This window comes from Pararhodobacter marinus (assembly GCF_003122215.1).
GTDB classification, from domain to species: domain Bacteria; phylum Pseudomonadota; class Alphaproteobacteria; order Rhodobacterales; family Rhodobacteraceae; genus Pararhodobacter; species Pararhodobacter marinus.
In genome coordinates this window covers 1-180,035 of record NZ_QEYD01000011.1, presented here as the reverse complement: position 1 = coordinate 180,035, position 180,035 = coordinate 1, and the positions used below count along the sequence as shown (strand labels likewise).

Below are 180,035 nucleotides of genomic sequence, written 5' to 3'. Positions count from 1 at the left end.
GAAGTCTCGCTGATCGCCCCGATCGCCATGGAAGAGAAGCTGCGCTTCGCCATCCGTGAAGGCGGCCGTACCGTCGGCGCCGGCGTCGTGTCGAAAATCATCAAGTAAGGCCGTCAGGCGGGATGGGCGTCACAGCCCATCCCGCGAGACATGAGGAATTAGAAGATGCAAGGTCAAACCATTCGCATCCGGCTCAAGGCCTTCGATTATCGCGTTCTCGATGCGTCGACCGCGGAAATCGTCAACACGGCCAAGCGCACGGGCGCCCAGGTTCGCGGGCCCATCCCGCTGCCCAACAAGATCGAGAAGTTCACGGTTCTGCGTGGTCCGCACATCGACAAGAAGTCGCGCGACCAGTGGGAAATCCGCACGCACAAGCGTCTTCTCGACATCGTCGATCCGACCCCGCAGACCGTGGACGCGCTGATGAAGCTCGACCTCGCTGCCGGCGTCGACGTCGAAATCAAGGTTTAAGGAGTGTCCCCGATGCGCTCTGGAGTTATCGCCAAGAAGCTGGGCATGACCCGGCTGTTCATGGAGGACGGGAAGCAGGTTCCCGTGACCGTCCTTCAACTCGATTCGCTGCAAGTCGTTGCGCAGCGCACGGCCGACACCGACGGTTACACTGCGGTTCAGCTGGGCGCCGGGACGGCCAAGGCCAAGCGTGTGTCCGCGCCGATGCGTGGCCATTTCGCGAAAGCCTCGGTCGCGCCCAAGCGCAAGCTGGCCGAGTTCCGCGTCTCGCCCGAGAACATGATCAATGTCGGTGAGGAAATCACCGCCGATCACTATTTCGAAGGCCAGTTCGTCGACATCGCCGGCACCTCGATCGGTAAAGGCTTCGCCGGCGTCATGAAACGCCACAATTTCGGTGGTCTGCGCGCATCGCACGGCGTTTCGATCAGCCACCGTTCGCACGGGTCGACCGGCCAGTGCCAGGACCCCGGCAAGGTGTTCAAGGGCAAGAAAATGGCGGGTCACCTCGGTGCCGTCCGCGTGACCACGCAGAACCTGCAGGTCGTGCGCACGGATGCCGATCGTGGTCTGATCATGGTCAAGGGCGCCGTTCCCGGTTCCAAGGGCGGCTGGGTCACGATCAAGGACGCGGTGAAGAAACCCTTCCCCGAGAACGCGATCCTGCCCGCCGCGCTGAAGAGCGCTGCCGACGAAGCCCGCCGCGCCGCGGAAGAGGCTGCTGCCGCCGCCGCTGCCGAGGCCGAGGCCGAAGCGAAGCGCCTGGCTGAAGAGCAGGCCGCGCAAGAGGCCGCCGCGCTGAAGGAAGCCGAAGCGTCGATCGACGCCGACAAGGCTGACGGCGCTGCGACCGACGGCGATGCCGCGCCCGAAGGAGACAAGTGATGAAACTCGACGTGATCAAGCTCGACTCCGGCAAGGCCGGTGAAGTCGATCTGAACGACGCCATCTTCGGGCTCGAGCCGCGCGCCGACATCCTGCACCGCGTGGTGCGCTGGCAGCGCGCCAAGGCGCAGGCCGGCACCCATTCGGTGCTGGGTCGCTCGGACGTGTCCTACTCGACCAAGAAGATCTATCGCCAGAAAGGCACCGGCGGCGCCCGCCACGGTTCCAAGAAGGCGCCGATCTTCCGCAAGGGTGGTGTCTACAAGGGCCCGACCCCGCGCAGCCACGCCTTCGACCTTCCCAAGAAGGTCCGGGCGCTGGGTCTGAAGCACGCGCTGTCGGCGAAAGCCGCTGCCGGCAAGCTGGTGGTTCTGGACTCGGCCGAAATGGCCGAAGCCAAGACCGCGATGCTGGCCAAGGCCGTGAACGACCTGGGCTGGAAAAAGGTCCTGATCATCGACGGCGCCGAAGTGAATGCGAACTTCGCCGCCGCCGCCCGCAACCTCGATGGCGTCGATGTGCTGCCGTCGATGGGCGCCAACGTCTACGACATCCTCAAGCGTGACACCCTGGTGATCACGAAAGCGGGCGTCGAAGCTCTGGAGGCTCGACTGGCATGAGCGCGAAAGCTGAACATTACGACGTGATCCGCAAGCCGGTCATCACCGAAAAGGCGACGATGGCTTCCGAAGCCAACGCCGTGGTCTTCGAAGTGGCGATCGACTCGACCAAGCCGCAGATCAAAGAGGCCGTCGAAAGCCTGTTTGGCGTCAAGGTCAAAGCGGTGAACACCTCGATCACCAAGGGCAAGGTCAAGCGTTTCCGGGGCATCCTGGGCAAGCGCAAGGACGTCAAGAAAGCGTATGTCACCCTCGAGGAAGGCAACGCGATCGACGTGACCACCGGCCTGTAACCGGCCGCGGGGCGCACTGCGTCCCGTCCGTCAGGAACCGAAAGGCCCCCGCCCCAGCGCGGGGGCCTTTCCCATGGGCCGGGCGCCTGCGGGCTTATGCTGCGTTTCGCCCCCCTGACCGGCTCGCAAGCCGGGTGCAGCGCGCGAAAGCCTGCACAGGCTGGAAAAAACTGCCCCCGCCCTATGGACCTGACGCCGGAAATCGCGTAACCCTCGCGCATCGCACCGCCCCGGATTCGTCCGGGGCTGTCGATTTGTGGAATCAGGGTCCGGACGAGCGATCGCGAGAACCCGCACTCGGCCACCTTCGGGGGGCTATAACGGAGGGCAGGGCAACCTGCCCGCAAAGCAACGGAAGACAGAAAGCATGGCACTCAAGTCGTATAAGCCGACGACGCCGGGCCAGCGTGGGCTGGTGCTGATCGACCGTTCGGAGCTTTGGAAAGGACGCCCCGTCAAGGCCCTGACCCAGGGTCTGACGAAGTCGGGCGGCCGGAACAACACCGGACGGATTACCTCGTTCCACCGCGGCGGCGGCGCCAAGCGCCTGTACCGCGTGGTGGATTTCAAGCGTCGCAAGTTCGACGTCTCCGCCACGGTGGAACGCATCGAATACGACCCCAACCGGACCGCGTTCATCGCGCTCATTCGCTACCAGGACGGCGAGCAGGCCTATATCCTCGCTCCGCAGCGTCTGGCCGTTGGCGACAGCGTGATCTCGGGTGCGAAGACCGACGTGAAGCCGGGCAACGCGATGCCGTTCTCGGGCATGCCGCTCGGTACCATCGTCCACAACGTCGAACTGAAGCCCGGCAAGGGTGGTCAGATCGCGCGCGCCGCGGGCACCTATGCCCAGTTCGTTGGCCGTGACGGCGGTTACGCCCAGCTGCGCCTCTCGTCGGGCGAGCTGCGGATGGTGCGTCAGGAATGCCTGGCCACGATCGGCGCCGTGTCGAACTCGGACCATTCGAACCAGAACCTCGGCAAGGCCGGTCGTCGTCGCCACATGGGCATCAAGCCGACCGTCCGTGGTGTCGCCATGAACCCGATCGACCACCCGCATGGTGGTGGTGAAGGCCGGACCTCGGGCGGCCGTACGCCGGTCACCCCGTGGGGTAAGGACACCAAGGGTTCGCGGACCCGCTCGAACAAGTCGACGGACAAATACATCATCCGTTCGCGTCACGCCAAGAAGAAGGGCCGCTAACACATGGCACGTTCTGTCTGGAAGGGCCCCTTCGTCGATGCTTTCCTGCTGAAAAAAGCAGAGAAAGCTCGGGAATCGGGGCGTAACGAAGTCATCAAGATCTGGTCGCGTCGCTCGACGATCCTGCCGCAATTCGTGGGCCTGACGTTCGGCGTCTACAACGGCAAGAAGCATATCCCCGTCAACGTGACCGAGGAAATGATCGGCCAGAAGTTCGGTGAATACTCGCCGACCCGTACCTATTACGGGCACGCGGCCGACAAGAAAGCGAAGCGGAAGTAAGTCATGGGTAAAGAGCAAAATCCGCGCCGCGTGGCTGACAACGAAGCCATGGCCAAGGCCAGCATGCTGCGCGTCTCGCCGCAGAAGCTGAACCTGGTCGCCGGCCTCATCCGCGGCAAGAAGGTCGAAAAGGCGCTGGCCGATCTGACCTTCTCGAAAAAGCGTATCGCCGTCGACGTGAAGAAATGCCTTCAGTCGGCCGTCGCCAACGCCGAGAACAACCACGGCCTGGACGTCGACAACCTGATCGTCGCCGAAGCCTGGGTCGGCAAGAAGATGGTCATGAAGCGCGGTCGCCCGCGCGCACGCGGCCGTTTCGGCAAGATCATGAAGCCGTTTTCGGAAATCACCATCATGGTGCGTGAGCGCGAGGAGCAAGCGTAATGGGACAGAAGGTTAACCCCATCGGGATGCGCCTCCAGGTCAACCGCACCTGGGACAGCCGCTGGTACGCCGACGGCGAGGAATACGGCAACCTGCTGCTTGAAGATCTGCGCATGCGCGATTTCATCAAGGAAGAGTGCAAGGCCGCCGGCGTCAGCCGTGTCGTGATCGAGCGTCCCCACAAGAAGTGCCGTGTGACCATTCACACCGCGCGTCCGGGCGTGATCATCGGCAAGAAAGGCGCTGACATCGAAGGTTTGCGCAAGAAGCTGTCGAACTTCACCGATTCGGAACTGCACCTCAACATCGTCGAGGTCCGCAAGCCCGAGCTGGACGCCCAGCTGGTGGCCGAATCGATCGCTCAGCAGCTCGAGCGTCGTGTCTCGTTCCGCCGCGCCATGAAGCGCTCGGTTCAGAACGCGATGCGCATCGGTGCTCTGGGTATCCGCGTGAACATCGCCGGCCGTCTGGGCGGCGCCGAGATCGCGCGTACCGAGTGGTATCGTGAAGGCCGTGTGCCGCTGCACACGCTGCGCGCCGACATCGACTATGCGCTGGCCGAGGCCATGACTCCCTACGGGATCATCGGTATCAAGGTCTGGATCTACAAGGGCGACATCATGGAGCACGACCCGCAGGCGCGCGATCGCCGGCAGGCCGAGCTGCAGGAAGGCCCCAGCAGCGCGCCCCGTCGCGATCGTCGCGACGATCGCCGCGACCGCGCCTGAGGAGAGTAAGTCATGCTGCAACCGAAACGGACGAAGTTCCGCAAACAGCACAAGGGCCGGATCCACGGCGAAGCCAAGGGCGGTTCCGACCTGAACTTCGGCATGTACGGCCTGAAGGCGACCGAGCCCGAGCGCATCACCGCGCGTCAGATCGAAGCCGCGCGTCGTGCCATGACCCGTCACATGAAGCGTCAGGGCCGTGTCTGGATCCGTATCTTCCCGGACGTCCCCGTCTCGGCCAAGCCGGTCGAAGTGCGGATGGGTAAAGGCAAGGGTTCGGTCGACCGCTGGACCTGCAAGGTCAAGCCCGGCCGCGTGATGTTCGAGCTCGACGGTGTCAACGAAGAAACCGCGCGCGAAGCCCTGCGCCTCGCCGCGATGAAGCTTCCGATCAAGACCCGCGTCGTCGTTCGCGAAGACTGGTAATCGGCGCGCCCTGCGCGCCGGGTGGGGTATAGCGGAAAATCGAAGATTTTCGGCGGGCCCCACATGGTCAAAGAAAAGAACAAAACCCCCGCCGAGCGATCGGCGGGGGATTTGCGTTGCATGTCGTCGGATCACGTCGTCGCATTCCGGGCTGCGTCCGAGACCTCCCCTCACCCCCACCGATAATTGAAGCTGACCGAGATCCGCTCGTCCTCGGCCATGTTCATCGGCACCTCGTGCCTGAGCCAGCTTTCCCACAAGAGCACGTCGCCCACATCGGGCTGCACATAGACGAAGGTCTGCATCTCGCGCCGCGCATCCTTCTTGCGGGCGGGGGCCGCCATCAGACGGCCCGACCGGGGATCTTCCAGCTTCAGCGCCGACGTACCCTCGGGCATCTGCACATAGGTCGTGCCCGAGATCACCGAATGCGGGTGCAGATGCGAGGTATGCAGCCCCCCCTCGGGCAGGATGTTGATCCACAGATCCTCGAGCACCAGCTTGCGGTCGTTCAGGTTGAATTCCAGATCCTTGGCGAAGGCCGCGACATGCTTGTCGAGCGCCTTCTGCAGGTCGGCGAAGATCGGAAAGCGCCAGGGCAGGTCCGACAGCGAGGCATAAGAGGTATAGCCGGGATAGCCCTGCTCCTCGCACCAGGTCTGGCCGGCTTCGTCATCCTCGGCGATGGAATAGCACGACGCGACCAGTTCGCCCGCATCCACCTTGGGTTTGTACTCGTCCAGCCGGGCGCGATAGAGACGGGTGACGAAAAGGGATTCGATCTGGGACATGGGCCGGTTCTGCTGCTGGGAATGAAAGAGGCGCATAGCGCCCGGGATTTGGCGGCACTATCGCCCATCGCGCGACGGCGGTCCAGCCGGGCCCGCCCCGCCCGCAGGGGTCCCGCATGAGTGTTGCCACCCCGTCCGCCCGTGGCTACATCAGGACGAACCCAGCGGAGGGCCCGATGCTTACGGCCAAGCGTATCCTTCTGATCATCGGCGGCGGCATTGCCGCTTACAAGACGCTCGACCTGATCCGCCGCCTGCAGCGCGCAGGCGCCAGCGTGACGCCGGTGCTGACCCGTGCCGGGGCGGAATTCGTCACGCCGCTGTCGGTCGCGGCGCTGGCCAATGCCCCGGTGCACCAGGATCTGTTCGACCTGACCGCCGAGGCCGAGATGGGCCATATCCAGCTCTCGCGTTCCGCCGACCTGATCGTGGTCGCCCCCGCCACCGCCGATTTGATGGCGAAGATGGCGCAGGGACGCGCGGATGATCTGGCCTCGACCCTGCTTCTGGCCACGGATACGCCCGTGCTGATCGCGCCCGCGATGAACGTGCGGATGTGGACCCACCCCGCCACGCAGCGCAACCTTGCGACCCTGACGGCGGACGGCATCCTGACGATCGGCCCCGACGAAGGCGACATGGCCTGCGGCGAACACGGCCCCGGCCGGATGGCCGAGCCCGAAGCGATCCTTGCCGCCATCGACGCGGCCCTGGCCGAAGGCCCGCTGAAAGGCCGTCATATCCTCGTCACCTCGGGCCCCACGCACGAGCCCATCGACCCCGTCCGCTATATCGCCAACCGGTCCTCGGGCCAGCAAGGCACCGCGCTGGCCGCCGCCCTGCGCGATCTGGGCGCGCGGGTCAGCTTCGTCACCGGCCCCGCCACCACCCCACCGCCCCCGGGGGTCGCGGTGATCCGCGTGGAAAGCGCGCGCGACATGCTGGCCGCGGTCGAGGCCGCCCTGCCCGCCGATGCCGCGATCTTCACCGCCGCCGTGGCCGATTGGCGCGTTGCCAATGCCGCAGGTCAGAAGATGAAGAAACAGGCGGGCAAGCCGCTGCCGGTGCTGGAATTCGCCGAGAATCCCGACATCCTTGCCACGATCAGCCGCCATGCGCAGCGGCCCGGGCTGGTCGTGGGCTTCGCGGCCGAGACCGAGAACGTCATCGAACACGCGCAGGCCAAGCGCGCGCGCAAGGGCTGCGACTGGATCGTCGCCAACGATGTCTCGCCCGCCACCGGCATCATGGGCGGCGCCGAGAACGCGGTGCACCTGATCACCGAAGACAGCGTCGAGGACTGGCCCCGCCTGCCCAAGGCCGAGGTCGCGCGCCGCCTCGCGCAACGCATCGCGAAAGACCTGACATGAGCATCCTGATCAAACTGAAGCGCGAGGACTGGGCCGATCCGCAGATCCCGCTGCCCGATTACGCCACCGCCGGATCCGCCGGCGCCGATATCCGCGTCAACCTGCGCCCCGAGGACCGCGCAGCGGGCGTGACGCTTGCGCCGTGGAGCCGCCTGCTGCTGCCCACCGGCCTGATCGCCGAGATCCCCCAGGGCTACGAGATCCAGGTGCGCCCGCGGTCCGGCCTGTCGCTGAAACACGGGATCACCCTGCCCAACACCCCCGGCACGATCGACAGCGATTATCGCGGGCCGATCGGTGTCCCGCTCATCAACCTGTCCGACACGCCCTACACGATCGCGCATGGCGAGCGCGTCGCGCAATGGGTCGTGGCCCCGGTGCTGCAGGCGCGTTTCTCGCTGACGCAGGTGCTGGGCGACACCGCGCGCGGCAGCGGCGGCTTCGGCTCGACCGGGCGCGGCTGATGCTGGGCATACTGATCCTCGCGGCAGCGCTTTTCGCCCTGGGCTGGGCCTTCGGCGTCTCGCTGCGCGCGCGGCTGGCGGTTCTGGGCACGATCTGGGCGGGGATGGTGCTGGCCCATCTGGCCATGCCCGCCGACGCGCCCTTCCGCGTCTCGACCGGCGGCGACGTGCGGCCCTGGCTGGTGCTGGCGCTGGTGGTGCTGGCGCTCTGGGGCTACCGCGCGGGGCTCAGGCGGCTGCGCGCGCGCGCCGTAAAGCACGAGGCCGCCCATAGCCCGACCCAGAAACAGCCGCTCTTCTCCGAGGCCGAGCTCAACCGCTATGCCCGCCACATGATCCTGCGCGAAGTGGGCGGGCCGGGCCAGCGGGCGCTCAAGCAGGCGAAGGTGCTGGTGATCGGCGCCGGCGGGCTGGGATCGCCCGCGCTTCTCTACCTTGCCGCCGCCGGGGTGGGCACGATCGGCGTGATCGACGATGACGGGGTCGAGGCCTCGAACCTGCAGCGGCAGATCATCCATACCGACCTGACCATCGGCATGCCCAAGGTTTTCTCGGCACAGGAACAGATGGAGGCGCTGAACCCCTTCATCCGCGTTAAACCCTATCACCGCCGCCTCGACGAAGAGACCGCGCGTGCGCTCTTTGCCGAATACGATCTGATCCTCGACGGCACCGACAATTTCGACACGCGCTTCCTCGTCAATCGCATCGCCGTCGAAACCCGCACCCCGCTGATCGCCGCCGCGATCACGCAATGGGAAGGCCAGATCTCGCTCTACGACCCCGCGCGGGGCGGTCCCTGCTATCAATGCGTCTTCCCCGAACGCCCCGCCGATGGCCTCGCCCCCTCTTGCGCCGAGGCGGGTGTGATCGCGCCCCTGCCCGGCGTGCTGGGGTCGATGATGGCGCTCGAAGCGGTGAAGCAGCTGACCGGCGCAGGCGCCACCCTGCGGGGCGCGATGCTGATCTATGACGGGCTCTACGGCGAATCCCGTCGCATCACCCTGAAACAGCGCCCCGATTGCCCGGTCTGCAACCGGGTCCATGACGAGACGGCGCCCTGAGCGCGCATCTTTGTTCCAGAAATATCCTGGGGGGTGAGGCCGAAGGCCGAGGGGGGCAAAGCCCCCCTTCCCGTTCCCTTATCCCCGCTCCCGGCGCAAGGGCCGCGACAAAAGCAGGTCCTTGGCCTGTTCCAGCCCCACCTTGCCGCGCAAAAGCGCCGAGACCATGCAGGTGACCGGCAGCATGTCCGGATCGGCATCCGCCGCGATGGCATGGGCGGTCATCACGCCTTCGACCGTCTGGCTGTCATCGGGCGCCTCGCCCCGGCCGATCGCCTGACCATGGCGGAAATTGCGCGATTTCTCCGAGGTGCAGGTCAGTACCAGGTCGCCGAACCCCGACAGGCCGAACAGCGTCGCCGCCTGCCCGCCGCGTTGCTCGGCCAGCCGTCCGATCTCGGCGAAGCCCCGCGTCATCAGCGCCGCGCGGGCGCTTTCGCCGAAACCCGCGCCGAGCACCACGCCCGCGGCGATGGCGATCACGTTCTTCAGCGCCCCGCCCAGCTGCGCGCCAATCACGTCCTCTTCCAGGTAAAGCCGCAGGTGATGGGTCGACAGCGCCTCTTGCAGCGCGTCATCGCCGCGCCCGGCCATGGCCAGCGTCAGCGCGGTGGGCTTGCCGCGCGCGATATCGGCGGCGAAGCTGGGCCCGGTCAGCACCGCGTGCCGTCCCCCTGGCATCACGTCGTCGAGCACCTGCGTGGGCAACAGCCCGCTGCCCAGTTCGACCCCCTTGCAGCAGGCAACCAGCACCCGGCCCTGCAACGCATGGGCGTTCTCCTCGACCAGTCTGCGCAGCGATTGCGCGGGCACGGCCAACAGCAGTACCGGCGCGCGCGCGGCCTCGTCCAGATCGGACACGGGCGTCAGACCGGCGGGCAGATCCACCCCCGGCAGGCGCGCGGTATTCTCGCGTGTGAGCGCCATGGCACGGACCTGCGCCGCGTCGCGTGACCACAGGGCGACCCGGCGCCCCGCCTGTGCCAGCGCGATGGCCAGCGCCGTTCCGAAGGCGCCCGCGCCCAGAACTCCGATTTCAGGCCGCATTCCGGCCTTCCTTTCCGCCCTTTCGGGCTTTGCAGCCCCCGCGTTCGAAGGTTAAGACCATGAAACGCCCCATATTAACCTGCCCGGGGCCAGGAGGACCCCATGGTCGACATCGCCTCGCGCGTGCACAATCACAACTGGAAGATCGACCCGATCATCCGGTCGCTGATTGACACCGACTTCTACAAGCTTCTGATGTGTCAGTCGATCTTTCGCAATCGCCCCGATACGCGGGTGACGTTTTCGCTGATCAACCGCTCGAAGGATGTGCGGCTGGCCGAGCTGGTGGATGAGGGCGAATTGCGTGAACAGCTCGATCATGTGCGCTCGTTGTCGTTGACACGGGGCGAAAGCACCTGGATGCGGGGCAACACGTTTTACGGCAAGCGGCAGATGTTCCGGCCGGATTTCATGGAATGGTTCGAGAACCTGCGCCTGCCGCCCTATGTGCTGGAAAAGCGCGACGGTCAGTACGAACTGACTTTCGAAGGCGCCTGGCCCGAGGTCATGCTGTGGGAAATCCCTGCGCTGGCGATCCTGATGGAGCTGCGCTCGCGCGCCGTTCTGCAGACGATGGGCAAGTTCGAGCTGGAAGTTCTCTATGCCCGCGCCATGACCCGCGTGTGGGACAAGGTGCAGCGCCTGCGCAAGATTCCGGGCCTGAAGATCGCCGATTTCGGCACCCGGCGGCGGCATTCCTTCCTGTGGCAGGATTGGTGCGTGCAGGCGATGACCGAGGGGCTGGGCGACGCGTTCATCGGCACCTCGAATTGCCGCATCGCGATGCGCCGCGACCTTGAAGCCGTGGGCACGAACGCGCATGAGCTGCCGATGGTCTTTGCCGCGCTGGCCGAAACGGATGAAGAGCTGGCGCAGGCCCCCTACAAGGTGCTGGCCGACTGGCACGAAGAGCATGACGGCAACCTGCGCATCATCCTGCCCGACACCTATGGAACCGAGGGTTTCCTGAAACGCGCGCCCGACTGGCTGGCCGGCTGGACCGGGATCCGCATCGATTCCGGCGATCCCGCTTCGGCGGCCGAGGTTGCGATCCGCTGGTGGCAGGAACGCGGCGAGGATCCGCGCCAGAAGCTGGTAATCTTCTCGGACGGGCTGGATGTCGAGAACATCGAAGAGCTGCACGCGCAATTCGCGGGCCGGGTGAAGGCCTCGTTCGGCTGGGGCACGCTGCTGACCAACGATTTCCGGGGCCTTGCACCGGGCGATTCGCTGGCGCCCTTCTCGCTGGTCTGCAAGGCGGTCTCGGCCAATGGCAAACCCACCGTCAAGCTCAGCGACAACCCGATGAAGGCGATGGGCCCGGCCGCCGAAGTCGCGCGCTACAAGCGCGTCTTCGGCGTGGGCGAACAGGCGGCGATGGAGGTCGTGGTCTGACCGCGCCCGTCAGCGGCGCAGGGCAGGCAGGCCCACGCCGGTGCTCTCGAACCCGCCATCGGCGGCGACGACCTGGCCGGTGACGTAGCTCGCCTTGTCGGAGCACAAGAAGACGATCACTTCGGCGATCTCGCGCTCGGACCCGTAGCGGTTGAGGGGGATCGCGTCGTGATAGGCGTCGATGATCTCCTGGCTATGGACCGCCATGGCCAGCTTGGTGCGCACCGGCCCCGGGCAGACGCAGTTGCAGCGGATGCCGTCTTCGCCCAGTTCCGCTGCCTGCTGCTTGGTCAGCTGGATCACCGCCGCTTTCGACGTGCCATAGGCCACCCGCAGGGTCGAGGCGCGCAGCCCGCTGATCGAGGCGATGTTCACGATCGCGCCCTGCGTCTCTTTCAGCGCGTCCAGGCAGGCCTGCGACATCAGGAAGACACCGTCCAGATTGACCGCCATGACATTGCGCCAGCGTTTGAAATCCGTCTCGGCGATGGGGCCGAAATCGGCGACGCCCGCATTGTTGACCAGCGCGTCGATCCGGCCGAAATGCGCCAGCACCTCGGCGACCGCCGTCTCGACCTCCGCGGGCTCCGAGACGTCGCAATAAAAGGCGCGCGCGCCTTCGAGCCCGGCGCAGGCGCTGTCGAGCGCGGGCACGTCGCGGTCGAGCATGGCGACGCGCCAGCCCTGTTCGAGAAACAATTGCGCGGTGGCAAGACCGATACCGCGCGCGGCTCCGGTGACAAGGGCGACTTTCTGCACGCGGATCTCCTCAGGAATGCGCGCTCACGATGGCGCAGAGCATTTCGAACATCAAGGATGCACCCAGATAGGCGGTGGCGCCGGACGGATCGAAGGGCGGCGAGACCTCGACCAGATCGGCGCCGACGATCTTCACGCCCCGCAATCCCCGCGCGCATTCAAGCGCCTGGAAGCTGTTCGGCCCGCCGACTTCGGGCGTGCCGGTGCCGGGTGCGAAGGCGGGATCGACGAAATCGATATCGTAGCTGACATAGGTGTCGCCGGTGCCGGCGATGGCGCGGGCCTCGGCCATGACATCGGCGGGGCCGCGGGCGTGGAAGTCCTCGATGGGAATGACGCGGATCCCGACGCTGTCGGCGAAGTCGCGGTCCTCGCTGTCATAGGCAGTGCCCCGGATACCGATCATGCAGACGCGCTTGGGGTCCAGAAGACCCTCTTCGACGGCGCGGCGGAAGGGCGTACCATGGGTATACATCTGGCCGTTGAAATAGGAATGGTAGAGGTCGGTGTGGCTGTCGAAATGGATCATGCCCAGCGGGCCGTCCTTGGCCAGCGCGCGCAGGATCGGCAGCGTGCACAGATGGTCGCCCCCGGCGGTGAGCGGGAGGATCCCCGCCGCTGTCACCCGCGCGTAGAAATCCTGCATCCGGCTCAGGCTGTCCTGCAGATCGGCGGGATTGGGGGCCACGTCGCCCAAGTCGGCGCAGTGCATCGTTTCGAACGGCCGAAGCCCCGTGACGCCGTGCTGCGCGCGGATCATGGTCGAGGCGTCGCGGATCTGGCGGGGACCGTGGCGGGGGCCGGGGCGGTTGGTGGTGCCGCCATCCCAGGGCGCGCCGATCAGACCGACCTGCACCTGCGGCAGGCGCGGATCGTCGAGCGGCACATGCGGCAGGCGCATGAAGGTGGGGATGCCGGCGAAGCGCGGCAGGACAAAACCCGATACGGGTTGGAAATCGCTCATCTTGGGCCCCTGTTCTGTCCCGCCCCTGCCCGATGGGCGGGGCGGTTCAACCCGCAGGGAAGCAGGTTGCGGGGCGATTGTCACGCCTGACAGAGGGTCAAAGGCGCGTTAACGCCACCGTGCATCCCCGCCGCGAGATCGTGTGCGAGGGCCGTCGGGATGCCGCATCAAAGGGCATGACTCGAACACGGCATCCGGACGCCCCCGTGCGCCTCGGCTCAGCGCCCGCAACACAAAACCGTCCGTCCCTTGGTGACGCCCGCAACCCCTCGCCCGGGGTCAGCCCCCTGCCCTGCGCGCGCCCTCTCGGGCCCGCAGCCGGGCCGCGCACCGTTCCGGCCGGTCAAGGCCCCGCCACCAGTTCGACTCGCCGGTTCCGCGCGCGGCCCTGCGCCGTGTCGTTGGGGAAAAGTGGGGCCAGCGGGCCGATGCCGAAGGCACGCAGCCGGTCGCGGCTCGCCTCGTGCTGTTCGACGAGTGCGGTGACGACGGCTTCGGCCTGCGCTTGCGAGCGCCGCGCGGCCTCGGCCAGATCGCCGGTGTCGTCGCTATGGCCGACGATGCGAAAGCTCTGGCGCAGGTTCTGGTCCAGGAAATGCGCGAGCGTGGCAAGAACGACCTCGCTGCCCTCGCCCAGCGCGCCCTCCGCGTCGAAGACCAGCCCGTCCAGCACCGCATGGCCGAACGTGTCCATGTTCTGTGCCAGCGCGAGCGCGGTGATCGGCGGCGGCGGGGCGGCGCGTTCGGTCTGGACATTGTCCACCAGCATGGCGACCTGACCCTCTTCGGGCTGGGTCAGCACGATCACCGTCCACAACGTGCCGACGGCGTCGTCGCGCGCGCCGATCACCACGCCCTGCGCCTGCGCCTCGTCGCCCGGGGCGACCGCCATCCCGTCGGGCACCGGATAGGTTTCCAGATAGGCGAGGATCCAGCGCCGGCTGCCGACGCCCCCGCCCGCGCGGTCCTGCGTGAAGCCTGCGGCGCGGATTTCGAATCCCTGCCGTTCCAGAACCTCGCGCTGGCGCTGATACATGGTTTCCACCCGTCGCGCCGGTCCGCGCCGGGTATAAAGCGTGCGGGTGACGAGACCATGCACGCGCAGCCAGTCGTCAATCTGTGACAGCGGACCAAGCGGCCCGACCGGGATCGGAAAATCGCGCGGTTCAGGGTCGCGGACCTGCAGGGCCAGGGTTTGCCCGTGATCGCGGATCAGCGGCAGCGGATCCTCGGCGCCCGGCTGGTCCTGCGTGGCGAGGGCCGGCAGGCTCAGCGCCGACAGGGCCAAGGCGACCCAGACCATCAGTAACCTGCAGCGGTGCATCGTTCCCTCGCTCTTCGTTGCGCCTCACCGTGGGACAGAGATGTTGATAAAACCTTTCCGCAGGCCGGGTTGCGCGCGGTTGACGCCTCCCCGCTCTCGCGCCACCCTGTCGCGCAAAGGAGACCAGAATGACGATCCTCGCCATCGACCAGGGCACGACCTCGAGCCGGGCGATCCTGTTTGACGCCGACCTGAGCGTGCTCAAGGTCGCGCAACAGGAATTCACCCAGCATTATCCCGCCTCGGGCTGGGTCGAGCACGATCCCGAGGATCTGTGGCGCACCACGCTGGAAAGCTGCGAGGCGGTGCTGGACGGCGTGGCGCCGCCCGCCGCCTTGGGGATCACCAATCAGCGGGAAACCGTGGTGATCTGGGACCGCGATACCGGCGAGGCCATTCACAACGCCATCGTCTGGCAGGACCGCCGCACCGCCGATTTCTGCGCCGAGCTGCGCGAGGCCGGGCACGAAGCCGAGGTGACCGCGCGCAGCGGTCTTCTGCTGGATCCGTATTTCACCGCGACCAAGGCGAAATGGCTGCTCGATCAGGTGCCGGGCGCGCGCGAGCGGGCGAAGGCGGGCAAGCTGGCGGCGGGGACAATCGACAGTTTCCTGATCTGGCGCCTGACCGAGGGGCGGGTGCACGCGACGGATGCCACCAATGCCGCGCGCACGATGCTCTACAACATCGATACCGGCGCCTGGGACGAGGAATTGTGCCGCCTGTTCGACGTCCCCGTCGAGATGCTGCCCGAGGTGCGCGACTGCAATGCCGAGTTCGGAGAATGCCGGCTGTTCGGCACCGCGATCCCGATCCTGGGCGTGGCGGGCGATCAGCAGGCGGCGACGATGGGACAGGCCTGTTTCCGGCCCGGCATGATGAAATCGACCTATGGCACCGGCTGTTTCGCCCTGCTGAACACGGGTGCGACGCGGGTGGCCTCGCAAAACCGTTTGTTAACGACTGTGGGTTATCAGATCGACGGCAAGGTGACCTATGCGCTGGAAGGGTCGATCTTTGTCGCGGGGGCGGTGGTGCAATGGCTGCGCGACGGACTGAAGATCATCGGCGCGGCGCCCGAAACGCAGGCTTTGGCCGAAGCGGCCGATCCGGGCCAGCGGGTGATCATCGTGCCCGCTTTCACCGGGCTGGGCGCGCCCTATTGGCGGCCCGAGGCGCGCGGCGCGGTCTTTGGTCTGACGCGCAATTCCGGCCCCGCGGAATTGGCCCGCGCGGCGCTGGAAAGCGTGGGGTTCCAGACCCGCGACCTGGCCGAGGCGATGCGCGCCGACTGGGCCGCGTCGGGCGCCGAGGCGGAGCTGGCGACCTTGCGCGTGGATGGCGGGATGAGCGCGAGCGATTTCGCCATGCAGTCGCTGGCGGATATCCTGGGCGCCCCGGTCGACCGGCCCGATGTGCTGGAAACGACAGCTCTGGGCGTGGCGTGGCTGGCCGGAAACGGCGAGGGAATGCTGCCCGATGCCGAGGGCTTCGCCGAGCGCTGGTCGCTGGAGCGCCGGTTCGAGCCGCAGCTCGACGCCGATGCGCGCGAACAGCGCTACGCGGCGTGGCAACGGGCGGTCAAGGCGACCATCGCGGCGGGGTGACGCGCCGCGGGGCGTGCGGGCCGCAAGGGCTGCCGCCCCGGGGCCACGATAACAGGGCCGCGATCAGGGCTGGCCGATCAGCGTGATCATCCGCTTCAGCCGGTCCGACGCCTTGCCCTTGACCAGCCGCATGGATTGCAGCGCCATGGTCATCATCATCGACTTGGCGGTGATATCGGCGGTCGCGTTGACCTGACAGCCATCGTCGGGCAGGTCGTAGAATTCGCAGGTGATCACGATAGTCGCCAGATCCGAGGTGATGTTCAGCACGATGGTCTCGTGCGGCACCGTCTCGGTCATCACCGCGCGGAAATTGCGCGGCGCGTCGCGCCAGTGGATCGCGCAATCCCAGGCCGGTTGCGGCGGCTCGGCGATGCGCGTGGCCTCGATCGACATCCGGCGCAGGACTTCCTCGATCCGCTCGGGCGACCGGAACTTTGCCAGCACCTTCTCGCGCGAGCGTTTGAAATCCTTGGTCGCGTCAACCTGCATTCCCGTCACCCTTTCCCTTGCCCGAGGCAAAGCCGATCTCTCCGGCCAGCCAGCGCGCCATCAATTCCTGTGCGATCGCGCCGTTGCGGGGCCGCCGGATCACCGGATGCTCGCCCGCCATCGCCTGCGCCAGCTCGTCGCGTGTCACCCATATCGCGGCTTCCAGCTCGTGGTCGAGCACGATCTCGTCGCTCAGCGCCTCGCCCATGCAGCCCAGCATCAGCGAATTGGGCCACGGCCAGGGCTGCGAGGCGACATAGGCGACGCGCCCGACGCGCACGCTGGTTTCCTCGAACACCTCGCGGCGCACGGCGGCTTCCAGCGCCTCACCCGGTTCCACAAACCCCGCCAGCGCGGAATACATGCCTTCGACCCAGCCCGGCGAGCGGCCCAGCAACACGCGCCCGTTGCGCTCGATCATCATGATCACCACCGGGTCGGTGCGGGGGAAATGCACCGCGCGGCAGGTCGGGCAGACGCGCTGCCAGCCCGCTTCGGCGCTTTCGCTGCGCGCCCCGCAACGCGAGCAGAACCGGTGCGAGCCGTGCCAGTTGAACAGCGCCCGCGCGGTCGATCCCATCGCCGCATCGACCCCGTCCAGCCGCGTCATCAGCCCGCGCAGATCGGCAAAGCGATGATCGGACGGCAGGTCGGGATGGGTGTATTCCGTCGGGTCGAAAAAGGCCGCCATCGCCGCCTCGTCCATCCCGGCCGGGACCCAGGAGGACAGATCGGCGGCAAAGCGCGCGGCGCCGTCATGTTCGCCCAGGAACAGCCAGGCCGGATCGGCATCGTCGAGCACCCGGTCCCCCGGCGAAAGCCAGGCAAGACGCGCCTCGTCCGCCCCGGCGATCAACGGCCGCCCGCGCCAGACCGGCAGCACGCGGGTGGCCGAATCATTCCGCAGCGCGGCCTGTTTTTCGGCGTCGCCACGCCACTCGGCCCGCCGGTCGTCCCATTCGGACGCAAAGACAATTTCGCGCGCCACCGCCACCCCCTGTCGATTGTGCCGGGTTTAGGCCATTTTCCCCGGGGTTGGAACAGAGTCTTCGGGCGAAGACGTTGATTTCATGTTGTGTCTCAACCGGAGGCTGTGAATAATCATACAGAACGAGCCCGCCTTTCGCCCCATTTGTGCCATCGAGTCCTCGCACCACTGAAGCAGAGTTCAGCGTCGCGACCGCCGGGTGTCCTTGACGCGACAAGAGACTGGAACCGTGATCGAACGAGGCTACGCGTTGCTTAATCCTTCAACCTTCAGTGGGTTCGCTGCCGGGCAACGGGGTGTGCATCTGCGGATCATCGAGACGACGGATCTTCATCTGCACCTGATGCCCTATGATTACTATGCCGACCGGCCCTCGGAGGGGATCGGGCTGGCCAATGCCGCGCGGATCATCGACGCGGCCCGCGCCGAGGCGGCCAACACGGTTCTGTTCGACAACGGCGATTTCCTGCAGGGCACGCCGATGGGGGATTACGTCGCCCAGGAATCGCGGCTGTCCGAGGGCGAGCTGCACCCCGTCGTCGCGGCAATGAACGCGCTGAATTACGACGCGATCACGCTGGGCAATCACGAATTCAACTACGGTCTCGACTTCCTGATGCGCACGCTGGCGCGCGCGGCCTTCCCGGTCGTGTCCGCCAATCTGGTCACGCGGCTGGGCGCCACGCCGCGCGACGACCGCACGCTGGTCAAACCCTATGTGCTGCTCGACCGGATGCTCAGCGACGACAAAGGGTTCGACCATCCGATCCGCATCGGCGTCATCGGGTTCGCGCCGCCGCAGGTGACGATGTGGGACAGCCAGAACCTTGCCGGACGGCTGGCCGCGCGCGACATCGTCGAGACCGCCCGCGCCTGGGTCCCGGAAATGCGCGAGGCCGGGGCGGATATCATCGTCGCGCTGGCGCATACCGGCATCGGCGCCGCCCGGCATGTCGACGGGATGGAGAACGCCGCCGTTCCGCTCGCCCGGACCGAGGGCATCGACGCGATCCTGACGGGGCACAGTCACCTGCTGTTCCCCTCGCCGGTCTTCTCGGCCTTGCCGGAGGTGGATGTCGCGACCGGAACCATCGCCGGGAAGCCCGCCGTGATGGCCGGTTGCTGGGGGGCGCATATCGGGCTGATCGACCTGTTGCTGACGCGCGAAAGCGGGGTCTGGACCGTTCTGGGCACCCGGTCGGAAGTGCGTGCCCTGCCGACCGACACGACCGGGACCACCCCCGACCCCCGCGTGACCGACGCCGTCTCGCCGCATCATGAGCGGACGCTGACGGCGATCCGCCGCCCGGTGGGCGAGGCCAGGGAAACGCTGCATTCCTATTTCAGCCATCTGGGCGTCACTGCCTCGCTGAAGGTGGTGGCCGAGGCACAGCGGAATTACGTGCAGGAGCGGCTGCGCGGCACGGTGCACGAGTCCCTGCCGGTCCTGTCGGCGGTCGCGCCGTACAAATCCGGCGGGCGGGGTGGGCCGCAAGGCTACACGATGGTCCCCGAGGGTCCGGTCGCGCTGCGCCATCTGGCCGATCTGTACCCGTTCCCGAACGCCATTGCGGCGTTGCGGCTTTCTGGGGAGCAGGTGATCGAATGGCTGGAACGTTCGGCCGCGGCCTTCAACCGGATCCGTCCGGGCAGCCAGGAGACGTCGCTGCGCAACAACGACGTGCCGGGCTACAATTTCGAGGTCATCCACCCGCTCGACGTGGTCTACGACCTGTCCCAGCCGGCGCGCTATGATCCGGCGGGGGCCCTGGTCGATGGACGCGCGCGGCGGGTGGTGCAGGCCTGGCTGGACGGGGCGCCGCTGGATCCCGACGGGTACTATATCCTGTGCACCAACAGCTACCGCGCCGGGGGAGCCGGGGGCTTCGCCGGGGCCGAAACGGCCAATATCGTGCTGTCGGACGCGCGGGTCACGCGGGATATCCTGCACGACCATGTCAGCCGCAACGGCGGCCTGTCGGCCGAAAAGCGGGGGAGCCTGCGCTTCAAGGCGCTGAAGGGCACCTCGGCGATCTTCGAGACGGGGCCGGAAGCCCGGCAATTCCTGTCGGATATCGACACCTTCCGCCCGGTCCAGCGCGGGCTGAACCGGGGCGGCTTCCTGCGGCTGAAAGTGGATCTGTCGGGCGGGGTCTGAGACGAGCCGCCGGGCGTCGCGGCGGCCATGGCCCCCGACACCAATGCAGGCGACCGGGTCGACGGTGCGGGTTTTCTGCACATCGCTCCGGTCACACAAAAGGGCCGCTTGCGCGGCCCTTTCCTAATCCGGGATGGTGCGTGAATCACGCACCCTACGGGCCGAACCCTCAGCCGTCCTTGCGGATCACGGCGTTGGTGGGGTCGTAGGGGCTGTCCTCGGTCACCACGGCATCCCATTCCTTCAGCTGGATCTTTACCTTCAGCTTGGTGCCGACCTCGGCCAGTTCCGGCGGAACATAGCCCATGCCGATCTGCTTGCCGAAGGCCACCGACCAGCCGCCCGAGGTCAGGCGCCCGACCTTTTCGCCGTCTTTCAGCAGCGCCTCTTTCCCCCAGGGATCGGTGTCGGACGGCCCGTCAATGAGCAGCGTCACGCATTTGGCGCGGATACCGGTATCCAGCATCGCCTGCTTGCCGCGGAACTCCTTGGACAAGTCGATGAAGCGGTCGAGACCGGCCTCTGCGGGGGTCGCGTCGCGGCCCAGCTCGGTTCCGAAGGCGCGGTAGCTCTTCTCCATCCGCAGCCAGTTCTGGGCGCGGGCGCCGACCGGCTTCAGACCGTGTTTCTCGCCGGCCTTCATCAGCAGATCCCAGAGGTAGCGGCCGAACTCGACGGGATAATGCAGCTCCCAGCCCAGCTCGCCAGTATAGGCGACGCGGATCGCGCGGACCGGGCACATGCCCAGCTCGATGTCGCGATAGGACAGCCAGGGGAAGCGCTTGTTCGACAGAACGGTGTCGGGATTCGCGTCCTTGACGATCTCGTTTAGGATCGCGCGGGCATTGGGCCCGGCCAGCGCGTAGACGCCCCACTGCGTGGTGATGTCGTGGCAATCGACATAGTCGCCACCCTCGGCGCGGAAATCCTCGATCGCCTTTTTCAGGTAATCAGCGTCGTAATCCGTCCAGGCACCGGCCGAGATCAGGTAATATTCGTCATCCTTGAGCCGCACGATGGTGTATTCCGTGCGGGTCGTCCCGGCCTCGGTCAGGGCGTAGGTCAGGTTGATCCGGCCCACTTTCGGCAGCTTGTTGCAGGTAAAGTGGTCAAGGAACGCCGTCGCGCCCGGCCCGCGCACAAGGTGCTTGGTGAAGGCCGAGGCATCGATGATGCCGCAGGTTTCGCGGACGGCCTTGGCCTCGGCCTCGGCGTATTGCCACCAGGCGCCACGCCGGAACGAGCGGCTGTTGTGATCGAAATCGGCGGGGGCGTCGAGCGGGCCGTAATAGTTCGGGCGTTCCCAGCCGTTTACCTGACCCATCTGCGCGCCCAGCGCGATCTGGCGGTCATAGGCGGGGGCGGTGCGCAGCGGACGGCAGGCTTCACGCTCTTCGTCCGGGTGGTGCAGGATGAAGACGTGCTCGTAGCATTCCTCGTTCTTGCGCGCGGCGTATTCAGTGGTCATCCACGCGCCGTAACGCTTGGGATCGAGCGAGGCCATGTCGATCTCGGCTTCGCCCTGCGTCATCAGCTGGGCGAGGTAATAGCCGGTGCCACCGGCAGCAGTGATGCCGAAGGAAAAGCCCTCGGCCAGCCACATGTTGCGCAGCCCCGGGGCGGGGCCGACCAGCGGGTTGCCATCGGGCGTATAGCAGATCGGGCCGTTGAAATCGTCCTTCAGACCCACCTCTTCCGAGGTCGGGATGCGGTGGATCATGGACATGTATTCTTCCTCGATCCGCTCCAGATCCAGCTGGAACAGGTCGGCGCGGAAGCTTTCCGGCACGTCATAGAGGAAACGCGCGGGCGCGTTGCGCTCATAGGGGCCAAGGATCCAGCCGCCGCGCTCTTCGCGGACATACCACTTGGCGTCGGCGTCGCGCAGGACCGGGTGCTCGGGGTTGCCGGCGGCGCGCCATTTCTGCAGCGCGGGGTCGGGCTCGGTGACGATATACTGGTGCTCGACCGGGATCGCGGGGATCTTGATGCCCAGAAGGCGCGCGGTGCGCTGCGCGTGGTTGCCGGTCGCGGTGACGACATGCTCGGCGCGGATCTCGAACTTGTCGTCCGAGGGGACGAGGTTGCCGCCCTTCTCGACCATGCGCGTGCAGGACACGATCCATTCGCTGCCGGTCCACTGATAGCCGTCGACCTGGATCTTGCGCTCGATCGTGGCACCGTGCTGGCGCGCGCCCTTGGCCATGGCCTGGGTCACGTCGGCGGGGTTGATATAGCCGTCCTGCGGGTGGAACAGCGCGCCTTTCAGATCGTCCGTGCGCACCAGCGGCCAGCGGTCCTTGATCTGCGCGGGGGTGAGGAATTCGTGGTACACCCCGGCGGTTTCGGCCACCGACGAATAGAGCATGTATTCGTCCATCCGCGCATCGGTCTGGGCCATGCGCAGATTGCCGCAGACCGAGAACCCGGCATTGAGCCCGGTTTCGGCTTCGAGCGATTTGTAGAAATCGACCGAGTATTTGTGAATGTGGGTGGTCGCGTAGCTCATGTTGAAGAGCGGCAGCAGCCCGGCCGCGTGCCAGGTCGAGCCCGAGGTCAGCTCGTCACGCTCGATCAGCATGGTGTCCCAGCCGGCCTTGGCGAGGTGATAGGCGATGCCGGTGCCGACCGCACCACCACCGACGACAAGGGCTTTCACATGGGTTTTCATTCCACCGGCTCCGCAAGAGATTTGCCCCGGTTTCGCAGCAATTCGCGCGGGGCGGTGAAATGCTGCCGACCGATGGGCGCGTAAAAACGACGCGCGATCATGTCGGGGCCGGGAAGCGGGGCTGACGGGAACAGCGGTCAAGGTCGCCATCGGCTTGAATATCAGCGCGTTTCGCCCTGCCGCGCCGTGCCCGGTCGCTCCGCTGTCGCGAATCGGCCCGGAACCGCTGGCGGGTCCGGGCCTTTGGGGGGGCTTCGCCACCGGATGCGCCCCGCATCGCGTGAATTTTAGCGGTCGCGGCCGAAATCCGCGGCATCGACCTGCCCGTCGCCACTGGCGTCAAGCTGGGCGAACAGGCGCGGTGTGGCCTCGACCCATTCACGGGCGGTGATCCGCCCGTCGCGGTCCGCATCGGCGAAGCCCGGCGTCATCGCGGCGTGGATCATTTGGCCCGGGCTGGTGAAACGGCGGCCGGGGCCGCGTCCTTGGCCTTGTGCTTGTCCTAGGCCGTGTCCTTGGCCCAATCCCTGGCCCAATCCCTGGCATTGCCGCTGCCCGCCGGCATGCCCCTCGCGGTTCGTCTCTTCCTGAGCGGCGATGGTCTGCGCCATGTTCGCCTGCTCGTCCGCGTCGAGGGCGCCGCTGCCGTCCAGATCGAACATCTCGAACAGATCGCCACGCCGGGTGGCGACATCGTCAGGCGTCACGCGCCCGTCGCCGTTCATGTCCCATTGCACGAGGAAATCGGCCATTTGCGGGCCGGCCTGTCCCTGCATCTGTGTCTGTCCGGAGCCGCGCCCTTGACCTTGGCTTTGGCCCTGACCCAGCCCGTAGCTCTGGGCGAAGACGGCGGTGGCACTCACGGCCAGACCGGCCACGAGAAGGGAGATCGTCGAACGTCGCATGGGGATACCTCACATTCCATGTTTCGAATGTAATACGCTGCCCGGCGGCGCTTCCGTCGCGGCGGGGCAAGTTTTCTTCCGCCCGGAGAAAGAAGCCTGTATCCGTGCACCATGCGCCTGTTGCTGATCCCCGTTCTGACCGCCTTTGCCTGCCTGATGGCCGCGCTCTACGGCGCGTTGCACAACCAGATCAGCTATTCGGTCGGGCCCGATTACTTCCATGGTTTCAAGTTCCTGCAATTCGGCGTCGGACCGGATGTCCCGCCCCGGCCGGGCGCCGCGCTCATCGGGGTGCAGGCGAGTTGGTGGATGGGGCTTGTGGTGGGCCTGCCCGTTGCCGCGCTGTGCGCGCGGGCGCCTTCGGGCCGGGCGATGGCGCGGCTTTTCCTGCGCTGCACGGCCATCGTGCTGGTGGTAACGCTGGTTCTGGGCCTGGCAAGCTTGCTGGTGCCTGTGGAAATGCTGGACGGTCTGGTGCCGGTTCCCGCCATGGCGCAGGACGCGCAGGGTTTCGCGCGGGCGGCGCTGATGCACGATACCAGCTACCTGGCCGGGATCCTCGGCATGCTGGCGGGCGGGTTCCATGCGCTGAGGCGGGCCCGGCGCTGAGCCCCGGAGCCCCGGCGGCGTCGCGTCTTGTTCCCCGTGCGGCCGGGGGGTATGACTTGCGCCACGATCACGGGGGGCTCGATGCAGGTCTTTGAGACGAAAACGGCGGTCCGCGAGGCGGTCGCCCCATGGCGCGCGGCGGGCGAGCGCACCGTTCTGGTGCCGACCATGGGTTATCTGCATGCGGGCCACATGGCGCTGGTCGAACGCGCCCGGGCCGAGGGCGACCGCGTCATCGCCTCGATCTTCGTCAATCCCACGCAATTCGGTCCGACCGAGGATCTGGCGACCTATCCGCGCGATCCCCAGCGCGATCTGACCATGCTGCGCGAGGCTGGCGTGGACGGTGTCTTCATGCCCGACGTGACCGAGGTCTACGCCCCCGGCGCGCAGACCATCGTCGAGACGACCGAATTGTCGAAGATCCTGATCGGCAAACTGCGCCCCGGCCATTTCCGCGGCGTGGCGACGGTGGTGACGAAGCTCTTCAACATCGTGCAGCCCGATACCGCCTGTTTCGGCGAAAAGGATTACCAGCAGCTTTGCGTGATCCGGCAGATGGTGCGCGATCTCGACATGCCGGTGCGCATCGTCGGCGTGCCCACGGTGCGCGAGCCCGACGGGCTGGCGATGTCCTCGCGCAATGTGCGCCTCACGCCCGAGGACCGCGCCGCCGCCGTGGTGCTGTCGCAATCGCTGTTCGAAGCCGAGGAAATGGCGAAAACCGGCATCACCGCGTCGCGCCTTCGGGCCTGGGTCGCGGCCAATATCCAGGCCAATCCGCGTGCCGACCTGCAATCGGCCGATATCCGCGATGCCGAAACGCTCGCGACGATTTCGGGCCCGCTGCAACGCCCCGCCGTGATCCTGCTGGCGGTGCGTTTCGGCAAGGTCCTGCTGATCGACCAGCGCGTCGTCACCCCCTGAGGAGGAGAACCCCCATGTCAGCCCAAGCCCCGATCCGCCGCATCACCGTGCCGCAGATCCGCGCCCGCAAAGGCGGCGAGCCGATCGTCTCGCTGACCTCGTACCATTCGCATACCGCGGCGATCGTCGACAAATACGCCGATTTCATCCTTGTGGGCGACAGCCTGGGGATGGTGATGCACGGCATGGAATCGACCGTGGGCGTGACGCTCGACATGATGATCACCCACGGCAAGGCGGTCGTGCGCGGCACGAAACGCGCGCTCATCGTTGTCGACATGCCCTTCGGCACTTACGAGGAAAGCCCGCAGATGGCCTTCCGCAACGCCGCCCGGATCATGACCGAGACGATGTGCCAGGCGGTGAAGCTGGAAGGCGGCGCGCGCATGGCCGAGACGATCCGCTACCTCGTGGATCGCGGCATCCCGGTCATGGCGCATATCGGCCTGACGCCGCAATCGACGAATGTCATGGGCGGGTTCAAGACGCAGGGCCGGGACGAGGCGACCTGGGCCCATCACATCGACGACGCCAAGGCGGTGACAGAGGCCGGTGCCTTCGCCGTGGTGGTCGAGGGCGTGGTCGAGCCACTGGCGCGCGAAATCACCGCGCAGATCGAGATCCCCACCATCGGCATCGGCGCCTCGGCCGATTGCGACGGCCAGATCCTGGTACTGGAAGACATGCTGGGCCTGAACCCGCGCCCGCCGAAATTCGTCAAGGTCTATGGCGAGCTCGGCGGCATGATCGAGCGCGCGGTCTCGGCCTATGCCGACGAGGTCAAATCCCGCGCTTTCCCCTCGGACGATCAAACCTACCGCTGACACCTTTGCGCCCGGCGCCGGTGCAAACGACGACGGAGGATGAGTATTTGGGGCAAAGTGAAAGGGCTTAACGAAAGTTTAACGCCCCATCTTTGTTCCAAATATATCCTCGGGGGGTGAATTGGCCGCAGGCCAAAAAGGGGCAGACCGCCCCCCGCCCGGCAGGTTTCTGCACGCGCGAAATGGCGCATTGGCAACGACCGATTGCCGCCCTAAAGTGAAACGACCCCTCGTCAAACAGGAAAGCCGGCCATGACCAATCCGTACAGCGACCTGCCGAGGCGCGCGTTCTGGAGATCGGGAGTGGCCGACCATTCGCCGCTGGCCTGGCCGGATATTTACCGCCCGCGCTTCGAAATCGACCGCAAGATGCGGATTAGCTGCGCCGGCAGTTGTTTCGCCCAGCATATCGGCGCGCAATTCAAGCGCCGGGGTTACAATTTCGTCGATCTCGAACCCGCGCCGCCGATGTTGGCGCGCGAGAACTGGCACAAGTTCGGCTTCGATCTATACTCCGCGCGCTACGGCAATATCTACACCGCGCGACAGCTTGTGCAGATGCTGGCGCGCGCCGACGGGTCGCTGACGCCCGCGGAACCCGACTGGATCGACGGAGCCGGCCGCGCGCGCGATCCGTTCCGCCCGGCGATCGAGCCCGACGGTTTCGCCGGTGCTGCCGAACTGGCGCGCGACCGCGACTGGCATCTGAAACAGGTGGCAACGCTTCTCGACAACACCGATCTCTTCGTCTTCACGTTGGGCCTGACCGAAGCCTGGGAATGCGTGGCCGACGATGTCGTGCTTCCGACCTGCCCGGGCACGGTCGGTGGCACCTTCGACGCGGCGTCTTACCGCTTCAAGAATTTCTCGTTCCTCGAGACGCTCACCGACATGAACCGGTTCATCGAGATCGCCCGCGCGCGCAATCCGGCGATGAAATTCCTGTTCACCGTGTCGCCCGTACCGCTGACCGCGACGGCCAGCGACCAGCATGTGCTGGTGGCGACGATGCAGTCGAAATCCATCCTGCGCGCGGTGGTGGCGGAGTTGTATGACAGCCACGATTGCGTCGATTACTTCCCCTCCTACGAACTGGTCGCCGCGCATCCGATGCGGGCCATGTCCTACATGCCCAATCTGCGCAATGTCGCGAGCGAGGGCGTGGCGCGGGTCATGGACGTGTTCTTCGGCTCGATTGGCGGGGACGAGGGGGCGGACGAGGCGCCCGGCAAGACGCAGGGCGCCGCGATGACACCGCGCCCGGCGCCGGGAGCCGCACCGAAAGCGGCTGCGCAGGACGACGATCTGGTCTGCGAAGAGGCCCTGCTGGAGGCGTTTGGCAAATGAGTATCTTCGTCGCCGGCAACTCGCACACCGTCGCGCTCGCCAAAGGCGCTCAGTCGGTTGGAGCCTCAGCCGCCGCCCTGCAGTTCTTCGGCTTCGGCTCGGGCGCAATCGAGGTGACGCCATTTTCGCGACGCGAGGGCAACAGGGTGGTCATGCGCGACCGCGATTACGCGCAGAACCTGCGCCGCGCAACCGGAGACGACGGCATCGACGCTTCGCATGTCTGGGCCATCGTGATGGGCACGCATAATTACCGGATCGTGCGCGGCCATTTCTGGGGCGAAGCCGCGCCGTCGGCGCTGGCCGGGACGCAATTGCGACCATTGTCCGACGCGGTCATCGACCAGATCATTTCAGACGATCAGGCGCAGATCCGCGCCTTCCTCGAGAACCTTCTGTTGATCGGCGCGCGGTTTCTGGTCGTGTCCTGTCCTCCCCTGCGGCGGGACACGCCGAATATCCGCGCGGGCATGCCGACCGCGTCGCTTCTCGATGTCGACCGCCGCGCACGCGCCAGCCTTCTAGACTGGCTCGACGCGCGCGACATTCCCTTCGTCGCCCCGCCCGAGGGCGTCACCGACGCGGACGGCTTCCTGCTGCCGGATTTCGCGCAAACCCATACGCCGAGCGGCACGCCCGATCCGCATCACGCCAACGCGGCCTATGGCGCGCTGATGCTGGAAAAGCTGGTCGCGGCCATCGATACCCATTTCCCCGGCGCGCGCGTCCCCGCCTGAGAATGCAGGCCCGAGGCCCGCAGGCATCTTTGTTCAGAAAATATCCTCGGGGGTGAATTGGCCGCAGGCCAAGAGGGGGCAGACAGCCCCCCCCCCGCTTCCCCGTTAGCGCAGGCTTTCACAGGGATCGGGACGGTCCACCGGCTCGGTGATCACCCACAGATCATAGGGCGCATCCGGGCCCGGATCGGTTTCTGCCTGCCCCAGCGACAGCACGCTGACCCCGGGCGCGGCCCTTTCGATCAGGGCGGGCGCACCGTGGTCGCGGCGGGCATGGCCCGAGCCCGCGATCACCGCCACCGGACCGCCGGTCTCATCAAGCGCCTGCAGGGCGGCGCGGGCGAGAGAGGCGTCGCGCAGTCGCTGGGCCTCTACCATACCCGCCATCATCTCGCGCGGCATGGCGCGGCAATGTGACTCGAATTGCGCCGCTTCGCGCTCTGCCTGCTGGTCGTCGGGCAGGGACGCATCCAGACCGAACCGCGCGGCATCCGGGCCGAACACCGCAGCCGCCCCCTCACCGAAAGCGCGCCGCGCCTCGGGGCGGGGAACCCCCGCGCCGTAATGGCGCGCCGTGCCGGCCGCGTCGATGATCTGGTAATAAAGCGCGAAGTCGGGCCAGCCGCTTTCGGCCCAGCCCAGAGCGGCCGCCAGCCCGGTCGGATCACCGCGATCCTCCGGCATTGCCGCCGCTTGTTCTGGCGTCAGCATTTCCCAGACCACGGCGGCAGGGCGCTGCGCCCGGATCGCGCGCGCCTGATTGCGGTGGTGCTGCGGGTTGTCGTGGACCTCGCCCAGCACAAGGATCTGCGCCGGGGGCAGCCGGTCGAGAAAGGATTGCGGGATTGGCTCTGCCCGGAGGAGTGCGGGCATGGCTGCGATCAGAACCGTCAGTGTCGTCGCCTTCATGCGAGGAAGGCGTAAACTCCCGGAGCGCGGGTGACAAGATCGCGTTTCATCTTGGCCAGCGCCGCTGCCTCGATCTGGCGGACGCGCTCTTTCGACAGGCCCAGCTCGGCACCCAGCGATTCCAGCGTGCGCGGCTCGTCGCCCAGTTTGCGGGCCGAGACGATAATGCGTTCGCGCGGATTGAGCGCCGCCATGGATTGCGCAAGCCAGCCGCGCAGCACACGGTTATCCTCGCGATCCGACACCATCTCGCCTTGGGCCGAGGATTCATCCTCGATCGTATCGATCCATTCGTGGCCATCATCCTCGCCCGAGGGCTTGGCATTGAGCGACAGGTCGCCACCCGCCAGCCGGCCGTCCATCATCATCACGTCATGCACGGGAACGCCCAGTCGCTGGGCCACGCGCTCCATCAGGTCCGGTCCGCTGAGTTCCTCGCCCGTCTGCCGCGCCTCGCGCTGCAATTCGGCCTGGACACGGCGCATGTTGAAGAACAGCGCTTTTTGCGACGTCGTGGAGCCGGTCCGCACCATCGACCAGTTGCGCATGACGAAATCCTGCACCGAGGCCTTGATCCACCACACCGCGTAGGTTGAGAAGCGCACACCCCGGTCGGGATCGAAGCGTTCGGCCGCTTTCATCAGGCCCAGACCCGCTTCCTGGATCAGGTCGCCCATCGGCGCGCCGTAGCGGCGATACCGCGAGGCCATGGAAATCGCGAGGCGCATATACGCTGTCACCAGCCGGTGCAGGGCCTGTTCGTCGCGCTCGTCGCGCCACGCGCGGGCAAGCTGCAATTCTGTCTCGGCATCGAGCAATTCGGCCCGCATCGCCTGACGTGCCATGCGGTCGGTTCCAGTGGTGTCCAGCGCCATCGTCGTCTCCCGTCTGTGCAGGGTTTACGCGCGAGGACGGATTTGGTTCATCCAAACATCGAAAAAAGTCATCATTTGGCGCACAAAGTTGAATTTGCCAGCCCCGGATCCTTGTGAAATCACGAACGGGTCCCAAGCCGGAGCCACGTCCATGACCTATGATCTGTGTATCGCCGACCGCGCCTATTCCAGCTGGTCGCTGCGCGGGTGGCTCCTGTTCGCGGCCTTCGACATTCCCGTCACGCTCACCGTTGCGCGGCTTTACGAGCCGGGCTTCGCCGAGACGCTCAAAGCCTTCCACCCCGCCCGGACGGTGCCGGCCCTGCGCCTTCCCGAAGGCGTGGTCTTGGCCGAGTCTCTGGCCATTGCCGAGGAACTCGCGACCCGCCATCCCGGGGCCGGCCTGTGGCCCACGGACCCCAAGGCCCGCGCCATTGCCCGCGCGCTGGTCAGCGAGATGCATGCGGGCTTCACCGCCTTGCGCACGCATTGCCCGATGAACCTGCGCGTCGCCTACGCGGATTGCGCGCCGCCGCAGGCCGTGCTGGACGACCTGGCGCGCCTGCAGCAGATCTGGGACTGGGCGCGGGCGGAAACGGGGGCGAGCGGCCCGTGGCTTTGCGGCGCCTATTGCGCGGCGGATGCCTTTTTCGCCCCTGTGGCGGCCCGCATCGCCGGCTACACCCTGCCGGTCGGGCCTCAAGCGCGGGCCTATGTCGAGGCGCATCTGTCGCATGGGCCATTCCGGCGATGGCGGGCCATGGGGCTTGTCGACGGGCCGGACCAGCCGTTTTACGACCGTCCCTGGGCCCGGCGGGCCTGGCCCGGTCCCGAACCGCTCGGGGCCGAGGCCTGCGAGGGACCGTCGATCAACGAGGCATGCCCCTATTCCGGACGGCCCGTCACGCATGTCGCGCGGTTCCGGCTCCCCGGCATGGGCCCCGGGGACACCAGAGCGGTCGGGTTCTGCAACACGTTCTGCCGCGACAAAAGCGTGGCCGACCCCGAGGCCTGGCCACAGCTCATGGCCCTGCTACAGGCGTGAGACCGCCCAGCGCGCGGCATCGGCGACGGTGGCATCGGGATCATCCGTCAGGGCCTCGGCCACGGGCCTGAGCGCGGGCTGGCCGGAATTGCCGATCGCGTAAAGCACGTTGCGCACGAAGCGGTCGCGCCCGATCCGCTTGATGGGCGAGCCGGAAAACCGCGCGCGGAACCCCGCATCGTCCAGCGCGGCCAGTTCGGCGAGCGGCGGCGCGCGCAGATCCTCGCGGGCCGCGTATTTCACTTCGGACGCCGCGGCGGCGAACTTGTTCCACGGGCAGGCCGCCAGGCAATCGTCGCAGCCATAGATCCGGTTGCCCAGCTTGGCGCGCAGATCCTCGTCCACCGGGCCATGATGTTCGATCGTCAGGTAGGAAATGCAGCGCCGCGCATCCAGCTTGAAGGGGGCGGGAAAGGCATCGGTCGGACAGGCTGTCAGGCAGGCGGTGCAGGACCCGCAGCGCTCGCGCTCGGGCGCGTCGGGTTCCAGCTCCAGCGTGGTAAAGATCGCGCCCAGGAAGAACCAGTTGCCCAGATCGCGACCCAGAAGGTTGGTGTGCTTGCCCTGCCAGCCCAGCCCCGCCGCCTGCGCCAGCGGCTTCTCCATCACCGGCGCGGTATCGACGAAGACCTTGATCTCCGCCGTCTCGCCCCGCCGCGCGGCCTCGTCGATCAGCCAGCGCCCCAGCCGTTTCAGCCGTTTCTTGACCACGTCATGGTAATCGCGCCCGCGCGCATAGACGCTGATCGCGCCGGCCTCGTGCCGGGCCACGGCCGCCATCGGATCCTCGTCGGGGGTATAGAGTTCGGCCAGCATGATGACCGAGCGCGCCTCGGGCCACAGCGCCGCCGGATCGCCGCGCCAGCGCATCCGCTCGGCCATCCAGCCCATCTGCCCGTGATAGCCCGCCGCGACAAAGGTCTCCAACCGCCCGGCCAGCTCGGGCAGCGCATCGGGCCGGGTCACGCCCATCGCCGCGAAACCCTCGTCCCGGGCGCGCGCGTCAAGGGCCGCTTTCAGCCCCATCTTTGTTCTCCAAATATCCTCGGGGGGTGAGGCGCGTCAGCGCCGAGGGGGGCAGACAGCCCCCCTTCCTCTGCTCGCGGCCGAAGGGCGGAAAGCCGCCCTGCCCGCCCCGAGCCGCTGCGCGCGCGCTCAGAAATCCAGATCGGCATAGCGCCGGGGCGGGGGGAAACCCGGGACCTGATCGGCCAGAAGCGGGCGGAAGGCCGGGCGCGACTTGATCGTCGCGTACCACGCCTTGACCGCGGGCGCCCGGTCCCAGTCCACGTCCGAGATGTAATCGAGGCAGCTCAGATGCGCGGCGGCGGTGAAATCGGCAAGCGAGAGCGCGTTGCCAGCGAGCCAGCGGCGATGTTCCAGAAGCCAGCTCATGTAATCGAGATGGTACTTGATGCGCGCCGAGCCGGTCTTGATGTTCTGGCTGTCGGGATAACCCGTGCCCATGATCTTCTTGTTCACCCGCTCGTAGAGCAGGTTCGCCGTCACCTCGGCGTGGAACTTGTCGTCGAACCACGCGCAGAGCCTGCGCACCTCGTAGCGCCCGGCGGGGTCGTCGGGCAGCAGCGGCGGCGTCGGGTGGATCTCGTCCAGGAATTCGCAGATCGCCTGGCTTTCGTACAGAAGCCGTCCCTCGTAGCGCAGGATCGGCACCTTGCCGGCGGGGTTGAGACGCAGGAATTCGGTCCCGCCCTCCCAGTAGCGTTCTTCCTTCAGCGAGAAGGGGATCCGTTTCTCGGCCAGCGTCAGCCGCACCTTGCGGCAGAAGGGCGAGAGCGGGACATGGTGGAGCAGGTGGACTTGCGTCTGCATGGGCGCATTCGTTTGGGCTTTCCCTTTCCTTCGCACGCGTCCGGGCGGCTCTGCAACCGCCTGCGGCCCGCCGCGGCGGCGAAGCGCGCGGGGTGTTACCCGTTTGCCGTGCGACAGCTGAGGCCCCGGCGCGCTCAGCCGCCGAAACAGGCCGAGCGGTCGTCGCGGGTGATGGTGGCGGCGCCGTCGCGGATGGCGCGGGCGCGACGCTCCATGAAGGCGTCGGGCCGTGCCGCGTCACGGCTTTGCGGCGCGGGCAGGACCGAGGCCAGAAGTGCTGCCTGCTGCGCGCTCAGGCCCGACGCGTCGGTGCCGAAATGGTGCCGCGCCGCCGCCTGCACGCCGAACACGCCCTCGTCGAACTCGGCCATGTTGAGATAGACTTCGAGGATCCGCTCCTTGGGCCAGAGGATTTCGACCACCGGGGTGAGCAGCGCTTCGAGCAGTTTGCGCAGCCAGTTGCGCCCGTGCCACAGGAAGGTGTTCTTCACCACCTGCTGGCTGATGGTCGAGGCGCCCCGCGCGCCGCCGTCCTCCAGCGCCAGCCGGATCGCGCCCATGTCGAAGCCCCAGTGACGGCAGAAATTGGCGTCCTCGGCGGCGACCACCGAAAGCGGCATGGCGCGGGCGACATCGTCGAAATCGACCCATTCGTGCTGGATGCCGCCGAGACGGCGCGATTCGCTCGCCATATACCAGCCGGTCGGCGGGTTCACGAACCGGTAGAGCGCGATCCAGGCGACCAGCAGGACGGCCAGTCCCAGAACCCCCAAAAGCGCCCAGCGGAACAGCCGCCGGATGCCCGAGGCCAGCCGGTCCAGCAGCCCCGGCCCCTTTGCCTTTTTCTTCTTTTTCGGGGTCGCTGCCCGTCTCGATCTTGCCATGCCGGCAGTTAACGGGTTGCGGGCCGGGGCATCAAGCGCCGCGTGCGGAACCGGGCGGGCTTTGCCCGGTTGGCGGGGCCTTGCCGAGGGCCGCTGACCGAGCGCGGGCGCGATGGACCTTTGGCGCGCAGGTGATACGTTTCGCGGCATTGCCCCATCGCCACAGGATCCGACGCCATGATGACGCTTCACCACAGCCCGACCTCGCCCTATGTGCGCAAGGTGATGGTGGTCCTGCACGAAACCGGGCAGCTGGACAGCGTGCGGCTGGTTCCGGGATCGGGCACCCCGGTTGCGCCCGCGCAATCGCTCTTGGGCACCAATCCGCTGGGCAAGGTGCCGGCGCTCGAACGCGAGGATGGCTGCGCGCTTTATGACAGCCGGGTGATCTGCCGCTATCTGGCGTCGCTCAGCCCGAAAGGGGCGGGCCTTTATCCCGCCGTGCCCGCCTTGTGGGAGGCGCTGACGCTCGAATCGACCGCCGACGGGATCCTCGATGCCGCGCTTCTGATGCGCTACGAGACGGTGCTGCGTGCGCCCCCGCAGCAAGCGGCGGACTGGGTCGAGGGTCAGTGGGGCAAGGTCACGCGCGCGTTGTCGGTGCTGGAACAGCGCTGGATGGCCCATCTGGAAGGGCCGCTGACGATCGGCGTGATCGCCACCGGCTGCGCGCTGGCCTATCTGGATTTCCGCTTTGCCGAGCGCGACTGGGCCGCGCAGCATCCGGCGCTGGCCGCGTGGTCGGTGCGGTTCGGGGCGCGCGACTCGATGCGGGCGACGCGCCCGGAATAGCCCGGCGTCCACGGAGGGCCTTTGCGACGGCCCCATGCGCGGGGGCAAAGGCGGCGGAAAGACGCGGAAACAGGCAGGACAAGGCGGAATCCCCGCGTGATTCGGATCGCGGCGCGTGTGACATTTACTCGCGTCCGTTCAGCCCATTGTATGCTGGACGCGGGCTTGCGCCCCCGTTAAAAGCGCGAGCACGGATGGGATGTGGGGGACCACAGCCCTGAACGCATGCGGTCGGGTCAACCGGCCCCAGTGACAATGGAGAAACGCTCGTGTCCCACGCAGAAGAGCACGAAGGCACCCGCCGCGATTTCCTGTATTACGCGACGGCCGGTGCCGGTGTCGTTGCCACAGGCGCGGCTGTCTGGCCGCTTGTGAACCAGATGAACCCCTCGGCCGATGTGCAGGCCCTGTCGTCGATCTTCGTCGACATCAGCGGCGTGGCTGTCGGCACGCAGCTGACGGTGAACTTCCTCGGCAAGCCCGTGTTCATCCGCCACCGGACACAGGAAGAGATCGACGCCGCCCGCGCCGTCGACCTGTCCGAGCTGATCGACCAGAACGCCGAGAACCCGAACCTGCCCGCCGGTGCCCCCGCCACCGACGAGAACCGCGCGATCGCCGGCAAGGAAGAATGGCTGATCATGACCGGCGTGTGCACGCATCTCGGTTGCGTTCCGCTGGGCAACGGCGCCGGCGATTTCGGCGGCTGGTTCTGCCCCTGCCACGGCTCGCATTATGACACCGCCGGTCGTATCCGCCGCGGTCCCGCGCCGCAGAACCTGCATATTCCGGTCGTCAGCTTCGTCGACGACACCACCATCCAGCTCGGCTAAGGGAGAGACAGAAGCATGTCCGGAATTCCCCACGACCATTACGAGCCCAAGACCGGCGCCGAGAAGTGGCTTCACCGCCGCCTGCCGATCGTCGGGCTGCTCTACGACACCCTGATGATCCCCACGCCGAAGAACCTGAACTGGTGGTGGATCTGGGGCATCGTCCTGGCCTTCTGCCTGGTCCTGCAGATCGTCACCGGCATCGTTCTGGTGATGCACTACACCCCGCATGAAGACATGGCCTTCCGCTCGGTCGAACATATCATGCGCGACGTGAACGGCGGCTACATGCTGCGCTATCTGCATCAGAACGGCGCCTCGCTGTTCTTCTTCGCTGTCTATATCCACATCTTCCGCGGCCTCTATTACGGATCGTACAAGGCCCCGCGCGAAGTGACCTGGATCGTCGGCATGCTGATCTACCTGCTGATGATGGCCACGGGCTTCATGGGCTACGTGCTGCCGTGGGGCCAGATGTCGTTCTGGGGCGCCACCGTGATCACCGGCCTGTTCGGCGCGATCCCGGGGATCGGCGAGCCGATCCAGACCTGGCTTCTGGGCGGACCGGCGGTCGGCAACGCGACGCTGAACCGCTTCTTCTCGCTGCACTACCTGCTGCCCTTCGTCATCGCGGGCCTGGTGATCGTCCATATCTGGGCCTTCCACTCGACCGGCAACAACAACCCGACGGGTGTCGAAGTGCGTCGCGGTTCGAAGGAAGAAGCCGAGAAGGACACTCTGCCCTTCTGGCCCTACTTCGTGATCAAGGACCTGTTCGCGCTGGTCGTGGTGCTTCTGGTGTTCTGGGCGATCGTCGCCTTCATGCCGAACTTCCTGGGCCACCCCGACAACTACATCATGGCCAACCCGCTTTCGACGCCGGCGCATATCGTGCCCGAATGGTACTTCCTGCCGTTCTACGCGATCCTGCGCGCCTTTACCGCCGATGTCTGGGTCGTGATGTTCGCCAACTGGATCTCGTTCGGCATCATCGACGCCAAGTTCTTCGGCGTGCTGGCGATGTTCGGCGCGATCGCGGTCATGGCGCTGACGCCGTGGCTGGACACCTCGTCGGTCCGCTCGGGCCGCTATCGTCCGATGTTCAAGTCGTTCTACTGGCTGCTGGTGATCGACTTCGTCGTGCTGATGTGGGCCGGCGCCATGCCCGCCGAACCGCCCTACTCGACGATCTCGCTGATCGGTGCGACCTACTGGTTCGCCTACTTCCTGGTCGTCCTGCCGCTTCTGGGCGTGCTGGAACGTCCGAAGACCCCGCCGGCGACCATCGAGCAGGACTTCAAGGCGCATCTCAAAGCCAAGAAGTCGGGCCCCGCGCCTGAACAGATCCCGGCCGAGTGATCGAAAGGAAAAGGTGATACCCATGTTCCGCAAACTACTCCTTTCGACCCTTGCGGTCCTCTCGCTCGGCAGCGCTCCGGCGCTGGCGGCGGGCGAAGGTGGCCATGTCCACGACTACGCCTTCTCGTTCGAGGGTCCGTTCGGCACCTATGACCGCGCGCAGCTTCAGCGCGGTCTGCAGGTCTACAACGAGGTCTGCTCGGCCTGTCACGGGCTGAACATGGTCGCGTTCCGCTCGCTGGCGGCCGAGACCGGCCCGGCGATCGAAGCCGACACGCTGCGCGCCTTCGCCGCCGAGCACGAAGTCGAGGACGGCGAAGGCGGCTACCGCAGCGCCGAACTGACCGACTTCTTCCCCGGCTCGTCGCTGGAAAACGCGCCGGACCTGAGCCTGATGGCCAAGGCCCGCGCCGGTTTCCACGGTCCCTATGGTCTGGGCATCAACCAGCTCATCCACGGGATGGGTGGCCCGGAATACATCGCGTCGTTCCTGACCGGCTTCACCGGCGAGGAAACCGAGATGGCGGGCGCGCTGTTCTACGAGAACGAAGCGTTCGGCGGCAACGTGTCGATGCCCCCGGTTCTGGTCGAGGATCTGGTCGAGTATTCGGACGGCACCCCGGCGACCGAAGAGCAGATGGCGCAGGACGTCGCGGCGTTCCTGATGTGGGCGGCCGAGCCGCATCTGCCGCAGCGCAAGATGTGGGGCTTCATCGGCGTGCTGTTCCTCGCCATGCTGGCCTCGCTTCTGTACCTGACCAACAAGCGCCTGTGGGCGCCGATCAAGAACCAGGCCAAGCAGGGCTGAGTTCTGCCGATCACAAACGTGTCGAAACGCGCCCTCCGGGGCGCGTTTTGCGTTGCGTGGTCTGGAAACGGCAATTTCCCGCCGCTAGGGTTTCCGCGCCCGTTTTCCAGACGAGACATTGTTGCCATGGTCCGACCCGCTTTCCTTGCCCTGCTGCCGCTTCTGACCCTTGCCCCCGCCCTGCCCGCACAGGCGCAATGGATCGCCGTCGGGCGCTGGGGCAACGAGACCGGGTTTCGCTATGTGCAGCCGGGCCGCTGGATGGTGCTGGAGCAAGGCGGCCGGGTCGAGATGTCGGCCGAGGGCGACAACCATCTGGGCCGCCTGACCCTGTCCTGCGGCGCGGGCGATCCGCGCGGTCGGATGATGTTCGACGCCTATCGCGGACCGGGCATGGCGCAGTCGGTGCTCTCGCCCGAGCAGCCGGGGCGCGAGACGGTGACGCTGATCGTCGATGGCCAGCCCTTTACCGGCACGTTCGAATACCGCCCCAATGACCGCTACTGGCTGGCCGATAGCGCGCTGACGCCCGACTTTCTGGATGCGCTCGCCGGGGGCGTGGGGATGGAGATGCGCGACGCCTCGGGCGAAAGCGTCACCCGCTTCCGCCTGACCGCCACGGGGGCTGCGCGCGCGGCCATCGCGCGGCTTTGCGGGATCTAGCCCAGATAGGCTTTCAGCGCGGGCGGCGGATCGGCCAGCAAAGCCTCGGTCGGGGCGGGCGGATGCGCGACACCATCGGCCACGAGCAGGATCTCATCGCACAGCCGGCGCGCATCCCCGGGGTCGTGGGTGATCATCAGCACCGTCGCGCCCGTCTCGTCCGCGATCCGCGCCACCAGGTCCAGCATCTGCCGTTTCAGCGCCGGCCCCAGCGCGGCGAAGGGTTCATCCAGCAGTATCACCGGCCGCGCGCGCAGCAGCACCCGCGCAAGTCCCGCGCGGCTGATCTGTCCGCCTGAGAGCTGGCCGGGTTTGCGGGCTTCCAGACCGTCGAGCCCGGTCTCGGCCAGCGCCTGCATCACTGCCGCGCGCTGATCGGGTTTCAGCCGCAGATTGGGATCGACGCCCAGCGCGACGTTGTCGAAGACGCTCAGATGCGGCAGCAGGTTGTTGTCCTGAAACAGGATCGAAAGCGGGCGCTTTGCGGGGGCGAGCGTGTCGATGCGGGTCTCGTCCCACAGCACCTGCCCGGACCGGAGCGGCACGAAGCCCGCCACTGCGCCGATCAGCGTGGATTTCCCGGCGCCGGAAGGCCCCATCACCGCGACCCGCGCGCCGTCGGCGATGCTCAGATCGGCCTGCAGGCGGAAACTGCCCAGCGTGATGTCGGTCTTTTCAAGCCTCAGCATCGCGGCCTCCGATCAGACGTTCGAGCGCGACGAAAGCGCCCAGAGACAGGCCCAGCAGCAGCACCGCCGCGCCCGAGGAATCGCCGCTGCGATAGGCGCCCAGGAGGCGGTGCATCTCCATCGGCAGGGTTTCGGACCCGGTCTGCGCGAACAGCACGATAACCCCCAGATCGCCCAGAGACAGCGCCGCGCCCAGCCCCAGCGCGAAACCCGCCGGACGGCGCAGGCGCGGCCACAGGACCAGCCGCCAATGCGCCAGGGGACTGAGGCCCAGCGAGGCCGAAAGCCGGGCGAAATCGGCCTCGGCCCGGCGCGCGGCGGGAATGAGGGCGCGCAGCACGAAGGGCAGCGCCATGGCGGCATTGACCAGCGCGGTGACCGGCAGGGCCAGCCGCTGGGGGTCGATCCACGGATTGACCATCAGGAACAACCCGGTGCCGATGACAAGCGGCGACGCCAACAGCGCGGACGCGCCAAGGATCTCGGGCCATGTGCGGCGCAGCGCGGCGGCGGTCAGCAGACCCGCGAAGAGCGCGAGCAGAAGGACCGAGGCCCCGGCCACCAGCAGCGAGCGCCCCGTCGCCCACCAGATCACCGGCGGCAGGCCCGCGACATAGGGCAACCCGCGCAGGATCACCAGCGTGAGGGGCGCCAGCAGGAACAAGGCAGCCAGCCCGATCGCGGTCGCGTCCAGCGCGCGCGCCAGACCGCCGGGCGGCGCCGGTGCGGGGCGGTCCATGCCGACGGCCCCGGCCTCGGGCAGGGCCAGCCGGGCGAGCAGCAAAAGCGCGGCCAGCCCGACCCCGGCCTGCACCGCCGCCAGCAAGGCGGCGCGTCCAAGGTCGAAATCGAAGCGGAAGGCCTGATAGATCGCCAGCTCCAGCGTCGTCGCGCGCGGCCCGCCGCCCAAGGTCAGCGCCACGGCGAACGAGGTCAGGCAGATGAGAAACACCACCCCCAGCGTGCCGGGCAGGATCCGCGCGAGCATCGGCGCCTCGATCAGACGGAACCGCGCCAGCCCGCCGAAACCCAGAGCCGCCTGCAAGCGCAGATGCTCGGACGGGATGCGCGCCCAACCCTGCAACAGCAGCCGCACCGAAAGCGGCAGGTTCAGGAAGACATGCGCCAGCACCACGCCATGCAGCCCGTAGATCTGCAGCCGGGGCAGCCCGACAAGGCCGAGCAGGTCATTGAGAATCCCGTTGCGTCCCAGAAGCGCCAGCAACCCCACCACGGCCACCAGGACCGGCAGGATGAAGGGCGCCCCCATCAGGACGATCAGCGCGCGGCGCCCGCCAAAGCGCCGCCGCGCCAGCGCACGGGCCACGGGGATCGCCAGCGCGACCGAGAACAGCGCAGATAGCGCGGCCTGCCAAAGCGTGAAGCGCAGCGCCGCCCAGTCAGCGCCGCCCCAGCCGGCGCTGTGCTCGGCGCGCAGGGCGACGGCCACCAGCGCGCCCAGATTGAGCGCAAGAAGAAGCGCCGCCACGAGGGCGGCGCCGGTCTTCATCCAGAGGGGCTCAGCGCGCCAGCGCATCCCGCCACACGCCAAGCGCCGCATCGCGCCGCGCCTGAGCCTCGTCCGCCGGGAACAGCAGCGAGGTTTCGGGACGGATCAGGCCCTGGAATCCCTCGGCAAGGCCCGCTTCGGGCATCACGGCCGGGTACATCCAGTTGGTTTCGGGGATGATCGACTGGAACGTATCCGAAGTCACGAACGCCATGAACTGCGCGGCCAGGTCGGGCTGGTCGGTGCCCGCCACGATGCCCGCGACCTCGACCTGCATGTAATGGCCTTCGTCGAACAGGGCAGCGGCCTTCGTCTCATCGTCCTCGGCGATGACGTGATAGGCGGGCGAGGTGGTGTAGCTCAGCACCATGTCGGCCTCGCCTTCCAGAAACAGCCCGTAAGCCTCGGACCAGCCGGGGGTGACGGTCAGGATGCGCGGCGCCAGCCCTTCCCAGATCGCCGGGGCTTCGTCGCCATAGGCGGCTTCGACCCACATCAGCAGGCCAAGGCCCGGCGTGGACGAGCGCGGATCCTGAATCACCACGCTCAGGTCGCTGTCGATCAGCTCGGCGAAGCTGGCAGGCGGGGTGTCGACGCGGGTGGTGTCGTAGACGAAGGCGAACCAACTCCAGTCGAAGGGGATGAAATGCGCATCGTCCCACGCGACCGGCAGGTCGAGATCGGGCGAAAGGCCGTGTTCCGCGATCAGCCCCGCGTCCAGCGCGGCGGCGGTCAGGTTGGTGTCGAGACCAACCACGACGTCGGCTTCGGTCCGGTCGCCGGTCAGCATCAGCCGCGCCAGCATCGCCGCGCCGTCGCCCGCCGATTCGAAGACCAGATCGCAGCCGCAGGTCTCTTCGAAGGCGGCTTCGATCTGCGGGCCGGGGCCCCATTCGGCGGTAAAGCTGTCATAGGTCAGTACGCGCAATTCCGGCACCTGCGCCGAAGCAGCAAGCGGAAGCGTGGCGGGGACGGCAAGGCACAGAGCCGAAAGCAGTCCCGTGGCAAGGGTCGGATTGGTCATGGTCTATCCTCCATTGCGACGGGCGGGGTCGGGGTGAGGAAAAACCTGTCACCTTCCCTCCGCCGGTCTTAACCGGTTCAGGTTCAACGGGTCCGCGGCCGTGCCACATCTCAGCCAGCGTTCGCCGGCCCCCCGAGGTAGGGGGCAACATAACCCTTTGCACCGCACCCGCAAGGGGGCACCATGGGGACAGCCAAGGGAGGATAACCATGCCCATTGCCATTACCCCCGATTTCGACGGACAGACCGTGGTCTCGACCTTCGAGATGACGCCGGGCACCTGCAGCGACGTCCTGGAGATGCTGACCGAGGCCTACGAGCAGGTGATCCGCCACCAGCCGGGCTTTCTGGGCGGCGCGATCCACGTGAACGACGCGCAGACCCGCATCAGCACCTATTCGCGCTGGGAGAAACGCGGCGATTTCCAGGCGATGCTGCGCACCCCCGAGATGCGCGAGCGCAACCGCGAGATCTCTGCCCTGTGTTCGCGATTCGAGCCGGTGATGTACGAGGTGGCGGCGGTGTTCTGAACACCCGGGCCGCCGCGCGGCGTCTGGCCGGACAGGTGAGTATTTTCGGCAGAATGAAGGGGCGCGCGCGCCCTCAGGCCGGCGGCTGCGCGATGCGGCCTGTGCTGATCTTCACCGCCGCGCCCGCAACGCGGACGGATTGAAGCGCGCCCTTTACGATTTCGGGCGCGACAAGGATCTGCGACGGGCGGCCCATCTCGACGCCCTGCTCGATGCGGATCGGGTTGGCGCCGTCGGACAGCAGGCCGCGCGCATGGAGCTCGGCGGCGAAGATCGCGCTGGCCGAACCGGTGGCGGGATCCTCGGGGATGCCGGCGGTGGGCGAGAACATGCGTGCGCGGTAGCCCCCGGGCGTTTTCACGTAGCACCACGCGCTGTCGACCCCGGCCTCGTCCATCAGGCGCGACCAGTGCGGTTCGATCGGGCGCGCGGCGGCAAGCGTCTCCAGATCGGGAAGCGGGATATAGAGAAAGGCCGGCCCGCCCTGCCAGATCGCGGGCGACGCGTGCCCCTGGCTGCCCAGCGTCCCGACGCCCAGCGCGGTGGCGCAGAGCGCGGGATCGGCCCTGCCCGGCGCGGCATGGGGCGTAACGGGGGCGGCGAATTCCGCCTGCACCCTGTCGCCCCTGCGCGTGATACGAACCGGCACGAGCCCGGCTTCCTCTTCCAGAACGAGGGTTTTCTCGGCATCCGGCCCCGGTTCGGCCAGCCCCGACAGGCAGATCGCGCAGCCGATGGTCGGATGGCCGGCGAAGGGGATCTCGGCGGTGGGAAAGAAGATGCGCACGCGGGCGGTATGCGCCGGGTCGCGGGGCGGCAGGACGAAGATCGTCTCTGACAGGTTGAATTCGCGCGCGATGGTCTGCATCTGCGCCACGGTCAGATCGCCCGCGTCGTGGACAATGGCCAACGGATTGCCGGAAAACGGCGTGCGGGTGAAGACGTCCCAAGTTTCGAAAGACAGCATGGCGCGGGCAGGGTCCGGGTTTGGGTCAGCCTTTGTTAACCCGGATCCCGAGCGGTGCGAAAGGGGCGGCGCCGGACAGGAAAGCAGGACAGGAAAAGGGCGCGCCCGTTTCCGGACGCGCCCTCCTTCACGCATCGGCAGCGGAGACCTCGGAGCCGCCGAGGCGTCAACGCTTACGCCGCCGAGGCATCGAGCAGGTGCTCGCCCGAGCGGGCGCTGGCGATTTCGATCCGGCGCGGCTTGAGCGCTTCGGGGATCTCGCGCACGAGGTCGATATGCAGCATGCCATCGGCATGGGTCGCGCCCGAGACGCGGACATGATCGGCCAGGTGGAAGCGGCGCTCGAAGGCGCGGGTGGCGATGCCGCGATGCAGATAGGTGCGCTGCTCGTCCTTGTCCTCGGCCTTGCGGCCCGAGACGGTCAGGCCGTTTTCCTTCATCTCGACGCTCAGTTCATCGGCGCTGAAACCGGCGACGGCGATCGAGATGCGATACGCGTTCTCGTCGGTCTTCTCGATATTATAGGGCGGGTAGGTCGGCTGCACGGGTTCGGCAGCGAGGACGCGATCCATGAGGTCGGCCATCCGGTCGAAACCGACCGAGGCACGGAACAGGGGGGTCGGGTCAAACGTACGCATGTGAGTCATCCTTCGATAAGCGATGTCTGCTTTGTTAAGCGTTGTCAGGGTCTTGCCCGCCGGAAGCTCCGGCCGGGCGGGGCACCGGACCCCAAATGGGCGCCCGGTATCAGGGATGTGGGAAGCGCGGGGCGCGGTTTCAAGGCCCGGGCAAACCACGCCAGCAGCCACGCCTCACGCGCGGATGCCTCACTCGGTTCAGGGCCGCACGAAGCGCGCCGCTCCGCGCGCGCCTTCTCCCGCGCCCGGGGCGGCGGGCAGGACACCGCCCCGGGCGAGATCCTCGGCCAGAAGCCGCACACGGTCGCCGAAGGCCATGCCCAAGGAGAGCGGTCGCTCGGTGCTTTCGACGCGCGCCGAGATCACCGAGACGATGCGGGGCTCGCCCGCCTCGACGATGAAGACGGGCGAGCCCGAGGCACCGTAATCGATATCGCAGGAAAACACGGTGATCCCGTCGCGGCGCTGCTCGATGACGTGGCAGCTTTCCTGGATAGACGGGGCCTCGGCGCGGTTGCGGGCATAGCTGATCACCGCCACCGAATCGCCGGTTTCGAGACCGCGATCGGCAAGCCGGAAGGGAAAGATCGCGGTCGTGCGGACCGGGCGGTCGAGTTCGAGAAGCGCGATATCGGCGGGCACATTGCCCAGCGCCGCCCCGGCGGCCACGTCGAATTGCGGCCAGATCGAAGCGCGCCGGATCCCACGGATCGCCTCGGCCCGTCCGGTGCGCCAGCCGGCGAGGAACTCGAGCCTGTCCTCGGACAGGCGCGCGCCGGTGCGGCGGTCGAACAGGCAATGCGCGGCGGTCAGGACCAGCCGTTCGGAGATCAGCGTCGCCGTACAGAACCCCACGCCCTGCATGTTGAGCCGGCCCACCGCCTCCCAGCCGCGGCCGGCATCGCCGGTCTGCAGGCTTTGCAGGCGACTGTCCTGCTGGGCCGAGACGGCGAGCGGAAACAGGGCAAGGAGAAGGGCGATCAGGCGCATGGTCACTCGAAGGCGGGATGGAAAGGGTGTGCCCGGCGATGGTGGCGGAATTTTGGCGGAGGGGTGGGGACGCCTCCGGCGGGAGTATTTGGGGCAGAATGAAGGGGGCGGGCGTTCAGGAGGGGAGGCCGGGACCGAGGTGAAGAGGGTCGCCTTTTGTGGTCACGGTGATGCTGTTTCACAACCGGGCGTGACGGAGGTTGTTCCCGTCGGACGGGCCATTTTTTGCGCGGCGCGCACCGACCTGGGGACGTTGCTTCGGAGCGCAATCGGAGCGCCTGGAGTCGCCTGAACCGGGTCAATGGACCGTTCCGGTCGCGATGTCGGCGGCTTGGCCGCTCCGGCGGATCAGGGCGGAAAAGACGCGCGACGGCGATCTGGGGCGCGAGCGGGGCGGCGGGGTCAGCGCAGGACCGGCACGCCCACGCTCTCACTCAGCGCCGCCGGTTTCGGCCCGCCCGTCGCCCAGTCGATCAGCTCGACCGTGTGCACCACCGGCACGCCGGTGCCCGAGCCGATCTGCATCATGCAGCCGATATTGCCCGCCGAGATCACGTCGGGCGTCCTGGCCTCCAACGTCGCGATCTTGCGGCGTTTCAGTTCGCCCGAAATCTCGGGCTGGAGCAGGTTATACGTCCCCGCCGAGCCGCAGCACAGATGGGGATCGGCGGGTTCGACAACCGTGAAGCCCAGCCGTTTCAGCAACGCCTTCGGCGCGTCCTTGATCTGCTGGCCGTGCTGCAGCGAGCAGGCGGCGTGGTAGGCCACGCGCAGGGTTTCGGGCACCGTGCCCTCGGGCTTCAGCTGCGCCAGGATCTCGGTCACGTCGCGCGCGAGACCCGCCACATGGGCCGCGTCGTCGGCCAGCGGATCCTCGCGGAACATATGGCCGTAATCCTTGACGGTGGTGCCGCAGCCCGAGGTGTTGATGACCACGGCGTCGAGGCCCTCGCCCCGGACCTCGGCCATCCAGGCGCGGATATTCCGCGCGGCGGAAGCATGGCTGAGATCCGTCTGGCCCATATGGTGGGTCAGCGCGCCGCAGCAGCCCGCGCCCCTGGCCACGACCACCTCGCAGCCCAGCCGGGTCAGCACCCGGATCGTCGCGTCGTTGATATCGGTGTTCAGCGCCTTTTGCGCGCAGCCGGTCATCAGCGCGACGCGCATCCGGCGCGGCCCCTGCGCGGGGAAGACCTGCGGCGCGTCGTTGCGGCTGACGGGCGGGATCCGTTTCGGCGCCATGGCCAGCATCGCCTTCAGCCGCGCATCGGGCATCAGGAACGCGAAGGGGCGGCCGATCTTGGCGCCCAGCAGCGCCAGCCGGAAACGGGTGGGATAGGGCAGGATCCGCGCCAGCGTCCAGCGCAGGAAGCGGTCCATGGCGGGGCGATTGTAGGTCTTCTCGATATGCGCGCGGGCGATGTCCACGAGATGCATGTAATGCACGCCCGAGGGACAGGTCGTCATGCAGGCGAGGCAGGACAGGCAGCGGTCGATATGCTTGACGGTCTTTTCATCCGCCGGGCGGTCGTTTTCCAGCATGTCCTTGATCAGGTAGATGCGTCCGCGCGGGCTGTCGAGCTCGTCCCCCAGCACCTGATAGGTCGGGCAGGTGGCGGTGCAGAAACCGCAATGCACGCAGGTGCGCAGCACCTCGTTGGCGCGCCGGATCGCGGGGGCCTTGAGCTGCTCGGGCGTGAAGGTGGTCTGCATGTCTATCCCCAGATCCAGTAGGTCAGCGGCGCCAGCAGCGCCACGGCGAAGCCCAGCGCGCGGGGCAACGGGGTGAGGGTGAGCGCCGCGCCCAGCGCGCCGCAGGAGACGCTGTAGAGCGTGACGATCAGCGAGATGAGCGCCGCCTGTCCCTGCCCGCCATAGCCCGGCGCCTGCAGCAGCAAGACGCACAGCATCGCCGCGATGGCGATGGTCAGCGACAGGGTGATGCCGCTGCCGCCGGTACCGTCGGGATCGCGGCGGCGGGTGATCCGGCGCATGAGCACGATCGTGGCGAGGCCGACCAGCGCAGGGCTGAGGATGAGGAGGACGATATCCATCCGCTCAGCCCATCAGCCCGGGATTGAGGAGCCCGCGCGGGTCGAAGCGCGCGCGCAGGCCCTTCGACAGCGCGGCCACGGGGGCCGGTTCGGGCTGGAATACAGGCAGGCGGCGCCGTGTGTCGACGCTGGCGCGGATGAGCGTGGCGTGGCCGCGGAACTCTCCCAGCCGCGCGCGCAGATCGGTACCCTCGGGCAGGCGCAGCCAGACGAGGCCGCCGCCCCAGTCGAACAGCGCCTCGCCGCCGGCCTTTTGCGCCAGCGCGGGCGCGTCCGAAGGTTTCACCGACAGCCGCCAGATATCGCCCGTGCCCTGCCCCGCCGCGAAGGGCGTGACATCGCGCACCGCCTGCCAGAGCGCCGCGCCCTCGTCGCGCGCGACGCGCACTGAACGGCCGAACCGCGCGAGCGCCTTGCCGAGTTCATCCGCGCGGTAGTCGACCGAGGCCGCGAAACCCTCGATCCGCAGGGCGGTGCGGCCGTCGGGCAGGTGGGAGGCGGCGTTCACCTCCCAGGGCAGGCCCAGGGCGGCGGACATCAGCGCCACCGCCTGCGCGGCGTCGAGCCCCTCCCAGACCAGCGTCGCGGCGCTTTCGGGGGCGGGGAGCAGCTTGAAGCTGACCTCGGTCAGCACGCCCAGCGTGCCCCAGCTTCCCGCCATCAGCTTGACCAGATCGTAGCCGGTGACGTTCTTCATCACGCGCCCGCCATTCTTGACCACGCTGCCGGTACCATCGACGAAGCGCACGCCGATCAGGCTGTCGCGGCAGGCCCCCGCCACCACCCGGCGCGGCCCCGAGGCATTGGCGGCGACCATGCCGCCCAGTGTGGGCGCGCCGGTGGTGCCCAGAAGCGCGCGGTGGTCCATCGGCTCGAAGGGCAGGCGCTGGCCCTCGGCGGCGAGCGCGGCTTCGACCTCGGCCAGCGGGGTGCCCGCGCGGGCGACGAGCGTCAGCGCGCCCGGCTCGTACAGCGTGATCCCGTCGAGACCGCCGGTTTCCAGCACCCCGCCCGGCTGGATCAGCCCCACGGGGCGCGTGCCGCCACCCCGAATCGCCATGGGCCGGGTGGCATCGCGCAGGAACCCGGCCAGCTCGGCTTCTGTTTCCGGGCGGATGACGGCGAGGGTATCGGCGGTCATCGGAGGCTCCTTTCGGCGGGCGGGCACGGGGAAAACCCCGGCAGGCCGGGGCCTGCCGGGGTCGCAAGAACGGCGCGCGGGCGTCGTGTCAGTACCAGATCACCTGCGCGGTGCAGGGGATCCCGGCGGGCAGGCCGCCCGGCAGGACATGCGGCACGAAGACCGATTGCCCCGCGCGCATTTCGGGCAGGACGGCGGTGCCACGAAACGGGCTGTTCGCGATCGACCAATTGGCGACCGCGCCCTGCGGGATGCGCATCGTCGCGGTCATCATGATGTCCTCGGGGAGATCGGCGGGCGAGCCGCCGACCATGCATTCCATGGCGGGACGCGCCCGGCGCTGCCGGCTGTGCGTCTGCGAGGGATGTCCCGCGACGGTTTCGGGACGCAGAAACGGCAGGCCCGGGACGATGCCCGGCTGAAAGTGCGGCGCGGCACCCTGCGCGGCCGGGACCGCGTCGAGACCCAGGCCCGGCCCCGAGAGCGTCAGCGCCGCCAGAAGACCGGCGGCCAGGGCGGCTTTGGAAGTGCGGCTGAGCATGGCTGTATCCTTGGTTGCGACGGATCCGTCCGGCGCGACCGAGATCGGCGCCAGAGGTCAGGGCAACGGGATGCAGGCAGGGGCTCTGGTCAGGCAAGATCATGTCCCGGTTATCGGATAACATCGGCACGGGATCAGCCCGCCCGGCGGCTTTCGCTGGCCTCGAGCGGAAAGACCTTGGCGGGGTTGAGCAGCCATCCGGGGTCGAACACGTCCTTCACGCGCATCTGCGCTTCCAGGTCCCCGGGCGCGAATTGCACGTTCATCAGGTCGCGCTTCTCGATCCCGACGCCGTGTTCGCCGGTCAGGCAGCCGCCCACCTCGACGCAGAGCTTCAGGATCTCGGCACCCATCGCCTCGCAGGTTTCCAGATCGCCGGGCTTGTTGGCATCGAACAGGATCAGCGGATGCATGTTGCCGTCGCCCGCATGGAAGACATTGGCGACCTTCAGGCCGAACTGCGCGGACAGTTCGCCGATGCGGCGCAGAACGAAGGGCAGTTCGCTGACCGGGATCGTGCCGTCGAGACAGATGTAATCGCCCATCACGCCCATCGCCCCGAAGGCCGATTTGCGGCCCAGCCAGATCTTGCGCGATTCGTCCTCGGACTGGCTTTCGCGGAATTCGACGGGATCGTGGCGCGCGGCGATCTGGCGGATGAGTCCCAGCTGCCCGTCGATCTCGGCCTCGGACCCTTCGACCTCGACGATCAGCAGCGCCTCGCAATCGGGATAGCCGGCCTTGGCGAAATTCTCGGTGGCGATGATGCAGGGCCGGTCCATGAACTCGATCGCGACGGGCAGGATCCCCGCCTTGATGATGTCGGACACGCAGGCGCCCGCCACTTCGTTCGAGCCGAACCCGATCAGCGCGGGCCGCGCGCCTTCGGGCTTGGGCAGGATCCTGAGCGTGGCCTCGGTCACGACGCCCAGCTGCCCCTCCGAGCCGCAGATCAGCCCCAAGAGGTCATAGCCCCCCGCATCCATATGCGCGCCGCCCAGTTCCAGCACCGTACCGTCCATCTGAACCAGCGTGACGCCGAGCAGGTTGTTGGTGGTCACGCCGTATTTCAGGCAATGCGCACCGCCCGAATTCATGCCGATATTCCCGGCAATCGCGCAGGCCAGCTGCGACGAAGGGTCGGGCGCATAGAAGAACCCGTCGGCCTCGACCGCACCCGTCACCGACAGGTTGGTGCGCCCGGTCTGCACGCGGATGAAGCGATTGTCGTAATCGGTTTCCAGCACCTGCGTCAGCCGCGCCACGCCCAGGATGACGCTGTCGGCGGTGGGCAGCGCGCCGCCCGCCAGGCTGGTACCCGCGCCGCGCGGCACGACCGGCACGCGCTCTTCGTGGCAGACCCGCAGAACCGCCGCCACCTCCTCGGTGGTCGAGGGCAGCACGGCGGCCAGCGGCGGGCAGCGATAGGCGGTCAGTCCGTCACATTCATAGGCGCGCGTCTCGACCGGATCGTCGATCACCGCGTCGCCGGGCAGCACCTCGCGCAGGCGACGGGTGATGCGGGCACGCCGGGCAAGAATGTCGGCGCTGGGGGCTGGCATCTGCATGGCACTCTCCTTGGGCCACTTTGGTAAGAAAACTATACCAATTGCGGGCGAAGTCCAGCATCTTGACCGGGCGTCTTGACAGCGCCCCGCCCTCGACCCAGACCATCCCCATGACGCTCGACACGCTCGCCTCGCTGCTCTCGCCCTTCGACGCCCTCGCGCTCGGGGTGATGGCATTGGGCTGGTACCTGCTGGGCTGGCGGATCGAGAAAGCGGATGCGAAAACGCCCTCGGTAACGATCCTGATGGCCGATTACCGGCGCGAATGGCTGGTGCATTTCGTCACGCGCCAACCCCGGATCTACGATGCCTCGGTGATTTCCAGCCTGCGCCAAAGCACCAACTGGCTGGCCTCGACCACGCTTCTGGCTCTGGGCGGGCTGCTCGCGCTGATCGGCAATCCCGACCCGCTGCGCGGCGTGGCGCAGGACCTCGTGCTCGACGCGCCCAGCGAGCGCGCCTTCGAGATGCGGCTCCTGCTGGCGGCCCTGTTCCTGTCGCACGGCTTCCTGAAATTCCTGTGGTCGAACCGGCTGTTCGGCTATGCCTCGATCATGATGTCGACGGTGCCCAACGACCCCGAAGACCCGCTCGCCTATCCGCGCGCGCGCCAGGCCGCCGAGATCAATATTCGTGCCGCCTTCAACTTCAACCGGGGCCTGCGCGCGACCTATTTCGCGCTCGCCTCGCTGGCCTGGCTGTTCGGTCCCTGGACGCTGCTCGCCTCGACCGCCTTCGTCATCTGGCTGATCTGGTCGCGCGAATACGCCTCGCATTCGCGCGCCGTGCTGCTCGACCCGCCGCCCGGGACCCGCGCCGAGTAACGCACGCCCTGCGCTTTCATTCTGCCGCAAATACTCATCGACGCCGCCACTGCGAGGCCCCGCCGGGCGATGTCACACCCGGTGATAGGGCGAGCCCGCAAGGATCGTCGCCGCGCGGTAAAGCTGTTCGGCCAGCATCACCCGCACCAGCGCATGGGGCCAGACCATGGCCCCGAACGACACCGCGGCATCGCCCGTATCGCGCAGGCCCGGGGCCAGCCCGTCGGCGCCGCCGATGAAGAACGCCACGTCCTGCGCGCCGGTATCGCGCCAGCGTTCCAGCTTGCGGGCGAAATCGGGCGAGGACATCACCGCGCCGCGTTCATCCAGCATGACGCGCACGGCACCCGCCGGACAGGCCTTGTCCAGAAGCGCGGCCTCGGCCTCCATCCCGCCGCCCTTGCGGTCATCGAGCTGGTGCTCGGTGGTCGGACCCAGGCCCAGCGGACGCCCGGTGCGGTCGAGGCGTTTGAGGTAATCGTCGATCAGGCTGCGTTCCGGGCCGCCGCGCAGGCGGCCCATGGCGCAGATATGCAGGCGCATGGCGCGGCTCCGTCGGTTCGCCCGGTGCCGCAGCACCGATCTTGCGGCTGGGTCTGCCGGCGGGTCTTACGGCTTGGCCGGCGAAACCTGCCACATGCGTTCAAGCTGATAGAAATCGCGCACTTCCGGGCGGAAGACATGCACGACGACGTCGCCCGTGTCGATCAGGACCCAGTCGCCGGTTTCCTTGCCCTCGGACCGGGCGGTGATGCGATAGGCGTCCTTGAGGCGCTGCAGCAGCTTTTCGGCGATTGCGGCCACCTGACGCGAGGACCGGCCCGAACAGATCACCATGTGATCGGCAACGGACGAGCGGCCGCGCAGGTCGATCTGCACGACATCCTCGGCCTTGTCGTCATCGAGCGATTGCAGGACCAGTGCCAGAACGTCGTCGGCCGAGAAATCGGGCGCCTGAGGTTCGGAAGCGGGGGCCGCCATGGCGGCCGGGTCGATGTAAGACAGAGATCTGTCCTCCTGCGTGGTCTGACACCCCCAATGTAATCCTTCGCGCGGGAAATCTCAATGGAGCGTTCGCAGCCCGCGCGCGGTCATGGCGCCCCTTTGCCGAGACCCTTTGACGAGGTGGGTCCGGAAACCTGAGAGGGGTCGAAATCGGCCCCCGAGGGGCGGTCAGGCACCGCGTCCGAGCCCGGGGCGCCGCCCGTGTCGATGGCGAGGCTGTCATTGAGCACGCGCACTTCGCGCTGGGGGAAGGGAATCGAGATGCCATGCGCCTTGAACGCGTCCCACAACGCCAGATAGACATTGCCTCGGATATTGGTCAGCCCGCCGGTCGGATCGGTGATCCAGAAGCGCAGGATGTAATCGACCGAGCTGTCGCCGAAGCCGGTGATATGGCAGACCGGCGGGCGGTGGCTGAGCACGCGGTCGACGGATTTCGCCGCCTCGACCGCGACCTTGCGCACCAGATGCGGGTCGTCGCCATAGGCGGTGCCGAAGAAGATATCCAGCCGGACGAAATTGTTGGTATGCGACCAGTTCACCACCTGCCCGGTGATCAGATCCTCGTTGGGAATCAGGTATTCCTTGCCGTCGCGGGTGACGACCGAGACATAGCGCGCGCCCAGTTCCTCGATCCAGCCGAACGTGTCGCCAAGGCTGATCACGTCGCCCGGCTTGACCGATTTGTCGAGCAGGATGATTACGCCAGACACGAGGTTCGACACCACCTTCTGCAACCCGAAACCGAGCCCCACGCCGATCGCGCCCGACAGGACGGCGAGCCCCGTCAGGTCGAAGCCCACGGCTTTCAGCCCGATGAAGAAAGCCGCGCCGTAAAGGCCGATGCGCAGAAGCTTGACCAGCAATTCCTGCACCGAGGGCGAGATGTCCCTGACCGTGCGGATGCGCCGCGAACTGGCGATGGTGAGCGTGCGTGCGGCCATGAACAAAGCCGCCGTCAGCGCCAGCGCCTTGATCACCGCCAGCGCCGACAGCCGGAAATCGCCGAACGTCACGGCAATGGCGTCGAGAGCGTCCGAGGTCTCGTCGAGCAGGCCCAGGTAATAGAGCGTCGCCCAGAGCGACAGGCCCCAGACGACGACATTGCGCAACAGCCGGTTGCGAATCAGCTGCGCGGCCAGCCGGATCGCCAGCCACGCGCTGGCGATCGTCGCAACCAGCACCAGCACGTAGCGCCGCGAGGGGAAGCTATAGAGCGCCGCGAACAGCCCCGCCGCAAGCCAGATCATCCCCACGAACAGGATAAGCGGCAGGCGACGGCGCAGGATGATAAAGGCGCGCAACTGCCATTTCGGCCGCCCTTCGAGCCCGCGCATCCAGTCTTCCATCCGCGCCCCGAGCGGACGCGCGGCGAGCCATGCCAGCGCCGCCAGTACCAGCGCCAGCGCGATCTGCTGCAGCCGCGAGGGCAGCAGCATGGTGCGTCCGAACGCCGCCAGCGCATCGACGAAATCGCCGGCGCTGGCGTGCAGGCTTGAAAGCCAGGATGCGAGTTCGCCGTCCATGGAACGAGTTTAGGCGGCGGCGCCGCAAAGTCCACGCTTATGAAGGGGTTGGGTCCCAAGGAGCGGTGCGTGCACAGCACGCACCCTACAGCGTTGGGTCTGCGGGCGCGCCGTGTTACGCTTCATCCATGCGCCTTAGTCAGACTGCCTTTCTGGTCGGGGAATACGACCCCGCCATCGCCTTCTTCCGCGCCCTCGGTTTCGCGCTGGTGCAGGATGAGGATCACGGCAACGGCAAGCGCTGGGTGGTCATGCGCCCGCCCGGCGGCGGCTCGGACCTGCTGATCGCGCGGGCGGTGGGCGACCAGCGCGCGGCGATCGGGAACCAGGCCGGGGGGCGGGTCGGGTTCTTCCTGACCAGTGCCGATTTCACCGGCGATGCCGCGCGGATCGAGGCCGCCGGCGGCACTTTCGAGGAAGCGCCGCGCCACGAGCCCTATGGCATCGTCGCCGTATTCCGCGACCCCTGGGGCAATCGCTGGGACCTGATCCAGCCCGCGGGCGTCTGAGCCGTACCTTGCCTTCGCTGGCCTTCCTTGTCCCCCCCTGCCCCGCCGCCCTCCTATTCTGTTGCCTGAGCGGGCATTCGCGCTTATGTAAGCGGCCATGACTCGCTTCTTCGACATGACCGATCACGCGCGCCTGCCGCAGCGTTTCTGCCGGGAAAACCGGTCGGTCCTCGCGCGACTTCGCGGCTGACATTCCTGTCACCTGCCCCGGGTGCCTGTGTGCGCCCCCCTGTTTCCAGCCAAATCCGAGAGATGAGCCATGACCGCTCCCAAAACGCTGTATGACAAGATCTGGGATGCCCATGTCGTCGATGAAGCCGACGACGGCACCTGCCTGCTGTATATCGACCGCCACCTGGTCCACGAAGTGACCAGCCCGCAGGCCTTCGAGGGCCTGCGTATGGCCAGCCGCAAGGTCCGCGCACCCGAAAAGACCATCGCCGTGCCGGACCATAACGTCCCCACGACGCTGGGCCGGGAAAATCCCGACCAGATGCCCGAGGACAGCCGCATCCAGGTGGCCGCGCTGGACAAGAACGCCAAGGATTTCGGCATCCACTATTACCCGGTGACCGATGTCCGTCAGGGCATCGTCCATATCGTCGGCCCCGAACAGGGCTGGACCCTGCCGGGCATGACCGTGGTCTGCGGTGACAGCCACACCGCGACCCATGGCGCCTTCGGTGCGCTGGCGCATGGTATCGGCACCTCGGAGGTCGAGCATGTGCTGGCCACGCAGACGCTGATCCAGAAGAAATCGAAGAACATGAAGGTCGAGATCACCGGCAAGCTGAAGCCGGGCGTGACCGCCAAGGACATCACCCTCGCGGTGATCGGCGCGACCGGCACGGCGGGCGGCACCGGCTATGTCATCGAATATTGCGGCGAAGCGATCCGCGATCTGTCGATGGAAGGCCGCATGACGGTCTGCAACATGGCGATCGAAGGCGGCGCGCGCGCCGGTCTGATCGCGCCCGACGAGAAGACCTTCGAGTATGTGAAGGGCCGCCCCCACGCCCCGAAAGGCGCCGCGTTCGAGGCCGCGCTGTCCTACTGGAAGACGCTGTTCACCGATGAAGGCGCGCATTTCGACAAGGTCGTCACGCTGAAAGGCGAAGAGATCGAGCCGGTCGTCACCTGGGGCACCTCGCCCGAGGACGTGCTGCCGATCTCGGCCAATGTCCCCGCGGCCAGCGATTTCACCGGCGGCAAGGTCGGCGCGGCGCAGCGCTCGCTCGACTATATGGGCCTGACCCCGGGCATGAAGCTGACCGATGTGAAGATCGACGCGGTGTTCATCGGCTCGTGCACCAATGGCCGGATCGAGGATCTGCGCGCCGCCGCGGCGGTGCTGGAGGGCCGCAAGATCGCCGAGGGGGTGCGCTGCATGGTGGTGCCGGGCTCGGGCCTGGTGCGCGCGCAGGCCGAGGAAGAGGGTCTGGCCGACATCTTCATCGCCGCGGGCGCCGAATGGCGCATGGCAGGCTGTTCGATGTGTCTGGCCATGAACCCCGACCAGCTGGCGCCCGAAGAGCGCTGCGCCTCGACCTCGAACCGCAATTTCGAGGGGCGCCAGGGCTTCAAGGGCCGCACCCATCTGATGAGCCCGGCCATGGCCGCCGCGGCCGCCGTCACCGGGCATCTGACCGATGTGCGCGAAATGATGGGCGAGATGGCGTGATGAAACCCGGCACGCTGCTGATCCTGCTGGGGATCGTCCTGATGGTTGGCGGGGGCCTTGCCCTTGCCAATCCCTTCGCCGCCTCGATCGCGGTGACCACGCTTGTGGGGGCGTTCTTCCTGCTGGCCGGCGTGTTGCAACTCTGGGTCGCGGTGTTCGATACCAGCGTTCCGCACCGGGTCTGGACCGGCTTTGTCGGGCTTCTGGGCCTGTTGGCCGGGGTCGCGCTGGTTGCCGATCCGCTGGCCGGCGTGGTGTCGCTGACGCTGCTGGTGGGAATCGTTTTCCTGATCACCGGCGCGATCCGGCTGGGCATGGCCTGGCGGCTGCGGGAAACGCCGCTGTTCTGGGTCCTGCTTCTGTCGGGCGCGGCCTCGGTGCTGATCGGCTTCCTGGTCGTCGGCAACATCGCCGCCGCCGCCACCGCCCTTCTGGGGCTGCTTCTGGGCATCCAGCTTCTGGTCGACGGCGTGGGCCTGATCGCGCTGGGACTGGCCAGCCGCCGCCCCTGACCTGTCTTCCTGCGGGCCGCCCCCGGCCCGCGCTTTGTAATCTGAGACGGCCCTGCCCGTCTTCTGGAGACCAACGATGGAAAAATTCACCAAGCTGACCGGCATCGCGGCGCCCATGCCGCTGGTCAATATCGACACCGACATGATCATCCCCAAGCAATTCCTGAAGACCATCAAGCGGTCGGGGCTGGGCGTGAACCTGTTCGACGAGATGCGCTACGACCGCAACGGCAACGAGATCCCCGATTTCGTGCTGAACCAGCCCGCTTACCGCGAGGCCGAGATCCTCGTCGCGGGCGACAATTTCGGCTGCGGCTCGTCGCGCGAACACGCTCCCTGGGCGCTGAAGGATTTCGGCATCAAATGCGTCATCTCGACCAGCTTTGCCGATATCTTCTTCAACAACTGCTTCAAGAACGGCATCCTGCCCGTGGTGCTGCCGGCCGAGGCCGTGACCTACCTGATGGAGGACGCGACCAAAGGTGCCAATGCAAGGCTGACCGTCGACCTGGAAGAACAGACCGTGACCGCATCCGATGGCAAGACCTTCTCGTTCGAGGTCGATCCGTTCAGGAAACACTGCCTGATGAACGGTCTGGACGACATTGGTCTCAGTTTGGAAAAAGTGTCTGCAATCGACGCCTACGAATCGCGCGCCAAAACGCAGTTCCCTTGGCTGTAATTTCCCTACAATCTCAAGTTGTTAGGGCGCCCGCCACAGGGCGCCTTTTTTTTGCCCTCAAGTTGCTGCAAACCTGCGACATTTCCGCCTCGGAATTATCGCCTTGATGGATCACGCTTCTGCTGAGTCTTGCGGGGTCCAACGAAAATGGGCACAATTGTGGCAAAATTGAGGCAGGCGGTCGCCCGCATCGGGCGCCGCAAAAACTCCACCGGCAATCACCGGCCGGCAAGGGGATCGAGCATGGGTGACGGCAAACGCAAATCGAACATGCCGGGTGCGCTGACGCGTGCCCTGCTGGTCGGCATGCTCGCGATCTTCCCGGCGATGGCCATCCCCTCGACCGCGCCCGAAACCGCCCAGAGCCTGATCCTGCTGGCGATCTTCGCGGGCGGGATCGTCTTTGCCGAATATGCCTCGGATTATCCCGGCCTGATCGAATTCCGCTTCGCCGCGCCGTTCAACCGGACGCGTTTCGCGCTGGTGGCGGTGATGGCGATCCTGCTGTCGCTGCTGCAGCGCAACGGGGTCGAACCGGGCATGCTGGGCGCCCTGACGGCCAGCGCGGCGCGGCTTTGCGGGCAGATCCTCGATTTCGGGCTCAGCCCCGTGAGCCTGCTCACCGCCGCCCTGCCCGACAGCGTCCCGCCCGAGCACGGCATCCTGGTCCGCGACGGCGCCGCGCTGGCGCTTGTTCTGGCCGCGACCACGGTTCTGGGCTTTGTCACCGCCATCCGGCTCAATGCCTGGCCGATGGGAACGGGGCCGTTCAACGTCTGGATCAACCTGCCCACCTTCGACCCGACCGCCGGCAACGATGTCGTCCTGCGCCTGCAGCGCCATGCCCGCATTAACATCGTGTTAGGGCTTGTGCTGCCATTCTTGCTGCCGGGGGCCATCCTTGCATCCGGGATCCTGATCCAGCCGGTCACGCTGCTGTCCCCCATGGGATATGTGTGGGGGATCGTGCTGTGGGCCTATATCCCGGCCTGTCTGGTCATGCGCGGGGTCGCGATGGCCCGCGTGGCGCGGATGATCCGCGCCAGCCGCCGCCGTTACGCCGACAGCGAAGGCAGCGCCTTCGCCGCCGCCTGACGGCACCAAATGGACACCGCGCCGCCGGATGGAGCGTGCCGCACGACAATCGCCTTCTGACGGCTTCTGACATTGTGTCAGCCTTGATACGGATCGCGACCGCCTTTCTGCTGGTCGCTTTGCTTGCCTCTCCCCTCGCCGCGCAGACATTACGGCTCGCCGTCTATCACACCGGCCTCGGCCGTAACGGGCCGGGTCTCTTGCTGCGCGACATCCGGCGCGGGGCCGAGGATGTCGTCGCCGTCACCTCCGCCATCGCGCAGCTTCGTCCCGACGTTCTTCTGCTCCTCGATATCGACCATGACCGCGACCTGCGCAGCCTGTCCGCCCTGCGCGACGCCATCGCGCAGGCGGGCTGGCCGCTGCCCCATGCCCATGCCCCGCCGCCCAATACCGGGCTTGCCACCGGGCGCGACCTCGACGGCGACGGACGGTTGGGCGAAGGCGACGATGCGCAGGGCTGGGGCCGGTTCCGCGGCGCGGGCGGCATGGCGTTGCTCTCGCGCTATCCCGTCGCCGGGACGACCGACCACTCGGCCTTTCTGTGGCGCGACCTGCCCGACGCCCGCACCCCGCGCGTCGACGGCCGGCTTTTCCCCGCGCCCGAGATCTACGAGATCCAGCGCCTGTCAACCACCGGCCATTGGGAGGTAACGCTCGAGACGCCCGAAACGCCCCTGACGATCTGGGCGTGGCACGCCGGCCCCCCCGTCTTCGGCGGCCCATACGGGCGCAACCGCGCGCGCAATGCCGATGAGACGGCGTTCTGGCTTTGGCGCCTGTCCACCGCGCCCCCGACCGGCCCTTTCGTGCTGATGGGCAACGCCAATCTCGACCCCGGGGCGGGCGATGGCGAACGCGCGGTCATCCGCGCCCTTCTGGCACATCCCGCGCTGCAGGACCCCGCCCCGCGCGCACCCTTCGATCCCGGCGGACCCGACAGCGCCGCCACCGCGCTCTGGCCCGAGCCGGAGGGGCCCGGCGCGCTGCGAGTCGATTACCTGCTGCCCGCGTCCGGGCTCAGGGTCCGCGACGGCGGGCTGACGCGGGTGCCCGGCAGCGTCCACGCGCTGGTCTGGGCCGATCTGCAATGGCCGCCCCAAGAGCCATGACACCGCCACAGGCGCAGCCGCGCGCTCCGTCGCGCCCGCGTCGCGGGGGGCTCGATGCCCCCCGCGACGCGCCCTGCCCTGACCTGACCTGACCTGACCTGAAGACCACCAAAGAAAAACCGCCCCGGAAAGGCATCCGGGGCGGCCGACCTTAAGTCAGATCTTGGATCACGCGCTTTCCAGCTCGCCCTTCACGATCGCCTCGATCTTGTCGATCGGATGGTTGGTCAGCGTCTTGTCCAGCTCGGCCACAACGCGCGCGGCGACTTCCTTGTGCAGCTTGGCGCGCAGCTCGCCCAGCACCACCGGCGGTGCGACGATCACCAGGCGCTCGAACCGACCCTTGTGCGCCTGCTTGTACAGGATCTCGGCCAGCTCGTCGGCGAATTGCTCTTTCGCCAGCTTGTGGAAATCCGTCTCGGCCAGAGCCGAGCGCTGCTGAACGCCGGTGTCGTTCATCCGCCCGGGCTTGTCCGTCGCCTGTTCGCGGTCGGCGGGGTTATCCTGCTCCTCGATCCGGATCACTTCCAGCATCGGATCCTGCGCATCCATCTCGTTGCGCAGGAAAAGCGCCTTCTGCCCGTCGGCGACCAGAACCCAGGTGCCCTGCGTGAGTTCGGTCATCACATCTTCTCCTTGTCGCCGCTATCGTCCTGGTCGCCGCCCAGCGGACGGGTTGCCCCGGCCGAGGTCTCGTCGACCCGCTTCTTTTCGTCCCGCGTGCCGATCTTGCGCTGAAGGTTGCCCCCCGCGCTGCCTTGCTGACCGGCGGGGCCGGTGCCTTCGTCGTCGTTGAGGATGGCGTCGGTGTCGCGCGTACCGTCCTGCGAGCGCAGTCGTTCAGCCATGGTGAGCCTCCTTTCATGCTGACAGGAAAACGCGCGGAACACCCCGGGGTTCCGCCGGCGGTTGCACCGGGGACGGGTCTCGGCGGAAGGGCGCAGCAACGCAAAAACCCCGCGCCTTGCGGCACGGGGTTTCAGGGCCGGCCCCGAAGGACCGGCAAATCCAGACGGGATTACAGGCGCGAGGCCACGTTTTCCCAGTTCACCAGCTTGTCGAGGAAGTTCGACAGATAGGCCGGGCGCTTGTTGCGGAAGTCGATGTAATACGAATGCTCCCACACGTCGCAGCCCAGAAGCGCGGTCTGGCCGAAGCAGAGCGGGTTCACGCCGTTCTCGGTCTTGGTGACTTTCAGCGAGCCGTCCTTGTCCTTGACCAGCCACGCCCAGCCCGAACCGAACTGACCGGCACCGGCGGCAGAGAAGTCTTCCTTGAACTTGTCGACTGAGCCGAAGCTTTCGGTGATCGCTTTTTCCAGCTCACCCGGCATGCCGGCTTCGCCCGGGCCCATCATTTCCCAGAACTGGGTGTGGTTCCAGTGCTGCGAGGCATTGTTGAAGATGCCGTTCTGCGCCACGGCATTCGCCTGGTAGGTGCCCTTGACGATTTCTTCCACCGACTTGCCTTCCCACTCGGTGCCGGCAATCAGCTTGTTGCCGTTGTCGACATAGGCCTTGTGGTGAATGTCGTGGTGGTACTCGAGCGTCTCCTTCGACATGCCGAGAGCGGCCAGCGCGTCGTGGGCATAGGGGAGATCGGGAAGGGTGAAGGACATCGCAGTACCTCTTGTTAGCGTTGCGTTGGGGCTAATAAGGGTTCGCAAAAGCCAAAGGTCAAGGCCGCGCGCGTCCTAATCCGGGGCTTCGGGCGAAGATCAGGGCTTCGGGTGATCGTCGTAATCGCCCCGCAGGATGCGCTGGCTGTCGCCTTCGGGGTCATCATACTGCCCGCGTTTCAGCGTCCACCAGAAGGCGAGCAGCCCGCCGAGGCCCAGAAACAGCGAAACGGGGATCAGCACCGCAAGGATATCCATGGATCTTCCTTATTTCAGCCGCAGCGCATTCAGAGCCACGGTAATCGACGAGACCGACATCGCCAGCGCGGCAATGAGCGGCGAGGCCAGCCCGACCAACGCGATCGGCACGGCGATGACGTTGTAGCCGAACGAGATGGCAAAATTCTCGCGGATGCGCTGCACCGCGCGTTTCGCCACGCGCTGCGCTTCGGGCAGCGGCGCCAGCGAGGCGCCCAGCAGCACGATATCCGAGGCCACGCGCGCCGCATCCAGAGCCGAGGCGGGCGAGATCGACGCATGCGCGGCGCTCAGCGCCACGGTATCGTTGAGCCCGTCGCCCACCATCAGCACGCGGTGGCCCTGGGCCTGCAGCGCGTCGATGGCGGCGGCCTTGTCTTCGGGCAGCGCCTCGGCCTGCCAATCCTCGATGCCCAGCCGCTCCGCCAGGTCCCGCACCGCGCCGGGCACATCGCCCGAGATCAGCCGCACGCTTTTGCCCTGCGCGCGGAAGGCGTCGATAGCCTCCTGCGCACCGTCGCGGAGGCGGTCGGCAAAGGCCACGGCCTGCGCCTCGCGTCCCTCGACGGACAGGTAGGTGCCGGTCACGTCAAGCGCCTCGGCCCCCGTCCAGTTCGCGCGTCCCAGCCGGACGCGCCGCCCGTTCCACTGGGCCTGCACGCCGTGGCCCGGAACCTCGGCCACCTCGGATAGCGTCGCGGGGATCACGCCGCGCGTGCGCGCCGCCTGCGCCAGCGACTGCGCCAGCGGATGGGACGAGGCGGCGCCCAGCGCGGCGGCAATTTCCAGCTCTTCGCGGCTCAGGTGGTCGAGAGAGACGGGTTCGGGCGCGCCCATGGTCAGCGTGCCGGTCTTGTCGAAGACCACGGTGTCGATTTCGGCCAGCCGTTCCAGCGCCGAGCCGTCCTTGATCAGCAGCCCCTTCCGGAACAGCCTACCGGATGCGGCGGTGACGACGGCGGGCACGGCAAGGCCCAGCGCGCAGGGGCAGGTGATGATGAGCGTGGCGGCAGCGATGTTGAGCGCATGACGGACATCCCCGCCGGTTATCCACATCCAGGCGAGGAAAGCCGCAAAGGCCAGCAGGTGGACCGAGGGCGAATACATCCGCGCGGCGCGTTCGGCGAGCGTGGTGTATTTGTTGCGCGCGTTCTCGGCCACGGCGACCAGGTCGGCCATGCGGTGCAGCGAGCTGTCCTTGCCTGCCGCGGTGACGCGCAGGGTCAGCGGTCCGGTCAGGTTGACCGCGCCCGCCGTGACGACCAGATCGGGCCCGGCAAAGACCGGCAATGTCTCGCCCGTCAGGAGCGAGCGGTCGAGTTCCGACGTGCCCGCCGTGACCACGCCGTCGACCGGGATCCGCCCACCGGGGCGCACCAGCACCAGATCGCCGGGGGTCAGGTCCTTGGCGGCCACGGTTTCCTCGGTGCCATCGGTCAGGCGGATGGCCCGGGGCACTTCCAGCGCGGCGAGTTCCTGCGCTGCCGAACGCGCGACGGCGCGGGTGCGGAAGTCCAGGTATCGCCCGGCCAGCAGGAAGAAGGTCAGCATCACCGCCGCGTCAAAATAGGCGTGGTGGCCACTGTTGAAGGTTTCATAAAGCGACATTCCGGTCGCCAGCACGATGGCCAGCGAGATCGGAAAATCCATGTCGAGCCGCCCGTTGCGCACGCCCGCCCAGGCCTTGCGGAAGAACGGCTGGGCCGAGAAGGCGACGGTCGGCACGGCGATCAGCGCGCTGAGCATGTGGAACAGGTCGCGCGTGGCGTCGGTAGCGCCCGACCAGACGGCGACGGACAGCAGCATGATGTTCATCATGCTGAACCCGGCGACGCCCAGCCGCATCAGAAGGTCGCGCCCCTGTTTGTCGGTCTCGGTCATCGACAGCTGACCGGGATCGAGTTCATAGGCCGGGTAGCCGATTTTCGTAAGCCGCTCGGCAATGGTGGCGGCAGAGATGCCCGGCTCGGCCTCGACCGAAACACGGCGCAGCGTCAGGTTCAGCCGCGCGGATTTGACGCCCGGCATCTTTTCCAGGTCGCCCTCGACCGTCTGGATGCACAGCGCGCAATGCGCGTCGGGCACGGACAGCATGATCCGCGCATCCTGCGCCGCCGCCGCAGCCTGCGCGCGCTCGACCGCCGAGGGGGTGGCGATGCAGGCCGGGCAGGCCGAGATCGAGGGCGCGTAGCCGCTGGCATAGCGGTCGTCGGTTTCGGGGTTGGTGACGGTGTCGCTCATGGCGTCTCGATCCCGGCCTGTGCGGGTTTCAGCGTTGATGGACGATGTTGACGAGATACGCGTACTCGGTCCCGTCGCCCGCCTCGGCCGAGATCCTCAGATCCCAGTTGCCGTGATCGGCGTCGACATCGGCGACGAAGGCACCGCCATCATAGCGCAGATCGGGCGTGACATCTTCCCGCGTGGTCGTGGGCCGGCCCAGCACCGCGCTGATCGTGGCGACGGGCGCGGGGCGCCCGTCCTCGGTGGTGATGCGGATCGCCAGATGCCCGTCGATCAGCGTGGCCTCGGTCGTCCAGCCCAGTGCCTGCTGCGCGGCCAGCCGTTCGTTGAAGCCCTGGCTTGCGACATAGGAATTGCGCACGACCAGCCCGGGGAAGGTGCCGACGGCGTAATAGGCCATCACCAGATTGACGCCGATGATCACCGCGAAGGCGCCGACCGTGATCGCCAGCACCTTGCGGCCGGTCAGTTCGCGCGGTTTGGACTGAGCGGTCATTGCGCCCTCCCGTTGAAGACGGTTTCGCCGTAGATCCGGTCGGTATCGCCGGTGACGGACACCCAGATGCGCACTGGCGTGGCGGCGGTGGTCGCGGCGGCGGTGCCGGGCGAGGCCACCAGATACACGCGCTGGATCAGTTGCTCATCCGCGCCCACGGTGACCAGTTGGCCCTGCACGCCCTCCATCGTCAAGGTGATCGACGGGTTGTCGGCGACGGTCAGGTAGAACTGGCGGGGTTCCGCGTACATGTTGCGAAGCCGGATGTCATAGGTGTTGCGGATCGAGCCATCGGACAGCGTGACATAGGTGGGGTTGCGGATGGGCGAGATCGACATGTCGATATCGGTGCGCAGGAACAGCGCGACCAGCAGCCCCACCCCGATCCCGGCCCAGAGCACGGTGTAGACGATGGTGCGCGGGCGGAAGACGTGTTTCCAGACCGATTTCGGCTCGTTCCCGGCGCGTTCGCGGACCTCGTCGGACAGGGCCAGATAGCCGATCAGGCCGCGCGGCTTGCCGATCCGGTCCATCACGTCGTTGCAGGCGTCGATGCACAGGCCGCAGGTGATGCAGGCCAGCTGCTGGCCGTCGCGGATGTCGATCCCCATCGGGCAGACATTGACGCAGGCCATGCAGTCGATGCAGTCGCCATGCGCGCCCTCGGGTTCGCCCTTGCGCTGCTTGCCCCGTGGCTCGCCACGCCATTCGCGGTACGAGATGGTGATCGTGTCCTCGTCCATCATCGCCGCCTGAATCCGCGGCCAGGGGCAGCCATAGATGCAGACCTGCTCGCGGAAGAAGCCGCCGAACAGGAAGGTCGTCGCGGTCAGGAAGGCCACGGTGCCATAGGCGACCGGGTGGGCGTTCAGGGTGAACAGATCGACCAGAAGCGTCGGCGCATCGGTGAAATAGAACACCCAGGCGCCGCCGGTGGCCAGCCCGATGAGCAGCCAGAGCGCCCATTTGGTGGAATACTTGCGGAGCTTCTCGGCCCCCCATTTCTGACGATGCAGGCGCAGGCGGGCGTTGCGATCACCTTCGACCCAGCGCTCGACAAGGATGTAAAGATCGGTCCAGACGGTCTGCGGGCAGGCATAGCCGCACCAGACCCGGCCCAGCGCCGAGGTGAACAGGAACAGCCCGATCCCCGCCATGATCAACAGGCCCGCAACGAAATAGAATTCATGCGGCCAGATCTCGACCATGAAGAAGAAGAACCGGCGATTGGCCAGGTCGACCAGCACGGCCTGATCGGGCAGGTTCGGCCCGCGGTCCCAGCGGATCCACGGCGTGATATAGTAGATCCCCAGCATGAGACCCATGAGCCACCATTTCAGCGTGCGGAAATTGCCTTTCACACGGCGGGGAAAGACCGGCTCGCGGGCGGCATACAGGGTTTCTGGCTCTTCGGCGGTACTCACGGAATTGCTCCTGATTGTCTGGCCTGACGGGCCGGACGTGACCGGACTCGTGTGGCTTGAGGGCTCAATCGCATGGGGGCTGGTGCGCAGCCTTGACCTGAATCAAAAACCCGGATTCGGGCCTCGGATTAAATGTGGCAAAGGCGCACACCGGCGGGACGACCGGGTGCGCCCTTGCGCAGGAAACGGCTGCACCGGCGCCGGGAAACGCGCGAACAGGATCGGTCCCGGTGCAGCCTCCGGGCCCCCGGAAGGGCCCGGATCTCTGGGTTTTACTGGCCGCCGCCCAGCTGGTGGACGTAGCTGGCCACCGCGCGGATCTGCGCGTCGCTCAGGCGATCGGCAAAGCCGGGCATCACGCCGAAATGAGCGACCTGCACCGAAGCCGTGATGTCGGCTTCCGAGCCGCCATAGAGCCAGATCGCGTTGTTGAGCGCGGGCGCCCCCTGCATTTGGTCGCCTTCGCCGTCGACACCGTGGCAAGACGAGCAGTTGAGATCGAAGACCTCGGCGCCCGCTTCGGCCAGCGCGGCATCATGCGCCTGCCCCGAGATGTTCAGGACGTGGTTGACGACCTGCGTGATCTCTTCGTCGCTCAGGATTCCGTCCGCCCCGAACGAGGGCATCTGCGAATAGCGCGCATCGGGGAAATCCTCGTTGCGGATACCGTAGGTGACGGTCTGGACGATGTCCTCGGTCGTGCCGCCCCACATCCACTCGTCATCGAGCAGGTTGGGGAAGCCCGAGCCGGGACGCAGCCCGTCGGCCCCCGCGCCGTGGCATTGCGAGCACTGAGCCCGGAAGATCGCCGCGCCGGCATTCACCGCGAAGCGCTGCAGTTCGGGATCCTCGGCGATGGCGTTGAGATCGGTATCGAGCAGACGCTGGTACCAACCTGCATTGGCCTCGTCGACGGCGACCATCTCGGCCTCGACATCCTGCCGCGAGGAATAGCCCAGCACCCCGGCGGTGGCGCCGTTGATCAGCGGCCAGGCGGGGAACAGGATCCAGTACACGACGGCCCAGATGATCGTCGCGTAAAAGGTCCACAGCCACCAGCGCGGCATCGGGTTGTCGAATTCCTCGATCCCGTCCCAGGAGTGACCCGTGGTCGGGCGATCGTGCTTCTTGTTAGGTGCGGCCATCAGCGTGCCCCCTGGCTCAGGCCATTGGAGGGGGCTTGCGCCCCGTCCCCGGCCGGTCTGTCGTCGTTGCGAAAGATGCTGTTCGCGACTTCGTCCTGCACCTTGCGGCTGCCGGGGCGCCAGGCCCAGGCGATGATGCCGACGAAGAAGGCGGTCATGAACAGCAGGTACCAGCTATCTGCAAAGCTGCGCAGAAGCGTATAGGTTTCCATGGCTTATCCCCTTACCGGCTGGCTTCGGCTTCGAAGGTGCTGAAGTCCACGAGCGTGCCGATCATCTGCATATAGGCGATCAGCGCGTCCATTTCGGTCAGTTCTTCCTGGCCATCGAAGTTGCGCACCTGTGCCGAGTGATAGCGCTCGAGCAGCCCGTCGGTATCGCCGAACGGATCCACCTGAACCGCGAAATCCTCGGGCGCGGCCTCGATCATCTCGTCGGTGTACGGAACCCCGACCATCCGATAGGTGCTCATCAGATCCTGGATGTATTCACCCGTGATCGGACGATCGAGCAGGTAGGCATAGGGCGGCATCACCGATTCCGGCACCACGTCGCGCGGATTGATCAGGTGCGCGACGTGCCATTCATCCGAATAGCGGCCGCCGAGGCGCGCAAGATCGGGCCCCGTGCGCTTCGAGCCCCACTGGAACGGGTGATCGTACATCGATTCCGCCGCCAGCGAGTAATGGCCGTAACGCTCGACTTCGTCGCGCATCGGGCGGACCATCTGGCTGTGACAGACGTAGCACCCTTCGCGGACGTAGATTTCGCGCCCCGCCAGTTCCAGCGGCGAGTACGGACGCATGCCCTCGACTTCCTCGATGGTGTTTTCGAGATAGAAGAGCGGCACGATCTGTACCAGACCGCCGATCGTCACCACCAGGAAGCTGAGGACCAGCAACAGGGTGGCATGCGTTTCGATTTTCTTGTGGTGATCGAGAATACCCATCGTTTCACCCTCCGCTTATTCAGCGGCAACCGCAGCGGTGGCAGCAGGCTTCGCTTCGCCCACCTTCCGCACGGTCATCCACAGGTTGTAGCACATGATGAGCGCACCCACGAGGAACATCGTCCCGCCGAGGCCACGGACCACATACATCGGGAATTTGGCACCCACGGTGTCGGCGAACGAGTTCACAAGGAAGCCCTGCGCGTCGACCTGACGCCACATCAGACCTTCCATGATGCCGGTCACCCACATCGACGCGGCGTAGAGCACGATGCCGATGGTCGCGAGCCAGAAGTGCCAGCTCACCAGCGACAGCGAATACAGCCGCTCACGCTTCCACAGTTTCGGCACAAGGTAGTAGAGCGCGCCGAAGGTGATCATGCCGTTCCAGCCCAGCGCCCCCGAATGCACGTGACCGATGGTCCAGTCCGTGTAGTGCGACAGCGAGTTGACGGCGCGGATCGACATCATCGGGCCTTCGAAGGTCGCCATGCCATAGAAGCCCACGGCCACGACCATCATCCGGATCACCGGGTCGGTGCGCAGCTTGTCCCAGGCGCCCGAGAGCGTCATCAGGCCGTTGATCATGCCACCCCACGACGGCATCCACAGCATGATCGAGAAGGTCATGCCCAGCGTCTGCGCCCAGTCGGGCAGCGCGGTGTAGTGCAGGTGGTGCGGACCGGCCCAGATATACAGGAAGATCAGCGCCCAGAAGTGGATGATCGACAGCTTGTAGCTGTAGACCGGCCGCTCGGCCTGTTTGGGGATGAAGTAATACATCATGCCCAGGAAGCCCGCGGTCAGGAAAAAGCCCACGGCGTTGTGGCCGTACCACCATTGCACCATGGCCGATTGCACGCCCGACCAGACCGGCACCGAATCCGAGCCGAACAGCGACACCGGGATCTGCAGGTTGTTGACGAGGTGCAGCATCGCGATGGTGACGATGAAGGACAGGTAGAACCAGTTGGCGACGTAGATATGCGGCTCGCGGCGCTTGATCAGCGTGCCCAGATAGACCAGCAGGAAGGCCACCCAGACCACGGTCAGCCACAGGTCGGTCAGCCATTCGGGCTCGGCATATTCCTGGCCCTGGGTCGAGCCCAGAACGTAGCCGGTCGCGGCCATCAGGATGAAGATCTGGTAGCCCCAGAACACGAACCACGCCAGACCGCCGCCGAACAGTCGCGCGGCGGTGGTGCGCTGAACGACGTAGAAGGCGGTCGCGATCAGCGCGTTACCGCCAAAGGCGAAGATCACCGCCGAGGTGTGCAGCGGGCGCAGGCGGCCGAAATTGCCGTAGCCCTGAAGCGCGGCGAAGTTGAGATCGGGAAAGGCCAGCTGGAAGGCGATGACGACCCCCACCAGAAAGCCCACGACGCCCCAGAAGGCGGTGGCGATGACGCCGTAGCGCACGACGCCGTCCATGTATTCGTTTTGGTTGTGAACCGCCTCTTCCATGTGACGGATCTGCCACAGGAAAGCGATGACCGCCGCTCCCATGAAGATCATCATGTGGACGAGGTAGGCGATGTCACGCGCGTGCGAGGCGGCGATCGCGGCAAGAACCGCGACGGCGGCAAGCACGATCAGCTTGACGTAATCCCACATTGTTTTGCGTCCCTTCGTTGTATTCTTGGCGTTTCCCCCGTCTCGAACAGAGTCGGGACCTGTCGCGCCATGGTCCTTATCCTGCCTGCGTGACAGCCGGACCTTGATTCAGGTCAAGTGACCTTCATGGCCATCATTTGACCAAGATCAATGCGACCAAAAGGTGTGCGTCGGAACATCGCAGGGTAGGATGACTGCAAATGACGCACGCGTAAGGAGATTTCCAAATGGCCTACGAGTCAATCGTGACCTTCGTTGCCAGTGAAGAAGAGCTTACCTCGACACTACCCGGCGTGATGCAGATCGCCGCCGCGCGCGACGCGCATCTGAGCGCGTATCTGCTGGGCGTCGACATGACCCCGGCGGGCGGGTTCTACATGGGGGCCTCGCCGCTTCTGCTGCAGGAAACGCTGGAGCGCGCGCAGACCGAAGCCGAGGACCTGCAGACCCGGGCGCGGCGGATGCTGGAGGGCGCGTCGCTGCGCTGGGGCACCGAAACCGCCGTGGTTCAGTTCGGCGGGCTGCCCGCTTTGGTCGGGCTGCGCGCGCGCTTTTCCGATCTGGTGGTGCAGTCGCGCCCCTATGGTGCCGGGACGCTTCATTCGCAGGAGGCGGTGATCGAGGCGGCCTTGTTCGAGGGGCAGGCGCCGGTTCTGGTCATGCCCGAGGGCGGGCTGCCCGCCACCTTCGGCAAGCGCGTGATGATCGCGTGGAACCAGTCGAACGAAGCCCTCTCCGCCGTCCGTCGGGCGCTGCCGCTCTTGCAGGCCGCCGATGCGGTGGATGTGGTCGTGGTCGATCCGCCGGTCCACAGCCCCGAGCGGTCGGACCCGGGCGGCTTGCTGACACAGATGCTGTCGCGTCACGGTGTGCGCGCCGAGGTATCGGTACTGGCCAAGACCCTGCCGCGCGTCTCGGACGTGCTGATGCGCCATATGGAGGATATCGACGCCTCGCTCATGGTGATGGGCGCCTATGGTCATTCGCGGCTGCGCGAGGCGATCCTGGGCGGTGCCACGCGCAACGTGCTGGAAAATGCCAAACACGCCATCTTCCTGGCGCATTGACCCGGCGCCGGGTCAGAGCGCGGTGCAGCTTTCCCGCAGCGCGCCCAGCCCGGCCCCCAGGTCCGACACGAACAGGCCGCGCCGGGTCAGCTCGTCCCGGCTGGACGCGGCGGTGTCGATCTGCGCGCAGGCGGTCGCCGTGTCGCCCAGATCGAGCCGCTCCCGGCCCAGCTGCACCGCGCCGTCATAGCGCGCGCGAAGGCTCTCGGGCGTCTCGGCGGACAACGGGCCCGAACCTGAGCGCGCAGCGCCCACGCCGCTGCCCTGCGCGTCCTCGAGCCGCACCCAATGCGCGCCCTGGCCCACCGCGATCGGGGTCGCGGCCGCCGTCCTGCTGGCCGTGCTTCTGGCCGCGCTTCCGGGGGCGGGCACCGCCGTTGCATGGGCGGCCGTCGGCAAAAGCGTCGCCGCGCCGGTCGAGGTAACGGCGCCGATATGCGCCATGCTGAGTGAGCGGTCGATGCCCTCGCCCAGATCGCCGACGCCGTTCTGCAGCGTCAGGATGCCTGCCAGACCGATGCTGCAGACCATCGCCGCGATCACGGTCCAGTCGCTGGAAACGGCGCCGGAATCGGAATCACGGAAGAACCGGAAGGAAGAACGGGAATCAAGCATGGGGCCACTGGACGGTATTGGGTCAGGTTGACCAAAAGTTAACAAAGGTTGTGTTCGCAATTGGGCCGGGTGACGGCTCAAATCGTTCCCTCTTCCGGCATCTTTTGGATCGCAAGACGTCCATATTGCGGCGCGGCATACGCTGGCCTATCCTCGGGCAACGGTCGGCAGTTCCCGAGGCGTCGCTGTCCCGCGAGGGAAGCTAAACCTGCCCGTCACACGCGAATCGCATCCCTCTTCGATGCCGCGCGTCGCAAGTCAGCGACCCCGACCCCGCAGCGGCGATCGAGGATACCATGACGCGTGACCTTATCCCCCTGACCACGCCCGATGTCTCGCATTTCGCGCGCGCCCTGTCGCGGCAGATGCCCGAGGCCGGGAAACCGTCGCATCTGGAACTGTTGAACATGCTGGCGCGCGCCGCCGGGTTCCGCAATCACCAGCATCTGCGCGCCGCCCATGCCGCGCGCACCCGGCTGGACGCCCCCGCCCCGGACGAAAGCTTCGATGCCGCCCGGGTCGAGCGCGCGCTGGGATGCTTCGACGCGGGCGGCATGCTGGCCCGCTGGCCCGCGCGGCGCAACCTGCAGATCCTGAGCCTGTGGGCGCTCTGGGCGCGGCTGCAGCCCGGCGCGGTGTTCGACGAACGGGGCCTCAACGCCGCCCTGGACGGATGGCACGCTTTCGGCGACCGGGCGCTGTTGCGGCGCGACATGATCGGTCTGAGGCTGATGACACGGTCGCCCGACGGGCGGGCCTATCGGCGCGTTGAACAGCGTCCCCCGCCCGAGGCACGCGCGCTGATCCGGCTGCTGGCGGGGCGCGGCCCGCGCTGAGCCGGTTGCCGCATTTTCGCGCAGTGTCACGGCAGCGTCACTCGCCGGCGCGATGAGAGCGCATCGCCGGCGGGGTTTCGCCGGTCACAAATTGAACCGACGGTCAAATTTGTTGCCCGAACCCCGCACCACGTTCACCATGCTCGGATCGCCGCCAGAGCGACTCGACATCCGGGAGTAGACCAATGACACGTCTCACGCGCCGCGCCTTCCTTGCCTCGACGACCGCCGCCACCAGCCTTGTGGTGCTGCATCCGTTCTCGGCCCGCGCACAGGAAGGGCAGGCTCATCTGCGCATCCTGACCACCACCGACCTGCATTGCCACGCGCAGGCTTACGATTATTACGCCGACCGCCCCGTCGACACGGTGGGCCTGTCGCGCACCGCCTCGATCGTCGAGGAAATCCGCGCCGAGGCGACGAACACGCTGATGGTCGACAATGGCGACTATTTCCAGGGCAACCCGATGGGCGACTGGATGGCCTACGAACACGGCATGAACGAGGGCGACATCCACCCGATCATCGCCGCGATGAACGCCCTGGGCTACGATGCCGGGACGCTGGGCAACCACGAATTCAACTACGGTATCGAGTTCATGGACCGGGTGAATGCGGGCGCCGAGTTCCCCATCGTCAGCGCCAACTTCGCCTCGAGCCTCGGCGACAGCCCGACCGAGGACACGCTGCACCTGCCGCCCTATGTGATCCTTGACCGGGTTCTGACCGACGGCGCGGGCAACGAGGCGCCGATCAAGGTGGGCATCATCGGCTTCCTGCCGCCGCAGATCATGCAATGGGACCGCTCGCATCTGGAAGGCGCCTATAATGTGCGCGGCATCGTCGAGGCCGCCGAAGCCTGGGTGCCCCGGATGAAAGAGGAAGGCGCCGACATCATCGTCGCGCTGTCCCATTCCGGCATCGCCGAGGGCTTCGAGCCGATGATGGAAAATGCCTCGCTGTACCTTGCCGGGGTCGAGGGGATCGACGCGGTGGTCACCGGCCACCAGCATCTGGTTTTCCCCGGTTCGAACCATGAAGGCGAAGGCATCGACGCCGAGGCCGGTACGCTGATGGGCAAACCCGCTGTCATGGCCGGGTTCTGGGGGTCGCATCTGGGCATCATCGACCTGATGCTGGTGCGCGAGGGCGACGGCTGGACCGTGGCCAGCGCCGAAAGCTCGACCCGCCCGATTTCGCAGCGCAACGAGGACCGCTCGGTCACCGCGCTGGTGGGCGATTACGAACCCGTGGCCGAGGCGACCGCCGCCGCCCATGCCGCGACGCTGGACTATGTGCGTGCCGAGGTGGGCCAGACCGAGGTGCCGCTCTATTCCTATTTCGCGCTGGTGGCCGATGATCCCTCGGTGCAGATCGTCTCGGAAGCGCAGAAATGGTATGTCACCGACATCCTGCAGGGAACCGAGCACGAGGGCCTTCCCGTCCTCTCCGCCGCGGCCCCCTTCAAGGCCGGCGGCCGGGGCGGTCCGGATTATTACACCGATGTGCCGGCGGGCCCCATCGCGATCAAGAACGTGGCCGACCTGTATCTCTATCCCAACACGCTGATGGCGGTGCGGATCACCGGTGCCGAGGTGCGCGAATGGCTGGAGCGCAGCGCGGGCATGTTCAACCAGATCACCCCCGGCGAGCAGGATCAGGTGCTGCTGAACCCGTCCTTCCCGTCCTACAATTTCGACGTGATCGATGGCGTGACCTACAAGATCGACCTCAGTCAGCCCTCGCGCTACGACAATGACGGCGTGGTGGTGAATGAGGATGCGCACCGGATCGTCGACCTGATGTTCGACGGCGCGCCGATCGACGACGCGGCCGAGTTCATCGTTGCCACCAACAATTACCGCGCCGGTGGCGGCGGCAGCTTCCCCGGCGCCGATGGCTCGACCATCGTGTTCCGCGCGCCCGATACCAACCGCGACATCATCGTGCGCTATATCGTCGCCAACGGCACGATCGCGCCGGCGGCGGACGGCAACTGGACCTTCGCGCCGATGGAGAACACCAGCGTGCTGTTCGAAACCGGGCCGGGGGCTGCGCAATATGTCGACGAGGTCAGCGCGCGCGGCGTGATGATGGAAGCGGCGGGCGAGGGCGAAGGCGGCTTCGCGCTTTACCGCATTTCTCTGTAACCGGATGGCGGGCCGCCTTTTGGCGGCCCGTTTCCTTTTCGAGTGACCTGATGGCCTATGACGAAAGTCATGCCGCGCTTCTGCGCGCGGATCTGGCGGCGCTGCCCGGCGTGACCGAGCAGCGCATGTTCGGCGGTCTGTTCTTCCTTCAGAACGGCAACATGCTGGCCGGGGCCAGCGGGCGCGGCGGCGGCATGGTCAGGGTCGGCCCCGACGCGATGAGCGCCGCTCTGCGGATCGAGGGCGCCTCGCAGGTCGAGATGGGGCGTCGCCGCATGAAGGGATTCGTGTCGCTGGACGCCGAGGCGATGGCCGATGACAGCCGGCGCCGGCAATTGGTCTCGATGGCCCGGGCCTTCGTGGCGACCTTACCTCCGAAGGCCTGAGGCTCAGCCCAGCGCACCGCCGCCTACGCTGGCGAAGAAGGTGGCGCCCATCGCGCCCTCGCGGTCGGCGCCGTAGAGATAGGTGGCGACGCGTTCGCGGCTGCGGCGGACGGCGCGTTTCTGACGACGGGTCTTGCTCATGGTGGAACCTCCTCAACTCGTACCATGTCGGGTGTCGGGGCCTCCCGCCCCTGCCCTGCACAAAATTTGCCCCGCAAGCGTGGCGGCGCTGCGGGGGAAACAAGGAGAAATTGTGTTAGGTCAGAAAGTTAGCGATAACGCGCCGCTCAGCGGGTTGCGGGCAGGCCGCGCCGTTCAACCTCGCGATGGGCGAGGAACAGCGCGTCGCGGGTAAAATCGGCGGTCGGGCTGCCGGCGTCCAGATCGCGCTGCGCGGCGCGCAGGTAGTCGATCAGCTCGGCATCGGAGAACCGCGCGATGCCTCGGCGGAAATTGTCGAATTGCGGCTGTTCATAGGCCAGAAGCCCCTCGGGCATCGGCTCGGCCAGGCCGAGGATCCCCAGCGACCAGTCGGTGAACGAGGCGAGAGAGACATCGCCACCCGCGCGCGGCACGAAGGCTGCCGTGGTGCCCAGAGCGCCCAGCATCAGCGCCACCGCGCCGGCCATCGCCCATTTCCCCGCAAAGCCATGCAGATGCGAGACGAGCGACGCGGCGCGTTCGCGCAACGACGGCGCGGCGCCGGCGGCTTCGGGCTGAAGGTCGGCGGTAGCCGTGATAAGGACCGCACGGTCTTTGACCAGATCGTCGTAATCCGCATCCCAGTTGAACATCGCGCCCTGTCCTGCCCTGTCACTCATGTTGACGGAAGCGTGCGGGGCAACCGTGACCAGAATGCGGCGCGGCGGGGGCGGAATCGCGAAGATCGCCTGTTGAACAAGGGGATCGGGGGGCTTTCAGACCCGCCGCCACGGCCCCTCAGACCAGGAAGCCACCGTCGCTGTCATCCCCCGCCTCTTCAATCAGCAGGTCGAAATCGGGAATGATGATGTGGCGCTTGCCCTCGATCTGGATGACGCCATCGCGCTTGAGCGCGCTGATCTGGCGGCTGACGGTTTCCAGCGTCAGGCCCAGATATTCCGACATCGCCTCGCGGGTCAGGGGCAGATCAACCACGACCCGCCCTTCGCTGCTTTGCAGTTTGAGCGAGGCATCGCGCCGCGCGATGATGGCGATCAGGCTGGCGATCTTTTCGCGCGCGGTCTTGCGACCCAGCAGCAGCATCCATTCCCGTGCCGCGTCCAGTTCGTCGAGCGTCATCTCCAGCAGCCGCTGACCGACATGCGGGGTGTCCAGCATGATCGTCTCGAACGGTTTCTTGCGGAAACAGCACATCACCAGGTCGGTGGTCGCCACGACGTCATAAGCCGCCGTCTCGCGCCCCGGGCGGCCCACGAAATCCGACGGCAACAGCAGGCCCACCATCTGGCGGCGGCCGTCTTCCATGGTCTGGGTCAGCGTGGCGATGCCCGAGACGACCGAGCCCACGAAATCCATCCGGTCGCCCGACCAGACGATGGTCTGCCCGGCTTCGAAACTGCGGTAATATTTCGTCTCTTCCAGACGTTCGAGCTCGTCCGTATCGCAGCGCGCGCAGACCGCACGATGCCGGATCGGGCAACTTCCGCATTGCACATGCGTGAACTTGGCGGGGGCGGCTGTGGTTTTCTGCATCGGATTGATCTGCGTCAAGGCTATCGGGCGCGGTCTGAACAAACTAGGCGAATGACTGAGGAATCGCAACTCGCCCGACTGGGGCTCTTTGACGCGCGTGTGCCGCGTTACACAAGCTATCCGACTGCGCCGCAATTCACCGACGCTGTAGGGTCTTCCCTGTTTCGTCAATGGGTTGGCGCGATCGCGCCGGGTAGCCGGATCTCGCTGTACCTGCATGTGCCGTTCTGCCGACGGTTGTGCTGGTTCTGCGCCTGCCGCACGCAGGGCACCTCGAGCGACGATCCCGTCATCGCCTATGTCGAAACGCTGAAATCGGAACTGGCGCTGTTGCGCGACGTGCTGCCCGAAGGCGTGACGCTGTCGCGGCTGCACTGGGGCGGCGGCACGCCGACGCTTCTGCCCGCCGCGCAGATGCGCGATCTGGCGCGCGCCGTGTTCGACGTGGTGCCGATGGGCGAAGGCGCCGAGTTCTCGGTCGAGATCGATCCCAACGAGATCGACGCCGAGCGGCTGGATGCGCTGGCCGAAGCGGGGATGAACCGCGCCTCGATCGGGGTGCAGGATTTCGACCCCGAGATCCAGCAGATCATCGGCCGCGACCAGAGCTATGACATCACCCGCGACGCGGTCGAGATGATCCGCGCGCGCGGCGTGCACAGCCTGAACGCCGATATCTTGTACGGCCTGCCCAACCAGACCCGCGCGCGGGTGGCGGATTCGGTGCAGAAACTTCTGTCGCTGTCGCCCGACCGCGTGGCGCTGTACGGCTATGCCCACGTGCCGTGGATGGCCCGGCGTCAGCAGATGATCCCCTCGGACGCCCTGCCCCGCCCCGAAGAACGGCTGGCGCTGTTCGACACCGCGCAGGAGCTGTTCACCTGGGACGGCTACGAGGCGATCGGCATCGACCATTTCGCCCGCCCCGAGGACGGGCTGGCCGTCGCCGCGAAAGCGGGCACGCTGCGGCGCAATTTCCAGGGCTATACCGACGACACCGCCGAGGTGCTGATCGGGCTGGGCGCCTCGTCCATCTCGCGCTTCCCGCAGGGCTATGCGCAGATGAGCCCGGCGACCTCGGGCTGGGCGAAGGCGGTGCGGGCGGGCGAATTCGCCACCGCGCGCGGCCATGCCTTCCGCGGTGACGACCGGATGCGCGCGCGGATCATCGAAGCGCTGATGTGCGATTTCCGGGTGCGCACCGACGAGCTGGTCGCGGATTTCGGCCTGACGCGGGCGCAGGTGGAGGCGATGTTTGCGCCGGTGGCCGATCATTTCGGCGCGTTCGTCGTGCACAATGCCGGCGGGCTGGCGATTCCGATGCCGGGACGCCCGCTGACGCGGATGATCGCCGCGCGTTTCGACGCCTACGCGATGGCCAAGAGCGGCCATTCCTCGGCGATCTGACGGGCTGACAGGACAGGACGGGGACCCCACGGTCCCCGTTGCCGTTTCAGGCGGTGACGCTGGCCCAGTTGCGCACGGCTTCGCCGAAAGCGGCGAAGAGCGGGCGCGACACCGGGTCCTTCGCGGCGTTGTATTCGGGATGCCATTGCACCGACAGGGTGAAGCCCGGCGCGTCCTTGACATAGATCGCCTCGGGCGTGCCGTCGGGGGCATAACCGTCGATGACGATGCGCGCACCGGGGGTCTTGATCCCCTGCCCGTGCAGCGTGTTGGTCATCACCTCGGTCGACCCCAGAAGCCGGTGGAACGGCCCGCCCTCGGTGAATGTCACCTTGTGGCGCAGGGCGAATTTCTCTTCCAGCGTGCCATCGGGCGGCATCCGGTGGTTCATCCGGCCCGGCAGGTCGCGGATCTCGGGATAGAGCGAGCCGCCCAGCGCCACGTTGACCTCCTGAAAGCCCCGGCAGACGCCAAGGATTGGCTGCCCGCGTTCGACACAGGCGCGGATCAGCGGCAGCGTGATCGCATCGCGGCCCCGGTCGAACGTGCCGTGGGCGGGGGTTTCTTCCTCGCCGTATTCCTCGGGATGGACGTTGGGGCGTCCGCCGGTGAACAGGAAGCCGTCGCAGACATCGAGCAGGTCGTTGACCGTAACGTAGCGCGGATCGGCGGGGATCAGCAGCGGGATCGCTTCCGAGACTTCGGCGACGGCGGCCGAGTTCATCGTCCCACCGGCATGGACCTGATAGGATTCGTTAAGGAGGGCGGCATTGCCGATGATGCCTACCACCGGGCGCGTGCGCGGCATTCTGTGTTCCTGCAGTCACTTCGGTGTCCAGAAGGTAATTCCCCGGAACCGGGAAGGAAAGAGGCAGCGGCGCCTAGGGCAGGGCCAGAACTGCCGCCTGCCCATCCGATGACCATCCCTCGCCCGTGGCAGAGCGTCCGCGCAGCGCCGGGCCGGCGTCGATCATCCCCTGCGCCTGCGCGCCGGCCTGTATCAGCGCCTCGACCGCGGCCGCCCGCGCCGCATCGGGCCCCGGCCCTGCGCTGGCGGGGAACGCCGCCAGCGCGGCGAAAACCGCCTGCCCGCCCGGCAGCGCGAAGGGGCTGGACCACAGGCGCAGGCTCAGGCGCTGATCGCCCTCGCCGCGCTGAAAGGTCAGATCGGTGGGACGGTCGGCCCAGAAACGCGGGGTCAGGACCGGGGTGGGATCGTCGAGCTGCTCCCACGCGGTCAGCGCGCCGCGCAGGACGGATGTCAGGTCGCGGGCGGGCGCGGGCGCCCAGCCGCCCGCTTCGAGCGCGGCACTCAGCGCCTGCCGGTCGCCCGCCAGAAGCACGATGTTCACAGGTTCCAGCGGCGTGCCGATCACCGATTCCGTCTGCGCCGGGAAGCCGGGCTGTCCGGGCAGCTCGGAGGGCGCGGCGATGGCAACGCTGGCCGGGCCGGTCCAGGGCATGGTCTGCGCCTTGTCGTAGAAGACGACGATCCAGGTCGAGAACAGCGTGGCCCCCACCAGCACAACGGCGCCGATCAGGGGCGCAGGGGATGCCATCGGCACCGGGGCGGGGCGCGTCTCGCGCCACCATTCCGCGATGACAATGGCCGCCACGAGCCATAGCGCCCCCACCAGCCAGCCGTTGAACACGTCGCTGACATAGTGCTGCGCCAGGAACACGCGGCTGCCGCCCACCAGGATCGCCATCAGCGGCGCCAGCACCAGCACCGCGAAAAGCCGCAGCCAGCCCAGCCGCCAGAGGACGTAAAGCAGCGTGCTCCAGAACGCGACCGAGATCGCGGCATGGCCCGAGGGGAAGCTGTTGGTCGATTCGACGAAGTAATGAAACGGCGGACGCTCGCGCTGGAAGATCAGCTTCAGCACGGTAACAGTCAGCGCGTTGCCGCCCACGCCGACGGCGAGCGCCAGCGCCAGTCCGCGCCGCCCCCGCAGGATCAGGAAAAGCAGCATCGCCGCGGTGATCGCCGCAACCAGCCGCGTGTCGCCCAGCGCGGTGACATGCGCCACGACCCGCAGCAGGCCGGGCGTCCAAAGCCCGTGCATCAGGTTGGCGATGCGGGTGTCGATGGCGACGATCGGCGCCGCGGTCATCCAGTCGAGAACCGAGCGCACCCAGATCGCGAAGATATAGCCGAAGACCAGCGCCAGCACGGTCGCCGGCAGGCCGGCGAAACGGTCGGTGGCGAAGCGCCCGGCAATGAGGCCCGACAGGCGCGGGTGGCGCACGATCCAGCCCCGGACCGGCGGCATGTCGAGCACCGCGCGCAGCGCCGTGGCCAGCACCGCGAGCACGACGGGCAGGAAGCGCAGGATCCGCCGCGCCAGCCAGACCAGCCCGCCCACCAAGAGCGCCACGGCGGCCAGAACCAGCGCCACGCGGGTGGCGAGCGGGCCCAGACGGGTAAACGCATCGCCCAGCACATAGCCCAGCGCCAAGTGGAACACCGTATACGGGATCGAGGCCAGCACCGACCACAGCAGGAACCGCCGGTGCGGCATGTCGGCCATAGCCGCGACCATCGGCACCAGCCCCGATACGGGCCCCAGGAAGCGTCCCAGCACGATGGCCAGCCCGCCCCGGCGCTCGAACAGCTGCTCGGCGCGCAGGAAAGCGCGCGAGCCCTCCAGCCGCCCTCGCAGGCCGCGCCGCGCCAGTCGGCCCGTCCAATAGCCAAGCTCGGACCCCAGGATCGAGCCCAGCGCAACGTACCAGCCCAGGTGGAAGACGTTGACGACGCCCTGCTGGGCAAGGATCCCGCCGGCATCGACGACGAGCGCGCCGGGCACCACCACGCCGGTGACGAACCAGCCTTCGAGAAGCGCAGCGAGCCCGATCACCCAGTAGGTCAGGACGCCCAGCGAGGCGAGGGTGGGCAGGATCTGATCGGGAGACGGGAACATCTGCGCTTAACTGGCGCGCAGGGGGAAACGGTCAAGCATGTCCAGGCGGTCTCAGGCTTCGGCCGTCAGCCCCGCCGCCTCGGCCCCGGCGACACCCGCCAGCGCGTCGTTGTCCGAGGTGTCGCCGCTGATGCCCACGGCGCCGACCAGCGCACCAGTCGCGTCGCGCAACAGAACGCCCCCCGCGACCGGCACCATCTTGCCGTCAAAGGCGCCGCCCGCCGCGGCGATGAAATGCGGGCGCTCGACCGCCATCTCGCCCAGTCTGCGGCTGGGCACGCCCATCATCACCGCGCCATGCGCCTTGCCGAAGGCAATGGCGAACCGCCCCGAGGGCGAGCCGTCCTCGCGCTCGAAGGCCAGGACATGGCCGCCCGCGTCCAGCACCACGACCGAAAGCGGTTTCATCCCCGCCTCGCGGCCCTTGGCGCGGGCGGTGGCGATGATGGTGCGGGCTTGGTCGAGCGTCAGGGTCATGGCAGGTCCTTTCGGTCAGGGGTCAGGGTTGCGCGTCGGCATCGTGCAGAAAGGCGGCAATCGCCTGCAGGATGCGATCATGGGCCTCGAGCCGGGCGTCGGGCGAGCTGCCGCACAGGTCGGGATCGCCGCCGTCGCGGGCCAGGATCTGCGGCCCGGCTTCGGTGCACAGCGCGAAGCCGTCCGTGGGCCGGGCCTGCGGAAGCGTCATCTGCACGACGCTTTCGGGCAAGCGGTCGGCGCCGGCGGGCACATCGGGGCCAAGGGTGACCATCAGCGCCGGCGCGTGGATCCCCGGCCGGGTCTCGATCACCGGCAAATATTCGGGCGCGATGGCGACGGCGGCGCGGAAGCGGGCATCGTGGCGGTCGATGCTGAGGGGCGCGGTTTCGGTCTGCGCGGGCGAGACGCCCTGCGCCTGAAGCCAGCGGCAGTCGGGATTGCCCTGCCCGGGGCTGTCGCAGGATTGCTGGTAGCCTTCGACCTCGGTGCCCAGCCCGGTCAGCGCCATAGCGGCGGTGCCGCCCAGCGCGAAGCCCACGGCGAAGACCCGCTCGGGGTCGATGCGCGCGGACCATTGCGGATGGCGCAGCAGACGGTCGAGCGCGCGACTCAGATCCGCCGGGCGGTGCCAGATTTCATTGAGCGCGGCGCGGGCATCGGCGGGGCGCGGGGCGTTGACCTCGACCGCCAGATACCCCGCACGCGCCAGCCCTGCCGACAGCCATGCGCCGCTGTCCTCGGCTGAGCGCAGACCGCCATGCGACACAAGCACAAGCGGGAAGCGTCCATCGGGCACGGGCGGGCGCGGATCGGCGCCGGGGATCACGCGGGTGGGACGGAACACCGCGTTCCCTGCGAAATCCGCCTCGTTTCCGGGATGGGCAGGATACCACAGCGTCAGCGACAGCGCGCGCGCTTCCTCGCTTGTGCCGCGGATATCCAGCGCGAAGACACCGGGCGTGCCCGCCGAGGGGACCGGCGCCGCGCTTTGTGTCGGGGCCTCGGCTGCACCGGGCGCCGCGGCGGAAGGTATGCGATGCTCGGCCCCGGCAGGCGCGGTGAACGCGAGCGAGGTAAGCGCCATGGCCATCACCAGGGCAGCCAGGCCGCCGGGTCTCATTGAACGATCATTCCCAACCTGTTGAATTGCGGGAGCGACCCGCATGTGCGCCGGCCCGTTCTTTCGCGGACACAGTCGGGCGCATCATGCGGCGCGGCGGCGCTTTCGGCAAGCTGAAAGCCCGGGGGCCTGCCGGTTCGGGGCGCCGTTCGCGAGGACGTGATCGCGCGGCAGACCACGCTACCAGCGACGCGTCCGGGCCATGTAGCGCTCGGCTTCGGGGCCGAAGGCGGCGCGCAGGGCGAGTTCCTCGGCGCGGATGAAGCGGCGGGTGATGACCGGCGGGAACAGGGCCACCAGCAGCACCGCGCTGAGCGCGCCGACCAAGAACCCGGTCCCCACAAGGCAGATCGCCATCGCGGTGTAGATCGGGTTGCGGTTCAGCCGGAAGGGGCCTTCGACGATCAGCGTGCCGGGCGTCTCGTGCGGCTCGATCGTGGTCTTCTTGCGCCAGAACCAAACGGACGACCAGCCCGCCAGCGCCAGACCGGCCCCGAGCAGGAGCCAGCCCAGCGGCCAGGCCCAGTCGCCGAAACGGATCAGCGGCAAGGCCCAGCCCAGCCCGATCTGCACCGCGAAGAAGCCCGCCGCCCAGACGGGCGGCAGGTCGGGGAAATGGCGCCGGATGCTCACCCGCGCGCGGCCTTCAGCTCCAGTCTGCGGGCATGGAGCACCGGCTCGGTATAGCCCGAAGGCTGTTCGCGACCCCTGAAGACCAGATCGCAGGCGGCCTGAAAGGCGATGCCGTCGAAATCCGGGCCCATCGGCGTATAGGTCGGATCGTCCGCGTTCTGGCGGTCCACCACGGCCGCCATCTTGCGCATCGCGGCCATGGTCTGCGCGTTGTCGATGACGCCGTGATGCAGCCAGTTGGCCAGCGCCTGCGAGCTGATGCGGCAGGTCGCGCGGTCTTCCATCAGGCCGACATCGTGGATGTCGGGCACCTTCGAGCAACCGACCCCCTGATCGACCCAGCGCACGACATAGCCAAGGATGCCCTGCGCGTTGTTTTCGATCTCGGCGGTGATCTCGTCCTCGGACCAGTTCTGACCCTGCGCGACCGGGATCGTCAGCAAATCGGCCAGCGTGCCGCGCGCGCCGCCGGCGGCGATCTCGTCCTGCCGCGCCATCACATCGACCAGGTGGTAATGCGTGGCGTGCAAGGTGGCGGCGGTGGGCGACGGCACCCAGGCGCAGGTGGCGCCCGATCTGGGATGCCCGATCTTGGCGTCCAGCATGTCGGCCATGCGGTCGGGCATCGCCCACATCCCCTTGCCGATCTGCGCGCGGCCCTTCAGCCCGCAGGCCAGACCGATATCCACATTGCGATCCTCGTAGGCGCTGATCCAGGGCTGCGATTTCATGTCGCCCTTGCGCACCATCGGCCCGGCTTCCATCGAGGTATGGATCTCGTCCCCGGTGCGGTCCAGGAAGCCCGTATTGATGAAGGCCACGCGGTGCTTCGCGGCGCGGATGCATTCCTTCAGGTTGACCGAGGTGCGGCGTTCCTCGTCCATGATGCCCAGTTTCACGGTGTTCGCGGGCAGGCCCAGAACCGTCTCGACCCGGTCGAAGATCTCGCAGGCGAAGGCGACTTCCTCGGGGCCGTGCATCTTGGGCTTCACGACGTAGACCGAGCCATGCAGAGAGTTGCGCGCGCCGCCGGTCTTCTGCAGATCGTGCATCGCGCAAAGCGTCGTGACCATCGCATCCAAGAGCCCCTCGCCCGCCTCGCGTCCTTCGGCATCCAGAACGGCGGGGTTGGTCATCAGGTGGCCGACATTGCGCACCAGCATCAGCGCGCGGGTCTTGACCGTCAGCGGCGCGCCCGACGGGGTCTGATAGGTGAAATCGTCATAAAGCTTGCGGGTAAAGGTCTTGTCGCCCTTGGTGACGGTCTCGGTCAGATCGCCCTTCATCAGGCCCAGCCAGTTGCCCCAGGCCAGCACCTTGTCCTCGGCATCGACGGCGGCAACCGAATCCTCGCAATCCATGATCGCGCTGATCGCGGCTTCGACGGCGACGTCGCTCAGCCCGAACGGATCGGTCTTGCCGACCTCGGTGGTGGGATTGATCAGCAATTCCAGCTTGAGCGCGTTCTTTTCCAGCAGGTAATGCGTCCAGCCGTCACCCTCGGCCCAGCCCAGGAACTGCGCGGGATCGGCAAGACCGACCTCTCCCGCGGGCGTCGTCGCGGTCAGCGTGCCGTCTTCGACGCGCAGCGCCGTCACCACGGACCACGACGCGCCCTTCAGCGGCACGACCTTGTCCAGATGCGCCTTGGCCCAGGCGACCACGCGCGCGCCGCGGTCGGGGTCATAGCCCTTGCCCTTGGGCAGATCGCCCATCGCGTCGGTGCCGTAAAGCGCGTCGAACAGCGAGCCCCAGCGCGCATTCGCGGCGTTGAGCGCGTAGCGCGCGTTCATCACCGGCACGACCAGTTGCGGGCCGGGCTGGGCGGCGATCTCGGGATCGGTGTTCGTGGTCTCGATGGTGAAATCGGGGCCTTCGGGGACCAGATAGCCGATCTCGGTCAGGAAGGCGCGGTAGGCATCGGCATCCTGCGGCTGACCCTTGCGGGCGACATGCCACGCATCGATCAGCGCCTGAATCGTCTCGCGTTTCTTCAGCAGGTCGCGGTTTTTCGGCCCGAAATCGCGGATCAAACCGGCCAGGCCATCCCAGAACGCGCCGGGCGTGACACCCGTCCCCGGCAGCGCCCGTTCCTCGATGAAAGCGACCATCCGGGTGTCGACCTGCAGCCCCGACTTGTCCATCCGTTGCGTCATGCCCCGTTTCTCCCGTTCCTGCGCGGTCTTCGATCCGCTGTTTTCCGGCTGTTGCGCCGAATATGGCCAAAAGTTTCCGATAGGCAACACGCATTCTTCGACGCAACCGGGGTAATCCGGCTAAGGACTTTCAAAAATAAAAAGTTAGCCATCATGCTAAGTTTTCTGTTGCCCGACTCGGATCGGACAGTTAGGCAAATAGCTAAGCAACCGAAGAGAAACCCGATGCCGCAAGGAACGCCTAGCGCATGAGCGCCGAGCCGCGCCTCGATACGCTGTTTCAGGCGCTGGCCGATCCGACCCGCCGCGCGATCCTGTCGGCCCTGGCGCGCGGACCGCAGAGCGTGAGCGATCTGGCGCAGCCTTTCGACATGGCGCTGCCCTCGCTCATGGGACATCTGCGTAAGCTGGAAGCGGCGGGGCTGATCGAAACCCGCAAGGACGGGCGCGTGCGCACCTGCGCCATCGTGCCCGAGGCGTTTGCCCCGGTGCGCGGCTGGCTCGATGAGCAGCGCGCGCTGTGGGAAGGGCGGCTCGACCGTCTGGAAGACTACGTTAACCGCCTGATGGAGGAGAAATCCCGTGACTGACGTCTCTATCGACCCCGCGACCGACCTGATCCTGACGCGCACGCTGAACGCCCCCCGCGCGCTGCTATGGGAATGCTGGACCCGTCCCGAGCACGTGCCGCACTGGTTCATTCCCAGGCCGCACCGCATCACCGCCTGCGAGATCGACCTGCGAACCGGGGGAAAGTTCAACACCACGTTCGAGGTCGATGGCAACGAGATCGCCAATAACGGCGTTTTTCTGGAAGTGATCGAGGGCCGGAAACTGGTTTTCACCGATGGTTATTCCGAAGGCTGGAAACCCGCGCCCGAGCCCTTCATGACCGCCATTGTCACCTTCGAAGACGCGGGCGAGGGCAAGACGACCTATACCGCCATCGCTCGGCACCGTTCGCCCGACGCGGCGAAAAGCCATGAGGAGATGGGATTCTCCGAAGGCTGGGGCACGGTCGCCACGCAGCTTGAAGCCTATGCGCAGGGATTGGCGGGCCAATGACCACCCGTTTCGCCACGCTGGTCTTCGACCGCGAAAGCGCCGCGCCGCCCGCCGCGCTGTGGCGGGCCTGGACCGACCCGCAGGCGCGCGCGATCTGGTCCGCCCCCTCGCCCGCCGTGACGGTCGAGTACCTGAAAGCGGAGTCCGTCATCGGCGGCGAGGAAGTGTCGATCTGCCGCGCCGAGGGCCAGCCCGACATTCGCTGCGCGTTCCGCTGGCTGACCATGGAGCCCGCCCGTCGCTCCACCAATACCGAGATCCTGTCCGCCGGGGGCACAACGCTGTCCGCCGCGCTGGTCACCGCCGAAATCGCGGCGCATGGCGACGGCGCGGCGCTGAGGCTGACCGTGCAGCTGACCTCGCTGGCCGAGGACATGGAACAGGGCTATGTGCAGGGCTTCGCTGCGGGTCTGGACAACCTTGTCGACGTGGCGCAGCGAACGATGGTGCTGGACCGCGTGATCGCCGCGCCGATCGAGGCGCTATGGCAGGCGTGGACCGACCCGCAGGCGCTGCCGGAATGGTGGGGACCGGACGGCTTTTCCTGCCGCACGCGCCGCATCGACCTGCGTGAGGGCGGGGAATGGGTGTTCGACATGATCGCACCCGATGGCACGGTCTTTCCCAATCACCACAAATACAGCCTGCATGACTGGCCCCGGCGCATCGACTACACGCTGCATTGGGGCGAGGACGGGCCGAAACATGCCGATGCGTCCGTCACCTTCACGCCCGAAGGCAGCGGCACGCGGGTTATGCTGGGAATGATCTTTGCCTCGCGCGAGGAGTGCGAGGGGGCCAAGGCCATGGGCGCGGTCGCGTTGGGACAGCAGACGCTGGGCAAACTGGCCCGGTATGTCGGGGCTTAGGACCGCCTGTCCCCGGGCGTTCCGGCCTCGGGCTTTCCGCGTCGCGACCGGGCTTCGGCCCGGCAGCGGTCCGAGCAGTATTTCACCTCGTCCCATGTCTTCGCCCAGGCCTTGCGCCAGACCATCGGCCGGCCGCATTGCGCGCAGGTTTTGACCGGCAGATCCCCCTTGCGGCGCATCTTCGCCATCACAGATCCAGTGTCATCTGCGGGCCGCGTGCGGCGCGGAAGCCGCCCTCGATCAGCGGGTCGTCGCAGGGCATCGCGCGGCTGCCGGTCCGGCCCCGCCCCGGCGCCATCCGCGCCCTGAGTGCGCGCGCCTCGCGCGCGGCGCAGGCGGGGTCGAGCACCGGTTCAGGATAACGCCCCGCCAGCGCGCGCCGGGCCTCGGGCCAGAACCACGGTGTGTGCAGATGGGCATCGGGCACGGGTTTCAGTTCGGGCAGCCAGCGACGGATGAAGGCGCCCGTCGGGTCGAGCTTGCGCCCCGTTGCCACCGGATCAAGGATCGGCCCCTGCCCCGCCCGCGCCATTTCGCGCCACAGGATTGCCGGGTCGTGATCGGTCGACAGCCGCGCCAGATGGCGCCCCACCCCGGCGGCGCCCAGACCGTGAAGCTGCATTCCCGCCGCCGCCAGAAGCCCGCGCGAGCGGTGGTCGAGCCAGCCGCTGGCGATCAGCGCCCGCATCGCCGCGTCGAGAAACGGCAGGCCCGTTTCCCCCCGCGCCCAGGCACCGGTGGCGGGCGCGCCCTCGGGCTCGGCCAAGGGGGCCGTGCGGGCGGTGTCGCGGCGTTTGAGCTGGGCCGTGAGCAGGCGCGCGGCGGAAAGGCGTTCGGGCGCGGCACCAGGCGTGTCACGCAGACGGGCGATGGCGGCGCGGATCTCGCCCGCGGACAGCACGCCGAAAGCCAGATAGGGCGACAGGCGCGCGCCCGACCGCTCGGCCTCGGGCGCGGTGGCACGGGCAGGCGGCAGGCCCTGCCCGCGCACGGCCAGATAGGTCTCGAGCATCTGCAACCCCGCCTCGCGTCCGCCGGGCTGGCGGAAGGGACAGGGGCTTGCGGTGAAGCCCAGCGCGCGGGCGCCGGGCAGAACGCCGGTGCCTTCGGTTACAGGTTGCAGCGCCGGGGCGGTACAGGGTTGCGCGCCGGTTTCGGGCAGCACCAGCCAGTCGAGCCCGCGCCCCCGCGCCCAGTCCCCGACCTGCGCCACCAGCGCGCGCGCGGCCCGGCTGCCGGTTTCGGCATGCGTGACGATACGGGTCACGCGGTGCTTGGCCACGAGCCGCGCCAGCACCTCGAGACTGTCGCCCACGCGCAGGACCAGAGGCTGACCCAGCACCGCCAGATCCTCGTTCAGCCCGCGCAGGCTTTCCCCCAGGAAGGCGATATGCCGCTCGGACGTCTCATCGGGGGCCAAAAGGACCGGATCGACCACATAGACCGGCAGGACCGGCCCCTCGGCGGCGGCACGGCTCAGCGCGGGATGGTCGTGTACCCGCAGATCGCGGCGGAACCAGACAAGGGAGAGCATGGGCGACTCGGCTCGACAACGCAGGGTGAATGTTCACCCTTCATTCTCTAACCCATCCCGCAAAGCGGTTCAATCTTTGCAAATTGCAACGCATTCTCGCAGAACGACAAGCATTTTGCGTTGTTTTCCGCAAAATCCCACGTTCCAGCCACAATCGCGCCACAAACCGACGGCTTCCTTAATCATACCAGAACCCAGAAGGATTGCTGTGATGTCCGCCCTGCAGAAAGTTGCCCTCGATCTCTTTGGCCATGCCGTGAAATTCCCGATGACCCTGTTCGGCGACGAGGAATCACGCGTGAACGAGCGCCTTGCAGAGCTGCACCGCCAGCTTCCCAGCACGCTGCCGGAAAAGCGCTTCTTCAGACATTGACCGTCACGCCGGGCAGGCGCAGCGTGGTCAGGAGATCCCTGAGTTCCTGACGCGCGGCGATGTTCGAGATATTCATCTGCTCGACGCCGGTATCGCGAAGATCCAGCAGCGTCAGGCCCCGCGGGAACAGCTCGCGGAAGATCACCCGCTCGGAAAAACCGGGCGCCACGCGGAAGCCGATCCGCTTCGACAGCGCGGTGAGCGCCTCGCCAACCCGGCGCTTGTTGTGCATCTGCTGAGCCCCCAGACGGTTGCGCAGCACCAGCCAGTCCATCGGCTTCAGCCCGGCCTGCGTGCGCAGCTGCCGGGCTTTCCATACCATTTCCGAATAGATCGACGGGCCCAGCACCTCGTTGGTCGAGGAATCGATCCGCGCGAGCAGGTCGAAATCGATGAAGCTGTCGTTCATCGGCGTGACCAGCGTATCGGCCAGCGAATGCGCCACCTGGCTCAGGCGCGTATGGCTGCCGGGGCAGTCGATCAGGATGAAATCGCTGCTTTCCTCCAGCTCGTTCAGCGCCGCCGAAAGCTGGTAATCGGTCACGCTTTCGCCCGGCGGCACGGTGGCGGGGTCGATCTCGGGCAACAGCCGGTAGGTCGGGCTGGGCAGGGTGATGCCCTGCCGCGCGCAATACTCGCTGCGGTTCTCGATATAGCGCCCGAAGGTGCGTTGCCGGACGTCGAGATCAAGCGCGCCGACGCGAAAGCCCATGCGGGCCAGCGCCGTGGCGATATGCATGGCGGTGGTGGATTTCCCCGACCCGCCCTTTTCGTTTCCGGTGACGATGACATGCGCCACGGTGTTCATCCTGCTCTGTTTGGGTGCCGTCGCCCGGGGCATGGCCAGCCGGGATCGGAGCGCCTGTTTAGAGCGGCGGGCGGTGGGGGAAAAGGGCCTGCGGGCGTTTCTTTCCCGGGTGTTGTATGCGTGTCGGCGCAGCGCCCTATTCGATCGCGCGGCCGAAGATCACGATGGCAAGACCCAGAAGCGACAGCAGGCCATAGAGCCCCGCGCGGGCCGGGCGCGCACGACGGCACCGCCACGCGGCCAGCGCGGATTGTACCGCGTAATAGGCGGCAAACGCGCGCGAGGCATAGGCGATGATGTCGAACACATCCGCCGCCCATGTCAGCGCCAGCCCCACCGCCACCGTCAGCGCGTAGGCCTGTTTCTGGCTGACGCGCCTGCGGCTCAGTTCCTGCAACAGCCCGCCCGAACCGCCGGTATCGGCGACCGCCGCCGAGAATTGCGCGGCCAAAGCGGCGGCAACCAGCACCACCGGCAGAACGGGGGAAATCACCCCCATCATGCCGACAATGGCGGTTTCGCTCAGCTCCTGCGGGGCGGGGCTGAACGTATAGGTGACCAGCGCGATGTAAACGAGGTAGATTGCCGTCGCCAGAAGCTGGGCATTGCGCATCGAGCGGATGCGGGTCCGCGCGTCGTATTCCCCGCCCAGATAGCGCGAGGTCTCGAAGCCTTGCACCGTGACGATCATGCCGAAAGCCAGTGTCAGCGCGGGCCAGCCGGTCTCGGTCGGGTCGGTGAAGACCAGCGCATCGCCGTCCAATGCCTGTCCCAGATAGACGCCCAGTGCCAACAGAAGCCCGGCGATGATCGCCAGTTTCAGCGCGACCGAGGCATATTCCATCCGTTCGAGCACCGCGAAACCCCGCGTCCAGCCGACGATCAGGATGACCGCGTAGACCGCGGTCGTGATGGCGCGCGCCAGAAGCTGCGACTGGAACGGCAGAAGCGAGACCGCGAAACTGCCCAGCAGGTTCAGGTAATAGGCGACCGAGACCATATAGGCGAAACCCAGAAGCGCCGAGGCGGTATTCTCGGCCCAGGCCGCACCGGCCTGTCCGTCACTGTCGATGGCGCGGATATTGTCGCGGATCGCGGCACCGAAGCCCCAGGCGACAAGACACAGCGCGCCCATCACAAACGGCCCCCAGAGCCCGTACGCATGGTTCAGAAGCGGCCCCAGCACCAGAAAGCCCGAGCCGATGATCGAGGCCAGCGGCGTCACCATGGCGCGCCATGTCGTCGCCCCGCGCAGGCCCGGCAGCCACAGCAGGCCCAGCGCGATCAGGATAGTTCCAAGAATGGCGGTATCGAGAAACATGCAGGCCTTGGTGTGCCGTCAAAAGGAAAACGCCGCTACGGATGTAGCGGCGTTTCCGGCATTCTGCGATACGCGGCGGCTCAGAACCCGAGGCCGGCGTATTTGTTCTTGAACTTCGACACGCGGCCGCCGGTATCCATCAGGCGCGAGGTGCCGCCGGTCCAGGCGGGGTGCACCGACGGATCGATGTCCAGAGCGATCGAATCGCCTTCGGCGCCCCAGGTCGATTTCATCTGCACCACGGTGCCGTCGACCAGCTTGACGTTGATCAGGTGGTAATCGGGATGGATCGAGGATTTCATGCTCGCGCTCCTTACTTGTCGGCCAGCGGACGGTAGTTGGTCTTTTCGGCGATACGGGCCGATTTGCCGCGACGCTCACGCAGGTAGTAGAGCTTGGCGCGACGGACCTTACCGCGGCGAACGACCTCGATCGAATCGATGTTGGTCGAGTAGAGCGGGAACATACGCTCGACGCCTTCGCCGAACGAGATCTTGCGGACGGTGAACGAGGCACCGATGTTCAGGCCGCCCGAACGGGCAATGCAGACGCCTTCGAACATCTGCACACGCGAGCGCGTGCCTTCGGTCACCTTGTAGCCGACGCGCACGGTGTCGCCCGGCTTGAAATCAGGGATGGTCTTGCCAAGAGCAGCGATCTGCTCGGCTTCGATTTCGGCGATCAGGTTCATGCTGATCTTCTCCTATGATGGCTCACGGTTGTTCCGTGAAGGTCTGTGCCGCCCCAGAGCTCTGGTCTGCCACCGGATCCCGCCATCCCGTCCATCGGGGGCCGTCCGCCAGAGATTTCGGTCGTCGTTCTGTGATCCCCTCGCCGGACCGGGTTCCACCGGCGATGGTGGGGCCCAAACGAAAACGGCCCGGCGGACGATTCCGCCCCCGGACGGGCGCGGTATAGGGGCAAGCCGCACGCCGGTCAAGCCCGCTTCACATAGCGCCCCGACGGGCCGCGGCCCTTGCAAACAAGGGGTGGAACGGCCCTTCGGCGCTCAGCGGCCCAGACGCACATGCGCGGGCGGCAATGTCGTCATCGCGTGCCTGCGCTTCGGGTCGTTGTAATAGACGTCGCTGCCCTGCGGCTGGAGGATCAGCTCGCGGTCCTTCACCCCTTTGGGCGCGGTCGCCAGCCGGTAATATTCCTGCGCGATCGTATCGGGATCGAAAGCCGTGCCCGGCGCGACATGGCCGCAGATCGCCACGACCGAGACATGCACGCCCTTGGGCGCCAGTTCCTTGTACAAAGACAGGCCCAGGCTGCGCAAAGCCGCCTTGCCCAAAGCCAGCGAGGTCCATTCCGGGAACGGTTCCAGCGCCAGCCCGCCGCCGGTGAACAGGATCGCGCCCGTCCCGGCCTCGACCATCGCCGGCGCCACCTGCTGCACGCTTTGCAGCGCGCCGAGCAGGTTCACCGACAATTCGCGCTGCACCGTCTCGACCGGCGTGTCGAGCGGGCCTCCCGGCCGCTGGACCGAGGCGTTCCACACCAGCACGTCGCAGCCACCCAGCCGCCCGGCCAGCCGCGCCAGCGCTTCGCTCAGCCCCGGCAGGTCGCCCGCATCCGCAGGCTCGGCGCTGGCGGTGATCCCTTCGTCCTCGAGCCCCTCGCATAGCCGGTCCAGCGACGAGGGCGAGCGCGCAATCAGCCCGACGCTGTAGCCTTCGCGCCCGAAGCGGCGCGCGATGGCGGCCGAAACCCCTGTCCCGGCGCCGATGATGATGAGTGTCGGCACATCCGTCTCCTGTCCATTCCCGCGCGGACAGGTAATGCCTGCGCCGAAAAGAGCCATAGCAGCGGGCGGGATCCTGCCGGTGGGTCTCCCCGGAGCAAATTGCGCATCCCCTTCCCCGGACGATCTGCGCGCCCTTGACCCCGGGGGATTTCCCGCCACCATCTGCCCGTCCGATCCTGACCGGAGAGCTCCGTGAAACGCCCGATCCCAGCCCTTGCAACCGCCGCCCTGTTCTGCGCCGCGCTTGCATCGCCACAGGCGCCCGCCTTCGCCGACCCCACCGACCCCGCGATTTCGAGCGATTTCTACGCCAATTCCCGCAACTGGCTGATCGAATCGCTGCACGGTGCGCAGGTCTTCACCGGCTGCCGGGCAACGATCCCGCTGCAATCGGCGGGCCCGCTGCTGATCGAGCGGCGCACCGACCTGCCCGAAGGCTGGGCGATCTATGTCCCGACCTCGCAGGCGCCCAGCCCGGTCTTCGGCAGCGCGGTGCCCGGTCGGGTGATCGTCGACGCCACGGAAACGCCGGGCGATTACCAGATCCATCGCGGCGGCTGGGCCTCGACCGCGCTGAGCGCCGAGTTGCGCGATCAGCTCATGGCGGGAAATTACATCACCACCGCCATCGACGGCGATGACGAACGGCAATGGATCCTGAACGGATCGACCGCAGCGCTCGAGACGCTCGAGGAATGCTACGCGCAAAACGGTATCGCCTGGCGCTGAACGGCGTCAGCCGTCGCCCTCTCGCCCGTCGCCCCCCTGCCCTTCGCGATAGCGCGCCCAAAGATCGGGCCGCCGCGCGCGCGTAAGCCGCTCGGCCTGTTCCCGGCGCCAGCGGGCGATCTCGGCATGGTTGCCCGATTGCAGGACGGGCGGGATCTCGCGCCCTTCCCAGACCGCCGGGCGGGTGTATTGCGGATGCTCGAGCAGGCCGTTCGAATGGCTCTCCTCCTCGGTCGAGGCCGCGTTGCCCAGAACGCCCGGCAAAAGCCGCACGGTTGCGTCGATCATCGCCTGCGCGGCGATCTCGCCGCCGGTCAGGACGAAATCGCCAAGACTGACCTCTTCGATGCCGTAATGATCGAGCACCCGCTCGTCGACCCCCTCGAACCGGCCGCAAAGCAGCGTGACGCCGTCGCACCGCGCCCAGCGCCGCGCCGTCGCCTGATCGAAAGGCCGGCCGCGCGGCGAGAGATAGACGAGCGGCCAGCGCGCCCGCCCGGGCGTGCCGTGATCCGCCTCGTCGAGCGCCTTCGCCACGACGTCGGCGCGCAGCACCATGCCCGCGCCGCCGCCGGCGGGCGTGTCGTCGACATTACGGTGCTTGCCCTCGCCGAAGGGGCGCAGGTCGATCGTCTCCAGCCGCCATTGCCCGCGCTCCAGCGCCTTGCCGGTCAGCGACTGTTCCAGCACGCCGGGAAAGGCCGCGGGAAACAGCGTGATGATCTTGGCAGTCCAGGCGCCCTTGAGCCGCGGGCGCCCGCTGAGCAGATCCTCGGGCTGCACCGAGAGCCTGACGGCGACCCGGCCATGCGAGCGCTTGGGCCCCGGCGCGTCGCGGTCGCCGCTCACGGCCTGCCCCCGGTCGGCGCGGGGCGGCTCATTCCAGCAACCCCTCGGGCGGATCGGCGATGATCCGGCCCGAGGCCAGGTCGACCGTCGGCACCACCGCCCGCGTGAAGGGCAACAGCGCGTTGCCCTTGCCCGGGCGCTGGATCTCCAGCAGATCGCCCGCGCCGTGATTGAGCACCGCGCTCACCCGGCCCAGCGTGGTGCCACCGGTATCGAGCACCGTCAGGCCGATCAGATCGGCATGGTAGAATTCGTCATCGGGCAGCGACGGCAACTGGTCGCGCCCGGCGTAAAGCCGCGTCCCGCGCAACGCCTCGGCCTGCTCGCGCGTGCCCACGCCGCTCAGCCGCGCCGACAGCCCGTTGGGCACGGGACGGCCCAGCTTCACGGTGAAGGACCGACTGCCATCCTCGGTGAAGAGCGGCCCGTAGCCGCCGATCGCCTCGGGCTCGGCGCAGAAGCTCTTCAGCCGGACCTCGCCCTTGACCCCGAAGGCCCCGGCAATCGCCCCGACACAGACCCGATCCGACATCCCAAACTCCCCGATGCAGCGCGCCGCAACCTGTTTTCACTTTGCCCTAAATACTCGAAGACCGCGCCCTCACGACGCAATCCTTCTTCTCACGCCCCCCCTGTCACGGGCAAGGCGCGCCGCGCAAGCGGCGCGCCCGGTCGCGCGAGGGCTGAAGCCCGGAGGGCTTCCGGACGAGGGCGAAACCCCTCCCCCGGCCCCCCCCTTGGCGCAAGATTACTCTTCGGCCGGAGCCTCGGCAGCGGCGGCCTTGTCGGCGCGGGCCTTGGCGCGTTCCTGCGCCTTCTTGCCGGGCTGGGCTTTCTGCGGGTTGTTGCGGGTGGCCTTCTCGCGCAGACCGGCCGCTTCGAGGAAGCGCACGATGCGGTCCGTCGGGACGGCGCCCTTGTCGAGCCACACTTTCGCGCGCTCGAGATCCATTTTCACGCGGTCTTCGCTGTCCTTGGGCAGAAGCGGGTTATAGGTGCCCAGCTTCTCCAGGAAGCGGCCGTCGCGCGGCATGCGGCTGTCGGCCACGACGATGGCGTAGAACGGGCGCTTTTTCGAGCCGCCACGGGCGAGACGGATTTTGGTAGCCATGGGTGTATCTCCTATTGATGGCTGTTGGGACCCCGGGATCGCAGCCTGCGGCCGGGGCCAAGATGGGGATCAGTTCTGCAACTTCTCGTGGTGACGGATCACTTCCGAGATGATGAATCCGAGGAATTTCTTGGCGAATTCCGGGTCGAGATCGGCCTCTTTGGCCAACCATTCCAGCCGCTCGATCTGCCGCGCCTCGCGCGACGGATCCGAGGGCGGCAGGCTGTGCTCGGCCTTCAGCCGTCCCACCGCCTGGGTGTGGGTGAAGCGTTCGGCGAGCGTGTAGACCAGGATCGCATCGAGACGGTCGATGCTCTCCCGGTGTTCGCGCAACAGCGCGGCGGCGCGGTCGGTATCGTCGGTCATGGCGGCCTCCGGGCTGGCATCGGACGGGATGGGGGGCTTGGTGTCACGCGGGGTCATCGGGCATCCCCCGTCCCGCGCTCGGGCTGTCGCGGGGGCAGGTGGCGCCAGATCTCGCTGCCATCCAGCATCCCGTCGAACCGCGCGCCCAGCCGCCGCGCGAGATCGCGCGAGCGGGCATTGTCGGGATCGATATAGCTGACGAGCGAGGTGAAATGCAGCGTGTCGTGGACATAGTCCAGCAGCGCCTGCGCGGCTTCCTGCGCCAGCCCCCGCCCTTCGAAATCCGAGGCCAGGATCCAGCCCAGTTCCGGCTCCTCGTCACCCGGCTCGAAGCCGATCAGCACGAAACCGGCGATCTGTCCGGCGGGCAATGCCGGGTCAAGATCCGAGGCCCGGGTTTCGGCCGTCCAGACGCCGTGGCCCCGCATCAGCCACAGCCCGACCATCCGCATCCAGTCGTCCCACGCCGCCTCGCGCGTCAGGGGACCGCCGAAGCCCGCGCCGCGCGCGCCGCTCAGAAGCTCGGCGTAAAGCGCGAAATCCTCGAGCCGGGGCGCCCGCAGAAGCAGCCGGTCGGTGCGCAGCATCGGCAGGCTGGCGGCGATTGTCTCGGCCAGATCGCGCGCCGGGCCGGGAACCGGCATCTCATGCGCGAACATGTTGGGGGCGATGATCATGCGTAGGCCTCCATGCCGGCGCCCTGCCGATCGGCGGCGGGGTGACGCCAAAGGCCCGACGGACCGAACTGGGCATGGGTGAAGCCGCCCACGCGGACACAGCCCAGCCGCTGCGCCAGCGCCTCGGACCGGGTATTGCCGTCCAGGATCAGGCTGATCGCCGTGGTCCAGCCCAGCACCTCGTAGGCCCAGCCCCGCCCCGCGAGCGCGGCCTCGGCGGCAAGGCCCTGCCCCTCGAAACCCGTCTCCCACAGGGTCCAGGCGATCTCCGGCTCGGGCCAGCCTTCGGGAAACCACGGCCCCGATGTGCCGATGGCCTTTCCCGTTCCGCGGTGTTCGATGACGAAGACACCATAGCCGCGGAAGACCCAGTGCCCGGCGATATGACCGAAAGCGCGCCAGGCCTGGTTGCGGTCGACCGGCCCGCCGGTAAAGCGCGACCGATCGGATCCCAGATACGCCGCGAACCCGTCGAAATCGGAAGCGCGCGGCGCGCGCAGCACCAGCCGCGGCGTCTCGATCCGGGGGATCAGCCTGTCGAAGCTCTGCGCGAAATCCCGTGCAAGCGTCATGCCGCGCCCTCCGCCGGGTGACGCCAGGCCTGCAGCGCGGCCTCGTCGCCCGGCACGGGGGCCCGGGCATCGACCACGCAGCCCAGCCGCCGCGCCAGCGCCTGCGAGCGGGCATTGGCGGTGTCAATGTAGCTGACCGGCCGCGCCCAGCCGAGCGTGCCGCGCGCGTAGGCCCGCACCGCCGAGACGGCCTCGAAGGCAAGGCTCTTGCCTTCGGCTTCGGGCGACCAGATCGTCCAGCCGAGCTCCGGCTCGGGCCAGCCCGCGGGGTTCCACGGCCCCGCGGCGCCCAGCGCGCTGCCGTCACCCTTGGCGGTCAGGATGAACTGGCCGTAGCCGCGCAGCACCCAATGGCCGATCACATGGCCGAAGGCGCGCCACGCGGTTTCCTCGGTCAGGTCGTCGGGCCGCACGAAGCGCGAGCGTTCGTCACGCATGAAGGCCAGGAAGGCCGGCCAGTCCGCCGCTTCGGGCGCGCGCAGCACCAGCCGCTCGGTCGTCAGGACGGGGGTTTCGGTCAGGCTGACACTCATCCGCGCCCCCTGAGATCATGCACGATCACCACGTCGCCCGCGTCGATCCCCGGGCGGCGCGCATCGACGCGCCCGCCCAGCCGCAAGGCCAGCGCCAGCGAGCGTTGGTTCTTCGGGTCGATGATGTTGACGATATCGTCCCAGCCAAAGGTCTTGCGCGCCCAGTCCATCACCGCACCGGCAGCCTCGCGCGCGATGCCGCGCCCTTCGGCCTGCGGCGCGACCATCCAGCCCAGCTCGGGCTCGGGGAATTCGTCGCCGTGATAGATGCCGACCTCGCCCACCCAGTCGCCGGTTTCGCGGTCGGCGACGCGGAACGGACCATAGCCCTTGAGCATCCACAGCGCCACATCCGCCGCCCAGATGCGCCAGGCGTGGTGGCGGTGATGCGGCCCGCCCTCCCAGACCGCGCGGTCCGAGGCATGATAGGCCGCCGCGTGTTCGAAATCCGCCAGCACCGGCGCGGACAGCACCAGCCGTTCGGTCACGAGGACCGGCACGGCAGGGGTCGCGAAGGGGGTGGCGGCTTCGTTCATCGGCTCAGCGCTTCTTGCCCAGGCCCGACAGGCCGCCCGGAAGGCCGCCCATGCCTCCCATGCCGGGCAGACCGCCCATGCCACGCGGCATCGCGCCGCCCTGCATCGCGCTGGCGGCGGCTTTCATGGTTTCGGGATCGGCCATCTGCTTTTGCATCTCGGCCATGTCGGTATCCTTGCCGAACATCGACTTCATCGCCTGTTTCAGCATCCCGCCCTTGCCCATCTTCTTCATCACATCGGCCATCTGCCGCTGCATTTTCAGAAGCTTGTTCAGCTCGGACACTTCCAGCCCGGCACCCGCCGCGATCCGCTTCTTGCGGCTCGCCTGCAACAGCGCGGGATTGGCGCGTTCCTTCTTGGTCATCGACTGGATCAGCGCGATCTGACGCTTGAGCATCGTGTCGTCGAACCCGGCCGCCTCGGCCTGTTTCGACATCTTCGCCATGCCCGGCATCATGCCCATGACCGATTGCATCCCGCCCATCTTCAGCATCTGCTCGAGCTGGCTCTTCAGGTCGTTCATGTTGAACTGACCCTTCTGGAAGCGCTTCATCATGCGCTCGGCCTGCTCGGCCTCCAGCGTCTGCTGCGCCTTCTCGACCAGGGCGACGATATCGCCCATGCCCAGAATGCGGCCCGCAACACGCTCGGCCTCGAAGGTCTCCAGCGCGTCGGTCTTCTCGCCCAGACCGACGAAGCGGATGGGCTTGCCGGTCACCGCGCGCATCGACAGCGCCGCACCGCCGCGCCCGTCGCCATCCATCCGCGTGAGCACGACGCCGGTGATGCCGACCTTGCCCTCGAATTCGGTGGCGACGTTGACCGCATCCTGACCGGTCAGACCATCGACGACAAGGAGCGTCTCGCGCGGGCTGACCGCGTCGCGGACGGCCTGAACCTCGTCCATGAGGACTTCGTCGATATGCAGACGACCGGCGGTATCGAGCAGGTAGACGTCATAGCCGCCCATCGTCGCCTGCGATTTCGCGCGCCTGGCGATCTGCACGGCGCTCTCGCCCTTGACGATCGGCAGCGTGTCGACGCCGATCTGCCCGCCGAGGATGGCCAGCTGCTCCATCGCCGCCGGACGGTTGGTATCGAGCGACGCCATCAGCACGCGCTTGTGCTCGCGCTCCTTCAGGCGGCGCGCCAGCTTGGCGGTGGTCGTGGTCTTGCCCGAGCCCTGCAGACCGACCATCAGGATCGGCGCGGGCGGGTTGTCGATCTTCAGCTTGCCGGGATCCTCGTCGCCGCGCAGCGTGGCGATCAGCTCGTCATGGACGATCTTCACCACCTGCTGGCCCGGCGTCACCGACTTGGTGACCGCGGCGCCCGTCGCCTTGCCCTGAACCCGCTTGACGAAATCGCGCGCCACCGGCAGCGAGACATCGGCCTCCAGAAGCGCCACGCGCACCTCGCGCAGCGCGGCGGTGACATCCTCCGCCGACAGCGCACCGGCCTTCGTCAGGCGGTCGAAGACGCCACCAAGGCGCTCGGACAGGTTCTCGAACATGGCAGGTCCTTTCGGAACTCTCAGCGGACGCACGGGGTCATGCACCCGTGGGCGCAACGCGCTGACGGATGGCGATCCCCGCAAAAGCGAAGGGACCGGACGCGTGGGGCATCCGGGGAATTGGCTCGCAGATACGCCCGCCCCGCGCCCGAGTCAAGTATTCCGGCCCCGGGCGCAGGGATGGCTGGACAAAACCCGCCGTCTTTGTTCCTCAAATATCCTCGGGGGTGAATGGGCCGCAGGCCCAGAGGGGGCAGACAGCCCCCTGTCGCCCCGTCCAGACAGGATTGATGCCCGATGCTGCCCCTCGCCGATCACAACCCGATCCGCCATATCCGCTTCGCCTTCGTCAACTGGGCGCTGATGGCACTGTGCCTGGCGATCTTCGTGGCGCAGGTGCCGTGGTACGACTACGCCTTCACCCCGGCGACGCTGCACCTGGCGGGCGGACCGAAGGCCCCGGGCGGAACGGCCGAGATGCTGGGACAGATGGTCAGCTACATGTTCCTGCACGCGACATGGCTGCACCTGATCGGCAACCTCGTGGTGATGTGGGTCTTCGGCGACAATATCGAGGACGCGATGGGCCATCTGCGCTTTCCGTTCTTCTTCATCCTGTGCGGCATGGCGGGTGCGGGGACCGAGGCCCTGTTCACCGATCAGCCGCAGGTGCCGGTGATCGGCGCCTCGGGGGCGATCGCGGGGCTGATGGGGGCCTATCTGCTGCTGCATCCGCGCGCCAAGGTGCTGGTGCTGGTGGCGCTCAGGGTGCCGGTCCTGGTGCCGGCGGGGCTGTTTGTCGGGCTGACCGTGGCGCTCGACCTGATCTCGGCCCTGTCGCAGATGCCGGGCGAGGTGCGGGTCGCGTTCTGGGCCCATATCGGCGGCTTCGTGGCGGGCGCCGCGCTGATCCCGGTGATGCGCAAGCGCGACGTGCCCCTGTTCCAGCCGCCCGTTCCCCATCCCGAGGCCGGGTTCTTCGGCGCGGGCCGCTGGCTGCCGGATTTCGGGCGCGACCGGCCGGGCGGCTCGCGGCTGATGTTCTGGCTGAAATCGGCGCTGTTCTTCGTCACGCTGGCCTGGCTGGCCGAAAGCTTCCTTGCCTGAGCGGGCCGATTGGCGCTATGGCCCGGCCATGCTGACCATCGCCGCGCTCTATCATTTCACCCGTTTCGACGACCCGGCCGCGCTGAAAGGCCCGCTGGCAAGGCGCGCCTGCGCCGAGGGCGTGAAAGGCTCGCTCCTGCTCGCGCCCGAAGGCATCAACGGCACCATTGCCGGAAGCCGCGCGGGGATCGACGCGGTGCTGGCGCATATCCGCGCGCTGCCGGGCTGCGCGGATCTCGAATGGAAGGAAAGCCACGCCGAGGCGATGCCCTTCGGCCGTATGAAGGTGCGGCTGAAGCGTGAGATCGTGACGATGGGCCAGCCCGATGTCGATCCGCGCGCCCGCGTCGGGCATTATGTCGAGGCCCGCGACTGGAACGATCTGATCGCGCAGCCCGATGTCGCGGTGATCGACACCCGAAACGATTACGAGGTGGCGATCGGCAGCTTCGCGGGCGCGGTCGATCCCGGCACGTCCAGTTTCGGCGAGTTTCCCGCCTGGTGGGAGGCCAACAAGCACCGCTTTCACAATAAGCGGATCGCGATGTTCTGCACCGGTGGCATCCGCTGCGAGAAATCCACCAATTACCTGCTGCAACAGGGGGTGCACGAGGTGTTCCACCTGAAGGGCGGGATCCTGAAATATCTCGAGGAGGTGCCGAAGGATCAAAGCCAGTGGCAGGGCGGCTGTTTCGTCTTCGACCAGCGCGTCGCGGTGGGGCACGGGCTGGCCCCGACGGGCCATGTGATGTGCCATGCCTGCCGCCGCCCGCTGGAGCCCGCCGATCTTGCGCGCCCGGATTACGAAGAGGGCGTGCAATGCCATCACTGCGTGGGTGAATTCACCGAGGAACGGCGCCAACGCTTCCGCGAGCGGCAGAAACAGGTGGCGCTGGCCGAGGCGCGGGGCGAACGGCATCTGGGCCGGGACTGAAAGCGCCGGGAACGGTGCGTGAAATCACGCACCCTACAGTGTCGCGCTTGTAGGGTGCGTGATGTCACGCACCATGCGGTGTCCGCGTCAGCGCAGCCCGGCGAGCAGCGTCGCCGCCCAGAACAGCCCGCCCGACAGGGCCGCCGTCGCCGGCACGGTAATGACCCAGGCCGCGAGGATCGTCATCATATGCGAGCGGCGCACGACCTTGCGGCGGGTGCGCTCCTCGACCGGCAGGGTCGAGAGGTCGCGATTCACCTTGAGGATCTTCTCGTGGTACCATTCGCGGTAGAAGCCCACGCCGAAGATCCCGCCGATGGCGATATGCGTCGACGAAACCGGCAGGCCCAGCCACGAGGCGAAGATCACCACAACCGCCGCCGACAGCGCCACGCACCACGCACGCATCGCGTTGAGGCGGGTGATTTCCGAGCCGACGATATTGATCAGCCGCGGCCCGAACAGCATCAGCCCGACCGACAGCCCCACCGCGCCGGTGATCATCACCCAGTACGGGATCTGCACCCGGTCGCCCGAGGCGCCGTCCTGCACCGCATGCACGATGGCCGCGAGTGGACCGACGGCGTTCGCCACGTCGTTGGCCCCATGCGCGAAAGACAGCAGCGCCGCCGACAGGACCAGCGGGATCGCGAACAGTGCCTTGAGCGACTTGGTGCGGTTCTCCAGCCCGCGCGACTGGCGCGCGATGACCGGACGCATCAGAAGCGCCAGCGGGATGGCCACGGCGACGCCGATCAGCACCGATTCGCCCAGACCCAGATGGACCAGCTTCTTCAGGCCCTTCATTGCCATATACGTGGCAAAGACGCCGCCCATCACGCCGATCAGCACCGGCACCCAGGTCCGGGCGGCGGCGATCTTGTCCTCGCGATAGATGATGCGGTTGTTGAGGATCGCCAGGAAGCCGGCCGCGATCACCCCGCCCATGACGGGCGAGATCACCCAGCTTGCGGCGATGGCGCCCATCACGCTCCAGTTCACCGCCGCGAAGCCCGCCGCGGCGATACCCGCGCCCATCACCCCGCCGACGATGGAATGCGTGGTCGAGACGGGCGCGCCCATCGCGGTGGCGAGATGGATCCACAGCGCGCCCGCCAGCAGCGCGGCCATCATCGCCCAGACGAAAATCGCGGGTTCGGCCACCGATTCCGGCGCCACGATCCCGCGCGAGACGGTCGAGACCACATCGCCCCCGGCCAGAAGCGCCCCCGCCGTTTCGCAGATCGCCGCGATCAGCAGCGCCCCGCCCAGCGTCACCGCCTTGGCGCCCACCGCCGGGCCCATGTTGTTGGCCACGTCGTTGGCGCCGATATTGAGCGCCATGTAGGCGCCGATCGCGGCCGCGATCACCACGACCCAGGTTCCCGTCCCCGCGCCCATGATCGTCGCGGCGGCCAGTCCGGCCAGGGCGATGAACACCATGGCGATGCCCGGCGCCACCAGCGGGCGCGAGGTGAACAGCGTCGCCTGTTCCAGAAGGCCGATGCGGCCAAGGTCCTTGTCGAGGGTCTTGATCCCCTTGGCGGTGGGATCGGCTTTCAGGTCGGCGGGCGAGGACATCGCGGGCTCCGGCTGTCACAAAAGTGTCACGAAGGCCCTAAAGAAGCGCCCGGCTTACATCAACCGCCATTCTTGCCGAGGTCGCGCAAAAGCGCCTTCAGTTCCGGCTCGTCCACGGCCGATGCTGCGGCGGCGGGCGACATCCAGATCCGCTCGCGGCGGCCCTTCTCGGGGAAGGTCTTGGTCAGCGCGTCCACGCGCAGGCGGTAGACATAGCAGCGGCAGGTGACGGGAATGCCGCCGCGCACCGTCTTGCGGTAGGTGTAACTGCCCAGCGGCTCGTCGTCGATGCGCCCCTCGACCCCTGCCTCTTCCCACGCTTCCTGCTGCGCGGCCTCGGCCAGCGAGCGGCCTTCCATCGGCCAGCCCTTGGGCACGATCCAGCGCTTGGTGGTCAGGCTGGTGATCATCAGGACTTCGGGGCCCTTCGCCCCTTCGCGCGTGCAAAAGGCGGCGGCCTGCAGAAATTCGGGCCGCTTGAAAACGGGCCCGACGTAATTCAGGAACGAAGAGACGGCGCTTTGTTTCATGTCGGACTGCCCGGACCCGTTTTGGCCCGCCTTCGAAGGCGGATCTGTTTTGTATGAACCAGAATTAGGGTTGTGCTTGGATTTATCCACACTCTTCGCTCAGATATCCGGGTCGTCAACACGGCCGCGCAAAGATTTTACCGATCCGCGGCGCGTTTTCGCGTCCATGCGCCGCTGCCGGCTACCGTAGCTGGGTTTCGTGGCAATCCTGCGACGGGGCGCCACCAAAGCCTGCCGGATCAGCTCGACCAGCCTTTCACGGGCGATTTCGCGGTTGCGCGCCTGGCTGCGGGTATCCTCGACCCGCAGCACGATGGCGCCGTCCTGCGTCCAGCGGCGCCCGGCAAGCCGTTTCAGGCGGTTCTTGACCGGCTGCGGCAGTGACGGCGAGCGCTCGGCCTCGAACCGCAATTCGACCGCGGACGAGACCTTGTTCACGTTCTGCCCGCCGGGGCCCGAGCTACGGGTGAACTGTTCGGTCAGTTCCCATTCCTGAAGCGATATGTCGTCGGAAATACGCACCGGCGGACCTGTTTCGAAAAAAGAAAGGCAGGCAAGGCCCCGCCGGTATTCATGTAGCACCCGGCGCAGCGGGTGCCAGTTTGCGGATAATCGAAAGGGCCGCCCGGCTATTCGAGCGGCCCTCACGAGCATTAAGGAGATGGAGCCGGTTAGAACCAGGCCCAATCGTGGGCTTACCACTGACAGGCTGCTGTCAGCTCTCGTCCCTCCCGACTGTCCCGACACCTCTCTCCAACATCACTCTCGACACTGGACCACCTCCTTTCGCTAGGGTTTAACCGTAACTCGATGGTGGCACATATCTGGTGTTTGTCAAAAACTTTCAGACCGGATTTTGGGTCAATTTGCGCGTGATGAGTCGGAACGGCAACAGAGCGATCATCGCGAGCGACAATTTGACCATCCAATCGGCAATCGCCAGAGACACCCACAAAGGTGTCACCGGACCGACACCAAGCGCTGGCAAAGTCTCTTGCGCCCAGCTAACATCCGCCGCCGGATCGATCCAGCCAAGCGTGGCCGAGAAGGCGACGGAAAAGAACAGCGCGGTGTCGAGCGAGCTGCCCACCAGTGTGGAGATCAGCGGCGCTTTCCACCAGGCGCCGCCACGCACGGCCGAGAAAACGCCGATATCGACCATCTGCGCGACAAGGAAAGCCAGCCCCGATCCCAGCGCGACGCGCAGGGTCACCGCCGGGAATTCGTAGCCGTCGCCCTGGATCATGATCTGCGTGCCGATCAGCGAGCAGGCGACACCCACGGCAAAGCCCGCCCAGACGACGCGGCGCGCGGCCTGCGGGCCATAGACGCGGTTCATCACGTCGGTGACCAGGAAGGCGAAGGGATAGGTCAGCGCGCCCCAGGTGAGCCAGTTGCCCAGCAGGAACTGCACAAGGATATTCGAGGCCACGACAATGGCGGCCATGGCAAGAATGCCGGGAAGATAGGTTCGGGTCATGTTCTGAAACCGTTTTGACAAGGTGGTCGGGGACTTGGCCACCCTGCCGCCGGGCAATCCCCGGCGCGGGCGACGCGCCCCTCTACGCCCTCAGGCCCTGTCTGGCAAGGGGTTTGCGCGGCAGAAGCGCAGGCCGCACCGGCGCAGGACCGCCGCACGCAACATGATGCCGATGTGAAGGGGGGCGGGGACTCAGGACTTTGCGCACGGCAGATCGGTGCTATCGTTACCGTGTTTTGCCTTTGGCACGAGGATCATTTCATGACGTTGTTTTCACTGCGCAGCTCGACTGCGCTTGTCGCGCTTTCCGTATCCCTGTCCGTCGGCCTGCCACTCATGGCGCCCGCCCAGGAACCCCCCGCCGCCCAGAGCCAGAGCGAGGGCTGGCAAGAGGCCACGCAGTTCGGCCTGCGTTTCGGCCTGCCGCCGGGCGTGACGCAGATCCGCGACCTGCCCGGTCATGCCGTCTATTCCGATCTCGAAGACCGCCGCGCAAACGGCGTGGTGATCGAGATCCAGCAATTCGACAGCGCCTATTGGCAGCAACTGAACGATCTCGGCCCCGAAGGCGTGATCTCGGCCCTGAATGCGCGGCACCTGGTCGAGGTCGCGCGCGAGGAGCAGACGATCCGCGTGGGCGACCGCGATTTCGCGCTTTATCGCGGCACCGGCACGCTCGAGGACGCCTCGGGCGAGCCGGTCGAGCGCCAGGTGCTGTTCCTTGTCTCGATGGATCCCGACAGCGACGGCAACACGCTTTTGATCGGCGTGGTGGGGGTCGGGCTGGGCGGCGCGGCGTCGGGCGCGCTGGAGGCCGAGTTCATCCGCTCGCTGGACGTCGACGGTACGGAAGACGACGGCACGGACGACGAACAGGATGGCGCGCTGGAGCCGGAAGACACGGCCCCCGCGATCGCGATGGCCGAACCGGAAGCGCCGGGCGTCACCATGGCTACGCCGCAATCCGAAGGCGTCACGCTGGCAGAGGACGCCGCCGATGAGGCGGGCGAGGCGGGCGCAGACACCATGCCCGAAGCCGAAGCCGATACGGCAACGTCCGACGCAGAAAGCGCCGCGCCCGAAACGGCGGCCCCCCCGGATCCGGCCGTGGCCGCGCTGCGGGCGATCCTGGCCGAGATCGGGTCGATGCCCGGTCCCGACGGCACGCTGGCCGAAGGCTGGACCCGCCACGAGCGGTTCGGCCTGCAGATCGCCGCACCCGAAACCGCGATGATCATCGCCGACCGGGGGCCCGGCGAGCGGCGCGAATTCGTGCTGCGCGAGAACCTGACCGAGGTCGAGGGCGGCTCGCTGGAATTCGCCACGCTGATCCTGTCGCGCGACGATGTCGACGCGGTCCCGGGCGACGAGGGATTCACCGCGATCATGGCGCCCGACCATCCCGAACGCGTGGCCGAAAGCCCCCGGCGGGTGATGATCGGCGACCGCGAGATGCGGCTCTACGTCGTCGTGGGCGATCCGCTGCCGGATGGCGGGGATCCGTCCTCGGTCGAGATCTACCTCACCGACCTGCAGCCCGATGCGGGCGGCGATTTCCTGGTGCTGGGCTATCGGGCCCGGCTGACCCCGCTGGACACCGCGCTCGGCGCCTATGCGCGCTACCTGCAGGCGCTGGAGCCGGTGTCGGCCGAGGCCGCGCAGACGGAACCCGACGCACCGGAAACGGCCACACAGGACGGCGCGGCGCCCGTCAATCCCGAGGTCAATCCCGAGACCGGCCCCGACGCCCGTGCAGAGGCGCCCTATGGCACGCCCGAAGGCCTGACGCCCGACGGCTGGACCCGGATCGACCGTTTCGGGCTGAGCCTCGCCATGCCGCCCTATGCCGAGATCCGGAACGACAGGCCCGAGGGGCCCGAGCGGGGGATCAACCTGTATCACCGCGACCGCAGCGCGCGCACGCAGTTCGAAGCGGGCATCGCCATCGTCCCGGCGGCGGGCCTGCCCGGGCTTCCGGGCGACGAATCCTTCCGCGCGATGCTCGAAGGATTCGCCGATGTGCCGGTGACCGAGACCGGCAAGGTCGTGACGCTGGGTGGCGTTCCCTTCCGGCTCTACACCGCCGAGGGGATGCGCGAATACCGCAGCGATCTGGAGCGGCAGCTTCAGGGCTTCTACCTGGCCGGTGCGCCCGATCCCGAAACCGGCGACGTCACGCTGATCGGCGGGTCGATGCGGGGCTATGCGCCCGAAGTCGCGGTCGAGACGCTGACGGCGCTCATGCGCTCGCTCAGCGCCGGGGCAGAGGCGGCATCCAGCGCGGCGACCGATACGGCCCCTGAGCGTGCGGAACCCCCGACCGGGTCGCAAGAGGCCGCGACAGAGGAAGCCGGGGCCGAGGAAGGCACCCCCTCAGAGGCCCCCGCAGAGGCCACGTCACCGACCACGCTGCTGACCGGCGCGGTCTCGCTTGCGCTGCCCGAAGGGCTGGCGGTCACCGGAACGCGGCGCGGCGATACCAGCGTCGATATGCAACTCGGGCAGGCCGACAGTCCCGAGCTTCCGCGTGTGCGGATCGCGGCCGGCATGCTGGACCGCCCGTTGCAACGGCAGATCGCCCGGATGTTGCACTCGCTGCAGGCGGTGGTCGAAACCGAAATCGGCGGCGTGCCGGTCTGGGTGATCTATGGTCCCTCGACACGGGCGATGGATAACCGCCGCACCGATCCGGACGAGGATATCCCCGCGCGGCTGGTGATCCCCGCCGCCTGCACAGGGGACGAGCCGCCCTATCTGGTGGCGATGATGACCGCACCGGGCGACGAGGCGCTGCTCGATGCGCTGCAACCGACGCTGGCGCTGAGCGTGCCTGCGGGTGCCACGCCCTGTGCGCCCGAGCTTCTCGCGGATATCCGCGCGGCAATCTCGGCCCCCGCCGCGGCGCAGGAACCGGGAATCGCGATGCCGCCGCCGCCCACGGAACCGGGCGGTGAGGATGCGACGGGCGATGCGGCGACAGATCCGGCAACAGATCCCGGCATCGCGGTGGGTGAGCCGCATCCGGGCGGGTCGGCCTCGCTGGCGATGGCCGAGGCGCGGGCCTGGGAAGAAGCGCTGCGCATCGGGACGCCCGAGGCGGTGCTGGCCTTCCTTGCGCAGTATCCCCGGGGCCTGCATTCGGGCGAGGCGCGCGGCTGGCTTCATGCACGCGACATCTACGCCCCGGACGAGTACCGCCCGGACCCGTCCCGCCTGCCCGAGACGCCCGACGGCATCCGCGCGCCCAGCGAGGCCGAAGCCTGGACCATCGCGCTGGCCGACGGGCGGGCCGAGGGGCTGTGGACCTATCTCAAGGCCCATCCCGAGGGCGATCACGCCGCCGAGGCGCAGCTCATGCTGAGCCGGATGCTGCGCGGTCGGGACGACGGCGAGGTGGTGCGCGATCCGGGTCGTCCGCCCGCGCCCGAGGCACCCCGGCCCGATCCCGGCCCGGTGAAGCGTTGACACGGGGCGGTGCGTGAGAGCACGCACCCTACAGCCGCAGCCCGGGATGGCAGAACGCCCGCACCGGAAGGTACGGGCGCGACGCTGTAGGGTGCGTGATCTCACGCACCGTTCCGACGGTTCAGATCCCGTCGCCCACGAAGGCTTTCTCGATCACGTAATCGGCGGGCGCCGAGTTCGAGCCCTCTTCCAGCCCGAAGCCTTCCAGCACCGCCGCCACGTCCTTGTTGAAGGCCAGCGAGCCGCAGACCATCGCGCGGTCGCGCTCGGCCGTCAGCGGGCCGTCCAGCCCCAGATCGGCAAAGACCGTGCCGTTCGCCAGGTTGTCGGTGATGCGGCCCGTATAACGGCTCTCTTCCCGCGTCGTCGTCGGGTAGTAATGCAGCTTGCCCTCGACAAGTTCGCCGATCAGCGGGTCGTTCTGCAGGTCCTCGACCAGCTTGCGGCCATAGGCCAGCTCGCCCGCCTCGCGGCAGGTATGCATCATCACGACGCTGTCGAATTTTTCCCAGGTCTCGGGCTCGCGCAAGAGCGATGCGAAGGGCGCAAACCCGGTGCCGGTGGCCAGGAACCACAGCCGTTTGCCCGGTTTCAGCGCGTCATGCACCAGTGTGCCCACCGGTTTGGGCCGCAGGATGATCGGCTCGCCCACCTGGATATGCTGCAGTTTCGAGGTCAGCGGCCCGTCGGGCACCTTGATCGAGTAGAATTCCAGCTCGTCGTCCCAGGCGGGCGAGGCGATGGAATAGGCCCGCAGGATCGGCTTCCCGTTGTCGCCGGGCAGCCCGATCATGACGAATTCGCCCGAGCGGAACCGCAGGCTCTGGGGCCGCGTCACCCGGAACGAGAACAGCCGGTCGGTCCAGTGGGTGACGGCGGTGACGGTCTGCAGGTCGGGGTTGATCTGCTGGTTCATGCATTCCTCCGCAATCTTGCGCGGTAATCGTGGCCCTGCCAGTCGGCGCGGCTGAGCCATTGGTCCTGTGGCTGGCGCTCGGCCAGGTCGTCGGAAATCTCGACCTCGTCGAAACCCGCGCGCCGGGCCATGGCGTATTGGTCGGCGATCACATGTCCCGCCGCCCGAAGCCGCCCGCCAAAGCCCGCCCGGCGCAGGCGCGCGGCCAGCGTGAAGCCGCGCCCGTCGGCAAAGCTGGGAAACGCCACGCGGATGGCGGTGACACCGTCGAGCTGCTGCTCGACGGCGGCGATGTCCACATCGGGGGCAAGGTCGAACCAGTCGCCGTTGTGGCTGTCGGGCGCGAAGCCCGTATCGGTGACGATCACACTCACGAAGCCTGTCTCCTGATCACGCGGCCATCCACGATATGGATGCCGCATTCGTCCTTGTCGGTGCCGCGCCAGCGTCCGGCGCGCGGGTCTTCGCCCGGCGCAACCGGGCTTGTGCAGGGGGCGCAGCCGATCGAGGGATAGCCCTTGGCCACCAGCGGATGGCGGGGCAGCGCGTGCTCGTCCATATAGGCGCCCAGATCGGCGGCCTTCCAGCCGGCGAGCGGGTTCACCTTCAGGTGGCGAAACGCCTCATCCCATTCGAACAGGTCGATGCCCTCGCGCGCGCCGCCCTGAAAGCGCTTGCGCCCGGTGATCCACCCGTCGAAGCCCTTCAGCGCCTGTTCCAGCGGCCGCGTCTTGCGCAGATCGCAGCAGGCGTCCTGATCGCCCCGGTGCAGCATCCCGAACGGATCCTTGGCGTCCAGCGTCGCCGCCTCGGGATGGATGACGCGCAGATCGGTCAGGCCCAGCCGCTGCGCCAGATCGTGCTGGTATTGCAGCGTTTCCTCGAACAGCATCAGCGTGTCGATGAACAAGACCGGCACGTCGCGGTCGATCTCGGCCACCATGTGCAACAGCACGGCGCTGTCGGCGCCGAAGCTCGAGACCATGGCGATCTTGCCCAGCGCGCCCGAGAGCGCGACGCGCAGCGCGCCCTCGGCATCGCCCTCATATCGGGCATTGAGGCGGGAGAGATCAGGCTGCATCGCGTTCGGCCTCGTAAAGCGCGTCCTTGAAGGGCGCGAGGCCGACGCGGCGATAAGCGTCGAGGAAGGTTTCCTCGCGGCTTTCGCGGATCTCCAGATAGGCGCGCAGGATGCGCTCGATGGCGGGCACGATCTGGTCATAGGCGAAGCCCGGCCCCGTGCGCTCGCCAAGGCTCGCGTCTTCGGTACCGTCGCCGCCCAGCGTGATCTGGTAGTTCTCCACCCCCGCGCGATCGAGGCCGAGGATGCCGATATGCCCGACATGGTGATGCCCGCAGGCATTGATGCAGCCCGAGATCTTGATCTTCAGCGGGCCGATATCGTGTTCGAGCTTCAGCGCATCGAACCGGGTGGCGATCTCCTGCGCCACCGGGATCGAGCGGGCCGTGGCCAGCGCGCAATAATCCATGCCCGGGCAGGCGATGATGTCGCTGACCAGCCCGACATTCGCGGTGGCGAGGCCCACGGCCTTCAGCGCCTTGTGCAGCGCGGGCAGGTCGGCGCGGTGGACATGCGGCAAGATCACGTTCTGCTCGTGGCTGATGCGGATCTCGCCATAGCCATAAGCCTCGGCCAGATCGGCGATCACGCGCATCTGCTCGCTGGTTGCGTCGCCCGGCGTCTCGCCGTGCTTTTTCAGCGAGATGGTGACGATGGCGTGGCCGTCGGCCTTGTGGGCGTGCAGGTTGGTATCGGCCCAGGCGCGGAATACCGGGTCGGCGCTGTGGGCCGCCTGATAGGACAGGTCCGACGCGGCGCGGAACGCGGGCGCCGCGAACATCGCCTTGATGCGGTCAAGCTGCTCTTGCGTCGCGGCGGCTTCGAATTGCGGCGCGATCTCGGCAAAGCGCGCTTCGGTCAGGTCGCGGAACGTCTCGATCCCGTTCTCGTGCACGGTGATCTTGATCCGCGCCTTGTACTTGTTGTCGCGACGGCCCAGCAGGTTGTAGGTGCCGACGACCGCTTCCAAGTAGGGCAGCAGATCGGTCACCGGCAGGAAGTCGCGCAGCACCTTGCCGATCATCGGCGTGCGGCCAAGACCACCGCCCACGATCACCTCGAAACCGATCTCGCCATCCTTCGACACGGTACGCAGACCGATATCATGCGCGCGGGTGACGGCGCGGTCGATCTCGGATCCCGTCACCGCGACCTTGAACTTGCGCGGCAGGAACTGGAATTCCGGATGGTCGGTCGACCATTGGCGGATCAGCTCGGCATAGGGGCGCGGATCGGTCAGCTCGTCGGCGGCGGCGCCGGCGAAATGATCCGACGTCACGTTGCGGATCGTGTTGCCCGAGGTCTGGATCGCGTGCAGCCCCACCTCGGCCAGCGCGTCCAGCATATCGGGCACATCGGGCAGTTTCGGCCAGTTGTACTGGATGTTCTGGCGCGTGGTGAAATGGCCGTAGCCCTTGTCCCAGCGATCCGCGATCTCGGCCAGCTTGCGCATCTGGTCGGGATTGAGCGTGCCATAGGGAATGGCCACGCGCAGCATATAGGCGTGCAGCTGCAGATAAAGGCCGTTCATCAGGCGCAGCGGCTTGAACTCGTCCTCGGTCAGGCTGCCGTCGATGCGGCGCGCGACCTGTTCGCGGAACTGGCGGTTGCGCTCGGCCAGAAAGGCCGCGTCGAAATCGTCATAGACATACATGTCGAAATCCTCGGGCTTCGTGTTCAGGCGGCGTTCGAGGCCGCGGCCTGCTTGCCGTGGGCATAGTTCGAGGGGCCGCGACGGCGGAAATCCTCGCGGAAATGGGTGGGTTCGGCGCCGCGCGGGCCGTGCTTGACCTCGGCAAGGTAACAGCCGACCACTTCGGCATGACGCTTCGCGGCCTCGGCCAGGGCCGCCTCGGCAGCGAGCGGCTCGTCGAAGACCTGCGCGTCGGACAGTTGCCGGGTCCAGCTGCGATCCCCGGCCAGATAGACCACATCGCCTTCGAGCAGCGCATTGGCGGTGACGACCTGCGGTTTCGGGGCGCGGGCCTTCGGGGCGGGTTTGGCGGCGGCTTTGTTGTCGGCTTTGGTATCGGCGGGCATCAGGCGAATTCCTCGAGAAGGTCGGGCAGGACGGCTTGCGCGCGCGCGGGCGCCAGACCGATCAGGGTAATGACGGGACCGGCCAAAGCGGCCTCGGACAGGGTTTGCGGCAGATCGCCCAGCGTGGCGGTGACGATGCGCTGATCGGGGCGGCTGACATTCTCCACCAGCGTGACGGGCGTCGCGGCCTCGGCCCCGTGCATCAGCAGCCGGCCCTGCACGAAGCGCGCGGCGCGCTTGCCCATGTAGATGGCGGCGACGGCCCCCGGACGCGCCAGATCGCGCCAGTCGTGATCGGCGAAGCCCTTGGTGTCATGCGCGGTCAGCAGGCGCAGGTCGCTGTTGCGGCCCCGACGCGTCAGGCTGGCCCCGATCGCCGCGGCGGCAGCGCTGGCAGCGGTGATCCCGGGCGTGACGGACCAGTCGATCCCGGCAGCGCTCAGCGCCTCGGTTTCCTCGTCCAGGCGACCGAAGACCGAGGCATCGCCCCCCTTCAGCCGCACCACGCGGGCGCCGGCCTGCGCGTGGCGAATCATATGGGCGTTGATCTCGTCCTGCGGGGTCGACGGCGCGAAGCCCTCCTTGCCCACGGCGATGAACTCGGCCTCGCGCCGCGCCAGCTCCAGGATCGCGGCGGGCACCAGCCGGTCATGGATCACCACGTCGGCGGCATCCAGCAGGCGGCGCGCCTTCAGCGTCATCAGCTCGGGATCACCCGGCCCCGCGCCGACCAGATCGACGCGGCCGGGCTCCTGTTCTGCGTCCAGATGCTGCTGCAGAAGCGCTTCAAGCGCATGGTCGAGCAGTTCCTCACCCGCTTCGGCCAGCACTTCGGGGCCGGTGCGGAAATAGTAATCCGCCCAGAAATCGCGCCGCGCCCGCCCGAAGGGCAGCGCCTCGGCGCGCGGGCGAAACAGCTTGCCCGCGCGGGCCAGCGGACCCAGCCCGGTGGGCAGCGAGGCTTCCAGATCGGTCTTGATCGCGCGCGCCAGGACCGGCGCCGCGCCCTCGGTGCCGATTGCCACGGTCACGGGGTCGCGGTCGACGATCGCGGGCGTGATGAAATCCGACGCTTCCAGATTGTCGACCACGTTCAGCGCAACTCCCGCGCCGCGCGCCAGCCGGGCGAAGCGCGCATCGGCATCGGCCTCGCCATGCGCGGCATAGGCCAGCGCGGCGCCCTGAAGATCGTGCGCCTCGGCGGCACGGCGGTGCAGGGTGACGCCCTGCGCCGTGACGGTTTCCAGAAGATCGGCCTCGGGCTCGGGCGCGAAGACGGTCAGGCGCGCCGTGGTCTTGAGCAGCAGTTTCAGCTTCGCCAGCGCGAAGGCACCGTTTCCGGCGATGACGACCGGGCGGTCGGCAAGATCGAGGAAGATCGGGAAATGCTGCATGTCTGGCCTCCGAAGCTTCCTTGGAAAATGGAATTATTTCCCGCTTCCGGCAAGGCGGCGCGCCAAACAAGAACCATGAACGCCGCCATGCGCACCCGATGGAAGAACGTTGTTCCAGAACCCGCCCTGCGCAGGTCAATATTCCCGTTCCGGCGCGCGCCCCGGAACCGCGTCCCTGTCCCGCCGCGCCCGGATGGCCGAATCGCCCCCTTTGCGCCCCTGCCTGTAGCTTGCTAACCTCACGCGATGACCCTGCATCCGCCCCGGCCCCGCCTCGTGACCCTGCGCGCTTTCGAAGACGGGGATGCGCGGCTGCATGCGATGATCCCGCCCTCGGCCGAGATCGCCCGGATGCAGGGCGGCGGTGGCAATGCCTTTGCGGGGCCCGATCCCGAACGCTCGCAACGCTGGCTGGCGGCGATGCGCGCCGAACCCTATGCGCGCATGATCGAGACCGATGGCCGGGCCGTCGGCCATATCCGCCTGCATTCCCATGTCCGCGCCGACCGTCGCGCGCGGCTGGCCATCGCGCTTTTCACCGAAGCCGATCTGGGCCGCGGCATCGGCCGCCGGGCCATCGCGCAGGCGCTCGATCATGCCTTCGGCGCGATGGACCTGCACCGCGTCGAGCTGCGCGTTCTGTCCGGCAATACCCGGGCGATCCGCTGCTACGCCGCCTGCGGCTTCGTCCACGAAGGCACCGCGCGCGAGGCGGCCTTCATCGACGGGCGCTGGCATGACGAACGGATCATGGCGATCCTGTCGCACGAACACGCGGTCCGGACGGCCTGAGCCGCGCGCGTCTTTGTTCCCGAAATATCCTCGGGGGGTGAATTTGGCGCAGCCAAAGAGGGGGGCAGACAGCCCCCTTTCCCGTTCTCCGCCTGTCGTGCCCGCGGTCAGATGCTCAGGCAGACATATTTCAGCTCGAGGAAATCCTCGATCCCGAAATGCGAGCCTTCCCGGCCCAGACCCGATTGCTTGACCCCGCCGAAGGGCGCCACCTCGGTCGAAATCAGGCCGGTATTCACGCCGACGATACCGTATTCCAGCGCCTCCTGCACCCGCGTCACGCGGCCGACATTCTGGGCGTAGAAATAGCAGGCCAGACCGAAGATCGTGTCATTGGCGTAGTGGATCGCCTCTTCCTCGGTCTCGAACTTGAAGAGCGGCGCGAGGGGGCCGAAAGTTTCCTCCTGCGCGACCTTCATCTGTTGCGTGACGCCCGTCACGACGGTCGGCTGGAAGAACGTGCCACCCAGATCGTGGCGCTTGCCGCCGGTGACCAGCGCGCCGCCATGGTCGAGGATATCCTTGATGTGGTCCTCGACCTTCTCGACCGCGTGTTCGTTGATCAGCGGCCCGGTCGTCACGCCTTCTTCCAGCCCGTCGCCCACGTTCAGCTTTTCGACCGCCGCGCGCAGCTTCTCGGCAAAGGCGTCATAGACGCCGGCCTGCACGTAGATCCGGTTGGCGCAGACGCAGGTCTGGCCGTTATTGCGGAATTTCGACGCCATCGCGCCTTCGACCGCCGCGTCCAGATCGGCGTCGTCGAAAACGATGAACGGCGCGTTGCCGCCCAGTTCCATCGAGCATTTCATCACCTGATCGGCGGCCTGTTTCAGCAGGATCCGCCCGACTTCGGTCGAGCCGGTGAAGGTGAGCTTGCGCACCAAGGGGTTCTCGCAGAACTCCTTGCCGATATCCGAGGACCGCGACGAGGTCACGACCGACAACAGCCCCTTGGGCACGCCCGCGCGTTCGGCCAGAACCGCCATGGCCAGCGCCGACAGGGGCGTCTCGGCCGCCGGGCGGGCAACGAACCCGCAGCCCGCGGCCAGCGCCGGCGCGACCTTGCGGGCGATCATCGCGTTGGGAAAGTTCCACGGCGTGATCGACGCGCAGACGCCGATCGGCTGCTTCAGCACGGTGATCCGCTTGTCGCGGCCATGGCCGGGAATGGTTTCGCCGTAGACGCGCTTGGCCTCTTCGCCGAACCATTCGACGAAAGACGCGCCGTACAGGATCTCGCCCTTCGCCTCGGCCAGCGGCTTGCCCATCTCGGCGGTCAGAATGGTGGCCAGATCGTCGGCATTCTCGGCCATCAGATCGTACCATTTGCGCATGACCGCCGCGCGCTCCTTGCCGGTCCAGGACATCCAGTCCTTCATCGCCTTGCCTGCCGCCTCGATCGCCCGCGCGGTTTCGGCGCGACTGAGATCGGCCACTTTCGCGATCACGTCGCCGCGCGCCGGGTTGGTCACGTCGAAGGTCGCGCCGTCATCGGCGTCGACCCACGCGCCCGCGACAAAGGCGCGGGTTTCGAACAGCGAGGGGTCCTTGAGCAGGCCGCGCAGATCGGTAGTGTCGTCGAGCATGGGTTCCTCTTCCTCGTATGCCTGAAGCGGTCACACCGCTGAGAGCATGAAATACTTAACAACGCAAGCAATGGAGCCTCGATGGCCGACGATCTGAGCCAGGCCTACGCGAATGCCGACTTCATCCCCGGCGCCGGGGACCTGCCCGCGCGCTGGTCGCGCGAGGCCGCCGTCTTCCGCGAGGGTCTGGGCGATCGCGCCCGCCTCGGTCTGGCCTATGGTAACACTCCGCGCCAGAAGGTCGACCTGTTCCTGCCCGAGGGGCCGGTGGCCGGGCTGATGGTCTTCGTGCATGGTGGCTACTGGCTGGATTTCGACCCGTCGAGCTGGTCGCATCTGGCGCAGGGCGCGCTGGCGCGGGACTGGGCGGTGGCAATGCCGGGCTACACCTTGGCGCCACAGGCCCGCATCGCGCAGATCACGGACGAGGTCGAAGCCGCCATTGCGCTGGTGGCCGAGGCCGTCGCGGGACCAATCGTGGTGATGGGCCATTCGGCCGGCGGGCATCTGTCGGCGCGCATGGCCTGCACCGATCGGCATCCGGACTGGGCCGACAGGCTGGCCCGGGTGGCACCGATCTCGCCCCTTTCGGATCTGCGCCCGCTCATGCAGACCTCGATGAATGCCGATCTGAAACTGGATGCAGGGGAAGCGGCCAAGGAAAGCCCCGCGCTTCTGGCGAAACGCGGGGATGTCGATGCGCTGGTCTGGGTCGGCGGGCAGGAACGCCCGGCCTTCCTGTGGCAGGCCCGAACCCTGTCCGAGGCCTGGGATTGTCCGTGGCATGTGGCGCCGGGGCGGCACCATTTCGACGTGATCGACGACCTGTGCGACCCCGACAGCCTGCTCATGCAGCGTCTTCTGGACTGACGCGGCGGGAACGGTTCAGACGAGCGTCAGCTTGACGTCGATATTGCCCTTGGTCGCGTGCGAATAGGGGCAGACGAAATGGCCGGCCTCGACCATCTTCTGCGCGACATCGCGCTCGACGCCCGGAAGCTCGACCTTCAGCTCGACGGCGATGCCGAAACCGCCATCGTCGCGCGGGCCGATGCCGACATTCGCCGTGACTTTCGCGTCGTCAGGCACGGTGCCCAGCTTCTGCTTCGCTGCCGCCGCGCGCATGGCGCCGAGGAAACAGGCCGAATAGCCCAGCGCGAACAGCTCTTCGGGGTTATGACCCTTGCCCGAACCACCAAGTTCCTTGGGCGGGGTCATGGTGATGGTCAGCTCGCCATTGGCCAGCGCGGTGGTGCCGTCGCGGCCGCCACCGGTTGCCGTGGCTTCGGTGCTGTATTTGACGTCGACGCTCATATCATTCTCCTGTCGTTTGCGATTCTATCGTATACGATACAAATAGCGCACCACGAGTTTCTGTCAATCGCTTGCGCGTCTATCGTGCACGACTTATCTTTCGGGCATGACCATTTCCCCTGCCGATATGCTCTGCTTCTCGCTGTATTCCACCCAGCACGCGATGCAGGCGGCCTATAAGCCGCTGCTGGAACCGCTGGGCCTGACCTATCCGCAATATCTGGTGCTCAGCGCGCTCTGGTCGAACGACGGGTGCAAGGTGGGCGAGCTGGGCGGCGAGTTGCTGCTGGAAACCAACACCCTCACCCCGCTTCTGAAACGGATGGAGACAGCGGGCCTTGTCACCCGCAAGCGCGACACCAGGGACGAGCGGCAGGTGCGGGTCCATCTGACGGCAGATGGGCGCGCGATGCAGGACCGCGCGGCGCATGTGCCCGAAGGCTTCCTGCGCGCGACGGGCCTGTCGATCCCGCAACTGGCCGCGTTGCGCGATCAGCTCAACGCGATGCGCGAGACGATGCGCGCGAAGACCTGATCACAGTTTCGAGCTGATCACGCCGGTATTGAACCCGCCCATCCTGAGTTCGCCGAACAGGCGCTGATACTCGATCTTCGGGCAGCGGTTCTGGATGAAGGTCACGCCGCGCTCGGCGCACATCGCCCGCGCCTCGTCGCTGACCACGCCGATCTGCAGCCACACCACCCGCAGGTTCGGCAGCGCATCGAGCGCCGCGCGCACGATGGGCGCGACGTGCTCGGAGCGGCGGAAAATGTCGACCATATCGGTTTCGGCCGGGGCGTCCGTGACATCGGCCACGACCGTTTCCCCAAACAGCGATTGCCCTTCCAGCCCGGGATTGACCGGGATCACCCGCATCCCTTTCAGCTTGAGATAGCGCGCGACGTAATAGCTGGGCCGGATCTCGTTCGACGAGACGCCGACAACAGCCACCGTTTTCACGCTTTTCAGGATCTTGCGCAGGGTCGCATCGTCGGGGGCGTCAGGGAGGGCTTCGGTCATCTCGGTCTCCGGTTTGTCCCCAACCTATCCGCCGGACAGGGAACGGCAAGGGCCGAAAGAAAAAGCGCCCGGCACATCGGCCGGGCGCAGTTGGGAACGAGGGACAGTGGAGGAAACGCGAGAGTTCCAACTCAACGCTTCATGTGACAATATGAGCGCATTTCCGGAAAAAAAAAGCCCTGTCGCGCATTCGTGAAGATCGTGGTGAACGGCGCGCCGGGTGTCAGCTTCCGGGCGCCTGCAGGCGGGCCTGAGCGGCGTAAAGCGACACGGCAGCGGCATTCGACACGTTGAGCGAGCCGAAGTCACCGGCGAAGGGGATCCGCACCAGGTGATCGCAGGTCTCGCGGGTCTTTTCCCGAAGTCCCGGCCCTTCCGCGCCCAGTACCAGCGCCACGGGCCGCGACCCGACGGTTGCAAGCCCCTGCTCCAGCGTCTGCTCCGCCTCTCCCGCCAGGCCAAGTATGGTGAATCCCATCCGCTTCAAGCGCTCCATCGCCTCGGCCAGATTCGTCACCCGCAGATAGGGCTGACGCTCCAGCGCGCCCGAGGCGGTCTTGGCCAGCGCGCCGGTTTCGGGCGCCGAATGGTGACGCGGCGCAATCACCGCGCGGGCGCCGAAGACTTCGGCCGAGCGCAGGATCGCGCCCACGTTATGCGGATCGGTGACCCGGTCGAGCAACACGACCAGCGGCAGCCCCTTTCCGCCCGCGCAGACATCGTCGAAGGCGCCCCAGTCGAGCGGCTTCACCTCCAGCGCCGCGCCCTGGTGCACAGAATCGGCAGCGAGCGGCGCCGAGAACTTGCGCGCATCCTCGATCTCGGGCGTCAGGCCCGAGGCCGCGACCGCATCGGCCAGCCGGTCGGCGGCGTTGCGGGTCAGCAAGAGACGCAGTTTCTCGCGCCTGGGGTTGAGCAGCGCATCGCGCACCGCGTGCAGGCCGAACAGCCAGACGGTCTCGGCCGCCGCCGCGCGCTTGGCGCGTTCCTTCTCGATCACCCAGGTCGGTTTCTTCATCGTCCAGCCCCGCGCTTGCCGCCCGGCGCGCCCCCTTGGCCGCGCACCCCCTGCCCCTATCACCTTGTCGCAAATACTCAAGCAAGGCCACGACGGCGCGCGGAGATTTCCATCCGTTTCCTGTCTTGACGCCCCCCGCCGCGCCCGTTATTCCCCGCTCCAGCGTCGGGCGACGTGCTGCAAGGTGCGGCAGCGGACTGTAACTCCGCCGGGGAGACCCACGCCTGGTTCGATTCCAGGGTCGCCCACCATCACCTCATTTTTCAAATGAAATCAGGTGAATGGTGTCCCGAATAGTGATCTCCTTGAAAACCAGTGAGTTACCGGGACAGTGTCCTGCAGTCTTCAGCAGACAAGCGCGCAGCATCGAGCCACGAATCGTCGCGAATGATAACCCCCCGATTGAGACCGCGGGTCACTTCTGAAGCATCGGGGCGACCAGGATGATCGCCATGCCGGTCAGACAGAAGACTGCTCCGATGATATCCCATCGTGTCGGGATCTGCCCCTCGACGGACCACAGCCAGCCGATAGATGCAGCGATGTACATGCCGCCGTAGGCTGCATATGCGCGACCGGCGAACTCGACCTCGACCCGTGTCAGCAAGTAGGCGAACAGGGCGAGCGAGATGGCACCCGGGATGAGCCAGACGGCCGAACGGTCAAGACGCAGCCAGGCCCAGAAGGCGAAGCAGCCCGCGATCTCGGCGAGAGCCGCCAGCGCATACATGCCGATCGAGGCGAAGACGTTCGTCACCTGCGAGCCGCGCTCCATCGCCAAGGCAGAAGCTCGACGAGCCGGTTGATCTTGCGATCATGGATACGGAAGAGGATGGCGGCCACCATGGCAACTCCAGATAGGGCCCATCGCTAACGACTTCGCTATGCACGTGTCTTCGCTTGCCCAGCCTCCGTCAGGCGGGCGGCCTCAACCGGGCCGTTATCGCGAATGCACGCGAGATGCCAGATAGAAGTGCGTCTTCCACCGAAGCCCGACCCCTTGACCGAACGCAGCCCCTTGCCCGCTCTCAAACGATAATTTCACTGAGCGCTCAGTGGAGTCTGGCCTTGATGGAGAACTGCCTGCGATGCTTGGCCGCGAACGCGTATCTCCCGTTGCATCCCTGGCGAAACAGGCGGTGACCCGTATTGGATTGTCCCCGCCGCAAGAATGCTCGATCGAGCGTGCCGCTGATTTTGCCGCAGTTGACAGGCTGGATTCTGTCGGCCTGGCGTTCGCCCGCGTCGAAGCCCGGCACGACGCCGACAAGCGCGCCTGCGGACATGGATCAGCGCCTTGGAAAACAGGGGGCGGCTTTGTGAACGGTTGGTTGCGCCCTGTTATGCCTTGTGCGACCTTGACCCATGGTGAGCAACCGCCCCCCAGAGATCTTCCGCATCGATCCGATTTTTCCATGGATCCTGGCCGTCGCTGCGGTTTGCTTCATCCTGTACGGTACTTCCCTGGGCATAACAGATGACCTGGGTGTGTCCTTCGCGAGCTTTGGTGTGCTGATCGGCTTGGCGTGCATCCCCTTTTCCCGGCATGTCTTCGCGGCGCTCTACGACGATCACCTTCGCGTCGGCAGGGAAGTGGTCAGGTACCGCGATATTGTCGCCGTGCTGCATGGGGAACTTGCCCTTGGCAGAGTCGGGAGTGTCAGGGACGCCCGACAGCCGTTCCTGCTCATCCAAACCAAGCAGTCTGAAGTGCCCAAGGTCGTCCGTGTGGCGTTCGTTAAAGGCGGAGTCGCCCTGCTCAGGGAACGGCTCGAACTCAGGGTGGCGGAGGTGAAGGGGCAGGACGGGCAGAGAACCGAGCCTATGACCTGACAGTGCATATCTGAGACCCCTCAGACTTGCAGCGCGTTGTCCGGGCGGAAGCGCACCCTTGGTCGGCGTGGCCGCTTGGTGTCAGGATTCGCGTGAATTCCAAATGCATACGGCGATCCGCTCGACGGGGCGCTGACGAATGAGACACAATCCTGTCACGGCGTTACGACGAACTTGACACCGGCCGCCAAGCAGCCGCGGTCATTTCAATGGCTTACGGACATGGCAGGCGACCGAAGGTCGCTCTCCCTCCCCTGGTTTCCAAGTCCTGGCCCGCGCAGAACGCGGGGGACGAAGGTGAGCGCCCACATCCCGAAGCCCGTCGAAGCGACCCAAGCGCAGACTGTGCTCAGATGTAACGCCCGGGTTGAATGACCTCCCGCCGAATCGCCCCCGGCACCCTCGCCACGCGCGCTTTCGTCCTGCCCCTCCGGGACCGATCGCCGTCAGGTTCCGTCGATTGCAGAGCGCCTTACCCGACCGTCGGACCGAGGCGACACTTGAGCGAACGCGGGCTTCTGATGATATCCGTGCCGAACATCTCGGGTTCGGGCTCCAGCAATTCGATCCGCGGAAACGCGGCCAGCAGTTTGTGCAGCGCCGTCTCGATCAGCATCCGGGCGAGCGGCGCCCCCGGGCAATGATGGATGCCCGCGCCGAAGCTGAAATGCGATCGCACATCCGGCGCCTGACCGAAGGGACAGCCGCTTGCCGTCGCAGGTGGCGTGCCCGCGCCCTCCGTCAAACCGTTGGCCGAGGGGATATGCACCAGAACGGGATCGCCGGCCTGCAACGCCTGCCCGTCCAATGTCCCGCCTTCGCGGGCGATTCGCAGCAGGTATTGCGGGGCCCCGCCCCGCCGGATCAGGTCTTCGACCGCGTTCCGGCGCTGCAACGGGTCCGAGGGCAAGGGTCGTTGCCCCGGCTCCAGCCGCAAGACCAGCAGCAGGATGTTCGACAGCGAATGCGCCGTGGTCTGCCCCGCGATGAACAGCGCGGCGATCAGGGCGTCGACCTCGTCAGCCGTCAACTCCGTCCCGGCGGCCCGTTCAAGCAGGCCCGAGAGCGACGCGTCGCGCTGGCTTCCCGATTCTCCTCCGGCGCGCATCGCATCGAGGAACTGGCCGGCCGCGTCGTTCATCTCCCGCACACGCCGGATCGGCAGAAGAAGCTCGGACACGAAGCGGACGGTTTCGGCCCAGCCATTCAGGTTGCCCGCCTGCGCTTCCGGCAATCCGAACAGGCGGGTCATCACCCCGGCGAAGAGCGGATCGGCGAAATCTCCGGCCAGGTCGACAATCTCCGCAGACTTCAGGCGGGAAATCGCCGCGTCGATCTGTTCGTCAATGACCGGCTGCCAGGCCTCGATCCTGTCTTCCCGGAAGACCTGCAGGATGACGCGCCGCAACAAGAGGTGACGCGCGCCGCTCGAAAAGAACGGGATGCCATCGACCACGCGGATCAGCGCGTCCAGCTCCAGCCCGGTAAGAGCGGCCATGTCCCGATAATATCCCGGCAGATCCACCACGCTGAACGCCATCGACCGGCTCACCTTGCGGGCGACAGACGGGTCCGTGATGACCCGGAACGATCCTGTGCCGTCCGGTTTGCCGTGTTGCCTCTTGTCCCCCATCCGTCAGACTTCCCTTTCTGCGCCGTCGTCCTGCCATCGCGGGGCAAAGGGCCCTTCCAGACAGAGCATGCCGCCCAGCGGCCCCCTGGCGTGCGACAACGGCATCCGGTTGAGCATCGTTCCGGCGAGCCGCGGCCGCGCTGGCCGGGCCGGCGTGACCATCGCGCGGCAGGGCTGCCGGGTATCGGCAGGAGACAGGATCTCGCGCGTGGCCCTCATGGGTTTGGCTGCCTTCCGGCGCGGGTATCGTGGGGCTGGCTGGCGAACAGGTGCCGGATCATGTCGTCCAGACGGTGATCCGCCACCACCTTCGCGAAGACCGCGTGATCGGCAAAACCCTCGATGGGGATCCGCTCGACCGCCGGATGCGTGAGCCGCTTTGCCTGAGTGGAATCCTGCTCTGACAGGGCGCCGAAGACGATCGAGATATGCGGGACGACCTCGGCCCGGGCCAGTTGCACGGCCAGATCCAGCGGACCGGGCAGCGCCGTCCCGGTTTCGTTGTCCGGTCCGTCGGCAGGCAGCGTCCCGTCCTCCTGCAGGGGTTGAAGGGTCGTGGCGGGCACGAAGGCCAGAACGCCGCGAGCCTGCAGATCCGTTGCGAACTGGATCGCGGCATAGCCGCCGCCCGACTGGCCCAGACACCAGATGTTGCTTGCCCCGATCTCGGCCGCGCGGTGCCGCAGCGCGTCCAGCGTCCCGGCATAGGTGCCGCCAAGCCCCGCGACCCCGTTGAAATAGTACTGCTTGTGCGCGTCCTGAAGAAAGATGACATGACTGTCAAAGCGCTTCAGGATGCGCAGCAGCAGCGCGAGCGACACCCCGAAGCTGTGCGCCATGCCGGTAAAGACAATGATCAGGTTGGCACTGCCTTCCGCGCGCTTCAGCAGGTAGAAATCGTCGAAGCTTTCTCCCAGCAGGATGTCCCGTTCGGCCGCCTCGGACAACGCCGGATTGCCGCTGTTGTCGGTCATCTCGGCTTCTTTCAGGACTCGCCGGATGTAGCGGCAAGCCGAGAGCAGCACCGCCGTATCCTCCGCGAGCGCCTCATCGCCGGCAAGGCCCTGCAGGACGGGTTCCGCGGTGTTTATCGCCCCATGGGCTACCAAGGTCCGGCAGGCGGCCAGCCGGGTGCGGGGATCGTCCGAGCCGGCCTTCTTGAGAGCAGAGGCAAGGCGGGGAGTCGGATTGGTCATGCGGCGTCCTCGGCAAGATGTGTCCGGGCCAGGCGGTAAGGGCCAAGAATGGGGCCAACGTTGAGGCCAAGCGCTCAGCCCCGGTCGCCGGCAAGTCTTTCGCAGACGAGATCGATCGTGCGGAACTCGAAGACCAGCGCCGGATCGATCTCGAGTCCGAATTCGTCTTCAAGACTGCCGCTCAGGATCACCACCTCGAGCGAGGTCAGCCCGTAATCCTGGATCGGGGTTTCATCGTCGATCTCTTCGACCGGCCGCTTGGCGATTCGCGCGACGGAACTCCGCAGGAACGCGCGCATCGCCTGGTCGGAAACGGTATTTTCCGGCACCCCAGCATCCTTTTCTGTCGGTCTTGGGTTGGGGCGTTGGCTCTACAACCGGAAACGGCATGATACCAGCCCTGCTTGGTATCCAAGTTGTTTCCGATCTCTATTTACCCGACATTCCGCCTAGTGGACCTGCGGCGAAATCGGTGTTCCGGCCCCGAAGGCGGGGCGTGAGGCGACGTCGAAACGCGGGCACCGGGGCAGGATGGCAGATCCGGCCCCGGGGCCCGCGTCACAACCGCTTCCGCGCGCTTGCGGGGCGCGTCAGCCCGCGTCGCCCAGCCCTTTCAGCGCGGCCAGCAACTGGGCCACTTCCTGCTCGGTGTTGTAATGACACAGCGAGATCCGGATGCAATCGGACAGGCCCAGCGGATCAAGCACGTTGCCGCTGTAATGATCCGCCTTGCGGGTATGCGTGCGAATGCCCTGCTCGTTGAGTAGCCGCACGACGTCGGGCGAGGGCATGCCCTTGACCACGATGGACACAAGCCCCTCGCGCGCCGGGTTGTCCTGCCCGGCGATGATCTGCACATGCGCCATGTCCTTCAGGCCCGGCAGGTTGCCGATGCCGTGGATCATGCTGTCGGTGAGATGCGTCTCGTAATCGTGGATCGCCCGGCCTGCGGCCTCGATCCGGGCGCGGGGATCGGTTTCGTCCGAGACCTCGCCGCCCAGCCAGTCGAAATAGGCGACGACATCCGACAGCGTGGCATAGGCGCCGGTATCGCGCGTCCCGAATTCCCAGCCCGTCGCCGGGGCATTGATCAGCATGTCATGCGGCATCGCGCTCAGCCGGTCCGAGATCCAGGCCATGCCGTAACCATGGCGCGAGAACATCTTGTAGGGCGAGATGACGTAACCATCGACGTCATACGCGGCGAGGTCGATCTGGCCGTGCGCCGCGTGCTGGATCCCGTCGACGATGATCACGCAATCGGGCGCCACGGCGCGGATCGCCTTCGAAATCGCCGCCACATCCATTCCCATTCCGGTCACGGGCGAGGCATGCAGGATCGTCGCGACCGCCACGTCGGGCGTCATCAGCGCGGCGTAATCGGCCGCCGTCACCGTTCCGGTTTCGTCGTTATGGGGCACGTTCACATAATCCAGCCCGGCGATTTCGGCCCAGCGGCGCGCGGCGCTGCGCGAGGCGGGATGCTCGATCGACGACCCGACAAGCTTGGCGCCTTTCGGTGCGTTCACGCAGGCGGTGCGGATCAGGCGGAACAGCAATTCGGTGCCGCTTTCGCCCATGAAGAACTGCCCCGATTTAGCATTCATCAGCAGCGCCATATCGGCCTTGGCCGCGTTGATCTTGTCCACCAGCGCATGGGCGGCGACGTTGTCGCGGCCCTGATTGTCGGGAATGCCCGCGAAGAAGGCCGAGGTTTCGACCACCGATTTCAGTGTCAGCGCGCCGCCGGCATTCTCGAAAAAGATGCGCTCGCCCTGGAAGGGGCAGGTGTCGACATTGGCGAAGCGGTCGCGGATGGCGGCGATCAGATCCGAATTGCCCGTTATGGTGCCTGTATTCATGCGAAATGTCCTGTCGTGCGTGGGGCTGGCATGGCAGCGGACAGAATGCGTCACAGACAGGGAAGCCGCAACGCGATGATTGCGGTTCCTGTCTGCGCCGCGTTCCGGCCTGTCACCCCTCGCCCGCGCTCAGACGCCGCCGCATCGACAAAGGCTCGCGGCCCCGGCGCGCCGACCACAACCCCACCAGCCCGCCGGGCAGCGCCAGCGCGAAAGCCACCGACAGCGCCCCCACGCCGAACAGGTACCAGGCGCCGAAATCGCCGAACGCTTCCTGCAGGCCCATCAGCAGGACCGCGCCGACGACCGGTCCCAGAAACGTCCCCAGACCGCCGGTCAGCACCATGAACAGCATGAACACGGTCCATTGGATGCCGAAGCCCGTTCGTGGCTGGAAGGTGATGGCGCTGGCCAGCCAAAGGGTTCCCGCCAGCGCGCAGCCTGCCGCCGCGGCGACGAAGATCAGCCGTTTCACGCGGAAGGTGCTGACCCCGACCGAGGCCGCCGCCTCTTCATCGTCGCGGATCGCCTGCGCCTCGGCGCCCAGCCGCCCGCGCAAAAGCACGAAGCTGCCCGCCAGCGCGGCCGAGGCCGCGACCAGAGACAGAAGGTAGATCGCCAGCCGCCGCGTGTCGGCGTCGATGGCATTGAGCGCCAGAACCGAGGTGCCGGTCTCGCCCTGCACCAGGGGGTCGAACATGACCAGCCCGCGAAACACCTCGGCGATGACCCACATCGCGATCGCGAATTCTCCCAGCCGGAGGCGCAGCACGAACCACGCAAGCGGCCAGGCCACCAGCGCCACCAGGAAAGGCGCCAGAACCAGCGCGGGAAAAGGGCCCAGCCCCGCCTCGACCAGCCGCACCATGGCATAGCCGCCAAGCCCCACGAAGGCCTGCTGCCCGACCGAGACCAGCCCGGCATAGCCTGCCAGCAGGTTCCACATCACCGCGAGCAGGACGTAGATGCCCAGTTGCGTCAGCTTGTCGATGGCCTGCGCGGGGGCGACCAGCGGCAGAAGCGCCAGCAGGATCAGCAACGCCCCGGCAGACAGGATCAGGCGGCGGTCGCCTTTCGGCATCGGAAGAAGATGGGGCTCAGTCATGGGAAGGTCCTTTCACGCGCATCAGCGCTATCCAGCCGCCGCGCGCCGCCGCCTCGTCGCGCAGGACGCGCCAGCCCAGCACCGCGAGCAGCACCAGATGCCCCGCCAGAAGCGAGACCTGCGCCGAGATCGTGCCGCCCAGCGTTTGCGCCAGTCCCAGCACGATGCCGCCGATCAGCGTGCCCCACAGGCTGCCGATCCCGCCGATGACCACCGCCTCGAAGGCGAAGATCAGCTGCGGCGGCCCGGCAAAGGGCGTTACCTGCGCGCGCATGGCCAGCAGCACGCCACCCAGCGCGGCCAGCGCGAAGGCGATGGCGGCGGCGGCACGGTGAACGCGGCGGGCATCGACGCCCGAAAGCTCCGCCGCCCCCGGATCCTGTGCCGTGGCGCGGATCGCGCGGCCCAGCGGCGTGCGGCGCAGCATCAGGTGCATCAGTCCCAGCACCGCGATGGCCAGGGTGAAGGTCAGGACCGGCAGCGTCCCCACCCTGAGCCCGCCCGGCAGGCTCCAGCCCGACCAAGACAGATCGCCGATATGCGCGCCGAGCGAGCGGGTATTCGAGCCGAAAAGCCCGAACATCCCGTTTTGCAACGTCGCGCCCAACCCCAGCGTGACAAGGATCGGCAGAAGCGGCCCGGCCGCGAGCGCGCGTTCGAACATCAGGCGCTGCAGGGCCCAGCCCAGCGCGGCCATCAGCGGAATCACCGTGGCAACGGCCAGCCAGACGGGCCAGCCCAGAGCCTCGACCGCGATAAGCGCCAGCATCGCGCCCAGCACCAGAAGATCGCCATGCGCGAGGTTGATGAACCGCACGACGCCGAACATCAGCGACAGCCCGGCCGCGACGATCGCGTAATAGCCGCCCAGCAGGACCCCCTGCACCAGCGCGTTGAGCAGGCTCTCAGACATGCGTCACCTCACCCTGCGACAATCCGAAATAGGCGCGGGTGATCGCCGCGCGGGTCAGGTCGGCGGGCCGGCCCTCGAGCACGGCCTCGCCCTCGGACAGGCAAATCACCCGGTCGGCGAAAGACAGCGCGCGGGTCAGGTCCTGTTCGACCACGATCATCCCCATCTTCCCCCCGCCCCGCACCTGCGCAAGCGAGGCATAGACCCCCTCGACCGCGGCGGGCGACAGGCCCAGCGAAACCTCGTCCAGAAGCAGGAGGTCGGGATTGGCCATCAGCGCGCGGCCGATGGCAGCGGCCTGACGCTGACCGCCGGAAAAGCCCCCGGCAGGCTGGTCGAGCAGCGGCTTCAGCGCGTCGAAAGCGTCGAGGACGCGCGTCAGGGTCCAGTCGCCGCGCCGCCCGTTCTCGGCGGCCAGCATCAGGTTCTCGCGCAGGGTCATGTCCGGGAACAGGCGCCGCCCTTCGGGCGCCAGCGCGATCCCGGTCCGCACGCGGGCAAAGGCGCTCAGCGCGGTCATGTCCCGTCCGTGCAGCCGCACCGTCCCGGTGGCAGCGTGATGGGCCCCGGCGATACAGCGCAGAAGCGTCGACTTGCCCGCGCCGTTGGCGCCGATAAGGCACAGGACTTCGCCTGCCTCGACGCTCAGCGACACGTCGCGCAGCGCGGTCAGCAAGCCGTGCCGGGCGGTCAGGGTTTCGACGGATAGCAGCGTCATTCCGGGTCGCTCCCCAGATAGGCGGCGCGCACCTGCGCGTCGGCCATCACGGTCTGGGGGGCGCCCTCGGCCAGAACGCGGCCCTGCGCCATGCAGACCAGCCGGTCAATCACCTGAAGAAGCGCGTGCAGGATATGCTCGATCCAGACGATGGTCAGACCCTGCGCTTTCAGCCCGAGGATCAGCGCGACCAGCTGTTCCAGCTCGGCCTCTGTCAGGCCGCCGCCGATCTCGTCGAGCAGCAGCACGCGCGGCTGCGTCGCCAGCGCGCGCGCCAGTTCCAGCCGCTTGCGGTCCAGAAGCCCCAGCGCCCCGGCGGGGCGGTTGGCCAGATCGTGCAGGCCGGTGCGGGACAGGATCCCCGCGGCAGTCCCGACCGAGGCGTCGGCATCCAGCGCCCCGCCCGCGCGCGCGGCGACCTGCACGTTTTCAAACACGCTCAGGCCCAGAAACGGGCGCGGGATCTGGTGCGTGCGGGCGATGCCCAGCGCGCAGCGGCGCGCGGCGGGCAACGCGGTGATCGCGGCGCCGTCCAGGCGGATCGTGCCGGCGCTGAGCGGAAAGGCCCCGGCCAGCGCACCGAACAGCGTGGTCTTGCCCGCGCCGTTGGGGCCGACGATGCCCAGCGCCTCGCCCGGATGGACGGCGATATCGACGCCGTCCACCGCGCGCAGGCGACCGAAGGACTTGACCAGCCCCTGCCCCGAAAGGAGTGCCTGCATCGGATCTCAGCCCCCCAGCCGGTAGGCGGTCATCGCCGCCGTGGTCGGCACCGACGGGTGATCGGCATTCGACACGACATCGAGCTGATACCCCCAGGGACCGCTGGTTGCGCGGTTCCACTGCACGCCCACCAGATGCGTTTCGGCGCAATTGGGCACCGGGCCATTGGCGAAATCGACGGGTCCGACCGCCGTGTCGCATTGCAGGCCCGACAGCGCCGAGGCGAGCGCGGCCTTGTCCTTGGGCGCCCCCGACGCACGCAGCGCGGCCAGCGTGGCGTCGAGCAGGCTGGCCGTCGCGCCGACCTGCTGGTTCCATTGCTGCCCCGTGGCGGCCTCGTAGCCCTGGGCGATTCCGGCGCTGCTCAGCCCCACGGCGGTCGAGGCGAAGGGGAAGACCGGGTGCCAGTAGGCGCCGGCATGCAGCCCGTAGCCCAGACTGCCCATCGCATCGAGTTCGGCGGCGAACAGCCCGGCCTTGGCCATCTGCATGACCTTGACCTGCTGGGCCAGCCCCTGCTGCGCGGCCTGACGCCAGAAGACGGGGAAATCGGGCGGGAAAGGGAAGGCGTTGACGATCTCGACCCCGGCGGATCTGAAGGCTTCGATATGCCGCGAGAAATCGCTCGACATGTTCTCGTAGGGGCCGGGGTCCAGAATGTCCCAGCCCGCCGCCGACAGCGCGGGCAGAAGCCCCGCGCGGATCGCGTTCCCGTCGGCATCGTTCGGGGCCAGAATGCCGACCTTGCGGTTGGTGTCGACCTGACGCCACTGGTCATCATAGAGGGTGACGAAATTCCCGGTCCCGAAACAGAAGTGATAGGTCCAGCGGAAGGGCGAAGGTTGTCCGGGACGCCCGCCCCGCCCGAAATAGAAGCTCTCCCAGGGCGCGGTGGTCGACAGGCAGGGCATCCCCGCCGCCTCGCAGGCATCGGCGACCGGGTTGACGGTTTCGGGCGTCGAGGCGGTGATGACGATGTCGGGCGCCTGCCCGGTGATCAGGTCGCGCGTCACAAGGCTGCCGCGCACCGGGTCGGACTGGGTATCGACCAGCACGATCTCGACCCCGTAGCGGCGCCCGCCGATCTCGATCCCGTCCGCCTGCGCGCGGTTGAAATGCTCGACCAGAAAGGCGTCGCCTGCGCCGAATATGCCCAGAGGCCCCGATCGCGGCCCGACAAAGCCGATGCGGATCGTGTCGGCATCCTGCGCGCGCAGGCGCCGGGCCATCGCCGGCACGACCAGCGCCGCCCCGCCCAGTGCGGTGAAATGCCGGCGCGTCAGGGCGCCGGGTTGGTGGGTTTTCATGTTTGCTCCTCCCTTGTTGTCTGCGCGGCCTGCGGCGGCCGCGCGGCTGTGTCAGGTCCTCACGCCAGATGGGCGCGCAGGAACGCTGCGGCGCGTTCGATCGAGTCCATCCCCTCCTCCAGGACGGGCGCGAAAAGCTGGTGGTTGTGGCACATGCCGTCCCAGAGGATCATCTCGGCACGGCCGCCCGCGGCCACGACGCGCTCGACCAGCGTCACGCTGTCGTCGCGCAGGAACTCCCGGCTGCCGACCTGCACCTGCATCGGCGGCAGACCGGACAGATCGCCGCAAAGCGGCGTCACCCCAGCGTCGCGACGGTCGCGCGCGCCGAGATACGCCGCAGTGAACATCTCGGCGAAGGGCCGGTTGACCAGCGGCGCCTCCCGCCATCTCGACATGCGATGCGCTGTCATGGGCGAAGTCCAGCGCCGGGGACAACAGCGCCAGCGCGGCGGGCAGCGGCAAGCCCGCATCGCGCGCCCGACAAGCCGTGCCCAGCGCCAGGGTGCCACCCGCTGAATCCCCCGCCAGCGCGACGGTGCCCGGCGCGTGGCCCCTCTCCAGCACCCAGCGCCAGATCGCCATGAGATCGTCGGGCGCGGCAGGATAGGGATGCTCGGGCGCCATGCGGTACTGCGCCGACAACACGGGAATCCCGCTGGCGCGGGCCAGATGGCTGGCGATGACCCGGTGCGAGCGTGGTGAGCCGAAGACGAAGCCGCCGCCATGAACGTAGACGATCAGCCGGGTATTGGTGCCCGGGCCGGTTCCGTCGCCCGGGCCGTCGGGCCACAGGAATTCGCAGCCGTTCCCGGCGATCTCGACCGGTTCGACCGCGACAGTTCCGGCCACCGGCATGGGCGCCATCATCGCCTCGAACCATTGCCGCAGGGCGGCGGGACCTTGTGTGACCGGAGGCGGGTTCTGCGCCCCGGCCTCGAGCACGGCGTCCAGCTGTTCAATCGACATGGCGCGGCTCAGGTATACATCGCGTCGATGCCGCCATCGACGGGCAGGTTGATCCCCGTCACCCAGCGCGCGGCATCCGAACACAGGAAGAGGACGGGCGGCGCGATCTCGTCGGGGATGGCGGGGCGCTTGATCCTGGCGGCATCGGCGGCGACCCGCTCCTCGCCCAGCATCTGCACGAATTCCCCAAGGATCGGCGTCATCACCGGCCCCGGCGCGACTGCGTTCATGCGGATGTCGTGCTGCATGAACAGCGCGTAGCCGCGCAGCTTGGTCCAGACGATCAGCGCTTCCTTGAAATACTGGTAGCAGGTTTCGGGCGGGACCGGGTTCACCTTCAGCCACGCTGCGCCCGAGTCGAAATCGGCGGTGGCGGCCAGCGCCTTGTGCGCGTCCAGTCTCCGGGGCCATTCGACGCCCAGGATCGAGGCGACATTGACCACCGCGCCACCCTTCAGATGCGGCACCAGCGCTTCGGTCAGGTGGCGCAGCCCCAGATAGTTGATCCGCGCCACGAGGTCGGGATCCGCCATCCCAGAGACCCCCGCGCAATTGACCAGCGCGTCGATACGGCTGGGCAATTCGTTGACGGCCGCCTGGATCGAGCCGGGATCGGCCATGTCGACCGTCACGAAACCATCGAGCGACACCATCGGGTCATTGCGGTCCATGCCGATAACGCGCGCGCCGTGAAACCGCGCCAGCCGCGCCACTTCCGAGCCGATCCCGGACGAGGCGCCGGTTACGACGAGTGTCTTGCCTTGCAAATTCATGGTCTTGTCCTTTGTTCAGGTCAGCCGGGGCCACCCGCCCCGCCGAGGGGGCGGCCGCCGGTCCGAAGGCATGAGGGGTCAGAACGGGTAGCTGCGCGCCTCGGGCAGGGTCGTGACCCAGACCCATTGGGTGAATTCCTCCCAGATCGCCGGACCCGAGATCCGCGTCCCGTTGCCCGAGCGCCCGCGCCCGCCGAACGGGGCGAAGGGGCTTGCCGTCACCGTCTGGTCGTTGATGTGCAGATGACCCACCTTAAGCCGGTCGCCAAGCGCCCGCGCGCGGCCCAGATCCGTGCCGATGATCCCGGCGGCAAGGCCGAACTCGGACAGGTTGGCCAGACGCACCGCGTCGTCATCCCCGTCATAGGCGGCGATAACCGCGACCGGGCCGAAGATTTCCTCGTCGAAAGCGCGCATCCCGGGCGTCACATCGGTCAGCACCGTGGCGGGGAACATCGTGCCCTCCGCCGTGCCCCCGGCCAGCAGTCGCGCGCCCTTGGCGACCGCGTCCTGCACGATCCCCTCGATGCGCCGCGCCTCCTGTCCCGAGATCAACGGCCCCAGCGCCACCTGCCCGCGGGCCGGGTCCCCGACCGGCAGATGCTGGGCCTTGGCGGCAAGCCTGTCCGCCAGATCCGCGGCCATGCCCCTGGGCGCAAGGATCAGCCCCGTCGCCATGCAGATCTGCCCCTGATGCAGCCACGCGCCCCAGGCCGCGTTGGACGCCGCCCGCTCAGGGTCGGCATCCTCCATGATCACCAGCGCGTTCTTGCCGCCCAGTTCCAGCTGCACGCGCTTGAGGTTGCGCCCGCAGGCCTCGCCGACTTTCGAGCCCACTTCGGGCGAGCCGGTGAAGCTGACCATGGCGATATGCGGGTCCTCGCACATCGCCGCGCCGACATCGCCGCCGCCCGGCACGATATGCAGGCAATTCGCGGGGAGGCCCGCTTCCTCGAAGATCCGGGCGATGATGACACCGCCGGTGATCGGCGTGCGCGGATCGGGTTTGTGGACCACGGTGTTGCCGGTGGCGAGCGCCGCGGCGATGGCGCGGATCGACAGGATCAGCGGGAAGTTGAAGGGCGAGATCACGCCGACCACCCCATGCGGCACGCGCAGCGCTTCCTCGTGGCGGCCATCCGGGCTGGGCAGGATACGCCCCGCGGGTTCCAGCGCGGCGCTGGCCGCGGCCCGAATGAAACCCGCGCTGTGCTCGATCTCGATCCCGGCCTTGGGCGGGATCGAGCCGGTTTCGCGGATGATCCACGGCATGAGTTCGGGCCCGTTGGCTTCCAGGATGTCGGCGGCGGCGCTCAGGATCTTCGCGCGCTGCTGGGGCGGCGTGGCGGCCCAGCCGGGCTGCGCCTGCGCGGCGGCGGCGGCGGCGCGCGCCAGATCGGCGGCACTGGCCTTTCCGACCCGCGCGACGAAGGCGCCGTCGGCGGGCGCCGTCACCTCGGACTGGGCCTCGGTCGCAGTCCAGCCGCCGGAATAGATGCGCCCGCTCCACAAAGCTTCGCTCAGGAATGCCCCTGCTGATCCGTCCATATGATGTCCTCCCGTAGACGCCCGGCTCCTCACCGGGATGCGGGGCAAGTTGGGGGATCGGGTAAGAATTTGCGCAAGACATAATCGCGACGGCGCGAAAATTTAAAACAAGCCTCTGTTTTAAATCAATTTTCACGAGAGCATTGCAGACGCAGAAATTTCATGTCTTGATGAAATCCATCTTTCAGCTTCATCAAATTCTGCATGTCCCGTCGAATCTCGCTGACCGAAGCCTCGCGCCGTGCGCCGCGCATCCTGTCGCGGGGCGATTCAAAACTGCTGGACGAAGGGGCGCCGCCGACGCTGTCCGACCTTGCCGGCGCGCTGCAATTCGCGCTGGGGGACGGGCGGATCTGGCTGAACGACGACCGCATGGTGATGATGCAGACCGCCTCGCTGGGTCATCTGCGCCACGAGATGATCGAGGCGATGGGCATGGACCAGACGCGCCGCATCTTCCGCCAGGTCGGCTGGAACCAGGGCATTCACCTGGCCGACGTGATCGCGCAGCGGTTCCAGCAACAGGACCTGACCGCCGCGCTGGCCGCCGGCCCGCGCATCCACACCATGGAGGGTTTCGTCAAGGTCACCACAAAGCGGTTCGAGTTCGACGTCGCGCGCGGGCATTACCATGGCGAGTTCTACTGGCACGACAGTTCCGAGGCGATCGAGCACCTGTCGCATTACGGCGTCTGCGACTGTCCGGTCTGCTGGATGCTGATCGGCGTGCCTTCGGGCTATACGACGCGGCTTCTGGGGCATCCGGTCATTTTCCGCGAAGTGGAATGCACCGGGATGGGCGCCGAGCGCTGCGTGATCATCGGGCGCCATGCCGAGGCCTGGGGCGACGATGTGCCCGAGCTTGCGGAGTTCGGGCTCGATACGCCGCGCGGTCGAGGGAAACCGTGGAAACCGCCCGTCGATCTGCCCAAGGCCGACGAGGACAGCGCCAGCACCATTCAGGGCCGCTCGCCCGCGATTATGCGGGCGCGCCGCCTGATCGAGCGCGTCGGCGGCTATGACGAACCGGTGATGCTGCTGGGCGAGCCGGGCACGGGGAAAGAGCTGTTCGCGCGCCGACTGCACGAAATCGGGCGCCGGCCCTCGGGGCCTTTCGTGGCGGTGAACTGCGCCATGTTCGACGCCGAGGACACGCAATCGGCGATGAAGACGCTCGACGCCCAGATCGAACGGGCGCGCGGCGGGACGTTGTTCTTCAACGATCTTCTGGCCCTGCCCCGCGCCCTGCAGGGCCATCTGGCGCTGCGGGTTCAGCCGGTCGAGGGCGTGCGCAGCGATTACCGGATCGTGTCGACCTGTTCGGGCCAGCCGCGTGCGGCGGTGCAGTCGGGCGCGTTCCGCGCCGACCTGTTCTATCGTCTGTCGCTGCTGCCGGTCATGCTGCCGCCGCTCCGCGAAAGACGCGACGATCTGCCGATGCTGATCGAGCATTTCCTCGCCCGCCATTCCCGACGCCACGGCCGTCCGCTGCGCAAGATCGGCGGGCCGGCACTGGACCTGCTGTTGCGCTACGATTATCCCGGCAATGTTCGGGAATTGTCGAACATGATCGAGCGCGGGGTCATCTTTGCGGAACCCGCCGGGGATCTGGAAATCTCGCATCTGTTTGCCGGGCTTGAAGAAATGCCCGAGTTCATCGAGCGCCTGCATGCCAGCGGCAGCATCATGCGCAGCACCGCCAGCGGGCATGTCGAGGGGCGCACGATGCAGCAGATCGAGACGGACGCCTATTCGCGCGCCCTGAGCGCGGCTCGGGGCAATGTCTCGGCGGCCGCGCGCGACCTGGGCATGAGCCGGGCGCAGCTGGATTACCGGCTGCGCAAGCTGGGGCTGACCGGGCAGCGCGACACCGGCCCCGTGGCGGGCGGCACGCGAGGCGACCGGAACGGGCGTCCGCCATCCTGAGCCGTCGGCCAAGAAAAGAGGCGCCCGAAGGCGCCTCTTTTGAGTTCTGGGGATGATACCTCACTCGCCCGGGACGGCTGCGATCTCGGCCTCGTCATGGTGGTGATGTTCCTTCACCGGACGCATGAAGAGGTTGGCGAAGAACGCCACGACCAGAAGCGCCGCCATGCAATACATCGTCGTATTGTACAGGCTTGGCGTCGGATCGACGGTGCCCGCCGGCGCGATCTCCATCAGCCGCGCGATGGTGACGGTATGCGCGTCGACCAGAGCCTGAAGCTGGGTGATCGGCGCACCGAAGGTCTCGGCAAAGACCGCCGGATCGACGCGCGCGGCGAGATCCTCGATCGCGCTCGTCACCGACATCTGCCGCAGCGAGGTGATCGCCAAGGGCCCCAGCACCCCGGCCAGCGACCACGCTGTCAGCAGGCGCCCGTGGATGCCGCCCACATGCATGGTGCCGAACATATCGGCCAGATAGGCCGGGATCGTCGCGAAACCGCCGCCATACATCGAGAAGATGATCATCGTCGCGACATAGAAGCCGATCAGGTAGATCAGCGCCGGGTTGGTGGCGACCGCGCTGGCGAAATACGGGATCGACAGGTACAGCACCGTCCCCAGCGCGAAGAAGCAGGTATAGGTGGCCTTGCGCCCGATGTAATCCGAGGTCGAGGCCCAGAAGAACCGCCCCACCATGTTGAAGACCGAGATCATCAGCACATAGGTCGAGGCGAAGGCGGCCGTGACCACCAGCGGCATGACCGAGCCGAAAATCTCGCTCATCATCGTCTTGGCGACGCCGATCACGCCGATACCGGCGGTCACGTTGAAGCACAGCATCACCCAGAGCTGCCAGAATTGCGGCGTCTTCAGCGCCTGATCGATATGCACGTTGTTGCGCGACACCAGCCCCGAAGCTGCGGCGGGCTTGGGCTCCCACCCTTCGGGCTTCCAGTTCGCCGCGGGCACGCGGTACTGGAAGGCGGCGATGATCATCACCACGAAATAGACGACGCCCAGCGTCAGGAAGGTGGCCGCCGCGCCGGTATCGCCGGTGCCCACGACATAGACGCCCGCCTGACCGCCCAGTTCGGCCGCCTGCGTGGCCGAGGCGATCACCACCTCGACCTGACCGGCGGCGGTTTCGGCGAAGACACGGCCATTCTGCACGACAGTCTGAACCGCGTCCTGCGCCCCCAGATAGTCGGGAGCGCGCTCGTACAGGTCCAGCAGCCAGCCCTTGACCGGCGCAGCGATCATCGCGCCGCCGCCGAAGCCCATGATGGCCATGCCGGTGGCCATGCCGCGACGGTCCGGAAACCAGCGGATCAGCGTCGAGACGGGCGAGACATATCCCAGCCCCAGCCCGCAGCCGCCCAGCACGCCATAGCCCAGATAGACGAGCCAGAGCTGGTGCATCGAGATCCCGACCGAGCCCAGGATGAAACCGCCGCCCCAGAGGAATGCGGCGACGACGCCGACCATGCGCGGGCCGACCTCTTCCAGCCATTTGCCGGCGAAGGCGGCGGCAAGGCCCAGGAAGACGATGGCGACCGAGAAGATCCACACGACCGAGCTGAGGCTCCAGTCGCCGGCGGCGGGCGCGACGACGCCCAGCTGCCGGGTCAGCGGCGGGTTGAACACCGACCAGGCATAGACCGAGCCGATGCAAAGGTGGATGGCGATGGATGCCGGCGGCACGCGCCAGCGGTTGAAACCGGGTTGCGCGACGATGTTCCGCTTGTGCAGAAAACCGAACGCACCGCCGCCTTGGGCGTTGCTCATGGTGGTGTCCTCCCTCTGTCGTCGGACCCTGTGCCGCGCGGCCTCTCCCCAGGATGCGCGACGGGTCGAACCGGCATGCGACGGCATGCCACAGGGATGTTCTCGACAAGGTGTCACCCTTGTGTCAAACGAATTATTTATTGTGAAACAACGACTTATGTGACAATCTGACCCTATGTGAACGCCCCCTGGGCGGGTTCCGGGACATCCTGTCCAGGCGCCATCGCGGAAGCCCGCGAAACCGGGACATTTTGTCCTTTTCAGCGAAGATCGGTGACGGGCAGAAAAATCGTGAAGCGGCTGCCCTGGCCGGGTTCGGACCGCACCTCGATCCCGCCGCCCGCGCGACTCACCAGCGTCTGGCTGATCGACAGGCCCAGCCCGGTGCCCTGTGCCTGCTTGGTGGTAAAGAACGGATCGAAGATCCGCCGCAGCGTCTCGGGCGGGATTCCGGTGCCGCTGTCCTGAACCTCGATGGCGATACGCGGCGGGTCCCCGACGTCGCGCACCCGGAAGTGCAGCGTGCCGCCCTCGGGCATCGCATGGACCGCGTTCAGGATCAGGTTGACCATCACCTGCTGCAGCTCGGTCCGGGCCATCAGCACGCGCTGATCCGAGGTGATGTCGACCTGTGTTTCGATCCCGTTCGCCTCGATCTGATGGCGCGTCAGCACCAGACAATCGCGCACCACCTCGCCCGGCGAAATCACGTTGGCGGCGCCGGAATACTCGTCGGGCCGCGCGAATTGCAGCAGTTTCGAGACGATGACACCGATGCGATAAACCTGATCGTCGATCAGGCGGAACTCGGTCTCCACGGCGTCGGCCTTCTCGGCCAGAAGGCTGCGGGCGACGTCCAGATTGCCCTGAATCACGGCAATGGGGTTGTTGATCTCGTGCGCGACCGAGGCGGTGATCTCGCCCACGGCGGCCAGCTTTTCGGACATGATCAGCCGCTCGGTCGTCTGTTCCAGCTTCTGGTTCGCCGCGCGCAGATCGGCGGTGCGTTCCTCGACCTTGGCTTCAAGGCTGTTGGCCCAGTCGCGAAGCTGGCGGTCGCGTTCCTGGATCGCGTCGAGCAGGTGGTCCAGATGCCCCGCGACCTGCGCGATCTCGCCCCGGTCGCCGGTATCGCCGTTGCGCGCCTGCAGATCGCCCGCCTCGACCCGCGCGATGGTCTGGGTCATGCCTTCGAGCGGCCGGAAGATCCGCCCGGCCCAGCGCAAAAAGATAGGCACCGAAACGACAGCGATCAGCAGGAAGACGGCCACCACCGACAGGACCGACAGGGTCTTGGCCTGTCTGAAGGGGCGTTCCAGAAAGCCCACATACAGCATCCCGACCCGCGCGCCGAAACTGTCGACGATGGGCTGGTAGGCCGATATATACCAGTCGTTCACCACGAACGCGCTGTCCAGCCGGACCGCGCCGTCATCCAGCACGCGCCCGCGCACGGCGGCAGAGACACGGGTGCCCAGCGCGCGAACGTCTTCGAACAGCCGCACATTGGTCGAGATGCGCACATCGTCCAGGAACAGCGTCGCGGTGCCGCGGCTGCCCTGGGGCAGGCTCTGCTCGCGGTAGACCAGCGCGTTGATCGTGTCGATGAAATCGAGATTGCGGTTCAGCAGCCGCCCGCCGACCAAAGCGGCCCGCCGCCCGTCGGGCAAGGTGACGGGAGCGGCGGAATGGATGATCATGCCGCGGGTCTCGACCGCGCGGTCGGTGGGCACGGCGGCCACGGTCTGCACCAGCGGGATTGCGGCGATGGCGGCAAGGCCGGGCGCCAGCCGGTCAAGCGCTACGCCCGACAGGATGTCGATGGCGCTTTCGGCCCGCCCGTCAAGCGCCGCGCGCACCACCGGCCAGTCGTCGGGCACGAAGCCGCGCGGTCCCGTATCGCCCGTGGTCAGGTAGAGAAAATCGAGCTGCAACGCCTCGCGCCGCTCGGTCAGCAGCGCGTCCAGCCGGCCCGCCCCGTCCAGCGCATCGCGCAACGTGACCGATCCCGCCACGGCATCCAGCCGCTCGCCCGACAGCTCCATCAGCCGGGCCAGATATTGCTCGGCGATGGTCAGGTCGCCATTGACCTTGCTGATCAGGATATCGTCGATCTTCCCCGACCAGCGCAGCATGGTCGAGCCCAGCATCAAGGGCATCAGAACCAGCATCGGCAACAGCGCGATCACCATCAGCCGCACGCGGACCGAACGCAGAACGGGCCAGCGTCTTGCCATGCCTCAGAGCCCCCAGGCCGCGCATTTGCGGTCGATGGTCTTGCGCGACACGCCCAGCCGGCGCGCGGCCTCGGTCCGGTTGCCGCCGACGGCGTCCAGCGCGCGCAGGATCTCGCGGCGTTCGACCTGATCGAGCGGCTCTATCGGCGCGGCGCGTCCGGGCTGGCTGCCCAGCGTTTCCAGCGGGAAATGCCCGAAGATGAGCGACCGCTCGATGAAATTGCGCAGCTCGCGGATATTGCCGGGCCAGTCGTGGCGCAGCATCGCCGCGCGGGTGGCCGGGTCGATGGCAAGCCGCGAAAGGCCCAGACGCTGCGACAGGTCGCGCAGGAACATCTCGGCCAGTTCGATCACGTCGGTGCCGCGATGGGCGAGCGGCGGCATGTGGATGTTCAGCACGTCGATGCGGAAGAACAGATCGGCGCGAAACCGGCCTTGCGCGACCTCGGCATCCAGCGATTTCGACGTGGCGAGAACGAAGCGTACGTCCAGCTGCTGACTGCGCGCGGTTCCGACCGGGCGGACCAACCCGTCTTCGAGCACGCGCAGAAGCGCCGATTGCGCGGGCGGCGAGAGTTCGGCCACCTCGTCGATGAAGATCGTTCCGCCCTGCGCCGAGGTCAGAAGCCCCTCGCGCGCGGTACTGGCGCCCGGGAAGGCGCCGGCGGCGTGGCCGAACAGCTCGACCTCGATCATGTCGGCGGGGATGGTCGCGCAATTGACCGGCACGAAAGGCTGTGCGGCCCGTTTCGAGATCGCGTGCAGATGGCGCGCGGCGACCTCTTTGCCGCTCCCCGAGGCGCCGGTGATCAGCAAAGGCGTCGACACATCCCTTACCCTTTCCAGCGTGGCGCGGATCTCCGTGACCTCGGGCGAGGCCCCCAGAAGCGTGCTGCGCTGGCGGCGGCCCAGGTCGGACTGGTCCAGTTCCCGCCGCAACAGCCGGTTCTCGCGCCGCAGCATCGCCGTCTGCTGGCAGCGGCGCACGGCGTTGAGCAGCTGGTTGGTGCGAAACGGCTTCAGAATGAAATCCGATGCCCCCGCCCGCATCGCCTGAATCGCGGTTTCCAGGTCGGCATAGGCGGTGACCATGATGACATCGGTGACGCCGCCGGTGACGGTCTGGTCCGCCAGCCAGTCGAGCCCCTTGCGCCCCGGCATCATGTTGTCGAGCAGCATGATGTCGAAATGCTGCGCGGCCAGCCTGGCCTCGGCTTCGTCGGCATTGGCGGCTTCGTCGACGGCGGCGCAATGGGGCGCCAGCGTCTTGACGAGGAAATTCCGCATCCCCGGTTCGTCATCCACGACCAGCACGCGAACCGGCGCCAGAAGCGCGGTCAGCTGCGGATCGTGGGGAGCGCCAGTCTCGCTCACCGGACCCTCCCTGTCCTCCCGCAATCGGCGGCATCATGGCGGATCAGGCGCGCGCGTCTAGGGGAAAGCGCCACCAAGAGGGGATCAGGCCGAACTGTCCGCGCCGCGCAGCGAAGCGACCCGGGCGCACAAGTCAGTCACATAGGGGTCGTCGAGATCCAGCATCGCCAACCGGTTGCGGGTCTCGGTCAGGTATTCGGCGTTCGTGCCCAGCATGCCCTCGGCCTTGGCAATCATGCGCGCCTGTTCGTCCACCGGGATCGTGGTGTCGATCCGGTCGCTGCTGTGATCGGCGGCAAAGGCCAGCGCCTCGATCCGGCCGATCACCGTATCGAGCTGCAGCCAGACCGGACGATAGGCGTGGCTGATCATCTCGCGGCGAAACAGCACGAAGGTCTCGTGGTCGATCCTGTCCGCCTCGATACGGAAGGCGAGCCCGTCGCAGCCCCGTGCCGCACCCGCGACGTCGTCGATGGCCAGTTGCAGCGCCGGATGCTCGACCGAGCCGCGCCCGCCCGTATCGATCAGGCAGAAGCGGCGTTCGTAATCTTCGGTTCGCCCGCGCAGGACTTCGGCGAATTCCATCGCCGGGTCCCACATCAGCGATCCGAACGCAAACACCCACAGGTCCCGGTCCCAGCGCCCTTCGAGCACGTTGTGCCGCTTCGCCTCGCGCTCGGCATCGGGGGTGCGCCAGTCCTCGGGCATCCCGTTCTCGGCGATGCGGCGGTCGAATTCTTCCAGGTCGAGATCGCGGAAGAACGACTCCGCCGCGGGCCGGATCTTGCCGCGCAGACCGGGATGGTGGCGGTAGGGGTCATTCGGGGACATGCGCGCGCCTTCTGTTTCGCGCCGCCACAAGGCCCGAACACGCCCGCGGGGTCAATCCCGCGCGCACCGTTCGCGCGACGTCAGGCCGCGGGTTTCAGGAAGCCCGCGAAGAACGCCGCGAGCGCCTCGCGCGCCGAAAGCGGCAGGACCTGCGCGACATACTGGTCGGGACGCACCACGACGAGGCAGCCCTGCGCCTTGTCGATGCCGCGCACGTCGAAGATGTTCGCGCTCTTGTAATCGACGCTGAACACCTTCTCGTAGTCGCACAGCCCGTATGTCCCCTTGTGCGGCCGCAGCAGCGCCGGCATCGCCCCGTAATCCAGATCGCGGAAACCGGGCTGGAACACCGCGCGGACATCCAGCACCGCGTCGGGATCGTCGTCGGGCCGGGTATGGACGCGCAAGGGCGAGGTGGGGTCGTTCTGCAGCCAGTCGCACAGATCGGCCACCGCGCCACCGGGCTGCCCCCTGTCGCCGTCGGGCGCGAACGCGAAGAGATGCCACGCGGTGCCTGCCTCGATCGCGTGACCCAGTTCCATCGGCTTGGCATCGGCGACGCGGATCACCGGCGCGGAATGAAACCGCTTGCCCAGCTCGAAGCCCGGCGCAAGCGCCTGATGCGCGGTGTCGCCGGTCAGCGCCGAGGGCTCGTATTCGATGGTCAGCCCGCAGGTGAAGGGCAGGTTGCGCACGAAGGTCTGCGCGACCACCGGTAATTCGCCATCGACATCGGCATGGGTCTTGGCCCCGACGACGCGGGACCATTCGTGGTCGAAATCGACCAGCCCCTTGGCCGCCGCGCGCCGCTCGGCGGTATAGGTATGCAAAAGCGAGGGATCGGCCCGCCCGGTCAGAACCGAGCGCAGTTTCCAGCCCATGTTGAACGTGTCGCCCATCGACACGTTCATCCCCTGCCCTGCCTTAGGGCTGTGGGTGTGGCAGGCGTCGCCCGCCAGCATCACGCGGGGGTTGCGGGTGGCGATCTGGTCTTCGGGCACGTCGTCGAACTTGTCGGTCAGCCGGTGCCCGATCTCGTAGATCGACCACCAGACGACCTCTTTCGTGTCGAGACTGTAGGGCTTCAGGATCGCCTGCGCCTTGGCGATGATATCGGCGTCATCCATGCCGCGATCCGAGGCACGCTCGTCCTCGCCCAGACGGTCGAGTTCGACATAGAGCCGGACCAGATGCCCGCCCTCGCGCGGCAGCACCATCAGCGTGCCCGCCTCGGCCGAGCGAACGAAGCTCTTCATCCGCCAGTCGGGGAAATCGGTGACCGCCAGAAGGTCGATCACCCCCCAGGCATGGTGCGCCGCATCGCCATGCAGCGTCCCACCGATGGCGCGGCGCACGTTCGAGCGCGCGCCATCGCAGCCCACGACGTAATTCGCGCGCACCGTCTCGGTCTGCCCTTCGCGCCCCGGCGCGGTGTGTTCCAGCGTGACGGTGACGGGGTGGTCGTCGGTGGTAGTGTCGATCGACAGGTCCCGCACGCGCAGGCCGTAATCGGGTTCCAGCCGGGTGGGCGAGCGCTTCATGATGTCGAGATACATGTCATGGATGCGCGCCTGATTGATCAGGACGTGCGGCATCTCGGAAATCCCCTCGGGCACGTCGTCGACACGCGCGGCGCGGGTGATCCCGCCCTCGCCCGGCGTCCAGAAGGTGGTCTCGTTGATCCAGACCGATTCGCGCTTGATCTTGTCGGCGAAACCGAAGGCCTGGAACATCTCCATTGACCGGACCGAGATCCCGTCGGCCTGCCCCTTTTCCATCGGCCCCATCTTGGGCTCGACGATCATGGTGTGGATCCCCGGCTCCATCGCCAGCTGCGCGGCAAGGCACAGCCCCGCCGGCCCGCAACCGGCGATCAGCACGTCGACCTTTGCCGGCAACCCGGTCGAGCGGTCGTGCACGCGCGCGGCAGGCGGAAAGACATCGGGGTCGCCGGGGTGGAATCCGTTCAGGTGGTATTGCATCGCTCTCTCCCATGTCGCGCCGGAAACCGCGCCTGCGCGGCGCCGTCAGCAATTAGTATCTGTACTTATCATTTTGCGTCAACAAAAAAGTAAGTATACATTTTATTTCTTGGAAGCTATTGTTCCGAAAAGGGGAAAAGGCAGAGATCCGGTATGATGGAAGCCTATGGCATGGCCGGCCACCTGATCCGGCGGCTGCATCAGCTGTCGACGCAGGTTTTCACGCAGCACGCGAAGGAGGCCGGGTTCGACCTCACCTCGGTCCAGTTCGCGGCGATGGACGCGATCCGCGCCCATCCCGGCATCGACCAGGCCGGGGTGGCGGGACTGATCGCCTATGACCGCGCGACGATCGGCGGCGTGATCGACCGGCTGGTCGCCAAGGGGCTGGTCGCGCGGGAGATCAGCCGCCGCGACCGCCGCGCGCGCGAGGTCCGGCTGACCGACGAGGGCGAGCGCGTCTTCGCGGCGATGCTGCCGGTGGTGCGCGGCGTTCAGGACGCGATTCTGTCAGAATTGTCGGAAGACGAGCGCGGGATTTTCCTGTCGCTGGCCCGCAAGTCGCTGCACGCGCCCGAAGCGTGACGCATGAAGGCTTCCGCCAAGGCGCGCCCTCGCCTAGCCTGTCCGCGAAAGGACACCGCCCATGCCCGAAACGCCCCCCGTCCCGATCCTGCGCCCCGCTGGCCGGGACGCAAAGATCCCGCCCCTGCGCCTGACCCGCGCGCTGGTCGACCGCCTTCCTGCCCGCGTGGACGAGGAAGGGCCGGTCATGGGCGACCCGGTCCCCGACAGCTATTACACCGAGATGACCGCGACATTGCTGGCCGAGGCCGATCCGGGCGGGCTGTGGGTCTTTGCCTCGGGCAGCCTGATCTGGAACCCGCGGATGCCGGTGATCGAGCGGCGACATGCGCTTGTGCATGGCTGGCACCGTTCGTTCTGTCTGGGCCCGTCGCGGCGCAACCGGGGCTCGCCCTCGCGGCCCGGGCGGATGATGTCGATGGATCGCGGCGGCTCTTGCCACGGGATCGTCCAGCGCATGACGCCCTGCAACGAGGCGGCGGATCTGGAGGCGCTGCTGCGACTGGAACCGCCCTGCCCGCCCGTCTGGGTGCGCGGCAAGACGCCAAGCGGCGTGGTGCGCGCCATCGCTTTCACCGCGCATCCGTCCTATTGGGGTTACAGCCCGGAATGCGGCATCGACGAGCTGGCGGATATCCTGGCCAGTTCGGTCGGCACGCGGGGGACAATGGCGGAATACCTGCTCAATACCTGCGAACATCTGGCCGAGGCAGGCATCCATGACCGCCATCTGTGGCGCCTGCAGGCGATGGTGGCCGAGCGGCTGGAGCGCTTGCCGGAACACGCCGTTCAGGAAGCGGCGGACGCTGGGCGGCCTTAGCCCTCGACCGTGAAAACCGGCTCGATGCCGACCGGGAAATTGACAGAGCGGGCGATGAAACAGACCTCGTGGATCTGGTGGTGGATCGCCTCGGCCCGTGCCAGATCGGCACCCGGTTTCACGGTGATCTTCGGCCGCAGCACCACGCGGGCGAACCGCTGCGCACCACCCGGTCGCCCCTCGGCAACGCCTTCGGGGTCGTCTTCGTAAGCGGTGACGACGATCCCCGCCTCCGAGGCCAGGTGCAGAAACCACAGCATGTGGCAGCCGGCCAGTGCCGACAGCAGCATGTCCTCTGGGTTCATCAGCCCGGGATTGCCGCCAAGGGCCGGATCGTTGGAGCAAGGGATCTCGGGCTTGCCGGGGACGGCCACCGCCCAGTCGCGGGTATAGGCGCGGTAATGCGCGGTGCCGTCGCCGGTATTGCCGGTCCAGCGGATGCGGCTGGTAAAGCTGTGTGGCATCGTCCCCTCGTGCAATGGTTCCCTCAGCCGATCGCCTGCAAGATCAGCGATGCCGCGATCAGCCACATGATACACCCGATCAGCGCTTCGACGACAACCCAGGCGCCGGGCCGGGCCAGCACCGGCGCCAGCAGCCGCGCGCAATAGCCCAGCGCGGAAAAGAACAGCACCGATCCCAGAACCGCGCCCAGACCGAACAGAGCCTCAAGCGGCGCGTATTGCGCGGAAATCGCGCCCAGAAGCGCCAGCGTGTCCAGATAAACGTGCGGGTTCAGCCAGGTCAGCGCCAGACAGGTCAGCACCACGCGCCGCAGGGGCACCGGCTCGAACGCGGCGGCGGCAAGCGCCTCGCCGCCCTTGAGCGCCGCGCGGAACCTGAGCGCGCCATAGACGGTGAGGAACGCCACCCCGCCCCACAGCATGACCGGCTCCAGCCAGGGCAGACGCTCGGCCATGGTGCTGAATCCCATGACGCCCGCTGCGATCAGAAGCGCGTCTGACCCCGCGCAGATCGCCACGACGATGCCGACATGCTCGCGCCGCAGACCCTGCCGCAGAACGAAGGCATTCTGCGCACCGATTGCGGCGATCAGCGACAGGCCGGTGAAAAACCCGGCAACGAGCGTGAGGGTCGAGGCATAATCCATGCGGCTTTTTGAATCGGTATGCCGCGCAAAGTAAAGAACGGGCGCGCACAAGAGGTCCCGGAACGCTGAAAACCCCGCCCACCCGAAAGGGTAGACGGGGCGCCGGGTCACGCGGGCGGGATCAGCGCAGAACGCGGGTCGTAGCGGTCCGGGCGGGAACACCGGCCATCAGGCGCTGGAAAGCCTGCGGCGAAATCGCGGGTCCCGTGCGCCGCGCGGGCGCGCGCAGGGTCAGGGTGGGCGAGGCGGCGGTATTGCCGAACTCGTCATCGCAATCGCTGAGCCCCGACGCGTTGCCGCATTGGTCGGCATGGTCGGGATAGGTTTCGACGCACCAGTTGATCACGGCGGTATAGCATTCCTCGAGCGTATGGATCGGCGCGGCACGGGCCGGGGCGGTGGCCGAAGCGGCAATCCCGAGGGCGGTGATGGCGAGGGGCAGAAAGCGGGTCATGAAAAGTCGTCCTTGATTGAAAATGACGCCCCCAAACGGGGCTTTCCTATGTCGCTCCGCCCCCGTCGGCGGTTCATTCGCAACGCCATCTCCCGGGCCCGGAAAAGACGCACGGCGCGCCCGGCAGCATCAAGGTGGCGCGGCGGCCAAGGCGATCGGGAGCCAAGGCGTTCGGGCCCGGCGACATCAGGAATGCGGCGCGTCTTCCTGTGCCGGAGCGGTATTCTCGACCTCAATCCGGGCCAGTAGCACGGCCTGTTCAAGGTGAAAGCTCAGCTCGGTCAACTGGTTCATCCGGGCATAACGGCACAGGTCTTCGAGCGTCTTGATCAGCCAGGCATGCGGCACCGCGGGACTCCTTTTCCTTGTCCCCCGACCCTGCCGCCGCAGAGTTAACAAATCTTTCGCGCCTCCTGCCCGCAGAGCAGCGGGCAGCGAAAAAAGGTCTCGGTGCGGAACAGCCCCGGCAGTGCTGAGCGGTTGCGCTCTTGTCCTTTCGGTTTCTTTATCGGGCGGCATTGATTGCCTGAGCGCACGAGACAGGGACCTCCCGGTCACCATGGCGCAGACGGCATGACCTATAATGGACCGTTGATCGCGCGCAGCCGATCGTCGATCACACCGGCTTGCGGCGCCGTTTGGCCGTCAGCCGCAACCCGTCGCGCATGTTCAAGCCCAGCAGCGTCAGGTTAACCGCGCCCGCGCAGAGTTCGACGACCTGAACGACGTAGAACGCGGTATCAAAGGCCCCTGCCTGTGCCTTGAACGACAGGTAGAGCGCCGAGGGGATCAGGATCAGGATACCGTTGGCGGCAATGAACGGCATCCGTTTCGTCTTGGCCGTAATCAGCGGGCCGCGCATCTTTCGACCGAGCCGGAAACCGGACCCGCCGACCGCCATCAGCGCGGGCACTAGCACAAGAAAGCCCCACGGGATCAGTGACTTGACGGTCACGATGGTCGCCGTGCCCGCGAAGAGTTCCGACAATACGGTTGCGAGCCAGAAGGTCAGGATCGTGAGCAGGGCAATCGCGCCCGCTATGGGATGAAGGATCTTGGTCATCGGGTTTCTCCTTATGCGCCACCATTTGTATAGCTAGCTATGTATTGTTGTATAGCTTGCTATGCAAGTGCTAATGAGACGCATGGAGTTCACCAAGGATCAATCGCAGGGCTATCTCGCCAACCACGTCGCCCGCATCTTCGCGCGCGGCCTGACGGCGCGCATCAGGCCGTTGGGCCTGACCACCGGCACGTTTCCGGCGTTGCTGGAATTGTGGGAAACCGATGGCATGACCCAGAAGCAACTGGTGGCAAAGCTGGATATCGAGCAGGCTACCATGGCCAACACCCTCGCACGGATGGAGCGCGACGGCCTCATCATCCGCAAGAAAGACGCAAGCGACGGTCGGGTGCAGCGGGTCTGGCTGACTGATCGCGCCCGCGCCTTGCGCGGCCCCGCGACAGCGGCGGCGATGGATGAGAACGCGGCCTCCCTTGCCTGTCTGACCGAGGACGAGCAACAACAATTCACCACGCTGATGCAGAAGATCATCGCTGCGAACCGATACCGGGCCGACTCCCCGTCCGAATAAGCCGGCCCGACCGAACGCAAAGGGGCCGTCCCGATGGACGGCCCCTTCTTTATCCCCGTGGTTGCAGGCTCAGCGCTTGCCGGCTTCCAGCGTATCCTCGAACGTCCGAAGCCCGGTACGCGGGGCCTGCACCAGCACCGCCATGTTGCCGGGCTTGTGCTCGTTTCGCAGCATCTTCATGTGGGCCGCCGGGATCTCGTCCCACGGGAAGACCTCGGACATGCAGGGATCGAGCCGGCGCTCGCACATCAGCCGGTTGGCCGAGGCCGCCTGCTTCAGGTTGGCGAAATGCGACCCCTGCAGGCGCTTCTGGTGCATCCACATGTAGCGCACGTCGAACGTGCAGTTGAACCCCGAGGTCCCCGCGCAGATCACCACGATGCCCCCCTTCTTCACCACCAGCGTCGAAACCGGGAAGGTCGCCTCGCCCGGATGCTCGAACACCATGTCCACCGAGACGCCCTTGCCGGTGATGTCCCAGATCGCCTTGCCGAACTTGCGCGCCTCTTTCAGCCATTCGTTGTATTCGGGGCTGTTGACGATGGGCAGCTGACCCCAGCAGTTGAAATCCTTGCGGTTGATCACGCCCTTGGCGCCCTGATCCATCACGAACTGGCGCTTCGATTCATCCGAGATCACGCCGATCGCATTGGCGCCCGCCGTGTTCGCCAGCTGGATCGCGTAGGATCCCAGACCGCCCGAGGCGCCCCAGACCAGCACGTTCTGCCCGGGCTTCAACTCGTGCGGGTGATGGCCGAACAGCATGCGGTAGGCCGTGGCCAGCGTCAGCGTGTAGCAGGCGCTTTCTTCCCAGGTCAGGTGCCTGGGGCGCGGCATCAGCTGCTGGGCCTGCACGCGGGTGAACTGCGCGAAGGATCCGTCGCCGGTCTCGTAGCCCCAGATCCGCTGGCTGGGCGAGAACATCGGATCGCCGCCGTTGCATTCCTCGTCGTCGCCGTCATCCTGGTTGCAGTGGATCACGACCTCGTCGCCCACTTTCCAGCTTTTGACGGCCGAGCCCACTTTCCACACGATGCCCGAGGCATCCGAGCCGGCGATGTGGTAATCCTGCTTGTGCACGTCGAAGGGACTGATCGGTTTGCCCAGCCCGGCCCAGACGCCGTTGTAGTTGACGCCCGCCGCCATCACCAGAACCAGCACCTCGTGGCTGTCGATCTCCCAGGTATCGACCACCTCGACCTTGAACGACTGGTCGGGCTCGCCGTGACGCTCGCGGCGGATGTTCCACGCGTACATTTTCTTCGGCACGTATCCCAGAGGCGGCATTTCGCCGATCTCGTAGAGATCCTTCTCGGGCGCGTCGTATTGGGCGATTCCGGCGTTCACATCGAGGGCCATGACTCTCTCCTGACTTGGGCCCGCCGCGATGCAGAATCCATGCGGCAGTTGCAGCATGGATAGAATCGGTCGCGCAACAATGCAACCCCTGAAACGCCTCTATTGTAATTTTATGTCCCGGTGACTTCCGGGATCACCCATTCGCGGCGCGGCGCCCCGGGCTCTGAGACGCCCTCGGGCACGCCCGGCAGCGCCTTTTCCTCCAGTCGTTGCAACACCGAAGCCGCGTAATACCCCAGCGTCGCCTCCTCGCCCGGCCGCAGACGCAGCCCGTCGCCATCCCGCCGGATCAGCCCGTGGCGCGCCATCGCTTCGGTGGCGAAATCGACGCTGGGTTCGATCGCGCCATTGACCAGATGCATCTGTGCGCCCAGCGCCGCGGCTTCTTCGACCAGTTCCCGCATCTGCGCCGCCAGATCCGCGCGCGACACCCCGGCGCCGCCCGTGACGCCCAGCCGCACCAGCGACGCCGCCGCCAGAGGCACCGGCAAGAGCGGCACCGCGCCCCGGATCCGCGCCATCAGCTCGTCGGCCAGCGTATCGGTGCCGTTTTCGGGCCGTTCGTCCAGATAGGCCCGCAGCGACAGCGGTTCGCCGAAGGACACCGCCGCGTGCCCATAGGTCGAGGTGCGGCGCAAGAGCTTCTGCCACAGGATCCAGATCAGCCATCCCAGCGCCTCGAAGATCCGCAGCCGGAAGCGCCGGTCGCCGGTCTCGCCCGCCTTGACCAGAACCTCGTCCTCGAGCACCCGGTCATAGTTCAGCGCCACCGGCACGAAGACCACGTCCTTTTCCTTGCTGGGGTCGAAATCGCGCACGATATAGGTCAGAAGCCCCTTGCGCGCGCCGCCCACCGCGCCCGTCAGGCTCAGCCCGCCTTCGGGGAACATCGCCTGCGTGACCCCCTCCTGCACCGACATCTGCACGTAGCGCGCCAGCACCGCGCGATACAGATCGGTCGAATAGCGCCGCCGGATGAAATAGGCCCCCATCGCCCGGATCAGCGCCTTGAGCGGCCAGACCCGCGCCCACTCGCCCACCGCGTAGGACAGGGTCGAGCGCCGTGCGGCCAGCCAGGTGACCAGCACGTAATCCATGTTCGAGCGGTGATTCATCACGAAAACCACAGCCGAATCGGGATGGATGTCGCGCAGCGTCCGCACCGTGCCACGGTTGAGATGCACCTTGTAGAACAGCCGGCTCAGCCCCCGTGCGACGCGGATCGCAAAGCCGAAATAGGTGGCGGTGGAAAAGCCCGGCACGATCTCGCGCGCATAGAGCCGCGCCTTTTCATGCGCCACCGACAGCGGGATCCCCTGATCGCGCGCGTAATCGGCCACCGCCTGCATGACCTGCGGATCATAGGCCAGCCGGATCACCTGATCGTGGCGCCGCATCAGGTTGAAGGGCCGGATCGGCCGTTCGAGCCGCTTGTTCAGCTCTTCGACCGCCCGCTCCATCCGCCGCCTGAGGAACCAGCGCACCGAGGGAAACAGGAAATGCGACAGGAACGCCACCGCCGCGAAAAGCAGGATCAGGATCAGAAGCCACAGGGGCAGGTCGACGCGCTGGAACATCGTTCTTATGTGGCACCTTCGCCGGGCTCCGACAATGCTGCGTCAGCGTCGCGCCCGCCCGCCCCCGCAAGTCCTGCGCCTCTTTGTTCCACAAATATCCTCGGGGGGTGAGGCGCGGCAGCGCCGAGGGGGGCAGACAGCCCCCCTTGCCCGTCCTCCGCCGCTACCTGACGTCAACGTCATCCTGTGACGCAGCGTCGTGACTTACGTTAACGTCAAGCTTTCTACACACTCTCCCCGAAAGCGCTATGTGAGTCCCGCCGGGCAGGGTTCCGGCGAGATGAGGTATGCCATGGACAACGATCTGATGACGATCCGCGAGATGTGCGAGGCGTTCGACGTCACCCCGCGCACCCTGCGGTTCTACGAAGCGAAGGAACTGATCAGCCCCATCCGCGACGGCCAGAAGCGGCTCTATACCCGGCGCGACCGGGGCCGGCTGAAGCTGATCCTGCGCGGCAAGCGCTTCGGCTTCGCGCTGGAAGAGATGCGTCAGCTTCTGAACCTGTACGACCGGGGCGGCGCGAATGAAGAGCAGCTCAAGCGCACCATCGTCGCCGCGCGCGAACGGCTCGCGCAGATGGAGCGCCAGCGCGACGAGCTGAACGAGGCCATCGACGAGCTCAGAAGCCAGCTCGAGAACGGCGCCGAGATGCTCGCCGCTTTCCGACCCGCCGCCGAATAGGCCGGGGCAAGGATTTCACGATTGCAGGCCCGCCCGGTCAGGCGGCGCCCCAGCCCCAGAGGAGAGACCGATGCCGACCTATACCGCGCCCGTCAAGGACATGCAGTTCCTGCTGCACGAGGTCCTCAACGCCACCGCGACCGGGATCCCGGGTTATGACGAGCTCGAACCCGATTTCACCGCGGCGATCCTCGAAGAAGCCGGCAAGCTGGCCGAGGGCGTGCTGACGCCGCTCAACGCCGTCGGCGACGCCGAGGGCTGCCGGCTGGAAAACGGCGTGGTCTACACCCCCACGGGCTTCAAGGACGCATTCGCGCAGATCCGCGAAGGCGGCTGGAACGGGCTCGACCTGCCCGAGGAATATGGCGGTCAGAACCTGCCCTATGTCCTTGCCACCGGCGTGGGCGAGCTGTTCGTGTCCTCGAACATGGCCTTCAACATGTATCAGGGCCTGACCCACGGCGCGATCAACGCGATCCTCGCCGCTGGCTCCGATGAACAGAAGCAGACCTACCTGCCGAAGATGACCAGCCTGGAATGGACCGGCACGATGAACCTGACCGAGCCGCATTGTGGCACCGATCTGGGTCTCATCCGCACCAAGGCCGACCCGCAGGACGACGGCAGCTACAAGATCACCGGCCAGAAGATCTTCATCTCGGCGGGCGATCACGACCTCGCCGAGAATGTCATCCATCTGGTGCTGGCCAAGGCGCCCGGCGGTGGCGAGGGCACGAAGGGCATCTCGCTCTTCATCGTGCCCAAGTTCCTCGTGAAAGAGGACGGCTCGCTGGGCGAGCGCAACGGCGTCTCGGTCGGCAAGATCGAAGAAAAGATGGGCATCCACGGCAACGCCACCTGCGTGATGAACTATGACGGCGCGACCGGCTACCTTGTGGGCGATCTCCACAAGGGGATGCGGGCGATGTTCGTGATGATGAACGAGGCGCGCCTGGGCGTGGGCCTGCAGGGCTATGCGCAGGCCGAGGTCGCCTATCAGAACGCGCTGGCCTATGCCAAGGACCGGCTGCAGGGCCGGGCGGTGACCGGCACCGAGAACCCGGGCGGCAATGCCGATCCGCTGATCGTGCACCCCGATATCCGCCGGATGCTGATGGACCAGAAAAGCTTTGTCGAAGGCGCCCGCGCCTTCACCCTGTGGGGCGCGCACCTGATCGACCGCGCGCACCGGCTGGGCGACAAGCAGGCCGAGGGCCTGATCTCGCTGCTGACGCCGGTGATCAAGGGCTTCCTGACCGACAAGGGCTTTGCCATGACCGTCGAGGCCCAGCAGGTCTATGGCGGTCACGGCTATATCGAGGAATGGGGCATGTCCCAGTTCGCTCGCGACGCCCGGATCGCGATGATCTACGAGGGCGCGAACGGCGTGCAGGCGCTCGACCTCGTGGGCCGCAAACTGGCCGCCGAGGGCGGCAAGCCGGCCATGGCTTTCTTCGAGATGGTGAAGGGCTTCCTGAAGGAGAACGCGGAGAACGAGGCGCTGAAGGACGGCTTCCTCGACCCGCTGAAAGCGGCGTCGAAGGACCTGCAATCGGCGATGATGTTCTTCATGGAGAACGGCGCGAAGAATCCCAATGCCGCGCTCGCCGGGTCGAGCGACTTCATGCACCTGTTCGGTCATGTCTGCCTTGGCTACATGTGGGCGCTGATGGCCAAAGCCTCGGACGCGGCCTTGAAGGCCGGCACGTCTGACGCCACGTTCCACGAGACGAAGCTGAAAACCGGCCGCTACTATATGGCGCGGCAGCTTCCGGCCACCGGCATGCATCTGGCGCGTATCCTGTCGGGCGCCGCGCCCGTCATGGCGCTGGAAGCCGAGGCGTTCTGAACCCGCGCCCGCCGGAGCGCCCCGAAAGCGGGCGCCCCGGCGGCACGCGACCACGACGGACAACCGCAGGGGAGGCGGAGATGACCAGCAGTACAGGTGCCAGGCCCGCCGCATGCGGCATCAACGCCGCCCGGGCTGTCACCCGGCCGGGCCGCGCCCGCGTCACGCCCTTCGCGGGGACCTGATGCCCAAACGCCTGCGCCTGACCCGCCGATTTCCCGTCGCCATGAGCGAGGACGGCTATCGCCGCCTGAAACGCTTCGCGCATGACGCCGGGCTGGATGAGGGCGAAGCGCTGTCCTTCCTGTTCGAGAATTTCGACAGCGTCACCGATCGCGACAATCTCACGCACCGGCTGCGGCTGTTCAATTCTGAGCTGGAAGCCCGCAAGAAGTAACGGTTCCGAAGCCTTGGGAGGGGCTTTCCGATGACGTTCCCGATCCTGCCCTCGCCCTGGATGAAGGACGACCACCAGATGCTGGCCGAGATGACTCGCGCCTTCATCGCGGAAAAATGGACGCCGCATGTCGACCGTTGGCGCCGGAATGGCCAGATGGATCGCGACACCTGGAACCAGGCGGGCGAGATGGGCCTGCTCTGCGCCTCGATCCCCGAGGAATATGGCGGCGCGGGCGGCGATTTCGGCCACGAAGCGGTGATCCTGATGGAAGCCGCCCGGCTCAACCTGGCCAGCTGGGGCGCGGGCATCCATTCGGGCATCGTCGCGCATTACATCCTCGCCTACGGCACCGAAGAGCAGAAGGAGCGCTGGCTGCCGAAAATGGCCACCGGCGAGATGGTCGGCGCGCTGGCGATGACCGAACCTTCGGGCGGTTCCGACGTGCAGCGACTGAAAACGCGCGCGGTGAAGGACGGGAATGTCTACCGCGTGACCGGCGCCAAAACCTTCATCACCAATGGCCAGCACGCCGATCTGGTGATCGTCGCGGCCAAGACCGATCCGTCGCAGGGCGCGCGCGGCGTGTCGCTGGTCGCGGTCGAAACCGACGGCGCCGAAGGCTTCACCCGCGGACGGAACCTGGACAAGGTGGGGCTGAAGGCTGCGGACACGTCCGAACTGTTCTTCGACAATGTCCCGGTTCCGCCCGAGAACATCCTCGGCGGCGCCGAGGGACAGGGCTTCTACCAGATGATGCAGCAATTGCCGCAGGAACGGCTGATCATCGGCGTCGGCGCGGTCGGCGCGATGGAAGGCGCGGTCGAGCGCACCATCGCCTATTGCAAGGAACGCGAAGCCTTCGGCAAACCGATCATCGACTTCCAGAACACCCGGTTCAAACTGGCCGAATGCAAGACCAACACCGTGGTCGCACGCAGCTTCCTCGACCAGTGCATCACCGCGCATCTGGCGGGTGCCCTGACGGTCGAGATGGCGGCGATGAACAAGTACTGGCTGTCGGACCTGCAATGCCGGGTGCTCGACGAATGCGTGCAGCTGCATGGCGGCTACGGCTTCATGCAGGAATACGCGGTGGCCGAGATGTGGACCGACGCGCGGGTGCAACGGATCTATGGCGGTACGAACGAGATCATGAAGGACCTGATCGGGAGGTCGCTGTGAGGGCTCCCGCCCGTCGCTCGCGGATCTGTCGATCCCCTCGCTCCCGTTGGGCCGGGCGGGGGGCTGCCGCCCCCCGCACCCCCCGCGAGTATTTCCCGCAGAATGAACGATATCCCGCGAACAGGGGCACACCCCTCCCCGCCTGTGCCAGCGATCATCTCGGCGGCTCTCGGGAAGGGAGCGATGGCTTCACTCTGCACGGTCATCGGCTCTCCAGCCTGTACCGTGTGACAAGGATGGAGGGCGAAGGGTTAAGAAACCCTGACCGCGCCCCTTCATTCTGCTTCAAATACTCACTTTCCGCCCTTCCCACCCGCGCCCCATTTGAAAGGATCGCGCCATGACCGCACAGCTCTATTGCTTCGGGGAATCCGGCAATGCCTACAAGGCGGCGCTGACGATGACGCTGGCCGGGTACGATTGGGCCCCGCGCTATGTCGATTTCTTCGGCGGCGAGACGCGGACGCCGGACTACCGCGCGCTCAACGTGATGGGCGAAGTGCCGCTGCTGGTAGAGGGCGACAGCCTGCTCAGTCAGTCGGGCGCGATCCAGCTGCATGTCGCGCGCGCGACCGGCAAGCTGGGCGGTGCTGCGGGCGACGAGGACGAGGTTCTGCGCTGGATCCTGTGGGACAATCACAAGTTGTCGAGCCAGGCGGGCATGACGCGGTTCCTGATGAATTTCCTGCCCGAGGACAAGCGCCCGGCCGAGGTGATCGCCTTCATGCAGGGGCGCCTGAAGGCCGCCTATGCGACGCTGGACGCGCATCTGGAGGGCCGCGACTGGATCGTCGGTCGTGACGTCACCATCGCCGATTGTGCCTGTTGCGGTTATCTCTACTACCCGGAACCCTTCGGCTTCGACCGCAAGGACTGGCCGAATATCGACCGCTGGCTGGCCAATATCGCCGCTTTGCCCGGCTGGAAACATCCCTACGACATGATGCCCGGATCGCCCGCCGACCGGGCCAAGGCCTGAGGAGAGGATCTCATGACCGACGCCTATATCTATGACGCCGCGCGCACGGTGCGCGGCAAGGGTCGCAAGGACGGCGCCCTGCACGAGGTCACCGCCGCCCGGCTTTCGGCCATCGCGCTCAATGCGCTGAAAGATCGCAACGATCTGGACACAAGCGCGATCGAGGACGTGATCTGGGGCAATGTCACCCAGATCGGCGAGCAGGGCGCGTGTCTGGCCCGCACCGCCGTTCTGGCCTCGGAGTTCGACGAATCCGTGCCGGGCGTCAGCGTCAACCGGTTCTGCGCCTCGGGGCTGGAGGCCGTGAACATGGCCGCCAACCAGGTGCGCGGCGGGGCTGGCATGGCCTATGTCGCGGGCGGCGTGGAATGCATGAGCCGCGTGCCGATGGGCACCGATGGCGGCGCCATCGCCGTTGACCCGCAGATCGCCTTCGACAATTACTTCGTCCCGCAGGGGATCAGCGCCGATATCATCGCCACCAAATACGGCTTCACCCGTGACATGGCCGACGCGATGGCGGTGGAAAGCCAGAAGCGCGCCGCCAAGGCGTGGGAAGAGGGCCGGTTCGACAAGACCGTGGTGCCGGTCAAGGACATCAACGGCCTGACGATCCTTGATCGCGACGAATACATGCGGCCGGGCACCGACATGCAGAGCCTCGGCGCGTTGAAGCCCAGCTTCAAGGATATGGGCGAGGTGATGCCCGGCTTCGACAAGATCGCGCTGATGAAATACCCGGAACTCGAGCGGGTGAACCACATCCACCATGCCGGCAACTCGTCGGGCATCGTCGATGGCGCCGCCGCGATCCTGATCGGCAACAAGGAATTCGGCGAGAAATACGGCCTGAAGCCCCGCGCGCGCATCCGCGCCACGGCGAAGATCGGCACCGATCCGACCATCATGCTGACGGGTCCCGTTCCGGTCACGCAGAAGATCCTGCGCGAAAGCGGCATGGATATCTCGGATATCGACCTGTTCGAGGTGAACGAGGCTTTCGCCAGCGTGGTGCTGCGCTTCGAGCAGGCTTTCGGCGTCGATCACGACAAGGTCAACGTGAATGGCGGCTCGATCGCCATGGGTCACCCGCTGGGCGCGACGGGGGCGATCATCCTGGGCACGCTGCTGGACGAGCTGGAGCGCAGCGGCAAGGGCACGGGCCTCGCCACGCTGTGCATCGGTTCCGGCATGGGGGCTGCCACGATCATCGAGCGGGTGTGATGCCGAAGATCGACATCGACAGCGCGCCGCTGAAGACGGGTTCGGTCTATCCCGAGCCCTATAACGGCCAGATGGCCGGTCGCTCGTCGCACCGGCTGGGACAGGCGGCGGGGCTCTCGCAGTTCGGGGTGAACATCGTTTACCTTGAACCGGGCGCCGTGGCCTCGTTGCGCCACTGGCATCTGCGCGAGGACGAATTCGCCATGGTGCTGACGGGCGAGCTGATCCTGTCCGAGGATACGGGCGAGACGGTCATGCGGCCGGGCGATTGCGCGGCGTGGAAGGCGGGCGAGCCGGTGGGGCATCGCTTCGTCAACCGCTCGGACGCGCGGGCGTCGTTTCTGGTGGTGGGCTCGAAAGCCGATGCCGAGATCGCGACCTATACCGAGGTCGACATGAAACTCCACATGCAGGGCGGTGACGCCCGCTTCACCTATCACGACGGCAGCGTCTGGGCCGGGCCCCGCGATCTGCCGAAGGGAGACAAGCAATGACCGAATTCCATTACGATGTGGACAGCGACGGCGTCGCCGTCATCACCTGGGACGTGCCCGGGAAGTCGATGAACGTGATGTCCTTCGAGGGGCTTCAGGAACTCGACGCCGCCATCGACAAGGCCCATTCCGACGCGGCGGTGAAGGGGATCGTCATCACCTCGGGCAAGGCCGATTTCGCCGGGGGCATGGATCTGAACGTGCTGGCCGACATGCGCAACAATGCGGGCGACAACCCGGCGCAGGGTCTGTTTGACGGGATCATGTCGATGCATGCCCTGCTGCGGAAAATCGAACTGGCGGGCATGGACCGCAAGACGCAGAAAGGCGGCAAGCCCACCGCCGCCGCCCTGCCCGGCACGGCGATGGGGATCGGCCTGGAACTGCCGCTGGCCACCCACCGGATCTTTGCCGCCGACAACCCTAAGGCGCAGATCGGCCTGCCCGAGATCAAGGTCGGCATCTTCCCCGGCGCCGGTGGCACCACGCGGTTGTCATGGAAGCTGGGCGCGATGGCCGCCGCGCCGCTGCTTCTGGAAGGCAAGGCCAACACCCCCGAAAAGGCCCGGAAAGCGGGCGTCATCGATGAGGTCGTGCCGGCGGACGAATTGCTGGCAAAGGCCAAGGCCTGGGTGCTGGGCGCCAAGGACGCGGACCTGGTGAAGCCCTGGGATACCAAGGGCTACAAGATCCCCGGCGGCGCGCCCTATTCGGCGCCGGGTTTCCCCACCTTTGTCGGCGCGTCGGTGATGGTGCATGCGCAGACCTGGGGCGCCTTCCCGGCGGCCAAGGCGCTGCTCTCGGCGGTGTATGAGGGGATGCAGGTGCCCTTCGACACCGCGCTGAAGATCGAGGCGCGGCATTTCGTCAGCGTGTTGATGAACCCCTCGTCCAGCGCGATGATCCGCTCGCTCTTTGTCAACAAGGGCGCGCTGGAAAAAGGCGCGAACCGGCCTGACGTCCCGGACGAGAAGGTGTCCAAGGTTGGCGTTCTGGGCGCGGGCATGATGGGCGCGGGCATCGCCTATGTCTCGGCGAAGGCCGGCATCGAGGTGGTGCTGCTCGATTCGGCGCTCGAATCGGCGGAGAAGGGCAAGGCCTATTCCGCCGGAATCCTCGACAAGGCGATCAAGCGGGGGCAGTCGACCGAAGAGAAGAAACAGGCGCTTCTGTCGAAGATCAGGACGACCACGGATTACGCCGATCTGGAAGGCTGCGACCTGATCGTCGAAGCCGTGTTCGAAGATCCCAAGGTCAAGGCCGATGTCACCGCAAAGGCCGAAGCCGTGATCCCGGAAACGGCGATCTTTGCCTCGAACACCTCGACCCTGCCGATCACCTCGCTGGCGACGGCCTCGAAGCGGCCCGAGCAGTTCATCGGCATCCACTTCTTCTCGCCCGTCGACAAGATGCTGCTGGTCGAGATCATCAAGGGCGCCAAGACCGGCGAACGGGCGGTGGCCAAGGCGCTGGACTACGTGCGCCAGATCCGCAAGACGCCGATCGTGGTGAACGACGCGCGCTTCTTTTACGCCAACCGCTGCATCATCCCCTATATCAACGAGGGGATGCGGCTGGCGGCCGAGGGCACGCCGATGCCGATGGTCGATCATGCCGCGCGGCTTCTGGGCTTCCCGGTCGGGCCGCTGCAACTGGTCGATGAGACCTCGCTCGATCTGGGCAAGAAGATCGCCGTGGCGACCAAGGCGGCGATGGGCAACGATTATCCCGACGACGCCGTGGACGAGGTGGTGTTCTGGATGGTCGACGAGGGGCGCCTGGGCCGCAAATCCAAGGCCGGGTTCTTCGAGTATGACGAGGCCGGCAAGCGCGGCGCCTATTGGCAGGGCTTCAACGAAAAGTTCCCCGCCAAGGAAGGCGCCGAGCTGGACGAGGTGCAGAACCGGCTGATGATGGCGCAGGTTCTGGAAGCCGTCCGCGCGCTGGAAGAGGGCGTGCTGGAAGACATCCGCGAGGGCGATGTGGGTGCGATCCTGGGCTGGGGCTTCGCGCCGTGGTCGGGCGGCCCGTTCGGCTGGCTGGACATCATCGGCGCCGACAAAGCGGTCGAGATCTGCGACCGGCTGGAAGGCAAGTTCGGCGCGCGGTTCCGGTGCCCGCAGCTTCTGCGCGACATGGCGGCGAAGGGGCAGACCTTCTACGGCAAGAACCGGGTTCAGGTCGCGGCCTGATCCGCGGACGGTGAGAAATGAAAACGCCCGCCCCTGAAAGGGGGCGGGCGTTGGCCTGTCCGACGGGCGGAAAGCGGGTCAGCCGCGCGGATAGGGCGGCGCGTCCATCGCGACGATGAGCTGTCGGCCCTGCGCCTCGGACAGGCGCGGATACCCGGCGGCGGCACCCTCCCCGCCGCATTGCGCCAGCAGCGTGCCGTCGACATAGATCACCTCGGCCCCGTCGAATACCAGCGTGACGATGGAAATCTCGTGGTCCGGCTCGACCGGCGCGATGCCGTTGTGGCCGTCCAGAACGGCAGCCGGGACAAGCGTGAACGCATCGCCGAACAGGGCCTCGGCGGCGTCCGATTCGATCAGCACCGCCTGACCGGGCAGCACCCGCAGCGCCGACCGGTTGCCCAGCGCCCCCGCCGGCAGCGACAGGGGCCAGACCGAGCGCGGCGCGCCGGCGATATCGGTATGCAGGCTGGACACATGCACCGCCCTCAGCGGGCGCATCCCGTTGTCGAAGGTCGCAACGCGGTCGCCCGCGCGCAGCTCTTCCACCGGCAGCCAGCCCATATCGGTCGCCACCCGCGTCCCCGCAATCAGCCCGCCCGCCAGCGCCAGGCCGTCGTCACAGGCGACCGTGTCCCGCGCCATGGAAACGCCCGCGCGGGCGTTGTGCGCCAGGGGCGGCTGGCGATTGGCGGTGCTCTTGCGGTCGATGAGATGCTTCGGCATGTCCGATCCCTCCCTGATGAAGCGGGGATGCTTCCTGCGCTCATTCAATCCTCCGGCGATGGCAAATGCGCGGACCAATTGCGTCATAATTCAGGCATTTCAGCCCGCCCCCGCGCCGCGCCCTTCACATCGCAGCCCCTTCCCCAGCGCCCGACTTGTCGCCAATATGGCCCGCAGGGAGCGTCAGCGAGGGAGTGCGACGAATGGGATGGTTGGCCGATGAATCCGGGCTGGAGAAATGCGCCGCGAATTATGTGCCGCTGACGCCTCTGTCGCATCTCAACCGCGCCGCCGACCTGTTCGCCACGCGTGAGGCGCTGGTCTACGGGACCGAGCGCTGGACCTATGCGCAATATCATCAGCGGGTGACGAAGCTGGCCTCGGGCCTGGCGAAGCTGGGGGTCGAGCCCGGCCATGTCGTGGCCGTCCTTCTGCCCAACGTTCCCGCCCATGCCGAGGCCCATTTCGGCGTGCCCGTCGCGGGCGCGATCCTCAATTCGATCAACACGCGGCTCGATCTGGATACGGTCGCCTATATCCTCGAGCATGGCGGCGCCAAGGTGGCGATCGTCGACAGCGCGCTGGTGGAACTGGTCGAGCGGGCCTGCATCGTCATCGGCGGCGGCCCGAAGATCGTCGAGGTGCCGGACCCTCAGGCAGGCGTCGCGCCCAGCGGGCGGCACTTGGTCTATGAGGACCTGATCGCCTCGGGCGACGATGCGTTCGCGTGGATCATGCCGCAGGACGAATGGGAATCGCTGGCGCTGAACTATACCTCGGGCACCACCGGGCGGCCCAAGGGCGTCGTCTATCACCATCGCGGCGCCTATCTGTCCACGATGTCCCAGCCGATCAGCTGGCGCATGACGCTTTACCCGCGTTACCTGACCATCGTGCCGATGTTCCATTGCAACGCGTGGTGCCATCCGTGGATGATCCCTGCCCTGGGGGGTGCGATCATCTGCCTGCGCGAGATCACCGCCCGGGGCATCTATCAGGCCATCGCCGACGAGGGCGCCACCCATTTCGGCGGTGCGCCCATCGTGCTGAACACCATCATCGGCGCAAAGGATGACGAGCGGCGGCCCTTCGATCACGTCGTCGAGGTCTTCACCGCCGGTGCCCCGCCCCCCGCCGCGACGCTGGCCGCGATCGAGCCGCTGGGTTTCAACGTCACGCAGGTCTATGGCCTGACCGAGACCTACGGCCCCGCCACGGAATGCACATGGCACGAAGGGTTCGACGCCCTGCCGCAGGATCAGCGATCCGCGGTCAAGGCGCGCACCGGGGTCAAGATGCCGTTCATGGAGGACATCACCGTTCTGGACGAGGCGATGACTCCGGTCGCGCGCGACGGCGCGGCCCTGGGCGAGATCATGCATCGCGGCAACGGCGTGATGAAGGGCTATTTCCGCAATCCCGAAGCCACGCGCGAAGCGTTCAAGGGCGGCTATTTCCGTTCCGGCGACATCGCCTTCATGCACGAGGACGGCTATATCAAGATCGCCGACCGCTCGAAGGACATCATCATCTCGGGCGGCGAGAATGTCAGTTCGGTCGAGGTCGAGGGCGCGCTGGCCCATCACCCCGCCGTGTCGCTCTGCGCCGTGGTGGCCAAGCCCGACGACAAATGGGGCGAGGTGCCCTGCGCCTTCGTCGAGCTGAAAGCGGGCGCCGAGGCGACCGAGGCCGAGCTCATCGCCTTTTGCCGCGAGCGTCTGGCCGGGTTCAAGACACCCAAGCGGGTGATCTTTCACGACCTGCCCAAGACATCGACCGGGAAGATCCAGAAATTCGAGCTTCGCGCGCTGGCCAGAACGATGTAACGGGGACCGTCCCGGACAGCCACTGGCGCCAATCCCCGCGCTCGGTTAGACTGGCTGCGACCCGATTTCATAAAAACCACGGGCGGTAGTTGAGGCATGACGGCGCTTGAGAAATACGCGCGGCTCGAAGGAGCGGGCGTCTGGCGGGCGGGGCCTGAGGCCCAGCGCCGCGATGTCGTCGTGTCCTTGGGCAATGCCAGCCTTGTCATCGCCGACGGCAAGAGCGGCGCGCCGCTCAGCCACTGGTCCCTGCCGGCGGTTCAACGTCTGACGCGGGGCCAGAAACCCGCGATCTTTGCCCCTCTCAGCGACGATACCGGCGAAACGCTGGAACTGGACGATCCGCTGCTGATCGAAGCCCTGGACACGATCCGCGCTGCGCTCAGCCCGCGCCGGGGTTTCGCGCGGCTGCGCATGGCGGTGGCGGCTCTGGCCGTACTGGCGGTGCTGATCGGGCTGATGATGCTGCCGCGCGTGCTGGTCACGCGCACCGCCGCCATCGTGCCCCCCGCCGCCCGCGCGCAGATCGGGCGCGACGCCATCGACGCGATGCTGGAAAGCGCGGCGGGCGAAAGGATCTGCGCCGATCCCGAGGGACGGCAGGCGATGGCGACCTTGCGCAATCTCGTGCTGGGGCCGGATTGGCGGGTGATGGTGATCGCGGGCCTGCCCGGGGCGCAGGCGGCGCATCTGCCCGGACGGCTGATCGTGCTGGGCGAAGAGCTGATCACCCGGCTCGACAGTGCCGAGGCGCTGGCCGGCTGGATCCTTGCCGAAGCGCAGGACGCCCGCGCGCGCGACCCGCTGCTCGACGTGTTGCACCATGCCGGGACCGGCGCGACCGCGGGGCTGCTGACCACCGGCGCCCTGCCCGACGACGCGCTGCGCGGCTATGCCCGCGCACGCCTGACGCAGGCCCCGGCGCGCCCCGACCCCGCCGCCATCGCCCAGTGGTTCCGCACCGAGGCGCTGTCGCCGCTGCCCTATGCCGCGTCACTGCCCGCCGAGCGGCAGGACATCGCGCAGGCGCTCAACGCCGGCGAGCCGGGCTCGCTGCGCGACGCCCCGCTGCTGAGCGACGGCGAATGGCTGCAGCTTCAGGCGATCTGCACCCAGTAAGCCGGCCCCGGCTTCAGCCGCGCCCCGTGAAAGGGTTGAAAAAGCGACGCGCCGGTGGCATATGCCCGGGCGTGAGGACGACCTCCCCTGACGGACGCCCGGCTGCGTAGCAGCCTGACGGGCCGCCGAAGGACCAGATGGCCGGGACGACCCGGCGGCTAATCCCGAGGTTGCCATGCGCTCTCCGCTCGACCGACTCCGCCATGCGCTCAGTTTCGAAATCATCGCCCTTGTGGTGATGATCCCGTTGGGCGCGCTCGCCTTCGGCATGCCGATGCACGATATCGGCGTCGTGGGCATCGTCGCCGCCACGCTCGCGACGCTGTGGAACATGCTCTACAACCTGCTTTTCGACCATGCCTTGCAGCGGCTGCGGGGCACAACGCTGAAGACGGGACCGGTGCGTGTGCTGCATGCCGTGCTGTTCGAGATCGGGCTGCTGATCGCGCTGATGCCCTTCATCGCGTGGTATCTGGGCATCTCGCTGTGGCACGCGCTGGTGATGGACGTGTCCTTCGCGCTTTTCTACATGCTGTATGCGCTGGTCTTCAACTGGGCCTATGACCGGCTGTTTCCGCTGCCCGAATGGCAGGCCGCGCGCTGACGCGGCCTGTCCCGGGATCGCCGGCGTGGCTTATCGGATGAACGCGTCCGAATAGCCCATCGCGCGCGCGTGCTGCAAAGCCGCGTGCAGCTGCCCCGGCGAGCTGAACGGCCCGGCCAGCACGATCTGGTATTCCGACCCGCCCGACACCGCGCGCCCCAGCGCCACCGGGAACCCGCTCGAGCGCAAATGGCCGATGGCAAGCTGCGCGTTCGAGGTCGTGCCATAGGTGCCGACCTGCACATATTGCCCCGCCGTCATCCGCCCGCCGGATGCCGGCTGCGCGGCGGCGGCCTGCGCATGAGCGGGCCGCGCGGGTGCCGCCACAGGCTCGGGCGCCGAAGGACGCGGGACGTAGCCGGTCGGGTTGGTGGCGATCTGGCCGTGCAGATAGGCGTCCTGCCAGCGTGAATCGCGGTCGCGGCCCATGACATGCCCGTAACCCGGGGCGCCCCGGCGCGGGTTCAGCCCGTCCCATGCCGCCCAGTCGCTGCGATAGCGCCGGCCCTGCACCGCGGTGTCCGAGGGCACCACCATGGGCGCGGTGATGCGGGGCACGGGCGCGGCGGCGGCCCGTGCCGCGGCGCGCGAACGCGACGCGGCGGGATAGCTGGGCGTCTGGCTGGGCGGGGTCTCCATCACGCTGGTCGCGGTGCGCACCCGCACGCGCGAGGTCGTGCCCTCGGGCGCGGCGACGGTCACGGGCGGCGGCGCGGGCGCAAGGGGAGCCGCCTGCGCCGGCGCAGCAGAGGCCGTGGTTCCGCCCTCGGGCGCCTGGGCGGCATCGGCAAGAGGCGCCGGGCCGCCATTGGTGGGCGCATAACCGCACATCGGCTGGCGGTTCGCGTCGAAGCGCGGCACCCAGCTGACGCTGCCGTTGAAGCCCGCGCGCACGAAGACGCAGCCATTGGAATCGATGTATTGCGAGGCGCCGTAATCGGCCGGGGGAAGCTCTGCCGGGACGCGCCCGGACTGCGCCCCGGCGCTGCCCGGCACACCCAGCAGGACGGCACAGGCCAGCACCGCGAACACCGAAAGTCCCGCCGTCGAAACCGCTCTGGCAACCATCTGTGACCCCCTGTTACCGCGCGCCAAGGATGCCCCGGTGATTCGCCCGAGTAAAGGGACAAGCGGCGCACCCGCGCGCATCACTTGTGGACAAACCGCAACAGTTTGGGACGGGTTCCGAAGCCGGCCCCTTATTTGGTGCCGAACATCCGGTCTCCGGCATCGCCCAGCCCCGGCACGATATAGCCGTGGTCGTTCAGCTTTTCATCCAGCGCGGCGGTGACGATGCGGACATCGGGATGCGCCTCTTTCATCCGCTGCACCCCCTCGGGCGCGGCCAGCAGGCACATGAAGACGATATGCCTGGCGCCCGCCTTTTTCAGCATGTCGACCGCCGCGGCCGAGGAATTGCCCGTGGCCAGCATCGGGTCGACCACCACGGTCCAGCGCTCTTCCAGTTCCGAGGGCAGCTTGCAGTAATATTCGACCGGCTGCAGCGTTTCCGGGTCGCGGTAGAGCCCCACGAAGCCCACCCGCGCCGCCGGGATCAGTTCCAGCACCCCGTCCAGCAGACCATTCCCCGCCCGCAGGATCGACACCAGCGCCATTTTCCGGCCCTGCAGCATCGGCGCGTCCATCTCGCAGATCGGCGTGTCGATCTTGACGTTGACGGTCGGCAGCTCGCGCGTGGCTTCGTAGGCCAACAGCATCGAGATCTCGCGCAGAAGCTGGCGGAACTTCGAGGTCGAGGTCGACTTGTCGCGCATGATCGACAGCTTGTGCTGCACCAGCGGATGGGTGACGACCGTGAGGTGGGGAATGGTGGCGTTGTCGGACAAGGGTCTCTCCGCGTAATTTCTCGTGTCTCTATCGTCCGGCATTCCGCGGCTCAAGAGCCGGGTCCGGTCGCTGGCGGGCCACGAGAGCCTTCGGCTTATCGTCGCTCGACTGACGCTGAAGCGATGCGATCTTTGCGTCAAGCTGTTGCCCGCCTCCGAACACGTCGCGCAGGGTCTGAAAACAAAAAAGAGCCGCCTCGGAATCGCCCAGACGGTCGAGCCGATGCGCCTCACGCCGCCAGGCGTCCGCTCCCAGTCGCTCGGCCTGCTCGCGCAGGAAGGCGCAGCTTGCGGCGTGGTAAAAACCCCAGACCGGCTTGTCATCGGCCAGAAGCAGATCAAGCCCGTCCTCTGCAAACCCGTGTGTCAGGAGCGCGTGTCCCAGGCTCCGACGTCTGGCAGGCGTATCGGCAAGCGGCAGGATCTGCGCAGCGAAATCCGGGCCGGGCGCGTCATGGAAAGCGGCGACAAGCGACCGGAATTCCAGCGTCCTCACCAGCGTAGCGGCGCCGACTTCGGTCAGCAGCGCCGCCCTGTCTTTTGTCGTTCCGGTGACAAAGCGGTGCTCCCACCCCTGTTGCAGCACACCATTCAGGGCGTCGAGTGTGCAAGCCGCAGACCCGTGGTCGCGGAGCTCGTGCGCAATGTCACGCACCAGATCGCCAATCCCGGCTACCCTATTGACGATCCGGGCCGGATGGTGCCAGCCGCCGCGCACCTCGACCCCTTTGATCCGGGTCCGCTCGACGATGGTCGCGACATGGTGCGCGTCCTGGGGCTGCGCCGGATCGAACAGCGCGACACCCTGCACATCCCGGCACAGGCCCGCGCGGATGTGGTCGCGACGGAAAACAGGGACGCTGTCGGGCCAGCGAGTATCACCGATGCCGGCCATGTAGCTCGGCTCGAGTGAAGCCTGTGGCGCGACCGCCAGCACGTAATCGGCGCCGATCAGGGGGCCAAAAGACACCGATGCGTGCCCGCCCATACTGATCCCATAGCTTATTACGACGCTCTGGCTGGTGCAAAAATGCCGTATCGCGTCGGTGATCTCGTCAATTTCAGGGCCCTGAAACCAGTCGTTGCAGCGGGTATCGATGGTGATGCTGTTCAGCCCGCGCCGTGTCGCAAAATCTGCCGCTTGGATACCAGGAAAAGGTGACGGAACCGTAGCCGAACGGAGATAGATCAGCGGCGGCCAATAAACGACGGTGAGGTCGCTCGGCTCGACCGGACGCTTAAGGACGGCGCGGAACCGCGCGTTCTCACAAAGGATTTCCACCACAGCGCGTCCGTTCCCAGCACCAAACGACCAAGAAAACCGGGCGGAGAAGACCAAGGCACCGGCACGCTGATCGTCACCTCGTGAGGCGGTCGAGAAGCGATCGTTTCGTTGCTTCGTCGCAGAATGCCGCCTTCAGGGCGTCGGCGTTGATAGACCGGAAATCCGCCTCTGTCCAGCCGAAGGTCCGCGCGAGCGTCTCGTATTCCTGCACCAGGGTGGTGCGGAAAAAGGGCGGATCGTCGGTCGACAGGGTGATCTTTACCTCGCGTTCGCGCAGGCGGTCGACGGGATGGTCGCGGAAGCTGGGATAGACGCCCAGGAACACGTTCGAGCCGGGGCAGACTTCCAGCACGATGCCGTCCTCGGCCAGCCGGTCGACCAGCGCCAGGTCATCGATCGCCTGCACGCCGTGGCCGATCCGCTCGGGCCGCAGATGGTCGAGCGCATCGCGGACCGATTGCGCGCCGCCCCATTCGCCGGCATGGGCGGTCAGCCGCAGCCCGGCTTCACGCGCGCAATCGAAGGCCCAGGCGAAATCCTTGGGGTGGTGCATCTTCTCATCGCCCGCGATGCCGAAGCCGGTGATGAAATCCCCCTTGGTCTCGGCCGCGCACAGGGCGATGGGGCGGGCTTTCTCGGGGCCGAAATGGCGGATGCAGGTCACGACGCCCTTCAGCGTGATGCCCATCGTGTTCTGCGCCTGCTCGGCGGCTTCCTCGATCGCGTGCAGGTATTCCCGCCAAGCCCCCAGATCGCCGCCGCCGCAGAAATCGGGCGAGACGAAGGTTTCGGCATAGATCACGCCGTCCTCGGCCCTGTCTTCCAGCACGGCCAGCACCAGGCGGCGAAAGTCCTCAGGCGATTGCAGGGTCGAGGTCGCGGCCTCGTAGACTTCGAGGAAATGCCAGAAGTCGCGGTAATCGTAGCCACCGTCCTCGGCGAAGATCCCCGAGATATCGAGGCCCTTCTCTTTCGCCAGCCCGCGAATGAAGGCGGGCGACGCCGCGCCTTCCAGATGCAGGTGCAACTCGACCTTGGGCAGGGCGGGGTCGATCAACTCGCTCACGGGAAACTCCCTTGCAGAAAGGACTGGCCGGGGCCGGTTTCGGACAGGCCCAGATGGGTGGCGACCGAGGCCGCGATATCGGTGAAGGCGCACAGCCCGATCTCGCCCGCGCCCGCGCCATGCACCAGCACGGGCACGCGTTCGCGGGTGTGATCGGTGCCGCGCCATGTCGGATCGTTACCGTGGTCTGCGGTGAAGAGGGCGATGTCGCCGGGACCGAGCTTGTCGAGAAACGCGGCGGCCTGCGCGTCGAAGCTTTCCAGCGCGCGGGCATAGCCCGACACGTCGCGCGGATGGCCGTAGAGGCTGTCGAACTCGACAAGGTTCACGAAGGTGAGCGAGCCGTCCTCGGCCTCGTCCGCCAGCCGCAGCATGTGATCGACCAGATCCGCGTCGCTCTTGCCCTTGTGCAGATGGCTCACGCCGCGATGGCTGAAAATGTCGCCGATCTTGCCCACCGCATGAACCACGCGTCCATCCGCCTGCGCCCAGTCCATCAGCGCGGGTTCGGGCGGCGCGATGGCATAGTCGCGGCGGTCGCCGGTGCGCTTGAAGGCGCCGGGCGTACCGATGAAGGGCCGCGCGATGACACGCCCCACCTTGCGGGCATGCAGGAACGGCGCGAGGTCTTCGCAAAGCCTGAGCAGCCGCTCGAGCCCGAACGCCTCTTCATGCGCGGCGATCTGGAACACGCTGTCGGCCGAGGTGTAGCAGATGGGCCAGCCGGTGCGCAGATGCTCTTCGCCCAGCCGCTGCATGATCGGGATGCCCGAGGCGTGGCAATTGCCCAGGATCCCCTCGGTGCCGGCCAGCTCGCAAACCTTGGCCACCAGTTCATCATCGAAGGCAGGCTCGGTTTTCGGGAAGTAGGTCCAGTCCCACGGCACCGGCACGCCGGCCAGCTCCCAATGCCCCGAGGGGGTGTCCTTGCCGCGCGAAACTTCGGTCGCGGCGCCCCAGCGGCCCTGCGGCGCGGCGCCCAGGCCCGGCGCGTCCAGCCCCGAGGCCAGCGCTACCGCCCGCCCCAGCCCCAGCGCGTCGAGCGTCGGCACCTGCAGCGGGCCGCTGCGCCCGTCCTCGGCGCGTCCTTCAGCACAAGCCTGCGCGATATGGCCCAGCGTGTTGGCGCCGGTATCGGGCGCGCCCGCATTGAAGAACTGCTCCGCGTCGGGCGCGCCGCCGCAGCCCACGGAATCCAGCACGATCAGGAAGGCCCGGGTCATGTCACATGCTCCTGCACCAGCGCCGCCGCGGCGGGCGCGTCGCCCAGCCGGTAGGCGGCCTGAAGCGCGGCGATGGCGGCCTCGGCGCCGGCCTTGTCGGCCGCATGAACGCGGGCAATCGGCGCACCGGGCCCGACCCTGTCGCCGGGCGCGGCCAGCGCGGTGAACCCCACGCGCGGATCGACCCTGTCGCCGCCCTTGAGCCTTCCGCCGCCCAGATGCACCACCGCCGTGCCCACCGCGCGGGTGTCGATGGCAGCGACCGTGCCCGTGCCGCGCGCGGGCACGTCGCGGATTACCGGCGCCTTCGGCAAATGCCGGTCATAGGCGGCAAGGAAATCGGCCGGTCCGCCCTGTGCCGTGACCATCTCGCCGAACCGCTCGGCCGCGCGCCCGTCCTCCAGGACCGCGCGGATCTTCGCCGCGCCCTCGTCGCGATTGCGCGCCAGCCGCGCCAGCACCAGCGCCTCGCCGCCCAGCGCGCAGGTCAGGTCCACCAGACGGGGCGTGGCCGCGCGGCCGGTCAGGGTGTCCATCACCTCGGCCACTTCGACCGCGTTGCCGGCGGTCAGGCCCAGCGGGCGGTCCATGTCGGTGATCAGCGCCGTGGTGCGGCACCCGGCCCCGTTCGCGGTATCGACCAGCGACCGCGCCAGCGCGCGGGCCTGTTCGGCATCGGGCAGAAAGGCGCCCGAGCCGACCTTGACGTCCAGAACCAGCGCGCCCAGCCCGGCGGCCAGCTTCTTCGACAGGATCGACGCGGTGATCAGATCGAGGCTCTCGACCGTGCCCGTCACGTCGCGGATCGCGTAAAGCCGCTTGTCGGCGGGCGCCAGACGGTCCGAGGCGCTGACGATGGCGCAGCGGGTCTCGTGCATGAGCGCGCGCAGCCGCGGTTCGCTGACATCGACGGTAAAGCCGGGGATCGCCTCCAGCTTGTCGAGCGTGCCGCCGGTATGGCCCAGCCCGCGCCCCGAAACCATCGGCACATAGGCGCCACAACAGGCCAGAGCCGGGGCCAGCAGCAGGCTGATGGAATCGCCCACGCCGCCGGTCGAATGCTTGTCCACCACCGGGCCGGGCAAATCCCAGCGCAACACGTCGCCGGTATCGCGCATCGCCCGCGTCAGCGCGACGCGGCTTTCTTCGGACAGGCCGCGCAACAGAACCGCCATGGCAAAGGCGCCGGCCTGCGCATCCGTCACGCGGCCGCTTGCCAGCCCCTTCGCGAACCACGCCAGATGGCCGGGTTCCGCCCGTCCATCGCGCACCGCCTCGATGACCGAGCGGGCATCCGGGCGGGCGTCTGGCGCCCCGGCCTCCATCAGGCGCGGTCCATATGCGACTTGGCGAAGGCGCCGGGCAGCAGCGCCTCCATCGTCATCGTCAGCGAGCGCCCGTCGAGCGTCAGCATCGTCACCGTCACATCCGGCCCCGCAAATTCGCGCAGTTTCTGACGGCAACCGCCACAGGGCGGGGTCGGATCGCAGGAATCGGCGACCACCACGACCTCGGCGATCTCGGTGTCGCCGCCCGCCACCATGGCCGCGATCGCGCCCGCTTCGGCGCAGGTACCCTGCGGATAGGCGACATTCTCGACATTGCAGCCGGAATAGACATTCCCCGAGACCGCCCGGATCGCCGCGCCCACCTTGAAGCGGGAATAGGGAACATAAGCCATCTTCTGGACGGCGATGGCTGCCTCGGAAAGGGACATGGCGGGGCCTGTGCTGAATTGACCAATTGATCCAGCTTTGCGCAGCGCGCGGGGCGATGCAAGGGCTGCCGGATCCGCCCCGGCGTCACCCTGCCAGAGCGCCGCGAGCCGGTTCGCAGGCGGCGTCCGCGCTGTCACCGGTTTGACCGACGCAACAGTCGCAACCAACGCAACCGCGCGCGCGATTGCGACAATCGTGGTATCTACGGGCTTCGAATCCGGAAAGACCGAACCGATGGAACCCAGAACCCGCGCCACGTCCAGATCCGGCACCCTGTCCGCGCCATTCCGGCGGGCCGTCAGGCTGCACCGGACGGAACGCGGAGGACGATTCGGCGGCGCCGTGGCCGAAGGAAACCTCGGGGCGGGGATTCGGGCGCGGGGCCGGACCGGAGGGGTGGAGACGATGATCCCGGCCCTGCTGGCATGGGCTCAATCCGGGCGGGAGGCCCTGTCCGCCCCTTTAAAATGCAGGCTTCCGCCGATCAGGATTGGCGGCGCGATGAAAGTGGTTTAATACTGAACAAAATTTCGAGGAGGGGTCGATGAGCACTCAGATGGACGACGAAGCGAAACAGACTCTCCGCTCGGCGGCGCTGTTCTACCATGAGCATCCGAAGCCCGGGAAACTGGAAATCCGCGCCACCAAGCCCCTGGCCAATGGCCGCGACCTGAGCCGCGCCTATTCCCCGGGCGTGGCCGAGGCCTGCCTTGAAATCAAGGCCGATCCCGCCAATGCCGCACGCTATACCAGCCGCGGCAACCTTGTCGCGGTGGTGTCGAACGGCACCGCCGTGCTGGGGCTGGGCAATATCGGCGCGCTGGCCTCGAAGCCGGTGATGGAGGGCAAGGCGGTGCTCTTCAAGAAATTTGCCAATATCGACTGTTTCGACATCGAGCTGGATCAGCCCGACCCCGAGAAGCTGGCCGAGATCGTCTGCGCGCTGGAGCCGACCTTTGGCGCGATCAACCTTGAAGACATCAAGGCGCCCGATTGCTTCATCGTCGAACGGATCTGCCGCGAACGGATGGGCATTCCCGTCTTTCACGACGACCAGCACGGCACCGCCATCGTCGTCGGCGCCGCCGCGACCAACGCGCTGCACATCACCAAGCGTAAATTCGAGGACATCAAGGTCGTGTCCACGGGGGGCGGCGCGGCGGGAATCGCCTGCCTGAACATGCTGCTGAAGCTGGGCGTGCGGCGCGAAAACATCTGGCTGTGCGACATCCACGGGCTGGTCTACGAGGGCCGCGCCGAGGATATGAACCCCGAGAAAGCCGCCTTCGCGCAGGCCACGGACCTGCGCACGCTGGGCGAGGTGATCGACGGCGCCGACCTGTTCCTGGGCCTGTCGGGCCCCGGCGTTCTGACCCCCGACATGGTCGCGCGCATGGCGCCCGAACCCATCGTCTTCGCGCTGGCCAATCCCACGCCCGAGATCATGCCCGACGCGGTTCAGGCGGTGTCACCCGGCGCGATCGTCGCCACCGGCCGGTCCGATTACCCCAACCAGGTCAATAACGTGCTGTGCTTCCCGTTCATCTTCCGCGGGGCGCTGGACGTGGGCGCGACGCAGATCAACGACGAGATGGAAGTGGCCTGCGTTGAAGGCATCGCGCGGCTTGCGCGTGCCACCACCTCGGCTGAAACGGCGGCCGCCTATCAGGGCGAGACACTGACCTTCGGACGCGACTACCTGATCCCCAAGCCCTTCGATCCGCGCCTGATGGGTGTGGTGGCAAGCTCGGTCGCGCGCGCGGCGATGGAAACGGGTGTGGCCATGCGCCCGCTCGACGATCTGGATGCCTACAAGAGCAGCCTCGATCATTCGGTGTTCCGCTCGGCCATGCTGATGCGTCCGGTTTTCCAATCGGCCCGTGCCGCCTCGCGTCGGCTGGTCTTTGCCGAGGGCGAGGACGAGCGCGTTTTGCGCGCGGCGCAAGCGGTGCTGGAGGAAACCACCGAGGTGCCGATCCTGATCGGCCGCCCCGAAGTGATCGAACGCCGGCTGGAGCGCTACGGCCTGCCGATCAAGCCGGGCCGCGATTTCGAGGTGGTGAACCCCGAAAACGACCCGCGCTACCGCGATTACTGGGAGACCTATCACGGCCTGATGGCGCGGCGCGGAGTCACCCCCGACACCGCCCGAGCGATCCTGCGCACCAACACCACCGCGATCGGCGCGATCATGGTCCATCGGGGCGAGGCCGACAGCCTGATCTGCGGCGCCTTCGGTCAGTATCTGTGGCACCTCAACTATGTGCGGCAGGTTCTGGCCCGCGACGGGTTGCGCCCGGTCGGCGCGCTGAGCCTGATGATCATGGATGAAGGCCCGCTCTTTATCGCCGATACGCAGGTCAACCACGAACCGACGCCGCAGCAGGTGGCCGAGACGGTGATCGGCGCCGCCCGCCATGCCCGCCGCTTCGGCGTGGTGCCGAAAGTGGCGCTGTGCTCGCATTCGCAATTCGGCACACTGGATACCGAAAGCGGGCGGCGGATGCGGGGCGCGATGGAGATCCTCGACCAGATGGGGGTCGATTTCGAATACGAGGGCGAGATGCATGTCGATGCCGCCCTCCTGCCCGAGGTCCGCGCGCGCCTGATGCCGGAATCGCGGCTGGACGGGGCGGCGAATATCCTCGTCTTCGGCTCGACCGACGCGGCGAGCGCGGTGCGCAACATCCTCAAGACCCGCTCGGACGCACTGGAAGTGGGGCCGATCCTGATGGGGATGGGCAACCGCGCGCATATCGTCACCCCGTCGATCACCGCGCGCGGGCTGCTGAACGTGGCAGCCATCGCCGGAACCCCGGTTTCGCATTACAGCTGAGTCGCGATGGCCCGGGCTGCAAAGAACGGGGGCGGCGGATTTGCAAATCCGTCGCCCTCGGCACAGGAGCCGTCAAATTCCTGATATTTTGCAAAGATTTGCTGCGACGACACGCCGCATTCTGCAAATTTCTGCGCCTGCATCCTTCTTGTCCGCCGGTAACACAGTTGCGCGGCGGGCCTTGCGCGGCGTAACTGACGCTAAGGACGAGGAGGAGGACCCATGAGCTACGCAGACGTGTATCGCCGCTCGATCGACGACCCCGAAGGCTTCTGGATGGAACAGGCGCAGGCCATCGACTGGGTCGCGCCGCCTTCGAAGGCCCTTTTCGGCGATAACGCGCCTTTGTACGAATGGTTCAAGGACGCCCGGGTCAATACCTGCTGGAACGCCGTCGATCGCCATGTCGAGGCCGGGCGCGGCGATCAGCTGGCGATCATCCATGACAGCCCGATCACACATTCGACCAAGGGCATCACCTATCGCGAATTGCGCGACCGGGTGGCCAGCCTTGCGGGCGCGCTGCGGGCAAAGGGCGTGGAAAAGGGCGACCGCGTCATCATCTACATGCCGATGATCCCCGAAGCGCTGGAAGCGATGCTGGCCTGTGCCCGGCTGGGCGCGGTGCATTCGGTCGTGTTCGGCGGCTTCGCGGCGCATGAGCTGGCCGTACGGATCGACGATTGCCAGCCCAAGGCGATCATCGCCGCCTCGTGCGGGCTCGAACCCGGGCGGGTGGTGCATTACAAGCCGCTGCTTGACGGCGCGATCGAGGCGGCGCGCCACAAGCCCGACTTCACCGTCATCTTCCAGCGCGAGCAGGAAGTGGCGAAGCTGACCGAAGGCCGCGACGTCGCGTGGCATACGTTCCAATACGGCGTCGAACCGGCGGAATGTGTGCCGGTCTCGGGCGATCACCCGGCCTATATCCTTTATACCTCGGGCACGACCGGGCAGCCCAAAGGCGTCGTTCGCCCGACGGCGGGCCATCTGGTGGCGCTGAACTGGTCGATGAAGGGCCTCTACAATGTCGAGGCCGGCGACGTGTTCTGGGCGGCCTCGGATGTGGGCTGGGTCGTGGGGCATTCCTATATCTGCTACGGCCCGCTGATCGCCGGCTGCACCACCATCGTCTTCGAGGGCAAGCCCGTCGGCACCCCCGATGCGGGCACTTTCTGGCGCGTGATCCAGAACCACAAGGTGAAGAGCTTCTTCACCGCGCCGACCGCCTTGCGGGCCATCAAGCGCGAGGATCCGAATGGCGAGTTCCTGAAGGATTACAACCTGAAGAACCTCCAGACCCTGTATCTGGCCGGCGAGCGGGCCGATCCGGCGACGGTGGAATGGGCGCAGGAAAAGCTGGGCGTGCCGGTGGTCGACCATTGGTGGCAGACCGAAACCGGCTGGGCCATTGCGGGCAACCCGATGGGGATCGAGCCGCTGCCGGTCAAGGTGGGCTCGCCCACCGTGGCGATGCCGGGCTACGACGTGCAGGTGCTCGACGAGGGCGGCCACCCCCTGCCCCGCGGCGAGCTGGGTGCCATCGCCATCAAGCTGCCCTTGCCGCCCGGAACGCTGCCGACGCTGTGGAATGCCGAGGCGCGGTTCCGCAAATCCTATCTCGACCATTTCCCCGGCTATTACGAAACCGGCGACGCGGGCTATGTCGATGCGGATGGTTACATCTACATCATGGCGCGCACCGATGACGTGATCAACGTCGCGGGCCACCGACTGTCGACCGGCGCGATGGAAGAGGTGCTGGCCGCGCATCCCGATGTCGGCGAATGCGCTGTGATCGGAGTGAGCGACCCGCTGAAGGGTCAGTTGCCGATGGGCTTCCTGTGTCTCAACAAGGGGTCGAACCGCGCGGCCGAGGATGTTGTCCGCGATTGCGTGGCGCTGGTGCGCGACCAGATCGGGCCGGTCGCGGCGTTCAAACTGGCCTGCGTCGTGGACCGGCTGCCGAAGACGCGGTCGGGCAAGATCCTGCGGGCGACCATGGTCAAGATCGCCGATGGCGAGGATTTCAAGATGCCTGCGACCATCGACGACCCGGCGATTCTGGATGAGATCGCCGAGGCGCTGAAAGCGGTCGGTTACCCGAAACGCTGAAATTACGCATGTTAACCGGCTTCTTCGAGCCCCGTCGGCCTGCCGGCGGGGCTCAATGCGGCTCGGAGGCCAATTCGCCTCTTGATTGTGTCAACGTTACGCCGCAATCTCATGCTCAGGTACGGAGTGTTCAGGTTTTGACCGTGAATAAACAACAGCATGGATGACATTTACAGGATGGGCGTGCCCAGACCATCGACACCGGCGATGGACCTCGAAGTCCTTGAAAGCCTGTTCTCGATGGGCGGGGACGAGTTGCGCGCCGAGCTGTGCGCGCAGCTGATCACCGACTTCAAGCGCATCGCCGCCGAGCTCGACTCGGAAGAAGGCAGCAAGATTGCCCGCGCCGCGCACGAGCTGAAGGGGCTTGCCGCGACTGTCGGCGCGGCAAGGCTGGCGGACATGGCGCGCAGCGTGGATCAGGTCGCCGAGGGCATGGCCGCGCCCGCGCTGATCGTCGTCACGCGCCCCCTGCGCAGCGAGATCGACACCGTGCTCTACCACCTGAAACAGGCCGCGACGGGCGGTCCCGACGCGCGCGCGCCAGGCAAGACGCCCGAGGCCTGATGCCCAGATCCAATTCCGACACGCTGCTGCTGATCGAGGATACCCCGTCACTGCAGATGATCTACAAGGCTGCGCTCGCCCGCGCCGGCTATGACGTGGAATGCTACGGCACCGGCGCCGACGGGCTGTCGGCCTTCCGGCGGCTGCGGTCGTCCATTGTCCTGCTCGACCTGATGCTGCCCGACCGGGCGGGGCTGGACGTCATGCACGACATCCTGCGCGACGAGCCGCAGACCTGCGTGATCGTCATCACCGCCAACGGGTCGATCAACAAGGCGGTCGAGATGATGCGCGCCGGGGCGCATGAATTCCTGGTCAAGCCCTTCGACGATCAGCGCCTGATCGGCGCCATCGAGAACGCGCGCAAATCGCTGCGACACCGACCTGCGATTTCGCTGGTCGATCTTGACGCGCAGGTCCTGCCGCCCTTCATCGGCCGCTCGCAGCCGATGCTCAACGTCTATGACAAGATCCGCTCGGTCGCGCGCTCGATGGCGACGGTTTTCGTGACCGGCGAAAGCGGCACCGGCAAGGAATTGTGCGCCGAGGCCGTGCACCAGACCTCGGCGCGCGCCTCGGGGCCGTTCGTCGCGCTCAATTGCGGCGCGATCCCGGTCGATCTGCTGGAATCCGAGGTGTTCGGCCATCTGCGCGGCAGCTTCACGGGGGCGATCAACGACAAGATCGGTGCCGCCGCCGCCGCCGACGGGGGCACGCTGTTCCTGGACGAGGTCTGCGAGATGGACCTCAACCTGCAGACGAAGCTGCTGCGATTCCTGCAGACCTCGACCATCACGCCGGTCGGCGCGACGAAGCCGCGCAAGGTGAATGTGCGCATCATCTGCGCCACCAACCGCAACCCGCTGGAAGAGGTGCGACAGGGCCGCTTTCGCGAGGATCTGTATTACCGGCTGCATGTCGTGCCGATCCACCTGCCGCCGCTGCGCGACCGGGGCGACGACGTGAACGAAATCGCCGAACGGCTGGTCATCCAGATGGCGCGCGAGGAAGGGCAGTCCTTCTCGGGCCTGTCGCCGCGCGTGCGCGAGCTGTTCCGCACCCTGCCCTGGCCGGGCAATGTGCGCCAGCTCATCAACGTTTTGCGCAATGTCGTCGTGCTGAACGAAGGGCCGCTCGTCACCGTCGAGATGCTGCCGCCCGACCTGCTGGCCGACCGCCCGGTCCATGTCGATATCCCCGCCGAGCCGCAGGGGCTGGGCCTGCAATCGCTGCGCGGGCGCACGCTGGCGGAAATCGAACGCATGGTGATCGAGGACGCGCTGGAGCGGCACAACAATTCGGTGCCCAAGGCTGCGCGCGAGCTCGATGTGTCGGCCTCGACCATCTACCGCAAGCGCGATGCCTGGGAGAAGGCGGAAGGCCAGAAATGACCGCCGCAAGCCGGTCGATCCTGATCACGGGATGTTCCTCGGGGATCGGCCATGCCGCCGCGCATGACCTGCGCGCGCGGGGCTGGCGGGTCTTTGCCGCCTGCCGCCAGCAGGCCGATTGCGACCGCCTGCGCGCCGACGGGTTCGAGAGCCCGCGGATCGACTATACCGACGCGGACAGCATCGCCTCGGGCCTGTCCGAGGTGCTGCTGGCCACCGGCGGCACGCTGGACGCGCTTTACAACAACGGCGCCCACGCGATCCCCGGCGCGGTCGAGGACCTGCCCACCGACGCCCTGCGCGCAATCTTCGAGGCCAATGTCTTCGGCTGGCACGACCTGACACGCCGGGTGATCCCCGTCATGCGCGCGCAGGGCCATGGCCGGATCGTCAATTGCTCCAGCGTGCTGGGCTTCGTGCCCTATCGGTGGCGCGGGGCCTATGGCGCGTCGAAATACGCGCTCGAGGGGCTGACGCGGATCCTGGCGCTGGAAATGGCCGATACGCCGATCAAGGTCGTGCTGCTGCAGCCCGGCCCGATCGGCACGAAGATCCGCGTGAACTCGATCCCGCATTTCGAGCGTTTCATCGACTGGAAAAACAGCGCCCGCCGCGCGCAATACGAAACCGACCTGCTGAACCGGCTCTACCAGCCGCCGGCAAAGAAAGACCGCTGGGAACTGGGCCCCGGGGCCGTGTGCAAGGCGCTCAACCGCGCGCTCGACGACCCCGATCCGCGCCCGTCCTACAAGATCACCACGCTCACACGGGCGATGGGTTGGGCAATGCGCCTGTTGTCCGAGCGGCGGGTGGCACGGCTGCTGTCGCGGCTTTGACCCGCGACGCTTTGGGGGCTGGCATCATCGGCCGCAGGCGCTAAGTAGAAGGCCTAACCCGGAGGCCGCCATGCTGCTGAGAGACCCGCTGTTCATCGTCATCGCCCTTGTATCCCTGATCGTTCTGGGGATCCTGATGTTCGGCGTCGGCACCTTCGCCAAGGGCGGCGAATTCAACAAGCGCAACGCCAACAAGATCATGCGCTGGCGCATCGGCGCGCAGTTCGTGGCGGTGGTGCTGATCGTGCTCTTCGCCTGGCTCCGCTCGGGCGGCTGACCGTCCCCTTCCCCTCACCCGCTATTCTGGGAGCTCAACCATGGTCGTGCTCAACAAGATCTACACCCGCACCGGCGACAAGGGCGACACCGCGCTCGGCAATGGCAACCGCGTGGCCAAGGACGACCTGCGGGTCGAAGCCTATGGAACCGTTGACGAAACCAATGCCAGCGTCGGCATGGCCCGGCTCCACGCCACGGGCCAGATGGATGTCGCGTTGATGCGGATCTCGAACGACCTGTTCGATCTGGGCGCCGATCTGTGCCGCCCCGATCTCGACGGCGACGCGCAGGCCGAATACCCGCCGCTGCGGATGGTCGACGCGCAGGTCGAGCGGCTGGAATCCGAGATCGACGCGATGAACGCGGCCCTGCAACCCCTGCGCAGTTTCGTCCTGCCCGGCGGCTCGGCGCTGGCCGCGCATCTGCATCTGTGCCGCACCGTCAGCCGCCGCGCCGAACGGCTTGCCGTGGCTCTGGCCCGGCAGGGCGACGTGAACCCGGCGGCGGTGAAATACCTCAACCGGTTGTCGGACTGGTTCTTCGTCGCTTCCCGCGCGGCGAATGACAACGGCGCGGGCGACGTGCTGTGGGTGCCGGGGGCCAATCGCTGAGCGCGTTGCCGCTAACGCGGCGCCCGACGCGGCGTCGGCATGACTGAAGGTGTCGTTTTTTCCCTGTTTTCCGGTTCCCGGAGGGGCTAGGAAACAGGCAACATCCAAGTGCCCACAGGTCCAGTCGGCCCACGGGCAAAGAGACAAAGGGAGACAAACGCCCATGAAGGTTCTGGTGCCCGTGAAGCGGGTAATCGACTACAACGTGAAGGTCCGCGTTAAGGCGGACGGGTCGGGTGTTGACCTGGCGAATGTGAAGATGTCGATGAACCCGTTCGACGAGATCGCGGTCGAGGAAGCGATCCGCCTGAAGGAGAAGGGTGTCGCGAGCGAGAT

188 protein-coding genes, 1 tRNA gene, 2 pseudogenes and 1 riboswitch are annotated in these 180,035 nt (G+C 67.1%); of the genes and pseudogenes, 76 read left to right on the top strand and 115 right to left on the bottom strand.

Annotation, left to right across the window (positions count from 1 at the left end):
* The 10 genes from C4N9_RS22385 to rplP form a co-directional block, all read left to right on the top strand.
* The coding region (locus C4N9_RS22385; protein ID WP_146195182.1) for an EF-Tu C-terminal domain-related protein at positions 1-108 on the top strand (108 nt) is incomplete at its 5' end.
* A 57-nt stretch (positions 109-165) separates the two neighbouring features.
* Positions 166-474: a 30S ribosomal protein S10 gene (gene rpsJ, locus C4N9_RS17585; protein ID WP_068305476.1), complete on the top strand. Its 309-nt coding sequence runs from the start codon at positions 166-168 to the stop codon at positions 472-474.
* A gap of 12 nt (positions 475-486) precedes the next feature.
* Positions 487-1,359 carry a 50S ribosomal protein L3 gene (gene rplC, locus C4N9_RS17580; protein WP_109534656.1) on the top strand — a complete coding sequence of 291 codons (873 nt, stop codon included), beginning with the start codon at positions 487-489 and terminating at the stop codon, positions 1,357-1,359.
* Positions 1,359-1,979 carry a 50S ribosomal protein L4 gene (gene rplD, locus C4N9_RS17575; RefSeq protein ID WP_109534655.1) on the top strand — a complete coding sequence of 207 codons (621 nt, stop codon included), beginning with the start codon at positions 1,359-1,361 and terminating at the stop codon, positions 1,977-1,979. Before rplC ends, rplD begins: the two co-directional genes overlap by 1 nt.
* A complete protein-coding gene (locus C4N9_RS17570) occupies positions 1,976-2,272 on the top strand; it encodes a 50S ribosomal protein L23 (RefSeq protein ID WP_109534654.1) in 297 nt (98 codons plus the stop codon). The genes rplD and C4N9_RS17570 overlap by 4 nt, the downstream gene beginning before the upstream one ends.
* 367 nt (positions 2,273-2,639) lie before the next feature.
* Positions 2,640-3,479, top strand: coding sequence for a 50S ribosomal protein L2 (gene rplB / locus C4N9_RS17565; RefSeq protein WP_109534653.1), 840 nt, complete (start codon positions 2,640-2,642; stop codon positions 3,477-3,479).
* A 3-nt stretch (positions 3,480-3,482) separates the two neighbouring features.
* Complete coding sequence (rpsS, locus tag C4N9_RS17560; RefSeq protein WP_109534652.1) at positions 3,483-3,761, top strand: 30S ribosomal protein S19; 279 nt, start codon at positions 3,483-3,485, stop codon at positions 3,759-3,761.
* 3 nt (positions 3,762-3,764) lie between these two features.
* Positions 3,765-4,145, top strand: a complete 381-nt coding sequence (rplV, locus tag C4N9_RS17555) for a 50S ribosomal protein L22 (RefSeq protein ID WP_109534651.1) — start codon at positions 3,765-3,767, stop codon at positions 4,143-4,145.
* The gene (gene rpsC, locus C4N9_RS17550; protein ID WP_068305488.1) at positions 4,145-4,873 is read left to right on the top strand and encodes a 30S ribosomal protein S3; all 729 of its coding nucleotides are present in this window, start codon (positions 4,145-4,147) and stop codon (positions 4,871-4,873) included. The genes rplV and rpsC overlap by 1 nt, the downstream gene beginning before the upstream one ends.
* A gap of 12 nt (positions 4,874-4,885) precedes the next feature.
* Positions 4,886-5,299, top strand: coding sequence for a 50S ribosomal protein L16 (gene rplP, locus C4N9_RS17545; protein ID WP_109534650.1), 414 nt, complete (start codon positions 4,886-4,888; stop codon positions 5,297-5,299).
* 170 nt (positions 5,300-5,469) lie between these two features.
* On the opposite strand, the gene C4N9_RS17540 is transcribed toward rplP, so the two are convergent.
* Positions 5,470-6,090: a 2OG-Fe(II) oxygenase family protein gene (locus tag C4N9_RS17540; RefSeq protein WP_109534649.1), complete on the bottom strand. Its 621-nt coding sequence runs from the start codon at positions 6,088-6,090 to the stop codon at positions 5,470-5,472.
* A gap of 176 nt (positions 6,091-6,266) precedes the next feature.
* Between C4N9_RS17540 and coaBC the strand changes: the two genes are divergently transcribed.
* Genes coaBC through C4N9_RS17525 form a run of 3 tightly spaced genes read left to right on the top strand, consistent with a single transcriptional unit; the run spans position 6,267 to position 8,988 of the window.
* On the top strand, positions 6,267-7,460 hold the full coding sequence (coaBC, locus tag C4N9_RS17535; protein ID WP_109534648.1) for a bifunctional phosphopantothenoylcysteine decarboxylase/phosphopantothenate--cysteine ligase CoaBC: 1,194 nt from the start codon (positions 6,267-6,269) through the stop codon (positions 7,458-7,460).
* The gene (dut, locus tag C4N9_RS17530) at positions 7,457-7,924 is read left to right on the top strand and encodes a dUTP diphosphatase (RefSeq protein WP_109534647.1); all 468 of its coding nucleotides are present in this window, start codon (positions 7,457-7,459) and stop codon (positions 7,922-7,924) included. Before coaBC ends, dut begins: the two co-directional genes overlap by 4 nt.
* The gene (locus tag C4N9_RS17525) at positions 7,924-8,988 is read left to right on the top strand and encodes a HesA/MoeB/ThiF family protein (RefSeq protein WP_109534646.1); all 1,065 of its coding nucleotides are present in this window, start codon (positions 7,924-7,926) and stop codon (positions 8,986-8,988) included. The genes dut and C4N9_RS17525 overlap by 1 nt, the downstream gene beginning before the upstream one ends.
* 78 nt (positions 8,989-9,066) lie before the next feature.
* Here C4N9_RS17525 and C4N9_RS17520 read toward each other — a convergent pair whose 3' ends face one another.
* On the bottom strand, positions 9,067-10,035 hold the full coding sequence (locus C4N9_RS17520; RefSeq protein ID WP_109534645.1) for an NAD(P)H-dependent glycerol-3-phosphate dehydrogenase: 969 nt from the start codon (positions 10,033-10,035) through the stop codon (positions 9,067-9,069).
* Positions 10,036-10,137: 102 nt separating this feature from the next.
* Between C4N9_RS17520 and pncB the strand changes: the two genes are divergently transcribed.
* Positions 10,138-11,430 (top strand): nicotinate phosphoribosyltransferase, encoded by a 1,293-nt coding sequence (pncB, locus tag C4N9_RS17515; protein WP_109534644.1) that lies wholly within the window; start codon positions 10,138-10,140, stop codon positions 11,428-11,430.
* Positions 11,431-11,439: 9 nt separating this feature from the next.
* Here pncB and C4N9_RS17510 read toward each other — a convergent pair whose 3' ends face one another.
* The 3 genes from C4N9_RS17510 to C4N9_RS17500 all read right to left on the bottom strand — a co-directional run bounded on the left by C4N9_RS17510 (position 11,440) and on the right by C4N9_RS17500 (position 14,456).
* Positions 11,440-12,189 carry an SDR family NAD(P)-dependent oxidoreductase gene (locus tag C4N9_RS17510; RefSeq protein ID WP_109534643.1) on the bottom strand — a complete coding sequence of 250 codons (750 nt, stop codon included), beginning with the start codon at positions 12,187-12,189 and terminating at the stop codon, positions 11,440-11,442.
* 10 nt (positions 12,190-12,199) lie between these two features.
* The gene (gene speB, locus C4N9_RS17505) at positions 12,200-13,153 is read right to left on the bottom strand and encodes an agmatinase (protein ID WP_109534642.1); all 954 of its coding nucleotides are present in this window, start codon (positions 13,151-13,153) and stop codon (positions 12,200-12,202) included.
* 343 nt (positions 13,154-13,496) lie between these two features.
* Positions 13,497-14,456, bottom strand: coding sequence for an OmpA family protein (locus C4N9_RS17500; protein ID WP_109534641.1), 960 nt, complete (start codon positions 14,454-14,456; stop codon positions 13,497-13,499).
* A 149-nt stretch (positions 14,457-14,605) separates the two neighbouring features.
* Here C4N9_RS17500 and glpK point away from each other — a divergent pair, with 149 nt between their 5' ends.
* Positions 14,606-16,084, top strand: coding sequence for a glycerol kinase GlpK (gene glpK / locus C4N9_RS17495; RefSeq protein ID WP_109534640.1), 1,479 nt, complete (start codon positions 14,606-14,608; stop codon positions 16,082-16,084).
* 63 nt (positions 16,085-16,147) lie between these two features.
* Here the strand turns inward: glpK and C4N9_RS17490 are convergent, their stop codons facing one another.
* A complete protein-coding gene (locus C4N9_RS17490; RefSeq protein WP_109534639.1) occupies positions 16,148-16,576 on the bottom strand; it encodes a hypothetical protein in 429 nt (142 codons plus the stop codon).
* Positions 16,566-17,564 carry an NAD(+) diphosphatase gene (gene nudC / locus C4N9_RS17485; RefSeq protein ID WP_245902605.1) on the bottom strand — a complete coding sequence of 333 codons (999 nt, stop codon included), beginning with the start codon at positions 17,562-17,564 and terminating at the stop codon, positions 16,566-16,568. Before nudC ends, C4N9_RS17490 begins: the two co-directional genes overlap by 11 nt.
* Before the next feature lie 199 nt (positions 17,565-17,763).
* Here nudC and C4N9_RS17480 point away from each other — a divergent pair, with 199 nt between their 5' ends.
* Complete coding sequence (locus C4N9_RS17480; RefSeq protein ID WP_109534637.1) at positions 17,764-19,722, top strand: bifunctional 2',3'-cyclic-nucleotide 2'-phosphodiesterase/3'-nucleotidase; 1,959 nt, start codon at positions 17,764-17,766, stop codon at positions 19,720-19,722.
* Positions 19,723-19,891: 169 nt separating this feature from the next.
* Here C4N9_RS17480 and C4N9_RS17475 read toward each other — a convergent pair whose 3' ends face one another.
* The gene (locus C4N9_RS17475; RefSeq protein WP_109534636.1) at positions 19,892-22,393 is read right to left on the bottom strand and encodes a GcvT family protein; all 2,502 of its coding nucleotides are present in this window, start codon (positions 22,391-22,393) and stop codon (positions 19,892-19,894) included.
* A 287-nt stretch (positions 22,394-22,680) separates the two neighbouring features.
* On the bottom strand, positions 22,681-23,298 hold the full coding sequence (locus C4N9_RS17470; RefSeq protein ID WP_109534635.1) for an EF-hand domain-containing protein: 618 nt from the start codon (positions 23,296-23,298) through the stop codon (positions 22,681-22,683).
* Between the two features lie 111 nt (positions 23,299-23,409).
* Between C4N9_RS17470 and C4N9_RS17465 the strand changes: the two genes are divergently transcribed.
* From C4N9_RS17465 to C4N9_RS17445, 5 genes are all read left to right on the top strand, one after another.
* Positions 23,410-23,907 (top strand): hypothetical protein, encoded by a 498-nt coding sequence (locus tag C4N9_RS17465; protein ID WP_109534634.1) that lies wholly within the window; start codon positions 23,410-23,412, stop codon positions 23,905-23,907.
* 81 nt (positions 23,908-23,988) lie between these two features.
* A complete protein-coding gene (panC, locus tag C4N9_RS17460) occupies positions 23,989-24,834 on the top strand; it encodes a pantoate--beta-alanine ligase (protein WP_109534633.1) in 846 nt (281 codons plus the stop codon).
* Between the two features lie 14 nt (positions 24,835-24,848).
* Positions 24,849-25,658, top strand: coding sequence for a 3-methyl-2-oxobutanoate hydroxymethyltransferase (panB, locus tag C4N9_RS17455; RefSeq protein ID WP_109534632.1), 810 nt, complete (start codon positions 24,849-24,851; stop codon positions 25,656-25,658).
* A gap of 252 nt (positions 25,659-25,910) precedes the next feature.
* A complete protein-coding gene (locus C4N9_RS17450; protein ID WP_109534631.1) occupies positions 25,911-27,005 on the top strand; it encodes a GSCFA domain-containing protein in 1,095 nt (364 codons plus the stop codon).
* Positions 27,002-27,742 (top strand): hypothetical protein, encoded by a 741-nt coding sequence (locus C4N9_RS17445; RefSeq protein ID WP_109534630.1) that lies wholly within the window; start codon positions 27,002-27,004, stop codon positions 27,740-27,742. The genes C4N9_RS17450 and C4N9_RS17445 overlap by 4 nt, the downstream gene beginning before the upstream one ends.
* 105 nt (positions 27,743-27,847) lie before the next feature.
* On the opposite strand, the gene C4N9_RS17440 is transcribed toward C4N9_RS17445, so the two are convergent.
* Together C4N9_RS17440 and C4N9_RS17435 are read right to left on the bottom strand one after the other, a co-directional pair.
* Complete coding sequence (locus C4N9_RS17440; RefSeq protein WP_245902603.1) at positions 27,848-28,615, bottom strand: ChaN family lipoprotein; 768 nt, start codon at positions 28,613-28,615, stop codon at positions 27,848-27,850.
* A gap of 32 nt (positions 28,616-28,647) precedes the next feature.
* Positions 28,648-29,526: an RNA polymerase factor sigma-32 gene (locus C4N9_RS17435; protein WP_109534628.1), complete on the bottom strand. Its 879-nt coding sequence runs from the start codon at positions 29,524-29,526 to the stop codon at positions 28,648-28,650.
* Positions 29,527-29,677: 151 nt separating this feature from the next.
* On the opposite strand from C4N9_RS17435, the gene C4N9_RS17430 reads away from it, so the two are divergent.
* Positions 29,678-30,571, top strand: a complete 894-nt coding sequence (locus tag C4N9_RS17430) for a glutathione S-transferase (RefSeq protein ID WP_109534627.1) — start codon at positions 29,678-29,680, stop codon at positions 30,569-30,571.
* Here the strand turns inward: C4N9_RS17430 and queG are convergent.
* The 3 genes from queG to mtgA all read right to left on the bottom strand — a co-directional run bounded on the left by queG (position 30,560) and on the right by mtgA (position 33,288).
* A complete protein-coding gene (gene queG, locus C4N9_RS17425; protein ID WP_109534626.1) occupies positions 30,560-31,597 on the bottom strand; it encodes a tRNA epoxyqueuosine(34) reductase QueG in 1,038 nt (345 codons plus the stop codon). The genes C4N9_RS17430 and queG overlap by 12 nt on opposite strands.
* A gap of 129 nt (positions 31,598-31,726) precedes the next feature.
* Entirely contained in the window at positions 31,727-32,404 is a 678-nt protein-coding gene (gene fzlA, locus C4N9_RS17420) for an FtsZ-binding protein FzlA (protein ID WP_109534625.1), read from the bottom strand.
* Between the two features lie 134 nt (positions 32,405-32,538).
* Entirely contained in the window at positions 32,539-33,288 is a 750-nt protein-coding gene (mtgA, locus tag C4N9_RS17415) for a monofunctional biosynthetic peptidoglycan transglycosylase (protein WP_109534624.1), read from the bottom strand.
* 180 nt (positions 33,289-33,468) lie between these two features.
* On the opposite strand from mtgA, the gene C4N9_RS17410 reads away from it, so the two are divergent.
* From C4N9_RS17410 to C4N9_RS17390, 5 genes are all read left to right on the top strand, one after another.
* Positions 33,469-34,080: a glutathione S-transferase gene (locus tag C4N9_RS17410; RefSeq protein WP_109534667.1), complete on the top strand. Its 612-nt coding sequence runs from the start codon at positions 33,469-33,471 to the stop codon at positions 34,078-34,080.
* 269 nt (positions 34,081-34,349) lie between these two features.
* Positions 34,350-34,913, top strand: a complete 564-nt coding sequence (gene petA, locus C4N9_RS17405; protein WP_109534623.1) for a ubiquinol-cytochrome c reductase iron-sulfur subunit — start codon at positions 34,350-34,352, stop codon at positions 34,911-34,913.
* Positions 34,914-34,928: 15 nt separating this feature from the next.
* Positions 34,929-36,272 (top strand): cytochrome b, encoded by a 1,344-nt coding sequence (gene petB / locus C4N9_RS17400; RefSeq protein ID WP_109534622.1) that lies wholly within the window; start codon positions 34,929-34,931, stop codon positions 36,270-36,272.
* Positions 36,273-36,294: 22 nt separating this feature from the next.
* Positions 36,295-37,080 (top strand): cytochrome c1, encoded by a 786-nt coding sequence (locus C4N9_RS17395; RefSeq protein WP_109534621.1) that lies wholly within the window; start codon positions 36,295-36,297, stop codon positions 37,078-37,080.
* Between the two features lie 126 nt (positions 37,081-37,206).
* A complete protein-coding gene (locus C4N9_RS17390; RefSeq protein WP_109534620.1) occupies positions 37,207-37,743 on the top strand; it encodes a hypothetical protein in 537 nt (178 codons plus the stop codon).
* Here C4N9_RS17390 and C4N9_RS17385 read toward each other — a convergent pair.
* From C4N9_RS17385 to thiB, 3 genes are read right to left on the bottom strand one after another with little or no spacing between them, the layout of a single operon-like run.
* Complete coding sequence (locus C4N9_RS17385; protein WP_109534666.1) at positions 37,740-38,432, bottom strand: thiamine ABC transporter ATP-binding protein; 693 nt, start codon at positions 38,430-38,432, stop codon at positions 37,740-37,742. The genes C4N9_RS17390 and C4N9_RS17385 overlap by 4 nt on opposite strands.
* On the bottom strand, positions 38,419-39,942 hold the full coding sequence (locus C4N9_RS17380; protein WP_245902602.1) for an ABC transporter permease family protein: 1,524 nt from the start codon (positions 39,940-39,942) through the stop codon (positions 38,419-38,421). Before C4N9_RS17380 ends, C4N9_RS17385 begins: the two co-directional genes overlap by 14 nt.
* Before the next feature lie 10 nt (positions 39,943-39,952).
* Positions 39,953-40,966 (bottom strand): thiamine ABC transporter substrate binding subunit, encoded by a 1,014-nt coding sequence (gene thiB, locus C4N9_RS17375; protein ID WP_109534618.1) that lies wholly within the window; start codon positions 40,964-40,966, stop codon positions 39,953-39,955.
* Positions 40,967-41,003: 37 nt separating this feature from the next.
* Positions 41,004-41,111: riboswitch (TPP riboswitch) on the bottom strand.
* A 64-nt stretch (positions 41,112-41,175) separates the two neighbouring features.
* On the opposite strand from thiB, the gene C4N9_RS17370 reads away from it, so the two are divergent.
* Positions 41,176-41,496, top strand: a complete 321-nt coding sequence (locus C4N9_RS17370) for an antibiotic biosynthesis monooxygenase family protein (protein WP_109534617.1) — start codon at positions 41,176-41,178, stop codon at positions 41,494-41,496.
* Positions 41,497-41,569: 73 nt separating this feature from the next.
* Here the strand turns inward: C4N9_RS17370 and C4N9_RS17365 are convergent, their stop codons facing one another.
* The 8 genes from C4N9_RS17365 to C4N9_RS17330 form a co-directional block, all read right to left on the bottom strand.
* Complete coding sequence (locus C4N9_RS17365; RefSeq protein WP_109534616.1) at positions 41,570-42,463, bottom strand: PhzF family phenazine biosynthesis protein; 894 nt, start codon at positions 42,461-42,463, stop codon at positions 41,570-41,572.
* A gap of 173 nt (positions 42,464-42,636) precedes the next feature.
* On the bottom strand, positions 42,637-43,101 hold the full coding sequence (locus tag C4N9_RS17360) for an Hsp20 family protein (protein ID WP_109534615.1): 465 nt from the start codon (positions 43,099-43,101) through the stop codon (positions 42,637-42,639).
* Between the two features lie 198 nt (positions 43,102-43,299).
* Positions 43,300-44,091: a trypsin-like serine peptidase gene (locus C4N9_RS17355; protein ID WP_109534614.1), complete on the bottom strand. Its 792-nt coding sequence runs from the start codon at positions 44,089-44,091 to the stop codon at positions 43,300-43,302.
* Positions 44,092-44,493: 402 nt separating this feature from the next.
* On the bottom strand, positions 44,494-45,804 hold the full coding sequence (gene glcF, locus C4N9_RS17350; protein ID WP_109534613.1) for a glycolate oxidase subunit GlcF: 1,311 nt from the start codon (positions 45,802-45,804) through the stop codon (positions 44,494-44,496).
* A gap of 2 nt (positions 45,805-45,806) precedes the next feature.
* A complete protein-coding gene (locus tag C4N9_RS17345) occupies positions 45,807-46,145 on the bottom strand; it encodes a hypothetical protein (RefSeq protein ID WP_109534612.1) in 339 nt (112 codons plus the stop codon).
* A 4-nt stretch (positions 46,146-46,149) separates the two neighbouring features.
* Positions 46,150-47,262 carry an FAD-binding protein gene (locus tag C4N9_RS17340; RefSeq protein ID WP_109534665.1) on the bottom strand — a complete coding sequence of 371 codons (1,113 nt, stop codon included), beginning with the start codon at positions 47,260-47,262 and terminating at the stop codon, positions 46,150-46,152.
* A 112-nt stretch (positions 47,263-47,374) separates the two neighbouring features.
* Positions 47,375-47,827, bottom strand: a complete 453-nt coding sequence (locus C4N9_RS17335; protein WP_109534611.1) for a hypothetical protein — start codon at positions 47,825-47,827, stop codon at positions 47,375-47,377.
* A 134-nt stretch (positions 47,828-47,961) separates the two neighbouring features.
* Entirely contained in the window at positions 47,962-49,395 is a 1,434-nt protein-coding gene (locus tag C4N9_RS17330; protein ID WP_109534610.1) for an FAD-linked oxidase C-terminal domain-containing protein, read from the bottom strand.
* Between the two features lie 62 nt (positions 49,396-49,457).
* Here C4N9_RS17330 and C4N9_RS17325 point away from each other — a divergent pair, with 62 nt between their 5' ends.
* Positions 49,458-50,219: a DUF599 domain-containing protein gene (locus tag C4N9_RS17325; RefSeq protein ID WP_342748827.1), complete on the top strand. Its 762-nt coding sequence runs from the start codon at positions 49,458-49,460 to the stop codon at positions 50,217-50,219.
* A 72-nt stretch (positions 50,220-50,291) separates the two neighbouring features.
* On the opposite strand, the gene rlmH is transcribed toward C4N9_RS17325, so the two are convergent.
* The 3 genes from rlmH to C4N9_RS17310 all read right to left on the bottom strand — a co-directional run bounded on the left by rlmH (position 50,292) and on the right by C4N9_RS17310 (position 52,750).
* Positions 50,292-50,762 (bottom strand): 23S rRNA (pseudouridine(1915)-N(3))-methyltransferase RlmH, encoded by a 471-nt coding sequence (gene rlmH / locus C4N9_RS17320; RefSeq protein WP_109534608.1) that lies wholly within the window; start codon positions 50,760-50,762, stop codon positions 50,292-50,294.
* A gap of 66 nt (positions 50,763-50,828) precedes the next feature.
* Complete coding sequence (gene rsfS, locus C4N9_RS17315; protein WP_109534607.1) at positions 50,829-51,200, bottom strand: ribosome silencing factor; 372 nt, start codon at positions 51,198-51,200, stop codon at positions 50,829-50,831.
* 110 nt (positions 51,201-51,310) lie between these two features.
* The gene (locus tag C4N9_RS17310) at positions 51,311-52,750 is read right to left on the bottom strand and encodes a mechanosensitive ion channel family protein (RefSeq protein ID WP_109534606.1); all 1,440 of its coding nucleotides are present in this window, start codon (positions 52,748-52,750) and stop codon (positions 51,311-51,313) included.
* A 128-nt stretch (positions 52,751-52,878) separates the two neighbouring features.
* Between C4N9_RS17310 and C4N9_RS17305 the strand changes: the two genes are divergently transcribed.
* The 6 genes from C4N9_RS17305 to C4N9_RS17280 all read left to right on the top strand — a co-directional run bounded on the left by C4N9_RS17305 (position 52,879) and on the right by C4N9_RS17280 (position 58,341).
* On the top strand, positions 52,879-53,259 hold the full coding sequence (locus tag C4N9_RS17305; RefSeq protein WP_109534605.1) for a VOC family protein: 381 nt from the start codon (positions 52,879-52,881) through the stop codon (positions 53,257-53,259).
* A gap of 259 nt (positions 53,260-53,518) precedes the next feature.
* Positions 53,519-54,940, top strand: a complete 1,422-nt coding sequence (gene leuC, locus C4N9_RS17300; RefSeq protein ID WP_109534604.1) for a 3-isopropylmalate dehydratase large subunit — start codon at positions 53,519-53,521, stop codon at positions 54,938-54,940.
* A complete protein-coding gene (locus C4N9_RS17295) occupies positions 54,940-55,452 on the top strand; it encodes an HdeD family acid-resistance protein (protein WP_109534603.1) in 513 nt (170 codons plus the stop codon). Before leuC ends, C4N9_RS17295 begins: the two co-directional genes overlap by 1 nt.
* A 76-nt stretch (positions 55,453-55,528) precedes the next feature.
* Positions 55,529-56,134, top strand: a complete 606-nt coding sequence (gene leuD, locus C4N9_RS17290; protein ID WP_109534602.1) for a 3-isopropylmalate dehydratase small subunit — start codon at positions 55,529-55,531, stop codon at positions 56,132-56,134.
* A 243-nt stretch (positions 56,135-56,377) separates the two neighbouring features.
* Complete coding sequence (locus C4N9_RS17285; protein ID WP_109534601.1) at positions 56,378-57,229, top strand: hypothetical protein; 852 nt, start codon at positions 56,378-56,380, stop codon at positions 57,227-57,229.
* A gap of 83 nt (positions 57,230-57,312) precedes the next feature.
* On the top strand, positions 57,313-58,341 hold the full coding sequence (locus tag C4N9_RS17280; protein WP_245902601.1) for an endonuclease/exonuclease/phosphatase family protein: 1,029 nt from the start codon (positions 57,313-57,315) through the stop codon (positions 58,339-58,341).
* 168 nt (positions 58,342-58,509) lie between these two features.
* Here the strand turns inward: C4N9_RS17280 and C4N9_RS17275 are convergent, their stop codons facing one another.
* The 11 genes from C4N9_RS17275 to ccoN all read right to left on the bottom strand — a co-directional run bounded on the left by C4N9_RS17275 (position 58,510) and on the right by ccoN (position 68,089).
* Positions 58,510-58,965 (bottom strand): host attachment family protein, encoded by a 456-nt coding sequence (locus C4N9_RS17275; protein ID WP_109534600.1) that lies wholly within the window; start codon positions 58,963-58,965, stop codon positions 58,510-58,512.
* Complete coding sequence (locus tag C4N9_RS17270; protein ID WP_109534599.1) at positions 58,965-59,189, bottom strand: hypothetical protein; 225 nt, start codon at positions 59,187-59,189, stop codon at positions 58,965-58,967. Before C4N9_RS17270 ends, C4N9_RS17275 begins: the two co-directional genes overlap by 1 nt.
* 170 nt (positions 59,190-59,359) lie before the next feature.
* Positions 59,360-59,959: a superoxide dismutase gene (locus C4N9_RS17265; RefSeq protein WP_109534598.1), complete on the bottom strand. Its 600-nt coding sequence runs from the start codon at positions 59,957-59,959 to the stop codon at positions 59,360-59,362.
* A gap of 99 nt (positions 59,960-60,058) precedes the next feature.
* Positions 60,059-60,217, bottom strand: coding sequence for a cbb3-type cytochrome oxidase assembly protein CcoS (gene ccoS / locus C4N9_RS17260; RefSeq protein WP_109534597.1), 159 nt, complete (start codon positions 60,215-60,217; stop codon positions 60,059-60,061).
* A gap of 9 nt (positions 60,218-60,226) precedes the next feature.
* Positions 60,227-62,458: a cation-translocating P-type ATPase gene (locus C4N9_RS17255; protein WP_109534596.1), complete on the bottom strand. Its 2,232-nt coding sequence runs from the start codon at positions 62,456-62,458 to the stop codon at positions 60,227-60,229.
* Positions 62,459-62,486: 28 nt separating this feature from the next.
* Positions 62,487-62,957: a FixH family protein gene (locus C4N9_RS17250; protein WP_109534595.1), complete on the bottom strand. Its 471-nt coding sequence runs from the start codon at positions 62,955-62,957 to the stop codon at positions 62,487-62,489.
* Complete coding sequence (gene ccoG, locus C4N9_RS17245; protein ID WP_245902600.1) at positions 62,954-64,381, bottom strand: cytochrome c oxidase accessory protein CcoG; 1,428 nt, start codon at positions 64,379-64,381, stop codon at positions 62,954-62,956. The genes C4N9_RS17250 and ccoG overlap by 4 nt, the downstream gene beginning before the upstream one ends.
* 272 nt (positions 64,382-64,653) lie before the next feature.
* On the bottom strand, positions 64,654-65,526 hold the full coding sequence (gene ccoP, locus C4N9_RS17240; RefSeq protein WP_109534593.1) for a cytochrome-c oxidase, cbb3-type subunit III: 873 nt from the start codon (positions 65,524-65,526) through the stop codon (positions 64,654-64,656).
* On the bottom strand, positions 65,526-65,738 hold the full coding sequence (locus C4N9_RS17235; RefSeq protein ID WP_109534592.1) for a cbb3-type cytochrome oxidase subunit 3: 213 nt from the start codon (positions 65,736-65,738) through the stop codon (positions 65,526-65,528). The genes ccoP and C4N9_RS17235 overlap by 1 nt, the downstream gene beginning before the upstream one ends.
* A gap of 11 nt (positions 65,739-65,749) precedes the next feature.
* A complete protein-coding gene (gene ccoO / locus C4N9_RS17230; protein ID WP_109534591.1) occupies positions 65,750-66,475 on the bottom strand; it encodes a cytochrome-c oxidase, cbb3-type subunit II in 726 nt (241 codons plus the stop codon).
* Between the two features lie 15 nt (positions 66,476-66,490).
* Complete coding sequence (gene ccoN, locus C4N9_RS17225; RefSeq protein WP_109534590.1) at positions 66,491-68,089, bottom strand: cytochrome-c oxidase, cbb3-type subunit I; 1,599 nt, start codon at positions 68,087-68,089, stop codon at positions 66,491-66,493.
* Between the two features lie 227 nt (positions 68,090-68,316).
* On the opposite strand from ccoN, the gene C4N9_RS17220 reads away from it, so the two are divergent.
* A complete protein-coding gene (locus tag C4N9_RS17220; RefSeq protein ID WP_109534589.1) occupies positions 68,317-69,156 on the top strand; it encodes a universal stress protein in 840 nt (279 codons plus the stop codon).
* Positions 69,157-69,168: 12 nt separating this feature from the next.
* Here C4N9_RS17220 and C4N9_RS17215 read toward each other — a convergent pair whose 3' ends face one another.
* Complete coding sequence (locus C4N9_RS17215) at positions 69,169-69,771, bottom strand: hypothetical protein (RefSeq protein ID WP_109534588.1); 603 nt, start codon at positions 69,769-69,771, stop codon at positions 69,169-69,171.
* Positions 69,772-70,067: 296 nt separating this feature from the next.
* Here C4N9_RS17215 and C4N9_RS17210 point away from each other — a divergent pair, with 296 nt between their 5' ends.
* From C4N9_RS17210 to C4N9_RS17200, 3 genes are all read left to right on the top strand, one after another.
* Complete coding sequence (locus tag C4N9_RS17210) at positions 70,068-70,607, top strand: DUF2087 domain-containing protein (protein ID WP_109534587.1); 540 nt, start codon at positions 70,068-70,070, stop codon at positions 70,605-70,607.
* Between the two features lie 185 nt (positions 70,608-70,792).
* A complete protein-coding gene (locus C4N9_RS17205; RefSeq protein ID WP_109534586.1) occupies positions 70,793-72,757 on the top strand; it encodes a bifunctional 2',3'-cyclic-nucleotide 2'-phosphodiesterase/3'-nucleotidase in 1,965 nt (654 codons plus the stop codon).
* A 50-nt stretch (positions 72,758-72,807) separates the two neighbouring features.
* On the top strand, positions 72,808-73,143 hold the full coding sequence (locus C4N9_RS17200; RefSeq protein WP_109534585.1) for a TfoX/Sxy family protein: 336 nt from the start codon (positions 72,808-72,810) through the stop codon (positions 73,141-73,143).
* 3 nt (positions 73,144-73,146) lie between these two features.
* On the opposite strand, the gene C4N9_RS21980 is transcribed toward C4N9_RS17200, so the two are convergent.
* The 3 genes from C4N9_RS21980 to fnrL form a co-directional block, all read right to left on the bottom strand.
* Complete coding sequence (locus C4N9_RS21980; RefSeq protein WP_168192275.1) at positions 73,147-73,284, bottom strand: hypothetical protein; 138 nt, start codon at positions 73,282-73,284, stop codon at positions 73,147-73,149.
* A 146-nt stretch (positions 73,285-73,430) separates the two neighbouring features.
* The gene (locus C4N9_RS17195; protein ID WP_109534584.1) at positions 73,431-73,937 is read right to left on the bottom strand and encodes a hypothetical protein; all 507 of its coding nucleotides are present in this window, start codon (positions 73,935-73,937) and stop codon (positions 73,431-73,433) included.
* A 145-nt stretch (positions 73,938-74,082) separates the two neighbouring features.
* A complete protein-coding gene (fnrL, locus tag C4N9_RS17190) occupies positions 74,083-74,838 on the bottom strand; it encodes a transcriptional regulator FnrL (RefSeq protein WP_109534663.1) in 756 nt (251 codons plus the stop codon).
* Between the two features lie 51 nt (positions 74,839-74,889).
* Between fnrL and hemN the strand changes: the two genes are divergently transcribed.
* Positions 74,890-76,245, top strand: a complete 1,356-nt coding sequence (gene hemN, locus C4N9_RS17185) for an oxygen-independent coproporphyrinogen III oxidase (RefSeq protein ID WP_109534583.1) — start codon at positions 74,890-74,892, stop codon at positions 76,243-76,245.
* Positions 76,246-76,291: 46 nt separating this feature from the next.
* Here the strand turns inward: hemN and C4N9_RS17180 are convergent, their stop codons facing one another.
* The 6 genes from C4N9_RS17180 to C4N9_RS17155 form a co-directional block, all read right to left on the bottom strand.
* Positions 76,292-77,053 (bottom strand): gamma-glutamyl-gamma-aminobutyrate hydrolase family protein, encoded by a 762-nt coding sequence (locus C4N9_RS17180; protein WP_109534582.1) that lies wholly within the window; start codon positions 77,051-77,053, stop codon positions 76,292-76,294.
* Positions 77,054-77,126: 73 nt separating this feature from the next.
* A complete protein-coding gene (locus tag C4N9_RS17175) occupies positions 77,127-79,169 on the bottom strand; it encodes a bifunctional DedA family/phosphatase PAP2 family protein (RefSeq protein WP_109534581.1) in 2,043 nt (680 codons plus the stop codon).
* A 51-nt stretch (positions 79,170-79,220) separates the two neighbouring features.
* Complete coding sequence (locus tag C4N9_RS17170) at positions 79,221-79,646, bottom strand: GlcG/HbpS family heme-binding protein (RefSeq protein WP_109534580.1); 426 nt, start codon at positions 79,644-79,646, stop codon at positions 79,221-79,223.
* Positions 79,647-79,668: 22 nt separating this feature from the next.
* Positions 79,669-80,769, bottom strand: a complete 1,101-nt coding sequence (locus C4N9_RS17165; RefSeq protein WP_109534579.1) for an alpha/beta hydrolase family protein — start codon at positions 80,767-80,769, stop codon at positions 79,669-79,671.
* Between the two features lie 180 nt (positions 80,770-80,949).
* Positions 80,950-81,402: a methyltransferase family protein gene (locus C4N9_RS17160; RefSeq protein WP_109534578.1), complete on the bottom strand. Its 453-nt coding sequence runs from the start codon at positions 81,400-81,402 to the stop codon at positions 80,950-80,952.
* A complete protein-coding gene (locus tag C4N9_RS17155; RefSeq protein WP_109534577.1) occupies positions 81,399-83,558 on the bottom strand; it encodes a malate synthase G in 2,160 nt (719 codons plus the stop codon). Before C4N9_RS17155 ends, C4N9_RS17160 begins: the two co-directional genes overlap by 4 nt.
* Positions 83,559-83,806: 248 nt before the next feature.
* Here C4N9_RS17155 and C4N9_RS17150 point away from each other — a divergent pair, with 248 nt between their 5' ends.
* The 3 genes from C4N9_RS17150 to C4N9_RS17140 are packed head-to-tail and all read left to right on the top strand — an operon-like array spanning position 83,807 to position 85,492.
* On the top strand, positions 83,807-84,148 hold the full coding sequence (locus C4N9_RS17150; protein WP_109534576.1) for an ArsR/SmtB family transcription factor: 342 nt from the start codon (positions 83,807-83,809) through the stop codon (positions 84,146-84,148).
* Positions 84,141-84,623: an SRPBCC family protein gene (locus tag C4N9_RS17145; RefSeq protein WP_109534575.1), complete on the top strand. Its 483-nt coding sequence runs from the start codon at positions 84,141-84,143 to the stop codon at positions 84,621-84,623. Before C4N9_RS17150 ends, C4N9_RS17145 begins: the two co-directional genes overlap by 8 nt.
* Complete coding sequence (locus tag C4N9_RS17140) at positions 84,620-85,492, top strand: SRPBCC domain-containing protein (protein ID WP_109534574.1); 873 nt, start codon at positions 84,620-84,622, stop codon at positions 85,490-85,492. The genes C4N9_RS17145 and C4N9_RS17140 overlap by 4 nt, the downstream gene beginning before the upstream one ends.
* Here the strand turns inward: C4N9_RS17140 and C4N9_RS17135 are convergent.
* Together C4N9_RS17135 and C4N9_RS17130 are read right to left on the bottom strand one after the other, a co-directional pair.
* Positions 85,489-85,671, bottom strand: coding sequence for a DUF2256 domain-containing protein (locus C4N9_RS17135; RefSeq protein ID WP_342748828.1), 183 nt, complete (start codon positions 85,669-85,671; stop codon positions 85,489-85,491). The two genes, C4N9_RS17140 and C4N9_RS17135, sit on opposite strands and share 4 nt — an antisense overlap.
* Before the next feature lie 8 nt (positions 85,672-85,679).
* On the bottom strand, positions 85,680-87,026 hold the full coding sequence (locus C4N9_RS17130) for an FAD-binding domain-containing protein (RefSeq protein WP_109534572.1): 1,347 nt from the start codon (positions 87,024-87,026) through the stop codon (positions 85,680-85,682).
* 211 nt (positions 87,027-87,237) lie between these two features.
* Between C4N9_RS17130 and C4N9_RS21975 the strand changes: the two genes are divergently transcribed.
* Positions 87,238-87,399 (top strand): hypothetical protein, encoded by a 162-nt coding sequence (locus C4N9_RS21975; RefSeq protein WP_168192274.1) that lies wholly within the window; start codon positions 87,238-87,240, stop codon positions 87,397-87,399.
* Here the strand turns inward: C4N9_RS21975 and C4N9_RS17125 are convergent.
* The 5 genes from C4N9_RS17125 to C4N9_RS21970 form a co-directional block, all read right to left on the bottom strand.
* Positions 87,389-88,198 (bottom strand): division plane positioning ATPase MipZ, encoded by an 810-nt coding sequence (locus tag C4N9_RS17125; protein ID WP_109534662.1) that lies wholly within the window; start codon positions 88,196-88,198, stop codon positions 87,389-87,391. The genes C4N9_RS21975 and C4N9_RS17125 overlap by 11 nt on opposite strands.
* A 145-nt stretch (positions 88,199-88,343) precedes the next feature.
* A complete protein-coding gene (locus C4N9_RS17120; protein WP_109534571.1) occupies positions 88,344-89,528 on the bottom strand; it encodes an APC family permease in 1,185 nt (394 codons plus the stop codon).
* 80 nt (positions 89,529-89,608) lie between these two features.
* The gene (rpmE, locus tag C4N9_RS17115; protein ID WP_109534570.1) at positions 89,609-89,830 is read right to left on the bottom strand and encodes a 50S ribosomal protein L31; all 222 of its coding nucleotides are present in this window, start codon (positions 89,828-89,830) and stop codon (positions 89,609-89,611) included.
* 11 nt (positions 89,831-89,841) lie between these two features.
* A complete protein-coding gene (gene rplS / locus C4N9_RS17110) occupies positions 89,842-90,219 on the bottom strand; it encodes a 50S ribosomal protein L19 (protein ID WP_109534569.1) in 378 nt (125 codons plus the stop codon).
* A gap of 318 nt (positions 90,220-90,537) precedes the next feature.
* Positions 90,538-91,278 (bottom strand): SDR family oxidoreductase, encoded by a 741-nt coding sequence (locus C4N9_RS21970; RefSeq protein WP_168192273.1) that lies wholly within the window; start codon positions 91,276-91,278, stop codon positions 90,538-90,540.
* 192 nt (positions 91,279-91,470) lie between these two features.
* Between C4N9_RS21970 and C4N9_RS21965 the strand changes: the two genes are divergently transcribed.
* Positions 91,471-92,007, top strand: a complete 537-nt coding sequence (locus C4N9_RS21965; protein ID WP_168192272.1) for a hypothetical protein — start codon at positions 91,471-91,473, stop codon at positions 92,005-92,007.
* A gap of 6 nt (positions 92,008-92,013) precedes the next feature.
* Here C4N9_RS21965 and trmD read toward each other — a convergent pair whose 3' ends face one another.
* The 9 genes from trmD to ffh form a co-directional block, all read right to left on the bottom strand.
* Positions 92,014-92,856 (bottom strand): tRNA (guanosine(37)-N1)-methyltransferase TrmD, encoded by an 843-nt coding sequence (trmD, locus tag C4N9_RS17095; protein WP_109534566.1) that lies wholly within the window; start codon positions 92,854-92,856, stop codon positions 92,014-92,016.
* A gap of 28 nt (positions 92,857-92,884) precedes the next feature.
* On the bottom strand, positions 92,885-93,388 hold the full coding sequence (gene rimM / locus C4N9_RS17090; protein ID WP_109534565.1) for a ribosome maturation factor RimM: 504 nt from the start codon (positions 93,386-93,388) through the stop codon (positions 92,885-92,887).
* Positions 93,389-93,604: 216 nt separating this feature from the next.
* Positions 93,605-93,967, bottom strand: coding sequence for a 30S ribosomal protein S16 (gene rpsP, locus C4N9_RS17085; protein ID WP_109534564.1), 363 nt, complete (start codon positions 93,965-93,967; stop codon positions 93,605-93,607).
* Positions 93,968-94,036: 69 nt separating this feature from the next.
* The gene (locus C4N9_RS17080) at positions 94,037-94,333 is read right to left on the bottom strand and encodes a chorismate mutase (protein WP_109534563.1); all 297 of its coding nucleotides are present in this window, start codon (positions 94,331-94,333) and stop codon (positions 94,037-94,039) included.
* 53 nt (positions 94,334-94,386) lie between these two features.
* On the bottom strand, positions 94,387-95,010 hold the full coding sequence (locus tag C4N9_RS17075) for a GNAT family N-acetyltransferase (RefSeq protein ID WP_245902599.1): 624 nt from the start codon (positions 95,008-95,010) through the stop codon (positions 94,387-94,389).
* Positions 95,007-95,582, bottom strand: coding sequence for a GNAT family N-acetyltransferase (locus tag C4N9_RS17070; protein ID WP_109534562.1), 576 nt, complete (start codon positions 95,580-95,582; stop codon positions 95,007-95,009). Before C4N9_RS17070 ends, C4N9_RS17075 begins: the two co-directional genes overlap by 4 nt.
* Positions 95,579-96,115 (bottom strand): GNAT family N-acetyltransferase, encoded by a 537-nt coding sequence (locus C4N9_RS17065; protein WP_109534561.1) that lies wholly within the window; start codon positions 96,113-96,115, stop codon positions 95,579-95,581. The genes C4N9_RS17070 and C4N9_RS17065 overlap by 4 nt, the downstream gene beginning before the upstream one ends.
* Positions 96,112-96,651: a GNAT family N-acetyltransferase gene (locus C4N9_RS17060; RefSeq protein ID WP_109534560.1), complete on the bottom strand. Its 540-nt coding sequence runs from the start codon at positions 96,649-96,651 to the stop codon at positions 96,112-96,114. Before C4N9_RS17060 ends, C4N9_RS17065 begins: the two co-directional genes overlap by 4 nt.
* Positions 96,652-96,655: 4 nt before the next feature.
* Positions 96,656-98,167 (bottom strand): signal recognition particle protein, encoded by a 1,512-nt coding sequence (gene ffh / locus C4N9_RS17055; protein WP_109534559.1) that lies wholly within the window; start codon positions 98,165-98,167, stop codon positions 96,656-96,658.
* 297 nt (positions 98,168-98,464) lie between these two features.
* Here ffh and C4N9_RS17050 point away from each other — a divergent pair, with 297 nt between their 5' ends.
* Together C4N9_RS17050 and trhO are read left to right on the top strand one after the other, a co-directional pair.
* A complete protein-coding gene (locus C4N9_RS17050) occupies positions 98,465-99,274 on the top strand; it encodes a rhomboid family intramembrane serine protease (protein ID WP_109534558.1) in 810 nt (269 codons plus the stop codon).
* A 28-nt stretch (positions 99,275-99,302) separates the two neighbouring features.
* Positions 99,303-100,208: an oxygen-dependent tRNA uridine(34) hydroxylase TrhO gene (gene trhO / locus C4N9_RS17045; protein WP_109534557.1), complete on the top strand. Its 906-nt coding sequence runs from the start codon at positions 99,303-99,305 to the stop codon at positions 100,206-100,208.
* 87 nt (positions 100,209-100,295) lie between these two features.
* On the opposite strand, the gene C4N9_RS17040 is transcribed toward trhO, so the two are convergent.
* The 4 genes from C4N9_RS17040 to C4N9_RS17025 form a co-directional block, all read right to left on the bottom strand.
* Positions 100,296-101,789 (bottom strand): inorganic phosphate transporter, encoded by a 1,494-nt coding sequence (locus C4N9_RS17040; RefSeq protein WP_109534556.1) that lies wholly within the window; start codon positions 101,787-101,789, stop codon positions 100,296-100,298.
* Between the two features lie 59 nt (positions 101,790-101,848).
* The gene (locus C4N9_RS17035; RefSeq protein WP_109534555.1) at positions 101,849-102,319 is read right to left on the bottom strand and encodes an NUDIX hydrolase; all 471 of its coding nucleotides are present in this window, start codon (positions 102,317-102,319) and stop codon (positions 101,849-101,851) included.
* Between the two features lie 99 nt (positions 102,320-102,418).
* On the bottom strand, positions 102,419-102,841 hold the full coding sequence (arfB, locus tag C4N9_RS17030; protein ID WP_245902598.1) for an alternative ribosome rescue aminoacyl-tRNA hydrolase ArfB: 423 nt from the start codon (positions 102,839-102,841) through the stop codon (positions 102,419-102,421).
* Positions 102,842-103,163: 322 nt separating this feature from the next.
* Complete coding sequence (locus C4N9_RS17025) at positions 103,164-103,799, bottom strand: queuosine precursor transporter (RefSeq protein ID WP_109534553.1); 636 nt, start codon at positions 103,797-103,799, stop codon at positions 103,164-103,166.
* Between the two features lie 261 nt (positions 103,800-104,060).
* On the opposite strand from C4N9_RS17025, the gene C4N9_RS17020 reads away from it, so the two are divergent.
* Positions 104,061-107,264 carry a hypothetical protein gene (locus C4N9_RS17020; protein WP_109534552.1) on the top strand — a complete coding sequence of 1,068 codons (3,204 nt, stop codon included), beginning with the start codon at positions 104,061-104,063 and terminating at the stop codon, positions 107,262-107,264.
* Positions 107,265-107,385: 121 nt separating this feature from the next.
* Here C4N9_RS17020 and C4N9_RS17015 read toward each other — a convergent pair whose 3' ends face one another.
* From C4N9_RS17015 to cysG, 6 genes are read right to left on the bottom strand one after another with little or no spacing between them, the layout of a single operon-like run.
* Entirely contained in the window at positions 107,386-108,180 is a 795-nt protein-coding gene (locus tag C4N9_RS17015) for a ferredoxin--NADP reductase (RefSeq protein WP_109534551.1), read from the bottom strand.
* The gene (locus tag C4N9_RS17010) at positions 108,177-108,554 is read right to left on the bottom strand and encodes a DUF934 domain-containing protein (protein WP_109534550.1); all 378 of its coding nucleotides are present in this window, start codon (positions 108,552-108,554) and stop codon (positions 108,177-108,179) included. The genes C4N9_RS17015 and C4N9_RS17010 overlap by 4 nt, the downstream gene beginning before the upstream one ends.
* Positions 108,551-109,261, bottom strand: coding sequence for a phosphoadenylyl-sulfate reductase (locus C4N9_RS17005; RefSeq protein WP_109534549.1), 711 nt, complete (start codon positions 109,259-109,261; stop codon positions 108,551-108,553). Before C4N9_RS17005 ends, C4N9_RS17010 begins: the two co-directional genes overlap by 4 nt.
* Positions 109,251-110,915, bottom strand: coding sequence for a nitrite/sulfite reductase (locus C4N9_RS17000; protein ID WP_109534548.1), 1,665 nt, complete (start codon positions 110,913-110,915; stop codon positions 109,251-109,253). Before C4N9_RS17000 ends, C4N9_RS17005 begins: the two co-directional genes overlap by 11 nt.
* A 23-nt stretch (positions 110,916-110,938) precedes the next feature.
* Entirely contained in the window at positions 110,939-111,301 is a 363-nt protein-coding gene (locus C4N9_RS16995; protein WP_109534547.1) for a DUF2849 domain-containing protein, read from the bottom strand.
* On the bottom strand, positions 111,301-112,695 hold the full coding sequence (gene cysG / locus C4N9_RS16990) for a siroheme synthase CysG (RefSeq protein WP_109534546.1): 1,395 nt from the start codon (positions 112,693-112,695) through the stop codon (positions 111,301-111,303). The genes C4N9_RS16995 and cysG overlap by 1 nt, the downstream gene beginning before the upstream one ends.
* Before the next feature lie 246 nt (positions 112,696-112,941).
* Here cysG and C4N9_RS16985 point away from each other — a divergent pair, with 246 nt between their 5' ends.
* Positions 112,942-113,487 carry a GNAT family N-acetyltransferase gene (locus C4N9_RS16985; RefSeq protein WP_109534545.1) on the top strand — a complete coding sequence of 182 codons (546 nt, stop codon included), beginning with the start codon at positions 112,942-112,944 and terminating at the stop codon, positions 113,485-113,487.
* A gap of 107 nt (positions 113,488-113,594) precedes the next feature.
* On the opposite strand, the gene C4N9_RS16980 is transcribed toward C4N9_RS16985, so the two are convergent.
* Positions 113,595-115,073 (bottom strand): NAD-dependent succinate-semialdehyde dehydrogenase, encoded by a 1,479-nt coding sequence (locus C4N9_RS16980; RefSeq protein ID WP_109534544.1) that lies wholly within the window; start codon positions 115,071-115,073, stop codon positions 113,595-113,597.
* Between the two features lie 81 nt (positions 115,074-115,154).
* Between C4N9_RS16980 and C4N9_RS16975 the strand changes: the two genes are divergently transcribed.
* A complete protein-coding gene (locus C4N9_RS16975) occupies positions 115,155-115,943 on the top strand; it encodes an alpha/beta hydrolase (RefSeq protein ID WP_109534543.1) in 789 nt (262 codons plus the stop codon).
* Positions 115,944-115,958: 15 nt separating this feature from the next.
* Here C4N9_RS16975 and C4N9_RS16970 read toward each other — a convergent pair whose 3' ends face one another.
* Positions 115,959-116,387, bottom strand: coding sequence for an organic hydroperoxide resistance protein (locus tag C4N9_RS16970; RefSeq protein WP_109534542.1), 429 nt, complete (start codon positions 116,385-116,387; stop codon positions 115,959-115,961).
* A gap of 106 nt (positions 116,388-116,493) precedes the next feature.
* On the opposite strand from C4N9_RS16970, the gene C4N9_RS16965 reads away from it, so the two are divergent.
* The gene (locus C4N9_RS16965) at positions 116,494-116,922 is read left to right on the top strand and encodes a MarR family winged helix-turn-helix transcriptional regulator (protein ID WP_109534541.1); all 429 of its coding nucleotides are present in this window, start codon (positions 116,494-116,496) and stop codon (positions 116,920-116,922) included.
* Here C4N9_RS16965 and C4N9_RS16960 read toward each other — a convergent pair whose 3' ends face one another.
* Both C4N9_RS16960 and rlmB read right to left on the bottom strand, forming a co-directional pair.
* Positions 116,923-117,408, bottom strand: coding sequence for a CoA-binding protein (locus C4N9_RS16960; RefSeq protein ID WP_109534540.1), 486 nt, complete (start codon positions 117,406-117,408; stop codon positions 116,923-116,925).
* Between the two features lie 223 nt (positions 117,409-117,631).
* Positions 117,632-118,426: a 23S rRNA (guanosine(2251)-2'-O)-methyltransferase RlmB gene (gene rlmB, locus C4N9_RS16955; RefSeq protein WP_109534539.1), complete on the bottom strand. Its 795-nt coding sequence runs from the start codon at positions 118,424-118,426 to the stop codon at positions 117,632-117,634.
* Positions 118,427-118,593: 167 nt separating this feature from the next.
* Between rlmB and C4N9_RS16950 the strand changes: the two genes are divergently transcribed.
* Positions 118,594-118,677: transfer RNA gene (locus C4N9_RS16950), tRNA-Tyr, on the top strand.
* Between the two features lie 164 nt (positions 118,678-118,841).
* On the opposite strand, the gene C4N9_RS16945 is transcribed toward C4N9_RS16950, so the two are convergent.
* The gene (locus C4N9_RS16945) at positions 118,842-119,201 is read right to left on the bottom strand and encodes a YnfA family protein (RefSeq protein WP_109534538.1); all 360 of its coding nucleotides are present in this window, start codon (positions 119,199-119,201) and stop codon (positions 118,842-118,844) included.
* Positions 119,202-119,478: 277 nt separating this feature from the next.
* On the bottom strand, positions 119,479-119,712 hold the full coding sequence (locus C4N9_RS21705; RefSeq protein ID WP_146195180.1) for a hypothetical protein: 234 nt from the start codon (positions 119,710-119,712) through the stop codon (positions 119,479-119,481).
* Between the two features lie 79 nt (positions 119,713-119,791).
* Between C4N9_RS21705 and C4N9_RS16940 the strand changes: the two genes are divergently transcribed.
* Positions 119,792-120,259 carry a hypothetical protein gene (locus tag C4N9_RS16940; protein ID WP_109534537.1) on the top strand — a complete coding sequence of 156 codons (468 nt, stop codon included), beginning with the start codon at positions 119,792-119,794 and terminating at the stop codon, positions 120,257-120,259.
* Between the two features lie 472 nt (positions 120,260-120,731).
* Here the strand turns inward: C4N9_RS16940 and C4N9_RS16935 are convergent, their stop codons facing one another.
* From C4N9_RS16935 to C4N9_RS16875, 13 genes and pseudogenes are all read right to left on the bottom strand, one after another.
* Positions 120,732-121,799 (bottom strand): cytochrome P450, encoded by a 1,068-nt coding sequence (locus C4N9_RS16935; RefSeq protein WP_109534536.1) that lies wholly within the window; start codon positions 121,797-121,799, stop codon positions 120,732-120,734.
* A 308-nt stretch (positions 121,800-122,107) separates the two neighbouring features.
* Positions 122,108-123,088 (bottom strand): hypothetical protein, encoded by a 981-nt coding sequence (locus C4N9_RS16925; RefSeq protein WP_109534534.1) that lies wholly within the window; start codon positions 123,086-123,088, stop codon positions 122,108-122,110.
* Between the two features lie 74 nt (positions 123,089-123,162).
* On the bottom strand, positions 123,163-123,417 hold the full coding sequence (locus C4N9_RS16920) for an acyl carrier protein (RefSeq protein ID WP_109534533.1): 255 nt from the start codon (positions 123,415-123,417) through the stop codon (positions 123,163-123,165).
* Between the two features lie 261 nt (positions 123,418-123,678).
* Complete coding sequence (locus tag C4N9_RS16915) at positions 123,679-124,950, bottom strand: aminotransferase class V-fold PLP-dependent enzyme (protein ID WP_109534532.1); 1,272 nt, start codon at positions 124,948-124,950, stop codon at positions 123,679-123,681.
* 112 nt (positions 124,951-125,062) lie between these two features.
* Positions 125,063-126,055: a branched-chain amino acid ABC transporter permease gene (locus C4N9_RS16910; protein ID WP_109534531.1), complete on the bottom strand. Its 993-nt coding sequence runs from the start codon at positions 126,053-126,055 to the stop codon at positions 125,063-125,065.
* On the bottom strand, positions 126,048-126,968 hold the full coding sequence (locus C4N9_RS16905) for a branched-chain amino acid ABC transporter permease (protein ID WP_210404068.1): 921 nt from the start codon (positions 126,966-126,968) through the stop codon (positions 126,048-126,050). Before C4N9_RS16905 ends, C4N9_RS16910 begins: the two co-directional genes overlap by 8 nt.
* Positions 126,961-127,686, bottom strand: a complete 726-nt coding sequence (locus tag C4N9_RS16900; protein WP_109534530.1) for an ABC transporter ATP-binding protein — start codon at positions 127,684-127,686, stop codon at positions 126,961-126,963. Before C4N9_RS16900 ends, C4N9_RS16905 begins: the two co-directional genes overlap by 8 nt.
* Complete coding sequence (locus C4N9_RS16895; protein WP_109534529.1) at positions 127,683-128,408, bottom strand: ABC transporter ATP-binding protein; 726 nt, start codon at positions 128,406-128,408, stop codon at positions 127,683-127,685. The genes C4N9_RS16900 and C4N9_RS16895 overlap by 4 nt, the downstream gene beginning before the upstream one ends.
* A 6-nt stretch (positions 128,409-128,414) precedes the next feature.
* The gene (locus C4N9_RS16890) at positions 128,415-129,716 is read right to left on the bottom strand and encodes an ABC transporter substrate-binding protein (protein WP_109534528.1); all 1,302 of its coding nucleotides are present in this window, start codon (positions 129,714-129,716) and stop codon (positions 128,415-128,417) included.
* A 59-nt stretch (positions 129,717-129,775) separates the two neighbouring features.
* Positions 129,776-130,114, bottom strand: coding sequence for an alpha/beta hydrolase (locus tag C4N9_RS22320; RefSeq protein ID WP_245902597.1), 339 nt, complete (start codon positions 130,112-130,114; stop codon positions 129,776-129,778).
* Positions 130,115-130,136: 22 nt separating this feature from the next.
* Positions 130,137-130,574, bottom strand: a pseudogene (locus C4N9_RS22510) (alpha/beta hydrolase fold domain-containing protein); the annotation flags it as partial.
* 119 nt (positions 130,575-130,693) lie between these two features.
* Positions 130,694-131,458 carry a coniferyl-alcohol dehydrogenase gene (locus C4N9_RS16880; protein WP_109534527.1) on the bottom strand — a complete coding sequence of 255 codons (765 nt, stop codon included), beginning with the start codon at positions 131,456-131,458 and terminating at the stop codon, positions 130,694-130,696.
* A 78-nt stretch (positions 131,459-131,536) separates the two neighbouring features.
* The gene (locus C4N9_RS16875; protein ID WP_109534526.1) at positions 131,537-133,006 is read right to left on the bottom strand and encodes an aldehyde dehydrogenase family protein; all 1,470 of its coding nucleotides are present in this window, start codon (positions 133,004-133,006) and stop codon (positions 131,537-131,539) included.
* Between the two features lie 204 nt (positions 133,007-133,210).
* Here C4N9_RS16875 and C4N9_RS16870 point away from each other — a divergent pair, with 204 nt between their 5' ends.
* Complete coding sequence (locus tag C4N9_RS16870) at positions 133,211-134,932, top strand: sigma-54-dependent Fis family transcriptional regulator (protein ID WP_109534525.1); 1,722 nt, start codon at positions 133,211-133,213, stop codon at positions 134,930-134,932.
* A 60-nt stretch (positions 134,933-134,992) separates the two neighbouring features.
* Here C4N9_RS16870 and C4N9_RS16865 read toward each other — a convergent pair whose 3' ends face one another.
* From C4N9_RS16865 to C4N9_RS16845, 5 genes are all read right to left on the bottom strand, one after another.
* Positions 134,993-136,720, bottom strand: a complete 1,728-nt coding sequence (locus C4N9_RS16865; protein ID WP_109534524.1) for an OFA family MFS transporter — start codon at positions 136,718-136,720, stop codon at positions 134,993-134,995.
* A gap of 260 nt (positions 136,721-136,980) precedes the next feature.
* On the bottom strand, positions 136,981-138,957 hold the full coding sequence (locus C4N9_RS16860; protein ID WP_109534523.1) for a sensor histidine kinase: 1,977 nt from the start codon (positions 138,955-138,957) through the stop codon (positions 136,981-136,983).
* 3 nt (positions 138,958-138,960) lie between these two features.
* Entirely contained in the window at positions 138,961-140,331 is a 1,371-nt protein-coding gene (locus tag C4N9_RS16855; RefSeq protein WP_245902596.1) for a sigma-54-dependent transcriptional regulator, read from the bottom strand.
* An 84-nt stretch (positions 140,332-140,415) separates the two neighbouring features.
* Positions 140,416-141,162, bottom strand: coding sequence for a gamma-glutamylcyclotransferase (locus C4N9_RS16850; protein ID WP_109534522.1), 747 nt, complete (start codon positions 141,160-141,162; stop codon positions 140,416-140,418).
* Positions 141,163-141,242: 80 nt separating this feature from the next.
* Positions 141,243-143,144: an FAD-dependent monooxygenase gene (locus C4N9_RS16845; RefSeq protein WP_109534521.1), complete on the bottom strand. Its 1,902-nt coding sequence runs from the start codon at positions 143,142-143,144 to the stop codon at positions 141,243-141,245.
* Between the two features lie 153 nt (positions 143,145-143,297).
* Between C4N9_RS16845 and C4N9_RS16840 the strand changes: the two genes are divergently transcribed.
* Positions 143,298-143,729 carry a MarR family winged helix-turn-helix transcriptional regulator gene (locus tag C4N9_RS16840; RefSeq protein WP_342748825.1) on the top strand — a complete coding sequence of 144 codons (432 nt, stop codon included), beginning with the start codon at positions 143,298-143,300 and terminating at the stop codon, positions 143,727-143,729.
* Positions 143,730-143,790: 61 nt separating this feature from the next.
* On the top strand, positions 143,791-144,549 hold the full coding sequence (locus C4N9_RS16835; protein WP_109534520.1) for a gamma-glutamylcyclotransferase: 759 nt from the start codon (positions 143,791-143,793) through the stop codon (positions 144,547-144,549).
* On the opposite strand, the gene C4N9_RS16830 is transcribed toward C4N9_RS16835, so the two are convergent.
* The 5 genes from C4N9_RS16830 to C4N9_RS16815 all read right to left on the bottom strand — a co-directional run bounded on the left by C4N9_RS16830 (position 144,546) and on the right by C4N9_RS16815 (position 147,177).
* The gene (locus C4N9_RS16830; protein WP_109534519.1) at positions 144,546-145,013 is read right to left on the bottom strand and encodes an OsmC family protein; all 468 of its coding nucleotides are present in this window, start codon (positions 145,011-145,013) and stop codon (positions 144,546-144,548) included. The two genes, C4N9_RS16835 and C4N9_RS16830, sit on opposite strands and share 4 nt — an antisense overlap.
* 23 nt (positions 145,014-145,036) lie before the next feature.
* Positions 145,037-145,660, bottom strand: coding sequence for a LysE/ArgO family amino acid transporter (locus C4N9_RS16825; protein WP_109534518.1), 624 nt, complete (start codon positions 145,658-145,660; stop codon positions 145,037-145,039).
* A gap of 121 nt (positions 145,661-145,781) precedes the next feature.
* Positions 145,782-146,114: a hypothetical protein gene (locus tag C4N9_RS16820; RefSeq protein ID WP_109534517.1), complete on the bottom strand. Its 333-nt coding sequence runs from the start codon at positions 146,112-146,114 to the stop codon at positions 145,782-145,784.
* 186 nt (positions 146,115-146,300) lie between these two features.
* Entirely contained in the window at positions 146,301-146,462 is a 162-nt protein-coding gene (locus C4N9_RS21960; RefSeq protein WP_168192271.1) for a hypothetical protein, read from the bottom strand.
* Positions 146,463-146,730: 268 nt separating this feature from the next.
* A complete protein-coding gene (locus C4N9_RS16815) occupies positions 146,731-147,177 on the bottom strand; it encodes a hypothetical protein (RefSeq protein ID WP_109534516.1) in 447 nt (148 codons plus the stop codon).
* 73 nt (positions 147,178-147,250) lie between these two features.
* On the opposite strand from C4N9_RS16815, the gene C4N9_RS16810 reads away from it, so the two are divergent.
* Complete coding sequence (locus C4N9_RS16810; RefSeq protein WP_210404066.1) at positions 147,251-147,709, top strand: MarR family winged helix-turn-helix transcriptional regulator; 459 nt, start codon at positions 147,251-147,253, stop codon at positions 147,707-147,709.
* Between the two features lie 69 nt (positions 147,710-147,778).
* Here the strand turns inward: C4N9_RS16810 and ccrA are convergent, their stop codons facing one another.
* Complete coding sequence (gene ccrA / locus C4N9_RS16805) at positions 147,779-149,068, bottom strand: crotonyl-CoA carboxylase/reductase (protein ID WP_109534514.1); 1,290 nt, start codon at positions 149,066-149,068, stop codon at positions 147,779-147,781.
* Positions 149,069-149,178: 110 nt separating this feature from the next.
* Positions 149,179-150,645: a 1-acyl-sn-glycerol-3-phosphate acyltransferase gene (locus C4N9_RS16800; protein WP_109534513.1), complete on the bottom strand. Its 1,467-nt coding sequence runs from the start codon at positions 150,643-150,645 to the stop codon at positions 149,179-149,181.
* Positions 150,646-150,937: 292 nt separating this feature from the next.
* On the opposite strand from C4N9_RS16800, the gene C4N9_RS16795 reads away from it, so the two are divergent.
* From C4N9_RS16795 to C4N9_RS16760, 8 genes are all read left to right on the top strand, one after another.
* Positions 150,938-151,330 carry a MerR family transcriptional regulator gene (locus C4N9_RS16795; RefSeq protein WP_109534512.1) on the top strand — a complete coding sequence of 131 codons (393 nt, stop codon included), beginning with the start codon at positions 150,938-150,940 and terminating at the stop codon, positions 151,328-151,330.
* 70 nt (positions 151,331-151,400) lie between these two features.
* Positions 151,401-153,179: an acyl-CoA dehydrogenase C-terminal domain-containing protein gene (locus tag C4N9_RS16790; protein WP_109534511.1), complete on the top strand. Its 1,779-nt coding sequence runs from the start codon at positions 151,401-151,403 to the stop codon at positions 153,177-153,179.
* Positions 153,180-153,363: 184 nt separating this feature from the next.
* On the top strand, positions 153,364-153,576 hold the full coding sequence (locus C4N9_RS16785) for a hypothetical protein (protein WP_109534510.1): 213 nt from the start codon (positions 153,364-153,366) through the stop codon (positions 153,574-153,576).
* Positions 153,577-153,606: 30 nt separating this feature from the next.
* Entirely contained in the window at positions 153,607-154,761 is a 1,155-nt protein-coding gene (locus C4N9_RS16780) for an acyl-CoA dehydrogenase family protein (RefSeq protein WP_109534509.1), read from the top strand.
* 340 nt (positions 154,762-155,101) lie between these two features.
* Entirely contained in the window at positions 155,102-155,740 is a 639-nt protein-coding gene (locus C4N9_RS16775; RefSeq protein WP_109534508.1) for a glutathione S-transferase family protein, read from the top strand.
* A 12-nt stretch (positions 155,741-155,752) separates the two neighbouring features.
* Positions 155,753-156,964, top strand: a complete 1,212-nt coding sequence (locus C4N9_RS16770) for an acetyl-CoA C-acetyltransferase (protein ID WP_109534507.1) — start codon at positions 155,753-155,755, stop codon at positions 156,962-156,964.
* Complete coding sequence (locus tag C4N9_RS16765) at positions 156,964-157,458, top strand: cupin domain-containing protein (RefSeq protein WP_109534506.1); 495 nt, start codon at positions 156,964-156,966, stop codon at positions 157,456-157,458. Before C4N9_RS16770 ends, C4N9_RS16765 begins: the two co-directional genes overlap by 1 nt.
* On the top strand, positions 157,455-159,650 hold the full coding sequence (locus C4N9_RS16760; protein WP_109534505.1) for a 3-hydroxyacyl-CoA dehydrogenase NAD-binding domain-containing protein: 2,196 nt from the start codon (positions 157,455-157,457) through the stop codon (positions 159,648-159,650). Before C4N9_RS16765 ends, C4N9_RS16760 begins: the two co-directional genes overlap by 4 nt.
* Before the next feature lie 78 nt (positions 159,651-159,728).
* Here C4N9_RS16760 and C4N9_RS16755 read toward each other — a convergent pair whose 3' ends face one another.
* A complete protein-coding gene (locus tag C4N9_RS16755) occupies positions 159,729-160,376 on the bottom strand; it encodes a Hint domain-containing protein (RefSeq protein ID WP_168192270.1) in 648 nt (215 codons plus the stop codon).
* A 203-nt stretch (positions 160,377-160,579) separates the two neighbouring features.
* Here C4N9_RS16755 and C4N9_RS16750 point away from each other — a divergent pair, with 203 nt between their 5' ends.
* From C4N9_RS16750 to C4N9_RS16740, 3 genes are all read left to right on the top strand, one after another.
* Positions 160,580-162,202 (top strand): AMP-binding protein, encoded by a 1,623-nt coding sequence (locus C4N9_RS16750; protein WP_109534503.1) that lies wholly within the window; start codon positions 160,580-160,582, stop codon positions 162,200-162,202.
* A gap of 96 nt (positions 162,203-162,298) precedes the next feature.
* Positions 162,299-163,321, top strand: a complete 1,023-nt coding sequence (locus C4N9_RS16745; protein ID WP_109534502.1) for a hypothetical protein — start codon at positions 162,299-162,301, stop codon at positions 163,319-163,321.
* 175 nt (positions 163,322-163,496) lie between these two features.
* Positions 163,497-163,925 (top strand): PACE efflux transporter, encoded by a 429-nt coding sequence (locus C4N9_RS16740; protein ID WP_109534501.1) that lies wholly within the window; start codon positions 163,497-163,499, stop codon positions 163,923-163,925.
* 30 nt (positions 163,926-163,955) lie between these two features.
* Here the strand turns inward: C4N9_RS16740 and C4N9_RS16735 are convergent, their stop codons facing one another.
* The 7 genes from C4N9_RS16735 to C4N9_RS16705 form a co-directional block, all read right to left on the bottom strand.
* Complete coding sequence (locus tag C4N9_RS16735; protein ID WP_109534500.1) at positions 163,956-164,993, bottom strand: SPOR domain-containing protein; 1,038 nt, start codon at positions 164,991-164,993, stop codon at positions 163,956-163,958.
* Positions 164,994-165,124: 131 nt separating this feature from the next.
* Positions 165,125-165,772: a uracil phosphoribosyltransferase gene (gene upp, locus C4N9_RS16730; protein WP_281260140.1), complete on the bottom strand. Its 648-nt coding sequence runs from the start codon at positions 165,770-165,772 to the stop codon at positions 165,125-165,127.
* A 28-nt stretch (positions 165,773-165,800) separates the two neighbouring features.
* The gene (locus C4N9_RS16725) at positions 165,801-167,057 is read right to left on the bottom strand and encodes a hypothetical protein (RefSeq protein ID WP_109534498.1); all 1,257 of its coding nucleotides are present in this window, start codon (positions 167,055-167,057) and stop codon (positions 165,801-165,803) included.
* A 73-nt stretch (positions 167,058-167,130) separates the two neighbouring features.
* Entirely contained in the window at positions 167,131-168,123 is a 993-nt protein-coding gene (locus C4N9_RS16720) for an adenosine deaminase (protein WP_109534497.1), read from the bottom strand.
* On the bottom strand, positions 168,120-169,346 hold the full coding sequence (locus C4N9_RS16715; RefSeq protein ID WP_109534496.1) for a phosphopentomutase: 1,227 nt from the start codon (positions 169,344-169,346) through the stop codon (positions 168,120-168,122). The genes C4N9_RS16720 and C4N9_RS16715 overlap by 4 nt, the downstream gene beginning before the upstream one ends.
* Positions 169,343-170,671 carry a thymidine phosphorylase gene (locus C4N9_RS16710; protein ID WP_109534495.1) on the bottom strand — a complete coding sequence of 443 codons (1,329 nt, stop codon included), beginning with the start codon at positions 170,669-170,671 and terminating at the stop codon, positions 169,343-169,345. The genes C4N9_RS16715 and C4N9_RS16710 overlap by 4 nt, the downstream gene beginning before the upstream one ends.
* The gene (locus C4N9_RS16705; protein ID WP_109534494.1) at positions 170,671-171,063 is read right to left on the bottom strand and encodes a cytidine deaminase; all 393 of its coding nucleotides are present in this window, start codon (positions 171,061-171,063) and stop codon (positions 170,671-170,673) included. Before C4N9_RS16705 ends, C4N9_RS16710 begins: the two co-directional genes overlap by 1 nt.
* A 545-nt stretch (positions 171,064-171,608) precedes the next feature.
* Between C4N9_RS16705 and C4N9_RS16695 the strand changes: the two genes are divergently transcribed.
* The gene (locus C4N9_RS16695; protein ID WP_370223685.1) at positions 171,609-173,900 is read left to right on the top strand and encodes an NADP-dependent malic enzyme; all 2,292 of its coding nucleotides are present in this window, start codon (positions 171,609-171,611) and stop codon (positions 173,898-173,900) included.
* Here the strand turns inward: C4N9_RS16695 and C4N9_RS21955 are convergent.
* Entirely contained in the window at positions 173,891-174,043 is a 153-nt protein-coding gene (locus tag C4N9_RS21955) for a hypothetical protein (RefSeq protein ID WP_168192269.1), read from the bottom strand. The two genes, C4N9_RS16695 and C4N9_RS21955, sit on opposite strands and share 10 nt — an antisense overlap.
* A gap of 79 nt (positions 174,044-174,122) precedes the next feature.
* Here C4N9_RS21955 and prpE point away from each other — a divergent pair, with 79 nt between their 5' ends.
* The 7 genes and pseudogenes from prpE to C4N9_RS16660 all read left to right on the top strand — a co-directional run.
* Positions 174,123-176,015 carry a propionate-CoA ligase PrpE gene (gene prpE / locus C4N9_RS16690; protein WP_109534491.1) on the top strand — a complete coding sequence of 631 codons (1,893 nt, stop codon included), beginning with the start codon at positions 174,123-174,125 and terminating at the stop codon, positions 176,013-176,015.
* Positions 176,016-176,174: 159 nt separating this feature from the next.
* Complete coding sequence (locus C4N9_RS16685; RefSeq protein ID WP_109534490.1) at positions 176,175-176,582, top strand: Hpt domain-containing protein; 408 nt, start codon at positions 176,175-176,177, stop codon at positions 176,580-176,582.
* Positions 176,582-177,973 carry a sigma-54-dependent transcriptional regulator gene (locus tag C4N9_RS16680; RefSeq protein WP_109534489.1) on the top strand — a complete coding sequence of 464 codons (1,392 nt, stop codon included), beginning with the start codon at positions 176,582-176,584 and terminating at the stop codon, positions 177,971-177,973. Before C4N9_RS16685 ends, C4N9_RS16680 begins: the two co-directional genes overlap by 1 nt.
* Positions 177,970-178,809 (top strand): SDR family NAD(P)-dependent oxidoreductase, encoded by an 840-nt coding sequence (locus C4N9_RS16675; RefSeq protein ID WP_109534488.1) that lies wholly within the window; start codon positions 177,970-177,972, stop codon positions 178,807-178,809. Before C4N9_RS16680 ends, C4N9_RS16675 begins: the two co-directional genes overlap by 4 nt.
* Positions 178,810-178,882: 73 nt before the next feature.
* Positions 178,883-179,086 (top strand): twin transmembrane helix small protein, encoded by a 204-nt coding sequence (locus C4N9_RS16670; RefSeq protein ID WP_109534657.1) that lies wholly within the window; start codon positions 178,883-178,885, stop codon positions 179,084-179,086.
* Between the two features lie 40 nt (positions 179,087-179,126).
* Entirely contained in the window at positions 179,127-179,699 is a 573-nt protein-coding gene (locus C4N9_RS16665) for a cob(I)yrinic acid a,c-diamide adenosyltransferase (RefSeq protein WP_109534487.1), read from the top strand.
* A 163-nt stretch (positions 179,700-179,862) separates the two neighbouring features.
* A pseudogene (locus C4N9_RS16660) lies at positions 179,863-180,035 on the top strand (electron transfer flavoprotein subunit beta/FixA family protein); the annotation flags it as partial.

Excerpts from the sequence above, each read along its gene's own strand:
- rpsJ (WP_068305476.1), top strand. The coding sequence starts at position 166 with ATGCAAGGTCAAACCATTCGCATCCGGCTCAAGGCCTTCGATTATCGC.
- rplC (WP_109534656.1), top strand. The coding sequence starts at position 487 with ATGCGCTCTGGAGTTATCGCCAAGAAGCTGGGCATGACCCGGCTGTTC.
- rplD (WP_109534655.1), top strand. The coding sequence starts at position 1,359 with ATGAAACTCGACGTGATCAAGCTCGACTCCGGCAAGGCCGGTGAAGTC.
- C4N9_RS17570 (WP_109534654.1), top strand. The coding sequence starts at position 1,976 with ATGAGCGCGAAAGCTGAACATTACGACGTGATCCGCAAGCCGGTCATC.
- rplB (WP_109534653.1), top strand. The coding sequence starts at position 2,640 with ATGGCACTCAAGTCGTATAAGCCGACGACGCCGGGCCAGCGTGGGCTG.
- rpsS (WP_109534652.1), top strand. The coding sequence starts at position 3,483 with ATGGCACGTTCTGTCTGGAAGGGCCCCTTCGTCGATGCTTTCCTGCTG.
- rplV (WP_109534651.1), top strand. The coding sequence starts at position 3,765 with ATGGGTAAAGAGCAAAATCCGCGCCGCGTGGCTGACAACGAAGCCATG.
- rpsC (WP_068305488.1), top strand. The coding sequence starts at position 4,145 with ATGGGACAGAAGGTTAACCCCATCGGGATGCGCCTCCAGGTCAACCGC.
- rplP (WP_109534650.1), top strand. The coding sequence starts at position 4,886 with ATGCTGCAACCGAAACGGACGAAGTTCCGCAAACAGCACAAGGGCCGG.
- C4N9_RS17540 (WP_109534649.1), bottom strand. The coding sequence starts at position 6,090 with ATGTCCCAGATCGAATCCCTTTTCGTCACCCGTCTCTATCGCGCCCGG.
- coaBC (WP_109534648.1), top strand. The coding sequence starts at position 6,267 with ATGCTTACGGCCAAGCGTATCCTTCTGATCATCGGCGGCGGCATTGCC.
- dut (WP_109534647.1), top strand. The coding sequence starts at position 7,457 with ATGAGCATCCTGATCAAACTGAAGCGCGAGGACTGGGCCGATCCGCAG.
- C4N9_RS17525 (WP_109534646.1), top strand. The coding sequence starts at position 7,924 with ATGCTGGGCATACTGATCCTCGCGGCAGCGCTTTTCGCCCTGGGCTGG.
- C4N9_RS17520 (WP_109534645.1), bottom strand. The coding sequence starts at position 10,035 with ATGCGGCCTGAAATCGGAGTTCTGGGCGCGGGCGCCTTCGGAACGGCG.
- pncB (WP_109534644.1), top strand. The coding sequence starts at position 10,138 with ATGGTCGACATCGCCTCGCGCGTGCACAATCACAACTGGAAGATCGAC.
- speB (WP_109534642.1), bottom strand. The coding sequence starts at position 13,153 with ATGAGCGATTTCCAACCCGTATCGGGTTTTGTCCTGCCGCGCTTCGCC.
- C4N9_RS17500 (WP_109534641.1), bottom strand. The coding sequence starts at position 14,456 with ATGGTCTGGGTCGCCTTGGCCCTGTCGGCGCTGAGCCTGCCGGCCCTC.
- glpK (WP_109534640.1), top strand. The coding sequence starts at position 14,606 with ATGACGATCCTCGCCATCGACCAGGGCACGACCTCGAGCCGGGCGATC.
- C4N9_RS17490 (WP_109534639.1), bottom strand. The coding sequence starts at position 16,576 with ATGCAGGTTGACGCGACCAAGGATTTCAAACGCTCGCGCGAGAAGGTG.
- C4N9_RS17475 (WP_109534636.1), bottom strand. The coding sequence starts at position 22,393 with ATGAAAACCCATGTGAAAGCCCTTGTCGTCGGTGGTGGTGCGGTCGGC.
- C4N9_RS17470 (WP_109534635.1), bottom strand. The coding sequence starts at position 23,298 with ATGCGACGTTCGACGATCTCCCTTCTCGTGGCCGGTCTGGCCGTGAGT.
- C4N9_RS17465 (WP_109534634.1), top strand. The coding sequence starts at position 23,410 with ATGCGCCTGTTGCTGATCCCCGTTCTGACCGCCTTTGCCTGCCTGATG.
- panC (WP_109534633.1), top strand. The coding sequence starts at position 23,989 with ATGCAGGTCTTTGAGACGAAAACGGCGGTCCGCGAGGCGGTCGCCCCA.
- panB (WP_109534632.1), top strand. The coding sequence starts at position 24,849 with ATGTCAGCCCAAGCCCCGATCCGCCGCATCACCGTGCCGCAGATCCGC.
- C4N9_RS17450 (WP_109534631.1), top strand. The coding sequence starts at position 25,911 with ATGACCAATCCGTACAGCGACCTGCCGAGGCGCGCGTTCTGGAGATCG.
- C4N9_RS17445 (WP_109534630.1), top strand. The coding sequence starts at position 27,002 with ATGAGTATCTTCGTCGCCGGCAACTCGCACACCGTCGCGCTCGCCAAA.
- C4N9_RS17440 (WP_245902603.1), bottom strand. The coding sequence starts at position 28,615 with ATGCCCGCACTCCTCCGGGCAGAGCCAATCCCGCAATCCTTTCTCGAC.
- C4N9_RS17435 (WP_109534628.1), bottom strand. The coding sequence starts at position 29,526 with ATGGCGCTGGACACCACTGGAACCGACCGCATGGCACGTCAGGCGATG.
- C4N9_RS17430 (WP_109534627.1), top strand. The coding sequence starts at position 29,678 with ATGACCTATGATCTGTGTATCGCCGACCGCGCCTATTCCAGCTGGTCG.
- queG (WP_109534626.1), bottom strand. The coding sequence starts at position 31,597 with ATGGGGCTGAAAGCGGCCCTTGACGCGCGCGCCCGGGACGAGGGTTTC.
- fzlA (WP_109534625.1), bottom strand. The coding sequence starts at position 32,404 with ATGCAGACGCAAGTCCACCTGCTCCACCATGTCCCGCTCTCGCCCTTC.
- mtgA (WP_109534624.1), bottom strand. The coding sequence starts at position 33,288 with ATGGCAAGATCGAGACGGGCAGCGACCCCGAAAAAGAAGAAAAAGGCA.
- C4N9_RS17410 (WP_109534667.1), top strand. The coding sequence starts at position 33,469 with ATGACGCTTCACCACAGCCCGACCTCGCCCTATGTGCGCAAGGTGATG.
- petB (WP_109534622.1), top strand. The coding sequence starts at position 34,929 with ATGTCCGGAATTCCCCACGACCATTACGAGCCCAAGACCGGCGCCGAG.
- C4N9_RS17395 (WP_109534621.1), top strand. The coding sequence starts at position 36,295 with ATGTTCCGCAAACTACTCCTTTCGACCCTTGCGGTCCTCTCGCTCGGC.
- C4N9_RS17390 (WP_109534620.1), top strand. The coding sequence starts at position 37,207 with ATGGTCCGACCCGCTTTCCTTGCCCTGCTGCCGCTTCTGACCCTTGCC.
- C4N9_RS17385 (WP_109534666.1), bottom strand. The coding sequence starts at position 38,432 with ATGCTGAGGCTTGAAAAGACCGACATCACGCTGGGCAGTTTCCGCCTG.
- C4N9_RS17380 (WP_245902602.1), bottom strand. The coding sequence starts at position 39,942 with ATGAAGACCGGCGCCGCCCTCGTGGCGGCGCTTCTTCTTGCGCTCAAT.
- thiB (WP_109534618.1), bottom strand. The coding sequence starts at position 40,966 with ATGACCAATCCGACCCTTGCCACGGGACTGCTTTCGGCTCTGTGCCTT.
- C4N9_RS17370 (WP_109534617.1), top strand. The coding sequence starts at position 41,176 with ATGCCCATTGCCATTACCCCCGATTTCGACGGACAGACCGTGGTCTCG.
- C4N9_RS17365 (WP_109534616.1), bottom strand. The coding sequence starts at position 42,463 with ATGCTGTCTTTCGAAACTTGGGACGTCTTCACCCGCACGCCGTTTTCC.
- C4N9_RS17360 (WP_109534615.1), bottom strand. The coding sequence starts at position 43,101 with ATGCGTACGTTTGACCCGACCCCCCTGTTCCGTGCCTCGGTCGGTTTC.
- C4N9_RS17355 (WP_109534614.1), bottom strand. The coding sequence starts at position 44,091 with ATGCGCCTGATCGCCCTTCTCCTTGCCCTGTTTCCGCTCGCCGTCTCG.
- glcF (WP_109534613.1), bottom strand. The coding sequence starts at position 45,804 with ATGCAGACCACCTTCACGCCCGAGCAGCTCAAGGCCCCCGCGATCCGG.
- C4N9_RS17345 (WP_109534612.1), bottom strand. The coding sequence starts at position 46,145 with ATGGATATCGTCCTCCTCATCCTCAGCCCTGCGCTGGTCGGCCTCGCC.
- C4N9_RS17335 (WP_109534611.1), bottom strand. The coding sequence starts at position 47,827 with ATGCTCAGCCGCACTTCCAAAGCCGCCCTGGCCGCCGGTCTTCTGGCG.
- C4N9_RS17330 (WP_109534610.1), bottom strand. The coding sequence starts at position 49,395 with ATGCAGATGCCAGCCCCCAGCGCCGACATTCTTGCCCGGCGTGCCCGC.
- rlmH (WP_109534608.1), bottom strand. The coding sequence starts at position 50,762 with ATGCGCCTGCATATCTGCGCCATGGGCCGCCTGCGCGGCGGCCCGGAA.
- rsfS (WP_109534607.1), bottom strand. The coding sequence starts at position 51,200 with ATGGCGGCCCCCGCTTCCGAACCTCAGGCGCCCGATTTCTCGGCCGAC.
- C4N9_RS17310 (WP_109534606.1), bottom strand. The coding sequence starts at position 52,750 with ATGGACGGCGAACTCGCATCCTGGCTTTCAAGCCTGCACGCCAGCGCC.
- C4N9_RS17305 (WP_109534605.1), top strand. The coding sequence starts at position 52,879 with ATGCGCCTTAGTCAGACTGCCTTTCTGGTCGGGGAATACGACCCCGCC.
- leuC (WP_109534604.1), top strand. The coding sequence starts at position 53,519 with ATGACCGCTCCCAAAACGCTGTATGACAAGATCTGGGATGCCCATGTC.
- C4N9_RS17295 (WP_109534603.1), top strand. The coding sequence starts at position 54,940 with ATGAAACCCGGCACGCTGCTGATCCTGCTGGGGATCGTCCTGATGGTT.
- leuD (WP_109534602.1), top strand. The coding sequence starts at position 55,529 with ATGGAAAAATTCACCAAGCTGACCGGCATCGCGGCGCCCATGCCGCTG.
- C4N9_RS17285 (WP_109534601.1), top strand. The coding sequence starts at position 56,378 with ATGGGTGACGGCAAACGCAAATCGAACATGCCGGGTGCGCTGACGCGT.
- C4N9_RS17275 (WP_109534600.1), bottom strand. The coding sequence starts at position 58,965 with ATGACCGAACTCACGCAGGGCACCTGGGTTCTGGTCGCCGACGGGCAG.
- C4N9_RS17270 (WP_109534599.1), bottom strand. The coding sequence starts at position 59,189 with ATGGCTGAACGACTGCGCTCGCAGGACGGTACGCGCGACACCGACGCC.
- C4N9_RS17265 (WP_109534598.1), bottom strand. The coding sequence starts at position 59,959 with ATGTCCTTCACCCTTCCCGATCTCCCCTATGCCCACGACGCGCTGGCC.
- ccoS (WP_109534597.1), bottom strand. The coding sequence starts at position 60,217 with ATGGATATCCTTGCGGTGCTGATCCCCGTTTCGCTGTTTCTGGGCCTC.
- C4N9_RS17255 (WP_109534596.1), bottom strand. The coding sequence starts at position 62,458 with ATGAGCGACACCGTCACCAACCCCGAAACCGACGACCGCTATGCCAGC.
- C4N9_RS17250 (WP_109534595.1), bottom strand. The coding sequence starts at position 62,957 with ATGACCGCTCAGTCCAAACCGCGCGAACTGACCGGCCGCAAGGTGCTG.
- ccoP (WP_109534593.1), bottom strand. The coding sequence starts at position 65,526 with ATGGCCGCACCTAACAAGAAGCACGATCGCCCGACCACGGGTCACTCC.
- C4N9_RS17235 (WP_109534592.1), bottom strand. The coding sequence starts at position 65,738 with ATGGAAACCTATACGCTTCTGCGCAGCTTTGCAGATAGCTGGTACCTG.
- ccoO (WP_109534591.1), bottom strand. The coding sequence starts at position 66,475 with ATGGGTATTCTCGATCACCACAAGAAAATCGAAACGCATGCCACCCTG.
- ccoN (WP_109534590.1), bottom strand. The coding sequence starts at position 68,089 with ATGTGGGATTACGTCAAGCTGATCGTGCTTGCCGCCGTCGCGGTTCTT.
- C4N9_RS17220 (WP_109534589.1), top strand. The coding sequence starts at position 68,317 with ATGGCCTACGAGTCAATCGTGACCTTCGTTGCCAGTGAAGAAGAGCTT.
- C4N9_RS17215 (WP_109534588.1), bottom strand. The coding sequence starts at position 69,771 with ATGCTTGATTCCCGTTCTTCCTTCCGGTTCTTCCGTGATTCCGATTCC.
- C4N9_RS17210 (WP_109534587.1), top strand. The coding sequence starts at position 70,068 with ATGACGCGTGACCTTATCCCCCTGACCACGCCCGATGTCTCGCATTTC.
- C4N9_RS17205 (WP_109534586.1), top strand. The coding sequence starts at position 70,793 with ATGACACGTCTCACGCGCCGCGCCTTCCTTGCCTCGACGACCGCCGCC.
- C4N9_RS17200 (WP_109534585.1), top strand. The coding sequence starts at position 72,808 with ATGGCCTATGACGAAAGTCATGCCGCGCTTCTGCGCGCGGATCTGGCG.
- C4N9_RS21980 (WP_168192275.1), bottom strand. The coding sequence starts at position 73,284 with ATGAGCAAGACCCGTCGTCAGAAACGCGCCGTCCGCCGCAGCCGCGAA.
- C4N9_RS17195 (WP_109534584.1), bottom strand. The coding sequence starts at position 73,937 with ATGTTCAACTGGGATGCGGATTACGACGATCTGGTCAAAGACCGTGCG.
- fnrL (WP_109534663.1), bottom strand. The coding sequence starts at position 74,838 with ATGCAGAAAACCACAGCCGCCCCCGCCAAGTTCACGCATGTGCAATGC.
- hemN (WP_109534583.1), top strand. The coding sequence starts at position 74,890 with ATGACTGAGGAATCGCAACTCGCCCGACTGGGGCTCTTTGACGCGCGT.
- C4N9_RS17180 (WP_109534582.1), bottom strand. The coding sequence starts at position 77,053 with ATGCCGCGCACGCGCCCGGTGGTAGGCATCATCGGCAATGCCGCCCTC.
- C4N9_RS17175 (WP_109534581.1), bottom strand. The coding sequence starts at position 79,169 with ATGTTCCCGTCTCCCGATCAGATCCTGCCCACCCTCGCCTCGCTGGGC.
- C4N9_RS17170 (WP_109534580.1), bottom strand. The coding sequence starts at position 79,646 with ATGACCCTGACGCTCGACCAAGCCCGCACCATCATCGCCACCGCCCGC.
- C4N9_RS17165 (WP_109534579.1), bottom strand. The coding sequence starts at position 80,769 with ATGAGACCCGGCGGCCTGGCTGCCCTGGTGATGGCCATGGCGCTTACC.
- C4N9_RS17155 (WP_109534577.1), bottom strand. The coding sequence starts at position 83,558 with ATGACGCAACGGATGGACAAGTCGGGGCTGCAGGTCGACACCCGGATG.
- C4N9_RS17150 (WP_109534576.1), top strand. The coding sequence starts at position 83,807 with ATGAGCGCCGAGCCGCGCCTCGATACGCTGTTTCAGGCGCTGGCCGAT.
- C4N9_RS17140 (WP_109534574.1), top strand. The coding sequence starts at position 84,620 with ATGACCACCCGTTTCGCCACGCTGGTCTTCGACCGCGAAAGCGCCGCG.
- C4N9_RS17135 (WP_342748828.1), bottom strand. The coding sequence starts at position 85,671 with ATGCGCCGCAAGGGGGATCTGCCGGTCAAAACCTGCGCGCAATGCGGC.
- C4N9_RS17130 (WP_109534572.1), bottom strand. The coding sequence starts at position 87,026 with ATGCTCTCCCTTGTCTGGTTCCGCCGCGATCTGCGGGTACACGACCAT.
- C4N9_RS21975 (WP_168192274.1), top strand. The coding sequence starts at position 87,238 with ATGTCCGCCCTGCAGAAAGTTGCCCTCGATCTCTTTGGCCATGCCGTG.
- C4N9_RS17120 (WP_109534571.1), bottom strand. The coding sequence starts at position 89,528 with ATGTTTCTCGATACCGCCATTCTTGGAACTATCCTGATCGCGCTGGGC.
- rpmE (WP_109534570.1), bottom strand. The coding sequence starts at position 89,830 with ATGAAATCCTCGATCCATCCCGATTACCACCTGATCAACGTCAAGCTG.
- rplS (WP_109534569.1), bottom strand. The coding sequence starts at position 90,219 with ATGAACCTGATCGCCGAAATCGAAGCCGAGCAGATCGCTGCTCTTGGC.
- rimM (WP_109534565.1), bottom strand. The coding sequence starts at position 93,388 with ATGTCGGATCGGGTCTGTGTCGGGGCGATTGCCGGGGCCTTCGGGGTC.
- rpsP (WP_109534564.1), bottom strand. The coding sequence starts at position 93,967 with ATGGCTACCAAAATCCGTCTCGCCCGTGGCGGCTCGAAAAAGCGCCCG.
- C4N9_RS17080 (WP_109534563.1), bottom strand. The coding sequence starts at position 94,333 with ATGACCGACGATACCGACCGCGCCGCCGCGCTGTTGCGCGAACACCGG.
- C4N9_RS17075 (WP_245902599.1), bottom strand. The coding sequence starts at position 95,010 with ATGATCATCGCCCCCAACATGTTCGCGCATGAGATGCCGGTTCCCGGC.
- C4N9_RS17070 (WP_109534562.1), bottom strand. The coding sequence starts at position 95,582 with ATGACGCTTGCACGGGATTTCGCGCAGAGCTTCGACAGGCTGATCCCC.
- C4N9_RS17065 (WP_109534561.1), bottom strand. The coding sequence starts at position 96,115 with ATGAGTGTCAGCCTGACCGAAACCCCCGTCCTGACGACCGAGCGGCTG.
- C4N9_RS17060 (WP_109534560.1), bottom strand. The coding sequence starts at position 96,651 with ATGAACGAAGCCGCCACCCCCTTCGCGACCCCTGCCGTGCCGGTCCTC.
- ffh (WP_109534559.1), bottom strand. The coding sequence starts at position 98,167 with ATGTTCGAGAACCTGTCCGAGCGCCTTGGTGGCGTCTTCGACCGCCTG.
- C4N9_RS17050 (WP_109534558.1), top strand. The coding sequence starts at position 98,465 with ATGCTGCCCCTCGCCGATCACAACCCGATCCGCCATATCCGCTTCGCC.
- trhO (WP_109534557.1), top strand. The coding sequence starts at position 99,303 with ATGCTGACCATCGCCGCGCTCTATCATTTCACCCGTTTCGACGACCCG.
- C4N9_RS17040 (WP_109534556.1), bottom strand. The coding sequence starts at position 101,789 with ATGTCCTCGCCCGCCGACCTGAAAGCCGATCCCACCGCCAAGGGGATC.
- C4N9_RS17035 (WP_109534555.1), bottom strand. The coding sequence starts at position 102,319 with ATGAAACAAAGCGCCGTCTCTTCGTTCCTGAATTACGTCGGGCCCGTT.
- C4N9_RS17025 (WP_109534553.1), bottom strand. The coding sequence starts at position 103,799 with ATGACCCGAACCTATCTTCCCGGCATTCTTGCCATGGCCGCCATTGTC.
- C4N9_RS17020 (WP_109534552.1), top strand. The coding sequence starts at position 104,061 with ATGACGTTGTTTTCACTGCGCAGCTCGACTGCGCTTGTCGCGCTTTCC.
- C4N9_RS17015 (WP_109534551.1), bottom strand. The coding sequence starts at position 108,180 with ATGAACCAGCAGATCAACCCCGACCTGCAGACCGTCACCGCCGTCACC.
- C4N9_RS17005 (WP_109534549.1), bottom strand. The coding sequence starts at position 109,261 with ATGCAGCCTGATCTCTCCCGCCTCAATGCCCGATATGAGGGCGATGCC.
- C4N9_RS17000 (WP_109534548.1), bottom strand. The coding sequence starts at position 110,915 with ATGTATGTCTATGACGATTTCGACGCGGCCTTTCTGGCCGAGCGCAAC.
- C4N9_RS16995 (WP_109534547.1), bottom strand. The coding sequence starts at position 111,301 with ATGCCCGCCGATACCAAAGCCGACAACAAAGCCGCCGCCAAACCCGCC.
- cysG (WP_109534546.1), bottom strand. The coding sequence starts at position 112,695 with ATGCAGCATTTCCCGATCTTCCTCGATCTTGCCGACCGCCCGGTCGTC.
- C4N9_RS16985 (WP_109534545.1), top strand. The coding sequence starts at position 112,942 with ATGACCCTGCATCCGCCCCGGCCCCGCCTCGTGACCCTGCGCGCTTTC.
- C4N9_RS16980 (WP_109534544.1), bottom strand. The coding sequence starts at position 115,073 with ATGCTCGACGACACTACCGATCTGCGCGGCCTGCTCAAGGACCCCTCG.
- C4N9_RS16975 (WP_109534543.1), top strand. The coding sequence starts at position 115,155 with ATGGCCGACGATCTGAGCCAGGCCTACGCGAATGCCGACTTCATCCCC.
- C4N9_RS16970 (WP_109534542.1), bottom strand. The coding sequence starts at position 116,387 with ATGAGCGTCGACGTCAAATACAGCACCGAAGCCACGGCAACCGGTGGC.
- C4N9_RS16965 (WP_109534541.1), top strand. The coding sequence starts at position 116,494 with ATGACCATTTCCCCTGCCGATATGCTCTGCTTCTCGCTGTATTCCACC.
- C4N9_RS16960 (WP_109534540.1), bottom strand. The coding sequence starts at position 117,408 with ATGACCGAAGCCCTCCCTGACGCCCCCGACGATGCGACCCTGCGCAAG.
- rlmB (WP_109534539.1), bottom strand. The coding sequence starts at position 118,426 with ATGAAGAAACCGACCTGGGTGATCGAGAAGGAACGCGCCAAGCGCGCG.
- C4N9_RS16945 (WP_109534538.1), bottom strand. The coding sequence starts at position 119,201 with ATGGAGCGCGGCTCGCAGGTGACGAACGTCTTCGCCTCGATCGGCATG.
- C4N9_RS21705 (WP_146195180.1), bottom strand. The coding sequence starts at position 119,712 with ATGTCCGCAGGCGCGCTTGTCGGCGTCGTGCCGGGCTTCGACGCGGGC.
- C4N9_RS16940 (WP_109534537.1), top strand. The coding sequence starts at position 119,792 with ATGGTGAGCAACCGCCCCCCAGAGATCTTCCGCATCGATCCGATTTTT.
- C4N9_RS16935 (WP_109534536.1), bottom strand. The coding sequence starts at position 121,799 with ATGGCGTTCAGCGTGGTGGATCTGCCGGGATATTATCGGGACATGGCC.
- C4N9_RS16925 (WP_109534534.1), bottom strand. The coding sequence starts at position 123,088 with ATGACCAATCCGACTCCCCGCCTTGCCTCTGCTCTCAAGAAGGCCGGC.
- C4N9_RS16915 (WP_109534532.1), bottom strand. The coding sequence starts at position 124,950 with ATGAATACAGGCACCATAACGGGCAATTCGGATCTGATCGCCGCCATC.
- C4N9_RS16910 (WP_109534531.1), bottom strand. The coding sequence starts at position 126,055 with ATGACTGAGCCCCATCTTCTTCCGATGCCGAAAGGCGACCGCCGCCTG.
- C4N9_RS16905 (WP_210404068.1), bottom strand. The coding sequence starts at position 126,968 with ATGTCTGAGAGCCTGCTCAACGCGCTGGTGCAGGGGGTCCTGCTGGGC.
- C4N9_RS16900 (WP_109534530.1), bottom strand. The coding sequence starts at position 127,686 with ATGACGCTGCTATCCGTCGAAACCCTGACCGCCCGGCACGGCTTGCTG.
- C4N9_RS16895 (WP_109534529.1), bottom strand. The coding sequence starts at position 128,408 with ATGCAGGCACTCCTTTCGGGGCAGGGGCTGGTCAAGTCCTTCGGTCGC.
- C4N9_RS16890 (WP_109534528.1), bottom strand. The coding sequence starts at position 129,716 with ATGAAAACCCACCAACCCGGCGCCCTGACGCGCCGGCATTTCACCGCA.
- C4N9_RS22320 (WP_245902597.1), bottom strand. The coding sequence starts at position 130,114 with ATGTCGAGATGGCGGGAGGCGCCGCTGGTCAACCGGCCCTTCGCCGAG.
- C4N9_RS16880 (WP_109534527.1), bottom strand. The coding sequence starts at position 131,458 with ATGAATTTGCAAGGCAAGACACTCGTCGTAACCGGCGCCTCGTCCGGG.
- C4N9_RS16875 (WP_109534526.1), bottom strand. The coding sequence starts at position 133,006 with ATGGACGGATCAGCAGGGGCATTCCTGAGCGAAGCTTTGTGGAGCGGG.
- C4N9_RS16870 (WP_109534525.1), top strand. The coding sequence starts at position 133,211 with ATGTCCCGTCGAATCTCGCTGACCGAAGCCTCGCGCCGTGCGCCGCGC.
- C4N9_RS16865 (WP_109534524.1), bottom strand. The coding sequence starts at position 136,720 with ATGAGCAACGCCCAAGGCGGCGGTGCGTTCGGTTTTCTGCACAAGCGG.
- C4N9_RS16860 (WP_109534523.1), bottom strand. The coding sequence starts at position 138,957 with ATGGCAAGACGCTGGCCCGTTCTGCGTTCGGTCCGCGTGCGGCTGATG.
- C4N9_RS16850 (WP_109534522.1), bottom strand. The coding sequence starts at position 141,162 with ATGTCCCCGAATGACCCCTACCGCCACCATCCCGGTCTGCGCGGCAAG.
- C4N9_RS16845 (WP_109534521.1), bottom strand. The coding sequence starts at position 143,144 with ATGCAATACCACCTGAACGGATTCCACCCCGGCGACCCCGATGTCTTT.
- C4N9_RS16840 (WP_342748825.1), top strand. The coding sequence starts at position 143,298 with ATGATGGAAGCCTATGGCATGGCCGGCCACCTGATCCGGCGGCTGCAT.
- C4N9_RS16835 (WP_109534520.1), top strand. The coding sequence starts at position 143,791 with ATGCCCGAAACGCCCCCCGTCCCGATCCTGCGCCCCGCTGGCCGGGAC.
- C4N9_RS16830 (WP_109534519.1), bottom strand. The coding sequence starts at position 145,013 with ATGCCACACAGCTTTACCAGCCGCATCCGCTGGACCGGCAATACCGGC.
- C4N9_RS16825 (WP_109534518.1), bottom strand. The coding sequence starts at position 145,660 with ATGGATTATGCCTCGACCCTCACGCTCGTTGCCGGGTTTTTCACCGGC.
- C4N9_RS16820 (WP_109534517.1), bottom strand. The coding sequence starts at position 146,114 with ATGACCCGCTTTCTGCCCCTCGCCATCACCGCCCTCGGGATTGCCGCT.
- C4N9_RS16815 (WP_109534516.1), bottom strand. The coding sequence starts at position 147,177 with ATGACCAAGATCCTTCATCCCATAGCGGGCGCGATTGCCCTGCTCACG.
- C4N9_RS16810 (WP_210404066.1), top strand. The coding sequence starts at position 147,251 with ATGAGACGCATGGAGTTCACCAAGGATCAATCGCAGGGCTATCTCGCC.
- ccrA (WP_109534514.1), bottom strand. The coding sequence starts at position 149,068 with ATGGCCCTCGATGTGAACGCCGGAATCGCCCAATACGACGCGCCCGAG.
- C4N9_RS16800 (WP_109534513.1), bottom strand. The coding sequence starts at position 150,645 with ATGTTCCAGCGCGTCGACCTGCCCCTGTGGCTTCTGATCCTGATCCTG.
- C4N9_RS16795 (WP_109534512.1), top strand. The coding sequence starts at position 150,938 with ATGGACAACGATCTGATGACGATCCGCGAGATGTGCGAGGCGTTCGAC.
- C4N9_RS16790 (WP_109534511.1), top strand. The coding sequence starts at position 151,401 with ATGCCGACCTATACCGCGCCCGTCAAGGACATGCAGTTCCTGCTGCAC.
- C4N9_RS16785 (WP_109534510.1), top strand. The coding sequence starts at position 153,364 with ATGCCCAAACGCCTGCGCCTGACCCGCCGATTTCCCGTCGCCATGAGC.
- C4N9_RS16780 (WP_109534509.1), top strand. The coding sequence starts at position 153,607 with ATGACGTTCCCGATCCTGCCCTCGCCCTGGATGAAGGACGACCACCAG.
- C4N9_RS16775 (WP_109534508.1), top strand. The coding sequence starts at position 155,102 with ATGACCGCACAGCTCTATTGCTTCGGGGAATCCGGCAATGCCTACAAG.
- C4N9_RS16770 (WP_109534507.1), top strand. The coding sequence starts at position 155,753 with ATGACCGACGCCTATATCTATGACGCCGCGCGCACGGTGCGCGGCAAG.
- C4N9_RS16765 (WP_109534506.1), top strand. The coding sequence starts at position 156,964 with ATGCCGAAGATCGACATCGACAGCGCGCCGCTGAAGACGGGTTCGGTC.
- C4N9_RS16760 (WP_109534505.1), top strand. The coding sequence starts at position 157,455 with ATGACCGAATTCCATTACGATGTGGACAGCGACGGCGTCGCCGTCATC.
- C4N9_RS16755 (WP_168192270.1), bottom strand. The coding sequence starts at position 160,376 with ATGCCGAAGCATCTCATCGACCGCAAGAGCACCGCCAATCGCCAGCCG.
- C4N9_RS16750 (WP_109534503.1), top strand. The coding sequence starts at position 160,580 with ATGGGATGGTTGGCCGATGAATCCGGGCTGGAGAAATGCGCCGCGAAT.
- C4N9_RS16745 (WP_109534502.1), top strand. The coding sequence starts at position 162,299 with ATGACGGCGCTTGAGAAATACGCGCGGCTCGAAGGAGCGGGCGTCTGG.
- C4N9_RS16740 (WP_109534501.1), top strand. The coding sequence starts at position 163,497 with ATGCGCTCTCCGCTCGACCGACTCCGCCATGCGCTCAGTTTCGAAATC.
- C4N9_RS16735 (WP_109534500.1), bottom strand. The coding sequence starts at position 164,993 with ATGGTTGCCAGAGCGGTTTCGACGGCGGGACTTTCGGTGTTCGCGGTG.
- C4N9_RS16715 (WP_109534496.1), bottom strand. The coding sequence starts at position 169,346 with ATGACCCGGGCCTTCCTGATCGTGCTGGATTCCGTGGGCTGCGGCGGC.
- C4N9_RS16710 (WP_109534495.1), bottom strand. The coding sequence starts at position 170,671 with ATGGAGGCCGGGGCGCCAGACGCCCGCCCGGATGCCCGCTCGGTCATC.
- C4N9_RS16705 (WP_109534494.1), bottom strand. The coding sequence starts at position 171,063 with ATGTCCCTTTCCGAGGCAGCCATCGCCGTCCAGAAGATGGCTTATGTT.
- C4N9_RS16695 (WP_370223685.1), top strand. The coding sequence starts at position 171,609 with ATGAGCACTCAGATGGACGACGAAGCGAAACAGACTCTCCGCTCGGCG.
- C4N9_RS21955 (WP_168192269.1), bottom strand. The coding sequence starts at position 174,043 with ATGCAGGCGCAGAAATTTGCAGAATGCGGCGTGTCGTCGCAGCAAATC.
- prpE (WP_109534491.1), top strand. The coding sequence starts at position 174,123 with ATGAGCTACGCAGACGTGTATCGCCGCTCGATCGACGACCCCGAAGGC.
- C4N9_RS16685 (WP_109534490.1), top strand. The coding sequence starts at position 176,175 with ATGGATGACATTTACAGGATGGGCGTGCCCAGACCATCGACACCGGCG.
- C4N9_RS16680 (WP_109534489.1), top strand. The coding sequence starts at position 176,582 with ATGCCCAGATCCAATTCCGACACGCTGCTGCTGATCGAGGATACCCCG.
- C4N9_RS16675 (WP_109534488.1), top strand. The coding sequence starts at position 177,970 with ATGACCGCCGCAAGCCGGTCGATCCTGATCACGGGATGTTCCTCGGGG.
- C4N9_RS16665 (WP_109534487.1), top strand. The coding sequence starts at position 179,127 with ATGGTCGTGCTCAACAAGATCTACACCCGCACCGGCGACAAGGGCGAC.